Annotated in this window: 174 protein-coding genes, 4 tRNA genes and 1 pseudogene; 115 read left to right on the forward strand and 64 right to left on the reverse strand. The window is 72.7% G+C overall.

From position 1 onward, the window contains the following. The 3 genes from gatA to ACTHAM_RS09885 form a co-directional block, all read left to right on the forward strand. Window positions 1–1184 (forward strand): Asp-tRNA(Asn)/Glu-tRNA(Gln) amidotransferase subunit GatA (gene gatA, locus ACTHAM_RS09875; RefSeq protein WP_440686886.1); only part of this gene is annotated, 1184 nt, incomplete at its 5' end. Then, a complete protein-coding gene (gene gatB / locus ACTHAM_RS09880) occupies window positions 1181–2689 on the forward strand; it encodes an Asp-tRNA(Asn)/Glu-tRNA(Gln) amidotransferase subunit GatB (protein ID WP_440686888.1) in 1509 nt (502 codons plus the stop codon). The genes gatA and gatB, both read left to right, overlap by 4 nt. A gap of 109 nt (window positions 2690–2798) precedes the next feature. Beyond that, a complete protein-coding gene (locus tag ACTHAM_RS09885) occupies window positions 2799–3344 on the forward strand; it encodes a GNAT family N-acetyltransferase (protein ID WP_440686890.1) in 546 nt (181 codons plus the stop codon). Window positions 3345–3407: 63 nt separating this feature from the next. On the opposite strand, the gene ACTHAM_RS09890 is transcribed toward ACTHAM_RS09885, so the two are convergent. The 3 genes from ACTHAM_RS09890 to ACTHAM_RS09900 form a co-directional block, all read right to left on the reverse strand. Continuing rightward, on the reverse strand, window positions 3408–3914 hold the full coding sequence (locus tag ACTHAM_RS09890) for a hypothetical protein (protein WP_440686892.1): 507 nt from the start codon (window positions 3912–3914) through the stop codon (window positions 3408–3410). A gap of 93 nt (window positions 3915–4007) precedes the next feature. Then, a complete protein-coding gene (locus ACTHAM_RS09895; RefSeq protein WP_440686894.1) occupies window positions 4008–5402 on the reverse strand; it encodes a cryptochrome/photolyase family protein in 1395 nt (464 codons plus the stop codon). Window positions 5403–5496: 94 nt separating this feature from the next. Beyond that, window positions 5497–6501 (reverse strand): LacI family DNA-binding transcriptional regulator, encoded by a 1005-nt coding sequence (locus ACTHAM_RS09900; RefSeq protein WP_440686896.1) that lies wholly within the window; start codon window positions 6499–6501, stop codon window positions 5497–5499. Between the two features lie 165 nt (window positions 6502–6666). Here ACTHAM_RS09900 and ACTHAM_RS09905 point away from each other — a divergent pair, with 165 nt between their 5' ends. The 13 genes from ACTHAM_RS09905 (at window position 6667) to ACTHAM_RS09965 (ending at window position 21570) form a co-directional block, all read left to right on the forward strand. Further along, entirely contained in the window at window positions 6667–7347 is a 681-nt protein-coding gene (locus ACTHAM_RS09905) for a VOC family protein (RefSeq protein WP_440686898.1), read from the forward strand. 40 nt (window positions 7348–7387) lie between these two features. Continuing rightward, window positions 7388–9157, forward strand: a complete 1770-nt coding sequence (gene ilvD, locus ACTHAM_RS09910; protein ID WP_440686900.1) for a dihydroxy-acid dehydratase — start codon at window positions 7388–7390, stop codon at window positions 9155–9157. Between the two features lie 128 nt (window positions 9158–9285). Beyond that, a complete protein-coding gene (locus ACTHAM_RS09915; protein WP_440686902.1) occupies window positions 9286–10269 on the forward strand; it encodes an ABC transporter ATP-binding protein in 984 nt (327 codons plus the stop codon). Beyond that, the gene (locus ACTHAM_RS09920; protein ID WP_440686904.1) at window positions 10266–11267 is read left to right on the forward strand and encodes an ABC transporter permease subunit; all 1002 of its coding nucleotides are present in this window, start codon (window positions 10266–10268) and stop codon (window positions 11265–11267) included. Before ACTHAM_RS09915 ends, ACTHAM_RS09920 begins: the two co-directional genes overlap by 4 nt. Before the next feature lie 291 nt (window positions 11268–11558). Further along, complete coding sequence (locus ACTHAM_RS09925) at window positions 11559–13448, forward strand: acetolactate synthase large subunit (RefSeq protein WP_440686906.1); 1890 nt, start codon at window positions 11559–11561, stop codon at window positions 13446–13448. Beyond that, the gene (ilvN, locus tag ACTHAM_RS09930) at window positions 13445–13969 is read left to right on the forward strand and encodes an acetolactate synthase small subunit (protein WP_440686908.1); all 525 of its coding nucleotides are present in this window, start codon (window positions 13445–13447) and stop codon (window positions 13967–13969) included. Before ACTHAM_RS09925 ends, ilvN begins: the two co-directional genes overlap by 4 nt. A gap of 60 nt (window positions 13970–14029) precedes the next feature. Beyond that, window positions 14030–15058, forward strand: a complete 1029-nt coding sequence (gene ilvC / locus ACTHAM_RS09935; protein WP_440686910.1) for a ketol-acid reductoisomerase — start codon at window positions 14030–14032, stop codon at window positions 15056–15058. A 113-nt stretch (window positions 15059–15171) separates the two neighbouring features. Next, complete coding sequence (locus tag ACTHAM_RS09940) at window positions 15172–15669, forward strand: ASCH domain-containing protein (RefSeq protein WP_440686912.1); 498 nt, start codon at window positions 15172–15174, stop codon at window positions 15667–15669. A 90-nt stretch (window positions 15670–15759) separates the two neighbouring features. Then, entirely contained in the window at window positions 15760–16818 is a 1059-nt protein-coding gene (locus ACTHAM_RS09945) for a 3-isopropylmalate dehydrogenase (protein WP_440686914.1), read from the forward strand. 107 nt (window positions 16819–16925) lie between these two features. Further along, on the forward strand, window positions 16926–18041 hold the full coding sequence (locus ACTHAM_RS09950) for a branched-chain amino acid aminotransferase (RefSeq protein WP_440686916.1): 1116 nt from the start codon (window positions 16926–16928) through the stop codon (window positions 18039–18041). Between the two features lie 305 nt (window positions 18042–18346). After that, window positions 18347–19975: a citramalate synthase gene (gene cimA, locus ACTHAM_RS09955; RefSeq protein WP_440686918.1), complete on the forward strand. Its 1629-nt coding sequence runs from the start codon at window positions 18347–18349 to the stop codon at window positions 19973–19975. Window positions 19976–20030: 55 nt separating this feature from the next. Beyond that, window positions 20031–21107, forward strand: a complete 1077-nt coding sequence (locus ACTHAM_RS09960; protein ID WP_440686920.1) for a lipoate--protein ligase family protein — start codon at window positions 20031–20033, stop codon at window positions 21105–21107. A 64-nt stretch (window positions 21108–21171) separates the two neighbouring features. Next, window positions 21172–21570, forward strand: a complete 399-nt coding sequence (locus ACTHAM_RS09965; protein ID WP_440686922.1) for a YccF domain-containing protein — start codon at window positions 21172–21174, stop codon at window positions 21568–21570. Window positions 21571–21623: 53 nt separating this feature from the next. Here ACTHAM_RS09965 and ACTHAM_RS09970 read toward each other — a convergent pair whose 3' ends face one another. Beyond that, complete coding sequence (locus tag ACTHAM_RS09970; RefSeq protein WP_440686924.1) at window positions 21624–22010, reverse strand: DUF202 domain-containing protein; 387 nt, start codon at window positions 22008–22010, stop codon at window positions 21624–21626. Between the two features lie 7 nt (window positions 22011–22017). Then, window positions 22018–22380, reverse strand: a complete 363-nt coding sequence (locus ACTHAM_RS09975; RefSeq protein ID WP_440686926.1) for a YidH family protein — start codon at window positions 22378–22380, stop codon at window positions 22018–22020. Window positions 22381–22525: 145 nt separating this feature from the next. Between ACTHAM_RS09975 and ACTHAM_RS09980 the strand changes: the two genes are divergently transcribed. Continuing rightward, the gene (locus ACTHAM_RS09980; RefSeq protein ID WP_440686928.1) at window positions 22526–22912 is read left to right on the forward strand and encodes a hypothetical protein; all 387 of its coding nucleotides are present in this window, start codon (window positions 22526–22528) and stop codon (window positions 22910–22912) included. Window positions 22913–23285: 373 nt separating this feature from the next. Here the strand turns inward: ACTHAM_RS09980 and ACTHAM_RS09985 are convergent, their stop codons facing one another. The 5 genes from ACTHAM_RS09985 to ACTHAM_RS10005 all read right to left on the reverse strand — a co-directional run bounded on the left by ACTHAM_RS09985 (window position 23286) and on the right by ACTHAM_RS10005 (window position 28193). After that, complete coding sequence (locus ACTHAM_RS09985; RefSeq protein ID WP_440686930.1) at window positions 23286–24041, reverse strand: YggS family pyridoxal phosphate-dependent enzyme; 756 nt, start codon at window positions 24039–24041, stop codon at window positions 23286–23288. After that, window positions 24038–24544, reverse strand: a complete 507-nt coding sequence (ybaK, locus tag ACTHAM_RS09990; protein ID WP_440686932.1) for a Cys-tRNA(Pro) deacylase — start codon at window positions 24542–24544, stop codon at window positions 24038–24040. Before ybaK ends, ACTHAM_RS09985 begins: the two co-directional genes overlap by 4 nt. Before the next feature lie 28 nt (window positions 24545–24572). Further along, complete coding sequence (locus ACTHAM_RS09995) at window positions 24573–25178, reverse strand: VIT1/CCC1 transporter family protein (RefSeq protein WP_440686934.1); 606 nt, start codon at window positions 25176–25178, stop codon at window positions 24573–24575. 131 nt (window positions 25179–25309) lie between these two features. Further along, the gene (locus tag ACTHAM_RS10000; RefSeq protein ID WP_440686935.1) at window positions 25310–27856 is read right to left on the reverse strand and encodes a DEAD/DEAH box helicase; all 2547 of its coding nucleotides are present in this window, start codon (window positions 27854–27856) and stop codon (window positions 25310–25312) included. A 52-nt stretch (window positions 27857–27908) separates the two neighbouring features. After that, window positions 27909–28193, reverse strand: a complete 285-nt coding sequence (locus ACTHAM_RS10005) for a hypothetical protein (RefSeq protein ID WP_440686937.1) — start codon at window positions 28191–28193, stop codon at window positions 27909–27911. 110 nt (window positions 28194–28303) lie between these two features. Between ACTHAM_RS10005 and ACTHAM_RS10010 the strand changes: the two genes are divergently transcribed. Together ACTHAM_RS10010 and ACTHAM_RS10015 are read left to right on the forward strand one after the other, a co-directional pair. Next, window positions 28304–28702 (forward strand): ArsR/SmtB family transcription factor, encoded by a 399-nt coding sequence (locus ACTHAM_RS10010; protein ID WP_440686939.1) that lies wholly within the window; start codon window positions 28304–28306, stop codon window positions 28700–28702. Further along, window positions 28699–30369, forward strand: a complete 1671-nt coding sequence (locus ACTHAM_RS10015; protein WP_440686941.1) for a SulP family inorganic anion transporter — start codon at window positions 28699–28701, stop codon at window positions 30367–30369. Before ACTHAM_RS10010 ends, ACTHAM_RS10015 begins: the two co-directional genes overlap by 4 nt. A 6-nt stretch (window positions 30370–30375) precedes the next feature. Here the strand turns inward: ACTHAM_RS10015 and ACTHAM_RS10020 are convergent, their stop codons facing one another. After that, window positions 30376–31773, reverse strand: a complete 1398-nt coding sequence (locus tag ACTHAM_RS10020) for a PLP-dependent aminotransferase family protein (protein ID WP_440686943.1) — start codon at window positions 31771–31773, stop codon at window positions 30376–30378. A gap of 97 nt (window positions 31774–31870) precedes the next feature. On the opposite strand from ACTHAM_RS10020, the gene ACTHAM_RS10025 reads away from it, so the two are divergent. Beyond that, window positions 31871–32716: a DMT family transporter gene (locus ACTHAM_RS10025; RefSeq protein ID WP_440686945.1), complete on the forward strand. Its 846-nt coding sequence runs from the start codon at window positions 31871–31873 to the stop codon at window positions 32714–32716. A gap of 24 nt (window positions 32717–32740) precedes the next feature. On the opposite strand, the gene ACTHAM_RS10030 is transcribed toward ACTHAM_RS10025, so the two are convergent. Then, complete coding sequence (locus ACTHAM_RS10030) at window positions 32741–33292, reverse strand: TetR/AcrR family transcriptional regulator (protein WP_440686947.1); 552 nt, start codon at window positions 33290–33292, stop codon at window positions 32741–32743. A 92-nt stretch (window positions 33293–33384) separates the two neighbouring features. On the opposite strand from ACTHAM_RS10030, the gene ACTHAM_RS10035 reads away from it, so the two are divergent. The 3 genes from ACTHAM_RS10035 to ACTHAM_RS10045 all read left to right on the forward strand — a co-directional run bounded on the left by ACTHAM_RS10035 (window position 33385) and on the right by ACTHAM_RS10045 (window position 35957). Next, entirely contained in the window at window positions 33385–34215 is an 831-nt protein-coding gene (locus ACTHAM_RS10035) for an alpha/beta fold hydrolase (RefSeq protein WP_440686949.1), read from the forward strand. Window positions 34216–34391: 176 nt separating this feature from the next. Continuing rightward, entirely contained in the window at window positions 34392–34847 is a 456-nt protein-coding gene (locus ACTHAM_RS10040; protein ID WP_440686951.1) for a DUF7144 family membrane protein, read from the forward strand. Window positions 34848–35003: 156 nt separating this feature from the next. After that, window positions 35004–35957, forward strand: coding sequence for a DUF1214 domain-containing protein (locus ACTHAM_RS10045; RefSeq protein ID WP_440686952.1), 954 nt, complete (start codon window positions 35004–35006; stop codon window positions 35955–35957). A gap of 132 nt (window positions 35958–36089) precedes the next feature. Here the strand turns inward: ACTHAM_RS10045 and ACTHAM_RS10050 are convergent, their stop codons facing one another. Together ACTHAM_RS10050 and ACTHAM_RS10055 are read right to left on the reverse strand one after the other, a co-directional pair. Beyond that, the gene (locus tag ACTHAM_RS10050) at window positions 36090–36992 is read right to left on the reverse strand and encodes a 3-methyladenine DNA glycosylase (RefSeq protein ID WP_440686953.1); all 903 of its coding nucleotides are present in this window, start codon (window positions 36990–36992) and stop codon (window positions 36090–36092) included. 4 nt (window positions 36993–36996) lie between these two features. Further along, entirely contained in the window at window positions 36997–38067 is a 1071-nt protein-coding gene (locus tag ACTHAM_RS10055; RefSeq protein ID WP_440686955.1) for a heparan-alpha-glucosaminide N-acetyltransferase domain-containing protein, read from the reverse strand. A 125-nt stretch (window positions 38068–38192) separates the two neighbouring features. Between ACTHAM_RS10055 and ACTHAM_RS10060 the strand changes: the two genes are divergently transcribed. Both ACTHAM_RS10060 and ACTHAM_RS10065 read left to right on the forward strand, forming a co-directional pair. Then, window positions 38193–39008 carry a methyltransferase domain-containing protein gene (locus ACTHAM_RS10060; protein ID WP_440686957.1) on the forward strand — a complete coding sequence of 272 codons (816 nt, stop codon included), beginning with the start codon at window positions 38193–38195 and terminating at the stop codon, window positions 39006–39008. A gap of 13 nt (window positions 39009–39021) precedes the next feature. Beyond that, a complete protein-coding gene (locus ACTHAM_RS10065) occupies window positions 39022–39807 on the forward strand; it encodes a fumarylacetoacetate hydrolase family protein (RefSeq protein WP_440686959.1) in 786 nt (261 codons plus the stop codon). Between the two features lie 74 nt (window positions 39808–39881). On the opposite strand, the gene ACTHAM_RS10070 is transcribed toward ACTHAM_RS10065, so the two are convergent. Together ACTHAM_RS10070 and ACTHAM_RS10075 are read right to left on the reverse strand one after the other, a co-directional pair. Next, window positions 39882–40559, reverse strand: coding sequence for a hypothetical protein (locus ACTHAM_RS10070; RefSeq protein WP_440686961.1), 678 nt, complete (start codon window positions 40557–40559; stop codon window positions 39882–39884). A 38-nt stretch (window positions 40560–40597) separates the two neighbouring features. Continuing rightward, a complete protein-coding gene (locus tag ACTHAM_RS10075) occupies window positions 40598–41998 on the reverse strand; it encodes a glutamate decarboxylase (protein WP_440686962.1) in 1401 nt (466 codons plus the stop codon). Between the two features lie 71 nt (window positions 41999–42069). Between ACTHAM_RS10075 and gltX the strand changes: the two genes are divergently transcribed. Next, window positions 42070–43587 (forward strand): glutamate--tRNA ligase, encoded by a 1518-nt coding sequence (gene gltX / locus ACTHAM_RS10080; RefSeq protein WP_440686964.1) that lies wholly within the window; start codon window positions 42070–42072, stop codon window positions 43585–43587. Next, window positions 43584–44357: an HAD family hydrolase gene (locus tag ACTHAM_RS10085; RefSeq protein ID WP_440686966.1), complete on the forward strand. Its 774-nt coding sequence runs from the start codon at window positions 43584–43586 to the stop codon at window positions 44355–44357. Before gltX ends, ACTHAM_RS10085 begins: the two co-directional genes overlap by 4 nt. 63 nt (window positions 44358–44420) lie before the next feature. Here ACTHAM_RS10085 and ACTHAM_RS10090 read toward each other — a convergent pair whose 3' ends face one another. Next, on the reverse strand, window positions 44421–45194 hold the full coding sequence (locus ACTHAM_RS10090) for a class I SAM-dependent methyltransferase (protein ID WP_440686967.1): 774 nt from the start codon (window positions 45192–45194) through the stop codon (window positions 44421–44423). Between the two features lie 270 nt (window positions 45195–45464). On the opposite strand from ACTHAM_RS10090, the gene ACTHAM_RS10095 reads away from it, so the two are divergent. Both ACTHAM_RS10095 and ACTHAM_RS10100 read left to right on the forward strand, forming a co-directional pair. After that, window positions 45465–45536, forward strand: a tRNA-Gln gene (locus ACTHAM_RS10095). A gap of 92 nt (window positions 45537–45628) precedes the next feature. After that, window positions 45629–45701: transfer RNA gene (locus ACTHAM_RS10100), tRNA-Glu, on the forward strand. Window positions 45702–45860: 159 nt separating this feature from the next. Here ACTHAM_RS10100 and ACTHAM_RS10105 read toward each other — a convergent pair. After that, complete coding sequence (locus ACTHAM_RS10105; RefSeq protein WP_440686969.1) at window positions 45861–46580, reverse strand: IclR family transcriptional regulator; 720 nt, start codon at window positions 46578–46580, stop codon at window positions 45861–45863. A gap of 99 nt (window positions 46581–46679) precedes the next feature. Between ACTHAM_RS10105 and leuC the strand changes: the two genes are divergently transcribed. From leuC to ACTHAM_RS10130, 5 genes are all read left to right on the forward strand, one after another. Then, complete coding sequence (gene leuC, locus ACTHAM_RS10110; RefSeq protein WP_440686971.1) at window positions 46680–48161, forward strand: 3-isopropylmalate dehydratase large subunit; 1482 nt, start codon at window positions 46680–46682, stop codon at window positions 48159–48161. Between the two features lie 72 nt (window positions 48162–48233). Beyond that, window positions 48234–48905, forward strand: a complete 672-nt coding sequence (gene leuD, locus ACTHAM_RS10115) for a 3-isopropylmalate dehydratase small subunit (protein WP_440686973.1) — start codon at window positions 48234–48236, stop codon at window positions 48903–48905. Between the two features lie 171 nt (window positions 48906–49076). Then, window positions 49077–50393, forward strand: a complete 1317-nt coding sequence (murA, locus tag ACTHAM_RS10120; protein WP_440686975.1) for a UDP-N-acetylglucosamine 1-carboxyvinyltransferase — start codon at window positions 49077–49079, stop codon at window positions 50391–50393. 85 nt (window positions 50394–50478) lie between these two features. Beyond that, window positions 50479–51237 carry a lysophospholipid acyltransferase family protein gene (locus ACTHAM_RS10125; protein WP_440686977.1) on the forward strand — a complete coding sequence of 253 codons (759 nt, stop codon included), beginning with the start codon at window positions 50479–50481 and terminating at the stop codon, window positions 51235–51237. A 59-nt stretch (window positions 51238–51296) separates the two neighbouring features. Beyond that, entirely contained in the window at window positions 51297–52295 is a 999-nt protein-coding gene (locus tag ACTHAM_RS10130) for an NAD(P)H-dependent glycerol-3-phosphate dehydrogenase (RefSeq protein WP_440687213.1), read from the forward strand. 28 nt (window positions 52296–52323) lie between these two features. Here the strand turns inward: ACTHAM_RS10130 and ACTHAM_RS10135 are convergent, their stop codons facing one another. Continuing rightward, a complete protein-coding gene (locus ACTHAM_RS10135; protein ID WP_440686978.1) occupies window positions 52324–53034 on the reverse strand; it encodes an AMIN-like domain-containing (lipo)protein in 711 nt (236 codons plus the stop codon). Between the two features lie 69 nt (window positions 53035–53103). After that, a complete protein-coding gene (locus tag ACTHAM_RS10140; protein ID WP_440686979.1) occupies window positions 53104–54345 on the reverse strand; it encodes a trans-sulfuration enzyme family protein in 1242 nt (413 codons plus the stop codon). Window positions 54346–54544: 199 nt separating this feature from the next. On the opposite strand from ACTHAM_RS10140, the gene ACTHAM_RS10145 reads away from it, so the two are divergent. After that, the gene (locus ACTHAM_RS10145; protein ID WP_440687215.1) at window positions 54545–55678 is read left to right on the forward strand and encodes a D-alanine--D-alanine ligase family protein; all 1134 of its coding nucleotides are present in this window, start codon (window positions 54545–54547) and stop codon (window positions 55676–55678) included. An 18-nt stretch (window positions 55679–55696) separates the two neighbouring features. On the opposite strand, the gene ACTHAM_RS10150 is transcribed toward ACTHAM_RS10145, so the two are convergent. After that, window positions 55697–56167, reverse strand: a complete 471-nt coding sequence (locus ACTHAM_RS10150; RefSeq protein ID WP_440686981.1) for a DUF3515 domain-containing protein — start codon at window positions 56165–56167, stop codon at window positions 55697–55699. A gap of 230 nt (window positions 56168–56397) precedes the next feature. Between ACTHAM_RS10150 and ACTHAM_RS10155 the strand changes: the two genes are divergently transcribed. Continuing rightward, window positions 56398–57375: a thiamine-phosphate kinase gene (locus ACTHAM_RS10155; protein WP_440686983.1), complete on the forward strand. Its 978-nt coding sequence runs from the start codon at window positions 56398–56400 to the stop codon at window positions 57373–57375. Window positions 57376–57412: 37 nt separating this feature from the next. Here the strand turns inward: ACTHAM_RS10155 and ACTHAM_RS10160 are convergent, their stop codons facing one another. Continuing rightward, window positions 57413–57937, reverse strand: coding sequence for an N-acetyltransferase family protein (locus ACTHAM_RS10160; RefSeq protein ID WP_440686985.1), 525 nt, complete (start codon window positions 57935–57937; stop codon window positions 57413–57415). Between the two features lie 155 nt (window positions 57938–58092). Beyond that, entirely contained in the window at window positions 58093–58284 is a 192-nt protein-coding gene (gene rpmB / locus ACTHAM_RS10165; protein ID WP_146842772.1) for a 50S ribosomal protein L28, read from the reverse strand. Between the two features lie 198 nt (window positions 58285–58482). Here rpmB and ACTHAM_RS10170 point away from each other — a divergent pair, with 198 nt between their 5' ends. The 12 genes from ACTHAM_RS10170 to ACTHAM_RS10225 all read left to right on the forward strand — a co-directional run bounded on the left by ACTHAM_RS10170 (window position 58483) and on the right by ACTHAM_RS10225 (window position 69672). Next, a complete protein-coding gene (locus ACTHAM_RS10170) occupies window positions 58483–60066 on the forward strand; it encodes a DAK2 domain-containing protein (RefSeq protein ID WP_440686988.1) in 1584 nt (527 codons plus the stop codon). 2 nt (window positions 60067–60068) lie between these two features. Next, a complete protein-coding gene (locus tag ACTHAM_RS10175; protein ID WP_440686989.1) occupies window positions 60069–62288 on the forward strand; it encodes an ATP-dependent DNA helicase RecG in 2220 nt (739 codons plus the stop codon). A 42-nt stretch (window positions 62289–62330) separates the two neighbouring features. Next, window positions 62331–63020, forward strand: coding sequence for an ABC transporter ATP-binding protein (locus ACTHAM_RS10180; protein ID WP_440686991.1), 690 nt, complete (start codon window positions 62331–62333; stop codon window positions 63018–63020). Further along, window positions 63017–64648 (forward strand): DUF6297 family protein, encoded by a 1632-nt coding sequence (locus tag ACTHAM_RS10185; protein WP_440686993.1) that lies wholly within the window; start codon window positions 63017–63019, stop codon window positions 64646–64648. Before ACTHAM_RS10180 ends, ACTHAM_RS10185 begins: the two co-directional genes overlap by 4 nt. Then, entirely contained in the window at window positions 64645–65223 is a 579-nt protein-coding gene (gene rsmD / locus ACTHAM_RS10190) for a 16S rRNA (guanine(966)-N(2))-methyltransferase RsmD (protein WP_440686995.1), read from the forward strand. The genes ACTHAM_RS10185 and rsmD overlap by 4 nt, the downstream gene beginning before the upstream one ends. 115 nt (window positions 65224–65338) lie before the next feature. Further along, entirely contained in the window at window positions 65339–65848 is a 510-nt protein-coding gene (gene coaD, locus ACTHAM_RS10195; RefSeq protein ID WP_440686997.1) for a pantetheine-phosphate adenylyltransferase, read from the forward strand. Beyond that, window positions 65845–66342 (forward strand): hypothetical protein, encoded by a 498-nt coding sequence (locus ACTHAM_RS10200; RefSeq protein WP_440686999.1) that lies wholly within the window; start codon window positions 65845–65847, stop codon window positions 66340–66342. Before coaD ends, ACTHAM_RS10200 begins: the two co-directional genes overlap by 4 nt. A gap of 97 nt (window positions 66343–66439) precedes the next feature. Then, window positions 66440–67015: a YceD family protein gene (locus ACTHAM_RS10205; protein ID WP_440687001.1), complete on the forward strand. Its 576-nt coding sequence runs from the start codon at window positions 66440–66442 to the stop codon at window positions 67013–67015. Between the two features lie 2 nt (window positions 67016–67017). Continuing rightward, window positions 67018–67215 carry a 50S ribosomal protein L32 gene (rpmF, locus tag ACTHAM_RS10210; protein ID WP_440687003.1) on the forward strand — a complete coding sequence of 66 codons (198 nt, stop codon included), beginning with the start codon at window positions 67018–67020 and terminating at the stop codon, window positions 67213–67215. Window positions 67216–67261: 46 nt separating this feature from the next. Continuing rightward, the gene (gene rnc / locus ACTHAM_RS10215) at window positions 67262–67972 is read left to right on the forward strand and encodes a ribonuclease III (RefSeq protein WP_440687005.1); all 711 of its coding nucleotides are present in this window, start codon (window positions 67262–67264) and stop codon (window positions 67970–67972) included. 45 nt (window positions 67973–68017) lie between these two features. Then, the gene (gene mutM / locus ACTHAM_RS10220) at window positions 68018–68935 is read left to right on the forward strand and encodes a bifunctional DNA-formamidopyrimidine glycosylase/DNA-(apurinic or apyrimidinic site) lyase (RefSeq protein ID WP_440687007.1); all 918 of its coding nucleotides are present in this window, start codon (window positions 68018–68020) and stop codon (window positions 68933–68935) included. Between the two features lie 110 nt (window positions 68936–69045). Further along, the gene (locus ACTHAM_RS10225) at window positions 69046–69672 is read left to right on the forward strand and encodes a response regulator (RefSeq protein WP_440687217.1); all 627 of its coding nucleotides are present in this window, start codon (window positions 69046–69048) and stop codon (window positions 69670–69672) included. Window positions 69673–69699: 27 nt separating this feature from the next. Here the strand turns inward: ACTHAM_RS10225 and ACTHAM_RS10230 are convergent, their stop codons facing one another. The 5 genes from ACTHAM_RS10230 to ACTHAM_RS10250 are packed head-to-tail and all read right to left on the reverse strand — an operon-like array spanning window position 69700 to window position 77646. Further along, window positions 69700–71481, reverse strand: a complete 1782-nt coding sequence (locus ACTHAM_RS10230; RefSeq protein WP_440687009.1) for a sensor histidine kinase — start codon at window positions 71479–71481, stop codon at window positions 69700–69702. 54 nt (window positions 71482–71535) lie between these two features. After that, window positions 71536–73347, reverse strand: coding sequence for a thiol reductant ABC exporter subunit CydC (cydC, locus tag ACTHAM_RS10235; protein ID WP_440687011.1), 1812 nt, complete (start codon window positions 73345–73347; stop codon window positions 71536–71538). Continuing rightward, entirely contained in the window at window positions 73344–75065 is a 1722-nt protein-coding gene (gene cydD, locus ACTHAM_RS10240) for a thiol reductant ABC exporter subunit CydD (protein ID WP_440687013.1), read from the reverse strand. The genes cydC and cydD overlap by 4 nt, the downstream gene beginning before the upstream one ends. A 13-nt stretch (window positions 75066–75078) precedes the next feature. After that, complete coding sequence (cydB, locus tag ACTHAM_RS10245) at window positions 75079–76134, reverse strand: cytochrome d ubiquinol oxidase subunit II (protein ID WP_440687015.1); 1056 nt, start codon at window positions 76132–76134, stop codon at window positions 75079–75081. 18 nt (window positions 76135–76152) lie between these two features. Continuing rightward, complete coding sequence (locus ACTHAM_RS10250; RefSeq protein WP_440687017.1) at window positions 76153–77646, reverse strand: cytochrome ubiquinol oxidase subunit I; 1494 nt, start codon at window positions 77644–77646, stop codon at window positions 76153–76155. 560 nt (window positions 77647–78206) lie between these two features. Between ACTHAM_RS10250 and ACTHAM_RS10255 the strand changes: the two genes are divergently transcribed. The 15 genes from ACTHAM_RS10255 (at window position 78207) to ACTHAM_RS10325 (ending at window position 93531) form a co-directional block, all read left to right on the forward strand. Then, window positions 78207–81500 (forward strand): Rne/Rng family ribonuclease, encoded by a 3294-nt coding sequence (locus ACTHAM_RS10255; protein WP_440687019.1) that lies wholly within the window; start codon window positions 78207–78209, stop codon window positions 81498–81500. A gap of 299 nt (window positions 81501–81799) precedes the next feature. Then, on the forward strand, window positions 81800–82108 hold the full coding sequence (rplU, locus tag ACTHAM_RS10260) for a 50S ribosomal protein L21 (protein ID WP_440687220.1): 309 nt from the start codon (window positions 81800–81802) through the stop codon (window positions 82106–82108). 69 nt (window positions 82109–82177) lie between these two features. Further along, window positions 82178–82435: a 50S ribosomal protein L27 gene (gene rpmA / locus ACTHAM_RS10265; RefSeq protein WP_440687021.1), complete on the forward strand. Its 258-nt coding sequence runs from the start codon at window positions 82178–82180 to the stop codon at window positions 82433–82435. 114 nt (window positions 82436–82549) lie between these two features. Continuing rightward, window positions 82550–84067: a GTPase ObgE gene (gene obgE / locus ACTHAM_RS10270; RefSeq protein WP_440687023.1), complete on the forward strand. Its 1518-nt coding sequence runs from the start codon at window positions 82550–82552 to the stop codon at window positions 84065–84067. A gap of 52 nt (window positions 84068–84119) precedes the next feature. Continuing rightward, window positions 84120–85364, forward strand: coding sequence for a glutamate 5-kinase (gene proB / locus ACTHAM_RS10275; protein WP_440687025.1), 1245 nt, complete (start codon window positions 84120–84122; stop codon window positions 85362–85364). A 33-nt stretch (window positions 85365–85397) separates the two neighbouring features. Further along, a complete protein-coding gene (locus ACTHAM_RS10280; RefSeq protein ID WP_440687027.1) occupies window positions 85398–86732 on the forward strand; it encodes a glutamate-5-semialdehyde dehydrogenase in 1335 nt (444 codons plus the stop codon). 151 nt (window positions 86733–86883) lie between these two features. Beyond that, window positions 86884–87039, forward strand: coding sequence for a hypothetical protein (locus ACTHAM_RS10285; protein ID WP_440687029.1), 156 nt, complete (start codon window positions 86884–86886; stop codon window positions 87037–87039). Between the two features lie 43 nt (window positions 87040–87082). Further along, complete coding sequence (nadD, locus tag ACTHAM_RS10290) at window positions 87083–87691, forward strand: nicotinate-nucleotide adenylyltransferase (RefSeq protein WP_440687031.1); 609 nt, start codon at window positions 87083–87085, stop codon at window positions 87689–87691. Between the two features lie 1010 nt (window positions 87692–88701). Further along, window positions 88702–89040, forward strand: a complete 339-nt coding sequence (locus ACTHAM_RS10295) for a hypothetical protein (protein ID WP_440687033.1) — start codon at window positions 88702–88704, stop codon at window positions 89038–89040. A gap of 35 nt (window positions 89041–89075) precedes the next feature. Further along, window positions 89076–89462, forward strand: coding sequence for a ribosome silencing factor (rsfS, locus tag ACTHAM_RS10300; RefSeq protein ID WP_440687035.1), 387 nt, complete (start codon window positions 89076–89078; stop codon window positions 89460–89462). Beyond that, window positions 89459–90154, forward strand: coding sequence for a histidine phosphatase family protein (locus tag ACTHAM_RS10305; RefSeq protein WP_440687037.1), 696 nt, complete (start codon window positions 89459–89461; stop codon window positions 90152–90154). Before rsfS ends, ACTHAM_RS10305 begins: the two co-directional genes overlap by 4 nt. A gap of 73 nt (window positions 90155–90227) precedes the next feature. Then, window positions 90228–90300: transfer RNA gene (locus ACTHAM_RS10310), tRNA-Ala, on the forward strand. A gap of 160 nt (window positions 90301–90460) precedes the next feature. Continuing rightward, complete coding sequence (locus ACTHAM_RS10315; protein WP_440687039.1) at window positions 90461–90691, forward strand: helix-turn-helix transcriptional regulator; 231 nt, start codon at window positions 90461–90463, stop codon at window positions 90689–90691. A gap of 41 nt (window positions 90692–90732) precedes the next feature. Continuing rightward, on the forward strand, window positions 90733–91986 hold the full coding sequence (locus ACTHAM_RS10320) for a site-specific integrase (RefSeq protein WP_440687041.1): 1254 nt from the start codon (window positions 90733–90735) through the stop codon (window positions 91984–91986). 459 nt (window positions 91987–92445) lie between these two features. Further along, complete coding sequence (locus tag ACTHAM_RS10325) at window positions 92446–93531, forward strand: MFS transporter (RefSeq protein WP_440687043.1); 1086 nt, start codon at window positions 92446–92448, stop codon at window positions 93529–93531. 65 nt (window positions 93532–93596) lie between these two features. Here the strand turns inward: ACTHAM_RS10325 and ACTHAM_RS10330 are convergent, their stop codons facing one another. Further along, the gene (locus tag ACTHAM_RS10330) at window positions 93597–94046 is read right to left on the reverse strand and encodes a MarR family winged helix-turn-helix transcriptional regulator (RefSeq protein WP_440687045.1); all 450 of its coding nucleotides are present in this window, start codon (window positions 94044–94046) and stop codon (window positions 93597–93599) included. A 34-nt stretch (window positions 94047–94080) separates the two neighbouring features. Further along, window positions 94081–94584: a MarR family winged helix-turn-helix transcriptional regulator gene (locus ACTHAM_RS10335; protein ID WP_440687047.1), complete on the reverse strand. Its 504-nt coding sequence runs from the start codon at window positions 94582–94584 to the stop codon at window positions 94081–94083. Between the two features lie 71 nt (window positions 94585–94655). On the opposite strand from ACTHAM_RS10335, the gene ACTHAM_RS10340 reads away from it, so the two are divergent. Further along, complete coding sequence (locus ACTHAM_RS10340) at window positions 94656–96152, forward strand: MFS transporter (RefSeq protein ID WP_440687049.1); 1497 nt, start codon at window positions 94656–94658, stop codon at window positions 96150–96152. A 552-nt stretch (window positions 96153–96704) separates the two neighbouring features. On the opposite strand, the gene ACTHAM_RS10345 is transcribed toward ACTHAM_RS10340, so the two are convergent. Together ACTHAM_RS10345 and ACTHAM_RS10350 are read right to left on the reverse strand one after the other, a co-directional pair. Beyond that, complete coding sequence (locus tag ACTHAM_RS10345; protein WP_440687051.1) at window positions 96705–98165, reverse strand: MFS transporter; 1461 nt, start codon at window positions 98163–98165, stop codon at window positions 96705–96707. A gap of 181 nt (window positions 98166–98346) precedes the next feature. Continuing rightward, entirely contained in the window at window positions 98347–98724 is a 378-nt protein-coding gene (locus ACTHAM_RS10350) for an alcohol dehydrogenase catalytic domain-containing protein (RefSeq protein ID WP_440687053.1), read from the reverse strand. Between the two features lie 311 nt (window positions 98725–99035). On the opposite strand from ACTHAM_RS10350, the gene ACTHAM_RS10355 reads away from it, so the two are divergent. Continuing rightward, window positions 99036–99170 carry a hypothetical protein gene (locus tag ACTHAM_RS10355; protein ID WP_440687055.1) on the forward strand — a complete coding sequence of 45 codons (135 nt, stop codon included), beginning with the start codon at window positions 99036–99038 and terminating at the stop codon, window positions 99168–99170. 106 nt (window positions 99171–99276) lie between these two features. Here ACTHAM_RS10355 and ACTHAM_RS10360 read toward each other — a convergent pair whose 3' ends face one another. The 5 genes from ACTHAM_RS10360 to ACTHAM_RS10380 form a co-directional block, all read right to left on the reverse strand. Then, complete coding sequence (locus ACTHAM_RS10360) at window positions 99277–99654, reverse strand: DUF2255 family protein (protein WP_440687057.1); 378 nt, start codon at window positions 99652–99654, stop codon at window positions 99277–99279. Between the two features lie 28 nt (window positions 99655–99682). Then, the gene (locus tag ACTHAM_RS10365) at window positions 99683–100750 is read right to left on the reverse strand and encodes an NAD(P)-dependent alcohol dehydrogenase (RefSeq protein WP_440687059.1); all 1068 of its coding nucleotides are present in this window, start codon (window positions 100748–100750) and stop codon (window positions 99683–99685) included. 208 nt (window positions 100751–100958) lie between these two features. Further along, window positions 100959–101348, reverse strand: coding sequence for a nuclear transport factor 2 family protein (locus ACTHAM_RS10370; protein ID WP_440687061.1), 390 nt, complete (start codon window positions 101346–101348; stop codon window positions 100959–100961). 13 nt (window positions 101349–101361) lie between these two features. Beyond that, window positions 101362–102948, reverse strand: coding sequence for a Na+/H+ antiporter (locus tag ACTHAM_RS10375; RefSeq protein ID WP_440687063.1), 1587 nt, complete (start codon window positions 102946–102948; stop codon window positions 101362–101364). Window positions 102949–103083: 135 nt separating this feature from the next. Then, entirely contained in the window at window positions 103084–103974 is an 891-nt protein-coding gene (locus tag ACTHAM_RS10380) for an MmyB family transcriptional regulator (RefSeq protein WP_440687065.1), read from the reverse strand. Window positions 103975–104118: 144 nt separating this feature from the next. On the opposite strand from ACTHAM_RS10380, the pseudogene ACTHAM_RS10385 reads away from it, so the two are divergent. From ACTHAM_RS10385 to ACTHAM_RS10405, 5 genes and pseudogenes are all read left to right on the forward strand, one after another. Beyond that, window positions 104119–104859, forward strand: a pseudogene (locus tag ACTHAM_RS10385) (aldo/keto reductase family protein); the annotation flags it as partial. A gap of 73 nt (window positions 104860–104932) precedes the next feature. Further along, a complete protein-coding gene (locus tag ACTHAM_RS10390; protein WP_440687222.1) occupies window positions 104933–105169 on the forward strand; it encodes an aldo/keto reductase in 237 nt (78 codons plus the stop codon). 329 nt (window positions 105170–105498) lie between these two features. Then, window positions 105499–105576: transfer RNA gene (locus tag ACTHAM_RS10395), tRNA-OTHER, on the forward strand. Between the two features lie 221 nt (window positions 105577–105797). Beyond that, complete coding sequence (locus tag ACTHAM_RS10400; RefSeq protein ID WP_440687067.1) at window positions 105798–106451, forward strand: dihydrofolate reductase family protein; 654 nt, start codon at window positions 105798–105800, stop codon at window positions 106449–106451. A gap of 23 nt (window positions 106452–106474) precedes the next feature. Further along, a complete protein-coding gene (locus ACTHAM_RS10405) occupies window positions 106475–107035 on the forward strand; it encodes a CG0192-related protein (RefSeq protein WP_440687069.1) in 561 nt (186 codons plus the stop codon). 13 nt (window positions 107036–107048) lie between these two features. Here ACTHAM_RS10405 and ACTHAM_RS10410 read toward each other — a convergent pair whose 3' ends face one another. The 8 genes from ACTHAM_RS10410 to ACTHAM_RS10445 all read right to left on the reverse strand — a co-directional run bounded on the left by ACTHAM_RS10410 (window position 107049) and on the right by ACTHAM_RS10445 (window position 116228). Further along, window positions 107049–107978 carry an ACP S-malonyltransferase gene (locus ACTHAM_RS10410; RefSeq protein WP_440687071.1) on the reverse strand — a complete coding sequence of 310 codons (930 nt, stop codon included), beginning with the start codon at window positions 107976–107978 and terminating at the stop codon, window positions 107049–107051. Beyond that, window positions 107975–110461 carry a 7,8-didemethyl-8-hydroxy-5-deazariboflavin synthase CofG gene (gene cofG, locus ACTHAM_RS10415; protein ID WP_440687073.1) on the reverse strand — a complete coding sequence of 829 codons (2487 nt, stop codon included), beginning with the start codon at window positions 110459–110461 and terminating at the stop codon, window positions 107975–107977. The genes ACTHAM_RS10410 and cofG overlap by 4 nt, the downstream gene beginning before the upstream one ends. Before the next feature lie 282 nt (window positions 110462–110743). Then, a complete protein-coding gene (locus ACTHAM_RS10420; protein ID WP_440687075.1) occupies window positions 110744–112054 on the reverse strand; it encodes a family 16 glycosylhydrolase in 1311 nt (436 codons plus the stop codon). A gap of 289 nt (window positions 112055–112343) precedes the next feature. Next, window positions 112344–112652, reverse strand: a complete 309-nt coding sequence (locus ACTHAM_RS10425; protein ID WP_440687077.1) for a hypothetical protein — start codon at window positions 112650–112652, stop codon at window positions 112344–112346. Window positions 112653–112707: 55 nt separating this feature from the next. Next, on the reverse strand, window positions 112708–114129 hold the full coding sequence (locus ACTHAM_RS10430) for a glycosyltransferase family 2 protein (RefSeq protein ID WP_440687080.1): 1422 nt from the start codon (window positions 114127–114129) through the stop codon (window positions 112708–112710). Next, entirely contained in the window at window positions 114126–115007 is an 882-nt protein-coding gene (locus ACTHAM_RS10435) for a HEAT repeat domain-containing protein (protein ID WP_440687082.1), read from the reverse strand. The genes ACTHAM_RS10430 and ACTHAM_RS10435 overlap by 4 nt, the downstream gene beginning before the upstream one ends. Before the next feature lie 4 nt (window positions 115008–115011). Next, complete coding sequence (locus tag ACTHAM_RS10440; RefSeq protein WP_440687084.1) at window positions 115012–115377, reverse strand: response regulator transcription factor; 366 nt, start codon at window positions 115375–115377, stop codon at window positions 115012–115014. 137 nt (window positions 115378–115514) lie between these two features. Beyond that, entirely contained in the window at window positions 115515–116228 is a 714-nt protein-coding gene (locus tag ACTHAM_RS10445; RefSeq protein ID WP_440687086.1) for a class I SAM-dependent methyltransferase, read from the reverse strand. A 66-nt stretch (window positions 116229–116294) separates the two neighbouring features. Between ACTHAM_RS10445 and ACTHAM_RS10450 the strand changes: the two genes are divergently transcribed. From ACTHAM_RS10450 to ACTHAM_RS10480, 7 genes are all read left to right on the forward strand, one after another. Then, window positions 116295–116888 carry a helix-turn-helix domain-containing protein gene (locus ACTHAM_RS10450; RefSeq protein WP_440687088.1) on the forward strand — a complete coding sequence of 198 codons (594 nt, stop codon included), beginning with the start codon at window positions 116295–116297 and terminating at the stop codon, window positions 116886–116888. Between the two features lie 54 nt (window positions 116889–116942). Then, window positions 116943–117932 carry a pirin family protein gene (locus tag ACTHAM_RS10455; protein WP_440687090.1) on the forward strand — a complete coding sequence of 330 codons (990 nt, stop codon included), beginning with the start codon at window positions 116943–116945 and terminating at the stop codon, window positions 117930–117932. Between the two features lie 51 nt (window positions 117933–117983). Further along, entirely contained in the window at window positions 117984–118334 is a 351-nt protein-coding gene (locus ACTHAM_RS10460; protein ID WP_440687092.1) for a GNAT family N-acetyltransferase, read from the forward strand. Between the two features lie 78 nt (window positions 118335–118412). After that, on the forward strand, window positions 118413–119792 hold the full coding sequence (locus ACTHAM_RS10465) for a sensor histidine kinase (protein WP_440687094.1): 1380 nt from the start codon (window positions 118413–118415) through the stop codon (window positions 119790–119792). Further along, complete coding sequence (locus ACTHAM_RS10470; RefSeq protein WP_440687096.1) at window positions 119785–120552, forward strand: response regulator; 768 nt, start codon at window positions 119785–119787, stop codon at window positions 120550–120552. The genes ACTHAM_RS10465 and ACTHAM_RS10470 overlap by 8 nt, the downstream gene beginning before the upstream one ends. A 131-nt stretch (window positions 120553–120683) precedes the next feature. Next, a complete protein-coding gene (locus ACTHAM_RS10475; RefSeq protein WP_440687098.1) occupies window positions 120684–121649 on the forward strand; it encodes an ABC transporter ATP-binding protein in 966 nt (321 codons plus the stop codon). Beyond that, the gene (locus ACTHAM_RS10480) at window positions 121646–122749 is read left to right on the forward strand and encodes an ABC transporter permease (protein ID WP_440687100.1); all 1104 of its coding nucleotides are present in this window, start codon (window positions 121646–121648) and stop codon (window positions 122747–122749) included. The genes ACTHAM_RS10475 and ACTHAM_RS10480 overlap by 4 nt, the downstream gene beginning before the upstream one ends. A 2-nt stretch (window positions 122750–122751) precedes the next feature. On the opposite strand, the gene ACTHAM_RS10485 is transcribed toward ACTHAM_RS10480, so the two are convergent. The 5 genes from ACTHAM_RS10485 to ACTHAM_RS10505 form a co-directional block, all read right to left on the reverse strand. Continuing rightward, entirely contained in the window at window positions 122752–124566 is a 1815-nt protein-coding gene (locus tag ACTHAM_RS10485; protein WP_440687101.1) for an alpha/beta hydrolase, read from the reverse strand. Window positions 124567–124730: 164 nt separating this feature from the next. Further along, a complete protein-coding gene (locus ACTHAM_RS10490) occupies window positions 124731–126158 on the reverse strand; it encodes an MATE family efflux transporter (RefSeq protein WP_440687102.1) in 1428 nt (475 codons plus the stop codon). Window positions 126159–126334: 176 nt separating this feature from the next. After that, complete coding sequence (locus ACTHAM_RS10495; RefSeq protein WP_440687104.1) at window positions 126335–126793, reverse strand: MarR family winged helix-turn-helix transcriptional regulator; 459 nt, start codon at window positions 126791–126793, stop codon at window positions 126335–126337. Window positions 126794–126858: 65 nt separating this feature from the next. Beyond that, window positions 126859–127707, reverse strand: coding sequence for a ferredoxin reductase (locus tag ACTHAM_RS10500; RefSeq protein ID WP_440687106.1), 849 nt, complete (start codon window positions 127705–127707; stop codon window positions 126859–126861). 5 nt (window positions 127708–127712) lie between these two features. Further along, a complete protein-coding gene (locus ACTHAM_RS10505; RefSeq protein WP_440687108.1) occupies window positions 127713–128315 on the reverse strand; it encodes a sulfite oxidase-like oxidoreductase in 603 nt (200 codons plus the stop codon). Between the two features lie 643 nt (window positions 128316–128958). Between ACTHAM_RS10505 and ACTHAM_RS10510 the strand changes: the two genes are divergently transcribed. The 6 genes from ACTHAM_RS10510 to ACTHAM_RS10535 all read left to right on the forward strand — a co-directional run bounded on the left by ACTHAM_RS10510 (window position 128959) and on the right by ACTHAM_RS10535 (window position 139687). Beyond that, window positions 128959–131553, forward strand: coding sequence for a LamG-like jellyroll fold domain-containing protein (locus ACTHAM_RS10510; RefSeq protein ID WP_440687110.1), 2595 nt, complete (start codon window positions 128959–128961; stop codon window positions 131551–131553). Between the two features lie 177 nt (window positions 131554–131730). Further along, window positions 131731–137775, forward strand: a complete 6045-nt coding sequence (locus ACTHAM_RS10515; protein ID WP_440687112.1) for an RHS repeat-associated core domain-containing protein — start codon at window positions 131731–131733, stop codon at window positions 137773–137775. Beyond that, window positions 137772–138011, forward strand: a complete 240-nt coding sequence (locus tag ACTHAM_RS10520; RefSeq protein WP_440687114.1) for a DUF7660 family protein — start codon at window positions 137772–137774, stop codon at window positions 138009–138011. The genes ACTHAM_RS10515 and ACTHAM_RS10520 overlap by 4 nt, the downstream gene beginning before the upstream one ends. Window positions 138012–138168: 157 nt before the next feature. Next, window positions 138169–138423: a hypothetical protein gene (locus ACTHAM_RS10525; RefSeq protein WP_440687116.1), complete on the forward strand. Its 255-nt coding sequence runs from the start codon at window positions 138169–138171 to the stop codon at window positions 138421–138423. A gap of 46 nt (window positions 138424–138469) precedes the next feature. Beyond that, the gene (locus ACTHAM_RS10530; protein ID WP_440687118.1) at window positions 138470–138676 is read left to right on the forward strand and encodes a hypothetical protein; all 207 of its coding nucleotides are present in this window, start codon (window positions 138470–138472) and stop codon (window positions 138674–138676) included. 648 nt (window positions 138677–139324) lie between these two features. Further along, window positions 139325–139687, forward strand: a complete 363-nt coding sequence (locus ACTHAM_RS10535) for a hypothetical protein (RefSeq protein ID WP_440687120.1) — start codon at window positions 139325–139327, stop codon at window positions 139685–139687. Window positions 139688–140141: 454 nt separating this feature from the next. On the opposite strand, the gene ACTHAM_RS10540 is transcribed toward ACTHAM_RS10535, so the two are convergent. Beyond that, a complete protein-coding gene (locus ACTHAM_RS10540; protein ID WP_440687122.1) occupies window positions 140142–141692 on the reverse strand; it encodes a DEAD/DEAH box helicase in 1551 nt (516 codons plus the stop codon). 368 nt (window positions 141693–142060) lie between these two features. Here ACTHAM_RS10540 and ACTHAM_RS10545 point away from each other — a divergent pair, with 368 nt between their 5' ends. From ACTHAM_RS10545 to ACTHAM_RS10570, 6 genes are all read left to right on the forward strand, one after another. Then, window positions 142061–142879, forward strand: coding sequence for an ABC transporter ATP-binding protein (locus tag ACTHAM_RS10545; RefSeq protein WP_440687224.1), 819 nt, complete (start codon window positions 142061–142063; stop codon window positions 142877–142879). After that, window positions 142876–145443, forward strand: a complete 2568-nt coding sequence (locus tag ACTHAM_RS10550; RefSeq protein ID WP_440687124.1) for an ABC transporter permease — start codon at window positions 142876–142878, stop codon at window positions 145441–145443. Before ACTHAM_RS10545 ends, ACTHAM_RS10550 begins: the two co-directional genes overlap by 4 nt. A 147-nt stretch (window positions 145444–145590) precedes the next feature. Continuing rightward, on the forward strand, window positions 145591–146238 hold the full coding sequence (locus ACTHAM_RS10555; protein WP_440687126.1) for a hypothetical protein: 648 nt from the start codon (window positions 145591–145593) through the stop codon (window positions 146236–146238). An 82-nt stretch (window positions 146239–146320) separates the two neighbouring features. Next, complete coding sequence (locus ACTHAM_RS10560; RefSeq protein WP_440687128.1) at window positions 146321–147265, forward strand: VOC family protein; 945 nt, start codon at window positions 146321–146323, stop codon at window positions 147263–147265. A gap of 101 nt (window positions 147266–147366) precedes the next feature. After that, window positions 147367–149247 carry a hypothetical protein gene (locus ACTHAM_RS10565; RefSeq protein WP_440687130.1) on the forward strand — a complete coding sequence of 627 codons (1881 nt, stop codon included), beginning with the start codon at window positions 147367–147369 and terminating at the stop codon, window positions 149245–149247. 20 nt (window positions 149248–149267) lie between these two features. Then, window positions 149268–150044, forward strand: a complete 777-nt coding sequence (locus tag ACTHAM_RS10570) for an LLM class F420-dependent oxidoreductase (RefSeq protein WP_440687132.1) — start codon at window positions 149268–149270, stop codon at window positions 150042–150044. A 29-nt stretch (window positions 150045–150073) separates the two neighbouring features. Here ACTHAM_RS10570 and ACTHAM_RS10575 read toward each other — a convergent pair whose 3' ends face one another. Next, a complete protein-coding gene (locus tag ACTHAM_RS10575) occupies window positions 150074–150565 on the reverse strand; it encodes an SRPBCC family protein (protein ID WP_440687134.1) in 492 nt (163 codons plus the stop codon). A gap of 25 nt (window positions 150566–150590) precedes the next feature. On the opposite strand from ACTHAM_RS10575, the gene ACTHAM_RS10580 reads away from it, so the two are divergent. From ACTHAM_RS10580 to holA, 9 genes are all read left to right on the forward strand, one after another. After that, window positions 150591–152504, forward strand: coding sequence for a metallophosphoesterase (locus tag ACTHAM_RS10580; protein WP_440687136.1), 1914 nt, complete (start codon window positions 150591–150593; stop codon window positions 152502–152504). A gap of 94 nt (window positions 152505–152598) precedes the next feature. Further along, entirely contained in the window at window positions 152599–154167 is a 1569-nt protein-coding gene (locus tag ACTHAM_RS10585) for a D-alanyl-D-alanine carboxypeptidase family protein (protein WP_440687138.1), read from the forward strand. A gap of 19 nt (window positions 154168–154186) precedes the next feature. Further along, window positions 154187–154876 carry a metal-dependent transcriptional regulator gene (locus tag ACTHAM_RS10590; RefSeq protein WP_440687140.1) on the forward strand — a complete coding sequence of 230 codons (690 nt, stop codon included), beginning with the start codon at window positions 154187–154189 and terminating at the stop codon, window positions 154874–154876. A 74-nt stretch (window positions 154877–154950) separates the two neighbouring features. Beyond that, window positions 154951–156210, forward strand: a complete 1260-nt coding sequence (locus tag ACTHAM_RS10595; protein WP_440687142.1) for an MFS transporter — start codon at window positions 154951–154953, stop codon at window positions 156208–156210. 30 nt (window positions 156211–156240) lie between these two features. Further along, the gene (gene leuS / locus ACTHAM_RS10600) at window positions 156241–159150 is read left to right on the forward strand and encodes a leucine--tRNA ligase (protein ID WP_440687144.1); all 2910 of its coding nucleotides are present in this window, start codon (window positions 156241–156243) and stop codon (window positions 159148–159150) included. 26 nt (window positions 159151–159176) lie between these two features. Further along, window positions 159177–160145 (forward strand): DegV family protein, encoded by a 969-nt coding sequence (locus tag ACTHAM_RS10605; RefSeq protein ID WP_440687146.1) that lies wholly within the window; start codon window positions 159177–159179, stop codon window positions 160143–160145. A 112-nt stretch (window positions 160146–160257) separates the two neighbouring features. After that, the gene (locus ACTHAM_RS10610) at window positions 160258–161145 is read left to right on the forward strand and encodes a ComEA family DNA-binding protein (RefSeq protein WP_440687148.1); all 888 of its coding nucleotides are present in this window, start codon (window positions 160258–160260) and stop codon (window positions 161143–161145) included. Beyond that, complete coding sequence (locus tag ACTHAM_RS10615) at window positions 161142–162635, forward strand: ComEC/Rec2 family competence protein (RefSeq protein ID WP_440687150.1); 1494 nt, start codon at window positions 161142–161144, stop codon at window positions 162633–162635. The genes ACTHAM_RS10610 and ACTHAM_RS10615 overlap by 4 nt, the downstream gene beginning before the upstream one ends. Before the next feature lie 57 nt (window positions 162636–162692). After that, the gene (gene holA, locus ACTHAM_RS10620; protein WP_440687152.1) at window positions 162693–163718 is read left to right on the forward strand and encodes a DNA polymerase III subunit delta; all 1026 of its coding nucleotides are present in this window, start codon (window positions 162693–162695) and stop codon (window positions 163716–163718) included. A gap of 121 nt (window positions 163719–163839) precedes the next feature. Here holA and ACTHAM_RS10625 read toward each other — a convergent pair whose 3' ends face one another. After that, a complete protein-coding gene (locus tag ACTHAM_RS10625) occupies window positions 163840–164562 on the reverse strand; it encodes an EAL domain-containing protein (RefSeq protein WP_440687154.1) in 723 nt (240 codons plus the stop codon). 221 nt (window positions 164563–164783) lie between these two features. Here ACTHAM_RS10625 and ACTHAM_RS10630 point away from each other — a divergent pair, with 221 nt between their 5' ends. Then, window positions 164784–164927, forward strand: coding sequence for a hypothetical protein (locus ACTHAM_RS10630; RefSeq protein ID WP_440687156.1), 144 nt, complete (start codon window positions 164784–164786; stop codon window positions 164925–164927). Window positions 164928–165141: 214 nt separating this feature from the next. Beyond that, the gene (locus ACTHAM_RS10635; protein WP_440687158.1) at window positions 165142–166461 is read left to right on the forward strand and encodes a helix-turn-helix domain-containing protein; all 1320 of its coding nucleotides are present in this window, start codon (window positions 165142–165144) and stop codon (window positions 166459–166461) included. Between the two features lie 150 nt (window positions 166462–166611). On the opposite strand, the gene rpsT is transcribed toward ACTHAM_RS10635, so the two are convergent. From rpsT to ACTHAM_RS10655, 4 genes are all read right to left on the reverse strand, one after another. Beyond that, window positions 166612–166872 carry a 30S ribosomal protein S20 gene (rpsT, locus tag ACTHAM_RS10640; RefSeq protein ID WP_440687160.1) on the reverse strand — a complete coding sequence of 87 codons (261 nt, stop codon included), beginning with the start codon at window positions 166870–166872 and terminating at the stop codon, window positions 166612–166614. Between the two features lie 144 nt (window positions 166873–167016). Next, window positions 167017–167568, reverse strand: coding sequence for a type II toxin-antitoxin system PemK/MazF family toxin (locus tag ACTHAM_RS10645; RefSeq protein ID WP_440687162.1), 552 nt, complete (start codon window positions 167566–167568; stop codon window positions 167017–167019). A 10-nt stretch (window positions 167569–167578) separates the two neighbouring features. After that, window positions 167579–167866 carry a hypothetical protein gene (locus ACTHAM_RS10650; protein WP_440687164.1) on the reverse strand — a complete coding sequence of 96 codons (288 nt, stop codon included), beginning with the start codon at window positions 167864–167866 and terminating at the stop codon, window positions 167579–167581. A 10-nt stretch (window positions 167867–167876) separates the two neighbouring features. Next, on the reverse strand, window positions 167877–168839 hold the full coding sequence (locus ACTHAM_RS10655) for an SPFH domain-containing protein (RefSeq protein ID WP_440687166.1): 963 nt from the start codon (window positions 168837–168839) through the stop codon (window positions 167877–167879). A 178-nt stretch (window positions 168840–169017) separates the two neighbouring features. On the opposite strand from ACTHAM_RS10655, the gene ACTHAM_RS10660 reads away from it, so the two are divergent. From ACTHAM_RS10660 to ACTHAM_RS10670, 3 genes are all read left to right on the forward strand, one after another. Further along, window positions 169018–170622, forward strand: a complete 1605-nt coding sequence (locus ACTHAM_RS10660; RefSeq protein ID WP_440687168.1) for a circularly permuted type 2 ATP-grasp protein — start codon at window positions 169018–169020, stop codon at window positions 170620–170622. Beyond that, window positions 170616–171545, forward strand: coding sequence for an alpha-E domain-containing protein (locus tag ACTHAM_RS10665; RefSeq protein ID WP_440687170.1), 930 nt, complete (start codon window positions 170616–170618; stop codon window positions 171543–171545). The genes ACTHAM_RS10660 and ACTHAM_RS10665 overlap by 7 nt, the downstream gene beginning before the upstream one ends. A gap of 104 nt (window positions 171546–171649) precedes the next feature. Continuing rightward, the gene (locus tag ACTHAM_RS10670; RefSeq protein WP_440687172.1) at window positions 171650–172543 is read left to right on the forward strand and encodes a transglutaminase family protein; all 894 of its coding nucleotides are present in this window, start codon (window positions 171650–171652) and stop codon (window positions 172541–172543) included. A gap of 1 nt (window position 172544) precedes the next feature. On the opposite strand, the gene ACTHAM_RS10675 is transcribed toward ACTHAM_RS10670, so the two are convergent. Then, the gene (locus tag ACTHAM_RS10675) at window positions 172545–173252 is read right to left on the reverse strand and encodes a maleylpyruvate isomerase family mycothiol-dependent enzyme (protein WP_440687174.1); all 708 of its coding nucleotides are present in this window, start codon (window positions 173250–173252) and stop codon (window positions 172545–172547) included. 122 nt (window positions 173253–173374) lie between these two features. Here ACTHAM_RS10675 and lepA point away from each other — a divergent pair, with 122 nt between their 5' ends. Beyond that, a complete protein-coding gene (gene lepA, locus ACTHAM_RS10680) occupies window positions 173375–175255 on the forward strand; it encodes a translation elongation factor 4 (protein ID WP_440687176.1) in 1881 nt (626 codons plus the stop codon). Between the two features lie 54 nt (window positions 175256–175309). On the opposite strand, the gene ACTHAM_RS10685 is transcribed toward lepA, so the two are convergent. Beyond that, a complete protein-coding gene (locus ACTHAM_RS10685; protein ID WP_440687178.1) occupies window positions 175310–176320 on the reverse strand; it encodes an aldo/keto reductase in 1011 nt (336 codons plus the stop codon). After that, window positions 176317–176757: a MerR family transcriptional regulator gene (locus tag ACTHAM_RS10690; RefSeq protein ID WP_440687180.1), complete on the reverse strand. Its 441-nt coding sequence runs from the start codon at window positions 176755–176757 to the stop codon at window positions 176317–176319. The genes ACTHAM_RS10685 and ACTHAM_RS10690 overlap by 4 nt, the downstream gene beginning before the upstream one ends. A 130-nt stretch (window positions 176758–176887) precedes the next feature. On the opposite strand from ACTHAM_RS10690, the gene hemW reads away from it, so the two are divergent. Then, a complete protein-coding gene (gene hemW, locus ACTHAM_RS10695) occupies window positions 176888–178138 on the forward strand; it encodes a radical SAM family heme chaperone HemW (RefSeq protein ID WP_440687182.1) in 1251 nt (416 codons plus the stop codon). A gap of 27 nt (window positions 178139–178165) precedes the next feature. Here the strand turns inward: hemW and ACTHAM_RS10700 are convergent, their stop codons facing one another. After that, a complete protein-coding gene (locus tag ACTHAM_RS10700) occupies window positions 178166–178540 on the reverse strand; it encodes a DUF4870 domain-containing protein (protein ID WP_440687184.1) in 375 nt (124 codons plus the stop codon). A 311-nt stretch (window positions 178541–178851) separates the two neighbouring features. Here ACTHAM_RS10700 and ACTHAM_RS10705 point away from each other — a divergent pair, with 311 nt between their 5' ends. Beyond that, on the forward strand, window positions 178852–179784 hold the full coding sequence (locus ACTHAM_RS10705) for a hypothetical protein (protein WP_440687186.1): 933 nt from the start codon (window positions 178852–178854) through the stop codon (window positions 179782–179784). A gap of 95 nt (window positions 179785–179879) precedes the next feature. Here the strand turns inward: ACTHAM_RS10705 and ACTHAM_RS10710 are convergent, their stop codons facing one another. Then, window positions 179880–180767 carry a DUF3097 domain-containing protein gene (locus ACTHAM_RS10710; protein ID WP_440687188.1) on the reverse strand — a complete coding sequence of 296 codons (888 nt, stop codon included), beginning with the start codon at window positions 180765–180767 and terminating at the stop codon, window positions 179880–179882. A 115-nt stretch (window positions 180768–180882) separates the two neighbouring features. On the opposite strand from ACTHAM_RS10710, the gene hrcA reads away from it, so the two are divergent. The 3 genes from hrcA (at window position 180883) to ACTHAM_RS10725 (ending at window position 183876) form a co-directional block, all read left to right on the forward strand. Further along, entirely contained in the window at window positions 180883–181905 is a 1023-nt protein-coding gene (hrcA, locus tag ACTHAM_RS10715; RefSeq protein ID WP_440687190.1) for a heat-inducible transcriptional repressor HrcA, read from the forward strand. A gap of 79 nt (window positions 181906–181984) precedes the next feature. Then, a complete protein-coding gene (gene dnaJ / locus ACTHAM_RS10720) occupies window positions 181985–183106 on the forward strand; it encodes a molecular chaperone DnaJ (protein ID WP_440687192.1) in 1122 nt (373 codons plus the stop codon). Further along, a complete protein-coding gene (locus ACTHAM_RS10725) occupies window positions 183103–183876 on the forward strand; it encodes a 16S rRNA (uracil(1498)-N(3))-methyltransferase (protein ID WP_440687194.1) in 774 nt (257 codons plus the stop codon). Before dnaJ ends, ACTHAM_RS10725 begins: the two co-directional genes overlap by 4 nt. A gap of 157 nt (window positions 183877–184033) precedes the next feature. Here ACTHAM_RS10725 and ppdK read toward each other — a convergent pair whose 3' ends face one another. Further along, complete coding sequence (ppdK, locus tag ACTHAM_RS10730; RefSeq protein WP_440687196.1) at window positions 184034–186742, reverse strand: pyruvate, phosphate dikinase; 2709 nt, start codon at window positions 186740–186742, stop codon at window positions 184034–184036. Between the two features lie 108 nt (window positions 186743–186850). Between ppdK and ACTHAM_RS10735 the strand changes: the two genes are divergently transcribed. Beyond that, window positions 186851–189214 carry a sodium-translocating pyrophosphatase gene (locus tag ACTHAM_RS10735; RefSeq protein WP_440687199.1) on the forward strand — a complete coding sequence of 788 codons (2364 nt, stop codon included), beginning with the start codon at window positions 186851–186853 and terminating at the stop codon, window positions 189212–189214. Here the strand turns inward: ACTHAM_RS10735 and ACTHAM_RS10740 are convergent. Then, window positions 189195–189731, reverse strand: coding sequence for a Gmad2 immunoglobulin-like domain-containing protein (locus ACTHAM_RS10740; RefSeq protein WP_440687201.1), 537 nt, complete (start codon window positions 189729–189731; stop codon window positions 189195–189197). The two genes, ACTHAM_RS10735 and ACTHAM_RS10740, sit on opposite strands and share 20 nt — an antisense overlap. A 134-nt stretch (window positions 189732–189865) precedes the next feature. On the opposite strand from ACTHAM_RS10740, the gene ACTHAM_RS10745 reads away from it, so the two are divergent. The 5 genes from ACTHAM_RS10745 to ACTHAM_RS10765 form a co-directional block, all read left to right on the forward strand. Then, the gene (locus ACTHAM_RS10745) at window positions 189866–190924 is read left to right on the forward strand and encodes a PhoH family protein (protein ID WP_440687203.1); all 1059 of its coding nucleotides are present in this window, start codon (window positions 189866–189868) and stop codon (window positions 190922–190924) included. 7 nt (window positions 190925–190931) lie between these two features. Then, window positions 190932–191384 carry an rRNA maturation RNase YbeY gene (ybeY, locus tag ACTHAM_RS10750; RefSeq protein ID WP_440687205.1) on the forward strand — a complete coding sequence of 151 codons (453 nt, stop codon included), beginning with the start codon at window positions 190932–190934 and terminating at the stop codon, window positions 191382–191384. After that, window positions 191381–192679: a hemolysin family protein gene (locus tag ACTHAM_RS10755; RefSeq protein ID WP_440687207.1), complete on the forward strand. Its 1299-nt coding sequence runs from the start codon at window positions 191381–191383 to the stop codon at window positions 192677–192679. Before ybeY ends, ACTHAM_RS10755 begins: the two co-directional genes overlap by 4 nt. Then, the gene (gene era, locus ACTHAM_RS10760; protein WP_440687209.1) at window positions 192676–193587 is read left to right on the forward strand and encodes a GTPase Era; all 912 of its coding nucleotides are present in this window, start codon (window positions 192676–192678) and stop codon (window positions 193585–193587) included. The genes ACTHAM_RS10755 and era overlap by 4 nt, the downstream gene beginning before the upstream one ends. Beyond that, the coding region (locus ACTHAM_RS10765) for an alpha/beta hydrolase family protein (RefSeq protein ID WP_440687211.1) at window positions 193587–194801 on the forward strand (1215 nt) is incomplete at its 3' end. The genes era and ACTHAM_RS10765, both read left to right, overlap by 1 nt.

Consider the following 194801-nt stretch of genomic DNA (forward strand, 5'->3'; position numbering starts at 1 on the left):
GGATCAAGGCGGCCGGGCTGCCGATCCTGGGCAAGACGAACATGGACGAGTTCGCCATGGGGTCCTCGACGGAGCACTCGGCGTACGGCAACACGCACAACCCGTGGGACCTGACGCGTATCCCCGGCGGCTCGGGCGGTGGTTCCGCTGCTGCGGTCGCCGCGTACGAGGCGCCCTTGGCCATCGGCACGGACACCGGCGGCTCGATCCGTCAGCCGGGTGCCGTCACCGGCACGGTCGGCGTGAAGCCCACGTACGGCTCGGTGTCGCGCTACGGCCTGATCGCCATGGCGTCCTCGCTCGACCAGGCCGGTCCGGTCACCCGCACGGTCCTCGACTCGGCGCTGCTGCACGAGCTCATCGGCGGGCACGACCCGCGTGACTCGACGTCGATCCCCGAGCGGCTGCCCGACCTGGTCGGTGCGGCCCGCCGCGGTGCCACGGGCGACCTGACCGGGGTGCGCGTCGGCGTCGTCAAGGAGCTGTCGGGGGAGGGCTACCAGCAGGGTGTCAGTGCGCGGTTCGCGGAGTCGCTGGCGCTGCTGGAGGCCGCGGGTGCCGAGATCGTCGAGGTCTCCTGCCCGCACTTCGAGTACGCGCTGGGCGCCTACTACCTGATCATGCCGAGCGAGGCCTCCAGCAACCTGGCCAAGTTCGACGGCATGCGTTTCGGTCTGCGGGTCGAGCCCACCGAGGGTCCGGTCACCGCCGAGCGGGTCATGGCGGCCACGCGCGGCCAGGGCTTCGGCGACGAGGTCAAGCGCCGGATCATCCTGGGCACCTACGCGCTGTCGGCCGGCTACTACGACGCGTACTACGGCTCGGCGCAGAAGGTCCGCACGCTGATCCAGCGCGACTTCGCCGCCGCGTTCGCGCAGGCCGACGTGCTGGTCTCCCCGACGGCGCCGACCACGGCGTTCAAGCTCGGCGAGAAGCTCGACGACCCGCTGGCCATGTACCTCAACGACGTCGCGACGATCCCGGCGAACCTGGCCGGTGTGCCGGGCCTGTCGGTGCCGAACGGCCTGTCGGACGACGGGCTGCCCGTCGGGTTCCAGGTGCTCGCCCCGGCGAAGGCGGACGACCGGCTGTACCGGGTGGGTGCGGCGCTCGAGGCGCTGCTGGAGAAGACGTGGGGCGGCCCGCTGCTGGCGCAGGCCCCTGAGCTGGAGGTCGCCAAGTGAGCACCGTCACCGACACGCTCGTCGACTACGACGACGCGATCGCGCGCTTCGACCCGGTCATCGGCATCGAGGTGCACGTCGAGCTGGGCACGCGCACCAAGATGTTCGACGCGGCCCCGTCCGGCTTCGGCGAGGAGCCGAACACCTCGATCACCCCGGTGTCCTTGGGTCTGCCCGGTGCGCTGCCGGTGGTCAACGGCACGGCCGTGGAGTACGCCATCCGCATCGGCCTGGCGCTGAACTGCCAGATCGCGGCCTCGTGCCGGTTCGCCCGGAAGAACTACTTCTACCCGGACGTCCCGAAGAACTTCCAGACCTCGCAGTACGACGAGCCGATCGCGTTCGACGGCCACGTCGACGTCGAGCTCGAGGACGGCTCGATCTTCCGTGTGGAGATCGAGCGCGCGCACATGGAGGAGGACGCGGGCAAGAACACGCACGTGGGCGGCTCGACGGGTCGCATCCACGGCGCGGAGTACTCGCTGGTGGACTACAACCGTGCGGGCATCCCGCTGGTGGAGATCGTCACGCGCCCGATCACCGGAGCGGGTGAGCGGGCACCGGAGGTCGCTCGCGCCTACGTGCAGACGCTGCGCGACCTGTTCCGTGCGCTGGAGGTCTCCGAGGCCCGCATGGAGCGCGGCAACGTGCGCGCCGACGTGAACGTCTCCCTGCGTGCGACGCCCGAGTCCCCGCTGGGTACCCGCACCGAGACGAAGAACGTGAACTCGTTCCGTTCCGTCGAACGGGCCGTCCGCTACGAGATCTCGCGGCAGGCTGCCGTGCTCGACGCCGGCGGCACGGTGATCCAGGAGACGCGGCACTGGCACGAGGACACGGCCTCGACCACCTCGGGCCGTGTGAAGTCCGACGCCGAGGACTACCGGTACTTCCCGGAGCCTGACCTGGTGCCGATCGCCCCGGACCCGGCGTGGGTCGAGGAGATCCGCGCGTCGCTGCCCGAGATGCCCGCGGTGCACCGCCGCCGCCTGCAGGGGGAGTGGGGGTACGCCGACGCCGAGATGCGTGACGTGGTCAACGCCGGCGCCGTCGAGCTCATCGAGGCCACCGTGGCCGCGGGCGCGAGCCCGGCGGCGGCCCGCAAGTGGTGGATGGGCGAGCTGGCCCGCACCGCCAAGACGCAGGACGTCGAGCTGGCCGAGCTGCCCATCACGCCGCAGCAGATCGGGGCGCTGCAGGCCCTGGTCGACTCCGGTCGGATCAACGACAAGCTCGCCCGGCAGGTCCTCGAGGGTGTGCTGGCCGGTGAGGGTGAGCCGGAGCAGGTCGTGGAGTCGCGTGGTCTGGGTGTCGTCTCGGACGACGGCCCGCTGCTGTCCGCGATCGACGAGGCGCTGGCGGCGCAGCCGGACATCGCCGAGAAGATCCGTGGGGGGAACCTCGGCCCGATCGGGGCGATCATCGGCGCGGTCATGAAGGCCACGCGGGGCCAGGCGGACGCGGGTCGGGTGCGCGAGCTCGTGCTGGAGCGCGTGCAGGGCTGAGTCGCCGACATCGGACGGTGTCACGGCGGTAACGCCGCCGCGACACGCCGGTCGTAGCATCGCCGCGGCCCTCGGGTCGACGCCCGACCGGGCACGAGAGGAGACCGTCGTGGAGAAGCCGACGCTGCAGGGCGAGATGATCGTCCTGCGGCCGATCCGGGCGGACGACGCCGATGCGGTGTGGGAGGCGGTCAGCGACCCCGAGGGCAGGCGGCTGACGGGCACCACGCACGTGTTCAGCAAGGCCGAGATCGACGCCTGGTGCGCGTCGGTGGCGGCGCTGGAGGGTCGCATCGACCTGGCAGTCACCATGCACGGGTCGGACGAGTACCTCGGCGAGATCGTGCTCAACGACATCGACGAGGACCTGCGCTCGGCGAACCTGCGTCTGGCCATGCGGCCGGCGTACCGGGGGCGCGGGTACGGCACGGAGGCGATCCTGCTGGTGCTGGGTCTGGCCTTCGACGGGCTCGGCCTGCACCGGGTGGGTCTGGACGTGCTGTCGGTGAACACCCGGGCGCTGTCGATGTACGAGAACCTGGGTTTCCGTGTCGAGGGTCGGTTGCGGGACGCCTACCGCGACGGTGAACGCTGGTGCGACGCGATCCTCATGGGTCTGCTCGAGGACGAGTTCCGGGCGGGTCAGCTGGCCTGAGCCGACGCCCCCGAGGGGGAGCCCCGGGGGTCGCGCGGTGCGGGCGGTGAGCGGTGCGGGTGGTCAGCCGGCGAGGATGCGGGCGATGTCGTGCTCGTGGTGCACGGCGTCGTGCGCGTTGTTGCGGGCCACGTCGTCGGCACGCTGCGGTCCGCGGGTGGCGTGCTGGAGCGTGACACCGGCCGCCAGGGCGCGGTCGACGGAGGCGACCCACAGGATCACCGAGGCCTGCAACGACCACAGGGCGACCGCGAGGGGCACGGCCGAGTAGCCGCGCGCCTCGGCCAGGGCGTCCGGGTCGTAGCCGACGACGTCGGTCCGACCGGCGAGCCACCCGGAGGCGAGCCGTTCGGCCCAGGCGCGCAGGTTGTCGCCGACGTGGCACACGTACGAGGTGACGTCCCACCCCAGGTCGGCGTGCCGTTCGGCACCCGTGCGCCCGGTGGTGGTGTGCGCGAGCCGGTCGGGCAGCGTGAGCACGAGGTCTCGCGCGGCGGTCGGTTCGATGGTCCAGTCGAAGCCGCACGCGGCGCACGGCTGACCGTACAGATCTGCTCCCCAGCGTTCCATCGCGTGGAGCCTAGCGGCAGTTCGTGTCCCTTTTGTCCACTTCCAGGTGCTGGGTCCCGGTGACGGCCCGAGGGGTGGTCCGGTCGGGCACGGTCAACCGCGGGCTGCGCGTGCGGCGGCTGCGTCCGCCAGGGCGACACGGCGTTCGACCGCATGGTCGACCAGGCGCTCGGGGTAGTCGTCCGGTGCCTGCAGGCCCAGCAGCCACGGTTCGTGCACGGCGGCCCCTGGCACCCCGCGCAGCTCGGGGACCCACCGGCGCACGTAGTGGCCGTCCGGGTCGAACCGGCGGCCCTGGGTGACCGGGTGGAAGATCCGGAAGAACGGTGCAGCGTCACGGCCGGTGCCGGCGACCCACTGCCAGTTCAGCTGGTTCTGCGCGACGTCGCCGTCGACGAGCCGGTCGAGGAAGTGCGCGGCGCCGCGCTGCCACGGCAGGTGCAGGTCCTTGACCAGGAACGACGCGGTGACCATGCGCACCCGGTTGTGCATGAACCCGGTGGCCTGCAGCTGGCGCATCCCGGCGTCGACGAACGGGTAGCCCGTGCGGCCCTGGCGCCAGGCGTCGAACGCGGCGTCGGCGTCGGGTCCCGTGGCCCAGGCGTCGTCGGGCACGACCTCGCGCAGGGACCGGGTGCGGGAGTCGGGATGGTGCCAGAGGGTGTCGGCGTGGAAGTCGCGCCACGCGAGCTGGGAGCGGAACACCGTGACGCCGTCCGGGGCGTCCCCGGCAGCGTCGGTCAGGTCGGCCAGGAGCGTGCGGGGGTGCAGCTCGCCCCACCGCAGGGCGGCGGACAGCAGGGAGGTGCCCTCGAGGTCCGGTCGGTCGCGCTGCGTCGCGTACGCGTGGAGCCCGTCGTGCCGGAACGCGTCCCAGCGGTCCAGTGCGGCGTGCTCGCCGGCGGGTGGGAGCGTGACGTCCGCCTCGACGTGCGGCACGGGCTCGGTGGGGAGCGGGGTCCAGGCCACGTCGGCGGCTGCGGGTGCGGGGGTGTGCCAGCCGTGCGCGAGCCATGCGGTGCGGAACGGGGTGAACACCTGGAACGGTGTCCCGGCGCGGTTGAGCAGGCGACCGGGCGCCACGGCGTACGGCGAGCCGGTGGCCACCAGCGGGACGTCGAGGCCGGCGGTGCGCAGCGCGCGGTCGACGTCGCGGTCGCGGCGGCGGCCGAACGGTTCGGTCGCGGCACTGACGTGCACGCTGCGCGCACCGGACTCGCGCACCACCTGGGGCACCACGAGTGCCGGGTCGCCGGTGCGGATCACGAGTCGTCCGTCGAGCTGGGCGTCGAGGGCACGCAGCGAGGCGGCCAGGTAGGCCAACCGGGGGTTCCCCGCGCGGCGCCAGAGCGCGGGGTCGAGGACGTACAGCGCGACGACCTCGTGCTGCGCGGACGGTGCGCCACCGCGAGCGGCGTCGCGGGCGGCAAGCAGCGCCGGGTGGTCGAGGAGCCGCAGGTCGCGGCGGAACCAGCAGACCGTGGTCACCGGCGCGAGGCTACCGGGTGCCCGTGCGCAGGGCACCTGCGTGGTCGTGCCGGGTGTGCTCTGACGGCGCCCTCTGACGGCGGCGGTGCAGCCCTCAGAGGGCGCGGGTCGAGGCGCGCACCACGAGCTCGGTGGGCAGGCGCCGTTGTGCGACCTCGAGGGGTTCGCCCCGCAGGAGCGTGAGCAGCATCTCCATCGCCTCGCGCCCCATGCGGTGCAGCGGCTGGCTGACGGTCGTCAGCTGCGGGGTGCACAGCGCGGACTCCGGCACGTTGTCGAAGCCGACGACGGACAGGTCCTCGGGGACGCGCAGGCCGAGGGACTGGGCGACCTGCAGCGTGCGGATGGCCGACAGGTCGTTGGTGGCGAACACGGCGGTGGGGGGGTCGGGGAGCGTGAGCAGCTCGTGGGCGGGGGCATCGGCCGTCTCAGGGCGGTAGCCGCCGACGCGGATCAGGTCGGGGTCCAGGGGGATGCCGGCGGCGGCGAGCGTGCGCCGGTACCCCTCCTCGCGCAGGCGGGCCGACTCCAGGTCGGGGCGGCCGCCGAGGAACCCGATGCGCCGGTGGCCCAGGGCGATGAGGTGCTCGACCGCGCTGGCGGCGCCGGCCAGGTTGTCGGAGTCGACGGTGGGTGTGGACTCCGAGCCGGCGTGCGGGTCGATCGCGACGACGGGGATGCCGGCGTCGGGCACGACGAGCGTGGGCGTGATGAGCACGGCGCCGTCGATGAGCGTCCCGGACAGCTGGGCGAGGGACCGGCGTTCCCACCCGACGTGGCCGTCGGGTCCGCCGCCGCCGGACCAGGCGAGCAGCTCGTAGCCGGAGTGGGCGGCGCCTGCGGCCAGGCCCTTGAGCAGCTCGGTGCTGAACGGCTCGAACTCTGCGAGCAGGATGCCCAGCACGCCCGTACGCTGCGAGCGCAGGCTGCGGGCGACCAGCGAGGACTCGTAGCTCATGTCGGCGATCACGCTGCGGACGTGCGCGGCGGTCGAGGCGGCGACGCCGTACCGGTCGTTGATGACCTTCGACACGGTGGCGACGGAGACACCGGCCGCTCGTGCGACGTCGGTGATGGTGACTCTGCCCCGGGGCTCCACGGGCAGACCCTATCGCGGACTAAACGGTATCGATAACGATTCAGGTCCTAGGCGTGTCGCCCAGTCGACGGCGGCCCGGGCGTGCAGTCGCCAGCCGCCGGTCCGTCGGCCGCCGCGCACCGCCCGGGGGAGCGCCTCGAGGGTGCCGGTGACACGCTGGTGCTCATGACGCCGCCCTCCGCTGCCGACGACCCTCGCGCCCCGCTGACGCCCCAGGAGGTCACCGCCGCGGTCGACGCCCGGCACTGGCGGGTCGTGCTGGGCACCGTGCGCGCGGTGCTCGACACCGGGGACTTCGCCCGGGGTGCCGAGGTCGTCGCGCGCATCGCCGCCGTCGCCGAGAGCCTCGGCCACCACCCCGACGTGCTGCTGCGGTACGGGCGCGTGGTGGTCACCACGTCCTCGCACGACGTGAACGCCCTGACCTCGCGCGACGTCGCCCTGGCCGCGGCCGTCACCGCGATCGCCGACGAGCTGGGTGCGGTCGGACGGCCCGAGCTGGTCACGGCGCAGGAGATCGCCGTCGACGCGCTGGACATCGCGGCCGTCCGACCGTTCTGGCGCGCGGTCCTCGCGTACGACGAGGTCGACGGAGAGCTCGTCGACCCGACGGGCCTGGGACCGGCCTACTGGTTCCAGCAGATGGACGAGCCCCGGCCCCAGCGCAACCGGATCCACGTCGACGTCACCGTCGGTGCCGACCAGGCGTCGGCCCGGATCGAGGCCGCACTGGCCGCCGGCGGGCACCTGGTCAGCGACGCGTACGCCCCGGCGTGGTGGGTGCTGGCCGACCCCGAGGGCAACGAGGCGTGCGTGTCGACCTGGCAGGGGCGCGAGCAGGCGTGAGGCCGGGCCGCGCACGGGAGGCCGTCCTACACTCGCGAGCATGAGCGCCACGTCGGAGCCCGCCGCCACGCAGGACCAGGTCCGCGCCGCAGGACGGGCGCCCGATGCCGCAGACGGCCCGGCCGTCGACGTCAAGCCGCGGTCGCGTCAGGTCACCGACGGGCTGGAAGCCACGGCGTCGCGCGGCATGCTGCGCGCCGTCGGCCTCGGCGACGAGGACTTCGCCAAGCCGCAGATCGGCGTGGCCAGCTCGTGGAACGAGATCACGCCGTGCAACCTCTCGCTCGACCGCCTCGCGAAGGCGGCCAAGGGCGGCGTGCACGCCGCCGGCGGCTACCCGCTGGAGTTCGGCACCATCTCCGTCTCCGACGGCATCTCGATGGGCCACGAGGGCATGCACTTCTCGTTGGTCAGCCGCGACATCATCGCCGACTCGGTCGAGACGGTCATGCAGGCCGAACGGCTCGACGGCTCGGTGCTGCTCGCCGGCTGCGACAAGTCACTGCCCGGCATGCTCATGGCGGCGGCGCGCCTGGACCTGGCCAGCGTGTTCCTCTACGCCGGCACGATCGCCCCCGGCTGGGTCAAGCTCGAGGACGGCACCGAGAAGGACGTCACCCTCATCGACGCGTTCGAGGCCGTGGGTGCGTGCGCGCGCGGGCTGATGAGCCGCGAGGACGTCGACCGCATCGAGCGCGCCGTGTGCCCCGGCGAGGGTGCGTGCGGCGGCATGTACACGGCCAACACGATGGCGTCGGTGGCCGAGGCGATCGGCATGTCGTTGCCCGGTTCGGCCGCCCCGCCCTCGGCGGACCGTCGCCGCGACGCGTTCGCGCACCGCTCGGGCGAGGCCGTCGTCGAGCTGCTGCGCCGGGGGATCACCGCGCGGCAGATCATGACCAAGGAGGCGTTCGAGAACGCCATCGCCGTGGTCATGGCCTTCGGCGGTTCGACGAACGCGGTGCTGCACCTGCTCGCGATCGCGCACGAGGCCGAGGTCGACCTGACGCTCGCCGACTTCTCGCGGGTGGCCGCCCGTGTTCCGCACCTGGGCGACCTCAAGCCCTTCGGCCGGTACGTCATGAACGACGTCGACCGCATCGGCGGGGTGCCCGTGGTCATGAAGGCGCTGCTGGACGCCGGCCTGCTGCACGGCGACTGCCTGACGGTCACGGGGCGCACCGTCGCGGAGAACCTGGCCGACATCGCCCCACCGGACCCGGACGGCAAGATCCTGCGGGCGCTCGACAACCCGATCCACCGCACCGGCGGCATCACGATCCTGCACGGCTCGCTCGCACCCGAAGGCGCTGTCGTGAAGTCCGCGGGCTTCGACTCCGACGTGTTCGAGGGCACCGCGCGCGTGTTCGACCGCGAGCGCGCCGCGATGGACGCCCTCGAGGACGGCACGATCCAGGCCGGCGACGTCGTCGTGATCCGCTACGAGGGCCCCAAGGGTGGCCCGGGGATGCGCGAGATGCTCGCGATCACCGGGGCGATCAAGGGCGCCGGGCTCGGCAAGGACGTGCTGCTCATCACCGACGGCAGGTTCTCCGGCGGCACGACGGGGCTGTGCGTGGGGCACATCGCCCCGGAGGCGGTCGACGCCGGGCCGATCGCGTTCATCGTGGACGGCGACCGGATCCGCCTGGACGTGGCGCACGAGACGCTCGAGCTGCTGGTCGACCCGGCGGAGCTCACGGCGCGGGCCGAGGGCTGGACGCCCCTGCCGCCGCGGTACACGCGGGGCGTGCTGGGCAAGTACCAGAAGCTCGTGGGCTCGGCCTCGCGCGGTGCCGTCCTGACCTGAGTCCGGCACCGCGACCGACGACTTCGGCCGCCAGGCCTTCAGGTGGCTCACCGCTGTGCCGATGCCCTGGTCAGCGGCCGTGCGGACGGCGCGCACGGCGAGCAGGGGGACTCGTGGGGGAGCCAGACGTGCCGGCCATCCGTACCCGGGGGCTGCGCAAGACGTACCGGTCGTTCACGCTGCGTGAGGTGGTCGCCGTCGAGGGCCTCGACCTCGACGTGCCGACCGGCGGGGTGCATGCGTTCCTCGGGCCCAACGGCGCGGGCAAGACGACGACGATCCGTATGCTCCTCGGCCTGGTGCGCCCGGACGCGGGCACGATCCAGGTGCTCGGGCACGACCTGCCGGGCGGGCTCGAGCCCGCACTCGCCCGCGTCGGCGCGGTCGTGGAGCAGCCCAAGTTCCTGCCGGGGTTCTCCGGCCGACGCAACCTGGGGTTGCTGGCACGCGCGGTCGGGGTCGACGACCGCCGCGTGGACGAGCTGCTCGAGCACGTCGGGCTGACCGAACGCGCGCGCGACCGGTTCCGCACGTACTCGCTCGGCATGAAGCAGCGTCTGGCCGTGGCGGCCACGTTGTTGAAGGACCCTGAGCTGGTCATCTTCGACGAGCCGACCAACGGGCTCGATCCGGCCGGCATCCACGAGGTCCGGGCGACGATGCGCTCGCTCGCCGAGCAGGGACGCACCGTGCTGGTCTCCAGCCATGTGCTCTCGGAGGTCGAGCAGGTCGCCGACACCGTCTCGATCGTGGTGCGTGGCCGGCTGGTCGCCGACGGCCGGGTCGCCGACCTGGTCGGCGCGCGCTCGCAGGCCTCGGTGCGCGTGGGCGTGGCCGAGCCGGCTCGTGCCGCCGAGGTCATGACGGCACGGGGGTGGAGCGTCGTGCGTGACGGCGAGCACCTGCTCGTGGACGGCCCCGGGGACGCGGCGGAGGTCGCGCGCGCGCTCGCGGCGGCCACGATCTACCCGCGCGAGCTCGTCCCGGTGCGTGCCGACCTCGAGCAGGTCTTCCTCGAGCTGACGGGTGGCCCTCGTGCGGTGCGTGCGCCGGACGGTGGCAGTGGCGGCGGGCGACCGGGGGCGCCGGTGGGTGCGGGGGTCGACGCATGAGGCTGCTGCGCACCGAGCTGGAACGCTTCCGCTGCCGCGCGGTGCTCTGGCTGGTCACCGGTCTCCTGCTGCTCGCGGCCGTGGGGTCCGTGATCCTGGCGTGGGACCGGTCGGCTCCGCCTGGGCCGGCCGAGGTCGCCGCCGGGCGCGCGTCCTACGAGAGCGTGGTGGAGGGCTGGCAGCGGGCCAGCGAGCAGGTCGCCGACCTGTGCGAGGAGCTGACGGCCGACCCGTCGAGTGATCCCGTGACGGTGGAGATGGCCTGCGACGGGTTGCCTGCGCCCCTGCTGGCGGACTACCTGCCGACGCAGCCGACCTTCGAGGAGGTCGTCCCCGGTGCGTTCGACGGCATGACGATTCCGCTCGCGGTGGCCGCCCTGGCCATGGGCGTGAGCTTCGTGGCGGCGGAGTTCGCGACCGGCTCGATGAGCACGTGGCTGACGTTCGTGCCGCGCCGTGGCCGTGTGGTGGTGAGCAAGACGGCCGGGGCGGCGGTGGGTGTGGTGCCGGTGCTGGTGGCGGCGCAGGTGACGGTGCTGGCCGGGGGAGCGCTCGTCTTCCTGGTCCGTGGCGTGCCGCCCGGCGACGCGACGCTCTGGGCGGACCTGGCCGTGCTGGTCGGGCGTCAGCTCGTGCTGGCGGTCCTCGCCGCGGTGGTGGGTGCTGCGCTGGCGTTCGCGCTGCGGCACGCGGCGGCGGTGACAGGGGCGCTCGTGTGGTGGTTCGTGGCGGTCGAGGTGACGCTGCCCGTCGTGCTGCCGCAGCTGCGTGCGGCGACGGTGGGGCTGTACGCGCAGGCGTGGGCCGAGGGTGCGGCCAGCTACTCCTTCGAGGAGTGCGTGCCCGATCCCGGGGTGTCCGACGTCGTCGGGGCCCAGGTGTGCACGACGGTCGAGCACACGGTGGGCGGCACGCAGGGGCTGCTCGTGCTGCTGGTCGTCGAGGCGGTTCTCGTGGCTGCGGGACTGATGGTGTTCCGCCGCCGCGATGTCGCGTGACCGTCCTGACCCGTGGCCGTCGCTCGCGTGCGTTGTCCATCAGTCGGTCTCGTGAACCACGATGTGAGATGGCGTGACACCCGCGGGGGACAGGCGTATGGTCGCTGGCGTGCAGACGATCTTCTTCGTAGTACTTCCTGGGCGCGCCGGCTAGGCCACACGCACAGGCCTCGTCAGCGCGCTCACCCCTCGTCAGCCCGGTCGCGGGCCGAGGGGTCTTTTCATGTTCGGCCCGCCTCACCCGCACGACTCCAGCTCCTCGCGAGCCCCGCACGACCCAGGGAGACATCGATGGTCCAGGGTCCCCATCCGGCCCCGCCGCGTACGCCGAGCCACGGTGCTCCGAGCGCCACGGCACCCGTCCGAGCAGCAGTGCCCGCCCCCGCGGCGCCCCTGACAGGCGCGCCCGCCCGCGTCGTCGGCCCCGAGAAGGTCCTCGGTGCCGCATCGATCGTGCGCTCGCTCGAGGAGGCAGGAACCGAGGTCGTCTTCGGCATCCCCGGCGGCGCGATCCTGCCGACGTACGACCCGCTCATGGACTCCACCCGGATGCGGCACATCCTCGTGCGGCACGAGCAGGGCGCCGGTCACGCCGCGACGGGGTACGCCCAGGCCACCGGTCGCGTCGGCGTGTGCATCGCGACGTCCGGCCCGGGCGCGACCAACCTGGTCACCGCGATCGCCGACGCGAACATGGACTCGATCCCGCTGGTGGCCATCACCGGCCAGGTCGGTGCCCCGCTGATCGGCACGGACGCGTTCCAGGAGGCCGACATCGTCGGCATGACGCTGCCGGTGACCAAGCACAACTACCTGGTGACGAACGCCGACGACATCCCGCGGGTCATCGCCGAGGCGTTCCACATCGCCTCGACCGGTCGCCCCGGCCCGGTGCTCGTCGACGTGGCCAAGTCCGCGCAGCAGGCGCAGACCACGTTCAGCTGGCCGCAGACGCTCGACCTGCCCGGCTACCACCCGGTGACCAAGCCGCACTCGAAGCAGATCCGTGAAGCGGCGCGTCTGCTCGCCACCGCCCGTCGCCCGGTGCTGTACGTCGGTGGCGGCACGATCCGCTCCGGCGCGGCTGCCGAGCTGCGCGCGCTCGTGGACGCCTCGGGCGCACCGGCCGTCACCACGCTGATGGCCCGGGGCGCGCTGCCGGACTCGCACCCGCAGAACCTGGGCATGCCCGGCATGCACGGCACGGTCGCAGCCGTGGCGGCGCTGCAGAAGGCCGACCTGATCGTCGCCCTCGGCGCCCGCTTCGACGACCGCGTCACCGGCAAGCTGTCGAGCTTCGCGCCGCACGCCACGATCGTGCACGCCGACATCGACCCGGCCGAGATCGGCAAGAACCGGGCCGTGGACGTGCCGATCGTGGGCGACCTCAAGGAGGTGCTGGCCGACCTGCTGCCCGAGCTCGCCCGTGAGCACGGCGTGCACGGCAAGCCCGACCTGGCCGGCTGGTGGAAGCAGCTCGACGACTGGCGCGAGACGTTCCCGCTGGGCTACGACGAGCCCGCCGACGGCCACCTGGCCCCGCAGTACGTCATCGGCCGCATCGGTGAGCTGTCCGGGCCGGAGGCGATCTTCGCTGCCGGTGTCGGCCAGCACCAGATGTGGGCGGCGCAGTTCATCCGCTACCAGCGGCCGAACTCGTGGCTGAACTCCGGCGGCCTGGGGACCATGGGCTTCTCGGTGCCGGCTGCCATGGGCGCCAAGGTCGGTCAGCCCGACCGCACGGTGTGGGCGATCGACGGCGACGGCTGCTTCCAGATGACCAACCAGGAGCTGGCGACCTGCACGATCAACGACATCCCGATCAAGGTCGCGATCATCAACAACTCCTCCCTCGGCATGGTCCGCCAGTGGCAGACCCTGTTCTACGAGGAGCGGTACTCCAACACCGACCTGCACACGGGCCACGGCACGGTGCGCATCCCTGACTTCGTCAAGCTCGCCGACGCCTACGGTGCGGTCGGCCTGCGCTGCGAGACGAAGGCCGACGTGGACGCCACCATCAAGCGCGCCCTCGAGATCGACGACCAGCCGGTCGTGGTCGACTTCACCGTCTCGCGCGACGCGATGGTGTGGCCGATGGTCGCCGCCGGCGTCAGCAACGACGACATCCAGTACGCCCGGGGCATCAGCCCGGCGTGGGACCGGGAGGACCAGGCATGAGCCGTCACACGCTGTCGGTGCTCGTGGAGAACAAGCCCGGCGTGCTCACGCGCGTCGCGGGGCTGTTCGCGCGCCGGTCGTTCAACATCCACTCCCTGGCCGTGGGCCCGACCGAGCACGAGGAGATCTCGCGCATCACGGTCGTGGTCGACGTCGACGAGCTGCCCCTGGAGCAGGTGACCAAGCAGCTGAACAAGCTGATCAACGTCATCAAGATCGTCGAGCTCGAGGACGCGCAGTCCGTGCAGCGCGAGCTGCTGCTGGTGAAGGTGAAGGCCGACACCGCGCAGCGCACCCACGTGCTCGAGGTCGTCCAGCTGTTCCGCGCGCACGTGGTCGACGTCGTGCCCGACACGGTCGTGGTCGAGGCGACGGGTGGCCCGGGCAAGCTCGAGGCCCTGCTGACCGCCCTGGAGCCGTTCGGCATCCGTGAGATCGTGCAGTCGGGCACTGTCGCCATCGGCCGCGGCTCGCGTTCCATCACGGACCGCGCCCTCGAGCGCGTCAGCCGCTCGGCCTGACCCCTCCCGCTTCCCCTCCTCAGACCTCCCGTCACACACCCACACCCAAGGAGAGCCATCGTGGCTGAGCTGTTCTACGACGACGACGCCGACCTGTCTGTCATCGCCTCCAAGAAGGTCGCCGTCATCGGCTACGGCAGCCAGGGGCACGCCCACGCCCTGAACCTGCGCGACTCCGGCGTCGACGTGCGCGTCGGCCTGCGTCCCGGCTCGGCCTCGCAGGCCAAGGCCGAGAACCAGGGCCTGCGCGTGCTGCCCGTCGCCGAGGCGGTCAAGGAGGCCGACGTCGTCGTGATCCTCGCACCGGACCAGGTGCAGCGGCACCTGTACCGCGACGAGATCGCCCCGAACCTCAACCAGGGTGCGGCGCTGGTCTTCGGCCACGGGTTCAACATCCGGTTCGGCTACATCAAGCCCGAGGCCGGCCACGACGTGTTCATGGTCGCCCCCAAGGGCCCGGGTCACCTGGTCCGTCGCGAGTACGTCGACGGGCGCGGCGTGCCGGTCATCGTCGCCGTCGAGCAGGACGCCTCGGGTTCCGCCTGGGACCTGGCGCTCTCCTACGCCAAGGCGATCGGCGGCCTGCGCGCCGCCGGCATCAAGACGACCTTCACCGAGGAGACCGAGACCGACCTGTTCGGTGAGCAGGCGGTCCTGTGCGGTGGCGTCTCGCAGCTCATCCAGTACGGCTTCGAGACCCTGACCGAGGCCGGCTACCAGCCCGAGGTCGCGTACTTCGAGGTGCTGCACGAGCTCAAGCTGATCGTCGACCTCATCTGGGAGGGCGGCATCACCAAGCAGCGCTGGTCCGTCTCCGACACGGCCGAGTACGGCGACTACGTCTCCGGCCCGCGGGTCATCACGCCCGACGTGAAGGAGAACATGAAGGCCGTCCTGGCGGACATCCAGAACGGTGCCTTCGCCCAGCGCTTCATCGACGACCAGGACGCGGGCGCCCCGGAGTTCACGGCCCTGCGCGAGAAGGGCCAGAACCACCCGATCGAGCCCGTCGGCCGCGAGCTGCGCAAGCTGTTCGCGTGGGTCAAGCCCTCGGACTCCGACTACACGGAGGGCAGCGCGGCGCGCTGAACCCCGGTGGGAGCCGCCCCGACCTGTTCGGGGTGGCTCCCACCGCGCACGTCCGGCAGCATGGCGGCGGATCCCGCGTCGCGGACGTGGCCGTCACACGAGCGGAGCTGAGCATGAGCACGGAGGACCAGGACCAGCGGATCGCCCAGTTCTGGGATGCGGCGCGCGGCCACCTCGGCCTGGGTTCGCTGGATGTCGTGGTGGGGATGCAGGCCGAGGACGCCGTGGCCCCGCCGACGTGGTCGTTCGGCGACAACGCCGCGTTGGCGGACGAGCTGCTGGGTCTGGTGCTCGCGGGCCGCAAGACCGGGACCGCGACGAGCATGGTGGAGCTGGAGGACGCGGGGGAGCCTGTCCCGCGGGTGGGTGACCTGTCGATCGTGCTGGACGGCGACGGCGAGCCTCGCGCGCTGCTGCGCACGACGCAGGTCGAGGTGGCGCCGTTCGGCGAGGTCGGTGCGGACTTCGCGTTCGCCGAGGGTGAGGACGACAGGTCGTTGGCCTCGTGGCGTACGGAGCATGAGCGGTACTGGCGCCGGGTGCTGGGTGACGACCGGTTCTCGACGGACCTGCTGGTGGTGCAGGAGCGGTTCGAGGTCGTGTACCCCTGAGGGTGCGTGCCGGGGTGCGATGAGCACACCGAGCCATCCGCCTGATGAGACCGCCGTCCCGACGGGTGGGACGAGGAGTACTCTGCGACCATGGTCGACAACGCGCCTGCCCGGAACATCCACCTCGCCGTCGTCGCCGGGGACGGTATCGGCACCGAGGTCGTCGAGCAGGGTCTGCTCGTCCTGGATGCGGCGCTCGCCGGCACCGGGACCACAGTGTCGACCACCGACTTCGACCTCGGCGCCCGCCGCTGGCACGCGACCGGCGAGACGCTGACGGACACCGACCTCGACGCGATCCGCACGCACGACGCGATCCTGCTGGGTGCCATCGGTGACCCGAGCGTCCCCTCCGGTGTGCTGGAGCGGGGTCTGCTGCTGAAGCTGCGCTTCGCGCTGGACCACTACGTCAACCTGCGCCCGTCCAAGCTCTTCACCGGTGTCACGGGTCCGCTCGCCCACCCCGGTGAGATCGACTTCGTCGTCGTGCGTGAGGGCACCGAGGGTCCGTACGTCGGCAACGGCGGCGCCATCCGCGTCGGCACCCCGCACGAGGTCGCCAACGAGGTCTCCGTCAACACGGCGTTCGGCGTCGAGCGGGTCGTGCGCGACGCGTTCGCCCGTGCCGCGGCCCGCCCCCGCAAGAAGCTGACGCTGGTGCACAAGCACAACGTGCTCGTGCACGCCGGGCACCTGTGGCGTCGCACGGTCGAGGCCGTCAACGCCGAGTTCCCCGACGTCACCGTGGACTACCTGCACGTGGACGCCGCCACGATCTTCCTGGTGACCAACCCCTCGCGGTTCGACGTCATCGTCACGGACAACCTCTTCGGCGACATCCTCACGGACCTCGCCGCGGCCATCACCGGCGGCATCGGGCTGGCCGCCTCGGCCAACATCAACCCCGACCGCACGGCGCCCAGCATGTTCGAGCCGGTGCACGGCTCCGCACCCGACATCGCAGGGCAGGGCAAGGCCGACCCCACCGCCACGATCCTGTCGGTGGCTCTCCTGCTCGACCACCTGGGCTTCGCCGACGCGGCCGCCCGTGTCGAGGCGGCCGTCGCGGCCGACCTGGCCGAGCGCGGCGGGCGAGTACGGTCGACGGCCGAGGTGGGCAAGGACCTCGCCGCGCGCATCGCCGGCTGATCCGTCGCGGAACCCGGCGCGGCACGTGCGCGCCGAGCTCCGACGAGTCGTTCCACCCGGCCGTCCTCACCGGTACCGTCGTTCCTGACCCTGGTGAAAGGCCCCCCATGAGCACCCTCAGCACCGCCACGCCGTCCGCCGCCGACCTGTTCGACGTGCGGATCTCCGACAGCCCCCGCCCCGCCGCCGAGCGCGAGGCCGCTCTCGCCGCACCCAAGTTCGGCACCGTCTTCACCGACCACATGGCCCGGGTCACCTGGTCGCAGTCCTCGGGGTGGCAGGACCGTCGCGTCGAGAAGTACGGCCCGCTGCTGCTCGACCCTGCCTGCGCGGTGCTGCACTACGCGCAGGAGATCTTCGAGGGGATGAAGGCGTACCGGCACGCCGACGGCTCGGTGTGGACATTCCGGCCGCAGGCCAACGCCGCACGCTTCGCCGCCTCCGCCCGCCGCCTGGCCCTGCCCGAGCTGTCCGAGGCTGACTTCCTCGGCGCGATCGAGGCGCTGGTCGCCACCGATGTGGCGTGGGTGCCCTCGGGCGAGGAGAAGTCCCTCTACCTGCGCCCGTTCATGTACGCCTCCGAGAACTTCCTGGGCGTGCGCCCCTCGCTCGAGGCCGAGTTCCTGGTCATCGCCTCACCCGTCGGGCCGTACTTCGCCGGAGGGGTCAAGCCGGTCTCGATCTGGGTCGCGCAGGACTTCCACCGCGCCGGTCCCGGGGGGACCGGCGGGGCCAAGTGCGGCGGCAACTACGCCGCGAGCCTGCTCCCGCAGCAGGAGGCGTACGCGCAGGGCTGCGAGCAGGTCTGCTTCCTCGACGCGGCCACGAACAGCCTGCTCGAGGAGCTCGGCGGCATGAACGTGTTCGTCGTGCACGCCGACGGTCGCGTCTCGACCCCCGAGCTGTCGGGCACGATCCTCGAGGGCGTCACCCGCTCCTCGATCATCCAGCTGCTCACCGACGCCGGGCACGAGGTCGACGAGCGCCCGGTGCCGTTGGCCGAGCTGCGTGCCGGTCTGAGCGACGGGTCGGTGGCGGAGGTCTTCGCCTGCGGCACCGCCGCGGTCGTGACGCCCATCGGGCGCCTGGCCAGCGGCGACTTCGACCTCACCGTCGGCGACGGCCAGGCCGGTGCCGTCACCAGCCGGGTGCGCTCGGAGCTGACCGACATCCAGTACGGGCGGGCGACCGACCGGCACGGGTGGATGCACCGCCTGGTCTGACCCGCCTGCGCGGCGGCGCGGCGGCTCGTGCGTCCCTGTCCACGGGGCGGACGGGCTGCCGCGTCCGCGGGGCGTGTGCCACGATGTGGGTGTGACCACCCTCACGCTCATCATCGAGTAGCGCGTCCGCCACCTTCACCGGCAGACGCGCAGACCTCCCGACCTCGGGGGGTCTTTTTGTTGGTCGGGCACCACCCCCGCCCGCCCGACACGTCGATCCCGCGCACGGCACCACCCCCGCCGTGCGGTCAGACTCGGACCACGCGGCATCGACGGATGCCACCCGCAGCGAAGAGAGCCCGCCCGTGACCGGTAGCCCGTTCCACGTGTACGACACGACCCTGCGCGACGGTGCCCAGCAGGAGGGGATGAACCTCTCGGTCGCCGACAAGCTCGCGATCGCCCCCCTGCTCGACGAGCTCGGGGTCGGGTACATCGAGGGCGGCTGGCCGGGCGCCGTGCCGAAGGACACCGAGTTCTTCAAGCGTGCCGCCAAGGAGCTGGACCTGCGCAACGCCGAGCTGGCCGCGTTCGGAGCGACCCGCAAGCCGGGCACGCGGGCCGCGGACGACACGCAGGTGCGCGCCCTGATCGACTCCGAGGCACCCGTCGTCACGCTCGTGGCCAAGAGCGACCTGCGGCACGTCGAGCGGGCGTTGCGCACCACGGGCGAGGAGAACCTCGCGATGATCACCGACACCGTCGCGCTGCTGGTGCGCGAGGGCCGCCGCGTGGTCGTCGACGCCGAGCACTTCTTCGACGGGTTCCGGTTCGACCCGGTCTACGCGCAGGCGGCCGTGCTGGCGGCCTTCGAGGCGGGCGCCGAGGTCGTGTGCCTGTGCGACACCAACGGGGGCATGCTGCCGCGTTTCGTCACCGAGATCGTGCAGGACGTCCGCGCGACCGTCGGGCCGGCGCCGATCCTGGGGATCCACGCGCACAACGACTCGGGCTGCGCGGTGGCCAACACCATCGCCGCCGTCGAGGCCGGGTGCGCCCACGTGCAGGGCACCGTCAACGGCTACGGCGAGCGCACCGGCAACGCGGACCTGCTCGCCGTGGTGGCCAACCTCGAGCTGAAGCTCGGTCGCCCGGTGCTCGGACCGGCCGACGGTGGCGCGGGTGCGGGCGGCCTGGGCGGGCTGCCGGAGATGACCCGGATCGCGCACGCCATCAGCGAGATCACCAACATCTCGCCGTTCGCCCGCCAGCCGTACGTGGGCGCCAGCGCGTTCGCGCACAAGGCCGGGCTGCACGCCAGCGCCATCCGGGTCGACCCGGACCTCTACCAGCACATCGACCCGCTCGAGGTCGGCAACGACATGCGCATGCTCGTCTCCGACATGGCCGGACGGGCCTCGATCGAGCTCAAGGGCCGCGAGCTGGGCTTCGACCTGTCGGGGCGGCCGGACGTGCTGGCGCGGGTGACCGACCGGGTCAAGGACGCCGAGGCCAACGGCTACACGTACGAGGCCGCCGACGCCTCGTTCGAGCTGCTGCTCGTCGAGGAGGTCGAGGGTCGACGTCCGCAGTACTTCACCGTCGAGTCGTGGCGCACGATCGTCGAGCGTTCCGGGGGGCGGGGCACGCCCGCGCTGGCCGAGGCCACCGTCAAGCTGTCCGCGGGCGGCGAGCGGATCGTCAGCACGGGGGAGGGCAACGGCCCGGTCAACGCCCTGGACCACGCCCTGCGCCAGGCGCTCGTGCGCGTGTACCCCGAGCTGGAGACGTTCGAGCTGATCGACTTCAAGGTGCGCATCCTCGACGCCATGCACGGCACGGACGCGGTCACACGGGTGCTCATCGAGACCTCCGACGGGGGCACGGCGTGGAGCACGGTCGGCGTCGGCCCCAACCTGCTCGAGGCGTCGTGGGAGGCGCTGACCGACTCGGCCATCTGGGGGTTGCGCCGCCGAGGTGTCGCGCCTCGCTGACCGACAGCGCGTGCCCCGGTGCGGGACCGTCCGTGGGCGCGCCTAGGGTGGTGCCGTGCACGGTGAGTACAAGGTGCCCGGTGGCAAGCTCGTCGTCGTCGATCTCGAGGTGGACGACGGCACGTTGAGCGAGGTCGTCGTCTCCGGCGACTTCTTCCTGGAACCCGACGAGGCGTTGCCGCTGGTGGGCTCCGCGCTGGTCGGCCTGCCGCACGACACGGCGGTCAGCCGCCTGGTCGAGGCGATCGGTGCGACGCTCGAGCGGGCCGAGGCAGACGGCACGCTGGTGGGTCCGGTGGCGATGGTCGGCTTCGACGCCCAGGCGGTCGCGATCGCCGTGCGTCGGGCGCTCGGGTTCTCCACCGCGTGGGCCGACCACACGTTCGAGCTCATCCACCCGGGGCCCCTGCCCCCGGCGATGCACGCTGCGCTCGACCAGGTTCTCACCGAGGAGCTCGCCGCGGGCCGCCGCGGCCCGACCCTGCGGTTCTGGGAGTGGGTCGAGCCGGCCGTCGTCATCGGCTCGTTCCAGTCGCTGCGCAACGAGGTCGACCTGGAGGCCGCGCAGCGTCACGACGTGACGGTGGTGCGCCGGATCTCCGGCGGCGGCGCGATGTTCATGGAGGCCGGCAACTGCATCACGTTCTCGATGGTCGTGCCCGCCTCGCTGGTCGACGGGATGAGCTTCGAGGAGTCCTACGGGTTCCTCAACCAGTGGGTGCTGGGTGCGCTGGAGGACGTCGGTGTGCACGCGTTCCTGGCCGGTCTCAACGACATCGCCTCACCGGACGGCAAGCTCGCCGGGTCGGCGCAGAAGCGCGTCGTCGGCGGTGCGGTGCTGCACCACGTGACGATGTCGTACGACATCGACGCGGCGAAGATGCTCGAGGTGCTGCGCATCGGCCGCGAGAAGCTCTCGGACAAGGGCACTGCCAGCGCGGTCAAGCGGGTCGACCCGGTGCGCTCGCAGACGCACCTGCCGCGCGAGGTGGTCATCGACGCGTTCAAGGCGCACTTCCGGGGCCGCTACGACACCGTGGACGGTGACCTGCGCACCGACGAGCTGCAGCGGGCGGCGCACCTCATGGAGACCAAGTTCACCGACCCGGCGTGGACCGCGCGCGTGCCGTGACCTCAGGGTCCGCTCCGGGTCGTCCCCGATGTGGGTGCGGTGTGCGCTGTGCAACGGTGGTCGTGTGAAGACGCTGCTCAACCTGATCTGGCTGGTGTTCGCCGGGCTCTGGCTCGCCCTGGGCTACGTGGTCGCCGGCATCGTGTGCTGTGCGCTGATCGTGACGATCCCGTTCGGCATCGCCTCGTTCCGCATCGCCAGCTACGCGTTGTGGCCGTTCGGCCGTGCGGTCGTCGACACCCCGACCGCGGGGGCGTGGTCGACGCTGGGCAACGTGATCTGGCTGCTGGTGGCGGGCCTGTGGCTCGCGGTGGGGCACGTCGCCACGGCCATCCCGCTGTTCGTGTCGATCATCGGCATCCCGCTGGGTATCGCGAACCTCAAGATGATCCCGGTCTCGCTCATGCCGCTCGGCAAGCAGATCGTGGCCACGGATCGCACGTTCGCCGCCTACGGCGTCTGACCAGGCTGTCTGACCAGGCTGTCTGGCCGGGCTGTCTGACCGGGCACCAGGGCTCAGGCAGGTCCGAGCACGAAGACCAGCCCCACCAGCCCGAGCAGGGTGGCGCCGGCGGCGCACGCGGTGACGAGCCTGCCGCCGGTCCGTCCGACCAGGTGACCGGCGTCCTCGTGCTGCGAGGGCCGGACCGTGCCGTGCGCGGCACGGGCGCGCAGACCGGCGGACGTCACGACGAGCCCGGCCAGCAGCAGGCCGGCGGCGGCCACCAGCCAGGACACCGGCCCGAGGCGTGCCTCGAGCAGACGCCCGCCCGCCACGGCGCCGGTGGCGATCGCGAGCCCGGTGCGACGCCAGGCCAGGGCTGTGCGTTCCACGGCCAGGCCGGGCGGTCGCGGGCCCCCGCCCTGCGCCGGTTCGGGGTCCTCGCTGCTCGGCGTGGTCACCGCAGCGTCACCGCAGCGCCATGCCCAGGAGCACCAGGACGCCGGCCAGGAGCACACCGACGACCAGGACCCCGAAGGACGAGGGCGCCGGCAGCGGGCGGTCCTCGCGCATGGCCCGTTCGGCGCGCGCCCAGCCGATCCAGGCCAGCACGGGCCCGAGGATGCCGAGTCCGACGAGCACGACCGCCGCAACGGTGCGCAGCCGCGGCTCGAGCGGCACCGACAGCGCCTCGAGCGCGACCCCGCTGGCGAGCAGGGCCAGCCCGGTGCGGACCCAGGCCAGGAACGTGCGTTCGTTGGCGAGCGAGAACCGCGGGTCGGGGTCGGTGCCGGTGCCGTACACCCAGCGGGGGAACCGGTTGCGCGCCATGGCCCCATCCTCGCCGATCCGGCGTGTCGCGCCGTGCTGCGGCGTGTCGTCACGTTGCACCCGGGTGAGAACGCGCCGCCGGCGCATCAGGAACGCCCCTTCTCGGTCGATCATGTCGGAGGACACGATCCACGGAAGGGCGGTCATGGTCGAGCACGGGTGGGTCGCGGGTGCCGTGGGTGCCTGGCGCGTGCCCGGTTGGCGTCGGCGGTTCGCGGTGTGGGCGATGCTCGGCGCGATCGGCGACGGCGTCACCACGAGCGTGCTGCCCCACCTCGGCGGTCTCGTCGAGGTGAACCCCGTCTCCGCCGCGGGGCAGGCATGGGTCGGTTCGGTGCCCGTCTACATGGTCCTGGTCACCGTGCCCCTGGTGGCACTGCTCAGCCTGCTGGCGCTGCGCCCGCGGTCGGCTCACTCGCGTGTGCTGTGGTTCGCCCTGGCCCTGTGCGGGGTGCTGAAGATCGGCGTGACCGTGTGGAACGTGCTGGCGATCCAGTCGGCCCTGACGGTGTCCGTCGTCGACGTCGTCTGAGCGTCGCCGGTCCGCCACGGCGGGAGGGGTCCGCGCCGAGGTATCAGGGGTCGACCCCGACGGTCCTCTTCCGTGCCGGCTCGCGGGGAGCCGGTGGACGAGGGGAGGGCGTCGTGGCGCACGACACCTGGACACGCGGCACCGGCCCGGGCGCAGGCCGCAGTCGCGGCGAGCGGACCGCGCAGACATCGCACGGTGAGGTCGTGGGGCGGCCGGAACCCGACCCGCGTGAGCCGTGGGTGCGTGAGCTGCGGCGGATGGCGGTGCTCCACGGACGGCAGGTCGCCGCGGCACGGCGCGCGCTGACGCCCGCCGCGCAGTCGCGAACGGCTCTTACGCTCGCGTTGCGCGGTCCGGCGACCGTGGCGTCACCTCACCGGGTGCGGGCCCCGAAGACGGCCGAGCCGATGCGGACGATCGTGGCGCCCTCGGCGACCGCGGCCTCCAGGTCCCGGCTCATCCCCATCGACAGCTCCACCGCCCCTGCGGTGCCGGGAGCGCCGCAGGCGAGCACGTCGTCGCGCAGCGTGCGCAGGAGCGCGTAGCCGGCCCGCACGGCGGCCAGGTCGGGGGAGTTGGCGCCCACGGTCATGAACCCCGTCAGCCGCAGGCCCGGCAGGGCTGCCACCTGGACCGCCAGGGTGTGTGCGTCGCCCGGGTGGATGCCGTGCTTGGTCGGCTCACCGGAGACGTTGACCTGCACGTGCACCGCCAGCGGCACGGCGCGCTCCTGGCAGCGGTCCGACAGTCGGCGCGCAAGGTCCAGGGTCGCGACCGACTCGATGGTTCCGGCCCACCGCAGCGCGGCGTTGACCTTGTTGGTCTGCAGCGGGCCGATCACATGCCAGTCGGGGGCCAGGTCGGCCAGCGCGGGAGCCTTCTCGACGAGCTCCTGGACACGGTTCTCCCCGAGCAGCACCGGCACCAGGTCGGGGTCGAGCGTGCGGGCGCGGGCGTCGGCGTGCAGGGCGGCGCGCACGCCCTCGGCGGCAACGGTCTTGGAGGCCAGCAGCAGCCGGACGGCCCTCGTGGGTCGGTCGGCCGCCGCGCAGGCCGCGGCCAGGCGTGAGCGCACCGCGGCGAGGCGCTCGTCGATGCTCTCGCCGGACACCGGTGCCGTGCCCGTCATCGGTCGCGGGCGATCGGGGCGACGGTCGCCGACGTGAGACGGACCAGGTCGTCGGGTGCGAGCTCGACGTCGAGACCGCGGCGCCCGCCGGAGACGAACACCGTGTCGAACAGCCAGACGGTCTCGTCGAGCACGGTCGGATGGGCGGTCTTCTGCCCCAGGGGCGAGATCCCGCCTGCCACGTAGCCGGTGGCGCGCTCGGCGTCGGGTCGGGGAGCCATGGCGGCCTTCTTGCCGCCCACGGCGGTCGCCAGCGCCTTGAGGTCCAGCTGCCCGGTGACGGGCACCACGGCCACGGTGAGCGTGCCGTCCACCATCGTCATCAGGGTCTTGAAGACCTGTTCGGGCGGGACCCCGAGCACCTGCGCCGCCTCGAGCCCGTAGCCGACATCGCTCCCGGGATCGTGCTCGTACGGGTGCGCGGTGTGCGGGACCCCCGCCGCGGCGAGCGCGACGAGGGCCGGCGTCCCGGCGGGGGCGTGCTTGGCGTCCTTCCTGACCACCCGCCCACGATAGGTGCTGGCGGCAGCGTCAGACGGCCAGGCCCACCAGTGCGCCGACGCTGTAGGTGACGGCCATCGCGATCGACCCGCCGATGACGTTGCGCAGCACGGACCGCAGCACACGGGCGCCGCTGAACCGGGCGGAGATCATGCCGGTGGCGACCAGGGCGACGGCGACGGCGGCGAAGGTGGCCGGTACGCGCAGCCCACCCCAGGGCAGCAGCACGACGACCAGCGGGACGATGCCACCGAGCAGGAACGCGATGAACGAGGCGATGGCGGCGTGCCAGGGGTTGGTGAGCTCGGCCTCGTGCTCACGCTCCACCACCGAGGGGATCACCTGGCCGCGCGCCAGGGCCGTCTGCTCGGCGTCGCGCTGGCTGCTGACGGACACGTACTCACCGGCGGCCATGGACAGGGCCCCGGCGACCAGTGCCGCGACACCGGCGACGGCGATCGACGAGACGGCTGTGGAGGCGCCCGCCACGCCGACGACGGTCGCGGCGATCGAGACGACCCCGTCGTTGGCGCCGAGCACGCCGGCGCGCAGCCAGTTGAGGCTGCGGGCGGTCGGCGTGGAGCCTGTCCTCAGGACGTCGGACAGGCCCATCACGCTGCTGCTCAGAGAGGTCATAGGGACGACGGTAGGCGGGAACCGACGGGCTGTCATCACAGCAAAGCCTGCCCTGACCTGCACAAACGCAGGTGTGCCTAGCCTTCAGGAGGGCATCCTGCCCTTGGTCGGGAGACGGTCGCGAGTGCCCGTCAGAGGGCGCCGACAGCCTCCACGCGCAGGCGCACCTCGCCCGCCTCGTCGGAGGCGACGAGGTCGACCACGGCGTCGATCCGCCAGTCGTGGTCACCCTCGGGGTCGTCCAGCAGCTGGCGCACCCGCCACGTCCCGGCACCTGCGGAGACCTGGAACAGGCCGGGTCCGCGGGCGGCCGGGCCGGTGAGGATCTCGTCGTGGTCGTCGTAGAACGGGTCGAGCGCCTGTGCCCACCGGTCGTTGTCCCAGGCCAGCCCGTCGACGTCGGTGTCGCCGAGCGCAGCCAGTGCGCCGTACTGCTCACGTGCGGCCAGCTCGACGCGGCGGAACAGCGCACCGCGGACCAGGGCACGGAACACCCGGGGGTTGGCGGTGATCGGCTCCGGGGTGTCCTCGTCGGTGCCGCCGGGGGCATCGGCGCCGTGCTCGTCGAGCGGGTTGGCCAGGCGCTCCCACTCGTCGAGCAGGCTCGAGTCGGTGCGGCGGACCAGGTCGCCGAGCCACTCGATCAGCTCCCACAGCTCCTCGGTGCGGCGCTCCTCGGGCACGGTCTGACGCAGGGCACGGTAGGCGTCGGCCAGGTAGCGCAGCAGCACACCCTCGGTGCGGTCCAGCTGGTACGCCGAGACGTACTCGGCGAACGTCATGGCCTTCTCGTGCATCTCGCGCACGACCGACTTGGGTGACAGGGCCAGGTCGGCCACCCACGGGTTGGTCTGGCGGTAGGTGACGAAGGCCGCCTCGAGCAGCTCGGCCAGCGGGCGCGGGTAGGTGACGTCCTCCAGCAGGGCCATGCGCTGGTCGTAGTCCAGGCCCTCGGCCTTCATGGCGGCCACGGCCTCACCGCGGGCCCGGTTCTCCTGCGCGGCCAGCACCTGGCGGGGGTCGTCGAGCGTGGCCTCCAGCACGGAGACGACGTCGTGCGCGTAGCCGGGGTCGTCGCGGTCGAGCAGGTCGAGCGCGGCGTAGGCGAACGGCGACAGCGCCTGGTTGAGCGCGAAGTTCGCCGGCAGGTCGTGCGTCAGGCGCACCGTGCGACGTCGACCGTGGGGTGCGGTCGGGTCCTCGACCCACGGCCGCTCGATCACGCCGGACGCGCGCAACGAGCGGTAGACCTCGATGGCGCGGCGCACGTGCCGGCCGCGGGCGCTGTCCGGCTCGTGGTTGTCCATCAGCAGGTGGGTCATGGCGGCGACCGGGTCGCCCGGCCGCGCCAGCACGTGCAGCACCATCGCGTGGCTCACCGAGAAGCTCGAGGTCAGCGGCTCGGGCGGGGCGTCACGCAGGCGCTCGAACGTCTTGTCGGTCCAGTTGACCAGGCCCTCGGGTGCCTTTTTGCGGACGATCTTCTTCAGCTTGCGCGGGTCGTCGCCCGCCTTCTCCAGCAGCTTGCGGTTCTCGATGACGTGCTCGGGGGCCAGCACGATGACCTCACCGACGGTGTCGAACCCGGCGCGGCCCGCCCGGCCGGCGATCTGGTGGAACTCGCGGGCCGTCAGGTGCCGCATGCGCACGCCGTCGTACTTGACCAGCGAGGTCAGCAGCACGGTGCGGATCGGCACGTTGATGCCCACGCCCAGCGTGTCCGTGCCGCAGACCACGGGCAGCAGACCCTTCTGCGTGAGCCGCTCGACGACCCGGCGGTACTTGGGCAGCATCCCGGCGTGGTGCACCCCGACACCGTGGCGCAGCAGGCGCGAGAGCGTGCGGCCGAACCCGGGGCCGAACCGGAAGGACCCCAGCTCGTCGGCGATGCGGTCCCGCTGCTCCCGGCTGGCCAGGGGCGTCGACAGCAACGACTGCGCACGCTCCACGGCCTCCTTCTGCGTGAAGTGCACGACGTACACCGGGGCGCGGCGGGTCTTGACCAGCTCGTCGAGCAGCTCGTGCAGCGGCTCGATCGCGTAGGAGAACGTCAGCGGCACGGGGCGCTCGGCGTCGGCGACCACCGCCACCGGGGTGCCGGTGCGGCGCAGCAGGTCGTCGCGGAAGAACGAGACGTCACCGAGCGTGGCCGACATCAGCACCAGCTGCGCGTGCTGCAGCTCCAGCAGCGGCACCTGCCACGCCCAGCCGCGCTGCGGGTCGGCGTAGAAGTGGAACTCGTCCATCACGACCTGCCCGACGTCGGCCGCGTCACCGTCGCGCAGCGCCAGGTTCGCCAGGATCTCCGCGGTGCAGCAGATGATCGGGGCCGTCGGGTTGACCGCCGAGTCGCCGGTCATCATGCCCACGTTCGCCGAGCCGAACGCCTCGACCAGCGCGAAGAACTTCTCGCTGACCAGCGCCTTGAGCGGTGCCGTGTAGTACGTGCGGCGGCCCTGCGCGAACGCCACGAAGTGCGCCGCGGCCGCGATCAGTGACTTCCCGGAGCCGGTGGGCGTCGAGACGATCACGTGCGAGCCGCTCACCAGCTCCAGGAGCGACTCCTCCTGGTGGGGGTACAGCGACAGGCCCTGGTCGGCGGCCCAGCCGGTGAACGCCTCGTACAGTGCGTCGGCGTCGTGGGGGTCGGCGGGGACACGGTCGGCGAGGGTCGGCACGGCCCGATCCTCGCACGCGGCGCCCGTGGCGCCGGGCGTGAGAGCGTGGCGGTCAGGCCCACTGCCACGAGGCCAGCATCGCCTCGACGATCCGTACGTAGTCCTGGTCGTCCGGGCGGTGCAGGAACCCCACACCCCAGACCATGCCGCCGTGGTCCGTCCACCACTCCGTCAGCACCATGCTCCCCATGGTGCTCTCCGTGCGCAGAGCACTGCCGAACGGGCTCGTGGTCGTCTCGACGACGCGCGCCCGAGGGTCGCTCGTGCTCTGTGCGACGAGCTCGGTGGCGGTGCCGATGTCCTCGGCGGCATCCAGGCACGCCACGTTGACGGTCACGGGCAGGGGGACGGCGCGACGTCCATGACGACGGGGAGCGCTCGGGGGCCAGACGTCCCATGTCTGCTCTTGATGGATTGATAAACTCCTCAATCCAGAAGGAGGTCGCCGTGCCCACCGCACTGCCCGCAGCGTCGCCCGCTGCCGCCACGACCGCACCGCTGTACGCGATCAAGGCCGAGCTGTTCAAGTCCCTCGCACACCCCACGCGCATCCGTGCCCTCGAGGTCCTGGCCGCCGCGCCCGACCACGCGGCGCCCGTCACCGACCTGCTGACCGCGACCGGCGTGGAGGCCTCGCAGCTCTCGCAGCACCTGTCCGTGCTCAAGAAGGCCGGTGTGGTCACCTCGGCACGATCGGGCAACGCTGTGGAGTACCGGCTCAGCCAGCCACTGGTCGCCCAGCTGCTCGTGGTCGCTCGGGCGTTCCTGCAGTCGACGTTGGCCGACTCCAGCGACCGTCTTGCCGCCACCCACGACCTGCCGCCGCTGCCGGGGGAGGAGCGATGACCGGCACGTCCCTCTGGCGCCGGGTCACCCTGCGCGGGCTGCTGCCACGGCGGGACGACTTCGAGCTGCGGCCCGCCGTCATGCGCTCCGACCTGCTCGCGGGGGTGACGGTCGGCGTCGTGGCGCTGCCGCTCGCGCTCGCGTTCGGCGTCAGCTCCGGAGTCGGGCCGGCGGCAGGCCTGGTCACCGCGGTCGTCGCCGGCGTCGTCGCAGCCCTGTTCGGTGGGTCGCGCGTGCAGGTGTCCGGGCCGACCGGCGCGATGGCCGTCGTGCTCGCCCCGATCGTGGCCGACCACGGCGTGGGGGCCGTGCCCGTCGTCGCGCTCATGGGCGGGGCGATCGTGCTGCTGGCGGGCATCGCCCGGCTCGGCCGCGTCGTCACCTACATCCCGTGGCCGGTCGTCGAGGGCTTCACGCTCGGCATCGCCACGATCATCTTCCTGCAGCAGGTGCCGGCGGCCGTCGGCGTCACCGAACCGGTCGGCGGGAACCCCCTGGTCACCGCCGTCCGATCGCTCACCGACGCCGGGTCGACCGTCGGATGGACGCTGGGCATCGTGGCGGCGGTCGTCCTCATCATGCTGGCGTTCGCGCGCTGGGCGCCCCAGGTACCCGGGTCCCTCGTGGCCGTCGCCGTGGTGACCATCGGTGCGGAGCTGCTGGGCGCGCCCGTGGCGCGGATCGGTGCGCTGCCCGCCTCGCTGCCGGCGCCGGCGTTGCCCGGGCTGAGCATCGGTCTGCTGCGTGAGCTGAGCAGCCCGGCCGTGGCCGTCGCCGCGCTCGCGGCCATCGAGTCGTTGCTGTCGGCGCGGGTCGCCGCGTCCATGCCGGGGGTGCCCGACGAGGCGCGCCGGTACGACCCGGACCGTGAGCTGGTCGGGCAGGGTCTGGCCTCGCTCGCCGCGGGTGCGTTCGGCGGCATGCCGGCCACCGGGGCGATCGCCCGCACCGCCGTCAACGTGCGCGCCGGTGCCCGCACGCGCCTGGCGGCCGTCGTGCACGCGGTGGTGATCCTCGCGGTGATCTACCTGGCCACCGGGCCGGTCTCGACGATCCCGCTGGCCGCCCTCGCCGGGGTGCTCATGGTGACCGCGACCAAGATGGTCTCGGTCGCCACGGTGCGCTCCGTGGTGCGCTCCACCAAGGCCGACGCGATCGTGTTCGTCGTCACGGCGGTCATCACGCTCGCCGTCGACCTCATCGAGGCCGTGCAGGTCGGGCTCCTCGTGGCGGCCTTCTTCGCCCTGCGGTCCGTCTCGCGGGCGGCCAGCGTGCACCGTCAGCCGCTGCCGGGACCTGCGCACGAGGGCGACGAGCACATCGCGCTCTACCGGCTCGACGGCGCGATGTTCTTCGGGGCCTCCGACCGGATCCAGGCCCAGATCGCCCGCAACAGGGATGCATGGGTGGTCGTGCTGCGGCTCTCGCACCTGCGGTTCGTGGACGCGACGGGCGCGCACGCGCTCGGCGAGCTGGTCGCCGACCTGGAGCGGTCGGGGATCACGGTGCTGGTCAAGGGTGTGCAGCCCGCGCACCTGGCACTGCTGACCAGCGTGGGGGTGCTCGACGAGCTGCGGCACGAGTCGCACGTGTTCGACGAGCTCGAACCGGCGCTGGAGCACGCCCGCTCGCACGTGCTGCGGCGGGCGATGACCTCGGCCGTGTGAGTGCCGTCAGGGGGTGCGGGGCCGGTCGCGCACCAGGCCGGCCAGCACCTCGACGCCCTGCGCGGCCTCGGCGGGGTCGGCCGCGGAGTAGCTGACGCGCAGGTGTGGGCCCGCCGGCTCGCTCACCCACCAGGGCGAGCCGGCGGTCACGTCGACACCGGCCGTGGCGGCCGCGGCCGCGAGCGCCAGGTCGTCGGCGTCGTCCGGCAGCCGGACCCACAGGTGCAGGCCCTGGTCGGGCACGTGCGTCAGCGCGTCGGCGCCCAGGTGTCGCGTGACGGCGGCTGCCAGCAGGTCGCGCCGCTCGATCAGCAGCGTCCGCGCGCTGCGCACGTGCCGACGCCAGCCCGGGCCGGTGACGACGTCGAGCGCCGCGTGCTGCAGCACACCGGACACGTACAGGTCGGCGGCGGTGCGCCCGGCGGCCAGCCGTGCCACGACCGGTCCCCGACCCACGACGGCGGCCACCCGCAGCGCGGGCACGGTCGACTTGGTCAGCGAGCGCAGGTGCAGGACGGTGCCGTCCGGGTCGTCGGCGGCGAGCGGTCGGGGGCTGCCGGCGAGCACGAAGTCGTGCGCCCAGTCGTCCTCGACGACGAAGCAGCCGTGACGGCGGGCCACGGCGAGCAGCTCGCGGTGAGTGCGGGCAGGCCAGCTGGTGCCGGTCGGGTTCGCGCCGTGCGGCTGGGCGTACAGGACCCGAGCACCGCTGGCCTGCAGCGCGCGGTCGAGGTCCTGCGGGTCGGGGGCGCCGTCAGGCCCGCGGTGCACGGGCACGACCCGCAGGCCCGCCGCCTGGGCGGCGGCCAGGGCGCCCAGGTACGTGGGCGACTCCATGACGACCGCGTCGCCGGGTCGGCACAGGCTGCTGAGGATCGTCGCCAGGGCCGCCTGCGTCCCGGCGCAGACCAGGACGTCGTCGGGGCGCGCGCCGGCCTCGGTGGCGAACCAGGCGCGCAGCTCGGGCAGACCGGTCGGATCGACGCGGCCGAGGGATGCCGGGCGGCGGGCCGCGCGGGCGAGGGCCTGGGAGACGAGGTGGTGCGGCTGGTGCTCGGGCGCCAGGTACCCGCTGGACAGCGGGACGCTGCCTGGTCGCGGCGGGCGCAGCAGGGCGCCGAGTGCGGTGGCCTGCACCGTGGCCGGGCCCATCGCCGTCAGCTGCCACGCCGTGTCCCCGCCCGGGGTGGTGCTCGCCCGCCGGGCGAAGGTGCCCTCGCCGGGTCGGGTCTCGACGAGTCCCTCGGCGGCCAGCAGCCGCAGCGCGGTCGCGACGGTGACGGGACCGACCCCGTGCTCGGCGGCCAGGGCGCGCGAGGACGGCAGACGCGAACCGGCGGGGGCGGTGCGGACGACGGACCGCAGCGTGTCGGCCAGTCGACGCGCGCTGCTATCGTCATTCATGAATATAGACAATAGCGCTACTGCCGTTGCCCGCGAAGTGCTACCGAGTGACTGCGGGGCTGCCCCTGCACTCACCGGAGGGCGACCCGTAGCTCCTGTGCTGTGGGGCGCCGCCGGTGTCCTGACGTTCTCGCTCACGCTGCCGTTGACGCGCGTCGCACTGGTCGGGTTCGACCCGCTCGTGGTGGCACTGGGACGTAGCGCGATCGCCGGCCTGCTGGCACTGCCGCTCCTGCTGCTGACGAGGCAGCCTCGGCCCAGCCGTGGTCAGTGGCGGCACGTCGCCGTCGTGGCGGCATGCATCACGCTGGGCTTCCCGCTGCTGAGCTCCTGGGCGCTGGCCCGGGTGCCCGCGAGCCACGGCGCGGTGTTCCTCGCGCTCCTGCCCGTCGCCACCGCGGTCCTGTCGCTGCGGCACACCCGCGCCCGGCCGGGAGCGCTCTTCTGGGCCGCGGCCGGTGCCGGTGCGCTGGTGGTGATGGGCTACGCGGTCCTGGTCCGGGGGTTCGACGGGGTGCACCGGGCCGACCTGATGCTCGTGGCCGCCATGCTGTGCGGTGCCCTGGCGTACGCCGAGGGGTCGGTGGTGACACCGCACCTGGGCAGCTGGCAGGTCACCTGCTGGGCGTTGGCGCTCGCCCTGCCGGTGCTCGCACCGGTGGTGCTGACCGACCTGGTGCTGACCCGTCCCCAGGCGCCGCTGTCGGCGTGGGCGGCGCTGCTGTGGATGGCGGCCGTCGGGATGATCGGCGGGTTCGTGGCGTGGTACCACGCGTTGCGGACCGGGGGTGTCGCGCGGATCAGCCAGCTGCAGCTCGTGCAGCCGCTGCTGGCGATCGCCTGGTCGTCGGTGCTGCTGGGCGAGTCCGTGCCCGCCTCGCTGCTGCTGACCGGGGTGCTGACGGTGGCGTGCGTGGCGGTCGCGCAGCGTGCGAAGGGGTGAGGTCCCGCGCTCGCGGGCTGCGTCTCAGCAGGCGTCGATGAGGATCTTCGCGGCGCGGCGCGCGTGCACGGCGGCCTCGCCGGTGCCGGCGATCGCGGCCGTGGTCTGGGCGCCCTCGGCGAGCAGGGCGAGCTGGGCGGCGAGCTCGGCGTCGCAGCCGGCCTGCTCGACGAGCGTGCCGACGAAGGCCTGGAACGACTCCTTGTGCCGGCGTGCCTGCTCGGCGACGGCGGGGGAGCTGGCGCCGACCTCGCCGAAGGCGTTGATGAACCCGCAGCCGCGGAAGTTCTCGTCGGCGAACCAGTCGGCCAGGTAGTCGTAGATCGCCAGCAGTCGCTCGCGCGGGTCGCTGACCTGGGCGACCTTGTCGGCCACACCCTGCGTCCACTGCTCGTGCCGACGGTGCAGCACGGCGAGCACGATCTGCTCCTTGGACGGGAACAGGGCGTAGAGACGCTTGAGCGAGACGTCGGCGGCGGTGCGCAGCTCGTCCATGCCGACGGCCTGGATGCCTTTCGCGTAGTACAGGCGGTCGGCGGCCTCGACGATGCGCTCGCGGATCTCGGTGTCACTCACACGCCCAGTGTACTTGCGCCGAGAACGAACGTTCTCTAGGGTGAGATCCGACAGAGAACGACCGTTCTCGTCATCGGGGAAAGGGACTCATCATGGCCTTCGTCACCGTCGGAACCGAGAACTCCACCGCCATCGAGCTCTACTACGAGGACCACGGCACCGGCCAGCCCGTGGTGCTCATCCACGGCTACCCGCTCGACGGCGACTCCTGGGAGAAGCAGACCGTCGCCCTGCTCGCCGCCGGCAAGCGCGTCATCACCTACGACCGCCGCGGGTTCGGCCGCTCCAGCCGCCCCACCGTCGGCTACGACTACGACACGTTCGCCGCCGACCTCGACGCCCTCCTGACGCACCTCGACCTGCACGACGCGATCCTCGTCGGATTCTCCATGGGCACCGGCGAGGTCGGCCGCTACCTGGGCACCTACGGCTCCGCGCGCGTGGCCAAGGCTGCCTTCCTCGGTTCGCTCGAGCCGTTCCTGCTGCAGACCGACGACAATCCCGAGGGTGTCCCGCAGGACGTGTTCGACGGCCTGAAGGCTGCCGCCACCGCCGACCGGTACGCGTTCTTCACGCAGTTCTTCGACGACTTCTTCAACACCGACCAGTTCCTGGGCAACCGCCTGTCCGCGGAAGCCCTGCAGGCCTCGTGGGACACGGCCGCCGGGGCCTCGCCGTTCGCGTCCGTCGCCGCCCAGCCCAGCTGGCTGACCGACTTCCGGGCCGACATCCCGAAGATCGACGTGCCCGCGCTGATCGTGCACGGCACCGGTGACCGGATCCTGCCGATCGACGTGACCGGACGCCGGTTCGCCCAGCTCCTGCCGTCGGCCACCTACGTCGAGATCGACGGGGCGCCGCACGGTCTGCTGTGGACCCACGCGGACGAGGTCAACGAGGCGCTGCTCGCCTTCGTCGGGTAGCCCCGCCCGGCACGGCGTGCCGACCGGCGCGAGCGGCCCGTCCTGCGTGAGCGGAACGGGCCGCTCGTGGCCCGCGCGGCGACCTGGCAGGCGCTCGGGTCATCCGTATCGGATGAGGACGCCGCGAGGCGTGCGCTGCGAGTCTGGTGGTGCCAGCCGTCCGATGGAGGAGAGCCATGTCCGAGAAGCACGCGGCGCCGAGCGCCACGGTCGAGAACACCTCGTGGAAGACCGACCCGGGACCGAGCGGGTGGGTGGGCTGGATCGCGTTCGCCGGCGCCATGATGATCCTGCTGGGCCTCTTCCACGCCATCCAGGGTCTGGTCGCGCTGTTCAGCGACGACTACTTCCTCGTCGCCCCGAGCGGGCTGGCGATCAGCATCGACTACACCCAGTGGGGCTGGGTCCACCTGATCCTCGGTGCCGTGGTCGTCGGCGCCGGGCTTGCGCTCCTCGTCGGGCAGATGTGGGCGCGGGTCATCGCGGTGCTCCTCGCGTTCCTCAGCGCCCTGGCGAGCATCGCGTTCCTGGCGGCCTACCCGCTCTGGTCGGTGCTGATGGTCGCCATCGCCGTCCTGGTCATCTGGGCAGTGATGGTGCACGGGCGGGAGATGAAGTCGGTCGAGTTCTGAGCAGGCACTCGGCGCCGAGTCGGCAGCACGCCGCCAGCCGTGCTCGGAGCAGGTTCGAGCGTGCGGCGTCCGGCGCCGGCACCGCACGCACTCGGCCTCACCTGCGGTGGCGAGCCCCGCACTGCGGCCCGTCACCGACGTCGCTATCGTCGCGGCATGGCGACGATCAAGGTCACTGCCGACAACTTCGTGCGCGCCGAGACCGACCGGATGTTCGCCGACCTCCAACGCGACGCCGGGGGCGTCAACCAGTTCGCGCACAACCGCGCGCCGGCCGCCACCGACCAGCAGACGGTCATCCGGCTCAACCGCGACACCCTGTACAGCTTCGCGGTGGTCGACATCTCCGCCGGCGCCACCCTCACCGTCCCCGACCCGGGGCAGCGGTACCTGTCGGTCATGATCGTCAACGAGGACCACCACATCAACGGCGTGCTGCACGGAGCCGGGACGTACGAGCTCACCGCCGCCGAGCACGGGTCGGACCACGTCGTGGTGGCGGTGCGCACCCTCGTCGACCCGCGCGACCCCGACGACCTCGCGCAGGTGGCCGCGCTGCAGGATGCGCTCGACCTCACGGCGGCCTCCGGCCGAGCGTTCTCGCCCTCCGGATACGACACGGCGAGCCTCGACCGGACCCGGTCCGCGCTGCTCGCCCTGGCCGCAGACATGAGCTCGTTCGAGCGGGCGTTCGGCCGACGCGAGGACGTCGACCCCGTGCGCCACCTCATCGGCACCGCAGCAGGGTGGGGCGGCCTGCCCGACAGCGAGGCGGTCTACGTCGGGGTTGCCCCCGGTCTGCCGGTGGGAGAGTACGAGCTGCGCGTGCCCGGCGACGTTCCCGTCGACGGCTTCTGGTCGGTGTCCGTCTACAACGCCGAGGGCTACTTCGAGCCGAATGCGGCCGGCGCGTACAGCGTCAACAGCATCACCGCCGCGCGCGACGACGACGGATCGGTCACCGTCAGGTTCGGTGGCGACGGGGACCCGGCACGCAACTCGATCCCCGTGGTGGACGGCTGGAACTACCTCGTGCGCCTGTACCGCCCGCGCCAGGACATCCTCGACGGCACCTGGCGCTTCCCCGGGCTCGCCGAGACGGGTTCCTGAGCGGGCCCCGTCGTGCGCGCCGCGGCGACGGGTCGATACCGACGAGTTCGTGAGCACGCTGGTCGTCGCACTGGCTGCGGCGACTCTGTGCCCAGACGGCGCACTCGCGGGTCTCCTCGACTGACCGTGCTGCTACTCGCACTGCGCCAGCAGGCGGCTCCGGAGGACGTTCGAACGTGCGGCGAAGCCGCGCTGACGCCGGACGTAGTCCGCCTTGCCCCCGGGGGTTTCGATAGGGATGGGCTCGAGCCCGTACGACGACACGTCGTAGGGGGAGGCCTGCATGTCGGTGTACCGGATCTGACTCGCCAGCTCGAAGCACTCGAGCAGGAGGTCGCCCGGCACGAGGGGACCGAGCTTCAGCGCCCACTTGTAGACGTCCATGTTGGCGTGCAGGCACCCCGGCTGCTCGTCGTCCACCTGGGTCTGCCGCGTCGGGTGGAGCGTGTTGCGGCCCACGGCCTCGGGTGTGAAGAACCGGAACGCGTCGAGGTGCGAGCAGCGGATCCGGTGCTGCTCCACGACCGCGTCGGTGCCGGCGGTGCCCAGACGCAGCGGCAGTCGGTGACGGTGGTCGCCCTCGGCCTCCCGGTACACCATCGCCCACTCGTGCAGGCCGAAGCAGCCGGTGAACGCAGGCCGGGCGGCGGTCGCGGCCAGCAGTGTGCGCACGAACCGGACCGTGTCGGCGCGTGCGGCGAGGTAGGCGTCGACGTCCAGGTTCACGGTGCCGTCGGTGGCGGTGCGGTACCACCGCCACGCGGCCTGCGGTGCGGGTCCGTCGGCGTCGGGGGCCAGCGCGATGCCGACGCCGGGGTGCCAGCGGCGCAGCTGGGCGGGTCTGGTCGGGTAGTACTCGTAGAGGAAGTCCTCGATGGCGTGCCGTTCGTGGCGCGAGCGGCGCTCGCGGTGGCCGGCCGTGGCCGCGTCGGCGCGCGTGGCGTGCGTGGCTGCGAGCTCGCGCCAGGTCGCGGCGTCGAGCACGGTGGCCGGCGCGGGCGCCGGCGCCGGGGGCGTCGCGGCGGGGGAGGTCATGGCGTCAGGGTAGATCGACGTGGTCCGGCTGGTCGGTGCGGGGCACGCGGTCGGGGAGGGTGTCGGGGGCCACGTCGGCGGCCCGGGTCGACGCGGCGTGCAGGAGGCGTTCGAGGGGTCCGCGACCGAACCAGTGCCGCCATGCCCAGCACCCGAGCACGATGACGCCGACGAACCACGCCCAGGTGCCCGGCGAGGTGTCCCACACGATCCACGGACCGATCGCGGCGATCGCCAGCAGGTGCCCGGTGTAGGCGGTGAGCGCGAGCGCCCCGGTCGCGCCCAGGGGTGACAGCGCCCGGGGCCACCGGTCGGCGGCGGCCAGTGCCACGGCGAGCACCAGCAGCGCGACACCGGTGTTGCCGACCACCTCGAACGTCGTGGAGCTGTGCGGTGCGCTCGTCGCCAGGGTCGAGGACAGGCCGAGCGCGTGCATGGCGACCCAGGAGCCGCCGTGCCCGAGCACCACGAGCCCGGCGCCGAGCGCCGCACCCAGGCGTCGTAGCCGTGCGGAGCGCAGGTCGCACCGGCCGATGGCGAGCCCGGTGAGCACGTACGACATCCACACCGCGGCCGGGTAGTAGTGCCCGACGACCACGTCGGCGAGGGTCTCGGGCGATCCGCCGGACAGCGACGGCATCCGCGGTTGCGCCCACTGCACCAGGACGGGCCCGACGAGGGCCACGGCCGCCGCGGCGCTGACGAGCGCGGCACGTGGCCAGGTGAGGGCGAGCAGGGCGAGCGCGAAGTACACCGCGTAGGACGTGAGGATGATCGCGATCGGCACGCCGAGCAGCAGGAGCGCCTGCCCGAGGGCGAACAGCAGGGCCCCGCGCACCAGGATCCGCAGCCGCGACTGCACCAGTCGGGTGCCGTCGACCGGTCGGGACCCACCCGACAGCAGGGCGAGCCCGACGCCGGCCAGGACGACGAACAGCGCGGCGGAGCGTCCGTCGGCGAGCTGGGAGAACCCGCCGGGCGGGAGGGGTCCGTGGTCGTCGGGGCCCACGTGCGCGGTGACCATGCCCAGCACGGCGACGCCGCGGGCGACGTCGACCCCCTCGATCCGGCGCATGGCCGCCATGCTACGGAGCGTCGCCGAACGGTGGTGGTGATTCGGCCCCGCGCAGCGATCTCGCATTCCGGACTTCTGAGGTCCGGCCCTTGGACCCGGGGCCCTGGACCTGCTTACAGTGTCGTGTGAACACCCCGTCGCGCCCCGGCGTCTACACGCACGGCCACCACGAGAGCGTCCTGCGCTCCCACCGGTGGCGCACCGCCGAGAACTCCGCCGCGTACCTGCTGCCCTCGCTCCAGCCGGGCCAGAGCCTGCTCGACGTGGGCTGCGGACCGGGCAACCTCACGGTCGACCTGACGCGCCGGGTCGCCCCCGGCGAGGTCGTCGGTGTCGACGCCTCCAGTGCGGTCATCGAGCTGGCCCGCGCCGAGAACGCCGACGAACCCCACCTGCGGTTCGAGGTTGCCGACGCCTACTCCCTGCCGTTCGAGGACGGCACGTTCGACGTGGTGCACGCCCACCAGGTGCTCCAGCACCTGGCCGATCCCGTGCTCGCCCTGCGCGAGATGCGCCGCGTGACCCGCCCCGGGGGCATCGTCGCGGTGCGCGACGCCGACTACGCCGGGATGACGTGGTTCCCTCCGTCGCAGGGCCTCGACGAGTGGCGTGACCTGTACCACGAGGTCACCGAGGCCAACGGGCACGAGGCGGACGCCGGCCGTCACCTGCTCTCGTGGGTCCGTGAGGCCGGGTTCGACCCCGAGGGCATCGCCCCGGGCGCGGGCGCCTGGTGCTACGCCACCCCGGAGGACCGCACGTGGTGGGCCGGGCTGTGGGCCGACCGGGTCGTCCAGTCGACCTTCGCCGCGCAGGCCCTCGCGCACGGCCTGGCCGACGAGGTCGGCCTGGAGCTGCTGGCCGACGCCTGGCGCGAGTGGGGCCACCAGCCCGACGCCTGGTTCGCCATCCTGCACGGCGAGGTCGTCGCGCGCGTCTGACTACCCTGGGCACGTGCGCATCGCGAGGTTCACCACCGGCAACGACCCCCGCTACGCCCTCGTCGAGGGCGACCCCGGGTCCGAAGAGCTCATCGTCATCAGCGGCGACCCGATCTACACCCCGGTCCAGCCGACCGGGGAACGCCTCCACCTCGACCAGGACGGCGTGCGCCTGCTGGCCCCGGTGATCCCGCGCTCGAAGATCATCGGCGTCGGCCGCAACTACGCCGACCACGCCGCCGAGCACGGCCACGACGTGCCCACCCAGCCGCTGCTGTTCCTCAAGCCGAACACCTCGGTGATCGGCCCCGACGACCCGATCGTGCTGCCCGACTGGACCGAGCACGTCGAGCACGAGGCCGAGCTGGCGGTGGTCATCGGCAAGGTCACCAAGGACGTGAGCCCGGCCAAGGCGCTCGACCAGGTCTTCGGGTTCACCGTCGCCAACGACGTCACCGCGCGCGACATCCAGCGCTCCGACCTGCAGTGGACGCGCGCCAAGGGCTTCGACACCTCGTGCCCGATCGGCCCGTGGATCGTGCCCGGGCTCGACGTCGACGACCTCGCGGTGCGTGCGCGCGTCAACGGCGAGACCCGGCAGGACGGGCGCACGTCGCAGATGGTCTTCGACGTCGCCTACCTGATCTCGTACGTGTCCGAGGTCTTCACGCTGCTGCCCGGTGACGTGATCCTCACCGGCACCCCGGCCGGGGTCGGCCCGATCGTGGCGCGGGATGTCGTCGAGGTCGAGGTCGAGGACATCGGCACGCTGCGCAACCCGGTGCTGCGCCGCTCCTGAGGCCCGCCAGGGCAGCTCCGCCTCAGCCTCGACCCGGCGTCGAACCGGCGCCGCGCAGCAGGGTCGACCCGCGTTCAGGTCGCTGCGGTGTGCGTCCCCTGCTGGTCGGGCACGAGCAGCACCGCGGCCACCAGGAAGCACACACCGCCGACGAACGTGCCGAGGTTGGCCAGGGCCGCGTCGCGCAGGTCGCCCGACGGCAGGTACTTCGCCGCGACCGCCGACACGCCGAACGCCACGGACCCGACCATGTTGAGGGCGGCGACCGACCAGGTCAGGTCCCGCGGCCGCCAGGTGAGCCACGGCCGGGTCACGTCGGCGAAGGCCAGCGCGCTGGCGACGAGGAATGCGATCGACCCCAGCGCGTCAGGCGCCCAGACGCGCCGCTGCGCCTGGTCGAGCGTGAGCGAGGCGTCCAGCGCGGCGAACGTGCTGACGTTGAACAGGACGGTGCCGGCCAGCTGCACGGTGCCCGCCCACCACGCCGGACGGTCGACGGCCCGCACGTGGTGACGCCACCGGGCGGCCGCCAGCGGCCGGGCCTCGGCGCGCACCACGCCGAGCGAGATCAGCACCTGCAGCAGGGCGGCGAGCGTGAAGAGCACCGACCCGATCGCGTACGTCCAGCAGTCGGCCTGCACACCGACGAGCGAGGCGTACCCGGGGGTCGCCCCGAGCACGAAGCAGGCCGACCCGAGCGTGAACAGGGCCGCGACCTGCCAGTCGGCGCGCCCGGGCGTCCACCAGCGCACGTCGGGGGACCGTGGACGGTCCCCGGCCGGTCCGGTGGTCACAGGTGGCTGAACCCGCTGGACTCCTCGGGGGTCATGGACACCGCGACCGGGTGTCGGTCGAAGTGCGCCACGGCCTCCGCGAAGTCGGCGAGCAGCAGCTCGACCAGGTCACGGCTGACGTCCTGGCGGACGAGCACACGCTGCACGGCGATGTCGCTGACCGCCCCGGTCAGCGGGTAGGCGGGCACCTGCCAGCCCTTGGTCCGCAGCCGGTCGGCCAGGTCGTACAGCGTGTAGCCGGGGTCGACGCCGTCCCGCAGGCGCCACGCGACCGCGGGGATCGCCGAGCCGGGCTCACCCGCGCACACCAGGTCGAACGGACCCAGGCGGGGGATCGCCTCCGCGAGGACCGCACAGCTGGCGTACGCGGCCTGGTGCAGGTCGCGGTAGCCGGTGCGCCCCAGGCGCACGAAGTCGTAGTACTGCGCGACGATCTGCCCGGCCGGTCGGGAGAAGTTCACCTGGAACACCGGCATGTCGCCGCCCAGGTAGCTGACGTGGAAGATCAGGTCGTCGGGCAGCTCGGCCACGTCACGCCAGATCACCCAGCCGACGCCGAGCGGTGCGAGCCCGAACTTGTGCCCCGAGGTGCTGATCGACTTCACGCGCGGCAGCCGGAAGTCCCACACCAGGTCGGGGGCGCAGAACGGCGCGAGGAACCCGCCGCTGGCGGCGTCGACGTGCAGGTCGACGTCGAGCCCGGTGCGTGCCTGCAGGTCGTCGAGCGCCGCGGCGAGCTCGGCGACGGGCTCGTAGCTGCCGGTGTATGTCACGCCGAGCGTGGGGACCACGAAGATCGTGTTCTCGTCGACCCGCGCGAGCATCTCCTCGGGCGTCATCTCGTACCGGCCCTCGGCCATGGGGACCTCGCGGATCTCCACGTCCCAGTACCGGGCGAACTTGTGCCACACCACCTGGACGGCCCCGCACACCATGTTCGGCCGATCCGTCGGCTTGCCCTCGGCCTCGCGGCGGGCGCGCCAGCGCCACTTGGCGGCCATGCCGGCCAGCATGCACGCCTCGGACGAGCCGATGCCCGACGTGCCGATCGTGGTCTGCGACGCCGGCGCGTGCCACAGGTCGGCGAGCATGTGCACGCAGCGGCGCTCCAGCTCGGCGGTCATCGGGTACTCGTCCTTGTCGATGAGGTTCTTGTCGATGCACAGCGCCATCAGCGCCTTGACCTCGGGCTCCTCCCAGGTCTGGCAGAACGTGGCCAGGTTCTGCCGGGCGTTGCCGTCGAGCATCAGCTCGTCGTGCACCGCCTGGTAGGCGGCGGCGGGTGGCATGGTGCCTTCGGGGAAGGCGTACTTCGGCAAGCTCCGGGCGAGCCCGGCCTCGGCGAAGAGCGAGTCGTTCGCGTCCCCAGGACGCGGTGCGCGGTCGTGGAGTGCCATCTGGCCACTGTGGCAGCACCGTCGGGTCGACGCGCGGCGGGTGGGAGCCGCTACGCAACTAGGCTGGTGCGGTGACCTCCACCACCTCTGGCTCGTCCCCGGTCCGTGTCCGCTTCTGCCCGTCGCCGACGGGCACGCCGCACGTCGGCCTCATCCGCACCGCGCTGTTCAACTGGGCGTACGCGCGGCACGTCGGGGGCACGTTCGTGTTCCGCATCGAGGACACCGACCCGGCGCGCGACTCCGAGGAGAGCTACCAGCAGCTCCTCGAGGCGCTGCGGTGGCTCGGCATGGACTGGGACGAGGGCGTCGAGGTCGGCGGCCCGCACGAGCCGTACCGGCAGTCGCAGCGCATGGACCTCTACCGGGACGTCGCACGGCGGCTGCTCGAGGGTGGCTACGCGTACGAGTCGTACTCGACCCCCGAGGAGATCGAGGCGCGCCACCGCGCGGCCGGCCGCGACCCCAAGCTCGGCTACGACGGCTTCGACCGCGACCTGACCGACGAGCAGAAGGCCGCGTTCCGCGCCGAGGGTCGTGAGCCCGTGCTGCGGATGCGCATGCCCGACGAGGACGTCACGTTCACCGACCTGGTGCGCGGCGACGTGACCTTCAAGGCCGGGTCGGTGCCCGACTACGTCATCGTGCGCGGCAACGGGTTCCCGCTGTACACGCTGGTCAACCCGATCGACGACGCGCTCATGGGCATCACGCACGTGCTGCGCGGTGAGGACCTGCTGTCCTCGACCCCCCGCCAGGTCGTCCTCTACCGTGCGCTGCTCGAGCTCGGCGTCGCCACGGTGCTGCCCGTGTTCGGGCACCTGCCGTACGTGATGGGCGAGGGCAACAAGAAGCTGTCCAAGCGCGACCCCGAGTCGAACCTGTTCCTGCACCGCCAGCGAGGGTTCACCCCCGAGGGTCTGCTGAACTACCTGGCCCTGCTCGGCTGGTCCATCGCCCCCGACCGTGACGTGTTCTCCGTGCAGGAGATGGTCGGTGCGTTCGACGTGGCCGACGTGAACCCGAACCCGGCCCGGTTCGACCTGAAGAAGGCCGAGGCGATCAACGCCGCGCACCTGCGGCTGCTCGCCCCGGAGGACTTCCGCAACCGGCTGGTGCCGTACCTGCACGCCGCGGGCCTGGTGCTGGTCGACTCCTACGCGGACCTGCCGGCGCAGCAGCGGGCACTGCTGGACGCGGCCGCACCGCTGGTGCAGGAGCGCATGACGCTGCTCGGCGAGGTCGTGGGCATGCTCGGCTTCCTGTTCGTCGCGGACGACGCGGTGGAGGTCGCCGACGACGCCCGTGGCGCGCTGCGCGAGGAGTCGGCCGCCGTGCTCGACGCCGCGCTGGTGGCCCTCGCCGCGCTGCCGGCCGACGGGTTCACCACCGCGGCCACGCAGGAGGTGCTGCAGGCCGCACTGGTCGACGGGCCGGACGGTCTGGGCATCAAGCCCCGGTTCGCGTACACGCCGCTGCGGGTGGCCCTCACCGGCCGGCGCGTGTCGCCGCCGCTGTTCGAGTCCATGGAGATCCTCGGCAAGGACGCCACGCTCGCGCGCCTCACCGCGCTGCGGTCCACCCTGTGACGACGGTGGGCCGCACCCCGGTGACGCCGCTGGCGGGCGTCGTCGACGGGGTGCTGTTCGACGTCGACGACACGTTGGTGACCACCCGGGCGGCGTTCGCGGTGGCGATCGATGCCGTCTGCGACGTGTACCTGCCACACCTGCCCGACGATCAACGCCCCGCCGTGCTGGCGCTGTGGCGCGAGGACCCCGACGGTCACTACCGCGCGTACACCCGAGGCGAGCTGACGTTCGACGAGCAGCGCATGCGTCGGGCCAACCAGCTGCAGGAGCGGTTCGGCGGTGCTCCGCTGGACGACGCGGGCTACCGCGCATGGCTGTCGGTGTTCTGGTCGGCCTTCGAGGGCGCCTGGCAGGCGCACCCCGACGCCGCCGGGCTGCTCGACCGGCTGGAGGCCGCCGGGATCGCGTACGGCGCACTCTCCAACGCCGCCACCACGCTGCAGACCAGCAAGCTGGCCGCGGCGGGCCTGGACCGCGTGCCGATGCTCGTCGGGGTCGACACGCTCGGCGTCGGCAAGCCCGACCCCCGCGTGTTCGTCGAGGCGTGCCGCCTGCTGGGCACCGCCCCCGCCCGCACGCTGTACGTCGGCGACGAGCTCGACGTCGACGCCCGCGGCGGCTGTGCCGCCGGGCTGGTCGGCGTCTGGCTCGACCGCCCGGGCGAGCGCCGCGGCGGCGCCCACCCGGAGGACCCCGACCAGGCGCGCGCCTCGGGCGTGCACGTGGTGCGCTCCCTGACCGAGCTGGGCGACCTGCTGGGCCTCTGACGGCTCCGACGGCCTGTGTTGCCCCGCGGTCGCTCGTGCACGGTCCGGGCGTGGTGGTGGACCTCAGGGTTCGTGCGGGCCGCCCCGGGTCCGCGCGCGCCAGCACCGAGTCACGTAGGGCAGGTCCACCCGGTCGCGGCCGCGCAGGGCGGGATGGGTGGCGGCCAGCTCGTCGACGGCGTCGAGCAGGGCGTCACGGTCGTCGGCCGGCAGCGTGAGCAGGTGGGACCGGGTCGCTGCGAGCACCCGCAGGTCAGCGGGGGAGATGTGGTCGTGCCACCGGAAGGCGGCGTGCTCGGTCGGGGCGAACAGCTCGCCGAGCGTGGGCTTGCGGTGGCTCGTCTCCAGCGTGTCGCCCCGGTGGATGATCTCGGTGAAGGCCGCGACCCAGTCGACGTCGGGGTCGCGCGTGTTCCAGAGCACGGCCAGGGTGCCGCCGGGTCGCAGCACGCGGGCGATCTCGGCTGCGGCGGCGCGTTCGTCGAACCAGTGCCAGGCCTGGGCGACCGTGACCAGGTCGGCGCTCGCGGTGGGCAGACCGGTGTTCTCGGCGGAGCCGGGGCGAGCCTCGACCCCGGGTACGGCGTGCAGGAGCTCGGCGCGCATGGCGGCGGACGGTTCGATCGCGGTGACGTGCAGCCCGTGCTCGGCCAGCCGCGCCGTGAGCTTGCCGGTGCCTGCCGCGAGGTCGACCGCGTCCGTGGCGTGCTCGGGGACGCACCAGGCGACGGCGTCGGCCGGGTAGCTGGGACGCACGGCCTGGTACCGGTCGGCACCGCGGTCGAACGATGCGGCGCGTGCGGCGTGCACCGGTTGCGCGGACTCGTCGGGCCCCATGTGACCACGGTGCCACCGGGCGGGTGCGTGCGCTCCACGAAGGTGTTGTTGCTCACGTTCCGCCGACGGGACCGGCGGTGGTCCCGCAGATCGGAGCGGCAGCCGGCGCGCTCGGACCTCGGCCGACGGTGCGTTGGGGTGTCTCGGCGAGCAGCCGGTTGGACCGGCACGCCACCGCTCGGGTAGTGTTCTCCGCCGGTAGGACGTCCGGAAACGGCGGCTCCGCTGCCCCCCGGGGAAGCGGTCTGCGACCTCGGAAGTCATACCCCATGGGGTATGGTGTAATTGGCAGCACGACTGATTCTGGTTCAGTTAGTCTAGGTTCGAGTCCTGGTACCCCAGCGCGAGCACCGCTGGCCGTTGGTCCGAGTCACTCGGGGCATCGGGTAGAGTGTTCACTCGTTCGCAAGACCTTCGGGACTTGCAGGCGATAGGCCCCCGTTGTGTAGCGGCCTAGCACGCCGCCCTCTCACGGCGGTAGCGCCGGTTCGAATCCGGTCGGGGGTACGGTCAAGGCCCGGTCACATGGTGACCGGGCCTTCGTCGTTCCTGAGGTCTCTCCCGGCGCCGGCTGCCGCCTCCTGCGTGCACCGTCGACGACCCGGACGTCGACGCCCGCTCGCCCCGGAGCGGGGGAGCGGGCGTCGGGTGCTGTGCTCTCGTGCGTCAGTCCGCGGTGCGGCGCAGGACCTCGGTGAGGCGGTTGGCGGCCGAGACCACGGCGGCGGCGTGCAGCCGGCCCGGCTGCCGCGAGAGGCGCTCGAGCGGTCCGGAGACGGAGACCGCCGCGACCACGCGGCCGGAGGGTCCGCGCACCGGGGCGGACACCGAGGCGACGCCGACCTCGCGCTCGGAGACCGACTGGGCCCAGCCGCGGCGCCGCACGCCGGACAGGATCGTGGCGGTGAACTTCGAGCCCTGCAGGCCGCGGTGCAGCCGGTCCGGCTCCTCCCATGCGAGCAGGATCTGCGCGGCGGAGCCGGCCTGCATGGTCAGGGTCGCGCCGACGGGGATCGAGTCGCGCAGACCGATCGGACGTTCGGCGGCCGCGACGCAGATGCGCATGTCGCCCTGCCGTCGGTAGAGCTGTGCGCTCTCGCCGGTGTGGTCGCGCAGTGCGGCGAGCACAGGGCCGGCGGCGGCCAGCAGCCGGTCCTCCCCGGCGGCCGTCGACAGCTCGGACAGGCGCGGGCCGAGCACGAACCGGCCCTGCATGTCGCGTGCGACGAGCCGGTGGTGCTCGAGTGCCACGGCCAGCCGATGGGCCGTGGGGCGAGCAAGATGGGTGGCAGTGACGAGCTGCGCGAGGGTGGCCGGTCCGGCCTCGAGGGCACTGAGGACGGACGCCGCCTTGTCCAGCACGCCGACTCCGCTAGAGTTGTCCATAGGCCGATATTGCCGTCTCGAAGGCTGAGACGCAAGTCGAGTCGGCCCGCGAACCCGGGAACACCCCCACCCGGACGACGAGAGAACAGGACCGAGGACATGGCCGGCACGTTGGCGGAGAAGGTCTGGGACGCGCACGTCGTGCGACGTGGCACGGACGGCGCACCCGATCTGCTCTACATCGACCTGCACCTGGTGCACGAGGTCACCAGCCCGCAGGCGTTCGAGGGGCTTCGTCTCGCAGGACGTCAGGTGCGTCGACCCGACCTGACGATCGCGACGGAGGACCACAACACCCCCACGCTCGACATCGACCGGCCGATCGCCGACCTGACGAGCCGCACGCAGATCGACACGCTGCGCCACAACGCGGCCGAGTTCGGCGTGCGGATCCACTCGCTCGGCGACGCCGACCAGGGCATCGTCCACCAGGTCGGTCCGCAGCTCGGCCTGACCATGCCCGGCCTGACCGTCGTCTGCGGCGACTCCCACACCTCCACGCACGGCGCGTTCGGCGCCCTCGCGTTCGGCATCGGCACCTCCGAGGTCGAGCACGTGCTCGCCACGCAGACCCTGCCGCTGGCGCCGTTCAAGACCATGGCGATCACCGTCAACGGCCAGCTGCCCCCCGGCGCCACCAGCAAGGACATCATCCTGGCGATCATCGCCAAGATCGGCACCGGCGGCGGCCAGGGCTACGTGCTGGAGTACCGCGGCGAGGCGATCCGCTCGCTGAGCATGGAAGCGCGCATGACGGTCTGCAACATGTCGATCGAGGCCGGTGCCCGCGCCGGGATGATCGCGCCCGACCAGACCACGTTCGACTACCTGAAGGGCCGCCCGCACGCACCCGAGGGCGCCGACTGGGACGCCGCCGTCGCCTACTGGTCGACGCTGCGCTCCGACGACGACGCGGTCTTCGACGCCGAGGTGGTCCTCGAGGCCGCCGACCTCGAGCCGTTCGTCACCTGGGGTACCAACCCCGGCCAGGGCCTGCCCCTGTCGGCTGCCGTGCCCGTCCCCGAGCAGATCGCCGACGCCAACGAGCGCGTGGCCGCCGAGCGCGCCATCGAGTACATGGGCCTGACCCCCGGCCAGCCGCTGCGCGAGATCGCCGTCGACACGGTCTTCATCGGCTCGTGCACCAACGGCCGCATCGAGGACCTGCGTTCGGTCGCCAAGGTGGTCAAGGGCCGCACCAAGGCCGACTCCGTGCGGGTGCTGGTCGTGCCGGCCTCCGCCCGCGTGCGGCTGCAGGCCGAGGCCGAGGGGCTCGACAAGATCTTCCTCGACTTCGGCGCCGAGTGGCGCAACGCCGGCTGCTCGATGTGCCTGGGCATGAACCCCGACCAGCTGACCCCGGGGGAGCGCTCGGCCTCGACGTCGAACCGCAACTTCGAGGGCCGCCAGGGCAAGGGCGGACGCACGCACCTGGTGTCGCCGCTCGTGGCCGCGGCCACGGCGATCCGCGGCACGCTGTCCTCGCTGGCGGATCTCGACCTCGGTGGCGACGTCGACCTGACCACGTTCGACGGCACCCCGCTGGCGCCGCTCGACCCGGACGTGCTCGTCCAGGTCTGAGCCACCCCCCCCCACCAGCCACCGGCCGCGCCCGACCGCCGCGGCCCCGCCCGACCAGGAGCGAGACCCGCCATGGAGAAGTTCACGACCCACACCGGCGTCGGCGTGCCGCTGCGCCGCAGCAACGTCGACACCGACCAGATCATCCCGGCCGTCTACCTCAAGCGCGTCACGCGCACGGGGTTCGAGGACGCGCTGTTCGCCGCCTGGCGTGGCGACCCGGACTTCCTGCTCAACCAGGACGCCTACAAGTCCGGCTCGGTGCTCGTCGCCGGCCCCGACTTCGGCACGGGCTCCTCGCGCGAGCACGCCGTCTGGGCGCTCAAGGACTACGGCTTCCGCGTGGTGATCTCGGCCCGGTTCGCCGACATCTTCCGCGGCAACTCCGGCAAGCAGGGGCTGCTGGCCGCCCAGGTGGCGCAGGAGGACATCGAGCTCATCTGGAAGGTCCTCGAGACGAAGCCCGGCACCGAGGTGACCGTCGACCTCGAGGCGCGCACGGTCGTCGTCGACGACGTCGTGGTGCCGTTCCAGGTCGACGAGTACACGCGCTGGCGCCTCATGGAGGGCCTGGACGACATCGGCCTGACCCTGCAGCACGAGGGCGAGATCACGCAGTTCGAGACGACGCGTGAGGCCTGGCGTCCGCGGACGCTGCCCGCCAAGCACCTGCCCAGCGTCGAGATCGAGGCGGCTCGCCCCGCCGCCGTCCCGGTCGAGCTGGGGACGACCCGCACCTCCTGAACCGCACCTTCACGCGCGCGGGCGGCTCCTCTCACGAGCGGTCGCCCGCGCGGTGCTCGGCCGACGTCGTCGCAGGTCGGGGCCGTCCGATGTGTGAAGGTTTCGCGTCCACGCCCACCACGCCGCTGCGACTGGTGCGAAGCACCGGGCTCGGCAGGGCACGATGGGACCATGAAGGATCTGCTGTACGTCAACGGTGGCAACCCTCTGAAGGGTGAGATCACCGTCCGCGGGGCCAAGAACTTCGTCTCCAAGGCGATGGTCGCCTCGCTGCTCGGCGAGACACCGAGCGTGCTGCGCAACGTGCCGCGCATCCGCGACGTCGGTGTCGTCACCGGCCTGCTCGAGCTGCACGGGGTCAAGGTCGTCTCGGACGACGCCGCCGGCACCCTGCGCCTGGACCCCACCGACGTCGAGTCCGCCCACGTGGCCGACATCGACGCCCACGCCGGGTCCAGCCGCATCCCGATCCTGTTCTGCGGCCCGCTGCTGCACCGGCTCGGCGAGGCGTTCATCCCCGACCTGGGCGGCTGCCGCATCGGCGACCGGCCGATCAACTACCACCTGGACATCCTGCGGCAGTTCGGCGCCGTGGTGGACAAGCGCGAGAACGGCATCCACATCCGCGCCCCGTACGGCCTGCAGGGCACCAAGATCGCCCTGCCGTACCCGAGCGTGGGTGCCACCGAGCAGCTGCTGCTCACCGCCGTGCGCGCCGAAGGCATCACCGAGCTGTCCAACGCGGCCATCGAGCCCGAGATCATGGACCTGATCAACGTCCTGCAGAAGATGGGCGCGATCATCTCGGTCGACACCGACCGGGTCATCCGCATCGAGGGCGTCGCGCGACTGGTCGGCTACCAGCACACCGCGCTGGCCGACCGCATCGAGGCCGCCTCGTGGGCCTCGGCCGCGCTGGCCACCAGCGGCGACGTGTACGTGCGTGGGGCCACCCAGCCCGAGATGACCACGTTCCTCAACACCTTCCGCAAGGTCGGTGGCGAGTTCGAGATCGACGACGACGGCATCCGGTTCTTCCACCCCGGCGGCGACCTCAACTCGATCACGCTCGAGACCGACGTGCACCCCGGCTTCATGACCGACTGGCAGCAGCCGCTGGTCGTCGCGCTCACGCAGGCCAAGGGCCTGTCGATCGTGCACGAGACCGTGTACGAGAACCGCTTCGGCTTCACCGACGCGCTGCGCGGCATGGGCGCCACGATCCAGGTCTACAAGGAGTGCCTCGGCGGGCGCCCGTGCCGGTTCGGGCAGCGCAACTTCTACCACTCGGCGGTCATCTCGGGCCCCACGCCGCTGTCCGCCGCCGACATCGAGGTGCCCGACCTGCGCGGCGGGTTCAGCCACCTCATCGCGGCCCTGGCCGCCAAGGGCACCTCGCAGGTGCGCGGCATCAGCCTCATCGACCGCGGGTACGAGCACTTCACCGAGAAGCTCGAGTCGCTCGGTGCGGAGTTCAGCCGCGCCTGAGCCCCCGGACGCACGACGCGGGCGCCCCACCGCACCGGTGGGCGGCGCGGGGCGCGGCACGGGCAGCCGGGTAGCATCGGCTGCCGTGCCGCGTCATCCCGAACGCTCCAACCGTGTCTACCGCGTGGTCGCCCGCATCCTGCGGCCGCTGCTGTACTCGATCACCCGCCGCCACTGGTCGGGGCAGGAGCACCTGCCCACCGGTACGGGGTTCATCGCCGCGGCGAACCACATGACGAACATCGACCCGTTGACGTTCGCGCACTACCTGTACGACAGCGGGTTCGCCCCGAAGATCCTGGCCAAGGCCTCGCTGTTCACCGTGCCGGTGCTCCGAGGGGTCCTGCGCGGCACGGGCCAGATCCCCGTGCACCGCAACACCGCCGCCGCGCACGACTCGCTCGACGCAGCGATGGCAGCCCTCGAGGCAGGGGAGTGCGTCGCGGTGTTCCCCGAGGGCACCCTCACCCGGGACCCGGACCTGTGGCCGATGGTCGCCAAGACGGGCGTCGCCCGACTAGCGCTGGCCACCCGGGCACCGGTCATCCCGGTCGCCCAGTGGGGCCCCCAGGACCTTCTCGGGCGCTACTCGAAGCTGTTCAAGCCGTTCCCGCCCAAGCACGTCACCATCGTCGCCGGTCCGCCCGTGGTGCTCGACGACCTCTACGACCGACCGCGCGACTCGGCGACGCTGCGTGAGGCCACCGACCGGGTCATGGCCGCCATCACCGCGCTGCTCGAGCAGATCCGCGGCGAGCAGGCGCCGGCCGTGGTGCACGACATGCGCAAGCCCGGCGGCGGTCGGCCCGCCGCCGACGGCACGACCGGGTCCACGACCCTGTGACCGGCGCACCGACGAGCGGGCCCACCACGGCTGCGGGGCCGGCAGGCGAGGAACGGCCCCTGCGGGCCGCCGTGCTCGGTGCAGGAGCCTGGGGCACGACGTTCGCCGCCGTGCTGGCCGATGCCGGATGCACCGTGACCGTGTGGGGGCGTGACGCCGAGGTCTGCCGTCAGATCACCGACGAGCACCGCAACCCGGCGTACCTGCCCGGGGTCGAGCTGCCCGGCACGATCCAGGCCACGACGGACGCCCGTGCGGCGCTGGCCGGTGCCGACGTCGTGGCCGTCGCCATCCCCTCGCAGAGCGCGCGTGCCACGCTCGAACCCCTCGCGGACGCGCTCGCACCGCACGCCGTCGTCGTCTCCCTGATGAAGGGCGTCGAGCTGTCCACCGACCAGCGGATGAGTCAGGTCGTCGCGCAGTCGCTGGGAATCGACGACTCCCGGGTCGCCGTGGTCTCCGGCCCGAACCTGGCCAAGGAGATCGCCCAGCGGCAACCCACGGCGACCGTCGTCGCCTCGACCAGCGACGAGACGGCGCGCCTGGTGGCCCGGGCCTGCGCCTCGTCGTACTTCCGCCCGTACACCAACGACGACGTGGTCGGCGTCGAGCTGTGCGGGGCGGTGAAGAACGTCATCGCGCTCGCGGTAGGCATCTCGCAGGGGCGGGGCCTCGGCTACAACACCATGGCCACCGTGATCACGCGCGGGCTCGTCGAGATCACCCGGCTCGGGCTGGCGCTCGGCGCAGACGCCGAGACGTTCCCGGGTCTGGCGGGCATGGGTGACCTCATGGCCACGTGCGCCTCGCCCGACTCGCGCAACCACACCCTCGGCGGGCACATCGGGCGGGGGATGAGCCTGGACGAGGCCGTCGCAGCCACCGGCGGCACCGCCGAAGGTGTGAAGTCCTCACGGTCCGTGCTCGAGCTCGCGCAGCGGCTCGGCGTCGACATGCCGATCACCGCCGCGGTCGTGCGCGTGCTCTACGAGGGGCTTCCCGTCGACGACCTGGCCCCGCTGCTCCTGGCCCGGCCCCGCAAGGCCGAGGGGGTCTGAGCGGGTCCGTGCGGGGGGCGCGGGCCGCTCAGGACGAACGCACGTCCACCACGATCCGTGCCGGGTCGTCCAGGGCGTAGGCCCGGAACGGCCGTTGTCCGCCGTCGACCCCGATGAACACCTGCAGGTACCCCTCGAACAGGCTGCTCCAGACCACCTCGGTGACGGCGGTGGTGCCGGCGGCCCGGATGGTCCGCGGCCCGTCGTAGGGGTTCGTGCCCTCGGTGGGGAGCGCCACGGGCATCAGCGTCACCTCGAGCACGGCGTCACCGGCCACCTCGACGGGCTCGCCGCTGCCGTCCCCGACCGCCTGCACGACGTAGCGCACCGTCCACCCGGGCGTGCCGGGTCCGTCGAGCTCGAGGACCACCCGGTCGTAGCCGTCGTGCGCGCCCACACGCAGGTCGACGAGGGTGCCCGCCGGCCCGCCGGCGGCGTCGCCGGTGTCGGGGGCGGTGTCCGCGGGGAACGCCGGTGCCGACGTGCTGCCGTCACCGTCGGTGCTGCCCGGGTCGGAGGTGCCCACGGAGCCCGGGCTCGGCTCCAACGGCTCGCCGGCGCCTGGGGTTTCGCCTGAGGGTGCCTGCGACGGCTCCGCGGACCCGGCCGAGGTCGACGGTGCGGCGGACGGGCCGACCGGTGTGGGCTGCGCGCCGTCACCGCTCGTGCAGGACGTCACCGCCAGGAGGGCGGCCGTCGCCAGGACGACCAGGGTGCTCGACGGGTGCGGGTGTCGCATCGTGACCACGCTCCTCGGACACGTCCAGCGTAGGCCGGGTCGGGTCGGACGGCGCTGCCACGGGCCCGTTCAGGCGGCCGGTGCGTGCTCCGGGCCGGCCCCCGTGGTGCGCTCGAGCGCCTGGCTCAGGTCGGCCCACAGGTCCTCGACGTCCTCGATGCCGACCGACAGCCGCAGCAGGTCCTCCGGCACGCTGGCCGGCTCCCCGGGGAACCGACGGCGGCGCTCGAGCGAGGACTCCACACCACCCAGGCTCGTGGCCGGGACCCACAGCCGGAGCGCGGCGACCACGGCGTCGGCCGCCGCCGCCCCGCCCGCGGGGCGCAGCGCCACGATCGACCCGAAGCCGTCCATCTGGGCCGCCGCCCGGTCGTGCCCCGGGTCGCCCGGCAGGCTCGGGTGCCGTACGGCGGCGACCGCCGGGTGGTGCGCGAGTCGGCGTGCGAGCTCGGCCGCGTTGGCCTGCGAGCGCTGGACGCGCAGGGCGAGGGTCCGCAGCCCCCGCAGCGCGAGCCACACCTCGCTCGGCCCGGCGATCGCGCCGTGCAACGTGCGGTAGCCGCGCAGGAGCGCGTGCAGCGCAGGATCGTCGGACAAGGCGGCACCCAGCACCACGTCGGAGTGGCCGGACAGGTACTTGGTGACCGAGTGCACCACGACGTCCGCCCCCCACGACAGGGGCCGCTGACCGAGCGGGGTCGCGAACGTGTTGTCGACCGCGACGAGGGCGCCCGCCTGGTGCGCGCCACGGATCAGCGCCGGCACGTCGGCGACCTCGAGCATCGGGTTGGTCGGCGACTCGACCCAGAGCATCGACGCGACGCCCGGGGCGCCCTCGCCGTCCGGGCCGGCCTCGCCCCGCACGGCCGCCAGCACCGCGTCGGTGTCGGCCACGTCGACGAGCGTGAGGGCGACCCCGCTGCGCCTGCCGAGGTCCTGCGCGTACGAGGTCGCCACGTTGTAGGCATGCCGCGGCAGCACGATCCGACCCCCCGGGGGGACCAGTGACATCGCCGCCGCGATCGCGGCCATGCCCGAGCCGAACACGAGGGCCGGGTGCACCGAGCGTTCCAGGGCCCCCAGGGCCTCCTCGAACGGGTGCCACGTCTCGGTGCCCGCCCGGGCGTAGAACAGCTCGCCGGCGGGCACCTCGCCCTGCGAGACGTACGTCGAGGACAGGACCAGCGGGGGGTTGACGGGCCCACCCTGCACCCGCGGGGGACGGCCCGCGGCCACGGCGAGCGTCGCGGGCGACAGCGTCGAGGTGGGCTGGTGGTGCGCGGACGAGGCAGGTTCGGGCGTGGCGCTCACCCCGGCAGGCTACCGGCGGGCGTCCGGGCCGCCGTGGGGGTTTCGCGGGCTGGTCGCGGGCACCATGGAGGCGAGCCGACAGACGGGGACGGGCGGGCCGTGAACGGGTGAGGGGCGGGTAGGGTCGGCCCCGATGGAACCGACGTCCGCACCCCAGTCCCACCCGTCCGACACCCGGCCGTCCGCCGACGACGCGGTGATGCCTGTCCCCGGCACCGAGGGCGCCCGCCGCCCCCGGGTCATGGTCCTGTTCGGGGGGCGTTCGGGCGAGCACGCGATCAGCTGCGCCACGGCAGGCGGGGTGCTGCGCGCGATCGACCGCGACCGGTACGACGTGCTGGCCGTCGGCATCACGCCCACGGGCCGCTGGGTGCTGGCCGAGGACGACCCGGACCGGTGGGCCATCACCGAGGGCAGGTTGCCGCAGGTCGAGGACACCGCCACGCACGTGCTGCTGCCGCAGGACGTGCAGGACCGCGTCGTCCGGGTGCTCGAGCCGGGTGCCACGCCGCGCGACCTGGGTGACGTCGACGTGGTCTTCCCCGTGCTCCACGGTCCGTTCGGGGAGGACGGCACGCTGCAGGGTCTGCTCGAGCTCGCCGACGTGCGCTACGTCGGCGCGGGCGTGCTGGCCTCGGCCGTGGGCATGGACAAGCACATGATGAAGCTCGTGCTGGCCGGGCACGGCCTGCCGGTGGGGCCGTTCCGTGCCCTGCTGCCCGGTGACCTTGCCCGCGACCCGGCACTGGCCACCAAGGCGGCGGCCGAGCTCGGCCTGCCGGTGTTCGTCAAGCCGGCCCGCGCAGGTTCGAGCCTGGGCATCTCTCGCGTCGACGACCTGGCCGACGTGGACGCCGCCGTCGCGCTGGCGCAGCAGCACGACCCGAAGATCGTCATCGAGGCCGCGATCGTCGGGCGTGAGGTCGAGTGCGGTGTGCTCGGCGGCCGAGCCGGGGCCCGTGCGCGGGCGTCGCTGCCGGGTGAGATCGTGGTGACCGACCAGCGGCACACGTTCTACGACTTCGAGGCCAAGTACCTCGACGAGGCGGGCGTCCGTCTGTCGTGCCCGGCGGACCTGCCGCCCGAGGTGATCGCCCGGGTGCAGGACGCCGCCGTGCGCACCTTCGAGGCCGTCGGATGCGAGGGCCTGGCGCGCGTGGACGTCTTCGTGACCCCCGACGGCGAGGTCGTCGTCAACGAGATCAACACGATGCCCGGCTTCACGCCCTACTCGATGTACCCGCGCATGTGGGAGGCGTCGGGGCTGTCGTACCCGCAGCTCGTCGACGAGCTGCTGCGCCTGGCGCTCGACCGGCCCACCGGGCTGCGCTGACCTCGGGCGCCCGGCCGGTCACAGGCAGGTGCGCAGCTGCTCCGTGCGCCAGACGGCCGGGCCCAGCAGGTCCACGAACGACGTGGAACGCTCGCCGGCCACGGCGGCGGGGACGTAGACCTCGACCGCCGGTTCACGGCCGTACGTGGTGAACGTCCAGCCCGTCTCGGCGGCGTCCGTCGCGTCCTCGTCCGGCACGACCACCCAGTCGACGCTCGGCCCGCCGGGTGTCTCGACGGTGACGCAGCGGTCGGTGGTGGGGCCCAGCGGCTCGACACCGCAGCGCAGCACCACGGGGTCCTCGGGTGTGCCCCAGGCCTTGGTGGCCTGCGCCGTGGTGTCCAGGGCGGGCAGCCCGTCGCCGAGCTCGTCGGGCAGGGCCAGCACCACCTCGGCGCACACCGGGTCGCTCGCGGACGGCGCCACCTCGACCGGCACGGCGGAGGTGCACGACGTGAGTACGGCTGCCGCGGCCGTGCCAACCGCCACCGTCACCAGGGTGTTCGCCGTGACGCCGCCACGCCGACGGTCGGTGCGGTCACCCCTCGCGGGGTCGGGCCAGCCACGGCGGGTCGAACGGGTCACGGGCACTGCGACACCGTAACGCGGCGTCGCAGTGCTGCCCGGACGAGCGACGAGCCGACGGTGCGTCGCGTGTCACAGCGGCTGCGCGGGCCGCCGTGCGCACCGGCGGGCGCGGGCCGTCTACGGTGGCGGACGTGATCGACGACCTGCTCGTGCGCGACGTCAGCGAGGACGGCCTGCTGGCCCGGATCTTCCCGCACCTGCCCGTCGGGCCCGGCACCAGCGTGCCACCCGGTGACGACGCCGCCGTGGTGGCTGCCCCGGACGGTCGTGTGGTCGTCACGACCGACGTGCTGGTCGAGGACCGGCACTTCCGCCTGCGGTGGTCGTCGGGCGAGGACGTCGGGCACCGGGCGGCGGTGCAGAACCTGGCCGACGTCGCGGCGATGGGCGCACGCCCCACGAGCCTCGTGGTGGCGCTGGTGGTGCCCGGTGACCTGCCTGTCGCGTGGGTCGAGGGGTTGGCCCGTGGCCTGGGCCAGGTGTGCGGGGCGCTCGAGGTGGGTGTGGTCGGCGGGGACCTGTCCGGTGGTGAGCACGTCGTCGTGGCGGTGACCGCGCACGGTGATCTGGGCGGCCGCGCCCCCGTGCTGCGCTCCGGTGCGCGTGCCGGTGACGTGGTGGCCCACGCCGGGCGGCGCGGCTGGTCGGCGGCGGGCCTTGCGCTCCTCGAGCACGACCGGGGGCAGCACGACCTCGCGTTGGTGGAGGCCTACCTGCGCCCCACCTCACCTCTCGGTGCCGGTCCGCTGGCGGGGGAGTCGGGGGCGACGGCGATGCTCGACGTCTCCGACGGTCTGCTGCGCGACGCGGGGCGTATCGCCCGGGCGAGCGGGGTCGTCCTCGACCTGGACGAGCCGACGGTCGCGTTCGCCGACGACGTGCACCGCCTGACGGATGCGGCGGCACTGGTGGGGGCCGACGCCCGGACCTGGGTGCTGACGGGCGGCGAGGACCACGGCCTGCTGGCGACGTTCCCGGCCGGGGTGCCCCTGCCGGAGCCGTTCCGGGCGGTCGGTCGGGTCCTCGCGGGGGCGGAGGGCGTCGACGTGCTGGTGGGCGGTCGTCCGCCGCAGGTCGGCAGGACGGGATGGGACCACTTCGGCGGCTGACCGCACAGGCGGGCCATGGTCGGCCGTCGGGCCGGTCTCAGCCTCGGCGGTAGCGGACCTCGAGCAGGTCGGCGCCGCCGAGCTCGTCGAGCCGTTCGACACCGTCCGGCTGGAACCCGTGCCGACGGTAGAAGTGCCGGGCGCGCTCGTTGTCGGCCAGCACCCACAGCGACACCCGCGCGCCGCTGCCGAGCTCGGACAGCGCCGTCCGCAGCAGGTCCCGGGCCACGCCGTGGCCCCACGTGCCCGGGTCGAGGTAGACCGAGTAGATCTCTCGTTCGCCCCGGCGGGCGTCCTCGTCGCGGCACGGGCCGAGGGTGAGGAACCCCACGATGCCGGACGGCGCCTGGGCGACCCAGGTCCGCACATGCTCGTGCGGGGCCCGGTGCAGGTCGTGCCGCCATGTCTGCGTGCGCTCGTCGACGTCCAGCGAGGCCAGGTACTCGGCCGGCACGATGCCGGCGTAGGCCTCCTGCCAGCTGCGGACGTGCACGCGGGCGATTCCCGCCGCGTCGCCTTCGTCGGCGGTGCGGATCGTCACCTCGTCGAGCTGCTCGACCATGGCGCCCACCCTGCCACACGCCGGGCCGGCTGTTCCAGGGAATGGTCGGTGTTCTGGGCGGTGCGCGGCCGCCGGGAGGCCGCAGAGCGAGCGTGGACGCGCAAGAGCCCGCGAGGACCAGGTCCTCGCGGGCTCTTGACGACGAGCGGGCGGTCTCAGACCGCGCGCTGCACCTTGCCGGCCTTCAGGCACGAGGTGCACACGTTCAGACGCTTCGGCGTCCCCGCGACGACGGCACGCACGCGCTGGATGTTGGGGTTCCAGCGGCGCTTCGTGCGCACGTTCGAGTGCGAGACGCTGTGCCCGAAGCTCGGGCCCTTGGCGCAGACGTCGCAGTTAGCAGCCACGATCTTCTCCTGGTTCGGTTTCGTGCACGCCGCTGTTCGCGGCGAAGTCCTGTGGTCCGGGGCGCTCCGGGCGCCGCCAGTGCCCGGCTCGGCCGGACAACCGCTCAAGACTAGCCCATGAGCCCGGGGCACCCAAATGTGGGCCCGATGGGGCAGGGTGGGCGGGCACGTGGACGGATCGGGACGGACGGAGGCACCGTGGGCGGGCTGGACGGCGCGGTCGTACGGGCCTGGGCGTGCGCCGCCCACGATGCGCTGCTCGTCGCGCACGAGCGGATCGACTCGGTCAACGTGTTCCCGGTCGCCGACGCCGACACGGGCACCAACGTGCTGCTGACCCTCGCCGGTGGCCGTCAGTCGCTGGACGCGGTGCCGTCGGACGCCGGAGCCGGGCAGGTCGCGGCGGCGTTCGCGCACGGCGCGCTGCTGTCCGCGCGGGGCAACTCCGGGATCATCCTGAGCCAGTACCTGGCAGGACTGGCCCGCGAGCTTCCCGCGGTGGCCGACGCCGGGCACCTGGCCGACGCCTTCGCCGGCGCCGCCCGCTGCGCGCGCGACGCCGTGGCCGACCCCCAGGAGGGCACCGTCCTGACGATCGCGCGCGACGTCGCCCACGGTGCGCGCGCGGCGGCGGACGCCGGTGCGGACACCGCCACGCTGCTGGACGGCGTGCTCGGCGAGGCGCACAGCTCGCTGGCTCGGATCAGCTCCCAGCACCCGGTGCTGCGGGCGGCCCACGTGCTCGACGCCGGGGCGTGCGCGTTGCTCGTCGTGCTCGACGCCCTCGCGCGCGTGGTGCGAGGTCGGGGCCCGGCCACCGCCGCGGATCTGGCATGGCTCCCGACCGCCGAGGCCGCGGTGCACGGCGCGGGAGAGGGCGGCCCGTTCGAGGTGATGCTCCTCGTGCGCGGACGCGGCGGCGTGCCGGAGGACGCAGCCGACCCGGGTGCGGTGCTGCGCGGGCGCCTGCACCAGCTGGGGGACTCGGTCGCCGTGGTCGGTGCGGACGGGTGGTGGCACGTGCACGTGCACACCGACGATCCTGCCGCCGCGGTCGAGGCGTGCGCCGGGGGCCTGCGCGAGCAGGTCGTCGTCCGGCTCGTCACGGCCGGCCACGCCGGGACCGCCGGCCATGGGGGGCCCTCCGCGGGTGTCGTGGTGTGCACCGCATCGCCGCAGCTGGCGCCCTGGTACGCGGCGCTCGGCGCCGTGGTCGTGCTGCGCGTCCCCGAGTCCGCCGTCGCCGCGCGCCACCTGCAGCGCGCACTCGTCGACGCCGGGACGGGTGCGGTGACCGTCCTGACGGGCGGCGCCGTGGACCATGCCGCCGTGTCCCAGGCCTGCGAGGCGGTGGGCGACGCCGCCGGTCACCAGGGCACCGGCCTGCCCGCGGTGCGGGTCGTCGACACCGGGGACGAGCTGGGCACGGCCGTGGGCCTGCTCGCGCTGACGGGTGGCGCGTCCGCCGCGGTCACGGCCGCGGACGCCGAGACGGCGCTGGCGCGGCTGCACCGCGCCCCTGTCCACCTGGCCGTGACGAGCGCCGACCACGCCGCCGAGGCCACCCTCGCCGCGCTCGACGCTGTGGTCGCCCGCTGGCCGCGGAGCTCGGCACCACCGGAGCACGCGACGGTGCTGCACGGCCACGGGCTCACGCACGAGGACGCGGCACGGCTCGCAGTGCTGCTCGAACCGGCGCTCGGCATCCGGCACCCGTCACTGGAGGTGCTCGTGCTGGGCCCCGTCGAGGACGTCGACGGGCTGCTCCTGGGGGTGGACTGACCGTGCTCGAGGACCCCCTGAAGAAGGCCGTCGGCCCCCGGTCGGCCACGGCGCTGGCCAAGCTCGGCCTGCACACCGTCGCCGACCTGCTGCGGCACTACCCGCGCCGGTACGCCGAACCCGGCACGTTGACCGACCTGGCCACGCTCGCGCCCGGCGAGCACGCCACCGTCGTCGCGGAGGTCCGCCAGGTCACCGTCCGGCCGACGTCCACCGGCAAGGGACTGCTGCAGGCAGTCGTGACGGACGGGCAGCACACGCTCGCGCTGACGTTCTTCGGCCGCAGCACCCGGTCGTTGGGGTACCACGAGATGCGCCTGGTGCCCGGTCGGCGCGGACTGTTCACCGGCGACGTGGGGGAGTACCGCGGGCAGCGGCAGTTCACCCACCCGGACTACACGATCTTCGGGCTCGACGTCGACGACGAGGACGAGGCCCTCGACGAGGCCGGCCGGCCGATCCCGCTGTACCCGGCGTCGGCGTCCATCACCTCGTGGCAGATCGCCAAGGCCGTGCGCACGGTGCTGGACCCGCTCACCGCCGCCGACCTGCCCGACCCCCTGCCCGAGGAGATCCGGGCGCGTCACGGCCTGCGTACGTGGCACGAGACGCTGCTCGACGTGCACGTGCCGCACACGGACGAGGACTGGCGGCGTGGGCGCGACCGGCTGCGCTTCGAGGAGGCGTTCGTGCTGCAGGCCGAGCTGGCCCGCCGCCGCGCCGCCGCCGCGGCCCAGCAGGCGACCGCCCGCGAACGCACCCCGGGCGGTGTCCTCGAGGCCTTCGACGCCCGGTTGCCGTTCACCCTCACCGCCGGGCAGCGTGAGGTCGGCGAACAGCTCGCCGCCGAGCTGGCGCTGGCGACCCCCATGCAGCGGCTCCTGCAGGGCGAGGTCGGGTCGGGCAAGACCGTCGTCGCGCTGCGCGCGATGCTGCAGGTGGTCGATGCGGGCGGGCAGGCGGCGCTGCTGGCCCCCACCGAGGTGCTGGCTGCGCAGCACGCTCGATCGCTGCGAGCCATGCTCGGCGACCTGGCCGACGCCGGCTACCTCGGGGGGGCCGAGGTGGGCACGCGCATCGCGCTGCTCACCGGTTCCCAGCCGGCGGCCGCGCGGCGCGCGAACCTCCTGGACGCGGCCAGCGGACGTGCGGGCATCGTGGTGGGCACGCACGCGCTGCTGTCGGACGTCGTGCAGTTCGCCGACCTCGGGCTGGTGGTCGTCGACGAGCAGCACCGCTTCGGCGTGGAGCAGCGCGACACGTTGCGTGCCAAGGCTGCCGGCGCACCGCACCTGCTCGTCATGACGGCCACGCCGATCCCGCGCACGGTCGCCATGACCGTCTTCGGGGACCTGGAGACCTCGGTGCTGCGCGAGCTGCCGGCGGGGCGCAGCGGCGTCACCACGCACGTGGTGCCCGCGTCCAACCCGGTGTGGACCGCCCGCACGTGGGCCCGGGTGCGCGAGGAGGTCGACGGCGGCGGACGTGCCTACGTGGTGTGCGCCCGGATCGACGGCGACGGCGACGGGAACGCGGTCGACGAAGGTCCTGCTGCTGACGGGCCCGACGATCTGGCCGCCCCGCCGCCGGGTGCCCCGCCGCGTGCACCGCTGCGCGCCGTCGTCGAGGTGGCCGCGGAGCTGGCCGGCATGGACGTGCTGCGCGGCGTGCGGATCGGCACGCTGCACGGGCGTATGGCGCCCGAGGAGAAGGAGTCCGCGCTGGCGGACTTCGCCTCCGGGCGGGTGCCGGTGCTCGTCTCCACCACGGTGGTGGAGGTCGGCGTCGACGTGCCCGAGGCGACGACCATGGTGGTCCTCGACGCCGACCGGTTCGGGGTGTCGCAGCTGCACCAGCTGCGCGGCCGGGTCGGGCGCGGGTCGGCGCCGGGGCTGTGCCTGCTGGTCGCGGACGTGATGCCCGAGACCCCCGCGGCCGTTCGGCTCGAGACCCTGGCACGGACCTCCGACGGCTTCGAGCTCGCGGCCGTCGACCTGGAGTTGCGGCGCGAGGGCGACGTGCTCGGTGCGGCGCAGTCGGGAGCGTCCACCTCGTTGCGGTTCCTGCGGGTCACGCGCGACGCCGACGTCATCGAGCGGGCGCGCGCCGACGCCCGCGCGCTCGTCGAGCGCGACCCGACGCTGCAGGCATCGCCCGCGCTGGTGGCCGCGATCGAGGAGCGGCTGGTGGGGGAGCGTGAGGAGTTCCTGGACCGTTCGTGACCGGCTGACCTCGTGCGCGGCCGCGCGGCTACCCTGGCGCACGTGTCGAAGCCTGTCGTGCGCGCCCAGGACCTGCTCGTCGGATACGGCGGTGCGCCGGTCTGCGCGCCCGTGTCGTTCACCCTGTCGCCGGGCAAGATCCTCGCGCTGGTCGGGGCGAACGGCTCGGGCAAGTCGACCGTGCTGCGGTCCGTCATCGGGCTGCTCGAACCGTCGGGCGGGTCGTTGCAGGTCTTCGGTGCGCCCGTGGACGAGCGGGACGTGGCGTTCCGCACCCGGGTGTCGAGCGTGCTCGACGACGACGCGTACTTCCCGGCCCTGACGGTCTCCGAGCACCTGTACCTGACCGCGCGCGGCCACGGCGTGCTCGGTGCGGACGACGTGGTCGCCGAGCTGCTCGAGGAGTTCGGCCTGACCGAGCACGCCCGGTCGCTGCCTGTCGCGCTGTCCTCGGGCCAGCGCCGCCGGCTCCTGCTGGCGGCCGGGTTCGTGCGCCCCCGTGCGCTGCTGGTGCTCGACGAGCCCGAGCAGCGGCTCGACCGTGACATGAAGACCCGGCTCGCCCGGCGGCTGGTCGCCGAGCGGGAGGACGGCGGTGCCGTCATCCTGGCCACGCACGACGCCGACCTGCTGCGGGCCGTCGCCGACCGGGTCATGCTGCTCGCCGACGACACCTCACGGCTGGTGTCGGTCGCCGAGGCGGCCGACATGATCGGGCGGAACCCGTCGTGAACGAGCCCGACGCCGATCTCGTCGGGCCGGACGAGATCGGCGAGGTCCCCGCGGCACGCTCCATCCGACGCTTCACGACGCGTGCCGCGAACGCGCGCAGCGGTGCGCACCTCGGCTCGGTCCTCTCGGACGTCTACTACGCCGTCGTGACCGTGGCCATCAGCATCGCGGTGGCGCTGGGGCTGGCCCAGCAGCTGCGGGTGTCCCTGCCCCCGGCCCCCGACGTGGTGGCCCCGCGAGGGCTGAGCCTGCCCACGCTGGTGGTCGTCGTGCTCGTCGGGCTGGTGGGCGTGCTGCTGTCGCTCGCCGGTCGCCTCGGGCCGATCGGGGCCGGTGGTGCGGAGGCCACGTGGTGGCTGGGCCTGCCGGTGGACCGGCGTGGGCTGCTGCGACCGGCCGCTCGGCGGCTGCCCGTGCTGGCCGGGCTCGTCGGCGCCGTGCTGGTGGCGCTGCTGGACGCCGGCCTGCTGGCGGACTCCCCGGCGCGGGTGCTGCAGGTGGCCGTGACCTCCGCCCTGGTCGCGTCCGGCGTCGTGCTGCTGGCCGGGCTCGCGCAGACGGTGGGCGTCGCCCGTCGCTCCACGGCGCTGGTCGGCGACCTGGTGCTGGTGGCGGCGCCGTTCGCGGCATTCGCCAGCGCCCTGGCCTCGGTGCACCTGGTGCGTGTGCCGACCCTGCCGTGGCCGCTGGTCGTCGCGCTCGCCCTGGGGGTCGTCGTGCTCGCGCTGCTCGTCGACCGTCGCCTGGGCCGGGTGCCCACGCGCACGTTGCGCGAGAGCGGCTCGGTGGCCAGCCAGGCGGTCGGTGCGATGGTCTCGCTCGACTCGCGCGAGCTCGGGCGTGCCCTGAGTGACGGCACGGCGCGCGCCACGCGGCGGCGCACCTCGCGCCTGCGCAGCGCCCGAGGTGCCGCGTCCGCGCTGGTCACCTCCGACCTGGTCGTGCTGCGGCGCTCGGCCCGGCACGTGGTGCAGATCGTGGTGGCCGCGCTCGTGCCCGTGCTGGTGTGCACCGTGCCGCAGCTGGCCAGCACCGCCGGCGTGCTGCTGGCCGTGCTGGTCAGCGGCTACGTGGCGCAGAGCGCGACCTGTGAGGGCGCCCGGCGCGCGGAGATGGCCCCCGCGCTGGACCGGCTCCTGCCGCTCGGGGCCCGCACCGTGCGGCGCCTGCGGATGGTCGTCCCGGCCGGCGCCATGGCTCTGTGGTCCCTCGTGGTGTTCGCGGCCGTGGGCGGCTGGGCGGGCAGGACGGGCGACTGGTTGGCACTGGGTGTGGCAAGCACGCCCGTGTGGGCGGCGGCGGCGGTCCGTGCCGCCTACCGTCCGGCGCCCGACTGGGGTGCCCCGTTGGTGTCCACGCCGATGGGGGCCCTGCCCTCGGGTGTCGGCTCGGTGATCGCGAGGGGACCCGACGTGGTGGTCCTCGGTCTGCTGCCGGTGTGGATCGCACTGCTGCTGGGCACCGTGACCCCGGTGCTGCTCGGCGTCCAGGCGGTGTGCTCCATGATCGCGGTGCTCGTGGCCTCCTCGACCGATTCTCGCGGGCTGCTCGAGCGGATGATGGACGCCTCGAAGGACCAGGAGGCGGCCACGCGGGCCGCCGGGGCCGGGTCGGGGAGCGCGCGATGACCAGGATCGTGGCGGGGTCCGCCGGCGGCCGGACGTTGCAGGTGCCCTCCAGCGGCACCCGCCCGACCAGCGAACGCGTGCGTGAGGCCCTGTTCTCGCGGTTGGAGCACCTCGACGCGGTCGAGGACGCCGTGGTGCTCGACCTGTTCGCGGGCTCCGGTGCGCTGGGGCTCGAGGCGGCCAGCCGCGGCGCACGGGCGGTCACCCTCGTCGAGGGTGCGCGGGCCGCGGTCGAGGTGTGCCGGCGCAACGTGGCCGCGACGGGCCTGGCCGCGCAGGTGTCGGTGGTGCACGACCGGGTCGAGCGGTTCGTCCAACGCCGACCTGCGCAGCCGTGGGACCTGGTCATGGTCGACCCGCCGTACGACTTGGGCGACGAGCCGTTGACGCAGGCACTGACGGCCGTGCTGCCCTGGCTGGGTACCGGGGCGGTCGTCGTCGTCGAGCGGTCCACGCGCACCGTGGAGCCGGTCTGGCCCACCGGGCTCGTGCGGTTCGACGATCGGGCCTACGGCGAGACGCGCGTGTGGTTCGCCGAGCCGGAGACGCAGGACCAGGACGGGTCCGCGGTCTAGGTCGACGGCCGGCCTCAGGCCCGCGCGTCGCACGACGAGGGCATGTCTGACGGCTGCTGCGGCAGGGCTCGCCTAGGTTGGGAACCATGAACGTGCGCGCAGCGAGGTCCGGTTCATGAGCGTGGCGGTGTGCCCCGGGTCGTTCGACCCCATCACGGTGGGGCACCTGGACGTCGTCCTGCGTGCTCGGTCGATGTTCGACGAGGTCGTGGTGGCCGTTGCCCGCAACTCGGGCAAGTCGGCGCTGCTGCCCGTCGGGACGCGGGTCGAGCTGGCTCGCAGGGCGCTCGCGGACGTCGACGGCGTGCGGGTGGAGGCTGTCGAGGGTCTGCTGGCGGACTTCGTGCGAGTGACCGGTGCCAGCGCGGTGGTCAAGGGGTTGCGCGGTGGCGCGGACTTCGATGCCGAGGTACCCATGGCGTTGATGAACCGGCACCTGTCCGGGGTCGAGACCGTGTTCGTGGTGGGGGCGTCCGAGCTCGCCCACGTCGCCTCGTCCCTGGTCAAGGACGTCGCACGGTTCGGAGGACCGATCGATGACCTGGTGCCGCCCGGTGTGGCCGCGGCGGTCCGGGAGGCGCTGGGCGTGCACGACGCCCAGGCGCCGGGAGGAGGATCTCGATGACGGAGAACGACGAACCCACCACCAGGCCCGAGGGTCTGACGGGGGTGCTGGACGCGATCGCGACGGTCGTGGAGCAGGCGCGGGCGATGCCGATGTCCTCCTCCGTGCTGGTCAACCGGGCCGAGCTGCTCGACCTGGTCGACCAGGCGCACGAGGTGCTGCCCTCGCAGCTGGCGCGCGCCGACGAGGTGCTCGCCGACGCGGACGCCGCGCGGGCGGCGGCGCAGGCGGAGGCCGACGTGCTCCTCGAGCGTGCCCGTGCCCAGGCGGCCGAGCTCGTGTCGGCGGAGGCGGTCGTGGTCGCGGCGCGCGAGAGCGCGGAGCAGATCCTCGCCGAGGCGCGCGAGACGGCGCAGCAGCTGCGGCGCGACGCGGACGACTACTGCGACCGGCGCCTGGCGGACTTCGAGATCGACCTGGGCAAGGTGCTGAGCCAGGTCCAGGCCGGGCGCGCCAAGCTGGCCGATCGCCTGGGGGACCCGGGGCTCGGGTGAGGCGCCGCCGATTTGGGAGCGGTCCTCCGGTGTCGTAGAGTTGTCCGTTGGTCCTGCTGGTCATGGCGTGGACCGAGATCGACGAGGGGACCGGACCGTGCAGCGCCCTGTTCACCTCGATCCCCGCTCGCCCTTCGTGCTCGAGACTCACGAGCTCGGTCGACGTCCGGGATCGACGAGGACGGTGCAGCGCACCGTCGCGGCCCCGGCCGATCTCGGTACCGACGTGATCGGCGTCCCTGCCGGGGCCGACGTCGAGCTGGATCTGCGGCTCGAGGCGGTCATGGAGGGGGTCCTGGTCACCGGAACCATCCGGGGTCGGGCGGTCGGGGAGTGCGTGCGCTGCCTGGGCGAGGTCGTCGACGACGTCGACGTGTCGCTCACGGAGCTGTACGTCTACCCCGAGCGTGCGGCGGTCGCCCTGCAGGACGGCGACGACGAGGAGGACGTGCGCGAGCTCGAGGGCGACCTGGTCGACATCGAGCCCGCGCTGCGTGACGCGGTGGTGCCTGCACTGCCGTTCCGGCCGCTGTGCCGCCCCGACTGCCCGGGCCTGTGCCCGCAGTGCGGTGCGCGCCTGGCGGACGAGCCCGACCATGGGCATGAGACGCTAGACCCTCGGTGGTCCGCCCTCGGTGGCCTCCTGAGCAATGACGAGACGAAAGAGAGCTAGCCGTGGCTGTTCCGAAGCGCAAGATGTCGCGCAGCAACACCCGTGCGCGTCGCTCGCAGTGGAAGACCACTGCCACGACCCTCACGACGTGCCCGCAGTGCCGTGCCGACAAGCAGCCGCACGCGGCCTGCCCGTCGTGCGGTGCGTACAACGGTCGTCGCTACGCCGAGGCCGTGCGCAGCGAGCACGAGGCCCGCTGACCAGGTCAGCGCTTGCCGTGACGCACCACGTGACCGGAGGACCGGCATGAGTGCCGCGGCCGATCGACTTGTCGAGGAGCTCGGAGTCCACCTGGACCCCGAGCTCCTCGTGCTCGCCCTGACCCATCGTTCGTTCGCGCACGAGGCCGGTGGCATCCCGACGAACGAGCGTCTGGAGTTCCTCGGCGACACCGTGCTCGGGCTGGTGGTGACAGAGGCGCTCTACCGCACGTACCCCGAGCTGTCCGAGGGGGACCTGGCCAAGATGCGCGCGGCGACGGTGTCGCAGCGCGCGCTGGCGTTGGTGGCCCGCGAGCTGGACCTCGGTTCGTACGTGCTGCTGGGCAAGGGCGAGCTCGCCACGGGTGGCCGGGACAAGGACTCGATCCTGTCCGACACCCTCGAGGCGGTGTTCGGCGCGGTGTACCTCTCGCACGGGCTGGAGCCCGCGCGCACGCTGGTGACCCGCCTGGTCGGACCCACGCTGAGCGCTGCCGCCGACCTCGGTGCAGGGCTGGACTGGAAGACCTCGCTGCAGGAGCTGTCGGCGCAGCTCGGCCTGGGCGCCCCCAGCTACGACGTCGTCGGTGAGGGTCCCGACCACGCCCGTACGTTCACCGCGCACGCCGTCGTCGGCGGCGAGGTGCGGGGCGCGGGGACCGGTCCGGCGAAGAAGCTCGCCGAGCAGGACGCGGCGGCCGCGGCCTACCGCGCACTCGAGGCCTTGCGCGCCGAGTCCACCGCGGTCGGCTCCTGACCTCGGTCCTCATGGGGTGCCGTCAGGTCTGCGCGGAGGTCTCTCGTGCCTGAGCTGCCCGAGGTCGAGACCGTCCGGGACGGTCTGGAGCGCCACGTGCTCGGACGGACCGTCCTCGACGTCGAGGTCCTGCGGGAGTACTCGGTCCGCCGGCACGAGGCGGGTCCGCTGGACCTGGTCGGTCGTCTGCGCGGTCGTGTGCTGAGCGCTGCGGTGCGGCGGGGCAAGTTCCTGTGGGTCTTGCTCGACGAGGCATCGGCGGGGGACGCGCTGCTGGTGCACCTGGGCATGAGCGGGCAGCTGCTGGTGCGTGAGCCCGGTGCGCAGGATGCCGCGCACCCTCACCTGCGCGTGCGGATCGCGCTGGACGACGGCTCGTGGCTGGACTTCGTCGACCAGCGCACGTTCGGGCACCTGAGCGTGCAGGACCTGGTCGCCACGCGTGACGGCGGCCCGGGCGGTGCGGGTTCGCCGGTGCAGGAGCTGCCTGTGCCGGTCGCGCACATCGCCCGCGACCTGCTCGACCCGTCCCTGGACCGCGGTCGGCTCGTGGAGGCAGTCCGCGCGCGGCGTACGGGCATCAAGCGCGCGCTCCTCGACCAGGGCCTGGTCTCCGGCATCGGCAACATCTACGCCGACGAGGGTCTGTGGCGGGCGCAGCTGCACCACGAGCGAGCCGCCGGGTCGTTGACGCGCGCCGAGGTCGGGCGTGCGCTGGACGGTGCCCACGCGGTGATGAGCGAGGCACTCCGGCAGGGCGGCACGAGCTTCGACGCGCTCTACGTGAACGTCAACGGGCAGTCGGGCTACTTCGACCGGTCGCTGGCCGTCTACGGGCAGGAGGGTCGCCCGTGCCCGCGGTGCGGGACGCCCGTCCGGCGAGAGGCGTTCATGAACCGTTCTGCCTTCACCTGTCCGGCGTGCCAACGGCCGCCGCGCGCGGCCCGGCGAGCGGTGCCGTGAATAACCCCCGCGTGTACGCGCCGGAGCAGGGCCCTGCGGCTCGGTACGATGCCTGCGTGTCTCCCACCAGCGCCGTACCCGCGACCGACCGGCACCACCAGGTCACCGTGATGATCATCGACGACCACGAGGTCGTCCGCCGTGGAATCGCGGAGGTCGTCGAGCGCACCGACGGCATGACGGTCGTCGCCGAGGCGGGGTCGGTGGCGGACGGTGTGCGGCGTGCGCTGCTCGTGCACCCGCAGGTGCTGCTGGTCGACCTCCAGCTGCCCGACGGCACGGGGATCGACCTGATGAAGCAGGTCAAGGAGACCCAGCCGGACGTGCGCGCCATCGTGCTCACCTCGTTCGACGACGACGACGCGCTGGCCGCGGCGCTCGACGCGGGCGCGGCCGCGTACCTGCTCAAGAGCGTGCGGGGCGCCGAGATCACCGACGTCATCCGGGCGGTTGCCGCGGGGCGCACCCTGCTCGACGAGCGCACGGTCACGCGACGCAAGGCCGGCCACGAGGACCCGACGGAGAACCTCACGCCGAGCGAGCTGCGGGTGCTCGACCTCATCGGTGACGGGCTGTCCAACCGTGAGATCGCCGAGCGTCTCGGTGTGGCGGAGAAGACCGTGAAGAACCACATCACGTCGCTGCTGGCCAAGATGGGGCTGCAGCGACGCACGCAGGTGGCCGCGTGGGTGGCCTCGCGCAAGCACTCCGGCTGGCGCGCCGAGCCCGGTCACTGACCGATCGCGCGGAGCTGCCCGGCTCGTTCAGGCGAGCGGCGCCTGCCACACGAGCAGGGTGCCGCGCCCGTCCGGTGCGGTGCCGAGGCTGAACGTCCCCCCGTGCTGCCGGGCCCGGGAGGCGAGGTTCCCCGTGCCGGACCGTCGGTCGCGCCGCTCGGGCAGGCCCGTGCCGTCGTCCTCGACCTCGACCAGCACGGAGCCGGTGGGGCCGACCCCGCGGACCGAGACGCGCACCGTCACCGAGGACGCGTGCGCGTGCCGGGCCGCGTTGGCCAGGCCCTCGCGGACCACGGCGACCACGTCGTCGGTCAGCTCGGGGCTGACCCGCTCGTCGAGCTGGTCCTCGTCGATGTCGTGGTCGGTGCCCAGGTCCTTGCCGTCGAGGGTGAGGACGACGCCCGGGGCGAAACCCAGACCGGTGCGCGCGAGCGAGGACTCGCGGCGCAGCCGCTCCGTCAGGCCGGTCGCGGCGTCGGGGTCGCGCAATGCGTAGACGATCTCGCGGATCTGCCGCACGGAGCCGTCGACGTTGTCCAGCGCCTCCTCGACGATGGAGAGCAGCTCGCTGGGGTCGACGCCGCGTGCCGCCCGGCGGCGTACCGTCTCCAGCTGCATGCCGGTGGCGAACAGCTGCTGGATCGCCAGGTCGTGCAGGTCGCGGGCGATACGTTCGCGCTCGTCGAGCAGGGCGGCGACGTCCTGCGCGTGACGGGCCTCGGCGAGCACGTACGCCAGCGCGGCCTGCGCGGCGAACGACTCGGCGGTCGCCAGGTCGCCCTCCTCGAACGGTTCCCGGCCGACCCGGCGCAGCAGGATGAGGACGCCGACGCCGCGCCCTGAGGTCTGCAGCGGGGCGAACATGGCGGGGCCGAACGAGCGCATCACCGGGACGCGTACGGTCCGTGAGCGTGACAAGGAGGGTGTCAGCAGGCCTCGACCCTCGGTCATCACCGTCCAGGCGCGCCCGCCGCGCGGCATCACGGTGCCCAGCAGGGTGTCCGCACCGGCGCCCACGGCGAGCTCGATGAACAGGTCACCGCCCATGCCGGGCAGTGCGAGAGCGGAGATGTCCGCGTCGGCGACCTCACGTGCGGTGCGGGCGATGTGCTCGAGGGCCTCCTCCTCGTCGATGCCCTCGAGGAGCATCGTGGTGATGTCCTGGCCGGCACGCAGCCAGTGCTCCCTCCGGGCTGCCTCGGCGTACAGCTGCGCGTTCGCGACGGCCACCCCGGCCGCGGCCGCGAGCGCGATGACCACCTGCTCGTCGGCGAGGGAGAAGCCACCGTCCTTCTCCGAGAGGTACAGCTGGCCGTACACGTGGTCGCCGACGCGTACCGAGGCGCCGAGGAACGAACCCATCGGCGGATGGTTCGCCGGGAAGCCGCGGAACGCCGGGTGGTGGCGCAGGTCGGACAGTCGCAGCGCGCCTTCGGACGGGATCTGGCCGAGCACCCCCTGCGCGTGCGGTGCGGACTTGAGCATGCGGGCCAACGCGGTGGGCACGCCGGTGTAGACGAACGTGGTCGAGACCCCGTGCGGGTCGAGCACGTTGATCGCGCCGTACCGGGCCCCCGTGAGCTCGGCCGAGACGCGGACGAACTGGTTGAGCACCGCCGGCAGGTCGAGCTCGCTGGCGACCGTGAGGATCGCCTGCATGAGGTCGGTCAGCCCGTCACCGGTCAGGTCGACCGTCGGGCCGTCGACCTCCGTCAGCACCCCTCCGGTGCGGATGCCGCCGCGGGAGCGGGCAGGGTCGCGCGGGTCGCGCGTCTCGTCGCGGATGCCGTCACGGTCCGGGCTGTGCACTGGCTGTCTCCGTCTCGGGTCCGACTGGGCGTGCGGTGCTGGGCGGGTCGCCCGTCAGGCGGGATCGACGAGGGTGCTGGGCGGGGTGTCGTCGAGGTCCGTCCGCTCGCGCTCGTGCGCCTCACGGTAGTCCTCGACGGTGGCCAGCAGGTGTGCGTGGGTGCCGCGAGCGGTGACGTGTCCGTCGGCCAGCTGGAGGACCTCGTCGGCGGCGTCCAGCGCGCTGAGGCGGTGCGTCACGACGACCACCCCCCGGCCTTGTTCGCGGGCGCCTGCCAGCAGGGTGCGCAGGAGCGCGTCGGCGGCCGGCCCGTCCAGGTGCTCCGCGGGTTCGTCGACCAGCAGCAGCGGGGCGGGGGAGAGCAGCGCGCGCGCCAGCAGGAGCCGACGGCGCTCCCCGCCCGAGACGGTCCGGGCATCGGGTCCCAGCAGCGTCTGGAGACCGTCGGGCAGCAGGTCGAGCCACGGACCCAGCCCGACCGTGACCAGTGCGTGGCGGGCCTCGTCGGTCGTCACGTCGCCTCGTGCGACGCGCAGGTTCTCCAGCACGGTGGTGCCGAACACGTGCGCGTCCTCGGTGGTGACGACGACGGCCGCGGCCACCTGGTCCGAGGCGAGGACGGCCACGTCGGTGCCGTCGAGCGTGAGCGTGCCACCGGTGCGGGGCAGGAGGCCGCCGAGCGTGAGCAGCGTGGTGGTCTTGCCCGCGCCGCTGGCACCGACCAGTGCCACGGACCGGCCGGGGCGGACGTCGAGGTCGAGGCCTGCCAGCACCGGAGCGCGCCCCGGCCAGCCACAGGCCAGCTCCGAGGCGACCAGGGCGGGGTGCGGGCCGGCGGCGACGCCGGGCTGCCGCGGGGTGGCAGGCTGAGGCGGGGTCGACCCGGCGCCGTCGAGCAGTGCCAGCACGCGTGCCGCCGAGGCGCGCGAGCGCTGCATCTGGACGGCGGCGGCCGGCAGCAGGGAGGTCGCCTCGAACGCGGCGAGCGGCGTCAGCACGATGACGGCCAGCTCGACCGGTGCCAGCTGCCCGGCAGCCACTGCCGGCACCCCGGTGACCAGAGCGGCGAGCACCGCGAACCCCATCGCGAGCGGCCCCATGGCCGCGGCCAGGGCGGCCGTGCGCGCGCCTGCGTCGGTGGCGCGGGCGATCTCGGTGTCGGCGGACCGCAGCGCGGCCAGCTCGGCACCCACGCGGCCGGCGACGGTGAGCGGACCGGGGTCGTCGAGCAGGCCGAGGGCCGTGCCGGTCATGTCGGCGTGCGCGTGCACCGCGCGTGCCTCGGTCTGCCGGGCGGCCCGGGCCGTCAGGGTCGGGGCGAGCAGCCCGGCCGCGAGGAGCGCCACGGTGAGCGCCGCGGCCGCGGGGGGCCAGAACGCCGCCATGGCGGCGACCGTGCCGACACCGAGCGTGGCCGCCACGGCGGCGGGGAGCAGGCCGCGGACGACGACGTCGCCGACCGCGTCGACGTCGGCCCCCACGCGGGTGAGCAGGTCGCCGCGACGCAGGGCGACCAACGAGGCCGTGCTGCCGTCCGCCAGCCGGGTGTAGACGGTGGTGCGCAGCGTGGCCATGCCCCGCAGCGCCAGGTCGTGCGAGACCAGGCGCTCGGTGTAGCGCAGCACGCCGCGGCCGATGCCGAACGTCCGCACGGCCACGGTCGCCACCGAGAGCGTGAGCACCGGGGGCATCTGGGAGGCGCGGGCGATGAGCCATGCGGAGACGGCCGCCAGCGCCACGGCGCAGCCGAGGGCCAGCGTGCCCAGGAGCACGGCCAGTGCTGCGCGCCGGGGGGACACGTCCAGCAGCCGCACGGCACGTCGGAGGGTGCCACGCGCAGGACGCGGGGTGGCCGGCGGCGTCATGCGGGGACCTCCCGGGCGTCGTCGGGGCGTCCCGCCCCGTGCGCGTCGAGGGGTGCGGTGCCCGGCGCCACGGGCAACGGCCCTGTGCGGACCGTGACCACGTCGTCGGCCGTGGCGGCCAGGCTGGCCCGGTGGGCGACGAGCACGACCGTCCGGCCGGCCCGGCGCAGCTCGCGCACGGTGTCCAGCACGACCTGCTCGCCGATCGCGTCCAGGTGCGCGGTCGGCTCGTCCAGCACGACCAGCGGGGCGTCCGTCAGGAGCGCGCGGGTCAGGGCGACGCGCTGCCGCTGACCGACGCTGAGCCCGCTGCCACCGCGCCCCAGCACGGTGCCCCAGCCGTCGGGCAGGTCCTGCAGCACGGCGTCGAGGCCGGTCAGCGCGGCGGCGGTCTGCCGCGCGGTGAGATCGGCACCCCCGACGGCCTGGGCGATCGTGCCCGGCTCCAGCACCGGCCGCTGCGGCAGCCAGGTGATCTGCGCCCAGAAGCCGTCGAGGTCGACCGACTCCAGGCCGATCGCGGCACCGTCCGACGGGACGAGGGTCACGGCGCCGGCGTCCGGCGGCACCAGCCCGAGCAGGACCTCGACGGCGGTCGACTTGCCCGAGCCGCTGGGGCCGACCAGGGCGAGCACGCGCCCGGGCACCACGTCCACGTCGAGGCCGGCGGGGGCGGCGTGGTCGCGTGCACGCACGGCGATGCCGCGCAGCCGCACGGTGGTGGTCCGCAGGTCGGGTGCCGGTGCCGTGCCGCGCGCGGGCAGCGGGCTCTCGAGCACCGCGAAGGCCTGCTCGGCGGCGGCCACGCCATCGGTCGAGGCGTGGAAGTGCGCCCCGACCTGGCGCAGCGGTGCGAACACCTCGGGGGCGAGCACGAGCACCGCCAGCCCGGTGACGAGGTCGAGCTGCCCGTCGACGAGCCGCAGGCCGATGCCGACCGCGACCAGCGCGACGGACAGCGTGGTGAGCAGCTCGAGCACCATGCCGGACAGGAACGCGATACGGAGCGTGCCCATGGTGGCGCGCCGGTGCGCGTCGCCCAGGGCCTGCACGCGGGCAGCCGGCCCGCGTTCGCGCCCGAGGGCACGCAGCGTCGGCAGCCCGGCGAGCAGGTCCAGCACCTGGGCCGACAGGCGCTGCATGGTGCGCAGACCCTTCTCGGAGCGACCCTGCGTGAGGCGCCCGACGAGCACCATGAAGATCGGCACCAGGGGGATCGTGCCCACGATGATCGCCGCGGAGACCCAGTCGAGCCCGAGCACCACCAGGACGGTCGCCGGCGTGACGGTCGCCGCGAGGACCAGCTGAGGCAGGTAGCGCACGAAGTACGGCTCGAGGGCGTCGAGCCCCCGGGTGGCCAGCGTGACCACCCCCGGCCCGTCGCCGCCCGCCAGCCAGCGGGGCCCGCGGGCGACGGCGTGCGCGACCACCGACTCACGCAGCTCGGCGACGGCGCGGGTGGCGGCGCGGTGCGCGTAGCGCTCCTGGACGGCGGTGACCGCGGTCCGTGCCAGGACGATGGCGGCGAGCGCGACCACCGTGGGGCCGAGCGCGTCGAGGTCGGCCCCCTGCGCCACTGCTCGCCCGAGGGCACGGGCGAGCAGCAACGCCTGGGTGACGATCAGCGCGGTGGTGACGAGCCCGAGCGAGACGGTCAGGGCCAGGTAGCCCCGAGCGGCGCGGGCGTGGTGCAGGAGCCGGGGGTCGAGCGGCTTCACGCCGACCGACCGGTCACTGGGCCGCCGACTGCTCGAACGTCAGACCGACGGGCTCGGGGATCTGCGCGGCGCTGATGCGCTTGCGGAACACCCAGTACGTCCAGCCCTGGTACACGAGCACGAGCGGCGTGAGGATCACGGCGACCCAGGTCATCACGGTCAGCGTGTAGTCGGTGGACGACGCGTTGGTGACGGTCAGGGAGTTGGCCGGGTCGAACGCCGGCATCACGTCGGGGTACAGCGAGCCGAAGATCAGCACGACCGCGGCCAGGATCGTCACGGCGGACGCGACGAACGCCTGACCCTCACGGCGGGCCCGCGTGGTCACCACCAGGGCGGCCAGGGCGACGGCGGCGACGGCCACCGCGGCCCACGTCCATGCCGCGTCGGAGTAGGACAGCTGCGCCCAGATGGCCCACGCGGCCGCGACCACGAGCGTGACCGGTGCCAGCCGCTCGGCGACGGCTCCCGCACGGGTGCGGATCTCGCCGTCGGACTTCAGGGCCAGGAACACCGCGCCGTGCGTGAGGAACAGCAGGGCGGTGGTGGCGCCGCCGAGCAGGGCGAACGGGTTGAGCAGCGCCCAGAACCCGCCGATGTACTGGTGGTTCGCGTCCAGCTCGACCCCGCGGACGATGTTGGCGAACGCCACGCCCCACAGGACCGAGGGCAGCCAGGAGCCGAACATGATCGCCCGGTCGGCCAGGGCACGCCACCGGTCGTCGTTGATCTTCCCGCGCCACTCGAACGCGACGATCCGCACGATGAGGGCGACGAGGATGAGGAACAGCGGCAGGTAGAACCCGGAGAACAGCGTGGCGTACCACTCGGGGAACGCCGCGAACGTGGCGCCGCCGGCGGTGAGCAGCCAGACCTCGTTGCCGTCCCAGACGGGCCCGATGGTGTTGATCATGACGCGGCGGTCCTTCTCGACCGCGGCGGCGTCACGAGCGCCCCGGCGGCCGAGGATGCCCAGCAGCATCCCCACGCCGAAGTCGAACCCCTCGAGCACGAGGTAACCGGTCCACAGGACCGCGATGAGCAGGAACCAGACGGTCGAGAGCTCCATGGTGATCGTCCCTCCGGCTCAGTAGGCGAACGACAGCGGACGGTCGGTGGCGTCCGGTTCGTCGGGTCGGTTGTCGGGGCTGGGGTCGTGCTCGGTGTCGGCGACGCCCTCGATGGCGTACCGGTGCATGAGCCGGTACCAGAACACGGCGAGCACGCCGTAGAGCAGCGTGAACCCGACCAGCGAGATGATCACGGTCGTCGGGGTGACGACCTCGGAGACACCTTGTGCGGTGAACAGGTACACGCCGTCGACTCCCGAGGGGTTCGGGTTGGGTGCGACGACCCACGGCTGGCGGCCCATCTCGGTGAAGATCCAGCCGAACGCCGAGGCGAGGAACGGGGTCGCGATGGCCCAGACACCGACCCGGGCGAACCACGGGTTGTCGGTGACGCGGCCCTTGCGGGTGAACCACAGCGCGAGCAGGGCCAGCGCGGCCGAGCCGACGCCGAAGCCGATCATCAACCGGAACGACCAGTAGGTCACCGCGAGGTTGGGGGAGTAGCTGGCCGGGTTGCCCGCCTCGTCGGTGAACCCGAACTTCTCCTCGTACTGCGCCTGCAGGTCGTCGACGCCCTTGATCGGTGCGTTGAAGTCGCCCGTGGCCAGGAACGAGGTCAGACCGGGGATCTCGATGAGGTGGCGCACGCCCTCGCAGTCGTTGTTCAGGTCGCCGATGGCCAGGATCGAGAACGACGCGCCGTCGGTGGACTCGCACAGCCCCTCGGCCGCGGCCATCTTCATCGGCTGCTGGTCGAACATGAGCTTGGCCTGCCAGTCACCGGTGACGGCGACGCCGACGCCGGAGACGAGCATGGCCACCAGGCCGAGGATCACCGCGGGGCGGTAGACGTCGCGGGCCTTGTCGGCCTGCCCGGCGCGGACGAGCTTGACCATCCACCACGCGGCGATGCCGGCGACGAAGGTGCCTGCGGTGAGGAACGCCGCGGAGATGGTGTGGGGGAAGGCGGCCAGCACCGTGGGGTTGCTCAGCACGGCGCCGATGTCGACCATCTCGGCGCGGCCGGTCTCGGCGTTGAAGACGGCGCCGACGGGGTGCTGCATCCAGGAGTTCGCGGCCAGGATGAAGAACGCCGACAGGTTCGTGGCGATGGCCACGGCCCAGATGCACGCCAGGTGGATCTTCTTGGGCAGCTTGTCCCAGCCGAAGATCCACAGGCCCAGGAACGTCGACTCGACGAAGAACGCCGCCAGGGCCTCCATGGCCAGCGGTGCGCCGAAGACGTCACCGACGAACCGTGAGTACTCCGACCAGTTCATGCCGAACTGGAACTCCTGCACGATGCCGGTGGCGACACCGATGGCGAAGTTGATGAGCAGCAGCTTCCCGAAGAACTTGGTCAGCCGCAGCCAGCGTTCGTGGCCCGTCCGTACCCAGATCGTCTGCATGATCGCGACGAGCGGCGCGAGGCCGATCGTCAGCGGCACGAAGATGAAGTGGTACACGGTCGTGATGCCGAACTGCCAGCGGGCGAGGTCGAGGGCGTCCACGCGGGGTCACTCTCCATCGGGGTGCGGTGCGATCATCGGGTCCGAGCCCTGCGACGTCGCGTCGTGCTCCGGCAGAAGTGGCTTCTGATCGGCGTCGCTACCCGCAGGGATGGTCGGAACGCTAGGGCTCAGGTCCTAGTCTCACCCCGGGACGTAGGTCCCGGGTGCTGACAGGGTGTCGTGTCCCTCACGTCTGCCGCCGGTCAGGGTGCCGGGTCCGTCCCGTGCACTGCGTGCCGGGGTCGTTGACGGGTCGCTGATGGGCGGCTGACAGGTCACCGACGGGTCGCTGTGCGATACTCGTCACGGTTCTCCGGCGCCCACACCGCCACGAACCCTTGAGCTTGCCGCCCCTGCGTCGCGCGCGCCAGCCGCCGCCAGGCACCGTTCGGCCCCGCCAGGGTCGCCAACGGGCGCCGGGCAGGCGATGGCCCCGATCCTCGGGCTGCAGCCACGACCGACGACTTCCGTCGCGGCGCCGATCGGCGCACGCGACGACCGACCGCCCTCGGGCACCGCGAACGTGTGGGCGGTGGCCCGGGCACCCAGGAGCACCCCGCGTGACCTACGACAACACCCCTGACTTCGCCGCAGACGCGACCACCGCCGGGGGTGAGGCAGCGCCCGCACCGGTGCGCCGCCGCCGCGCCACCCGCACCGTCGCGGCCCCCGTGACGCCCGAGCAGAGCGCCTCCACCCCCGCGCCCGCGACGGCTGGTGTCACGGCAGCCGAGCCGGCAGCGACGGCTGCGCCCGCCGCGACCGGCACCCCCGACGCGCCCGAGCAGGTCGCGCGGACGGCACCTGCGGCGCGGCGCTCGCGCCGAGCCACCCGGCCTGCGGCCGAAGGTGCCCCGTCGGCCGCAGGCCGGGTGGCGACCGAGGCGCCCGACGGCGCCGACGTGACGGGCGGGCCCGCTGCGACCGCTGAGCCTGCCCCCGTGCTGGCGGCAGCGCAGAAGGACGAGCCGCAGAAGGACGCGACGGAGAAGCCTGCCAAGGCTCCGCGACGTCGCCGCGCCACCAGCAGGTCGCTCGCCGCAGCGGAGGGCACGACGGTCTCCGAGGAGACACCTGCCGCTCCCGAGGCAGTCGCCGTCGAGGACGAGGACGAGGCCGAGGAGGCGCCCGCGGCGCCGGTGACCCGCACGGGCGCACCTGCGCTCGACGTGCTCGCCGAGCTCGCCGGCACGGCCGCGCCCACCGAGCAGGCACGGACCGCACCCCGCACGGCCACGACGGCGCTGCTCTTCCAGGCGCCTGACCCCGTCAGCCGTCCGCGCCGTCGCCGCGCCCAGGTGCAGGCCGGATCCCCCGAGGAGATCTCCGAGGCCGCCCGTCGCGCCGAGGCCGCCGCGCAGGAGTCCGACGCGCAGGAGGCTGCCGTGCGGGACGCCGCCGCAAGGGAGGTCGCGGTCAGCGAGGACATCTCCGTCCTGGCGACCGAACCCGCCCCGGAGGCGCCCGCCCGCTCGTCCCGACGCCGGGGTGGTCGCCGCCGCGGCGAGCTCGTCACCGAGGCTGCCGTGGCTGAGGACTCTCCCGAGGCGCCCGCCGACGAGGAGCTCGGCGAGGTGCCGGGCGCCGGGCTCGGCGAGCCGGTCGAGGACGAGGACGCGCTGACCTCCGAGGCGGACGAGGAGGGCGAGGCTGCCGACGAGCACGGCGCGCCGCGTCGCCGTCGCCGTCGCGGCGGTCGTGGTCGTCGCGGTCGCACCGACGGTGCTTCTGACGAGCAGGGCGAGGAGTCCGCCGGGGAGCCCGGGGACGAGCCCGAGGCGGACGAGGACACCGAGTCCGAGGACGACGGGGACGGGGCCGAGGAGGGCACCGGCAGCAGCCGTCGTCGCCGTCGCCGCCGTCGTGGGTCGCGCTCCGAGTCCGGTGAGGGCGAGCAGCAGCCGAGCCGCAGCCGTTCGCGCGGCACGGGCGACGAGGTGACCGCCCTGCGCGGCTCCACCCGCCTGGAGGCCAAGCGTCAGCGCCGCCGTGAGGGTCGTGACGCGGGCCGCCGCCGCCAGATCATCAGCGAGGCCGAGTTCCTGGCCCGCCGTGAGGCCGTCGACCGCACGATGATCGTGCGTGAGCGTGACGGGCGCACGCAGATCGCCGTGCTCGAGGACAAGGTCCTCGTCGAGCACTACGTGTCGATCCAGGCGCAGTCCTCGATGGTCGGCAACGTCTACCTCGGTCGCGTGCAGAACGTGCTGCCGAGCATGGAGGCTGCGTTCGTCGACGTCGGCAAGGGCCGCAACGCGGTGCTGTACGCCGGTGAGGTCAACTGGGACGCCGCTGGCCTCGAGGGCGGCCAGTCGCGTCGCATCGAGCAGGCCCTGAAGTCCGGCGACTCGGTCCTGGTGCAGGTCACCAAGGACCCGATCGGGCACAAGGGTGCGCGCCTGACCTCGCAGGTCACGCTCGCCGGCCGATACCTGGTCTACGTGCCCGGCGGCGGCATGACCGGCATCAGCCGCAAGCTGCCCGACACCGAGCGGTCCCGCCTGAAGAAGATCCTGCGCGAGGTCGTGCCGGACTCCGCCGGCGTCATCGTCCGCACGGCGGCCGAGGGGGCCTCGGAGGAGGAGCTGCGCGCCGACATCGAGCGCCTGCAGTCGCAGTGGGAGGCGATCTCGGCCAAGGCCAAGACGGCGTCCGCCCCGGCGTTGCTGCAGGGTGAGCCCGACATGGCGATCCGCGTGGTGCGCGACATCTTCAACGACGACTTCAACTCGCTGGTCGTCCAGGGCGACGAGGCGTGGTCGACGATCTCCGGCTACATCGGTGAGCTCGCCCCCGACCTGGCCGACAAGGTCTCGCGGTGGACGGGCACGGGCGACGTCTTCTCGGCGCACCGCATCGACGAGCAGCTGGCCAAGGGCATGGACCGCAAGGTGTGGCTGCCCTCGGGTGGCTCGCTGGTCATCGACCGCACCGAGGCGATGACCGTCATCGATGTCAACACGGGCAAGTTCACCGGTTCGGGCGGCACGCTCGAGGAGACGGTCACCCGTAACAACATCGAGGCGGCCGAGGAGATCGTGCGGCAGCTGAGGTTGCGCGACATCGGCGGCATCATCGTCATCGACTTCATCGACATGGTGCTCGAGTCGAACCGCGACCTGGTCCTGCGTCGCCTGGTCGAGTGCCTCGGCCGTGACCGCACCAAGCACCAGGTGGCCGAGGTGACCTCTCTCGGCCTGGTCCAGATGACCCGCAAGCGGGTCGGCCAGGGCCTGGTCGAGGCGTTCTCCGTGACGTGCGAGCACTGCCACGGTCGCGGCTTCATCGTGCAGGACGAGCCGGTCGAGAAGGGTCCGCGCCCCGAGGGGGCTGCGCCGGCCTCGCCGCAGCCGGTGGCCGAGGGTGAGTCGAAGCGTGCGCGTCGCAAGCGCGGTGGCGCCAAGGACGTTCCTGCGGCCCCGCACGCGGGTGTGCCCGTGCTGCCCGAGGCGCGCGAGGCGGTCAAGGCCACGCTCGCCACGATCGCCGCAGCGGCCGCGCACGCCCACGAGCACGAGCACGAGCACGAGCACGAGACCGAGGAGCACGAGCAGGCCGCCGCGCTGACGGAGGCCGAGGCTGCGGTCGAGGTGCTCCCTGCTGCCGTCGACGCCTCCGTCGAGGAGGAGCAGGCCGCTCAGGACGAGCAGGGCGACGTCGTGGTCGAGGTGGGGGACGTGGCGCCCGCGCCCCTGTTCGACGTGCTCGCCGAGCTGGCGCAGGTGACCGCGGCCCGCGGTGACCAGGCGGTGGCCTCCGGGGAGCCTGCCGACGAGGAGCAGCTCGAGCTGACGCCGGTCGCCCCGGAGCTCTTCGCGGTGGACGACGACGAGGAGTCGGACTCCCCGCAGTGACGGACGACCCGGCGGTCAGGTTTGACCCCTGGCCGCCGGGTCCGTAACCTTGAACGTCGGTGCGTCGCGTGCGCGCCGAGCCTGTCAACGCACACCGTGTGTCACTGCACATGTGGGTCGACAGGGAGTGTGTGTCGACAGCGTGTGTCGCCGGAACAGCACGTTCCACTGGCCGACGAGGTCTGCTGCGACGCGAACCCCCGGAGCCTGGGTAGGTCGGGTGGTGCGCGGACGCGGGCGGCACACCCAGCAGACGTGGTTCGAGACAAGCAGTTCGACGAGCAGAGATGAGCATCAACGTGGTGTACGCGATCGTGAAGGCTGGCGGCCGCCAGGAGAAGGTCGCCGTCGGCGACGTCGTCGTCGTCGACCGCCTCGCCGCCAAGGCCGGTGCGACGGTCGAGCTGCCTGCGCTCCTGCTCGTCGACGGCGAGAAGGTCACCACCGACGCCTCGGCCCTGGCCAAGGTGAAGGTGACGGCGGAGGTCGTGCGGGACGAGAAGGGCCCGAAGATCGACATCCTCAAGTACAAGAACAAGACCGGTTACCGCAAGCGCCAGGGTCACCGTCAGCAGCTGACCCGCCTGAAGGTCACCGGCATCAAGTGATCTCGCTCCGCGGCGTGACCTCGCCGCGGCTGCAGCCCCCGTTCTGAGCAGCACGAAAGCAGGTTCGTCATGGCACACAAGAAGGGCGCGAGCTCCTCGCGCAACGGTCGCGACTCCAACGCCCAGCGCCTGGGCGTCAAGCGCTTCGGTGGCCAGGTCGTGAAGGCCGGCGAGATCATCGTCCGCCAGCGCGGCACCCACTTCCACCCGGGCATCAACGTCGGCCGTGGCGGCGACGACACGCTGTTCGCGCTGACCGCCGGTGCGGTCGAGTTCGGCACCCGTCGTGGCCGCAAGGTCATCGACATCGTGGCGGCCGAGGTCTGAGACCTGTCCGTCGTCCGCCGCGCTGATGCGGCGGACCGCACGTCGACGAAGGGGCGCACCCGTGCGGTGCGCCCCTTCGTCGTGTGAAGATCGCACGAACACAAGGAGGCAGTCGTGGCGACATTCGTCGACCGGGTCGTGGTGCATGCGGCCGGCGGTGACGGTGGGCACGGCTGTGCGTCCATCCACCGCGAGAAGTTCAAGCCCTTGGCGGGTCCCGACGGGGGCAACGGGGGCAACGGCGGGTCCGTGATCCTGCGGGTCGACCCGCAGGTGACCACCTTGCTCGAGTTCCACCACCTGCCGCACCGGCACGCATCGTCGGGTTCGCAGGGCATGGGTGACCACCGTCAGGGCGCGATCGGTCCGGACCTGGTGCTCGGCGTGCCGGACGGCACCGTCGTGAAGGACGCCGACGGGAACGTGCTGGCCGACCTGGTCGGCGTGGGCGCCGAGTACGTGGCTGCCGCGGGCGGTCGCGGGGGGCTCGGCAACGCGGCGCTGGCGTCCCCGCGGCGCAAGGCACCCGGCTTCGCGCTGCTGGGGGAGCCTGGGGAGTCGCAGGACGTCGTCCTCGAGCTCAAGACGATCGCCGACGTGGCACTCGTGGGCTACCCGAGCGCCGGCAAGTCGAGCCTGGTGGCCGCGATCTCCGCGGCGCGGCCCAAGATCGCCGACTACCCGTTCACCACGCTGGTGCCGAACCTCGGCGTGGTGCAGGCCGGCTCGGCCCGCTACACCGTGGCCGACGTGCCCGGCCTGATCCCGGGTGCGTCCGAGGGCAAGGGGCTGGGCCTGGAGTTCCTGCGGCACATCGAACGGTGCGCGGTGCTCGTGCACGTGCTCGACTGCGCCACGCTCGAGCCCGATCGTGACCCGATCTCCGACCTGGACGTCATCGAGGCCGAGCTGGCCCAGTACGCGGGCGACCTCGGGATCGAGGGCGGGCGGGTGCCGTTGCAGGAGCGCCCCCGGATGGTCGTGCTCAACAAGATCGACGTGCCCGAGGCCCGGGACCTGGCCGAGATGGTCCGCCCGGAGCTCGAGGCGCGCGGCCTGCGCGTGTTCGAGGTGTCGACGGCCAGCCACGAGGGCCTGCGGCCGCTGACGTTCGCGCTCGCCGAGCTCGTGGAGAAGGCCCGCCGGGAGGCGCCGACGCCCGAGAACACGCGTGTGGTGCTGCGGCCCAAGGCGGTCGACGACGCCGGCTTCACGGTCACCCGGCGGGAGCAGGGCGGCGAGGTGTGGTTCGCGGTGCGCGGCGAGAAGCCCGAGCGGTGGGTCCGGCAGACGGACTTCACCAACGACGAGGCCGTCGGCTACCTGGCGGACCGTCTGGCACGCCTGGGTGTCGAGGAGCGGCTGTTCAAGGCGGGCGCGGTCGCCGGTGACGAGGTCCGGATCGGACCGGACCACAACTCGGTGGTCTTCGACTGGGAGCCGACCCTGATGACCGGTTCGGAGCTGCTGGGCGGGCCGCGTGGTTCGGACCTGCGTCTGGAGGACCGGTCGCGGCCCACGCGTGGCGAGAAGCGGCAGGAGTACAAGGAGCGCATGGACGCCAAGGCGGCCGCGCGTGCCGAGCTGTGGACCGAGCGCGAGGCCGGTCACTGGGCCGACCCCGAGGACTGACCGGTCCTTGCGACCTCGGTGCCGGGCGACCGGTGCCGAGGTCAGGGCGTGGATGGGTGCACGTCGGCGGGCTGCCGGAGGGGACAATGGCCTGGTGAGCGCAGCTGCACTGACCGACCGGGCACAGGTCCCCACCGCAGGACGCATCGTCGTCAAGGTCGGGTCGTCGTCGCTGACCAGCCCGGACGGTCGTCTCGACGTCGCACGGCTGCGCGCCCTGGTGGACGTGCTGGCCGCTCGTCGGGCGGCCGGCGGGCAGGTCGTGCTGGTGTCCTCCGGGGCGATCGCTGCGGCCATCGCGCCGTTGGGGCTGGCCGGTCGACCGCGCGACCTGGCCACGCAGCAGGCGGCCGCGTCCGTCGGTCAGGGTCTGCTGGTGGCGCACTACACGAAGGCGTTCGCCGACCACGGTCTGCGCGTGGGCCAGGTGCTGCTGACCGCCGACGACACGGTGCGACGCACGCATTACCGCAACGCGCACCGGGCGCTGGCCCGGCTGCTCGACCTGGGCGTGGTGCCGATCATCAACGAGAACGACGCGGTGGCCACCGAGGAGATCCGGTTCGGTGACAACGACCGGCTCGCAGCCCTCGTCTCGCACCTGGTGCACGCCGACGCCCTGGTGCTGCTGACCGACGTGGACGGCCTGTACACGGGGCCTCCGACGCGCGCGGGCTCGCGGCGCATCCCGCTGGTGCGCGGCCCGCGCGACCTGGACGGCATCGACGTCACGGCGCGCGGCAGTGCGGTGGGCACCGGCGGCATGGTGACCAAGCTCGAGTCGGTGTCGATCGCGACGCAGTCGGGGATCCCCGTGGTGCTGACCTCGGCGGCGCAGGCGGGGCAGGCCCTGGCGGGTGCGGACGTGGGCACGTGGTTCTCGGCGACGGGCAGCCGTCGGGGTGTGCGGCTGCTGTGGCTCGCGCACGCCGCCCGCACGCGCGGGCGCCTGGTGCTCGACGCCGGCGCGGTGCACGCGGTCGCCGAGCGGCACAAGTCGTTGCTGCCGGCCGGTGTGACGGCCTTCGAGGGGTCGTTCGAGGCCGGGGACCCGATCGAGCTCGTCGGGCCGGACCACGTGGTGATCGCGCGGGGTCTGGTGGCCTACTCCTCGGACGAGATGCCGGACCTGCTGGGCCGCACGACGTCCGACCTGCGCCGTGATCTGGGCCCGGGGTACGACCGTGAGCTGGTCAACCGCGACGACCTGGTGCTGGTGCGCCGACGGCGTGCACCCGAGACGGGCGCCCGTGCCGCGGGCGTCGGTGCGGCCGGCGGCCGGGTGGCGGACGTCTGACCTCGCCGTCGGCGGCGGGGCTACCCTGACGGGATGAGCGCCTCCGTCGACACCCCGGTGCAGGTCCCGTCCGAGGCGGGCGGTGGGTCGCCCGCGCCGTCGGACGACGTCGTCGCCCAGGTGCGGGCCGTGGCTCGTCGGGCCAAGGACGCCTCGCGCGTGCTGGCCACGGCCACCCGTGCCACCAAGGACTCCGCGCTGCACGCGCTCGCCGACGCCCTCGTGGCGGCCACCGACGTGATCGTCGCGGCGAACGCCGAGGACCTGGCGCGGGGCCGCGCGGCGGGCACGTCCGCCGGTCTGCTGGACCGGCTGGCGCTGGACCCCGCGCGGATCGTGGCGATCGCCGAGGCGCTGCGCGAGCTGGCCGCGCTGCCCGACCCTGTCGGGGAGGTCGTGCGCGGCTCGACCCTGCCCAACGGGTTGCGGCTGCGGCAGGTCCGGGTGCCGATGGGGGTGGTCGGCATGATCTACGAGGCGCGCCCCAACGTGACGGTCGACGCGGCCGGGTTGGCGCTCAAGAGCGGCAACGCGGTGGTGCTGCGTGGTGGTTCGGCGGCGGCCCGCAGCAACGAGGTCATCGTCGGTGTGCTGGCCGACGCACTCGAGCAGCAGGGGCTGCCGGGTGACCTGGTCCAGTCCATCGACGCGTGGGGTCGTGCCGGCGCGGTGGCGCTCATGCACGCGCGTGGGCTGGTCGACGTGCTGGTGCCCCGCGGCGGTGCCGACCTGATCCAGACCGTGGTGCGGGAGTCGACGGTCCCGGTCGTGGAGACAGGTGTGGGCAACTGCCACGTCTACGTGGACGAGAGCGCCGACCTGGCGATGGCGCTGCCGATCATCCTCAACGCGAAGACGCAGCGCGTGGGCGTGTGCAATGCCGCCGAGACCCTGCTGGTGCACCGGGCCGTCGCCGACGAGTTCCTGCCGGTGGCGCTGGCGCAGCTGGCGGACGCCGGCGTGACGATCCACGCCGACGACGCCGCGCGGCGGCTGGCGCCCGAGGAGGCCGCCGTGGTGCCGGCCACCGAGGAGGACTGGGGCACCGAGTACCTCTCGCTCGACCTGGCCGTGCGGGTGGTGGACGACCTCGACGAGGCGATCGAGCACATCCGCACGTGGAGCTCGGGGCACACCGAGGCCATCGTCACCCGCGACCTGGCCTCCTCCGAGCGTTTCGTCGCCGAGGTCGACTCGGCGGCGGTGATGGTCAACGCCTCGACGCGGTTCACCGACGGCGGGCAGCTGGGCCTGGGTGCCGAGATCGGGATCTCCACCCAGAAGCTGCACGCGCGCGGTCCGATGGGGTTGGCGGAGCTGACGACCACCAAGTGGATCGTGCACGGCGACGGGCACGTGCGGCCCTGAGCCGAGGCTGGGTGCCGGCTGTGGGATTCGCCTCAGCGCCCGGACATCCCGGGCGAGGGGGCCCGTGCGGCACGGCCTGCGTGCGACACTTGACCCCGTCCGAGGCGCCCCGGGGCGCCGTCAGAGCACATCCCGACCCCTGGAGGACGACGTGCACGCTGCCCTGATCGCCGCCGCGGAGCAGGCCGCGGAGACCGGTTCGACCCTGCCGTTCCCGCCCGTCGTCTTCGGCATCGGCGCGTTCGCCGGGCTGGTCGCGATGCTGCTGGTCACGTACGCGTTCCGTAGCGTCGGGACGCGTCACTGACCGGCGCTGCCGTGACAGGTGACCCGAGAGGATCCAGGACCAGATGACGCAGGTGCCCCCCCGCCGACCCCGTGTCGGGGTGATGGGTGGCACCTTCGACCCCGTGCACCACGGCCACCTGGTCGCGGCGAGCGAGGTGCAGGCGCGCTTCGACCTCGACGAGGTCGTGTTCGTGCCGACCGGGCACCCGACGTTCAAACTCGACCAGGACGTCACGGTGGCCGAGCACCGCTACCTGATGACGGTGATCGCCACGGCGTCGAACCCGCGCTTCACGGTCAGCCGGGTCGACATCGAGCGTGACGGTGTCACGTACACGGTGGACACGCTCCGGGACCTCAGGGAGCAGCGTCCCGATGCCGATCTCTTCTTCATCACCGGTGCCGACGCCATCGAGCAGATCCTCACGTGGAAGGATGCGGAGGAGCTGTTCGACCGGGCGCACTTCGTGGCGGTCACCCGCCCCGGGCATGCGTTGTCGGTCGCCGGTCTGCCCGACGACCGGGTGAGCCTGCTGGAGATCCCTGCCCTGGCGATCTCCTCGACTGACGTCCGCGCGCGGGCACGCGCGGGGGAGCCGGTTTGGTACCTCGTCCCTGACGGGGTCGTCCAGTACATCGCGAAGCACAGGTTGTATCGAGGTCAGTCATGAGTGAACCGGGAGAGCGGCGTCGCCGTCGCGACCTCCAGCACGGTCCGGAGCAGGCCGACGGCCAGCACGCGCCCACCCCGCAGTGGCCCGCGGGTCCTACGGCTGCGCCTCCCGGCCCGGGCGGCGACCCGAACCCGCCCTCGCGCCGTGCCATGCGTGGCAGCCCCGTGCCCTCCGTCGGCCCTGACGGCTACGGCGCCGGCGACGGTCCGTACGTGGTGCCGGGCACCGCTCAGCCGACCTCCGTGTCCCGGTCGCGACGGACGATCCGCGACACCGCCCTCGACCCGACCTCCGGCCCGCCGCGCACGCTCCCGCCCGAGGCCGCCGGCGGCACCCCGACCTGGTCGGCGGCACCTGCGGCGCGACAGCAGGGACCCGCGGGTCAGCCGTCCGCAGCAGCTCAGCCGCCCCGCTCCTCTGTGGTCCCGCCGCGGTCCGCGCCGGCCCAGCCCGGGCCCACCGTGCGGCCCCCGGCGCCGTCACGCCCGGCCGCACCGGCGGCCCCGGCGGCCCCGGTGGGTGAGTGGCCTCCGACCTCCCCGCCGGCCAGGCCCGCCCAGCAGGCTGGCGCCTGGGGGCAGCCGTCGGCACCCGCTGCGGCGCCCTCGGCGTACCCGAGTCCTGTCCGGCCCGCCGGCTCGCCCGAGCGGCCCGCCGCCTACGGGGCGGCGCGCCCGGCCGCTGAGCCGCCGACCGCCCCGCCCTCCCCGGCCGGGTCCGGTGCGGGTGGTGCCGCTCGGACCTCGGCGTGGGGCAGCCAGCCCGCGGCCGCGCAGCCGGCTCCCACGTCGGCCGCAGCCTGGTCGGCCGGTGCGTCCGCACCGTCCACGGCCTGGGCGCCGACGCCGCACCAGCCGCCGGTCCAACCCAACGCGCCCGTGCCGCAGGGCCCTGCTTCCCCTCCGGCCGCACAGGCCTGGTCCGGCGCCCCGTCGTCGGCCGCGTCGGCACCGGCCTGGCCGGGCACCCGGCCTGCCGAGGCTGCTGCGCCGACAGTCGCGCCGACCATGGCGCCCGCCGCCGAGGTCCCCGCTCCGCGGTGGGGCGCCGAGCCGGCGTTCGCCGGAGCCGAGGCCCGTGACGGCGCCTCGGCGCCGGCGCGCACCTGGGACGACGACGACCTCGACGAGCCGGTGCGCAAGCACCACCCGTACACCTGGCTGCACCTGACGGTGCTGGCGATCGTGGCGTTCGTGCTCGGGTTCCTGATCATGCTGCTCGCCAACAAGGGCACCCAGGCCACGGCGAGTGACGTCGCCCCTCATCTGACCAGCGCGGCCGTCACGGCCGTTCCCGCAGCCCTGCCCGCCGGATCCGGCGAGCAGGACCTGGCGTCGTCCACCTGACGCACGCCGCACGCCGAACCACTCCGAGGAGACCTGTGCCCGCGACCGAACGCGCCATCGAGCTGACCATCGCGGCGGCCCGCGCCGCCGCCGACATCAAGGCCGAGGAGATCATCGCGCTCGACGTCAGCGAGCAGCTGGTGCTCACCGACGTGTTCCTGATCGCCTCCGGCACCAATGAGCGGCAGGTCGGCGCGATCGTCGACGCCGTCGAGGAGGCCCTGTTCAAGCTGGGCGCCAAGCCGGTGCGACGTGAGGGCAAGGCGCAGGGCCGGTGGGTGCTCATCGACTTCGGGGACGTCGTCGTGCACGTGCAGCACCAGGAGGACCGCGTCTACTACGCGCTCGAGCGCCTGTGGAAGGACTGCCCGGTCATCGAGCTGCCGGCCGACGCCCGGGGAGTCGACGAGGCCCAGGCGTGAGCGCCGGTCGACTGGTCCTGTGGCGGCACGGACGGACGGCGTACAACGCGGACGCCCGGCTGCAGGGCCAGATCGACATCCCGCTGGACGACGTCGGTCACTGGCAGGCGGCCACGGCGGCACCGGCGTTGCTGCGCCGGCGGACGCCCGCTCGAATCGTCAGCTCGGACCTGATCCGTGCCCGGGAGACCGCCGGCTACCTGGGGTCGCTCAGCGGCGTCGAGGTCGAACTGGACCCGCGGTTGCGTGAACGCAGCTTCGGGTTGTGGGAGGGGCTGACCGGCGAGGAGATCCAGGCCGGGTGGCCCGTGGAGTTCGCGCACTGGCGCAACCACACCGACCCGGCGGGCGTCGAGGCGGAGCCGCGGCGTGCCGTGGCCGAGCGGGTCCTGGAGGCCGTGGTCGAGCACGCGGCCGCGCTCGACCGGCACGACACCCTGGTGCTGGTCGCGCACGGTGCGGCGATCAGCACGGCCGTCAACGCGCTCATCGGGATGGACGCCGAGTGGCGGGGCATCACGGGTATGTCCAACGCGCACTGGGCCGAGCTGGTGGCCTCCGGGCCCGGCACCGAACCGGCGTGGCGGTTGACCGGCTACAACGTGGGTCCGTTGGACGCGTCCTCCGACTGGGACGCCGGCCCCGACGGGACCACCTCGGAGGCCGACGCCGGGACCCGGGACCCCGATTAGCGTTTCGGCGCCGGATCGTTCTAAACTCTCCGAGCGCCCGCAAGGGCGAACGGGGTCCATCTCGGTGGACCACGGGGCTGTGGCGCAGCTGGTAGCGCACCTGCATGGCATGCAGGGGGTCAGGGGTTCGAATCCCCTCAGCTCCACCGAAGTCGCAGGTCAGCGGCCATGTCGGGATCCTGAACACAGGAGCCTGGCATGGCCACTGGACGCTTAGTGGACACAAATCGGCACGGGATCGAGCCCGCGGTGGTGGGTCTCGGCCCGCCTCGTCGCGTCTTGGGTCCCCGGCGCACACCTGCTGGCATGGACACCACCGTGACGTCGGCCACAGCGCCGTCGATGACCTTGTCAGAACTGGCTGCCTCCCTGTCGGTGAGCGCCCAGGCCCTGTACGACCTGCGGTCCAAGGGCCGCGGGCCGCGGGGCTTCCGGGTCGGTCGCCAGCTGCGGTTCCGGGTCAGCGAGGTCGAGGCCTGGATCGCCGACATGGAGGCCGCCGACGGCGCCCGCCACCCCAGGCGCGGTGGCACGTGACCCGCGGACGCCCCCGCACCCCGATCGGGACCTTCGGGGACGTGCTGATCACCGACCTCGGCGACCGGTACCGGGCCATGGTGCGCTACCGGGACATCGACGGGCGGCTGCGCAAGGTCAGCGCCGTGGCCACGAGCCAACGCCGCGCCCGGACCCGGCTGCAGGAGCGCCTGGCCGACCGCGCCGGGTACGGCAGCGGCGGCCTGCTGTCCGCGGCCAGCCCGTTCGGTGAGCTGTGCGAGCTGTGGCTGGCGGACCTGAAGCTGCGGGACATCTCCGAGGGCACCAAGGACAACTACCGCGACGACCTGCGCCTGCACGTGCGTCCCGCATTCGAGGACTACACGCTGGGAGAAGTGACCACCGGGCGGGTGGAGTGGTTCCTCAAGGAGCAGGCCGCCCGGTCCTACTCACGTGCCAAGCACACCCGCACACTGCTGAACCAGCTGTTCGCGTTCGCGCTGCGGCATGACGCGATCGCCCGCAACCCGGTCGAGGGCACCTCCCAGCTGAGCCGCCCACGGCGGCACATCCAAGCACTCACGCTCGAGCAGGTGCAGGCGATCCGCGCCGCGGCGGCCGCGTGGCGAACCGGGCCCGACGTCAAAGGCCCGCGGCCGGACGGGCAGGTGCGCGACATCTGCGAGGTGCTGCTCGGCACGTCGATGCGACCGGGGGAGGTGCTTGCGCTGCGGCCGTGCGACATCACGCAGACCCCGCAGGGCATGGTCGCGCACGTGCAGGGGACCGTCGTCCGGCGGACCGGAGTGGCGGACTTCCGGCAGGACCAGCCCAAGACGGACGCCTCGAACCGGCGCATCGCCGTGCCCGAGTTCGCCGCCCAGGTGATCCGCGAGCGCCTGGCCCTGATGGGGCCGGACGAGCGCGAGGTGACGATCTTCCACAACCGGCACGGCGGGGTGATCACGTTGCACAACCTGCGTCGGACGTTCCGCGAGTTTCTCAGCGGTGCGGGGCTGGCCGACACCGGCATCACCCCGCGGTGGTATCGGCGCACGGGCGCTACGGTCCTGGCGCGTGGACTCGGTATCGAAGCGGCCGCCGCGTTCCTCGGGCACACCAACGTCGCGGTCACCGAGGGCCACTACGTCGCCCCCGACCTGTCGGTGGACATGGCGCCCGCACGCGTCCTCGAGCAGGTGCTCCGACCGGTCGACCCCGACGGTGTCCTTCTCGCGGCGGGCGCCAATGAAGTGGAGGTCGACGCACTCGAGCGGATCGACGGGCAGGACGCCGCGGATCAGTCGCCCGCGGTTGATCCGTCTCATCCGTGACCGCAGCGCACGGCCCTCACGCGCGACTACCGGGTCGTCTCCAACTCCACCGTCAGGATCGGGGTCTCGGGTGTGGACGACACCTGCGAAGTCGGAGCCCCACTGGCACGCTCGGGGTGACGCAGGAGGGTGGCGTGAGCGACGTCCCGGTATCGGTCGAGGGTGAGCTCGATGCGATCGGTGGGCGCGGGGGTCAGCCGGGTCCTGCCAGTGAGGCGGGCGGCCGCGAGGTCGGGTCGGTCGCTGAGTTGGTCTCCGGTCAGGCTCTCGATCGGGACGTAGACCTGGTCGGAGCGGGCGAGGAGCGCGAAGGCGGCCGCGTTCCACTCGGCGGCCTGCCCGAGTGCGGCGCACGCACCGTGCAGGGCGCCGCCGAGCTGCCGTTCCTCGGGTCGTGCGGATGCGCCACGGTCGCCGGCCGGCCGCTCGCGGGGGACCAAGTCACCGAGCGCCTCGTGGATGGCGGCGACATCCGAGCGGATCCGCCGATCGCCCGGTCCGGCGGGTGCAGCGGTTGGAATCCTGCTTCCGGTCACTACGGCGATCCTCTACCGGGCCTTCGCGGAGCACGAGCGGGGCCGCGTCGTCCGGATTGTGCTGCTGCCGCTGGCCGTGATGCCGGCCCTGGCGCCCGTGCTCGGGGGCGTGCTGGCGGACCAGGGCCTGTGGCGTCTGGCGTTCCTCGTGGACGTGCCGTTCGTGGCGGCGCTCGTGCTGCTCGGCTGGCGTCGATTGGCTGCCGACGAACGGTCGGCAGTGCGTGCGCCGTTCGACCTGCGCGGATTCGTGCTGGTGGGGCTCGGTGCGCCCGCCGCGCTCGTGTGTCTGGCGTCCGGTCCGACCGTCGGCTGGGACCGGCCGGTGATCGTCGGTGGCCTGGTCGCCGCCGCTGGCCTCATGGCGGCATTCGTGCGTACCGAGACCCGGGCCGCGGTGCCACTCATCGACGTGCGCACGGTCCGCCTCGGGGCCGTCGGCGTCGTGCAGGTGCTCCAGACGCTCGCGACGGTGGCGTGGATGGGCGGCGTGGTGTTCACGGCCCCACTCGCGATGCAGGGCTCCGTGGATGCGTCGGCGACGGCGGCCGGGCTCGTCACCGCGGCCAGCGCGGTCGGGGTCGCGACCTCGGCGCAGACCATCGGGCGGCTTGCGGGGCGCGTGCGTCCTGCGCTGTTCTTCGTGGTCGGGGAGTTGCTGGTGGTGGTGGTCCTGGGCTGCTTCGCGGTCTCGTCCATGGCGTGGGACCCGTGGCTGCTCGCGCTCCTCATGCTGGTGGGCGGCGTCGGCTACGGGATGGTGAGCCTGACGATCCAGGTCTGCGGCTTCGATGGCGTGCCGCCGAGCGACCTCGCGGATGTCTCAGCCCTGACGAACCTCGTGCGTCAGCTCTCGGTGGCCCTCGGCATCGCGCTGGGTTCGGCCTTCGTGGCGCTCCGCGACGACCACATCCGCGGGGCGTTCGTCGCGTTTGCGGCTGTCGGAGCGGTCGCGGCAGCGGTGGCGCTCCTCCTGCCGGCGCGCCCGCGGGGCGTGTCGTCCTCCTAGAGCGCCTCTCTCAGTCTGGTTGAGGCGCGCGTGATGATGGCACTGGGTGGGTGTGGGGCTGGCTGCTAGGTGTCGGCTCGCCCTGGTCGTCGTCGGTGGGCGTGGTCCGCGGCTCTCCACAGGGCGTCCGTCAGACGCTCGGCATACGCGAGCAGCTCGGTGGTGTCTTCAGCTGACCAGTCCGCGAGCCCGATATCGAGCCTGCGGGTGAGCTCGGCGTTCATCGCCTGGTGGAGAGTCTCACCCTCGGACGTCAGGGCGACGTGCCTCGCGCGTCGATCGGCCGTGTCGGTAGTGCGCTCGGCGTAGCCCTGCTCCACGAGCCATGCCACGCGCTTGCTGACGGCCGGCGCGTCGATGTCGAGCTCGCACGCCAGGTCGGAGAACGCAAGCGAACCTCGCTCGGCGAGGAGGTGGACCACCGCCGAGATGCTCGCGGGCGGCATCGCTGCCTCGCGCTGCATGGCACCGCCGAGGCGACGCTGGGCCAGGGCCAGCGCGTCGATCGCGCGCATCAGACTGCGGTGCATGCGAACGATCCGTGAGCAGTCAGGGCCGGGGCCAGGCTCGCCGCCGGCGCACTTCGATGCTGACGTTGAAGCGGTGGAGCATCTGCGCGAGGGTGGCGAGGTCCGCCTCATCCCAGTCTGCTAGCACCCCTGCCAGGCCCTGCGTGTTCGACTCCCGTTCGAACTCCAGGCGCCGTCGGCCCTCAGGGGTCAGGCAGAACTTGCGTGCCATGCCTCCATCTGGGTCCGGGATGCGGTCGACGAGGCCCGCGCGCAGGACTGCCGCCGTCTGCCGGTTGAGGGTCGAGACGTCGAGCCCGAACGCGTCGCTCAGCTGACCGATGGACAGCGGTCCGTCCAGCTCCAGTCGTGTCAGCAGCGTGTACGCGCTGCGCTCCAGCCTCTCCTCCCCGGTCGTGTGGCGCAGGATCGGCTCCAGGTGGCGGCCGAGGAGCATCGACTCGAACTCCACCCTCCTCAGGTCGTCGGCGACGGTCGCACCGTGCACGCCCAGGGTGGGGGGTGCGGGATGGGGGCGACTCATCGGAGCTCCTTCGGTGGCAGCGAGGCGTGATGTGCATCATACCGACTATCGGCATCGCGCACCATGTATGTATGGTGCACAACGTGAACTCCACCGCGCCCCCACCCTCCCGCCCCACGACCAGGTCGCAACCCAGCGCGATCGTGACCGTCCTGGCGTTCGCCGGCATCACTGCCGCCGTGATGCAGACCCTCGTCGTCCCGCTGATCGCCGAACTGCCCGACCTGCTGCACACCTCGGCGTCGAACGCCTCCTGGATCATCACGGCGACTCTGCTGACGGCGGGTGTGGCCACTCCCGTCAGCGGCCGCCTCGGCGACCTCTACGGAAAGCGTCGCCTCATGCTCGTCTGCTCGAGTCTGCTGGTCGTCGGCTCACTGATCTGCGCGCTGGCGACGTCTGTGCTGCCGATGATCATCGGCCGCGGTCTGCAGGGAGCGGGCATGGGCCTGATCCCGCTCGGCATCAGCGCGATGCGCGACATCCTGCCGCCCGAGCGCCTCGGCTCGTCGATCGCCGTGATGAGCGCCTCCATGGGTGTCGGTGCGGCGCTCGGTCTGCCGATCGCCGCTGCGGTCGCCCAGAACGCGAGCTGGCGTTCGCTGTTCTGGGGGGCGACGGCGCTCGCCGTTCTCGTGACCGTGCTGATCGCCGTGATGCTGCCGGCATCGCCTGGAGTCGCCCACGGCCGCTTCGACTACGTCGGTGCACTCGGTCTGAGCGTCGCTCTGGTGTGCCTGCTCCTCGGGGTCTCCAAGGGTGCGGACTGGGGCTGGGGCAGCGTCACCACGATCGGGCTCCTCGCGTCCGCCGTCGTCGTGGCCTTCGTCTGGGGGTGGTACGAGCTCCGCGCGTCCGACCCGCTCGTCGATCTGCGAGTGACCGCTCGCCCTGTGGTCCTGCTGACGAACCTGACCTCACTCGTCGTCGGGTTCGCCATGTACGCGCAGTCGTTGATCCTCCCGCAGCTGCTGCAGCTGCCCGAGAGCACGGGCTACGGACTCGGGCAGAACATGATCCAGATGGGCCTGTGGCTCGCTCCGGGCGGCCTGATGATGCTCGCGATCTCTCCTCTCGGCGCACGACTCTCGCACGCCCGCGGACCCAAGGTCAGCCTTGCCCTGGGGTCGGCTGTCGTGGCGGTCGGGTACATCGTGGCGATCGTCTTCCTGGGAACCGCTTGGGGTCTGGCGGCGGCCAGCATCGTGTGCAGCACGGGCGTCGCACTCGCCTACGGTGCCATCCCCGCCCTGATCATGGGCTCGGTTCCGCGTGCAGAGACCGGCTCGGCGAACAGCTTCAACACGCTCATGCGCTCGATCGGGACCTCGGTCTCCGCCGCGGTCGTCGGCCTCGTGCTCTCCCAGATGACGATCGACCTGGGCGGCGGTCACCTGGTGCCGAGCAAGTCAGGCTTTGTCGTCGGACTCGTGATCGGGGCGAGCACGGCGGTGCTGGCGGCCGTCGTCGCCTCGACGATCCCCGGCCGTGCAAGCCTCGAGGCGGAGGAACACCTCGAGCACGGCGAGGAGGCAGAAGCCGCTCCCCACTATGCCGGTGCCCACTGAGGCTTCGGCACCCGTGCGTCGCGTGGCTGTCGATGCGTCTTTCTCGGCGGCCACGCGACCTATCACCCCTCGCGATGCAAGGACGCGACCAGGGACGCCGAGTCCTCCCGACTCCGATGGCCTCCTCGACCTGGGCCGGCTGTGCCCGAGCCGCTCAGGACGGGACGGCGGGTGATACCGAAGCGTTCGACGTGCTCGTCGGGCGCGTCATCGACGCAGGAGCCACGACTGTCGGTGCGACCTTCCTGGAGGACTGTGGACGGGCCGCGCAGGTTGTTCCCACGATGCATGCTGACGGGCGCTGCCCGTACCGTGCTCCCGGCCCCCCTGCGCCGCCATCTGCGGAGCGCTTCTCGGCTCGGCGGTCGCAACGCGCCGCTGGATCACCCGTAGCCTCGGAAGCCTCTTGAGCGGCTGGACGCGGACGGGACTGCCCCGACCTGTGCCCCGTTCCCCGACGCATGGGGTTCGCCGAGGTCGGCGACGTGCTCAGCGCGCACGCCATCCTTGTCCGGTTCGGAGAGGTCCGTCACGGCTCATCCGCCTACCCGGTCACACCAGCTCCTTGACGAGACGCGGCGTGGCAGGCGCTTCCCCGGCGCCGCGGCGCCGGTTGGCGGCTACAGGCACAACGAGCACGAGGACTACCAGCAAACACGCCGCAAGCATCGCGCTGCCGGTCGCGAGTGCGGCACCAACCTGCTGCGCGATGGCCGCCGCGCCGGTGGTGGCTGCCGACGCATGGACTCCCACAGCGACGAGAACGGCGAGCCCGAGCGAGGAGCCGAGCTGGTGGAAGGTGTTGACCAGACCCGAGGCGGCTCCGGCATCGGCGGCAGTGGCACCGACGATGCCGAGAGACGTCAGAGGCGCGAAGGTCAGGCCTTGGCCCACCCCGATGGCGAGCATGGGCAGGGCGACACCCGTGAGGTAGGCGCTGGACATGTCGATGCGGCTCAGAGCCAGCATGCCGACCAGAGTGAGGGCAATCCCGACGACGAGTGGGATCGTGCTCCCGACGCGCCGTGTCAGGCGAGGAATCGTGATCGCGACGACGAAGTTGACCAGCGTCATGGGTAGGAAGCCGAGCCCGGCCTGGAGCGGATTCCATCCCAGCACGCCCTGGAGGAACTGGGTGGTGAAGTAGAAGAAGCCGATCATCGCGCCCATGAAGAGCAGCCGGCCCACATAGGCGGCGGTTCGCTCGCGGCTCCCGAACAGTCGTAGCGGCATGATCGGTTGCGCTGCGCGCGCCTCGTTGAGAACCAGGATCGTGAGCAGCGCGACGCCGAGGGCGATCGAGCCGATCGTCACCGCGGAGGACCAGCCTGTGTCTGTGGTGTGGATGACGCCGAAGACGAGCGCACCGACACCGAAGGTCGCCGCGAGGGCACCGATGAGGTCGAACCGGCCGGTCGCACGAGTGGTCTCGGGCAGGTACCGGGGGGCGAGCGCGATCATGGCGACACCGACTGGGACGTTGATGAAGAAGCCGGCGCGCCAGGAGATCCAGTGCGCGAACGCGCCGCCGATCACCAGTCCCAGGCTCGCGCCGATCCCGGCCGTTGCGCCGTACCAGGCGACGGCGCGGCTGCGCTCGGGCCCGGCGGGAAACGACGCGGTCAGCAGCGACAGCGACGACGGTGCGACGATCGCTGCACCAATGCCCTGCAGCGCACGGGCGCCGATGATCCACCACTCTGCAGGTGCCAGCCCGATGAGCAGCGACGCAGCCGAGAAGACGACCAGCCCCAACACGAAGACGCGACGCCGACCGAGCAGGTCGCCAGCGCGGGCACCGAGCAGCAACAGCCCTCCGAACACCAAGGTGTAGGAGTCCTGGACCCAGCTCAGCTGGCTGGCGGTCAGTTCGAGGTCGGCCTGCAATGTGGGTAGCGCGGTGAAGATCACCGAATTGTCCAGCAGGATCATGAAGTAGCTGAGCAGGATGATCGCCAGCAGCGCGCTCTGATGGGCGACGGCGGCGACGGGCTGATCGGTGCGGACGGTCACTGTGAGGTCCTCGTAGGTGACGGGCAGGGGATCCCGGCCGGTGGATCACCGTGCGCGACCTCGCCGAGGTGCCGGGACTGCACCCATGCAACGGCACCGCCGCGGCGCGCGGGAGTGGCTGATCTTCCGGGTACTGCCAGAACCCCCTTCTCGAGGGCAGGTGGCGGCCGCCCGGTGCACATCACGTCGGACAGGGCCAGCAGGCTCGGGGTGAGGTCCGCGTCGGGCTGGCCGGGGGTGGCCAGCAGGGTGCCGCCGGCAAGAGGGGTGCGGATCCGCTCGGACTGGCGGCCGCCGAACCGCCGTGCTGGCAGTTGGCGTGCTGACCGGCTCGGCAGTGCGGGCAGGTGTTGTCGGAGGTAAGGAACCCGCCGACCACGAAGTCGCCGGGACGGACGGTGCGGACCCCGGACCCGATCTCCTCGACGATCGCGCCGTACTCGCGGCCGATCGGGGTCAGATGCGGCACCTCGGCGACCCACCGGTGCCCGCCCCACGCAGGCAGTCCGGCTTCGACCGGTGTCAGTCGTGCCCTGCGGCTGGCGAGGAGCTCGCGCACCTGCGCCTCGGCGTCCGTCTCCCGAGGCTACGCCGGCCCGATCCGTGAGTGACGCCCCTCAGTACCGGGTCTGCGCACCTGCCCGGACTACGTGACTGCCGCGGGGCCGCCCTGCCGGATCGTGGACATCGAGGTTCCGCCGGCTCGAGCGGAATGCCGTCGACGTCGATGGCCACTGGACCGGATCAAGGAGACGGTTGCGAAACGGGGGGGTGCCGCAGTACCTCCCACGAACACTCGTTTCCGGGGCCCCAGTGCCGAACTGGCGAGGGACCGCGGGGCAGAGCCCGCGGCCGACGAAGGGAAACCGCATGTCCTGCTCGATCAGCCCCGTCAGCGGCGCCTACTCCGCACCCGTGGCGGTGTCCGCACCGCGCCCGGCCGCCGCGCCCACCCCGGCTCCGCTGCCCCCGCTGTCATCCTCGGGGCTCGACGTCTACGCCTGAGCCACCGACAGCGCGCAGACCGAAGACGCGGTACGCGGGCCGCCCCGGTCCTCCTGGTGAGGACCGGGGCGGCCCGCGTCCGGACTGTCGCGTCCGGCCGGGTCGATCAGTCTTGCGGCCGCACGACGAGCGTCGTCTCGAGCACGTCGCATCCGGTGACGGCGCCAACGGGCGCCGGGCCATACCGGTCGTACTTCTGGTGGTACGCGGCATCGACAGCGCCGCGCACCGCGGGGTCGGCGACTTCGAACGTGACGTCGCGCTCGATCCCTCCGGAGCGGATGCGGCCGGTGCCCGACGCCAGCGCGCGGCGGAACCAGCCGTTCTGCGGGCCATGCGCGGAGCGCACGTAGATCTCATCGCCGGCGCGCACGTGCCAGATCGTGGTGTCGGGTCGCAGGGCGCCGTCCGGGCGACGCGACGCGATGCGCAGCTCGGTGGCGTCGCCGACGCGGGTCAGCTCCGCGCTGGTCCAGTTCGCCATGGTGTTCTCCTCGTGGATGGTCGAACGGTCAGTGCGCCGGGGTGCTCTCAGCCAGCGTCGAGGCATCGATCACGAACCGGTACCTGACGTCCGAGGACAGCACCCGCGCGACCGCGTCGTTGATCTGGTCGCCGGCGACGACCTCGACCTGGGCGGTCACGTCGTGCTCGGCGCAGAAGTCGAGCATCTCCTGGGTCTCGCGGATGCCGGCGAACTGCGAGCCTGCAATGGTGCGCTCGTTGTTCATCAGCGCGAACGCGTTCAGCGGCATGGGTTCGGTGCTGACCCCGACGTTCGCCAGGGTGCCTCGCAGTCGCAGCAGGCCCAGGTGCGCGTTGATGTCGATCGGGGCGCTGACCGTGTTGAGCACGATGTCGAACGTATTCGCCAGAGTCTGAAACGTCGCGGTGTCACCGCTCGCGTAGTACGCGTCGGCACCGAGATCCAGGGCGTCCTGTCGCTTGGACTCCGAGCGCGAGAGCACGGTGACGTCGGCCCCCATGGCCTTGGCCATCTTGACGCCCATGTGTCCCAGGCCGCCGAGGCCGACGACCGCCACCCTCTTGCCCGGGCCTGCACCCCAGCGCTTGAGCGGGGCGTACACGGTGATGCCGGCGCACAGCAGCGGTGCGGCGGACGCCGGGTCGAGCACGTCCGGGACGCGCACGACGAAGTCCTCGTTCGCCACGATCATCTCGGAGTAGCCGCCCTGGGTGACGGACCGGTCGCGGTCGATGTTGCCGAAGACGAGGGTGTGGCCCTTGAGGCAGTACTGCTCCTCACCCTGCAGGCAGTTCTCGCACTCGCGGCAGGAGTTGACCATGCAGCCGATGCCGACACGGTCACCGACCCGGTGCTTCCTCACGGCGTCGCCAACCTCGGTGACGACACCGACGATCTCGTGACCGGGAACCAAGGGGCTGATCGGCAGCGGGCCGAAGTCGCCGTCGGCGAAGTGGATGTCGGAGTGGCAGATGCCGCAGAACTCGATGTCGAGCTTGACGTCGTGCGGGCCGACATCACGGCGCTCGACGGTGACCGGCTCGAACGGGGCGCCGGCCTCGCGGGCGCCGAAGGCATGGACGGTGGTGGTCACGGAGGTGTCTCCTCGAAGTCGTCGGGGCGGACGAGCGCTTCTCGGCAGCGCCGTCGACCACGACTGTGAGGCTGCGACGACGGGCGTGGGAGTTGCTGTTGTTCCACGCACTGGCAGTACACCCCTCGTCCGCGGTGCACGACGCCTACCAGTTACCTGAGGATGTGCGCCCCGTCGCGGACCGCGGACCACGCAGGCCCGTCGGCGTTCACCACACCGACGCCACGGATCGCACCGCGACCCACTCCGGGCCGTCGGGTGCGTACTCGACGCGCAGCTGCAGCCGCCAGTTGCCGCGCGACCCCCCAATTGTCGCGAGGGTACGCGTCCGGACGGTCAGTACCGGGGCGTCGGCGTCGCCCTCGACGGCCGTCTCGACGTCCTCGATGCCGTGGTAGCGCATCTCACCGCTGTCGATCGCCTCCAGCCACTCGTGCTTCGGCTGCACGTAGCCGGTGAGGTGGGTGAGCGTGAACTCCTCACCGAGCAGCGCATCCAGGGCGCCGGTGTCGGCGGCGACCATCGCCTCACGCTGCTCGACCCACGCGGCGCGCACGGCGTCCGTGACGTGACCCCGATCCGGCGAGCTGGTGGTCATGGTGCGTCCTCCCTCATTCCTCGACAAGCCCTGTGCGGCTGAGTCGGATCTCCTCGACGTCCAGCTGCGCCTGCACGACCCGCAGGACGGCGTCGTCGACCCGGCGCTCGTCACGCAGCCGGACGACCGCCTCGCGTTTGCGGGCGATCAGCGCCAGGCGCAGGTCGGCGTACTGCTGGCTCGCGAGCTGCAGGGGGCGGTTCGCGGTGTCGCCGGGCTCACGAAGCGCCTGCAGATGCTCCTCGTACTCCCGCAGGGTGCGCTCCACGACTCCTGGATCGGTGCCAAGAGACCGCGCGACGCCCGGGAGTGCGTCCAGCGCGACCCGCGTGGCCACCTGCTCGGCCAGGACACGCTCGTCGTCCGCTGATGTGTCGACGGGGAACCGCGCCCACCGGGCGACCCGTGGCAGCAGGACGCCCTGCACGACCAAGGACAGCGTGACGACTCCTGCAGTCACGAACACCACGAGGTCCCGCGACGGGAAGGGTGCTCCGCCCTCGACCACCGTCGGTACGGCCAGCGCCGCGGCCAGGGACACCGCGCCGCGGAACCCGGCCACTGTGGACACGACCCGGGCGCGGTTGCTGACGCGGCGCAGCCGCTGGGACGGGCGGCGGTCCAGCAGCCGGATCGCGTACGCGGTGCTGAACAGGAACGCCAGCCGCACCGCCAGGATCACCATCCACACCACGACGACGACCACGAGGGCCGAGCCGATGTCGGTGGTCGACAGGTTGCGCACCGCCGACTGGACCTCGAGCCCGACGAGCACGAACAGAGCGGCGTTGAGCAGGTAGGTCCCGAACGACCAGAACGCCTCCGCCTGCCGGCGCGTGGCGGCAGGAACGAGCCGCGGACCGATCTGGCTCAGCATCAGGCCGCTGACGACGACCGCGAGGACACCGGAGGCCTCGATGGTCTCGGCGAGCAGGAACGCCACGAACGGCGTCAGCAGGGTGATCACGTTCGTGAGCAGCGTATCGGTGATCCGCACCCGCAGCTGCACGCCGAACCAGGCCACGGCGACGCCGGCCAGCACACCACCGACGTACGACAGAACGAGCAGCCAACTCAGGTGCCCGACGCTCAGCATCTGGTCCCCAGCCGTGACGCCCACCGCGACGCCGTACAGCACGAGCGCAGTGCCGTCGTTGATCAGGCTCTCCGAGCGCAGGATAGACACGTTGCGCCGCGGGAGCAGCCGCGACAGCGCCGACACCGCTGTCGCGTCAGTCGGCGCCAGCGCCGCACCCAGAACCCACGCCGGACCCCAGGGCACCCCGAACGTGTGCGCCACCGCCGCCACGCTCCAGGCCGTCAGCACCACCAGCACGGTGCTGGTCAGCACCACCCCGCGCAGGTTGAACCGGATCTCGCGCAGCGAGCTGGTGATCGCCTCCCAGAACAGCAGAGCGGGCAAGAACACCAGCAGCATCAGCTCGGGCGGCAGGTGCACCGCACGCAGCGCCGGCACGAAACCGAGGAGCACCCCGAGCACCAGCAGCAGGACGGGAGAGGCGACCCGTAGCCACCGGCCCAGTACCCCACCGAGGACGACCGTCGCGCCCAGCAGGACAACCAGATCGAGGGCTTCCACGTGTCACGCCTTCCTGCCGGCGTCCTCCGTCGAGGCCCGGCCATCTCGATGGCGAGTCGGATCGCGCCGTAGCCGCGACCTCGACGATGACAACGCTGGACCCGCTGACGGCCGAGCGCGCGCCGATGCAGCGGGTCAGCGCGCGGTGTCGCTGGTGCTCGCGCTGCCAGTAGCCTCCAGGTGGTTGCTCGCCGCCCAGCTGGCCAGCAGGCGCAGACGCTCATCGCTCGCCGACCCGGGCTCGGCGCTGTACGCGTACATCGTCCAACCGGGGTCCGAGGGCAGCTCCATCGTCTCGAACGTCAACTCGAGATCACCGACGACGGGATGGTGCAGGCGCTTGGCACCCGTGCGGTGGAACCGCACGTCGTATGCGGCCCACCGGGTCCGGAAGGCATTGCTCTGCGTCGCGAGCTCACCGACGAGCGCAGTCAGCTCCGGGTCGTGAGGGTTCTTTCCGGCGTAGCCGCGCAGGGACGCGACGACCTCGCTGGCTCCCTGCTCCCAGTCGGGGTAGAACTCCCGCGAGACGGCTTCGTCCAGGAAGACGAACCGGGCGTTGTTCGCCGGCGTGCGCCCCTGGTCGAGGATCGGTGCGTAGAGTGCACGGGCCAGGGCGTTCGCGGCGATGAAGTCCATGCGCTCGTTCCGGACCCACGCCGGGGCGGACACCGAGTCCAGGAACCGTTGCAGCCCTGGGCGCACGGTCGACGACGCTCGTTGACGGCGACGGCGCGGACCGCCGTGGTTCGCGGCTCGTGCCAGAGCATGCAGGTGCGCGCTCTCCGCCTCGTCCAGGAGCAGCGCCCGCGCGAGGGCGTCGAGCACCTCCTCGGAGACGCCGCTGAGGTCACCCCGCTCGAGGCGGGCGTAGTAGTCGACGCTGACACCAGCGATCAGAGCGACCTCCTCCCGGCGTAGGCCGGGCACCCGACGGTTGCGGCCGGCGAGCAAACCCGCCTGCTTCGGCGTCACGCGAGCGCGGCGCGAGCGCAGGAACTCGCGGACATCGGTGCGGTGGTCCATACCGTCACGGTAAGGCGGCGCTGCCGCGCGTGGGGTGCCCTGGTGTTACCTGCCTCGGGAGGACGCGGGACCCCGCCGTGCAGGTCACAGCAGCACCCCCCCTGGGGTCGAACGTCGGGACGTCCGCGGTCATAGCGTCGAGCCATGACGACTCCCACCCTGAGGTCGAGCAACGGGGTGACCCTGCCCGCCCTCGGCTTCGGCGCGTTCCAGACCCCTGCGGGGGAGACGATCGGCGCGGTGGCCGAGGCCCTGCACGTCGGCTACCGGCACATCGACACCGCCGCCTACGGCAGCGAGCGCGAGGTCGGCGAGGCCATCCGCCGCTCCGACGTCGACCGCTCCGAAGTGTTCGTCGAGACCAAGGTCCGGATCAGCGACCACGGCTACGACGCCACCTTGCACGCCTTCGACAAGAGCGCCGCCAAGCTCGGCATCGAGCAGATCGACCTGCTGATCCTGCACCAGGCGCGCCCGGCCGGTTCGACCTGACGACCTCGGCCTACAAGGCGCTCGAGCAACTGCACGCCGACGGCGGGGTGCGCGCGATCGGCGTCAGCAACTTGATGCCCGAGCACCCTCGGCGCGCTGACCGACCTGGTCCGCCAGGGCGAGGTCCGGTCCATCGGGTCGTCGTCGTACTCCGGTTCGCAGATCGTCGAGGTGCCGTGGACCTCCCGTGATCGGTACCTCGAGCGGTTCGTCACCGAGCAGCCGCCGTGCTCGATCCTCGTCCGAGGCATCGAAGAAGACGTGCTGCCGACCACGCAGCGGTGCGGCATGGGCACCCTGACGCAGAGCCCGCTCTCCGGCGGCTGGCTGTCCGGGCGCTGGCGCGAGGGCGCGAACGTGGCCCCAACGGCGTCCGCCCGCCCATCTGTCCGGTTCGACACGTCGAATCCCGCGAACCAGCGCAAGCTCGACGCGGTCGAGGACCTTGCCCAGCTGGCAGGCGGGAATGCCGCTGATCGAACTCGCGATGGCGTTCGCCATCCGCCATCCGGGCGTGACCTCGCCGATCGTCGGCCCGCGCACGATGGAGCAGTTCGAGTCGTACCTGCCGGCCGTGGACCGGGTGCTGTCGGACGACGTGCTCGACCGGATCGACGAGATCGTCGCACCCGGCGTGGCGATCAACCGGGACGACGAGAGCTATGGGGCAGCCGAGCTGGCGGCGTCAGCGCGTCGGCGCTGAGAGCCGCTCACTCATGGCGCGAGCCAAGCGCGGCGAACCGGGCGGCACGCGCCCCGTCCTGGTGGCGGTGTGGCGGTCGGGGCTTGTTGTCGCAGATGACGGGGCGGTCACCGCGCGACGCCTCGGTGGACCTCTGGCGGCACCCCGGGATGGAGTGATCGCGATGCTTGGACCGCGTCGCGCGGGACACAAAGTGGACACAAAGTCCGTGCGAGGCAGGTCGAGACACGGCGAGAGGTGACAGCCGAACGACCTACCCTGGGTCTGTTCGAGGTCGCGAGATCCCGGATGGTCGCAGGTCAGCGACGAGGTGAGTCGAGAGGCCCGGAGGAGCGTCGAGAGCGGCGTTCGCCCTGCATTCGGCCCCGAGTTTCAGGGGGTCAGGGGTTCGAATCCCCTCAGCTCCACCGAAGTAGCAGGTCAGAGGCCGTTTCTCCCGCTGGGAGGACCGGCCTCTTCTGTGTTCCTCGGGCACCCGGCCGGTCGGCGCAGCGGCTCCGCGTCGGTGTCGACGGTCGCACCGCCACAGTCCGCAGCGGCGTCCGCGGGCGAGGTGCCCAGGCGTGCGATGAGATGGCGCTGCGGGAGTCTGCGGCCTGGACCCCGTACCGCCACCGAGGGAGCCGCCATGCCGCGCGCCAGGGTTCACAACTTCTCGATCTCGCTCGACGGGTTCGCCACCGGTGAAGGCCTGTCGGCCGACGCACCGTTCGGTCATGCCGGCCATCGCCTGCACGAGTGGATGTTCGCGACCAGGCACTGGGGCGGTCTCGGGCTCGCCGGCCCGGGGGATGCCGCTGCCGGCACCGCCGGGGTCGACAACGCGTTCGCCGAACGCCACGGGCCTGGGATCGGTGCGGAGATCATGGGCGCGGGCAAGTTCGGCCCGCCGGGTTGGCAGGACGACCCGGGCTGGCGCGGCTGGTGGGGGGAGAACCCGCCCTTCCACACGCCGACGTTCGTGCTGACCCATCGCCCTCGCCCGCCGCTGGTGATGGACGGGGGCACCACGTTCCACTTCGTCGACGCCGCGCCCGCCGAGGCTCTCGACCTGGCGTGGGAGGCCGCCGACGGGTTGGACGTCCGCATCGGGGGCGGTCCGACCATGCTGCGGGAGTTCCTCGCCGCGGGGCTCGTCGACCACCTGCACGTGGTCCAGGTCCCGATCCTGCTGGGCCGGGGGGTGCGGCTGTGGGACGGCCTGGAGGCGTGGGAGCAGCAGTACGACGTGGAGGTCGTCTCCTCCCCGAGCGGTGTCACGCACCTGACCTTCACCCGCTGAGGCACGTGTGGTGGGATCGGGGTATGGCGATCCTGCACCAGGCGACGTTGACCCCCACGAAGGCCGAGCTGATGGCGGCGTGGCTGCCGGGGCAGGAGTGGTTCGCCGGTGGCGGGGGAACGCTCACTCCGGTCGCCGCGTACCGCTTCGACGACCCCGCCGGTGAGGTCGGGATCGAGTCGCACGTCGTCGAGGCCGGGGGCCGGACGTGGCACGTGCCGTTGACGTACCGCGGGCAGCCGCTCGAGGGCGCCGAGCAGTGGCTCGTGGGCACCATGGAGCACTCGGTGCTGGGGCGCCGGTGGGTGTACGACGCGCTCGGCGACCCGGTGTACCGCGCCGAGCTGGTCCGGGTGATCGGCGAGGCCGACACGCACGTGGAGCTGGTCGTCCAGACGCCGCAGGGGTCCCAGCGCCGCGAGCCGACCATGCAGGTGCGTGGCAGCGGTGGGACGCTGCCGGACGACCCCCGGATCGTCGTGGTGCGCGAGCCGGGCGCGGTCGCGGTGCCGACCTCCGGTCCGATGCTCACGGGCACGTGGCCCGGTGGGTCGCCCGGGACCGTGCTGGTCTACCTCGTCTGAGCGGTCGTCGGGCTCAGGACGGCTCGGCCCGGCGGGTCGTGGGCCACGGGTGGTCCTCGTCCACCAGCAGGAGCGGACGATCGTCGAGGCACGGCCGCAGCAGCCGACGCATCACCCGGCTCGGCCCGACGACGGCGACCGTGGCTGTGCGTCGGGTGACCTGCAGCACGTCGTGCCAGCGGACCGGCCCGTCCAGCGCCCGCACCAGGTCGTCGCGCACGCCGTCGGGCCCGGTGGCCACGCGCGGGACGGCGCAGCCCACGTAGCGGCCTGTGCCGGCGCGGACCCGGGCGCCGTCGAGTGCCGCCTGCCAGCGGGGGACCACGGGCGTCATGAACCGGGAGTGGAAGGCGTTGCTGACCGGGACGGCGCGGGCCACGTCGCCCAGCTCGCGCGCGGCGGCAGCGACCTGCCGGCTCGCGCCGGCCAGTGCGATCTCGGTCGGCCCGTTGACGGCGGCCAGGTCCAGCCCGAACCTGTCGGCGAGCGTGAGACCGTGCGCGAGCTGGGTCGCGGGGTCGTCCTGCTCGGGGGTGATGACCTCCAGCATGCTGCCGCCGCCGGGCGCGGACGCCATGATCTGGCCGCGCTCGGCGGCCAGGCGGACGCACTCGATCGGATCGAGGTATCCGGCGGCCGCCGCGGCGGCCAACGACCCGAGGCTGTGCCCGGCGAACTGGTCGGCCTCGTCGCGCGGTGCCAGGCCGAGCTCGTTCACAGCGATCCAGGTGGCCAGCGTCACGGCGGTGAGTGCCGGCTGCACGTTCTCGGTGCGGGTCAGCTCCTCGATCCCGACGTCCCAGCACAGGGCGCGAAGGTCGCGTCCGATCGCGTCACCGGCTGCCGAGAAGAACTCGGCGGCGCGGGCGGAGCGCCGTACTGCTTCACGGCCCATGCCGACGGCCTGGCTGCTCTGCCCCGGGAAGACCCAGAGCGTCGTCATGCCGACCCGCCCCGGGTGGTCGCCGGTCGCGGCGTGGGGCGTACCAGCGGGCCGGCTGGGTGGTGGTGCTCGGCGAGCGTCGTCCGTCGTTCCGCGTCGGGTACGCCGTAGGCGGTGGTCCGCTGGCGGGGTGCCCGGCCGAGCTCGCCGGCCAGTCGACTCATGTCGGCGACGCCCAGGTCGCGTCCGGCCTCGGCCCCGGCGAACGGTTCCAGTCCGCCGCCCAGGAGCAGCCCGCCGGCGTCGTCGGCGCCGGACCGCAGGACCCGAGCGGCGCCGCGCAGCCCGAGCTTGGTCCAGGCGACCTGCACATGGTCGACGTGCCCGTGCAGCAGCAGCCGGGCCACGGCGTGCAGGGCGGCCCCGGTGGCGAGGTCGGGACCCGGTCCGAACGGGTCGTCCGGGCCCTGCGACACGTAGGGCATGGCGATGAACTCCGTGAAGCCGCCGGTCTCCTGCTGGATCCTGCGCAGCAGCCGCAGGTGGGCCACCACCTGCGGGGCCGTCTCCACGTGGCCGTACACGATGGTCGAGGTCGAGCGCAGCCCGGCGTGGTGCGCGGCACGGATCGTCGCCTCCCACTGCGCGACGCTGATGTCGGTGCCACCGCTCAGGCGCGCACGGACCTCGTCGTCGAGCACCCGCGCCACCGTGCCGGGGACGCTGGCCAGCCCCGCCTCGCGCAGCGCCGCCAGGTGCTCGGCCAGGCCGACACCGGCCCGCGCGGCCCCGTCGAGCAGCTCGGCCGGTCGGAACGCGTGCAGGTGCATCGCCGGCGCCGCCTCGTGCACGACCCGGACCAGGTCCTCGTAGGCGTGCGGGCCCGCCTGCGGTCCGGGCGCACCCTGCGCGCAGATCTCGGTGGCCCCGCGGTCCCAGGCCTCGGCCACCAGGGTCGTGAGCAGGTCGTCGTCGAGTGCGGGTGGTGTTCCCCAGGGCGCGTCGGCGGGGCGCGCCGGTCCGCGGAAGAGCGCCGAGTCGAGGTTGCGGTTCGCGACGAAGGTCAGGACGTCGCCGACGGTGTCGGCGCGGACCTGGTCGGCCAGTGCCGCCAGTGCCTCCAGCCCGGCGCCCCGCGCGCCCAGCAGGGCGGCGTACTGCTCGTCGGACAGGCCCGCGGGATCCTGCTCGGCACACCGCAGCGCGTCCGTCACTGCGGGCTCGAGCCGCGGCGGTGCCAGGCGCACGAGCCCGCCTGAGGTGCGAGCACCGGCCGGCGGCGCAGGTGGCGTCGCGCGTCCGTCGCGGGCAAGCCCGTCCTCGCGGGCCAGGGCGTCGACGGCCTGGTGCAGCGCCGGGTCGATCCACACGTCGCGCCCCAGCACGTACTGCGGCTGGGCGGCGAGCCGCTCGGTCACCGTGAAGCCGTGCCGCGCGGTCAGGTCGGCCAGGACGTCCAGGTGCGGCCACGGCCGCTCCGGGTTGACGTGGTCGGGCGTCAACGGGCTGACGCCGCCCCAGTCGTCGATGCCGGCGCGCACCAGCAGGCCCAGGTCGCTCGGGTCGGACAGGTTCGGTGGGGCCTGCACGGTCATCATCGGCCCGAGCACCAGCCGTGCGACCGCGATCCCCGCGAGGTACTCCTCGAGCCCGAGGTCGTGGTCGTTCTGCATCGCCGTGGCCGGCTTCACCCGCAGGTTCTGCACGATCACCTCCTGGAGGTGGCCGTACCTGTCGTGGAGGTCCCGCAGGGCGAACAGGGCCGTGGCCCGGTCGGCCGGGCTCTCGCCGAGGCCGAGCAGCAGGCCGCTGGTGAACGGCACCTGCGCCTCACCGGCATCCGCGATCGCCCGCAGGCGGACGGCAGGGTCCTTGTCCGGTGACCCGAAGTGCACACCGCCGGGCTCCGCCCACAGCCGGGTCGCGGTCGTCTCCAGCATCATCCCCATCGACGCGCTGACCGGGCGCAGCAGCTGCAGCTCACGCCAGGTCAGCACCCCGGGGTTCAGGTGCGGGAGCATGCCGGTCTCGGTGACGATCAGCTCGGCCAGGTGGCGCAGGTAGTCCACCGTCGAGTCGTGGCCGTGCGCCTGCAACCAGTCGGCAGCGAGCGGCCAGCGTGCCTCGGGTCGGTCACCCAGGGTCAGCAGAACCTCCTTGCAGCCGAGGTCGGCCCCGGCGTGCGCGATGCCCAGCACGTCCTCAGGTGTGAGGAACGGGGCCTTGCCCTGCGCGGTCAGCTGGTGCGGGGTGTCGACGAACACGCAGTAGTGGCAGCGGTCCCGACACAGGGTCGTCACCGGTACGAACACCTTGCGCGAGTAGGTGATCACCCCGGGACGGCCTCGACGGTGCAGACCCTCGTCCCGCACGGCGCTCGCCACCGCGAGCAGTCTCTCGAGCTGCGGGCCCGTGGCCTGCAACAACGCGACCGCGTCGGCGTACGACGGCGTCTGCAGGGCCTCGGCCCTCGTGAGCGCGGCGGTGATCTCGTCGGGCGCTGCGGCGCGCCGGGGTTCGTCCGGTGTGACGTGGTGGTGCATGGGCTTCCTCGTAGTCGACCGATCGACGGACGGGAGTGCCGCTGCATCGCGCGGCAAGGGTCGGTCGCCCAGGAGGTGGCAACAGTCGCGGCGGATTCGTCGATCGCGAGGCCCGCGAGGAGAGTAGCGGAGTCAGCACGGGGATCTGACCTGCCTGTTCGCCATGCGATCGCGGCCGAGGATGCCTGTGGGGTCGCGCGCCGGACGGGCGCGACCCCACAGGCGGTCAGACGAGCCGGTCAGATGAGTCGGTCACGTCTTCGCGTCGGACGGGAAGCCCCGTCAGAACGTCCACCTCTGGTTCGCCGTCCCCGCGCAGTCCCAGATCTGCAGCTTCTGGCCGTCGTGCAGCGGCAGGCCGTCCACGGCGTCCAGGCACTTGCCCGACTGAGGGTTCTTCAGGGCTTGCGTCGTGGCGTCGTACGTCCACTGCTGCGCCTTGGTGCCGTTGCAGCCCCACAGCTGCACCACGGTGCCGTTGGTGGTGCCGCTGCCCGACACGTCGAGGCACCGGCCGAGCGCGGTGAGCGTGCCGCCGGAGCCGCGCGTCCACTGCTGGGCCGTGTTGCCGTTGCACGTCGCGAGCTGCACGCGGTTGCCGTCGTAGGTCAGCCCCCAGGGCACGTCGAGGCACAACGAGCTCCCGGACCGGACCGTCCCGGTGCCGGTCGGCAGCGCCCCCGTGCCGCCGGAGCCCGAGCCGTTGTCGTAGACGCGGATGTAGTCGACCTTCATCTGCTGCGGCAGCTGTGTGCTGGAGTCGGGGTATCCCGGCCACGACCCGCCGACGGCGACGTTGAGGATCAGGAAGTAGGCCTTGTCGAACACCCACGTGTTCGAGCCGACGCTCGCGCGTGTGACCTGGTGGTACTGGACGTCGTCGACGTACCAGGTGATGGTGCCCGGCGACCAGTCGACCGCGAACCGGTGGTACGTGTCCGCGAAGGACCAGCCCTGCGGGTGGTTGTACAGCGCGGTGATGCCGTTGCCGCCGGAGTAGCCGGGGCCGTGCACCGTGCCGTGCACGGTGGCCGGCTCGTAGCCGACGTTCTCCATGATGTCGATCTCACCGGATGCCGGCCACGACGCGGCGGGGAAGTCGGCCCCGAGCATCCAGAAGGCCGGCCAGATGCCCTGGCCGCGGGGGATCTGGATGTTCGCCTCGATGCGGCCGTACCGCACCTCGAACTTGTCGTTCGTCTGCAGGCGGGCCGAGGTGTACGACCCGTCGGACTCCTTCCGGGCGGTGATGACCAGGTTGCCGGCACCGTCCACGGCGGAGTTCGACCGGGACGTGGTGTAGGTCTGCAGCTCGGCGTTGCCCCACCCGCCTGCCCCGGTGTCGTACCCCCACACGGACGGGTCGGGCGCGGTGCCCGCTGCGCCGTTGAACTCCTGCGACCAGATCAGGTCGCCGGAGTCGGTGGCGAGCGGTGCAGCGAGCGGTGCAGCGAGCGGGGCGGCGGACGGTGCGGCGACGGCGGGTGCCGCACCGGCGAGCCCGACGGTCGCCACCGCCACGGCCAGGGCGGCGACCGCCGTGGTGAGCCGTTGCCGGCCTCCGGGACGGACGTGCTGGTTCGCTGGGTGCATGGGCATGCCTCCTTCGACGGTCCGGGGGAGGACCGTTCGTGGCTGCCGACCCCGTGCCGCGACGTGCTGCTCGGTGCTGCTCGGTGCAGGTCCGGGGGCGGGCCGGACCTTCGGCAGGTCCGGACCCGGGCGACCGTAGTACCGGACATAACGGACAGACAACCCTGCTGTGACAGCGAACGGCCTGATCCGGGCCCCCTCGACCGTTCGCCGGACCGCGCGCCGGCCACCAGGTGGACATGCGGTCTCGGTCACCGATCACACGGGACGGCTCGACCGACCGCGCAGGTCAGCCCTGGTCGCGGGTGAGCAGCGCCAGCAGGAACGCGGCATAGCTGGCCAACCCCGCGTAACCGAGGGTGCGGGGCAGCCAGGTCGGCCCCCGGCCCCAGGCCGTCAGGCCGAGAGCCCCGGCGAGCAGCACCCAGGTCGCGGTGTGCCCATGGTCGAGGACCACGCCGCGCAGACCCTCCGCCTCGGCGTCGACGCCGTCCCCGGCGGTGGCGAACACGAGCGCGACGGCGCTCGCGGCCACGGCACCGGCGGCGGCCCACGTGCGGCGACGCCCGGCGGGACGACGCTCCGGTGTGCTGGTCATGGCGCCTCCGGACGGATCTCGGGGGTGTCGGCAGGTGGCACCAGTGTGCCGGAGGTCACTGCGCCGCGGGCAGCCCCGTGCGGGTCATCTCGCCCCAGCCGGACTGGGTGCCCCTCATCGCACGCCACAGGCCGACCGTGCGCCACCACGAGTGCATCGGGCGGTACCAGAACGGTTCGAGTGCGGCGGCGGCGACCAGTGCGAGGGTGTCGCGTGCGCGGGGATAGCGGGCGAACGTGGATTCCTCGACCAGCAGTGCGGCCAACGAGACGACCACCGACAGCAGGACCGACACCGCCAGGTAGGCAGCGAGCACCGCCACCGACAGCGTCTGCGTCAGTGCCCCGACGAGCACGACGAGGAGCCCGACGACCTCCAGGACCGGGCCCAGCAGCTCGAACAGCAGGAAGAACGGCATGGTGACCAGCCCGAGGGTGCCGTACCGCGGGCGCAGCAGCATGCCGCGGTACTTGCTGAGCAGCTCACCCAGGCCCTGCGACCAGCGGTGCCGCTGGCGTGCCAGCACCGCCACGCGGGAAGGTACCTCCGTCCAGCAGACCGGCTCTGGGACGAAGACCACGGCGTAGGGCTCGTGGCGGTCGCGCAGCAGCCGGTGCACCGCGACGACGAGGTCGGCGTCCTCGGCGAGGGAACGCGCGTCCAGACCTCCGACCTCGAGCACGGCGTCGCGCCGGAACACGCCGAACGCCCCGGAGATGATCATCAGCCCGTTCACCGCCGACCAGCCCGAGCGCCCCACGAGGAACGCACGCAGGTACTCCAGCACCTGCGTCCGCTCGAGCCAGCCGCGAGGGACGCGCACCGAGGTGATGCGGCCGTGGTCGACCTGCGCACCGTTCGAGGGCAGGACGACACCGCCGGCCGCGACGACCCGCGGGTCGTCCACGAACGGTTGCACGACGTGCAGCAGGGCGTCCGGTTCGAGCACGGAGTCGGCGTCGATCATGCAGACCAGGGGCTGGGTGCTGCGGCGCAGGGCAGCGTTGACCGCGTCGGAGCGGCGGCCCACCGACACCTTGCGCACCAGCACCAGCTCGGGGTGGCGGGTGGAGCGGTACGTGGCGAGGGTGGGGCCCTCCTGCGGCAGGTCCGCGGTGACCGGCACGGGCTGCAGGGTCATCCCGAAGGTGCTGATCAGCAGGTCCGCGGTGCGGTCGGTCGACCCGTCGTCGACGACGACGACCTCGAGCACGGGGTAGCGCAGGCCGAGCAGCGCGGTGACGGCCGGCACGATCCCGGCTTCTTCGTCGTGCGCGGGCACGAGCACCGACACGCCGGGGGTGAGCGGGTTGGCGAACGTGAGGTCGTGGGTCAGGGCGTCGGGCCAGGCGGCCTCGGCGACGACGGCGGCCGCAGCTCGTGCGACCAGCAGGCCGCCCAGCAGGTTGTACACGAGGTAGTAGGCGATCAGGACGAACGCGACGACCTCGGGTGCGGCGGCGAGGAGGTAGATCATGCGCCGAACCGCGGTTGGTCGACCCCGACGGCCTCGAGGGCGCGGCGCAGGGCCTGTCCCTCGACGGAGCCCGGCGGTACCAGGTGCGAGGCCCGGCGCAGGGGCAGGGCGCTGCGGGGGTCCCCGATCCGCCCGAGCGCCTCGACGGCCCGCACGCGAAGCTGGTGGTCGCGGGACCCGAGAAGGTGCTCGATCTGCGGCCGGGCGTCGACGAGCCCGAGGTGGCCGCAGACGGTCAGCGCGGTGGACACCAGCACCGGGTCGCGCGAGGTCCACACGTGGCGCATCGCGGAGGCGTCGGGAGGGGCGGCGTGCACGATGGCCATGGCCACGGCGCTGGGGGGGACAGGGCGCCGACGTGACCCGGCGGCGCGGACCAGTGCGGGGACGGCCTCGCGGGCACCGGAGTCGCCCAACGCGCGCACCGCGGCCAGGCGCACGCGCGGGTGGGGGTCGCGCAGCATGGTGACGACGGGTTCGGGTTCCAGGCCCGACGTCGTGGCCAGGTACAGCTCGATCGCCCGCGCCCGGCGCGGGGCCCAGGGCGAGCGCATCGAGCGCAGCGCGTCCTGCCGGAAGCCGGCGTCGGTGAGCCAGGTGGCCAGCAGGTCGCGGTCGGCGCCGCGCACCTTGTGCACGAGGTCGGAGGCGGCCAGGGCGAGTGCCTGGGCGTGACGGCGTCGGCGGGGGACGGGCACCGGTTTGCCGTCGATCACGTCCATCAGCATCGGCATCGCCAGGGTCCGGCGTGCGGCCTCGGTGCGGCGGCGCAGGTCGGCGCTCGAGCGTGCGGCGACGATCGCGACGAGCAGGAGCCCCACGACGGCACCGCTGGCCAGCAGGAGCCAGGTGGCGGTCGTGCCGAGCCTCTCCGTCATGTCCTCAGCGGGCCAGCAGGGCGTTGGCGCGCAGCACGAGCTCGCGGGGGGAGAAGGGTTTGAGCAGGAACTCGTCGGCGCCGACGGCGAACGCCCGTTCGAGGTCGCTCTCCTGGGACTTCGCCGTGAGGATGAGCACCCGGGTCCCGGCCAGCGCGGGGTCCTGTCGGATCGCCTCGCACACCTCCAGGCCGCTCATGCGCGGCATCATCCAGTCGAGCACCACGAGTGCGGGGCCGAGCTGGCGGACGGCCGCAAGACCGGCCTGACCGTCGTGCTCGACGACGACGTCGTGACCGTCGGTCCGCAGCTTGTGCGCCACGAGGGTCGCGATGTCACGGTCGTCCTCGACGACGACTACCTGCGCCACGCCAGGCCTCCGGCTCGTTCGGTCCGATCCCCGGGGTGGGCGGGTACCGCCGCAGGGGTTGGGGCCGATTGTGCCCTGCCTGCCTGGCCCTGCCCTGCGGGAGGCGGCCGAACGGGCGGGTGTCGTCCGTCGTCTCGTCAGGTGGTCGGTCCGGTCCGCCGGTTGAGCCGCACGACGACATCCTGCAGGCGGGCGGGCGCACCGTCGGGTGTCGTCGCGTCGCGTTCGACGGTGCCGGCCAGCTCGATGCGCCAGGAGTCGTCGAGCGCGAGCAGGTCGACGGTCTCCTGCGCGGTGTGGAAGAGCACGTCGGGACGCGGCTGGGGCGCCCAGTCGGGGAACTCCCCGTGGCTGACCAGCAGCAGCGTGCCGCCGGGGGCCACCGACGCCGTGGCCCGGCGCAGCAGGGGGCTGCGGTCGCGGCGGAGCGAGGAGTGCAGGAACTGGGCGCTGACCAGGTCGAACTGGCCCTCGGGGAACGTCTGCGACAGGTCGTGCTGCTCCCAGGTGATCCGGTCGGCCACGCCTGCCTCGGTCGCGTGGGCGCGGCCACGCTCGAGCGCGGTGGCCGAGATGTCGACGGCGGTGACCTGCCACCCGTGCGAGGCGAGCCACACCGCGTCGGCGCCCTCACCGCAGCCCAGGTCGAGCGCCGTGCGGGGGCCTCGCGGTGAGTCCGTGGCCGGCGCCGCGAGCTCGGCGACGTGCTGGGCGAACGTGGTGTTCACCCGGCCGCTCCAGTGCCGGTCGGTGGCCCGGTAGAACGCCTCCCAGTGCTCGGCCTCGTCGAGGGGTGTCTCCGTGTCCTGGCGTGCGTCGTCGCGGACGTGGGGGTGGTGGTCGTGTGCCATGGTCCGAGCGTGACCCCGAGGTTCGCACTTCGGCAAGTAGCCTTGCGGGAACGGCAAGGAGGACGGATGGTCGAGGACGAGCTGACGACGGTGCTGGACGCGGTCGCACCCCGGTTGCGCGCGCTGCGGACACGGCGCGGGCACACGCTGGCCGACGTGGCTGCGGCAACCGACATCTCGGTGAGCACGCTGTCGCGCCTGGAGTCCGGGCACCGCCGGCCCGCGCTGGACCTGCTGCTCCCGCTGGCCCGGTTCTACCGCGTCCCGCTGGACGACCTCGTGGGTGCCCCGGCCACCGGTGACCCGCGCATCCACCCGCGGCCGATCCGCCGGCACGGGCACGTGATCATCCCGCTCAGCCGCGAGGGTGCCGATCCCCAGGCGTTCAAGCAGGTGCTGCCCGGCCGCGCGGTGTCGGGCCCGGCAGCACCGCCGGTGAGGCCGGTGCAGCGCACGCACGAGGGCAGGGACTGGATGTACGTGCTGCAGGGGCGGGTGCTGCTCCTGCTCGGCGAGGAGGAGATCGTGCTGGAGGAGGGCCAGGCCGCCGAGTTCGACACGCGGACCCCGCACGCGTTCCTCAGTGCGGGCCCGGAGCCGGCGGAGGTGCTCGGGCTGTTCAGCAAGGAGGGGCAGCGCGTGCACGTCCGCAACGCCTGAGCAGGTGGTGGCGACGGGCTGCTGCCCCGCGCCGGCGTGGTTACGGTGGCCCGCATGAGCACCATGGAGGAGTCGCCGGGCGAGGTCGTGTGCCGCACGGGCGAGGCAGTGGCCGGCGTCGAGCTGCTCGTCCCGCGCGACGTGCCGCTCGGTGGTCCCCGAGCCATGGCGGTGCGGCGGACGTTGCCGCAGCGCGAACGCAGCCTCATCGGTGCGTGGTGCTTCCTGGACCACTACGGCCCTGATGACGTGACCGGCCGCGGCATGCAGGTGCCCCGGCACCCGCACACCGGTCTGGCCACGGTGAGCTGGCTGTTCAGCGGCGAGATCGAGCACCGCGACTCCACCGGCGCGCATGCGATGGTGCGGCCCGGCGAGGTGAACCTGATGACGGCGGGGCGGGGGATCTCCCACTCGGAGTTCTCCACGCCCGGCACCCGCCTGCTGCACGGCGTCCAGCTGTGGTTGGCCCTGCCGGACGCGAGTCGGCACGTGGCGCCGTCGTTCGAGCACCACCGGCCCGACCCGGTCGAGGGGGACGGGTTCCGGCTCGCCGTGTTCCTCGGCTCGCTCGCCGGCGCGGTCTCGCCGGTGCGGACGCAGTCGGCCGTGGTGGCCGCCCAGGTCGACCTGGCCCCCGGCGCGCGGTGGGACCTGGCGCTGGACCCGCGGTTCGAGCACGGCGTGCTGCTGGACTCCGGTGAGCTGACCCTGGCAGGCGGCGCCGTGCCGGTCGACCACCTCGCGTACCTGCCCACCGGGCTGGACGAGGTCCGCCTGGAAGCGGGTGCGCAGGGCGTGCGGGCGCTGCTGATCGGCGGGGAACCGTTGGGGGAGCAGATCGTCATGTGGTGGAACTTCGTGGGGCGCAGCCACGAGGAGGTCGTGGCCTACCGGGCCGCCTGGCAGGCGGAGATCGGGGTGGAGTCGGCGCCGACGGGCGCACCGGACGGCCCGCCGCGGTTCGGCCCGTTCGCCGCCGGGACGCCCGCGCCGCTGCCGGCGCCGGTGCTGCCGGCGCTCCGGATGCGTCCGCGTGGTTGACCGGCCGGGCCTGCCCGGCGACCTGATCCCCTTCGTGACGAGGAGAACCGCATGACTGCCGCGATCGACCCTGTCGTCCGCCACGCCGCCGACCGGCAGCGCTACGAGCTGGTGGTCGAGGGGGCGGCGCCCGGACCTGACGTGATCGGCTTCACCGAGTACAGGCCCGCGACCGACGGTGTGCCTCGACGGGTGTTCTTCCACACGGTGGTCGACGCCGCCTACGAGGGGCAGGGCCTGGCCGGGCGGCTGGTGACCGCCGCGCTGGACGACACGGTGGCCGCCGGTCTGCGGATCGTGCCGGTGTGCCCGTACGTCGCGGCGTTCCTGCGCCGGCACCACGAGTGGGACGAGCAGGTCGACCGGGTGCAGGCGGCCGACCTGGCCGTGGTGCCGAGCTAGATTCTGTACCGGACGATCCAGTTCGGTGCCGTCTCTGGACCGATCGGTCCGCTGGTACGGACCACTAGCGTGGTCGCCGTGACCATCGCCGCCGTCTCCGTCGAGCCGGGCCAGCCGGACGTCGACCCGGACGACCCCGCCTGGACCCGCAACCCCCCGAGCCCCGAGCAGCGACGCGCCGACGTGCTCGGTGCGGTCGTGCTGTTCGTCGGTGCCGTGCTCAGCGTGGTCCTGGGTAGGACCGCCGGCATGTACGACGAGCCGGCCTCCGGCGCGGTCTCGCTGGCCTGGCTGGCCGCCGCGACGCTGCCGCTCGCCTGCCGACGACGCTGGCCCAGCTTCGTGCTCGTCGTGGTGGCCGGGGCGTTCGTCGGCGCGGTGACCATGCAGGTACCCGAGACGCTGTTCCTCAACATCGTGCTGTTCACCGCTTTGTACACCGTCGGCGCCTGGGAACGTACACGTCGCCGTGCGCTGCTCGTGCGAGCCCTCGTCGTCACCGGCATGCTCGGCTGGCTCGTCGTGTCGCTGTTCCAGGCCACCACCGACCCCGACGTGCTGGAGCACTTCGACAACGTCGGCGCATTCTCGCCGCTGGTCGCGTACATGCTCATCCAGATGCTCACCAATCTCCTGTACTTCTCAGGTGCCTGGTGGTTCGGCGACCACGCGTGGTCCGCCGCTCGCGACCGTGCACGCATGCGCCGACGCACGCGTGAGCTGCAGGCCGAACGCGCGCGCGTCGAGGCGCAGGCCGTGACCATCGAACGGCTGCGACTGGCACGCGAGCTGCACGACGCGGTCGCGCACCACGTGTCGGTCATGGGGGTGCAGGCCGCGGCGGCGCGCATGCTGCTGCCCCCCGGCCCCGGCAGCGAGCGGGTCGCCGCCGCGTTGGAGCAGGTCGAGGACTCGGCCCGCGACGCGATCGACGAGCTGCACGGCCTGGTGGGCACGCTGCGCGACGACGACCAGGTGCACGGGCTCGACGAGCCCGTCGGCTCGCTCGCGGTCACCCGGCTGCCCGAGCTCGTCGCCGAGGTGGCCGGGACCGGTCTGACCGCGACGTACCGCGTCGTGGGGGAACCTGCGCCGCTGCCCCCGGTGGTCTCGCTCAACCTCTACCGGATCGCGCAGGAGGCGCTGACGAACGTGCGCAAGCACGCGGGCCCCGACGCGACCGCCGACGTCCGGCTGCGCTACCTCGACGACGCCGTCGAGCTGGAGGTCGCCGACGACGGCAACGGGCTGCGCCGCACCGTCCTGGCCGGGGTCGGCCGCACCCCCGCGGGAGGGCGGGCCTCGGGTGGGTTCGGCATCGTCGGCATGCATGAGCGCGTGGCCGCCGACGGCGGGGTGCTCACGACCGGACCGCGACGGGCCGGAGGGTTCGTCGTGCGCGCGCACGTCCCGCTGCGCCGCCCGCGCGAGTCCGCCCCGGAGGCCACCGATGTCTGAGCCGGTCCGCGTGCTGCTCGTCGACGACCAGGCGTTGGTGCGCGCCGGGTTCGCCACGATCCTGGACTCCCACCCCGACGTCACCGTCGTCGGCCAGGCCGCCACCGGTGCGGAGGCGGTCGACGAGGCGCGACGGCTGCGCCCCGACGTGGTGTGCATGGACGTGCAGATGCCCGACATGGACGGCCTGGAGGCGACCCGACGGATCGTCGCCGACCCGCAGGTCGGTGCCGCGGTCCTCATCCTGACGACCTTCCACCGCGAGGACTACCTCGTCGAGGCGCTGCGGGCGGGGGCCATGGGGTTCCTGCTGAAGAACTCCCGGCCGACCCAGCTCATCGACGCGGTGCTCTCGGTCGCCGCGGGTGACGGTCTGCTCGCGCCCGAGGTCACGCGGGCGGTCATCGAGCGTGCGGTCGTCGCGGCCGTGGCACCCCACACGTCGGACGGGCCCGACCGGGGCGGCGAGCCCGCGGCGGGTGCCGGTCACGAGGACCGCGGGCGGGGCGGCCAAGGAGTCGGGCACCCGGTGGCCGCCCGCGTCGCACCGGACGTCGTGGCCACCCTGACCGAGCGCGAGCTGGAGGTCCTCGGGCTGGTGTCGCGTGGCCTGTCCAACGACGAGATCGCCGCCGAGCTCGTGCTGGGCCGCGCCACCGTGAAGACCCACGTGTCGAACGTGCTGATGAAGCTGGGGCTGCGCGACCGCGTGCAGGCCGTGGTGTTCGCGCACCAGCACGGCCTGGCCACCTGGTCCTGAAGGCCTCGGCCTGAAGGCGGAGGCCGTCCGCCGCACGGTTCCGTCCCGAGCCTGAGGCGCCGCCCCGGCACCGGTCCGTAGCGTGGCGCTTGCCGACGCACCCCGTCGGTCACCACGACGGAAGGGACCCCATGCTGCGGCTCGACGGCATCACCCGCGCGTTCGACGGACGCCGCGTCCTGGACGACGTGTCGTTCCAGGTCGCCTCGGGCCGGCTCACCGGGTTCGTCGGCGGCAACGGCGCCGGCAAGACGACCACGATGCGCATCATCCTGGGCGTGCTGGCACCCGACGCCGGCACGGTGACGCTCGACGGGCAGCCGCTCGGGGCCGACCAACGGCGCGACTTCGGGTACATGCCCGAGGAGCGAGGCCTGTACCCGAAGATGAAGGTCGCCGAGCAGCTGACCTACCTGGCGCGCCTGCACGGGTTCGACCGGCGGGCCGCCGAGCTGCGGGCCCGGGACCTGCTCGGGAGGCTCGGTCTGGACGCCCGGGCCGACGACCCGTTGGAGTCGCTGTCGCTGGGCAACCAGCAGCGCGCGCAGATCGCCGCGGCGCTCGTGCACGACCCCCGTGTGCTCGTGCTCGACGAGCCGTTCTCCGGGCTCGACCCGCTCGCGGTCGACGTGGTCCTCGCGGTGCTCGCCGAGCACGCGGCCACGGGCGCGCCGGTGCTGTTCTCTTCCCACCAGCTCGACCTGGTCGAGCGGCTGTGCGACGACCTGGTCATCATCGCCGGCGGCCAGATCCGGGCCGCCGGCTCGCGCTCGGCCCTGCAGGCGTCGTACGGCTCGACCCGCTACGAGCTGACTGGTACCGACGACGTCGGCTGGGTGCGGTCGGTGCCTGGTGTGCAGGTCGTGGAGTTCGACGGCGGGTCGGTGCTGTTCGAGGCCACGCAGGAGGTGGCGCAGGAGGTGCTGCGGGCTGCGCTCGGTCGCGGCCCGGTCGCCTCGTTCGGCCCGGTGCGCCCGAGCCTGGGGGAGATCTTCCGGGAAGTGGTCGCCGACGCCCCGGCAGATCCCGGCCCACCCAGCGCCGACCAGCTCGAGAGCACCACCGTTCCGTCCCAGCGCATGGAGGCCACCCGATGAGCACCCCGCGGCCCGCCGTCCCGTCCCTCGGCCGCGCCACCGCGCTGGTCGCCGAGCGCGAGATCCTCGCGCAGATCCGCACCAAGTCGTTCCTGATCTCGACCGCCGTGCTGCTCGTGCTGATCCTGGCGGGCATCGTGGCCAGCGCGGTCGTCGGCGGTGACGACGACGGCACCAAGGTCGCGGTCGTGACCGCCACGCAGGACGTGGTCGCCGCGAGCGACGGCCTCGAACCCGTGCTGGTGGAGGACGCCGACGCGGCGCTGGCCCTCGTCGAGCAGGAAGAGGTCAGTGCCGCGGTGCTGCCCGGTGACGGCCCCACGGGGGTGCGCCTGGTGGCCCTGGACAGCGAGCCGAGCGACGTGGTGGCCGCGCTGTCCCTGCAGCCGCAGGTCGAGCTGCTCGACCCGGCGGACCTGAGCGAGAACCTGCGGTTCGTCGTCGCCCTGGCGTTCGGCCTGGTCTTCATGATGTCGGCCGTCGGGTCGGGCAACATGATCGCCCAGAACACCGTGCAGGAGAAGCAGTCCAGGATCGTGGAGATCCTGCTGTCGGCGGTGCCCGCGCGGGCGCTGCTGGCGGGCAAGGTGCTCGGCAACAGCGTCGTGGCCGTGGGTCAGACCGCCGCCATCGCCGCCGTCTCGGTGATCGGCCTGGTCGTCACCGGGCAGGAGGACCTGCTGCAGGTGCTCGGTGCGCCGATCGTGTGGTTCGTCGCGTTCTTCCTCATCGGGTTCGTGCTGCTGGCCTCGATGTTCGCGGCCAGCGCGTCGCTCGTGTCGAGGCTGGAGGACGTCGGCGCGGTGCTGCAGCCCGTGCTGTGGCTGACGATGATCCCGTACTTCCTGGTGGTCTTCTTCACCGACAACGAGACCGTCATGACCGTCACGTCGTACGTGCCCTTCAGTGCCCCGGTGAGCATGCCGGTGCGGCTGTTCTTCGGCGAGGCGCTGTGGTGGGAACCGCTGGTGTCGCTGGTGGTGCTGGTGGTCACCACCGGTCTGGTGATCGTGCTGGCCGCGCGCATCTACTCCGGGTCGCTGCTGCGCACGGGTGCCCGGGTGCCGCTGCGGGCCGCACTGGCCGCCGCCAAGGGCTGAGGTCAGGCCACCGACTCGGTCGCGGCGATCTCGGCACGCAGCACCAGCGTCGCCTCGTCGGTCCAGCCCGGTGGGGTGGCCACCGCTGCCCACGCGTCGGCGTACTCCACGTGGTAGTTGTGCCCGTGCCCCGGGGGTGTCTCGCCCGCCACGAACAGGTCGATGGACAGCTGCCAGAAGCTGGCCACCGGGAACCAGGTCACGTCGGGCAGCACGTCGGGCCCGCGCGGCTCCGTCAACCAGTCGGGGCGGTGCAGCAGCAGGTCCGGCGACCACCAGATGACACCGTCGGACGCGTGCTGCAGGTACACCACGCGCGGGGAGTCCCACGCGGTGCCCAGACTCCACAGGTCGATGTCGCCGGCACCGTCCAGCCCCAGACCCCACCGCACGGTCTCCCCGCCGTCGAGCACCGGCGAGATCTCCCGCGACCCGGCGTCACGTGACGCGGTCAGGTCCTGCCACAGCGGTGTGAAGCCGGGCGTGCCGGCCCACACGGCGCCGTCGACGCGCTGCTCGAGGTCCTGCACGCTGGAGAACGCACCCTGGCTGCCGTAGCTGCCCAGCGAGATGCCGAACACGTACAGCTTCGGTCGGTCGTCCTCGGGCAGCTGCTCCCAGCGGGCGCGCACGGCCTCGAACAGCGCCTTGCCGGCGTCGGGCGGTGTCTGGCGGTCGCCGACGAAGCTCACCCAGCTGGGCAGGTACGAGTACTGCATGGCGGCGATGGCCGTGTTGCCGCCCCACAGCATCTCCAGGGCGTCGGCCGACGAGGGGTCGACCCACCCGGTGCCGGTGGTCGTCCACACCACCAGAGCCTCGCGGTCCCACGCGTCGGTGCGGTCCAGCTCGTCCACGACGACCTGCGCGGTCTCGTCGAGCGTGTCGCCGGAGCGCAGCCCCGCGTACACGCGGATCGGCTCGACCACCGGCAGGTCCAGGCCGGTGCGCGCGGTGACCTCGGCCAGCTCGGCGGTGCTGCGACCGCCGGAGACGAACCGGCGGCCCTCGCGGCCCAGGGACTCCCACGACGACAGCGAGTCTGGTGACCCGCTGCGCTCGGGCTGCTGCGGCTGCACCGAGTCCTCGTAGGTCTGCGCGTCGAGCTCGGCGTACGTGGCGCTCAGCAGCGCCTTGCCGGCGGCCACGACGGTGCCGTCGAGCAGCAGCACCGTGCCCACGGCGACCAGCGTCACGGCCAGTGCACGGGCAGCGACGGGTGGCAGCCACCGGCTCACGAGACGTGTGACGGCACGGGCCAGTCGACGCAGGCCGCGGGCGATGCTCAGCACCAGCCAGGCCACGACCAGCGCCACCATCAGGATGGTGACCGAGTGCGCCGAGGACGGCTGCTCCATGCCCATGACGTCCCGCAGCCGGTGCTGCCAGTCGTTGCTGACGACGAGCGCCACCACGACCACCACGACCGCGACGGCGCCGCCGCCCCACCACAGCCTCCGTCGCCACAGGGGGCTCGGCACCCACTGCAGGCGGGTCGCGCGCAGCACCCAGCCGATGAACGCGCCGATGCCGTAGCCGCACACCGCGCACGCCCCGGCTGCGGCACCCTGGAACAGCGGTCCGCGCGGGGTCAGCGACGGACCGAGCGCGGCGGCGAACAGGATGAGCGCACCGATCAGGCCCGCCGGCGACAGGCGGGCCAGGTGCTTCTGGGCGCGCGTACGCCACCGGTGCAGAAGTCGGGGTCGGTCCGCGGCGGCGTCGGGTGCCGCGGCGGCAGTGGGCTGGTTCGTCCCGTCGAGGTCGCTCCCGGTCTCCGGTGCCCCCGGTCCCTCGCTCGTGGCGGTACTGCTCACCTGGGCATCTCCCCGTGTCGGTGGGACCTGCGGCTCGCGGAAGCGGGCGCTCCGGACGCTAGCGGACGTCGGCCCGCACGGCCTGGCGAACACCGCGGGGCTGCGGCGAGCGGGCGACAGCCGTCGCCACGGGCGAGAGCGTCGAGCCTGGAGGTGCCGTTCGGTCATGCCGCCTCGGCGCGGGCGGTGCTGCCCTCGGCCAGTCCCCGGTCGATCGCGCCGCGCGAGGCCAGCCACATCGCGGCGCCGACGAGCAGGACTGTGCACTCGGTGACGGTCAGCGACCACACGATCCCGGACAGGCCGAACCAGCGCTCTCCGAGAATGACCACGGGGATGAACAGCACGCCGTGCGTCACCGACGTCACGGTTGCCGCCAGTGCGCGCCCGGTGGCCTGGAACAACGAGGTGAGCAGCCCGGTGAACCCGTTGGCGACCATCGCCACGAGCTGGGCGGTCAGGATCGTGACGCCGATGGCCAGTACCGAGCGGTCGGCGACGAACGCGGTGACCAGCTGCTCCCGGAACGCCAGTGCGGTCGCGGCGAACACGACACCGATACCGCCGACGACGAGCGCCGCCGAGCGCAGCGCGGAGCGCAGCCGGGCGCGGTCGCCCTTGCCGTAGGTGTACGCCAGCAGGGGCAGCACACCGAGGGTGATCCCCATGACGAGGAACTCCGGGACCTGGGCGATGCGGACGGCGACGCCCATGGCCGCCAGCGGCCCGTCGCCGTAGGCCGCTGCCAGGTTGTTCAGCACGAGAGCGGTGACGATGAGGAACCCGGCCTGCAGCAGCTCACCGATGCCCACGCCGAAGACGGGCCGGAGCACGGTCGGCGAGAGGGTGAACCAGCGTGGTGCGAGTCGCACGTGCTCGCTGTGCCGCGTCAGCCACGTGGCGAAGTAGCCGACCAGGGCGAGGTTGGCCACGCCGACGGCCAGCGCGGCGCCGGCGACACCCCAGCCCAGCACGAGGATCAGCAGGACGTCGAGGAGCACGTTGACCACGGTCGAGCCGATCAGCCCCACCATCACCTGGCGTGCGGCGCCCTCGGACCGCACGAGCTGTTCGAGGCAGAACGCCGCCGCGAGCACGGGGACGAACGCGAGCATGACGGCCACGTACGCCCGGGTGGCCGGGGCGGTGGCGGCGTCCGCGCCGAGCAGCCGCACCAGCGGGTCGAGCAGCAGGAGTCCCGCCGCGCCGAGCACGATCCCGGCGATGACCGAGCCCCACAGCGCGAATGCGGCAACGTGCCGGATCTGGTCGGCCTGGGCGCGGTCGTGCTCGGAGGCCCCGAGAAGGCGGGAGACGAGCGCGCTGCCGCCGACGCCGAACACGCCGCCGACCGCCATGACGAGCGCGAGCACGGGGGAGCCGAGCGTCACCGCGGCGAGCAGGGCGGTGTCGTGCAGCGAGCCGATGAAGCCGGCGTTGATGACGTTGTAGACCGCGCCGACGATCATCGCGGCGGCCATGGGTGCGCACAGGTGCATGAGGGCACGCCCGAGGGGCGCGGACGAGAGGTACCAGCGGTCGGTGCCGACGGCGTCGGACAAGACGGGTGCGTGCAGGTCGGTGGTGCTCATGGCTGCTCCCGGTTCTGGGCAGGGTCGAGCGCACGACGACGGGCGCCGTCGCGGCAGGGGGGAGAGGGCAGGTCGGGTCGAGCGCAGGGCATGGCGGCGCAGGCCGGGTGGCGGTGTGCCGAGGGAGTCGGCCCTGTGTCCGAGCGGGCGCGGTGTGGCCGCGTGTCCGCTACGGGCTAGCGCGTGGTGGGTTGCGGCAGGTCTGCGGTGATCTTGGTCAGCAGCGTGTGCAGGGTGGCCCGTTCGTCCGCGTCGAGGGGGGCCAGGATCGTCTCGTCGACCGCGGCCATCGCCTCGGCGAACCCGGCGACGAGCTCGGCGCCCTGCGGTGTCGCGGCGACGCGCTTGCTGCGTTCGTCCCCGGGCTGGGTGTGACGCTCCACGAGACCGCGGCGTTCGAGCCCCTGCAGCAGGCTCGAGACGCTGGCCGCGCTGGTGCGGCTCACCTGGGCGATGTCGCGTTGGACGGTGCCGGGGTGGTCGACGAGGAAGCCGAGCACGAAGCCCTGCTCGTGGGTGAGGTCGCGCGCCCGCACCCAGTCCTCGGCGGCCTTGCGCTGCGCCCAGCCGATCCAGCGCAGCAGGCCGAGGCTGCTGCCCTGGCCGGTCGTGGTGCGGGTCTCCTTCTCGTCCATGATCAGAACGCTAAAGGTTAGATACCTAACTGTCAACGATCGAACTGAAGTCTGGCCCGCACGTGTCAGCCGGTCGGCCCGAACCGTTCGGTCCTGATCCGCTCGGGGTCGTGCCCGAGGTCCACGAGCGTCGAGGCCACGTGCTCGACGAACGGCGTCGGCCCGCACACGAACACGTGCGGGTTCTGCTCGGGTGGCAGGCATGCGGCGGCCAGCGCGGCGGCGTCGAGCCGCCCCACCGGGCCGGTCCACCCCGCGGGTGCCCGCCGCGTCCACGCCCAGGTGAGCTCGAGCCCGGGGTCGTCCGCCGCGAGGGCCTCCAGCTCGGCCGCGTACAGCGCGTCGGCCGGTGTGCGGACCGAGGCGAGAAGCCGGAACGGTGCCTGGCTGCCCGCCTGGTGCCGGGTGCGCACCATCGACATCAGGGGCACCAGGCCCGACCCGCCCGCGACGAGCTGCACGGGGTGCGGGTCGCGGGGCTGCCACACGAACCAGTGCCCGATCGGACCCCGCAGCTCGAGCTGGTCACCGACCACGACCTCCTGCGCCAGGTACGGGGACACCTCACCGTCATCGACCACCTGCACGGTCAGCGCGATGCGCGCCGTCGTCGCCTGCGCGGGCATCGTCGTCGGCGCCATGCCCATCGTGCCCGGGCACGCCAGCGAGTAGGAGCGCTGCGTGGAGTAGCCGTCCTCGGCGGTCAGTCGCACGTCGACGTGCTGACCGGGCAGCGCGCCGTGCCACCCGGGCACGTCCAGCTCGAGGCTGACCGCGGTGGCGGTCTCCCGGTGGCGGGCCACGACGGTCGCCACGTGCCACGGCAAGGCGTACCGCACATCGGGTGCGTCGGTGCTCTCCGGGCTGTCCGTCTCGTCCAGCGGGCCGGGCCCGGGCTCGGTGGTGGTGGTCACGTCGCTCAGTCGCCCCAGTACCGCTGCTCGCGCCACGGGTCCCCGTAGGCGTGGTAGCCGCGCTCCTCCCAGAACCCGGCCCGGTCCGCGGTGAGCAGGTCCAGCCGGCGCACCCACTTGGCCGACTTCCAGAAGTACAGGTGCGGCACCAGCAGCCGCACAGGGCCACCGTGCTCGTCGGGCAACGGCGCACCGTCATACCCGAACGCCAGCCACGCCTTACCGCCGCGCAGGTCAGCCAGCGGCATGTTGGTGGTGTACCCGCCGTCGCACCGGGCCAGCACGTGCTGCTCGTCATCGGCCAGGTCGACCGCATCCAGCAGGGTGTCGAGCGACACCCCGCGCCACCGGCTGTCGAACTTGGACCACTTGGTGACGCAGTGGATGTCGACGACGACGTCCTCGGCCGGCAGCGCCTGCAGCTCGCCCCACGTCCACGACGCACGCGTCTGGCCGGGGGCACCGATCGTGAACGTCCACGTCGACAGGTCCACCCGGGGCGTCGGACCGGCCGACAGCACCGGGAACCCGTGCTCGCGGTACTGGCCCGGCGGGAGGCGCGGGTCCGACTCACGCTTGGGGCGGAATCCCCGGGAGATCACCGCCACGAGCGGACCTGTGGGGCGAGAACGGCTTGGGTCACGTCGGTCTCCCTGCGGTGGCGGGTCAACGGCATCCCATGATGCGTCCCGGGCGGCGCTGTCCGCCAGCCTCTTGCCGACTCCATCTCGCGGGCGAGGCCAGGTAGGGTCGCGGCCTCCCTGGGCGCGCGGGCGCAGTCGCGGGGGTCGGCCGCGACGGTCCTGAACTGCGGTGATGCGGTCGCGTTACTCCAGGCGAGTGAATCTCCGCGGTTTCACCCGTGCGCTCTCTATGTGCCCCCTATGTTCTGCCCAAGAACCAGCGGGGGTGTTGCGTCCTCGGCAGGTGTGGAGCGGTCGTGGGGGCGAACACATCGGCCTGCCGCGCGTCGAGTGGCAGGGGTGCAAGTGGTGTCTGCAGGGTGGGGCAAGCGGCCGTTGGTGGCTGTCGCGGTCGTGGGAGTGCTCGTCGGCGGGCTGCAGGGTCTGCCCGCTGTGGCCGCGACCGTGGAGCCGCAGTGTGGCTCGGCCGCGCTGTCGGATTCTCAGGCGCTGGCCTTGGCGATCCAGTGCGAGAACGACGTCGAGGTGCTGGGTGCGCGGACTGAGTGGACCACTTTTGTACGCCCAGTCGGACGGTCAGATGCGGCTTGAGTCGTCGATCGGCGCCGTGAGGACCAAGGTCTCCGGCGAGTGGACGGACGTCGACACCTCGCTGGTGAGTGGACCCGAAGGTGTGACGATGGTCGCGCCCGCAGTGCAGATGACCTTCTCCAGCGGTGCCGACGATCAGCCGCTGGTCCGCATGGAGCGTGACGGGCACGAGCTGACCTTCGATGTGCCGTTCGATCTTCCGGCGCCGGTCGTGTCGGGCGACACCGTGGAGTATCTGGCGGTCAGGCCCGGGGTCGATCTCTTGGTGACCCCGGACCCGGACGGCAGCGGCTTCTCGGAGGTGCTACGCGTTGCCTCGCCCGAGGCTGCGGCCGACGATTCCATCCGGCGCCTGACGTTTCCGGTCGGGGTTTCCGGTGATCTGACGCTGAGTGCCGTCGGTGGTGGGTTCGTCGCGAAGGATGACGAGGGTGAGCAGGTGTTCGCTTCGCCGGCACCTGCGATGTGGGACTCGAGTACAGACCGTCAGACGCCCACACTGGGTGCGGGCCTTGCGATGGCAAGTAGTGATGCCCTCGCCAGGTCGGTCCGTGCCAGTGCAGTCCAGGCGAACCGGGCCGCGCGGGTCGAGGGGCCCCTGGATGGCGATCAGCGGTCGGTGCTGAAGTCCTCGCTCACTGATGACTCGGTGATCGTGACACCGGACGCGGAGATGCTGTCCGACCCCGCCACGGTCTGGCCGGTGTACATCGACCCGGCGGTGACCGGCGGGCTGTCAGAGCGGATTGCGGTCTCGACGGCGGGGTGGAGCCACTATCAGTTCGGCGACGACGGCATGGGTCGATGCGGGACCACGGGCTCGCCGATGTACTGCTCCAGTGTGTTCACCGAGCGGCTCGTCTACCAGTTCACCGGGTTGCAGGCCGTGGGGAACGTCGAGCCGGGGGACCTGACCTCGGCGGTCCTGTCGGTATACGGGTCGCACTCGTACTCCTGCACGGCCTCCCCGGTGGAGGCGTGGTGGACGGGTGGAATCAGCAGTGGCTCGAACTGGAACAACGTCGCCTGGATGGCTGGCTTGAGTACGCAGGTCGTGGCGCACAAGGCAGCGTGCGGCAATCAGCGCCGCATCGAGTGGAACGTGCTCTACGGCGCGCAGCAGACGGCCTCCCAGAATGCCGCCCAGTTGACAGTGGGTCTGAAGGCAGCCGATGAGTCAAGCTCCGCCGGCTGGAAGCGCTATCAGTGGGACGCGCAACTGACGATCACGTACAACCAGGCTCCGTACACCCCGCGTGACCTGTCAATCACGTGGCCGAGCGCGGTGGCCTGCGGAGGCGTGATCAACTCGCCGAACCCGATTCTGCGAGCAACGGGACAGGACCCCGAGGGTGACAATATCTTCACCACTTTCGTGGTGCATAGCTCCGCGGGCCAGATCTGGGCGACTCCCACGGGTTGGCAGGCCTCCAACACCGCGTTCCAGGTGCAGGTGCCTTCAGGTGTGCTCGCCGACTCGGGCAGGTACCGGTTCGCGGTGCAGACCACCGACACGGCCGGGAGGACTAGTCCGTGGTCCGGCATCTGCGAGTTCACGGCCAACACGGTCCCCCCGTCGACTCCGCCGACCATCACGGCTGTCACGGGCCAACCAGCCGTGTACTCCGAGGGACAGAGACTTGGCGGGGTCGGACTCGCGGGCAAGTTCTCGTTCGGACCTAACGGCGTCGGGGACGTGACGTCGTTCCGGTACGGATTCGACGACCCGGCGATGCCCTCCACGGTGGGGCTGAGTTCGCAGGTGGCCTACACGCCGACGAAGGCCGGACCGCACACGCTGTACGTGCAGTCGGTGGACATCGGCGGCCTGGCGGGGCCGCGCCGGGACTACCAGTTCACGGTGAACGTTGCGGGCACGGCAGGCTTGTGGACCTTTGACGAAGCGGGCTCACCGACGTCTGCGACCGACGCCAGCGGTGCAGGTCATCCCCTGACGCTGTCGAGTGCGGCGTTGCGGGTGCCCGGGGTCTTGGCTGAACTCGACCCAACTGCGGCTCCGGCGAACGACACGGCACTGCACATCGCTTCGCTGAGCGACAAGGCGACCTCTGTCAACCCGATCATGGCAACGGCGTCCTCATACACCGTGACGGCGTTCGTCAAGCTCGACGACCTCAACGGTATCCAGACCGCCGTCAGTCAGAGCGCTGTGCACACCTCGGCGTTCGAGCTCGGGTTGCGGCCCGCCGGTGACCCGGCGTGCACCAATGGGGGTGCCTGCTGGTCGTTCACCGTGGCCGGTGCGGACTCGGCCTCGGCTGGCGCGGCCACGCCCGTCACCTCCCCAGCGCTCGTGGTGGCCGGGCAATGGGTGTTCCTCGCGGCGACCTACGACGCGAACGCAGGCAAGGCCCGCCTGTATGTCACGGACGCAGGTGGCGCTCCGCTCACCACCGGCGATGTGTCTGTCCCGGCCGGTCTGTTCTCCGCGGGTGCCTTCGTCGTCGGTCACGGCCGCGCCGCGGACAGCGACACCCACGGGCTGCACGGCACGGTCGACGTAGTCCGCGTACTGACGGGCATCGCCAGCGACACCCAGCTCAACCAGTACGCCCAGGGTTCGCTCGCGCTCGTCCCGACGACCCCCTGATTCACCCCAGTCCCGTCTCGTCCGGTGGTCCTTCACAGGAAGGAGGCTGTGGTGCGCCGCAGCCTGATCAGCAGTCTCGTCGTCGCTGCCCTGATGGTCTCGGGGGCTGCGCCGGCCGCCAGCGCGTCTGACACCTCAGGGTGGACCGAGGACGCTCGTCGTGCCCATGGTGCCGAGTTGGCGCCCGAGTTGGAACCTGAGTCGCTGGTGCCTGCGGTCCCGGCGAAGGCGGTCAGTGACGAGGCATCGCCGGTCGCCGACGGGGTCGTGCCGGAGGTGACGTGGCCCGGTGCTTCGGTGGTGACCGGTCGGCTCGGGACGGCCAGGTCGACCACGAAGGTGCCGGTGCGGGTGCTTGGCCGCGCCGCCGCGCTGAAGGCCGACGTGGCCGGGGTGCTGATGTCGGTCGCCAGCCCCGCCACGGCGGCCTCGGGGGCACGGGTCGCGGATGCAGGAGTCGAGCTGACCGTCGACTACGGCAAGTTCGTCGGCGCCTACGGTGGGGATTGGGCATCGCGCCTGCGTCTGGTGCAGTTGCCGGCGTGCGCGCTCAGCGCCCCTTCCGATCCAGATTGCCGCACCCAGACACCGCTGACCACGTCCGCCAACGACATCAGCACACAGAGGGTGACCGCGACGGTGACCGCGGGCTCGGTCGTGGCGTTGACGGCGGGGACCTCCGGGTCGAGCGGCAACTGGTCGGCCACTTCGCTGTCGGCGTCCGCGTCGTGGCAGGTGTCGCAGCAGACCGGGTCGTTCTCCTGGTCCTACCCGTTCGAGATGCCGCCCACCCAAGGCGGGCCGGCTCCATCCTTGGCGCTGTCGTACGACTCGGGGTCCCTGGACGGGCGGGTAGCCACGACCAACAACCAGTCGTCGTGGATCGGCGACGGCTGGAACATGGACGCCGGGTTCGTCGAGCGGAACTACGCCTCGTGCGCCGACGACGCGACGGGTTCGGCAAACAACGTCGGGCGCGTCTCCGGGGACCTCTGCTGGAAGTCCGACAACGCGACCCTGGCGTTGGCCGGGCACTCTGCGGAGCTGGTCAAGGACGCCACCACCGGCACGTGGCGACTCAAGGAGGACGACGGCACCAAGGTCGAGCGCCTCACCGGTGCCCCGAACGGTGACAACGAGGGGGAGTACTGGAAGGTCACCACGACTGACGGGACCCAGTACTGGTTCGGTCGGGGCCAGCGTCCCACCGACACCGTCGCGCTGAACTCGGCATGGACTGTTCCCGTGTTCGGGAACAACCCGGGCGACCCGTGCTACCAGAGCGCGTTCGCCTCGTCGGCGTGCACCCAGGCGTGGCGGTGGAACCTCGACTACGTCGTCGACCCGTCCGGCAACTCCATGACGTACGTGTACGCCACCGAGACGAACAACTACGGCCGCAACAACAACACGGCCGTCTCCTCCTACGTGCGCGGCGGCTACCTGACCCGCATCGACTACGGGCAGCGGCAGGGCTCGGAGGCGAGCGGATCGGCGCCTCAGCGGGTGACCTTCACCGTGGCAGAGCGCTGCATCCCGTCGGGGTCGGTCACCTGCGACCCGGCCCAGCTGTCCTCGGCGACCGCCGGGTCGTGGCCGGACGTGCCGTTCGATCTCATCTGCACGTCGACGACGTCCTGCCCCTCGGTCACCGGGCCGGCGTTCTTCACACGCAAGCGGCTGACCAGCGTGGCCACGGCCGTGTACACCGGTGGGGCGTACAAGCCGGTGGACTCCTGGGCGCTGACCCAGCGGTTCCCCTCGCAGGACGGGGCGGACGCCGTCATGTGGCTGGACTCGATCCAGCGCACGGGCACCGCGCCAGGGGCCTCGGCGAGCCTGCCGGCGGTCACCTTCACCGGTACCCAGCTGGCCAACCGGGTCGACACGATCGGTGACCTCGGCCCCGCCATGTATCGGTGGCGGATCACGTCCGTGACGGACGAGTTGGGCGCCACGACGAGCGTGGCGTACACGCCGGCCGACTGCACCAGCAACGACCTGCCAGCCAGCCCGGACTCCAACACGCGCCGCTGCTTCCCGGTCGTCTGGGACCCGCAGGGCAGCATCGGCCCGGTCACCGAGTACTTCCATAAGTACCTGGTCTCCGGGATCACCGCCGACTCCAAGGATGCCCAGTCCCTGCCGGTCGAGACCCGGTACGCCTACAGCGGTGGGGCCGCGTGGGCGTACGACGACTCGGAGTTGACCCCGGTGGCTCAGCGCACCTGGGGCCAGTTCCGTGGCTACGGCCAGGTCGACGTGTCCACGGGAGCCACCTACGCCACCCAGTCCCACGTGGGCTACCGGTACTTCCGCGGCATGAACGGCGACCACCTGGCCAACGGTTCGACCCGAACCGTCCTCGTCGATGGAATCACTGATGCCGAGAGGGTCAGCGGCTTCCTTCGCGAGCAGATCGTCTACGACGGATCCACCGTGGTCTCCCGCACCGTGGCGGAGCCGTGGATCTCGGGCGCCACGGCGACGAGCAACACAGGCGTGAGTGCCCTCCTCACGGGCACGGCCGTCAGTGAGACTCACACGTCCGCGCCTGCATTGCCCGGCGGTGAACGGGTCACCCGCATGACCACGAGCTACGACGGCACCTACGGGCTGCCGACTCAGGTCGATGACGCAGGCGACCTGTCCACCGGCAGCGACGACCGCTGCACGCGACTCACCTACGCCCGGAACGCCGCGGCGAACATGGTCGAGACTGTCTCGCGTACCGAGACGGTTGCCGTCGCCTGCGCCGCGGCCCCTGCCCGCCCCGCTGACGTCGTGTCCGACTCGCGGGTCTTCTATGACGGCGCCGGGTACGGCACCGCACCGACGCGTGGCCTGGCGACCACCAGCCAGGTCCTCGACCGCTATGAGTCCGGGACACCGGTCTACGTCACCTCGAGTACTACCGGTTACGACGCGAACGGTCGACCGATCTCGGCCACGGACGCACTTGGCGCCACCACGACGACTGCCTACACCCCGGCCACGGGCGGCCCGGTGACCACTGTCACGACGAGCTCGCCGGACCCCGACGGCACTGGGCCGCTCTCGGCTCAGGTCAGTGTGTCCAACCTTGACGCGACCCGCGGCGTGACGACCAGCACGGTCGACGCCAACGGGAAGACCACCACGGGCGCCTATGACGGCCTTGGGCGACTGACCTCGGTCTGGCTCCCGGGCCGGGCGCTGAGCGCATCGGCGTCCACCACCTACGCCTACCAGGTCGCAGTCAACGGCTACTCGACCGTGACGACCAAGAAGCTCGGGCAGGACGGCAGCTACTTGACCAGCGTCGCCATCCACGAAGGCCTCGGTCGTACCCGACAGACCCAGACGCAGGGCGCCAACCGCGATCAGGCAACCGTCCTGGTCGCGGACACGACGTACGACTCCCGAGGCCTCGCGACCGTCGTCACCGACGCGTGGGCTACCGCAGGGAACCCTTCGACGACGCTGCTGCTACCCAAGATCGCGGTGCCGTCGCGGACGCGCTTCACCTTCGACGGAGCCGGCCGGCAGACGGTTGCGACCTACGACGTCGATCAGCAGCCCAAGTGGTCCACAACGACCAGTTACGGCGGCGACCGCGTCACGACGGTTCCTCCCACCGGGGCAAGCCCGACGACGACCGTGACTGATGCGCGCGGCAACACCACGAGCTTGATCCGCTACACCACGCCCAGCCTGACCGGTCCGTCGCAGACCGCGAGCTACGACTACGACAAGGCCGGACGCCTCACCCAGGTGAAGGACTCGGTCGGCACCACCTGGGCCTACCAGTACGACCTGCGGGGTCGACGCACCCAGACGTCCGATCCTGACAGGGGAGTGTCCACCAGTACGTACGACGACGCCGGTCGGCTCGTGACGAGCACCGACGCGCGCGGCGTGACGCTCTGGTACGGGTACGACGCCCTTGGGCGCAAGATCGCCGAGCGCCGGGGCTCTGCAACCGGCACGCTGCTTGCGTCGTGGAGCTACGACACCGTGGCCAAGGGCCAGCTGAGCGGCTCCACCCGGTACGAGTCGGGCAACGCGTACACGACGACGGTTGCCGGCTACGACAACGCCTACCAGCCCACCGGCACGTCATTGACGCTGCCTGCCAGCGAGGGCAAGCTCGCCGGCACCTACAGCGTCGGGTACACCTACACCCTTGACGAGCAGGTCAAGACGGCGGTCTACGGTGCGGTCGGCAACCTTCCTGCTGAGACGGTCACGACGTACTTCGATCAGTTGTCATTGCCGCGGTGGAGCAGTGGTGGTCTGGGCAAGGGCACGTATGTCGCGGACTCGGCCCGGTCGTCCTTCGGCGATCTGCTCGCTCTCGACCTGGGCAACACCGCCAGCGACTGGTTGACATGGACGTACGAGCAGGGCACCCGTCGCCTGCTCACTCAGCGCCTGGAGCGTGAGTCCGGCACGGCCGCCGACCTGGCGCTGACCTACACGCACGACGCTGCCGGGAATGTCACGTCGATCACGGACGCCCCGACGCAGCCGGGTGTCACGGGGGACACGCAGTGCTTCGTCTACGACGGGTTGCGACGCCTGACCACGGCGTGGACCCCGGCGGCGGGTGGGTGCGCGCAGACCCCATCGGTGACCGCCCTGGGCGGTGCGGCGGCGTACTGGACGGACTACACCTACGACGCGTCCGGCAACCGCACGGCCACAACCAGCCACACCGCTGCGGGTGAGACGACGGCGACGTATGCCTACCCGGCGACGGGCGCCAGTCAGCCGCATGCCCTCACCGGGGTGTCGGCGACGTCACCGGCGGGTTCGTCGACGTCGAGCTTCGCCTACGACGCGGCCGGGAACACGACCACCCGGCAGATCGCCGGTCAGGCCGCGCAGACTCTGACCTGGGACGCGGAAGGCAAGCTGGCCTCGGTCGCGGCGGGCGGCTCGACCCTGGAGTCGAACGTGTACTCCGCGGACGGATCGAGGATCATCCGCCGGGCCGGCTCGAAGGTCACCGCGTACCTGCCCGGTGGTCAGGAACTGACCCTGGACACCACCACCTCGACGATCACCGGGTTGCGGTACTACGCGTTCGCAGGGCAGACGATCGCCGTGCGCAACGGGCCGGGCCTGGCCGCGGTCACCACGCTGATCCCGGACTCCCAGGGCACCGCCCTGGCCTCGATCGCCAACAGCACCGACGCCCTGACCCGCCGCTACACCGACCCGTTCGGTGCCCCGCGCGGCACGGCCACCACGGCGTGGGTCGGTGACCACGGATTCTTGAACAAGGCCACCGACGCTGCGATCGGCCTGACCCAGGTCGGCGCCCGGTACCTGGACACCGCGCTGGGCCGGTTCATCAGCGTCGACCCGGTCATGGACCTGGCCGACCCGCAGCAGTGGAACGCCTACGCCTACTCCAACAACAACCCAGTCACCTGGTCCGACCCCACCGGGCTCATGTGGGACGGATCGACCGCCGGCCACCGGTACACCCATCAGGGTGCAGCGGGCGGCTTCATGGAGAGCATCGGCGCGGCCAAGCAGGGCGGGGGTGGGTCAGCGGTTGCGTCCCCGCTGAAGATCTGGCCTGTGGGGCGGCCGAAGGTGTCCAAGTCAATGGCTCGCCAGTACAACACGGCGCTATTTCAGGCGAAGTACATTCGGCCGCCTGTCCAGTCGAAGCCGCTGACCACCGATGATTGGCACACGGTGGTCGACTTCGTCGGGCTCGCTCCCTACTTCGGCGAAGCCGCTGACGGCGCAAACGCCGTCTGGTATGCCGCGGACCGGGACTGGGTCAACGCCGGGCTCTCAGCCGCGTCGATGGTCCCCTGGCTAGGATGGGGCGCCACCGCGGCAAAGGCTGTGCGACGCGGGTCGCACGTCGCGGACGCCGCGGGTGGGTTGATTCCGGCCCGCTCAGTACGATTCACGCAGGACAGTGTCGGTTCGGCCTTCCGTGACGGCGCGTCAGTGATGGACACTGCTGACAACTGGGCCACTGCCGGGAGGGCGCCGGAAGGGCTCGAGCCGATTCGCATCTTTGAGAGAGAAGGGAACATTCACTCGTTGGATAACAGGCGCCTGTTCGCCGGGCAGTATGCTGATGTGCCCCTGCCCTACAAGTGGGCGACGCCGGAAGAGATTGCTGCCAGGAACCAGACGCAGGTTTTTGGCGGCACTTCGGTTATGGTTCGGTTCCCGGGCGGTCGGGAGAGCTGGGGGTGGTGGCAGCCGTGAGAGAACTGTCGGAACTCAGAGGGCGCGAGCGGTTGCTCGTGGCCTTGGACGAGATGCAAACTGAACTCGCCTCGGGTGCTCGCTGGGAGAATGACACCCTCGCGCGATACCTGGAGGCTCTCTCGGCGCTCGTCGGGTCGATAGAGAATGACTACGCCAACACCGGTCGCGACCTGCCATCGAACCCTTGGGACATCATCACCGATGCGTTGCGCGGAGCACGGTATTACGAATGAGGGTGTTGTCTGTCCGGCTCGTCTGAGCGGCCGTGGTCTCCGAGCGGTTCATTGAAGTCGTTCCCGGATAGTTGTTGTTCGTGTGATGCGACAATTCGATCTTGGAGGTTCCGGTCAGCGACCTGCTGGAAGCGGGCTACTCGCGAAGGGTCAACTGATGACGCTCGACGAACTCGGCGCTAAGTTTCGGCGCCTGAACTTGCCAGCCTCTGCCTACAGCCTCGGGCGCGATGCGAACGAGTCGTACTGCCTCGTGGTAGGCCCCGATGGTTGGCACGTCTACTACAGCGAGCGGGGCAACAGGAACTCGGAGGAGGTGCTGCCCTCGGAGTCGGAGGCGTGCCGAAGGCTGCTGGAGCGGGTCCTGCATGATGGCTCAGTTCGTCGCTGGATGGACGACCGCGGAGCGTGAGGGTTGAGGACCGCGGGGCGGGCTCTCCGCAGACCCGATCGGTGTGGTGGGCGGCCAGGAGTTGACCCTGGACACCGACTCCTCGACGGTCACCGGGTTGCGCTACTACGCGTTTGCGGGGCAGGCGATCGCTGTGCGCAGCGGGCCGGGCCTTGTCGCGGTGACCACGCCGATTCCGGACTCCCAGGGCACCGCACTGGCCTCGATCGCGAACGGCTACGCCACGTTACCCGGCGGTTGCGGACGCGCTTGACTCGGCCTCGCGGGTCTACCCGCGAGTGAACGGTGTCGAGGGCCTTCCCTATCAATACTCCGTCTGGCAGCCATAGGTCTCAGGCGAAGTACATTCGGCCGCCTGTCCAGTCGAAGCCGCTCACCACCGATGATTGGCACACGGTGGTCGACTTCGTCGGGCTCGCTCCCTACTTCGGCGAAGCCGCTGACGGCGCAAACGCCGTCTGGTATGCCGCGGACCGGGACTGGGTCAACGCCGGGCTCTCAGTCGCGTCGATGGTCCCCTGGCTAGGACGGGGCGCCACCGCGGCAAAGGCTGTGCGACGCGGGTCGCACGTCGCGGACGCCGCGGGTGGCGGGACAGTTCAACTATTCAGGAGTGTTGATGCGGCGGAGTTCGAGTCCATCGCGACGGCAGGCGGTTCGGCACCGCGCCGGGGCAGATGGAAGGGGAGTTCTTCGCGACGTCCGGTGAGCACGCGGAACAGTGGAGCCAGTTGCTCCTTCGTGGGGATGCGGTCACGGTAGAGCCCTGCGTCCCACAGTCGGTTGCCGCTCAGATCTTCCTTCGCTACGGCAAGCTCGATGGAGTCGGCCCGGCGAGGTACGCAGATGCAGCACAGCTCGAACTCATCAACGGATCTATGGACGGAATCAGGCTGTGGCCATGATCGAGCGTATTGAAGTACCGATGGCCCGTGCAGTATTGACGTGGCGTACGGCCGAGGAGGGTGGACGCAAGACTGGGCCGCCAACGGCCCGCGTCTACGCGGCCACGTGTGTCTTCTTGCTCGGTGACGATGCGACCGTTCACCCTGGATGGCCAGCAGCGGGTGACGCGTTGAGCATCCTCCTTGAAGCCAGCGATTCCACGGAACTCGGTTCGACGGTCTGCAAGGTCGACTTCCTGGCTCGGGACTTGGCTCGACCTCTACTTCACGTCGGTGCGGAGTTCCTGGTCCTGGAAGGGCCGAGTGTCGTGGGGAGGGGTCGCACTATCGAGGTGGTGCCCGAACTGGACGGCGATTGAGCTGTCCACCACGGCCCGTAAAGGGGCCCTTCGTCTCTCGTCGTGAACGTGCCTGCTGAGCGGGGCGTTCATCACTGGTCGCGAAGGGCCGGGTCGGCCCAACGGGTGTAGAAGTTCCCGACGGCGCTTTGCTGACGAGTGCGGTGTCAGATCGACATCTGTGCGGGCCCGCTTGACGACACGATGAACCGTCACGGGTTTCTTCGGATGACGGCAACTGTTCCCTGGAAGTCGGCTGTGGCCAGAGTTGCGCGGCCGCCGCGGCACCTGCAGTTCGGGCGTGCCTGACCGACGATGCTCGGGTGGTGGTGTCCGCGGTGCGGTAGCAGGGCCGGGGCCACCGACAGTCATCGCGGCCGGGGCAGCCCCTCGTATGTCCGACCTGCCCGGATGCGCCAGGGGCGCCGGACAGGTCGGACGACGTGCAGGAGGGGCCGTGTGGTGGCCCGTGAGGTCAGAGCCCGGTGCTGCCGGCCGGGCGCTGCGCGCGACCGCGACCGCCGCGACGGCGACCGCGCGGGGCGTCGTCGGACGAGCCGCCGGTGTACGCACCGGTGGAGGCCGGACGCGAACCGTACGAGGAGGTGCCCGAACCCGGGGTGGACGTCGACCAGGCGGTCGTCGATGCCGGACGGGCCTGGCCGCTGGCGCGGCCCGCACCGGCGCCGCGCGACGGCGCGCCGCCCCGCGAGGACGCAGCACCGCGAGACGACGTCGCACCGCGGGACGTCCCTGCGTTGCGGCCGCCGGCACCACCGGCGCTGCGGGCCCCGCCACGACCGGAGCCGCCGGACGACCGGCCCGACGGGCTCTGCTGCACGACGGGTGCCGGCGTGACGCGCGGCATCTGAGGCCCGGCCAGGCCGGTGACCGTGGCGTCGCCGGGGACGACGGAGCGCGGCTGGGCGGTGATCTTCGCGGCACGCGTCAGTGCGCGCACGTCGCCGCGCTCCTCGGGCAGCACCAGGGTGACGACGTCGCCGCCGGACCCGGCACGGGCGGTGCGCCCGGAGCGGTGCAGGTACGCCTTGTGCTCGGCCGGCGGGTCGACGTGCACGACGAGCGAGACGTCGTCGACGTGGATGCCGCGCGCGGCGATGTCGGTGGCGACCAGCACGTTCACGGCGCCGGAGGAGAACGCCTCGAGGTTGCGCTCGCGGGCGCCCTGGCCGAGGTTGCCGTGCAGGTCGACGGCGGGGATGCCGTCGGCCGTCAGCTGCTTGGCGAGCTTCTTGGCGTGGTGCTTGGTGCGGGTGAACAGCACGCGGCGACCGGTGCCGCCGGCCAGCTCGGCGATGACGCGCTTCTTGGCGTCGGCGTCGCGCAGCTCGAGCACGTGGTGCGTCATGGTGCTGACGGGCGACTGGGCGCTGTCGACGGAGTGCTCGACGGGGCTGGTCAGGTACCGCTTGACGAGGATGTCCACGCCGTTGTCGAGCGTGGCGGAGAACAGCATGCGCTGCCCGCGCTTGGGGGTGCGGTCCAGGATGCGCTTGACCACGGGCAGGAAGCCCAGGTCGGCCATGTGGTCGGCCTCGTCGAGCACGGTGATCTCGATCTGGTCGAGGTTCAGCACGCCCTGCTTGAGCAGGTCCTCCAGGCGCCCGGGGCAGGCCACGACGATGTCGATGCCGCCCTTGAGTGCGGAGACCTGCCGGGACTGGGACACGCCGCCGAAGATCGTGGTGGTGCTCAGGCCCAGCGTGCGGGCCAGGGGCGCGACGGTGGCGTCGATCTGCGTGGCGAGCTCACGCGTGGGCGCCAGGATCAGGCCGCGCGGGCGGCGAACCGCCTGCTTGGTGGCCGAGGCGGCCAGTCGCGTGACGATCGGCAGGGCGAACGCGAGGGTCTTGCCCGAGCCGGTGCGGCCGCGGCCGAGCACGTCGGTGCCGCCCAGCGAGTCGGGCAGCGTGGCGGTCTGGATGGGGAAGGGCGCCTCGATGCCCTGGTCCGCGAGGGTGCGGACGAGGGATGCGGGCACGCCGAGGTCGGTGAAGGTGGTCACAGGTGAAGGCCTCTCAGGGCTGTGCGCAGCGCTGGGCTGAGCACGAAGGAACGAAGGTCGGGGTCCGCCGCCAGAGCAACCAGAGCGAGTGCTGGGGGATCTCCACGACGCGGGGCGCGCGGGATCGCGCTGCCCTCGAAGGGGTCCAGGGTCTCATACCCGTCGCCACTATCACCTGTACGACCACTGCGACGTGGGTCACCCTGAGAGTGGGGGGAGCGCTCCCGCAGGTTTCCCAGGGACCTCTCAGGGTCGGTTCAGGGGTCTCCCGGATCGATCGCGGACACCCCCGCACGCCAGGATCGTCACGGCACTGGAAGAGGATCACCGACATGAAGGACGACGCGATGAGCACGGGCGAGCTGACGATGACCGCAGGACGAGCGGGCGCCGGCGCAGGGGGAGCGGCCGACGGTCCGATCGCGACCGCACGCGGGTTGGTGAAGGTGTACGGCCGCGGGCAGACGCAGGTGCGGGCCCTGGACGGTGTGGACGTCGACCTGGGCCGCGGTGAGCTGACGGCGATCATGGGCCCCTCGGGCTCGGGCAAGTCGACGCTCATGCACTGCCTGGCGGGCCTGGACAAGCCGAGCGACGGCACGGTCGTGGTGGACGGCGAGGTCGTCTCGGCCATGTCCGAGCGCCAGCTGACCCGGCTGCGCCGCACGCGTATCGGCTTCATCTTCCAGGCGTTCAACCTGGTCCCGACCTTGACGGCGCTGGAGAACATCACGCTGCCGCTCGACATCGCGCGCCGTCCGGTGGACCGCGCGTACCTCGAGGCGGTCGTGGACGCGGTCGGCCTGGCCGACCGGCTCAGCCACAAGCCGTCCGAGCTGTCCGGTGGTCAGCAGCAGCGGGTGGCCTGCGCGCGCGCCCTGGTCTCGCGCCCGTCGGTGGTGTTCGCCGACGAGCCCACCGGCAACCTGGACTCGACCTCCTCGGGTGAGGTGCTCGGGTTCCTGCGTCGCTCGGTCGACGAGCTGGGCCAGTCCGTCGTCATGGTCACGCACGACCCGGCGGCGGCCTCGTGGGCGCACCGTGTCCTGTTCCTGGCCGACGGCCGCCTGGTCGGCGAGATCATCGACCCGACCCAGTCGGCCGTGCTCGACGCGCTCGGTGAGCTCAGCGCCCGCGGTGCCGGTCGTCGTCGTGCGGCTGCCACGGAAGCCGGTGACAACCGATGACCAGGGTCGCCCTGCGCGGCATCCGCGCGCACGTGGTGCGGTTCGTGCTCTCGCTGCTTGCGGTCGCCCTCGGCGTCGCGTTCGTGGCCGGTACGTTCGCGCTGCGCACCATGCTCTCCTCGACGTTCGACGGCATCGTCGAGGCCTCCGCCCAGGGTGACGTGTTCGTCCGGGGCTCGCAGGACACGGTCAGCAGCTCGCTCAACGAGGGCAACGTCGGCGAGGTCCGTAACGAGATCCCGATCGCGCTGACCGAGACGATCGAGAAGGCCGACGGCGTGCAGGCCGCGCTCGCGCAGGCGCAGGGGCCGATCGTGCTCGTGGGCGCCGACGGCACCGCGGTGCAGAGCACCCAGGCGCCCAGCTTCGCCTACGGCTGGTCCGACAAGGACCGGTCCATGACCCTCGTCGAGGGACGCGCGCCGCAGGGGCCCGACGAGATCCTGCTCGAGCAGGCCACGTTGGAGTCCTCCGGGCTGGCCGTCGGCGACACCACGACCGTGGTGCTCGGCGGCGAGGTCCGCACCGTCGAGGTCGTCGGTGAGGCGCAGGCCGGCGGTCCGATGGCCGGCGCCACGATCGTGGCGATCGACGCCGACATCGCCGAGGCGCTGTACGCCCCGCACGGCACCGTGCCGATCGTCACCGTGTACGGCGAACCGGGGGCGGACCAGCAGCAGCTGGCCGACGCCGTCTCGGCCGTGCTGGGCGGCGAGCAGGTCGAGGTCGTCACGGGCGACGCCATGCGCGAGGAGCTCTCGGGCGACATCCAGACGATGCTCGGGTTCATCACCACGTTCCTGCTGGTGTTCGCCGGCATCTCGCTGTTCGTCGGCGCGTTCATCATCACCAACACGTTCGCCATGTCGGTGCGGGAGCGCATGCGGGAGTTCGCGCTGCTGCGGGCCATCGGTGCCTCACCAGCGCAGGTGTTCACCTCGGTGCTGGTCCAGGCGGCCATGGTCGGCCTGCTCGGTGCCGGTCTGGGCATCCTCGGCGGCTTCGGCCTGGTCGAGGCGATGCGGGGGCTGCTGGAGTCGATGGGCATGGACCTGGCCGGTGACCTGCCGGTCGACGCCTTCACGATCGTGGTCTCGCTGGTGGTCGGCACCGTGGTGTCGCTCGTCGCCGCGGCGCTCCCGGCGCGACGGGCCGCCCTGGTCCCGCCCGTCGAGGCGATGCGCGACGAGGTGTCCACCAAGGACGGTTCGCTCACGGTCCGCGCGATCATCGGCGGGGCGCTGGTGGCCTTCGGTGCCGGTGGTGTGCTGACGGCCGTCCTGCGGCCGGAGGCCGACGCGGCCGGCACGCTGCTGGGCCTCGGCGCGGCCGGTGTGCTGATCGGTGTGCTGACGCTGGCCCCGGTGCTGGCCCGCCGCGTGCTGGGCGTGCTCGCGGCACCGGCCGTGCTGGCCCTGCGGCCCATCGGTCGGCTGGCGCGCGGCAACGTGGTGCGCAACCCGCGCCGCACCGCCAGCACGGCCGGCGCGCTGATGATCGGCATGGCGTTGGTCGGTGCGGCGGCAGTCATCGCGGCCTCGACGCAGGCCTCGACGAAGTCGCTGGTGGAGCAGGAGGCCGACACCGACCTGGTGCTGCAGTCCGCGCAGACGGGGGCGATCCCGGCGCAGGCGATCGACGAGCTGCGCGACGTGGCCGACGTGGCCTCCGTCGAACCGTTCGCCGCGGCCCAGGTGCTGGCCGGCGACGGGGGCACCACGCTGGCCGTGGAGGACGCCACGATCGTGGTCGGGCTGGACCCGGCGATGTTCGGCACCTCGCTGATCGTCGACGAGGTCGACGGCGACCCGGCCGTGGCACTCGCGGACGGGCAGGTCGCGGTGCAGAAGGCCACTGCGGAGGACCGCGGCTGGTCGGTCGGTGACGAGGTCACCGTGCAGGGTTCGGGCGGCGAGGCCACCTACACGGTGGGCGCGGTGTTCGAGTCGCACGCCCTGGGCACCGAGCTGGCCATGGCGCAGGACGACCTGGACGGTCTCGTGCCGGCCGACCAGCAGATCATCCAGACGGCGTTCGTCAACGCCGCCGAGGGGGCCGACCTGGCCGCCGTGCGGGCGGACGTCACTCAGGTGGTCAAGCCGTACGTGGTGATCTCGGTGATGGACACCGACGAGTTCATCTCGAGCCTGGCCGACCAGGTCAACCAGGTGCTGGTGATCCTGTACGCGCTGCTGGGCCTGTCGGTGATCATCGCGGTGCTGGGCATCGTGAACACGCTGGCCCTGTCGGTGATCGAGCGGACCCGGGAGATCGGTCTGCTGCGGGCTGTCGGTCTGGGCCGGCTGCAGCTGGCGGGCACGATCACCGTGGAGTCGGTGCTGACGGCGTTGTTCGGCACGATCCTTGGCCTGGCGGTCGGGGTCGGGCTGGCCGCGACGCTGCCGACGGTGTTCGCCGAGCAGGGTCTGAGCACGCTGGCGATCCCGTGGTCCAGCCTGGGCGTGATGGTCGCCCTGGCGCTGCTGGTCGGGGTGGTCGCGGCCCTGTGGCCGGCGATCCGGGCGGCGCGGCTGCCCGTGCTGGACGCGGTCGCGTCCGAGTAGCCGCGACGACCGCGTCGGCCCTCGCCGAAGGGGCCGGCGCGGTCGGACGGTGCGTCGAGGGTGTCGGCGGTGCGTCGGGGAGGAGGGTCCCCGCGCACCGTCGATACCCTCGACGCGTACCACCCACCTGCGGACGGAGGCGTCGCGATGAGCGACACCGGTTACGGCGACTTCGAGTTCGAGCGGCGTTTCCTGGTGCACGACATGCCGCCGGACCTGCTGGAGGCGACGCCCGCGCTGATCGTGCAGGCGTACTACCTGGCGCAGGACGGGTTCGCCCTGCGGATGCGGGTGCAGGCCTCGGTGCCGCTCGGCACGGTGGACCTCACGCTCGACGAGCACGCGCTGCTCGAGGCGCACGTGGGGGAGTTCGACTTCTGCGCGATCACGGTGAAGGGCCCGATGGTCGAGGGCACCCGCTACGAGGCGGAGCGGGAGATCGACCCGACGGTCGGCATCGAGATGGTCCGTCGGGGCACCGCTCTGGTGGCCAAGACCCGGCATGCGGTGTGGCTCGGCGGGGACGGCTGGGTGGTCGACGTGTTCGGCGGGGCGAACCGGCCGCTGGTGGTCGCCGAGGTGGAGCGTGGCGGTCCGGTGACGGACCTGACGATCCCGACGTTCTGCGTGACGGAGCTGACGGACGACTCGCGGTTCTCCAACGACGGCCTGGCGCGGGCGCCGTTCGGTGCCTGGGCGGACGCGTACGCGCGGGAGCTGGCGGCGGACGGTCCGCGGTTCCTGCAGGGTCTGGGTCGCAACCACGTGGGTGGCGAGCAGGGGCCGATGCCCTGAGACGCGGGTCACGAGCCATGCCCGGGCATAAAGTTGAAGCAACAACTATTGTGATCTCCTGAGACCCCGAAGGAGACCCACGATGAGCACAGCACCCACGCCCGGCCAGGGCGCACCCGTCACCCTCGCCCGCCCCGCCGCGCACGACTCGATCGCCGCCGGCACCGGCATGGACGCCGTGACCCTGCTGGTGGGCGACCTCGACCTGCAGCTGCGGTACTACCGCGACGTGCTCGCCCTCGACGTCATCGAGACCCTCGCCGACCGGTTCCACGAGGAGGCCCACCCCGGCGTCGTCGTCCTCGGCCGCAAGGGCGTGCCCCTGGTGATCCTGCGGCACACGCCCGGGCTGCCGCCCGTGCAACGCCGCCAGGCCGGCCTGTTCCACACCGCGATCCTGTTCGACGACCAGGCCGGGCTCGCCGCAACCCTCGCCTCCGTGGCCGCCAAGGCCCCGCAGACGTACATCGGCTCCGCCGACCACCTCGTCTCGCTCGCCTTCTACCTGACCGACCCCGAGGGCAACGGCGTCGAGCTCTACTGGGACCGCAGCCGCGAGCTGTGGCAGCGCACCCCCGAGGGCGGCGTCGTCATGGACTCCCTGCGTCTCGACCCCCACGCGTTCCTCGGCGAGCACCTCACCGAGCAGGCCGCGCAGAAGCCCGCGGACGGCCAAGCCGTGGTCGGGCACGTGCACCTGCAGGTCGGCGACGTGCCCTCCGGCAAGGCCTTCTACGTCGACGCCCTCGGGTTCGACGTCACCGCCGAGTGGCACGGCGCCCTGTTCGTCTCCGCCGGCGGCTACCACCACCACCTGGCGATGAACACGTGGAACTCCGCCGGCGCCGGCCCCCGCGCGTCGTCCCTCGGGCTCGGCGAGGTCCGCATCGTGGTGCCGACGCACGACGACCTCGGCGCCCTCGCCGACCGCGTCGGGTTCGCCGGGGTGCCCGTGGCGCACGACGGCACCACCCTGCGGTTCGAGGACCCCTGGAAGAACGTCGTGCGCGTCTCCGCGGAGGCCTGACCGGCTGCACCAGCGCACCGCGGGGCGTCCGGGCGACTCGGGACGGACCGGACGCCCCGTAGAGTGACCAGGCCCCCGACGCCGGACCGAGAGCGGAGCCTGTGACCTCCACGCGACGACCCCTGGGCCGCACGACCGTGGCGGTCGCCGCAGCCCTCGGGCTCGCCCTCACGGCGGCCTGCACCACATCCCCAACGCCCGACTCCGGCACCACTTCCACGACCACCGGGACCGGCGCCGACGCGAGCGAGGCGCCCCCGCAGTCGGCCACGCTCGCGACACCACCGGCCGCCACGACGCTCGACGCGACCGACGAGGCCCTCACCGCGCTCGCGGTCTCCCAGACGCTGTTCGCCTCGGCGCCCGTGGCCGTGCTCGCCCCGGCGGGCGACATCCCGGCCCAGCTGACCGCCGCCTCGGCCGCGGTGGCCGTCGGCGCCCCCGTGCTCCTGGTCGACGGGACGGTGACCGACGGGCAGGTCGACGGCGAGCTCGACCGCCTCGGCACGACGTACGTGCTGGCCGTCGGCGACGCACGTGCCCCCGCCTCCGGGAGCGTGCAGACCGTCGCGATCGCGTCCGGTGCGGACGCCGCAGACCTCGCCGCCGCGACAGGACGCACCTACGCCGACGGTGACCCGGTGGCGGACGGCACGGCCGTCGCGCGCGTCGACGGGCTCGTGCACCCGCGGACCACCGTGCTGACGTCGGACGGCGCCGCTGTCCCGAGCGCCGCTTCCCCGAGCGCGGACGCCCCGAGTGCCGCCGCCCCGACGGACGACGCGACCACGGCGCCCGTCGCCGCCCCCGTGCTGTCCCCGCGTGCGACGACCCCGCGCGCGACGCCCTCGGCCGGCGACGACGAGGCGACAGCCGACGAGGCCGACGGTGAGGGGGACCCCGAGATCCTGCCCACCGTCGAGCCACCGCCCGCACTGAGCGGGGCGCTGCTCCTCGACCAGCCCGGCAGCGGCGCGCTCGCCGCGCACGCCACGGCCCGCGCCGCCGGGCTCACCGTCGTCGAGGTCCCTGGCGGCGACCCCCGCGCCGACGGTGCCGTCGTGGAGGCCGTGGCCGCGGCCGTGCCCACGGCGGTCGTCGCGCTCGGGGTGCAGTTCGGCCCGCCCGACCTGGTGGCCGCCCGCGTCGCCACCGCGGCCACGGGCGCCCAGCTGCCCGGCGGCGGTCAGCTCGTGTTCACCGACGGGACCGACGGGCAGTCCCGCGCCAAGCGGTACGTCGCGCTGTACGGCACGCCCGGCACGCCCGCGCTCGGCGTGCTCGGCGAGCAGGACGTGCCCGCCACCCTCGCGCGCGCCGCCGAGCACGCCGGCTGGTACGCCCCCCTCACCACCGACCAGGTCGTCCCGATGGTCGAGATCATCGCCACCATCGCCTCGGCCGGTCCGGGGCCCGACGGCAACTACTCCGACGAACGCCCCGTCGACGCCCTGCGCCCCCTCGTCGACGCCGCAGGCCAGGCGGGCGTCGCCGTCGTCCTCGACCTGCAGCCCGGCCGGACCGACTTCCTCACCCAGGCCCAGCAGTACGAGGAGCTGCTCGCCCTGCCGCACGTCGGCCTCGCGCTCGACCCCGAGTGGCGGCTCGCCCCCGACCAGGTGCACCTGCGCCAGATCGGCTCGGTCGGCATCGACGAGGTCAACGCCACCGCCGCGTGGCTCGCCCAGCTCACCCGGGAGCGGCACCTGCCGCAGAAGATGTTCGTGGTGCACCAGTTCGCCTCGCGCATGGTCTCCGACCGTGCCCGCCTGGACGTCTCGCACGACGAGCTCGCGGTGCTGATCCACGTCGACGGCCAGGGCACCCAACCCGCCAAGGCCGGCACCTGGAACGCGCTGCGCACCGACGCCCCGCCCGTGCACTGGGGCTGGAAGAACTTCTACGACGAGGACCTGCCGATGCTCGACCCCACGCAGACGTATCAGGTCCAGCCCCTGCCCGACCTCGTCACCTACCAGTAGGCCGACATAGGGTTCCCCGCATGACTCACCAGATCAGGATCGGGGTCCAGCTCCAGCCCCAGCACGCCGACTACGCCCAGATCCGCGACGCGGTCCGCCGCGCCGAGGACCTCGGGGTCGACGTCATCTTCAACTGGGACCACTTCTTCCCGCTCTACGGCGACCCGGACGGCAAGCACTTCGAGTGCTGGACGATGCTGGGCGCCTGGGCCGAGCAGACCAGCCGCGTCGAGATCGGCGCCCTGGTCACCTGCAACTCGTACCGCAACCCCGAGCTGCTGGCCGACATGGCCCGCACGGTCGACCACATCAGCGGCGGCCGCCTCATCCTGGGCATCGGCGCGGGCTGGTTCGAGAAGGACTACGACCAGTTCGGTTACGAGTTCGGCACCGCAGGCTCGCGGATCGCCGAGCTGGGCGCCGCGCTGCCGCGCATCAAGGCCCGCCTGGCCGCGGGCAACCCGGCACCCACGCGTGAGATCCCCGTGCTCATCGGCGGTGGCGGCGAACGCAAGACCCTGCGCGTCGTGGCCGAGCACGCCGACGCGTGGCACTCGTTCGGTGACCTGGAGACCCTGCGCCGCAAGAGCGCGATCCTCGACGAGCACGGGCAGGCCGTGGGTCGCGACACCGCGACCCTCGTCGAACGGTCCATCGGGGTCAGCGCGCCGCCGTCGGAGGTGGCGGCCGACCTGGTCGACGCGGGCGTGACGCTGTTCACCGTGGGCACGGGCGGGCCGGACTACGACCTGTCGCTGGCCGCGCAGTGGGTGGCCTGGCGCGACGCGCAGCGCTGAGCGGCGCCCACCCGGCGCGAGACCGGGTGTCAGGGTGCCGGTGAGGTGGCGTCGCCGCCGGTGAGATGTCGGGTCAGCCCGCGCTCACCGGCGGCCATCACGTGCGCGTGGGCGCGGGCGAACACCGGCGCGAGCACAGGGCCCGTCAGGTTCATCCACGGCCGCACCGTCCGCACGTCCCACAGCACGCGCACCAGCGTGGTGCCTGGCCTCCCGTCGGCCTCGACCTGCACCTGCGCGCGACCCTCGAGGTCGCCTGTCACCGCCAACGTCGCGCAACGGCCCGGGTCGATGCCGGTGACGGTCAGGTGCACGGCCAGGCTGTAGCCCAGCGGTGAGCGGAACCGCAGCCGGGCGCGGCTGCCGAGGCTGCCGTCGGGGCTCACGTGCACCCCGTGCGCGCTCATCCCCGGCCACCACGTCGGCCGCGTCATCGCCGGGTCGGCGAGCACCTCCCAGCAGCGTTCGGGTGCGGCGGGCAGGCGCCACACCGATCGGAGGTGGTACCCGCGACGGCGCACGGGGCCGAGCATAGGCTCGGGGTCGATGACCGACCCGACCAGCGCCGACCCCTCCGGCGCCGCCATGCCAGCACGGCGCGCCGGTGCCGCGCTCCGGCGGGTCCGTGCGCGAGGCGGTCAGGTGCTCGGTGCGCTGCGCGAACGCGCCCGTGGGGTGCGGTGGGGCCGCACGGTGCTCGTCGGGCTCGTCGCGGTGCTCGTGTCCGTGGTCACCGGGGTCACCACGGCCAGCGTCGACATGAGCCTGGGCCCGCACACCGCGCGCTACGACGTCACCACCGACGCGACGATCACCGTCGACCTGGGCCCCCTGGGCACGTTGCAGATCGACTCGCCCCTGCCGCTGACGCTGGGCGTGCGGGCCACCGTGCAGGAGATCCCCGACGACCTGACCGAGATCGACCAGGCCACCACGCTGCAGGCCCTCAGCGGCGACCTGCAGACCTACCTGGCGTTCTTCACCGGCCCGCAGGCCACGCTCACCGACGTCGCCCGGGCCCTGCTGCTCGACGCCGCGCGACGCTCGTTCCTGACCCTCGTCCTGCTGGTGGGCGGGTGGGCAGCCGGTCGCGCGCTGCTGGGCGAGGCGCGGCGCGGCGAGCTCGGTGCGCGGGTGCGGTCGTACGCCCGGCCGCTGATCGCCGGGGGCACCGTGGTGGTGGTCGCGGCCACGGTCCTGACGTCGAGCTCCGACCAGCGCCACCTGGCCGACGGCTCACGCCCTGCGTCGGCCGTGTTCGACGGGACACCGCTGGAAGGCGCACGGGTCACCGGGCGGCTGGGCGGTGTGATCGACACCTACGGCGGCTACGTGGTCGACGCGTTGCGCACGAACACGGAGTTCTACGAGGCCGCCGATGCGGCCCTGACGGTCCAGTGGGAGGCACGGGCGGCGGCGATCGCCGAGCAGGAGGAGCGCGACGCGCTGGCCGGCGCGCCGCAGGGGGCGGCCGGTCCGACACCGGCACCCACCGGCGAGCCGACCACTGGCCCGGGTGACGCGCCCACCGGCGCGGCGGCTGACCAGACGTCGGGTGAGCCTGCCGACGCGACTGCCGGCGAGCCTGCCGGTGCGGTGGCCGAGGTGCCCACGATGGCGCCGGCACCGCAGCGGGAACAGGCAGAGCCGGTCGTGCTGCTGGTGGTCTCCGATCTGCACTGCAACGTCGGCATGGCCACCGTCATCGGGTCGCTGGCGCGGCTGTCCGCGGCCGACGTCGTGCTCGACGCGGGCGACACCACGATGAACGGCACCACCGTCGAGCAGTACTGCGTGACGACGTTCGCCCGGGCGGTGCCCTCCGGGGTGCCGCTGGTCGTCTCGCCGGGCAACCACGACTCGGCGGAGACGACCGCCATGTACGCCCGGGCCGGCGCGACGATCCTCGACGGGCACGTGGTCGACGTCGAGGGCATGCGCCTGCTGGGCGACGACGACCCCAATGCGACCCGGGTCGGGGCGGGTGGCACGGCCTCGCGGGGGGAGTCGGCCGCCGCCATGGGTGAGCGCCTGGCCGACGTGGCGTGCGACGCGGGCGACGTCGACCTGCTGCTGATCCACACCCCCGCGGTGGGTGACGCGGCACTGGACTCCGGCTGTGTCCCCGCGCAGATCTCGGGTCACTTCCACCAGCGCACCGACCCGGAGCAGATCGGGCTGGGGGTGCGGTACATCAGTGCGAGCACGGCCGGTGCGACGCTCGGCGCGGCGACACTGGGTCCGCTCAACGGGACGGCCGAGATGACCGTGCTGCGCTGGGACCCGACCGGCCGCACGTTCCTGGACTACCAGGTGGTCTCGGTGCACACCGACGCGAGCGTCGAGGTCACCGCGCGCCTGCCGTGGCCCGTCGTGGAGCTGCCCGCGCCCGCCGAACCGGAGGGGGCCCAGACCCCGCCCGGCGTGGCAGCGGGTCGGCTCACCCCTTCTCCTCGCTGACGCCCCGGCCTACCCTGGCCGCCGGGGGTGTGCCATGGGCGTTCGGGCAGTCGGGTCGGCTGCGGTGCGCCGCGGCTGCGGCCCAGGCCTGCGCGTGAGTCTGCCGGCGGCGCTGCTGACGGCGCTGCTGGGTGTGGTGGGCCTGCTGGGTGCCGCACCGGCCCGCGCGGCCGCCGGCGAGAGCGACCTCGGGCCCGGCGAACGCCTCGAGCGCGGCCAGGCGCTGGTCTCCGCCAACGGCGAGCACGCCCTGGTCCTGCAGGACGACGGCCTGTTGTCCCTGTTCGGTGCCGCGGACGTGCCGCGGTGGACCGACGGAGTCAGGGCACCCGACGGCGCCCTCCAGGTGCGCGAGGACGGCGAGGTGGCCGTGGTCTCGTCCGGCGGGACCGTGGTGTGGAGCACGGGGACGGCAGGGGTGTCCGGCGCGCGGCTGGTGGTGCAGGACGACGGCGAGGTCGTCGTGCTCGACGCGACGGGTCAGGTGCGCTGGGCCTCGGGCACGGCGGTGCGGCCGTCCGTGCTGACGGCACCGGCGCAGCTGGCGCCCGGTGCGGGTCTGTCCTCGCCGGACGGCCGGTTCACGCTCGACGTGCTCGCCGAGGGCGACGTGCGACTGCACGGGCCCGACGGTGCGGTCGTGTGGTCCACGGGGACCGCCGTGCCGGGTTCGGTGCTCGTGCTGCAGGACGACGGGAACCTGGTCGTCCGTGAGCCGGACGGTGCGCGCCGGTGGCGGACCCGCACGGCGCAGACGCCCGGTGCCGCCCTGGTGCTGCGGGACGACGGTGCGCTGCTGCTGGTCGACGGCACCGGGCTGGTGGTGTGGGACGCCGGCACCGCGCGCGAACCGGCGACGTGGACGGCACCGGGTGCGCTGCCCGTGGGTGGCGGGCTGACCTCGACCGGCGGACGGACCCGGCTGCTGGTCACGGACGCCGGGGCGCTCGAGCTGCGGCACGGCACGCAGGGCGTGTGGTCCACCGACCCGGCCGGGCCGGGGGCGGTGCTCACGCTCGACGCCGCGGGGGTGCTCGCCCTGCTGGCTGCCGACGGGACGACCGTGTGGTCCGCGGTGCCCGACCCACCGGCCGGCAGCGACATCACCCTGAGCGTCGAGGACGACGGTGCGCTGCTGCGCGACGGCACGGGACGCGAGCTGTGGCGCGTCGCGGTGCCCCCCGAGGTGCTGGAGGCGCAGGACCGGCTGCTGGGCTCCCCGGACGGTCTGCTGCCGGACAGCTGCGTCGACGTGCGCGCCCCGGTCCCCCTGGACGACACGGTGCTGACCGCGGCGGGCATCCGGGTGCACCCGTGCCTGGCCGACGCCCTCGACCGGCTCCTGGCTGCGGCGGCCGCGGACGGTGTGACGCTCGGGGGTGGCGGCTGGCGCAGCGGTGAGCAGCAGCGGGCGCTACGGGCCGCGCACTGCGGGTCGAGCCCGGAGCAGGTCGAGACCGTCCCGTCGTGGGCCTGCACGCCGCCGACGGCACCGCCGGGCCTCTCACGCCACGAGTGGGGCGTGGCGGTCGACCTGACCGTCGGCGGACGCGTGCTGGGCGCCGACTCGGCGGCGTTCGCCTGGTTGAGCGAGCACGCCGCGGCCTACGGGTTGGTGAACCTGCCCGGCGAGCCGTGGCACTGGAGCGTCGACGGGCGGTGAGCCGCCTACCCTGGTCCGCGTGAGCCCGTCGGACCCCGTCAGCACCCCGCTGCCCCCGTTGAGCGCCGTCTGGCAGGACTACCTCAAGGTGGTCTGGTCGGCGCGCGAGTGGTCCGACCGTCCGGTGACCACCAAGATGCTCGCCACACGCCTGGGTGTGGGTGCCTCGACGGTCTCGGAGACGGTGCGACGGCTGGCGGACGCGGGCCTGCTCACGCACGAGCCGTACGGCGCGGTCGAGCTCACGGAGCGTGGGCGCGCGCACGCCCTGGTGATGGTGCGACGGCACCGCCTGGTGGAGACGTTCCTCGTCGAGGTGCTCGGTTACGGGTGGGACGAGGTGCACGACGAGGCCGAGGTACTCGAGCACGCCGTGTCCGACCTGTTCGTGGAGCGGCTCGCCGCGCGGCTCGGCCACCCGGTGCGCGACCCGCACGGCGACCCGATCCCGGCCCCCGACGGCACGATCGAGGTGCCGGACGCGCACCCGCTGTGGGACGTCGCGCCGGGGGAGTACGCGGTGGCGCGGATCTCGGACGAGGACCCGGGCCTGCTGCGGTACCTGGACCAGGTCGGTCTGGTGCTGGACGCCCCGGTGCGCCTGGTCGAGCGGCGCACGGTCGCCGGTGTGGTGTCGGTGCGCGTGGGCGTGGGGCAGGTCGACCTCGGTGAGGTGGCCGCCTCGGCGATCTGGGTGGTGCGGGCGTAGGCTCGGCGCATCCCGCTGGAGTCTGCGACGACGCGCTCCCTGCCCCGATCGAATCGATTCGTCCAAGGAGCCCCGTGTCGTCACCCCGGTCCGCGTCAGCGCGCGCCGCCCTGTTCGCCCTGGCCCTCGGCGGCTTCGGCATCGGCACCACCGAGTTCGCCACCATGGGTCTGCTGCCCGAGATCGCCGACGACCTGCAGGTCTCCATCCCCGTCGCCGGCCACTCCATCACCGCCTACGCCCTCGGGGTCATGGTCGGGGCCCCCGTGCTCGCGGCGATCGGTGCCCGGATGGACCGTCGGCGCCTGCTGCTCGTGCTGATGGCTGCGTTCACCGTGGGCAACGTGCTCTCCGCGTTCGCGCCCACCGCCGAGCTGCTCGTCGGCGCCCGGTTCCTGGCCGGTCTGCCGCACGGCGCGTACTTCGGCGTCGGTGCGGTCATGGGCACCGCGGTCGTCGGTCCCGAACGTCGCGGGCGCGCCGTCGCCTCGATGATGACCGGCCTGACGGTGGCGTGCGCCGTGGGTGTGCCTGCCACCGCGATCGCCGGCCACGCGGTGGGGTGGCGCTGGTCGTTCGTCGGCGTGGGCCTGCTCGGCGTGCTCACCTGGTTCGCGTTGCGGGCCTGGACCCCGTCGCTGCCCCCGCTGGCCGGCGCCACGGTGCGCACCGAGCTGGCGGCCGTGCGCAACCGCACCTTGTGGATCGCGTTCGCCGCCGGTGCCGTCGGCTTCGGCGGCATGTTCTCCGTCTACTCCTACGTCAAGCCGCTGCTCACCGACGTCACCGGGTTGAGTGTGGGCACCGTGCCGCTGATCCTCGCGCTGTACGGCATCGGCATGACCGCCGGCACGCTCCTCGGGGGCCGGCTCGCCGACCGCACCGTGCTGGGCACCGTCATCGGCTCCATGGTGGCCTCCATCGTGGTGCTCGTCGCCATCGCGCTCGTCGGCCCGTACCCGGTGCCGGCGGTGGTCGCGTTCGTGCTGCTCGGCGTGGCGTCCCAGGTGCTCGGGCTGTCGCTGCAGACCCGCCTGATGGACGTCTCGCCGGCCGCGCCGTCGCTCGGCGCGGCGCTGTGCCACTCCGCGCTGAACCTGGGCAACGCCGCGGGGGCGTTCTTCGGCGGGCTGGTCATCGCCGCCGGGCTGGGCTACCTGTCCTCGGCGTGGGTCGGTGCGGGCCTGACCGCGGTCGGTCTGCTGATCGTGCTCACCGTGGGCCGCGGCGCCCCGCCGGTGCACCCGCCGACGGTCGGTGGTGCGGCCGCCGGGCAGGCCGCGTCGGGCCCGGCGGCCGAGCCCGACGCGCTGGTCGGGGCGACACAGCCCTGAGCGGCCCGCACGCGCCGATAGACTCGCGGGGTGAGTGAGCAGGCCAGCCCCCCCGACGATGTCCGCTTCCGCTACACGGCCGCCCTGGCGACCGAGCTCGAGCTGAAGTGGCAGGACGAGTGGGAGCGGCGCGGCACGTTCTTCGCTGCCAACCCCGCCGGCGGGCTGACCGACGGCCAGGGCCGCCACGCGGACCCCGCGCAGCCCTCGTTCTTCGTCATGGACATGTTCCCGTACCCCTCGGGCGCAGGTCTGCACATCGGCCACCCGCTGGGCTACATCGCCACCGACGTGGTCGGCCGGTTCCGTCGCATGCAGGGCGACAACGTGCTGCACGCGCTCGGCTTCGACGCGTTCGGCCTGCCCGCCGAGCAGTACGCCGTGCAGACGGGCCAGCACCCGCGCACCACCACCGAGGCGAACATCGCGATCATGCAGCGTCAGCTGCGCCGCCTGGGTCTGGGCCACGACCCGCGCCGCTCGTTCGCGACGATCGACCCCGAGTACGTGCGCTGGACGCAGTGGATCTTCCTGCAGATCTTCGACTCCTGGTACGACGCCGACGCGGTGCGCGCCGACGGCGGACGCGGCAAGGCCCGACCGGTCGCCGAGCTGGTCGCCGAGCTGGCGGCCGGGACGCGCCCGGTCCCCGAGGGCCTGGCGGGCGTCCCCGCCGATGCGGCCTGGGATGAGCTGGACGAGGTCGCCCGCCGTCGGGTGGTCGACTCCCAGCGCCTGGCCTACGTCTCCGAGACGCCCGTGAACTGGTGCCCGGGCCTGGGCACCGTGCTGGCCAACGAGGAGGTCACCGCCGACGGCCGTTCCGAGCGCGGCAACTTCCCGGTGTTCCAGCGCAGCCTGCGGCAGTGGAACATGCGGATCACCGCCTACGCCGACCGCCTGGCCGACGACCTGGACCACATCGACTGGCCCGACAAGGTCAAGGCGATGCAGCGCAACTGGATCGGCCGCTCGCAGGGTGCCCGCGTGACCTTCCACGTGCAGGGCGGTGCGCAGGTCGAGGTCTTCACCACGCGCCCCGACACCCTGTTCGGCGCCACGTTCATGGTCGTCGCCCCCGAGCACCCGCTGCTCGACGAGGTCCCGGCGGCCTGGCCCGACGGCACCAAGGACGTGTGGACGGGCGGGCATGCGACGCCGGCCGATGCCGTGGCCTCCTACCGGGCCGAGTCGGCCGCGAAGACCGCCGTCGAGCGCCAGGCCGACGCCGGCCGCAAGACGGGCGTGTTCACCGGCCACCTGGCCGCGAACCCCGTCAACGGCGCGCTGATCCCCGTCTTCACAGCCGACTACGTGCTCATGGGTTACGGCACCGGCGCGATCATGGCGGTCCCCGGCGGCGACGAGCGCGACTACGCGTTCGCGCAGGCCTTCGACCTGCCCGTCGTCTACACGGTCGACGCCCCCGAGGGCACGCCCGACGGTGCGCGCACCGGTGACGGCGCGATCATCGGCTCGTCCAACGACGAGATCTCGCTGGACGGCCTGGACGTGCCGACCGCCAAGGCCGCGATCATCGCCTGGCTGGCCGAGCGTGGCATCGGCGAGGGCACCATCACCTACCGGCTGCGCGACTGGCTGTTCAGCCGCCAGCGCTACTGGGGCGAGCCGTTCCCGATCGTCTACGACGAGAACGACCTGCCCATCGCGCTGCCCGCCGACGCGCTGCCGGTCAACCTGCCGGACGTGCCCGACTACGCGCCGCGCACGTTCGACCCGCAGGACTCCCAGTCCTCGCCCGAGCCCCCGCTGGGCCGCAACGACGAGTGGGTGCACGTCACCCTGGACCTGGGCGACGGGCCCAAGACGTACCGCCGCGACACCAACACCATGCCCAACTGGGCCGGCTCGTGCTGGTACTACCTGCGCTACCTGGACCCCTCGAGCGACGCCCGCCTGGTCGACCCCGCCCTCGAGGCGTACTGGATGGGTCCGGGCCACGGCGCCCAGGCCGACGGTTCCGTCGGTGGCGTGGACCTCTACGTCGGTGGTGTCGAGCACGCCGTGCTGCACCTGCTGTACGCGCGGTTCTGGCACAAGGTGCTCTTCGACCTGGGGCACGTCAGCAGCGGCGAGCCGTTCCACAAGCTGTTCAACCAGGGCTACATCCAGGCGTACGCGTACACCGACGCGCGTGGCGTGCACGTCCCGGCGGCCGAGGTCGTCGAGGACGAGGCCTCGCCGACCGGCTTCACCTGGCAGGGCGAACCCGTCCACCGCGAGTACGGGAAGATGGGCAAGTCGCTGAAGAACATGGTGACGCCCGACGAGATGTACGCCGAGTACGGCGCCGACACCCTGCGCGTGTACGAGATGTCGATGGGCCCGCTGGACCTGTCGCGCCCGTGGGAGACGCGGGCCGTGGTCGGTGCCCAGCGGTTCCTGCAGCGGCTGTGGCGCAACGTGGTCGACGAGTCGACCGGCGAGCTCGTGATCAGCGAGGACGCCCCCGACGCGGCCACCCTGCGTGTGCTGCACCGCACCATCGCGGACGTCACCGAGGACATGGCGGCCATGCGGATCAACACCGCCATCGCCAAGCTCATCGTGCTCAACAACCACCTGACGACGCTGCCGGCGGCACCCCGCGCGGCCGTCGAGGCGTTGGTGCTGATGACCGCACCGGTGGCGCCGCACGTGGCCGAGGAGCTGTGGGAGCGGCTGGGTCACGTCGACTCGCTGGCGCACGCGGCGTTCCCGGTGGCCGACCCGGCCTACCTGGTCGAGGACACGGTGACCTGCGTGCTGCAGGTGCAGGGCAAGGTGCGTGGCCGCGCGGAGGTCGCCGCCGACGTCTCCGACGACGAGCTGCGTGCGCTCGCGCTGGCAGACGCCGGAGTGCTGCGCGCGCTGGACGGCCGTGACGTGCGCACCGTGATCATCCGGGCACCGCGCCTGGTGAACGTGGTGCCGGCCTGAGCGGCACGCGGCGCCCTGGCCCCGGGGTGCGCGGACGCTGGGTCGCGGATCGGCTGGTCCGGCCCGCGACCCCCGGGGTCGTCGTCGTCACCGATTCGACCGCCTCGTTGCCGCCCGGTGCGGCCGAGGCGGCCGGGGTGCTGGTGGTCCCGCTCGACGTCGTGATCGGTGGCGAGAGGTTCGTCGAGGGCGTCGACCTGGAGCCCGCCGTGCTGCTCGAGGCGCTCTCGCACGGTGCGCGCGTGACGACGTCGCAACCGCCACCGGCCGCGTTCGCGCAGGCGTACGCGCGGGCCGCCGAGCTGGGCGCCCGCGAGATCGTGTCGGTGCACCTGTCGGGTGACCTGTCCGGCACGGTCCGTGCCGCCCAGCTGGCGGCGGCCGCCTCACCGGTGCCGGTGCACGTGGTGGACTCCCGGACGGTGGGGATGGCGCTGGGCTTCGCCGCCCTCGAGGCGGCACGGCTGGCGCGCGGCGAGGTGTGTCCGCCTGCGCCGGCCGCGCCCGACGCGGCACGGCGACGTGCCGTGCCGTGGTCGCGGGGCCGGCTCCCGCTGCCTGACGGGTTGGCGGTCGCCACGACGGCGCGCCGCGTGGGTGCTGCGTCCTCGGCCTGGTTCCTGGTGGACTCCCTCGACCATCTGCGCCGTGGTGGGCGGCTCAGCGCCCCGGCGGCCGCGTTCGGCGCGGTGCTGGGGCTGCGCCCGATCCTCGCGCTGCGCGAGGGGCGCGTGGTCGTGGCCGAGAAGGTCCGCACACGCCGCGTGGCCCGTGAGCGGCTGGAGGCCTTGGCGGTCGCCGACGTGCAGGCCAGGGCCGGTGCGCGGGTGGCCGTGCATCACCTGGGGCAGCCGGAGCTGGCGCAGCAGGTGGCCGACCGGTTGTCGCTCGAGCTGGGGTCGTCGGCGCACGAGATCGTCGTGTGCGAGGCGGGCGCGGTGCTCGCCGCACACGTGGGCCACGGGCTGCTGGCGGTGCTGATCACCGACGCCTGACGGCCGCCTGACCGGCACGTCGAGCGGCCCACAGCCCTGGCCGCAGGGGGCTTCGGCCCGGCAGGTGCCGACGGCTGCGCATGCCCGGCGGGCACGCTCCTAACCTCACGCCGTGCCCCCAGACGAGCATCCCGCCGACGGTACGCACGCACGCCTGCACGGGCTCCTCCAGCCGACCCGTGTCACGCGCGTGCCGGAGCCGGATGGGCAGCCGCCCGGTTCGCCGGGCGTACAGGCGGGCGCCGGGTCCGACGCTTCGCTCTCGGCCGAGGCCCTGGCTCGGGCGGCAGTCGAGTACCGGGCCCGGTACGGCGACCCCGTCACCCGTGCGTCTGCCGTGCCCCGGCGGCGGGTGCGGTGGGCCGTGCCGTGGAGGTTGGCGGGCGCCGCGGGCGTGCTCGTCCTGCTGCTCGCCGGGACGTTCGCGCTGCGCAGCCTGGCGGTGCACCCTGGTGATCCGGTCACGCTCCCGGTCCCCGTTCCCGACGCCACCCTGGCCGGGAACACAGCCGGCGCCGACCCCGCTGCCGCTGCCGACCCCGCTGCCGACTCCGCTGCCGGTGGCGAGGCCGCGGGCGCCGAGACCGACCTCGTCGTGCACGTCGTCGGGCACGTGACCGCGCCCGGGGTGGTGCACCTGCCGTCGGGCGCGCGCGTGGCGGACGCGGTCGCGGCGGCCGGCGGTGCGCTGGCCGAGGCCGATCTGGCCGCGCTCAACCTGGCACGGGAGGTGACCGACGGCGAGCAGATCGTGGTGCCCGCCCCGGGTGAGGTCGTCGCGGGAACCTCGACGTCGAGCGCGCCCGGTGATGACCGGGTCGACCTGAACACCGCCGACCTGGCTGCGCTGGACGCGCTGCCCGGCATCGGGCCCGTCCTGGCGCAGAGGATCGTCGACCACCGGTCCGCCGACCCGTTCACCAGCGTCGACCAGCTCGACGACGTCTCCGGCGTCGGACCGGCGCTGCTGGCCGACCTGCGCGAGCTGGTCCGGGTGTGAGCGCGCCGCCCGACGTTCTCGACCTGCGGCTGGTTCCGGCGGCGTTGACCGCCTGGCTCGTGGCGCTGCTCGTCGTCCGCGTCCCCGCCGTCCTCGGGTTGGCCCTGACGGTGCTGCTCGCCCTGCTCGCTGCCCTCGCGCTCGCCGGGGCGGGCGCGAGGGGTCGCCGGGTCGGAGGGGGCAACCGCGGTGGTGGCGCGATCCTCGTGCTGCTGGTGGCGGCGGGCGTGCTGCTGTCGGGCGCGGCCCAGGTCGGCGCCCGACAGAGCGGGCAGCTGCTTCGGGCGGCAACCGACGGCGATCAGGTCACCGTCACGGGGCGTGTGACGCAGGAGCCCCGCCCGCTGGCCGCAGCCTGGGGTGAACCGCGGGTCCGTCTGGTCGTCGCGGTCGAGACGGTGACCCGCGACGGCACGAGCACGCGTGCGGCTGCGCCCGTGCTGGTCCTGGCTCCGGGCGGCATGCCGCTGCCGTTCGGGGCCACGGTGCTCGTCGTCGGACGCGTCGCACCGTCGCCGCAGGGCGGCCGGGAGATCGCGGTCGTCACGGCCGCGCAGGCCCCGCAGGTGCTCGAGCCGCCGCCGGCGTGGCAGGGCTGGGCTCAGTCCGCACGGCGCCGGGTGCGCGCGCAGGCCGCCGGGGTGCCCGGTGACGCCGGCGCGTTGCTGCCCGGCGTCACGGTGGGCGACACGTCCGGCGTGCCGGTCGACCTCGCGCAGGCCATGCGCACCTCGGGGCTCACTCACCTGACAGCTGTCTCGGGTGCGCACTTCACGTTGGTGGCAGGGCTGGTGCTGGGGCTCGCCGCGGTGCTGCGGTTGCCGCGGGCCCTGCAGGTGCTGGCCGCGCTGGCCACAGGTGCGGCCCTGGTGGTGCTCGTGCAGCCGTCGCCGAGCGTGCTGCGGGCCGCCGCGATGGGTGCGCTGGCGCTGGGTGGGCTGCTCGTCGGCCGTCCCGCGCGGGCGCCGGCTGCGCTCGCCGCCACCGTGGTCGTGCTGCTCGTCGCTGATCCGTGGCTGGCCGGTGAGCTCGGCTTCGTGCTGTCGGTGCTGGCCACGGGCGCTCTCGTGCTGCTCGGTCCGGCGTTCGTGGAGCGGTGGAGCGAGGCGCTCGGCCGCCCGGTGGCCGTCGCGCTCGCCGCACCGGTGGCGGCCCAGCTCGTGTGCGCGCCCGCCGTGCTCGTCGTGCAGCCGTCGGTGTCGTGGGTGGCGGTCCCGGCCAACCTCGCGGTGGCCCCGGCGGTGGCTCCGGCCACGATCCTCGGGCTGCTGGCCGTGCTGGTCGACCCGTGGTGGCCGCACGGGGGAGCGCTGCTGGCCCGCGTGGCCGGTGCGGCTTGCTGGTGGATCGCGGCCGTGGCACGTCGTGCGGCGGAGCTGCCGGGGGCGAGCATCGCGTGGCTCACCGGACCTGCCGGGGTGCTGCTGCTGGTGACGGCAACGGTCGCGGGTACGCGGCTGCTGCTGCACCGGTCGGACAGCACGCGCTGACGGAACCGGAGTGCGCGATGGCGTCAGGGTGTCCGTCCGGCGTGGCAGGCTGTGCGGGTGCCCCCTGCTCAGCGTCGATCAGCGAGCCGCGGCTCGCGCACTGCCTCCGCACCGGGCCTGGCGTGGACGGACGCCGCGCCGGCACCGGTCGTGCTGGTCAGCGGGGGTGAGGAGCTCCTGGCCGAGCGGGCCGTGGACCGCATCATCACGCTGAGCCGAGAGCAGGACCCGCAGATCGAGGTCGTGCGTCTGGACGCGGCCGAGTACAGCGCCGGGATGCTCGTGGTGGCAACCAGCCCGTCGCTGTTCGCCGAGGACAAGGTCGTGGTCGTCACCGGCCTGGAGCGCGCCACCGACGAGCTGCTCGCCGACGTGCTCGCTGCGGTCGCCTCGACGGCGCCCGGGGTGGTCCTGGTGCTGCGGCACGGTGGGGGGCAGCGCGGCAAGAAGCTCCTCGACACCCTTCGGGCGTCGGCGGTGCCCACGATCAGCTGCGACGTGGTCAAGTCCGACGGTGACAAGGCCGCATTCGTCACCGCGGAGCTGCGCCGCGCGGGCCGGCGTCCTGACGCCCAGGCGGTGCGCGCCCTGGTCGACGCGGTCGGCAGCGACCTGCGCGAGCTCGCGGCGGCCTGCGCCCAGCTGGCCGCGGACACCACCGGGGTGATCGGCCCCGAGGTCGTCGAGCGCTACTACGGCGGGCGCATCGAGGCCTCGGGCTTCCGCGTCGCCGACGCCGCCGTGGCCGGTGATGCCGGGCAGGCGGTCTCCTTGTTGCGGCATGCCCTTACCACGGGGGTCGACCCGGTGCCGATCGTCGCGGCCCTGGCGGCGAAGCTGCGCACGATCGCCAAGGTGGCCGCCGTCCGCAGTCGTGGGGCCGCCGCCGTGCGTGAGCTCGGGCTGGCCCCGTGGCAGGTGGACCGCGCCACGGCGGACCTGCGCAGGTGGACGCCGGAGGGTCTGGCGACGGCGATCGCCGTGGTCGCGCAGGCCGACGCCGAGGTCAAGGGCGAGGGCAGGGACCCGCGGTTCGCGGTGGAGCGCGCGGTGCTCCGCGTGGCGGCTGCCTCGGGGCGTTGACACCTCGGCACCTGAGGTCTCCCGGACGGGTGACACCCGATCGGCGCAACGGCGCCTGTGACTGATGCCTCTGCGGGGTCTGAGCCAAAGGCTCCCGGAGGGTGGAACCGCGGGGAGCCGGTCAGGCACCCCAGGAGAGCTGGCGTGCCGTGGTGCGGTCGAGCACGCCGGCCTGCTCGAGCAGGTTGCCCTGGAAGAGCGTGAAGCCGAGCCGTCGTGCTTCACGCAGCATCTGCGGTGTCTCGACGTACTCCGCGATCAGCATCGCCCCGTAGGAACGTGCGGCGTCGACGAGGGGCGCGCCTTCGACGTCCAGGTCGCGCACGTCGATCTTGACGAAGTCGGCGTGGGGGAGGAGCCGCATCTGGTCGGCGCTGCCGTAGAACGCAGGGATCGCCACCTGGAACCCCTGCTCGCGCAGCCTGCGCACCCCGGCGATGAGTCGGGCGTCAACGGTCGGGGTGTCGGTGATCTCGATGACGAGGCGGTCGGGGCGGCGCGGGATCGTCAGGTCGCCGACCAGGTAGGCGCGCGGGCAGCGCACGAACAGCAGCCGGCCGTGGGCCACCGTCTCCAGGTCGGAGCGGCCGAAGGTGGCGCCCAGCACGTGCGCGGTGGCGCGCTCGTGCTGACGCGGGCCCCAGGTCGTGGGCTCGTGGGGGTGGCCGGTCGACCGGAACGAGAGCTGGTAGGCGAAGGCCCGGCCCTGCGCGGAGAAGATGCCCTGGCGGGCGACCAGGACGGGCTGGCGGGCCAGGTGCTCGACGAACTCCTTGCGCAGGCGGGGCGGGATGGCCTCGTCCACAGCTGCGGCGAGGCGAGCCTCAAGGTCGTCGGGTGTCATGTGTTCTATGACACCACACCTTCTGGGTTGTGATACCCCCACGACCGGGTGGTTTTTGGTGGGCGATATGTGGACAAGGAGTACATATGCCCCGGCCCGGTCCCTGACGTGCAGCGATGTGCGTCGAGCTGCTGCGCTCCGACCGGCACGAGACAGAAACCCCTCAAGTCCGTCATCATGTGGTTGACCTGAGGTCACCCACCCATGACAGGAGATCCACCATGTCCCGCAAGTTCCGCGCCCTTGTCGCCACCGTCACCATCGCCTCTGCGCTCCTTCTGGGCGGCGGGGCGGCGGCCCTGGGTTCCGGTGGTTCCGGCGTCTCGCCGCTCGGCGGCGGCGCGTCCGGCTGCTGCAAGCAGTGACAGGCTGACGCGGCCTCGCCCGGCGGTGCGGAGCGGCCAGGGTCCTGCGTCGCGCCGGCGGTGCGGGGCCCGGCCGGCCGCGGGTGGAGCAGGTGCGGTGTGCCCGCGCGGTCCGCTCTGGCACGGTCTGCCCGACCTTGGGTGGACCTGTGAATTCACACTCCTGGGTGAGAAGGCGTGCGCTGAAGCAGCGTCACACGTACGATGACAGGTCATGACGACCATTGCTGACCGTGTGCGCGATGCCAGGCTCGCTGCCGGGCTGTCCCAGACCGCGCTCGCCGGCGCGATCTTCTCGCCCAGCTACATCTCCTTGATCGAGGCTGGACGTCGTGAGCCCACGGACTCGGCGCTCAGCGTCCTGGCGGGTCGTCTGGGCACGACGCTGGAGTTCCTCAAGTACGGCGAGGACGGGCCCAACGAGGCGCGTACCCGGCTCGAGGTCGACTACGCGAAGCTCGCCCTGCAGTCCGGTTCGGCGGACGACGCCCGCAGCCGGATCGAGAGCCTGGACCTGGCGGTCGTGACCCCGACGCTCCGCGTCGACGCCCTCACCACGCTCGCGCGCGCGCACGAGGTGCTCGGCAACCTCGAGGCCGCCGTGGCGGTGCTGGAGCCGTTGCTCACCGACTCGCGCGAGCGCGGTCAGCACCTGGAGTCCGCCCGGCTCGCGAACGCGCTCGTGGGCGCGTACCTCGAGGCCGGGGACCTGCACCGCAGCGTGGAGGTGGGTGAGCGCACGCTCGCCGACCTGGAGTCGGCCACCCTGACGGGCACCGACGAGCACCTGCGGCTGGCGTCCACCGTGCTGTGGGCCTACGTCGAGCGCGGCGACCTGCTGTACGCCACGCACCGTGCGGCCGAGCTCATCCGGATCGCCGAGGAGGTCGGTTCGCCGCGCGGCCGAGGCAGCGTCTACTGGAACGCGGCACTCGTCGCCGAGCAGCGCCGCGACTACGAGCTCGCGCAGAGCTACACCGAGCGGGCGCTGGCGCTGCTCGCCGAGGGTGAGCGCGACCGTGACCTGCCGCGGCTGCGGCTCAACTACGCGTGGCTGCTGCTGCGGTGCGAGCCGCCGGAGCCGGCGGCAGCGCTGGAGCAGATCGCGGCGGTCGGCCCCGACCTGGCTGCCCTCGGGTCCGAGCTCGACATCGCGCGCGTCGAGGTCGAGACCTCCCGCGCGCACCTGCTGCTCGGCGGGCTCGAGGCAGCCGAGACATTCGCCCGCGCGGCGATCGCGCGTCTCGGCGACCAGCCACGGTTGGAGGGGGCCTTCGCGCACATCGCCTTGGGTGACGCCCTCCAGGCCCGTGGTGACGAGGGCGGCGCCGAGGCGGCCTACGGCTATGCGGCCGACCTGCTCGGGATGATGTCGGCGACGCGGCACTCCGCGGCGGCCTGGCGCGACCTGGGTGACCGCATGCTGCGCCGCGGTGATGGTGCGGGCGCGGCGAAGGCCTACGACCGTGCGCTGCGTGAGGTCGGCTTCCGGCCGTCGGTGTCCAACGTCACCTGGGTGTCCCGCTCCTTCTGAGCGGGACCCGGGGAGGGTTCGGCCGGCGGCGCCCGGGTTCGAGGACCGGCGCCGCAGACGACTGAGGGCGTCACCCCCGCGGGGGTGACGCCCTCAGTCATGGTGCAGGGGCACCTGCGGACGGTGGTGCGTCCAGCGGGTGCGGGTGGCTCAGAGCGAGCCGACGGCCTTCGCCAGCGCCGACTTCTTGTTGGCGGCCTGGTTGGCGTGGATGACGCCCTTCGAGACGGCCTTGTCGAGCTTCTTCGACGCGGTGACCAGGGCGGTCGCTGCCGCGTCCTTGTCGCCACCGGCGATCGCCTCGCGGACCCGACGCACGTGCGTCTTCAGCTCGGACTTGACAGCCTTGTTGCGCAGACGAGCCTTCTCGTTCGTCTTGATGCGCTTGATCTGGGACTTGATGTTGGCCACGTGTGGACTCTCTTGTGTGTTCGCCGAAGCGATCTGAACAGGTCGTAGAGGGCGCGCACAGCTCCGGGACTGGGGCGTGGGGACACCCGCGGGGAGGAGCTGGGCTTGTGCCCGCCGACCCGGGCGGACACGCGGTGAACGATGTTACCAGCCGTGGTGCCGGGCGAGCGAGTCGGTGACCCGCAGGAACGTGTCGCGGGGGAGCACAGCACCCTCGCGGCGCACCGTCGCGGGGTCGATGCGCAGCACGCGGTCGAGCCGCACCTCGCTCGGCCGGCGTCTCGAGTCCCACCCGCCGGTGCCGATGTCCACCCAGGCGCGCCCGTGGCGGGCTTCGTCGGCGGCGTCGGTGTCGTGGTCCTTGCTCGTCAAAGGCAGGGCGAGCAGCACGGGGCCGTCTCGTCCGACCAGGAGCACCGGGCGGTCCTTGCCGCGGCTCGGGTCGTCCTCGTACGCCACCCAGGTCCACACGATCTCGCCCGGGTCGGGCCGACCGTCGGGCGAGGGGGAGTACCGGGTCCGTACGGGACCGACGTGGTCGGGCAGTGCGGTCCGGGCGGGGCTGCCGGGTGTGGTCCTCGTCGCCGTCGGCCCGGCGGGACCCGGGCTCCGGGTGCCTGCGCGCGGCCCGGTGGTCGCCGGTCGGCGCGTCAGGCGGTGCAGCGCGGTGCGCACGAGGTGTGTCCATCGGGCCATGCGGGCGACCCTAGCCGGGGGGTGGGCTGCCGGGTGTGGCCGCAGGGCCGTCGGCGGCGTCCACGGCGGGCCCTGCCTCGCGTCGCGGTCGGCCCCGGCGGGGCAGCGGTCCGGCGTCCCGCGGCGAGCGGCCTGCCTCCTCGAGGGCCCTGCGCAGCAGCAGCTCGACGTGCGCGTTGAGCGAGCGCAGGTCGTCGGCGGCCCACCGGGCCAGGGCGTCATGCACGGCCGGGTCCAGGCGCAGCAGGACCGCGCGGCGTTCGCGTCGCGCGGTCTGCTGCGGCTGGTCGGTCGTCACGGTCGTCCGCTCACGTGTAGAGGCTGCCGGCGTTGACGACGGGCGTCGCGCGCGAGTCGCCGCACAGCACGACCAGCAGGTTGGAGACCATCGCGGCCTTGCGCTCCTCGTCGAGCGTGACGACCTCGTGCTGCTCGAGCCGGGCCAGCGCCGTCTCGACCATCGAGACCGCGCCCTCCACGATCTTCTCGCGGGCGGCGATGATCGCGCCCGCCTGCTGGCGTTGGAGCATCGCCTGGGCGATCTCGGGGGCGTAGGCCAGGTGCGAGATGCGCGCCTCGACGACCTCGATGCCGGCGATGGCCACGCGTGCTGCCACCTCGACGGCGAGCTCGTGGCTGACCTGCTCGGTGGAGCCGCGCAGGGTGGCCTCGCCCTCGTCGGCGTTGTCGTACGGGTGGCTGGTGGCCACGTGCCGCAGGGCCGCCTCGGCCTGCACCTCGACGAAGTCCGTGAACGACTCCACGGCGAACGAGGCGTGCGCGGTGTCGGCCACCCGCCACACGACGATCGCGGCGATGTCGACGGGGTTGCCGTCGGCGTCGTTGACCTTCAGCCCGCTCGTCTCGAAGTTGCGCACCCGCACCGACACGCGCCGACGCGAGGTCAGCGGGGGTGTGAGCACCAGCCCGTTGCGGCGCACGGTGCCGACGTACCGGCCGAAGAGCTGGACCACCTTGGTCTCGCCGGGGCTCACCACGGTCAGCGCGGCGAAGGTCAGGATGGCTGCGACCATCAGCACGGCGCCGCCGAGGCCGAGCACCGTGGACGCCGTGCCGATGGTCGAGTCGGCCCGGATCATCGCGGGGATGGCGACGGCGAGCAGGACCAGGCCGCCGAGCACGCCGAGCGCACCGTTGGCGGTCCATGCCTCGTGCTCGTCGAGGTCGAAACGTGCCCCTGTCCCGACGCCGGGAAGGTCGGGGTCGGCCGGCGTCGGCAGTGCCGCCGGCAGGGACGTGGATGGGTTCATGGTGTGCGCTCCTCCTGATGGGACGGTCCCCGATGCCGTCAGGATGATATCAGTTTTCCGGTTCAATTTGATATCGCTTTTGCGCCTGCAGCGGGTCGGTGGATGTCCGACACGACGCGAGCACACCCGGGCGGCAGCACGTAACGCGACGGTGACACCGCCGGGCTACTGTCGCGCCATGGCGGACCTGTTCGACGACTACCCCGAGGGGCGCGCCTGGGACGAGATGCTCGACCAGGCGACCGGACCCCGCTCCGCCTACCGGCACGTGCACCGTGCCCTGGCCCAGCTGTCCGCCGGCGAGCTGCGTGCCCGCGCCGACACCCTCGCGCGCTCGTACCTGGCCGAAGGCGTCACGTTCGACTTCGCCGGTGAGGAACGACCCTTCCCGCTCGACGTCGTCCCCCGTGTGCTCGGGGGCGACGAGTGGGACCACGTCGCCCCCGGTGTCGCCCAGCGCGTCCGGGCGCTGGAGGCATTCCTCGCCGACGTCTACGGCCCGCAGAAGGCCGTCGCCGACGGGGTCGTCCCCCGCTCGGTCATCGTGTCCTCGACGCACTTCCACCGCGCAGCGCACGGCATCCAGCCGCCCAACGGGGTGCGCGTGCACGTCTCGGGCATCGACCTGGTGCGCGACAGCCTCGGCGACTGGCGGGTGCTCGAGGACAACGTGCGCGTGCCGTCAGGCGTCAGCTACGTGCTGTCCAACCGTCGAGCCATGGCGCAGACGTTCCCCGAGCTGTTCGCGGCGCTGCGCATCCGCCCGGTCGTCGACTACCCCCGCCGGCTGCTGGCCGCGCTCACCGCCGCGGCACCCTCGGGCGTGGACGACCCCACGGTCGTCGTGCTCACACCCGGAGTCTTCAACAGCGCCTACTTCGAGCACTCGCTGCTCGCGCGGACCATGGGCGTCGAGCTCGTCGAGGGGCGCGACCTGTTCTGCGCCGGGGGGCGCGTGTGGATGCGTACCACGCAAGGCCGCCGGCGCGTCGACGTCATCTACCGCCGCGTGGACGACGACTTCCTCGACCCCGTCGTGTTCCGCTCGGACTCGCTGCTGGGCAGCCCGGGACTGCTCGACTGCGCCCGCCACGGCACCGTGACCATCGCCAACGCGGTCGGCAACGGTGTGGCCGACGACAAGCTGCTCTACACCTACCTGCCGGACCTGATCCGCTACCACCTCGGCGAGGAGCCGATCCTGGCGAACGTCGACACGTGGCGGCTCGAGGAACCCGGTGCGCTCGAAGAGGTGCTCGACCGCCTCGACGAGCTCGTCGTCAAACCCGTCGACGGGTCCGGCGGCAAGGGCCTGGTCGTCGGGCCGGCGGCCTCCCGCGTCGAGCTGGCCGCGCTGCGCACCCGGCTGCTGGCCGACCCCCGCGGATGGATCGCCCAGCCCGTCGTCCAGCTCTCGACCGTGCCCACTCTTGTCGAGGACGGCCTGCGACCCCGGCACGTCGACCTGCGCCCGTTCGCGGTCAACGACGGCGAGCAGGTGTGGGTGCTGCCCGGCGGGCTCACCCGCGTGGCCCTCCCCGAGGGCCAGCTGGTGGTCAACTCCTCCCAGGGCGGGGGGTCCAAGGACACCTGGGTGCTCGGTGGGGCCGTTCCTCGCCGCTCGCAGGCCACCGCGGCGAGCGGGTCACGGCCGGTCCCCGTCGGCCACGCCGTCCCCATCGAGTCGAACCCGAGTGACGTACGCGTCCAGGTCATGCAGCAGCAGCAGGCCGCGCTGCGCCCCGCGACGCACGCGGCGACGGAAGGGGTGCAGCCGTGCTGAGCCGGATCGCCGAGTCGCTGTTCTGGATCGGTCGCTACGTGGAGCGTGCCGACGACACCGCGCGCCTGCTCGACGTGCACGTGCAGATCCTGCTCGAGGACCCGTGGGCCGAGGAGGACCTGGCCTGCCGGTCGTTGCTGTCCGTCATGGACCGGCCCGCCCCGCCCGCCGACGTGCCCGTGGGCCGTGAGCACGTGCTCGACATGCTCGCCTACGACAGGTTCGCACCTTCCTCGATCGCCGGGTCGCTGGTCTCCGCCCGGGAGAACGCCCGCCGCGCGCGCGAGACGATCTCGACCGAGCTGTGGGAGTGCCTCAACGCCGCATGGAACCAGCTGCCCTCGCAGATGCGTCCGGCGCGCCCGCACGATTACTTCCGGTGGGTGCGCGAGCGGGCCGCGATCGTGGCCGGGATCATGGACTCGGCGACCTCGCGCGACGAGACGTGGCAGTTCATGGTGCTGGGACGTTCGATCGAACGCGCCGACATGACGGCGCGGCTGCTCACCACACGGGAGCTGGCCGGCGCAGCCGGACCGGGCTGGACGACCCTGCTGCGCTCGTGCGGGGCGCACGAGTCGTTCCTGCGCACCTACCGTGGCGCGGCCTCCGACGAGCGCGCGGCCGGGTTCCTGCTGCTGGACCGGCTCTTCCCGCGGTCGATCGTGTACGCGCTCAACCAGGCCGAGGCGTGCCTGGCCGCGCTCGAGCCGACCACCGACCGCACCAGCGTCGACGACGCACGACGGCACATCGGGTTCGTGCGCACCAACCTCGAGTACCGGCCCCTGATCGAGGTGCTCGACGACCTTCCCCGGGAGATGGAACAGGTGCAGCGCGCGTGCTCGGCCGCCAGCGACGCGATCCGCGGCCGCTACTTCCCCTCGGGCTCCACGACGACTTGGGTCGGTGAGGCACTGTGAGCGCGCCGGAGGCCGCGGGTGCGGCCGCAGGTTCGCGAACGACGGGTGCTGTGAGCGCGCCGGAGGCCGCCGGAGCGGCCGCAGGTTCGCGAACGACGGGTGCTGTGAGCGCGCCGGAGGCCGCGGGTGCGGCCGCAGACCCGGCGGCGGGGCCGCGCAGCGAGCGGTTGCGTGTCGTGCACACCTCGACGTTCCGCTACTCGGGCCCGGTGCTCGCCTCGTACAACGAGGCGCGGATGACGCCGGTGAGCCAGCCGGGTCAGGTGGTGGTGTCCTCGCGGCTGGACGTGCACCCGCACACCTGGATGCACGCGTACGAGGACTACTGGGGCACGTCGGTGACCGGGTTCGAGGTGCTCGCGCCGCACGAGTCGATGGTCATCACCGCCGAGCACGTGGTGGAGGTCTCGCCGCGGCTGCCGGTGCGGTCGATCGTCGACTGGGCGACGCTGACCAGCGCAGACGTGCGCGACAGGTTCGCGGAGTTCCTGGCGGACACGCCGACGACCGCGCCGCCGCAGGAGGTCCTCGACCTGGCGCGCGACGTGGTGGGGGACCTGGCTCCGGCGGAGGCGGCCGAGGCGGTGTGCCTGGCGTTGCGTGACCGCATGGACTACGTGCCGGGTGTCACGACGGTGCACACGCCGGCCTCGGAGGCGTGGGCGGCGCAGCGGGGCGTCTGCCAGGACATGGCGCACCTGGCCGTGGGTGCGTTGCACGGCATCGGGATCCCGGCTCGGTACGTCTCGGGCTACCTGCACCCGTTGGTCGACGCCGAGATCGGGACGACGGTCTCGGGGGAGTCGCACGCCTGGGTGGAGTGGTGGGTCGGGGAGTGGGTCGCGTACGACCCGACGAACCGGGTCGCCGCGGGCGAGCACCATGTCGCGTTGGGCCGGGGCCGTTCGTACGACGACGTCCCTCCGCTGCGGGGGATCTACGCGGGGGCGGAGACGCAGGAGCTGACCGTGCAGGTGCAGATCACCCGGGAGGCCTGAGTCACGGTGTCAGCTGGTGCGCGAGGGACTCCTCCAGCCACGCCCGGTCGCCGTCGACCCGCAGGTGCGCGTCCTCGGGTGAGGTGCGCCCCCACACCAGCAGCGCCAGGGACTGCGCCGGTCCGGTGACGGTGACGGCGATGTCGCGCGGGGCGTCGTCGGACGCGGCCAGCTCCCAGGTGCGTGCGACGTCGGCGGCGACCAGCGCGATCCTGCGGGTCAGGGGTGGGGTGCGTCCGAGCCGCACCTGGCGGGGGTGCATGACGGTGACGACCTCGTCGACCGTGTCCGCCCACAGCGCCGGTGCCGCCTGGAGCGGGAGACCGGCGGCGGTGCGCAGGTCCCACAGGTGCACGAGGGTCTCGTGCACCTGGCGGCGGTACCAGAAGGACGCCGGGCCGGGTCCGTCGAGCGTGCTGCCCAGGGCGTCCGGGCCCAGGCGGACGAGCGTCGCGTGGAGCTCGGCGGCCTGCGCGGCGTAGAAGGGTTCCAGGGCGAAGGGGCCGCGCCCGAGCGGCACCTCGCGGGTGCGCGCCGCCTGCGACGCCGCCCAGTGGTGCACGCGGCCCAGGTGCACGACGAGGTCCTTGACCCTCCAGCGACCGCACCAAGGCACACGTGTGGTGGGGTCGACCTGCTCGATCGTGCTGCGGAACTGCTCCTGCAGGTCGGCGAGCGTGGCCAGATGGTCGCTGGGAGCCGTGGTCATGGGACCATGGTGGCGCCGACCCCCGACAGCCGTGTGCAGGTTGTCCGTGGCGGGTCGGTACGTCGTCCCCACGGGCCCCGCACCGGGTGCCCTCCGAGAACCGAGCCGGGAGCTGTCCGCGCGTGTCCCCGATCCCGAGTGCTGCCGCCGCGGCGCGCATCCGCCCTGCCGCGACCGCGCCCGAGCTGCTGCGCAACTTCTGCATCATCGCGCACATCGACCACGGCAAGTCCACGCTGGCCGACCGGATGCTCCAGCTCACCGGGGTCGTCGACTCGCGGGCCATGCGTGCGCAGTACCTGGACCGCATGGACATCGAGCGTGAGCGCGGCATCACGATCAAGTCGCAGGCCGTGCGCATGCCGTGGGAGGTCGCGGGCACCCCGTACGCGCTGAACATGATCGACACGCCCGGGCACGTCGACTTCACGTACGAGGTCTCCCGGTCGCTGGCGGCGTGCGAGGGCGCGGTGCTGCTGGTCGACGCGGCGCAGGGCATCGAGGCGCAGACGCTGGCGAACCTGTACCTGGCGCTCGAGAACGACCTGCAGATCATCCCGGTGCTGAACAAGATCGACCTGCCGGCCGCCCAGCCGGAGAAGTACGCCGAGGAGCTCGCGGGGCTGATCGGCGGCGACCCGGCCGACTGCCTGAAGGTGTCGGGCAAGACGGGCGAGGGCGTCGAGGCGCTGCTGGACCGCATCGTCGAACTGGTCCCGGCGCCGGTGGGCGACGCGGACGCCCCGGCCCGCGCGATGATCTTCGACTCCGTCTACGACACCTACCGCGGCGTGGTCACCTACGTGCGTGTGGTCGACGGCAACCTCAACCCGCGTGAGCGCATCGTCATGATGTCCACGAAGGCCACGCACGAGCTGCTCGAGATCGGCGTGATCTCCCCGGAGCCGGTCCCGACCAAGGGCCTGGGCGTCGGTGAGGTCGGCTACCTGATCACGGGCGTGAAGGACGTGCGCCAGTCCAAGGTGGGCGACACCGTCACCAACGCCGGCAAGCCCGCCACGGACGCACTGGGCGGGTACTCCGACCCCAAGCCCATGGTCTTCTCGGGCCTGTACCCGATCGACGGCTCGGACTACCCGGCGCTGCGTGACGCGCTCGACAAGCTCAAGCTGAACGACGCGGCGCTCAACTACGAGCCCGAGACCTCGGTCGCGCTCGGCTTCGGGTTCCGTGTGGGGTTCCTCGGTCTGCTGCACCTGGAGATCATCCGGGAGCGGCTCGAGCGCGAGTTCGACCTCGACCTGATCTCGACGGCACCGAACGTCGTCTACGACGTCGATCTCGAGGACCGCACGACGGTGCGTGTGACCAACCCGAGCGAGTTCCCCGGCGGCAAGATCGGCGCGGTGCACGAGCCGATCGTCAAGGCCACGATCCTGGCGCCGAGCGAGTTCATCGGCGCGATCATGGAGCTGTGCCAGACCAAGCGCGGCGACCTGCAGGGCATGGACTACCTGTCCGAGGATCGCGTCGAGATGCGCTACATCCTGCCGATGGCGGAGATCGTCTTCGACTTCTTCGACCAGCTGAAGTCCAAGACGCGCGGCTACGCGAGCCTGGACTACGAACCCATCGGCGACCAGGTGGCCGACCTGGTGAAGGTCGACATCCTGCTGCAGGGCGAGCAGGTCGACGCGTTCAGTGCGATCGTGCACAAGGACAAGGCCTATGCGTACGGCGTGATGATGGCCACCAAGCTCAAGGACCTCATCCCGCGTCAGCAGTTCGAGGTGCCGATCCAGGCGGCCATCGGCTCGCGGATCATCGCGCGCGAGACGATCCGGGCCATCCGCAAGGACGTGCTGGCCAAGTGCTACGGCGGTGACATCACCCGTAAGCGCAAGCTGCTGGAGAAGCAGAAGGAGGGCAAGAAGCGCATGAAGACCATCGGTCGGGTCGACGTGCCGCAGGAGGCCTTCATCGCGGCGTTGTCCTCGGAGGCGGCCGGCAGCAAGGACGGCAAGGACGCCAAGAAGAAGTGAGCACAGCAGAAGGGCCCGGTCCGGGGATCACCCCGACCGGGCCCTTCTGGTCTCTTACGCGGCGTCGAGCGTGGCCAGGTGGGTGGTGTCGAGCTCGAGGTCCAGCGCGGCCGCCGCCTCGAGGTAGCGCGACACCCGGGAGGTGCCCAGCAGCGGGATGCGGCGGGGGGAGTCCTGCGCCAGCATCCAGGCCAGGACGACCTGCGAGCCGGTGGCGCCCAGCTCGGCCGCGACCGCGTCGACCGCGGCCAGCCGCCGGTGCGCTGCGTCCCCCGCGTACGGGCCCATGGTCGGCCAGTCGGCGCGCTGGGCGGGGGGCGCGTCGTACAGGCCCTTGAGCAGCGGGGAGTACGCGACGAGCGCGAGGTCGGGGTGCTCGCGCAGGTAGTCGAGCTGCTCGTCGTCGACGATCGACGCGCTGCCCAGCCCGGCGCGCCGCGTCAGGTACGAGTGCTCCTGCTGCAGGGCGACGGGCGCGGGCCAGCCGTGCTGCGCGCACAGCGCACGGATGCGCTCCAGGCGCCACGTGCGCACGTTCGACCAGCCGATGTGCCGCACCTTGCCCTCGGCGACGAACGCGGCCAGCTCGGCGAGCGTCTCCTCCAGCGGTGTGGAGCGGTCGTCGACGTGCACGTAGTAGAAGTCGACGTGGTCGGTGCCGAGCCGGCGCAGCGACGCCTCGAGCGAGGAGCGCAACGTCGCCGCACCCGCGCCGACGAACATCTGCCGGGCGAGGTCCCAGTCGGCCTCGGGTCGACCTGCCGGCCACGCGGCGTGCACGTCGCGGATGCGGCCCGAGCCCTTGGTGGCCAGCACCATCTCGTCGCGGGCGCCCGTGCGGCGTAGCCACCGCCCGAGCAGCTCCTCGCTCTGCCCACCGTCGGTGCCCTGCGACCACCACCACGCGTAGCAGTCGGCGGTGTCCAGGAACGTTCCGCCGTCGGCGCGGAAACGGTCCAGCAGTGCGAACGACGTCTCGTCGTCCGCGAGCGTGCCCAACGGCATGCAGCCCAGCGCGAGGCTGCTGACCTGCAGCCCCGTCGTGCCCAGCTCGGTCGTCCTCATCGGTCCTGCTCCTTGGTCGCCGTGCTGGTCGACGACGGCCCCGGTGACTCGGGCGTCGACGCCGCCAGCAGCGCCTCGTAGATGTCGATCTTGGTGGTGATGGCGCCCAGGTGCCGGTGCAGGTCCTCGAGCCGGGCCACCAGCGAGTCGCGGTGCGCCTTGAGCACCCGCACCCGGTCCGGCACGGTCACGTCGCCCGCGCGGGTCAGCTCGACGAACTCGAGCATGTCCTGGATCGGCATGCCGGTGTCCCGCAGCAACGTGAGGAACCCGACCGCGCCGACGTCCGCCCCGGTGTACCGGCGGTGCCCGTTGACGTCCCGCGGGACGGGCGCGAGCAGGCCGATGCGCTCGTAGTAGCGCAGCGTGTGCCGGCTCACGCCGGTGATCTCGGCGGTGCGCTCGATGCTCCAACCGGTCTCGGTCTGCGTCGTCATGGCTGTGACGCTAGGGGTTCGAGCGCGCTCGAAGTCAACAGCCGGCGCGGCACGTCCTCACGGGCCCGGCAGGGCCGCGCGCGAGCCGGTCGGGCCCAGGTGGACCCCGGGCGGGTGCGACCATGGAGGCATGCCCCCCACGCTCCCGCAGGGTGACCCTGCGCCCGACGACGGCACCCTGCCCGCCTCCGCGGGAGGGCCGACGGACCGTGCCTTCGGGGTGTACCTGCACGTGCCGTTCTGCACGGTGCGCTGCGGGTACTGCGACTTCAACACCTACACGGCCACCGAGCTGGGTGGGGGCGCCAGCCAGGACGCGTACGCGCAGACCGTGCTGGCCGAGGTCGCGCTCGCGGCCCGGGTGCTCGACGACGCCGGGCTGCCGGCGCGGCCCGTGCAGACGGTGTTCGTCGGCGGAGGCACACCGACGGTGCTGCCGGTCGACGACCTGGTGCGCATGCTCGACGGGCTGCGCAGCACCTGGGGTCTGGCCGCCTCCGCGGAGGTCACCACCGAGGCCAACCCGGACTCGGTGACTCCGCAGTCGCTGGCGGCGCTCGCGGCCGGCGGGTTCACCCGGGTCTCGTTCGGCATGCAGTCCGCCGTGCCGCACGTGCTGGCCACGCTCGAGCGCACGCACGACCCGCGCCGGATCCCCGACGTGGTGCGCTGGGCGCGGGACGCCGGGCTGGCGGTGTCGCTCGACCTCATCTACGGCACACCGGGGGAGTCGCTCGACGACTGGCGGGCCAGCGTCGAGGCGGCGCTGGCCACCGGGGTCGACCACGTCTCGGCCTACGCCCTGGTGGTCGAGCAGGGCACCCGGATGGCGGTGCAGGTGCGCCGCGGTGACCTGGCGCTGCCTGACGAGGACGACCAGGCTGCCAAGTACGAGCTCGCCGACGACCTGCTCACCGGGGCCGGGCTGCACTGGTACGAGGTGTCGAACTGGGCGCGCACCGACGCCGACGCCTGCCGGCACAACCTGGCCTACTGGCGGGGGGACGACTGGTGGGGTCTGGGCCCCGGAGCGCACAGCCACGTGGGCGGCGTGCGCTGGTGGAACGTCAAGCACCCTCGCGCGTACGCCGACCGCCTCGCGGCGGGCCTCAGCCCGGCGGCCGGGCGCGAGGTCCTCGACACCGACACGGTCGCCCTGGAGCGCGTGATGCTGGGGGTGCGGCTGGCCGAGGGCCTGCCGGTGTCCGAGGTACCCGTGCCCGGCCGGGCCGCCGTGGCCTCGTTGGTGGCCGACGGGCTCGTGGACGGCCTGGCGGCGGTCCGGGGCACGCGCACCGACGGGGTGCGCGAGCCCCGGCTGGTGCTCACCCCGCGTGGCCGGTTGCTGGCCGACGCGGTCGTGCGGGCGCTGGTCGGGTGACCGGCGCCGGTCAGGTCACGCTGCGGGTCAGGAGACCATCCGCAGCGTGACCGGGTAGCGGTACCACTCGAACCGGCCCACGGCGACCGCGGCCAGGATCGCGAACAGCAGCTGCGCGATCGCGGCGAGCGCCAGGATGACCAGACCGATGCCGATGATGCTCGTCACCCCGCCGACCACGTACGCGATGAGCAGCGTGAGCTGGAAGTTCAGCGACTCCTTGGCCTGGTCCTCCAGGTAGGGCCCGCGGCCCTTGAACACCAGCCAGATGACCAGCGGCGCCAGGAAACCGGCCACCAACGTCAGCAGGTGCCCGAGGATCGCCCAGGTGCGCTCCTCGTCGGGACGCAGCGGCGGGGCGCTGGGCGGGACGTAGGCAGGGGGCGGGTACTGGCCGGACATCGAGGTCTCCTGGTGTGAGTTGTTCGTGCGCCGCGCCCGCAGGTGCTGCGTCGTGCGGCGTTCTCGGCGAGCCTACCGAGCGCCGACCTGTCCGGCGCCGACGGGCGACCAAGTTCAGGGGCATCTCAGGGGTACCCCTCAGTCCTCCCGGAGGCGCGCGGCCCGCACCGTCGGGGTCCCGGGCGTGCCGGGCCACGGCCCGCTCCCTGCCGCGTGTTCCTTGACAGGCGATGTCCGGTTTCGCAAGGGTTCGCCCCATGGTGCGCCCACGCCTACGACCTGGCGCGCACCCCTGAACCGGAAGGTCACGCATGAGCGAGAACACGGGCGGCACGCCGCCGCAGGACGACGTGCCCGAGCCGACGACCCCGCAGGTCCCGGTTCCTCCCACCCCGCCGGTGCCGCCGACCGGTGCCGTCCCGCCCCCGCCTGGCGCGTACCCGCCGCCGCCGGGTGCGTACCCGCCGCCCGCCACGCCGTACGGCCAGCCCGGCCAGCCCGGACCTGGGGGCTACCAGGCGCCGCCGCCCGGCGCGTACCCGCCCCCGGCCGGTGGTTACCAGGGCGCCCCGTCGTCCACGCAGCCCATCGGTGAGGCGCTCACCTACGGGTGGAACAAGTTCACGCAGAACGGCGGGACGTTCATCGTCGCTGGCCTGATCTGGATCCTCGGCGCGTTCGTCGTCTGGGGGATCCTGTTCGGGATCCTCGGGGGGCTGACCGCCGTCGGTGGGGACAACGGGTTCGTGGGCACCGGGGTCTCGGTGCTGTGGTCGTTGCTCGCCGCACTGGGCTCGCTGCTGTTCTTCGTCGTGGAGGCCATGTTCATCCGGGCCGCGCTCGAGGTGACCTACGGCCGGCGGATCGAGCTGTCGACGTTCTTCAACTTCGCCGACCTGGGCCCGATCGTGATCACGGCGCTGCTGTTCGCCGCGATCAGCTTCGTGCTCTCGTTCATCCCGTTCTTCGGGACCTTGGTGTCCATCGCGGTGAACTTCTTCCTGTTCTTCACGCTGTTCTTCGTGATCGACAAGAAGCTGCCCCCGATCGACGCGTTCAAGGCGAGCGTGGCGCTGGTCCAGGCGAACCTGTCCTCGGCGGTGCTGTTCTACCTGCTCGTCGTGGTGATCGTCGGCGCCGGTGCAGCGCTGTGCGGCCTGGGTCTGTTCGTGGCCGTGCCGGTCGCGCTCGTGGCCAGCGCGTTCTTCTACCGTCGGCTGCTAGGCGAGAACGTCGCGCCCTGACCCCTCGGCCCGGCGGCCGTCAGGCCGTCACGACCGCGCCCCGGTCCGCCCGCTGCACGCGGGTGGGCCGGGGCGTCGTCGTGCCGGGCGGGTGCTCAGGCGGTCACGAAGTCGATGAGCTCCTCGACCCGGCCGAGCAGGCTCGGCTCCAGGTCCGCGAACGAGCGCACCTGGCGCAGGATCCGCTGCCACGCACGGGCCACGTCCGCCTGCTCGTCGGCGGGCCAGCCCAGCTCGCGCAGGATCCCGTGCTTCCACTCGGTGCCCCGCTCGATGGTCGGCCACGCGTGCAGCCCGATGCGCTCGGGACGCACCGCCTGCCACACGTCCACGTACGGGTGCCCCAGCACGAGCACGCTGCCGGCCGGCATCCCCCGGACGGCCTCGGCGGCGATGCGCGACTCCTTGGACCCGGGTACCAGGTGGTCGACCAGCACGCCGACGCGACGCTGCGCGGTGGGCCGGAACTCGGCGAGCGCGTCGGCCAGGTTGTCCACGCCGTCGAGCAGCTCGACGACCACCCCCTCGATGCGCAGGTCGTCGCCCCAGACCTTCTCGACGAGCTCGGCGTCGTGCTTGCCCTCGACCCAGATGCGGCTGCCGCGCGCCACGCGGGCGCGGGCGTCCTTGACGGCCACCGAGCCCGACGCGGTCCGGGTGGGGGCCGCGGCCGACGCCCGGACCGGTGCGGTGAGCTCGACGGGTTCGCCGTCCACCCAGAACCCGGGCCCGAGCGGGAACGTGCGGGTGCGGCCGCGGCGGTCCTCCAGCACGACCACGTGCAGCCCGCCGGACTTCTCCACACGCACGACCGCGCCGACCCAGCCGGTGGTGACCTCCTCGACCACCAGGCCACGCTCGGCCGGGCAGGGGCGCGACTGCCGGGCCTGCCGGTGGTGGGGAGAGCGGGCGCCGGTGCCGGGACGGTCGGCGTTCGAGCCGGCTGCGGACAGGACGTCGGAGCCGTAGCGGTCGTGGGTCACCGGGGCACTCTAGGGTCGTGGGCGCGGTGTGCGCAGGCGCACACGGGCGACGGGGTGCGCGCGTCGTAGGATTGGCACTCCGGGAGGTCGAGTGCTACTCACGGTGGGAGGCGAGATGAGCGAGGACCGGCGGCTGGACGTGCTGCGCGCGATCGTCGAGGACTACGTCGCGACCCGTGAGCCCGTGGGCTCTCGCGCCCTCGTCGAGCGGCACGGCCTGGGTGTCTCGCCCGCCACGATCCGCAACGACATGGCCGCCCTCGAGGAGGGCGGGTTCATCGCGCAGCCGCACACGTCGGCCGGCCGGGTGCCCACCGACAAGGGGTACCGCCTGTTCGTCGACCGGCTCTCGACCGTCAAGCCCCTCTCGCAGCCGGAGAAGCGCGCCATCGGCGCGTTCCTCGAGGACGCGGTGGACCTCGACGACGTCGTCGACCGGGCGGTGCGGCTGATCGCCCAGCTCACGCAGCAGGTCGCAGTCGTCCAGTACCCGTCGCTGCGCCGGTCGGCCATGCGTCACGTCGAGCTGGTCCCGGTGGGGCAACGGCACCTGCTCGTGGTGCTCATCACCGACACGGGGCGCGTCGAGCAGCGCACGCTCGAGCTCGAGCACGACCTGGACGAGGCCGTGATCGCCGTGCTGCGCGCCCGGCTGAACGTCGCGGCCGCCGGGCGGCGGCTCGCCGAGATGCACCAGTCGTTGGCCGGGCTGCTCGACTCGTTCGCCCCGGCCGACCAGCCCCTCGTGCGCCAGGTCGTGGCCGTCGTCGAGGAGACCCTCGGCGAGCAGGTCGAGGAGCGTGTCGTGCTGGCCGGGACCGCCAACCTGGCCCGCGGCGGCAGCGACTTCGCGCACTCGATCGGCCCGGTGCTCGAAGCCCTCGAGGAGCAGGTCGTGCTGCTGCGGCTGCTGTCGGAGATGGCCGAGGACTCCGCGAGCATCTCGGTGCGCATCGGCCGCGAGACGCAGCACGAGGGCCTGCTCGAGACGAGCTTCGTCACCACCGGCTACGGCGGTGACGGCGGACCGGTGGCCCGGGTCGGCTCCATCGGGCCGCTGCGCATGGACTACCCGGCCACGATGGCCGCGGTGCGCGCCGTGGCCCGGTACCTGACCCGGATCCTGGCCGCCGGATGAGCCTGACCGCCTTGTCCTTGACCGCTCAGCCCTCGCCTGCTCGGCGTGCGGCAGACCCCCTCATCATCGGAAGTGGGACGTGACCGACTACTACGAGATCCTCGGCGTGCCGCGGGACGCGAGCCCGGAGGCGATCAAGAAGGCGTACCGCAAGCTCGCGCGCGAGCACCACCCGGACGTCGCCGGGACCGACGCGGCCTCCGAGGACAGGTTCAAGGACGTCTCGCGGGCCTACGACGTGCTCGGCAACCCCGAGAAGCGCCGCGCCTACGACATGGGTGCCGACCCGGCCTCGCCCGGTGGGGGCATGGGCGGAGGCTTCGGCTTCCAGGACATCTTCGAGACGTTCTTCGGTGCCGGCGCCCAGGCGCAGCGCGGTCCGATCCCGCGGGCACGCCGCGGGCAGGACGCCCTCGTGCGGCTCGACATCGACCTGGCCGAGGCGACGTTCGGCGTGCACCGCGACGTGCAGGTCGACACCGCCGTGGTGTGCCCGACGTGCCAGGGCACGTGCTGCCGGCCCGGAACGGTGCCGCGCACCTGCGAGGTCTGCGCCGGGCGCGGGTCGGTGCAGCGCGTGGCCCGCTCGTTCCTGGGCCAGGTGATGACCACCCAGCCGTGCGCCGCGTGCCACGGGTTCGGCACCGTGATCCCCGAGCCGTGCACCGAGTGCGCCGGTGAGGGTCGCGTGCGCTCGCGCCGCACCCTCAGCGTCGACGTGCCGGCCGGTGTCGACACCGGGACGCGCATCAAGCTCACCGCGCAGGGTGAGGTCGGGCCCGCGGGTGGTCCCGCCGGTGACGTGTACCTGGAGATCCGTGAGCGCAAGCACGAGGTGTTCGTGCGGCAGGGCGACGATCTGCACGCCACGCTGCCGGTGCCCATGACCGCCGCCGCGCTCGGCACCGTGCTGACCCTCGACACGCTCGACGGCCCGCGCGAGGTCGACCTCCGGCCGGGCACGCAGCCGGCGCAGGTGGTCACCCTCAAGGGTCTGGGTGTCGGTCACCTGCACCACGGCGGACGTGGCGACCTGCACGTGCACGTGGAGGTCCAGGTGCCCACGCCGCTCGACGAGGAGCAGTCCGAGCTGCTGCGCCGTCTGGCGACGCTGCGCGGCGAGGAGCGCCCCGAGGCGCGGTTGCAGGCCGCCAGCGCCGGGGTGTTCTCCAAGCTGCGCGACAAGCTCTCCGGCCGGTGAGCGCGCCGGTCTTCCTCGCCGAGCCGGGCACGCTCGGCGGGGTGCTCGCCGGTGCGCTCTACCTGCTCGACGGCGCGGAGGGTCGGCACGCCGGTGTCGTGCAGCGCCGAGGTGCGGGGGAGCACCTGGACGTGGTCGACGGTGCGGGTGTGCGGCTGCGCACGGTCGTCGAGACGGTCGACCAGCACGGGCTGCAGCTGCGGGTGCTCGAACGTGTCGAGGAACCGGCGCCCGCGGTGAGCCTGGTGCTCGTCCAGGCCCTGGCCAAGGGCGACCGGGACGAGCTGGCGATCGAGGCGGCCACCGAGGTCGGGGCGGACGGCGTGCTGCCGTGGCAGGCGGACCGCTCGATCGTCGTGTGGCGGGGGGACCGCGCGGCCAAGAGCCGGGCCCGGTGGCTGGCCACGGTGCGTTCGGCCGCCAAGCAGTCGCGGCGCGCCTGCGTCCCGGAGGTGGGGCTCGCGGTCGACACCGCCGGACTGGTGGCGCGTGTCGCGGCGTGCGTGGCAGCAGGTGGGGTGGCTCTCGTGCTGCACGAGGAGGCAACGACCCCGATCGCCCGGGCCGCGCTGCCGGAGGGCTCGCCGGACGGACCTGCCGAGTGCCTGGTGGTGGTCGGCCCCGAGGGTGGCATCACGGAGCGTGAGACGGCGTTGCTGACGCAGGCCGGCGCCCAGGCGGTCCGTCTGGGTCCGCACGTGCTGCGCACCTCGACGGCCGGCCCGGTCGCGCTGGCTCTGCTGGCCGAACGCCTCGGCCGCTGGGCCTGATCCCCGGTCCGCCGGACCTGGCCGCGTCAGTGGCCGACCCCGAGGGCGTGCCCCCTTCGGTCGACCCTCGTCCGCACGTGCCGGAGGGCCTGGCCGGCGATTCTCCTCGCCGACCGGGCCCTCCGTGTCCAGGGGTGACGCCCTGGTCGGGCGTCACCTACCGTGCGTCGGTGTCCGGTCCGGCGACCGACGCACGCCCTGCCTCGAGCCGGGCGACGGGCACCCGGAACGGCGAGCAGGACACGTAGTCCAGCCCGACGGAGTCGAAGAACCGGATCGACTCCGGGTCTCCGCCGTGCTCGCCGCACACACCGATCGTGAGGTCGGGGCGGGTGGCCCGACCTTCCTCGACGGCGATCCGCACGAGACGCCCGACGCCGCGGGCGTCGATGGTCTCGAACGGGGAGACGCTCAGCACACCGTTGGCCGTGTACTGCGCGAAGAACGCACCCTCGACGTCGTCGCGGGAGAAACCCCACGTGGTCTGCGTCAGGTCGTTGGTGCCGAAGGAGAAGAACTGCGCCTCCTCGGCGATGCGGTCGGCGGTGAGGGCCGCCCGCGGCAGCTCGATCATGACGCCCACGGGCAGGTCGAGCGTGATCCCGTGCTCGGCACCCACCTCGGCCATGATGCCCAGGGCTTCCTCGCGGATGATCCGCAGCTCCTGCACGGACCCGACCAGCGGCACCATGATCTCGGCGTGCGGGTCACCGCCGGCCACGCGGCGGATCGCCACCGCCTCGCAGATCGCCCGGATCTGCAGCGCGAACAGGCCCGGCACGACCAGCCCGAGGCGGACACCACGCAGACCGAGCATGGGGTTCGCCTCGTGCATGCGGGTGACTGCGGCGAGCAGCTGCACATCGGCCTCGTCGACCTCCCCGCGCGCCTCGGCGAGTGCGACCTTCACCGACAGCTCGGTGAAGTCCGGCAGGAACTCGTGCAGCGGCGGGTCGAGCAGGCGGATCGTGGTGGGCAGTCCGTCCATCTCGCGCAGCAGGTCCACGAAGTCCTCCCGCTGCAGCGGCAGCAGCGCGTCGAGGGCCTCCTGCCGGGCGGCGTCGTCCGTGGCCAGCACGACGCGCTCGACGAGCACGCGGCGCTCGCCGAGGAACATGTGCTCGGTGCGGCACAGCCCGATGCCCTCGGCGCCGAGCCGGCGGGCCCGGGCGGCGTCCTCGGCGGTGTCGGCATTGGCGTGGATGTGCAGGCGCCGGGTGGCGTCGGCGTGCCGCAGGATCCGGTCGACGGCAGTGACCAGGTCACGGGTCTCCTCGTCGTCGGTGGAGGCCAGGGCGACATCGAGGCCCTCCTCGAGGTACGTGCTCACGGGCGAGGGCATGACGGGCACGTCGCCGAGGAACACGTCGCCGGTCGAGCCGTCGATCGCGATGACGTCACCCTCGTGGATCGTGTGGCCCGCGACGGCGAACGAGCGCGTGACCATGTCGATGTCGAGCGCCTCGGCGCCGACCACCGCGGTCCGGCCCATGCCGCGGGCGACCACGGCGGCGTGCGACGTCTTGCCGCCGCGGGCGGTGAGGATGCCGACGGCCGCGATCATGCCGCCCAGGTCGTCCGGGTTGGTCTCGCGGCGGACCAGGATGACGTCCTTGCCCTCCTCGGCCCACTCCTGGGCGGTGGCGGAGTCGAAGACCGCCATGCCGACCGCGGCACCGGGGGAGGCCGCCATGGCCCGCGTCAGCTGCGTGCGCTCGCCGTCGGCGTCGAACTGCGGGAACAGCAGCTGGGACAGCTGGGCGCCGTTCACGCGCGAGAGGGCCTCGTCCATGGTGATGAGGTGCTCGTCGACGAGCTGGCAGGCGATGCGGAACGCCGCCGGCGCAGTGCGCTTGCCGACCCGGGTCTGCAGCATCCACAGCTTGCCGCGCTCGATGGTGAACTCGATGTCGCACAGGTCGCGGTAGTGGGTCTCCAGGCGGCGCATGGCCTGCCGCAGCTCGCCGTAGGCGACGGGGTCGACCTCTTCGAGGTCCGCCAACGACAAGGTGTTGCGGATGCCGGCCACGACGTCCTCGCCCTGGGCGTTGACCAGGTAGTCGCCGTAGTCGCCGGTCTCGCCGGTCGAGGGGTTGCGGGTGAACGCCACGCCCGTGCCCGACGTCGGGCCGAGGTTCCCGAAGACCATCGAGCACACGTTGACGGCGGTGCCCAGGTCGTCCGGGATGCGCTCCTTGCGGCGGTACAGGCGGGCCCGTTCGGTGCCCCACGAGCGCAGCACGGCGACGATCGCCAGGTCGAGCTGCTCGCGCGGGTGCTGCGGGAACTCCTTGCCGGTCTGCGTGCGGACGATCTCCTTGAACGTGTCGACCAGGATGCGCAGGTCGTCGGCGGTGAGCTCGACGTCGGACGTGACGCCGCGCGAGGCCTTGGCCTTGTCGAGCGCGTCGGCGAACAGCTCGCCCTCGATGTCCAGGACCGTGCGGCCGAACATCTGGATGAGCCGGCGGTAGGAGTCCCACGCGAACCGCTCGTCGCCGGAGAACTGGGCCAGACCCTGCACGGACGCGTCGTTGAGCCCGACGTTCAGGACCGTCTCCATCATGCCCGGCATGGAGAACTTGGCGCCGGAGCGCACGGAGACCAGCAGCGGCTCGTGGAAGTCGCCGAGCTGGCGGCCGAGGGCGTCCTCGAGCCGGCGCAGCGCCATGGTGACCTCGACGCGCAGCTCGGCCGGGACCTCGCCGGTGCGCATGAACGCCCGGCACGCCTCGGTGGTGATGGTGAACCCGGGGGGGACGGGCAGGCCGAGACGTGTCATCTCGGCGAGGTTGGCCCCCTTCCCCCCGAGCAGGTCCTTCTGGTCCCTGTCGCCTTCGCTGAAGTCCTTCACATAGGTGGCCATGGATTACCTCCGAGGGGCGCGCGGGCCCCGTTGCCCGCCTGCGGGCCAGTCTGCGCCCGGACGCCCTGACCTGCTCAGGGACCAAGGGCCTATGACGGAAGTCCCACGGTGAGCTGTGGTTTCGGTCATACTTTGGTCGAGGTGGTCCGCCACGACGAGGTGCGCGGTGCCGCGTCGTGGCGGGAGATGACCATGCTGCACCGGCTGGGGACGTCCGAGACCGACAGCCTCGCGGTCGTCTTCGGCCCGGGGGAGACCACGACGTTGTGGGTGGTCCTGGTGGTCGCCCTCGGTGCCCTCGGCTTCGCGTACTGGCTCGTGCGCCAGGTGCTCGCCGCGCCGAGCGGCACACCGACCATGGTCGAGATCGCCCGTGCCATCCAGGCCGGCGCGAAGGCCTACCTGCGCCGGCAGCTGCGGACCGTCGCGGTGTTCATCGCCGTGCTCGCGTGCGTGCTCGCGTTCGCCCTGCCCGTGCCGCAGGACGCCGCGCACACCGAGGTCGCCCTGCGGCTGGGCCGCTCGGCGGCCTTCGTGCTGGGCGCCGGGTTCAGCGCGCTGACCGGCTACGCGGGCATGTGGCTCGCGGTGCGCGCCAACGTGCGCACCGCGCAGGCCGCCAGGGTCACCGGGTTGCGGGCCGCGATGCGGGTGGCGTTCCGCGCCGGCGGTGTGGCAGGGATGTTCACCGTCGGGCTCGGGCTGCTCGGCGCCACCGTGATCCTTCTGGTGTTCGGCCCGGACTCCACCACGGTCCTGGTCGGTTTCGGGTTCGGGGCGGCGCTGCTGGCCATGTTCATGCGTGTCGGTGGTGGCATCTTCACCAAGGCGGCGGACGTGGGTGCGGACCTGGTGGGCAAGGTCGAGCAGGGCATCCCGGAGGACGACCCGCGCAACGCGGCCACCATCGCCGACAACGTCGGCGACAACGTGGGGGACTGCGCCGGCATGGCCGCCGACCTGTTCGAGTCGTACGAGGTCACGCTCGTGGCCTCGCTGATCCTCGGCGCAGCCGCGCTGGCCGACTCCCCGGGCGGGGCGATCACCGGTGTGATGTTCCCCCTGGTCGTGCGGGCCATCGGGGTCCTCACCTCGATCGTCGGGATCCTCGCGGTGCGCCCCCGCACCGACGACGAGCACGGCATGCGCTCGATCAACCGGGGCTTCTTCCTGTCGGCCGTGGTCTCGGCGCTCCTCGTGCTGGTGTTCTCCCAGCTGTACCTGCACGACCTGCGACCGGCCGTGGCGGTCTGCCTCGGACTGGTGCTGGCCGGGGTGATCCAGGTGCTCACCCAGTACTTCACCGACACGCGGTACCGACCGGTGCGTGAGGTCGCGCAGTCCACCCGGACCGGTCCGGCCACCACCGTCCTGTCGGGGTTCTCGATCGGCCTGGAGTCGACCGTGTACGCGCTGCTCACCGTCGGGGGCGTCATCGCCATGGCGGCCGTGCTGGCCACCGACGCGACCGAGGCCCTGTACTTCATCTCGTTGGCGGGCATGGGGATGCTCACCACTGTCGGTGTGGTCGTCTCCATGGACACCTACGGCCCGATCTGCGACAACGCCCAGGGCATCGCCGAGATGTCCGGAGGGTTCGAGGGTCGCCCCGCCCAGGTGCTCGGCCGCCTCGACGCGGTGGGCAACTCGACCAAGGCGATCACCAAGGGCATCGCCATCGCGACCGCCGTGATCGCCGCGACGTCCCTGTTCGGCTCGTTCGAGCAGGCGCTGCGCCAGGCCGGCATGGTGTTCGAGGGCATCCGTGTCGACCGCCCGCTGGTGCTGGTCGGCCTCCTCGTGGGCGGCTCGGTCGCCTTCCTGTTCTCCTCCCTGGCCATCCGCGCGGTCTCGCGCGCCGCGGCGCAGGTGGTGCTGGAGGTCCGTGAGCAGTTCCGGGCACACCCGGGCCTCATGGCAGGCACCGAACGGCCGGACTACGCACGCGTCGTCGACCTGTGCACCCGCACGTCGTTGCGCGAGCTGATGACGCCCGGCCTGCTCGCCGTGCTCTCGCCCGTGGTGGTCGGCTTCGCGCTCGGCGCCGAGGCGCTCGGCGCGTTCCTGGCCGGCGCGATCCTCACCGGGCAGCTGCTCGCGGTCATGCTGTCCACTTCGGGTGGTGCCTGGGACAACGCCAAGAAGTACATCGAGGACGGCCACCTGGGTGGCAAGGGGTCGCCGCAGCACACCGCCGCCGTGATCGGCGACACCGTCGGTGACCCGTTCAAGGACACCGCCGGACCGTCGCTCAACCCGCTCATCAAGGTGATGAACCTCGTCGCGCTGCTGCTGGCACCGCTCGTCGTGACCGACGCCGCGGCACCCTGGGCGCGCGCCGCCGTCGCGGTGGCCGCGGCGCTCGTGCTGGTCGGTGCCGTGTGGTGGTCCCGCTCACGACCGCCGGTGAACCTGCTGGCCGCGGACCGCCCTGCCGAGCAGGTCGAGGGGCTCAGCGCACCGCGACCGTGACGGTCACGAGGTGGCGGCGGTCGGCGCCGGCCTCCGCACCCTCCCCGTCGGACATGTCGGGCTCCCACACCCGGATCGTCCAGTCGCCCGGCTCCAGGTCGACGGTGAACGTGAACGGGCCGACCTCGCCGTTGGCGCCCGCCTGCGTGAACCCCTCGGCCACCCCCACCGCGTCGTCGCCCGAACCGGCCGGGACGACGTCCCACAGGAGCGTGCCCTCGAACGCGGTGCCCTCACCGCTGACCGTCACCGTCGGGCCGTCCAGGACGGCGCCCGACGTCGGGGTCAGCAGCACCGTGGTGCCCGCGGTGGCCACGTCGGCACCGGGCGCGGGTGAGGCGTCGTCCGCAGCGGACGAGGACGGTGAGGACGACGCCGTGGGCGTGGCGCCCGCCGTCGGCTCACCGGTGGGCGAGGCGGTCGAGGACGTGCCGGTCCCGGCATCGGCGCACGAGGTCAGCAGACCGAGAAGGACAACGCCCGTGACCAGTCGTGCGCCCACCCGTGCTGCAGCCATCGTGATCGCGTCCTCCGTGCGGTTCGCGGCCCCGTAGCCCCGGGACACGGCCCAGTCTCGCCGAACCGGGTGCTCGCGGCGACGTCCCACGCCGACGAGGGCGCTCGCGGACCGATCGGTAAGATGGTCCGGACATGGCCGAACCCAGCTCCCCGCCGCCCGGTGCCGTGAACGCCGCCGCAGCCCCCGGTGCCGCTCCTGGCGACACGTCCCAGCCCCCCCGCGCCGCCGCGCACACGCGCGTCGAGCACCGCATCACCGTGCCCGTCGGCGTGTCGATGGTCGAGCTGCTCGGTCTGCGCGACGAGGTCCTGCGGGCGATCGAGGCCGGGTTCACCTCGGTCGACATCCACGTGCGGGGAAACGAGGTCACGCTCGGCGGGCCCGCCGGTGACGTGGCGCTCGTGGCACGTCTCGTCGAGGAGCTCGTCGAGATGACCGAGGGCGGCACGCCGTTGACACCCGACGTGGTGCAGCGCACGGTCGCGATGCTGGCCGCAGGCTCGCAGACCCGACCGGCGGACGTGCTCACGTTCAACATCCTGTCCGGCCGGGGGCGCACCATCCGGCCCAAGACCGCCGGGCAGAAGGACTACGTCGACGCGATCGACCGGCACACCGTCACGTTCGGCATCGGCCCGGCCGGCACGGGCAAGACCTACCTGGCGATGGCCAAGGCCGTGCAGGCCCTGCAGGCCCGCCAGGTCACCCGGATCGTCCTGACGCGCCCCGCCGTCGAGGCGGGCGAGAGGCTCGGGTTCCTGCCCGGCACCCTCAACGACAAGATCGACCCCTACCTGCGGCCCCTCTACGACGCGCTGCACGACATGGTCGACCCCGAGTCGATCCCACGGCTGCTGGAGGCGGGCACCATCGAGGTCGCCCCCCTGGCGTACATGCGCGGCCGCACGCTCAACGACTCCTTCATCATCCTCGACGAGGCGCAGAACACCTCGGTCGAGCAGATGAAGATGTTCCTCACCCGGCTCGGGTTCGGGTCCAAGGTCGTCGTCACCGGCGACGTGACCCAGGTCGACCTGCCCTCGGCCACCACCTCGGGTCTGCGCGTCGTGCAGCAGATCCTCGACGGCGTCGACGACGTCGCCTTCTGCCGGCTGGGCTCCGCGGACGTGGTCCGCCACCGCCTGGTCAGCGACATCATCGACGCGTACGCGCGCTGGGACAGGACATGATCGCCCGATGAGCATCGAGGTCAACAACGAGTCCGGGTACGAGGCCGACGAGGCGGAGTTCGCCGCGCTCGCCCGCTACGTGCTCGACGCCATGCACGTGCACCCCCAGACGGACCTGTCGATCATGCTGGTCGGCACGGACGTCATGACCGACCTGCACGTGAGGTGGATGGACGAGCCCGGCCCCACGGACGTGCTCTCGTTCCCGATGGACGAGCTGCGCCCCGGCCGCGAGGGCGAGCCGACGCCCGCCGGGCTGCTGGGCGACGTCGTGCTGTGCCCGGAGGTCGCCGCGCAGCAGGCCCGCGCCGCGGGCCACTCCACCGCCGAGGAGCTGCTGCTCCTGACCACGCACGGGATCCTGCACCTGCTCGGCTACGACCACGTCGAGCCCGAGGAGGAGAAGGAGATGTTCGCGCTGCAGCGCACCCTGCTCCTGACCTTCCTGGCGGGTCGATGACCGACGTCCCCGTCGCGCTGCTGGTCACCCTGGCGGTCGCGGGGATCCTGCTCGCCGGTGCCCTGTCGGCCGGTGAGGTGGCCGTCGTCCGGGTCACGCGCGCCGCCGCGACCGAGCTGGTGGCCGAACGGCACGCCGCCGCGGACCGCGTGCGCGCGCTGGTGGAACGCCCCGGGCAGGTCTCGGCCGCCGCCTCGTTCGTCCGGCTCGTCGCCGAGATGACCTCCACCGTGTGCATCACGCTCGTCGTCGCCTCGGGCGACCTGCCCTGGTGGGCGGTCGCGCTGCTGGCCGTGGCGGTGTGCGCCGGGGTGGCGTTCGTGCTGGTGCGCGTCAGCCCGCGCCGCATCGGTCGCCACCACCCGGTGGCGACCCTCGTGGTGCTCTCGCGCCTGCTGCTCGCGGTCACCGTGCTGGCAGGCAAGGTCGGCCGCGCGGCGCGGGCCACGCCCGAGGAACGCACGCAGGAGGAGGAGGACGAGCTGCGCGAGATGGTGCAGCGCGTCAGCGAGTCCGAGGTGATCGAGGACGACGAGCGTGAGCTGTTCCGCTCGGTGCTCGAGCTGGGCCAGACGCTGACCCGTGAGGTCATGGTGCCGCGCACCGACATGGTCACCACCGGCGCCGACACCCCGCTGCACAAGGTGCTCAACCTGCTGCTGCGCTCGGGCTTCTCGCGCGTGCCCGTCGTCGGGCACTCCGTCGACGACCTGCGCGGCGTGCTCTACCTCAAGGACATCGCCCGCAGGCTGCAGGGTCCCGACCGGGACGAGGCGCTCGAGGCGCCGGCGTCGTCGCTGGCCCGCCCGGCCGTGTTCGTCCCCGAGTCCAAGCCCGTCGACGACCTGCTGCGCGAGCTGCAGGGCGGCTCGTCGCACCTCGCGATGGTCGTCGACGAGTACGGCGGCATCGCCGGCCTGGTGACCATCGAGGACGCCCTGGAGGAGATCGTCGGTGAGCTCACCGACGAGCACGATCCCAGTGCCCGCGCCGTCGAGGACCTCGGCGAGGGCACCTACCGCGTCCCCGCCCGGCTGGGCCGTGACGAGCTCGGCGAGCTGTTCGACCTGGAGGTCGACGACGAGGACGTCGACACCGCGGCCGGCCTGCTGGCCAAGGCCCTCGGCAAGGTGCCGCTGCCCGGCTCCGCTGGCGACATCCACGGGCTGCACCTGGTCGCCGAACGCGCCGACGGGCGCCGCCGCCAGCTGTCCACCCTGCTCGTGAGCCGTACCGAGGCGACGTCCGACGACGCGCCCGACACCACCGACACCCCGCACGGAGACCCCCGATGACCCACCGTTCCGGCTTCGCCTGCTTCGTCGGGCGCCCCAACGCCGGCAAGTCCACGCTGACCAACGCCCTGGTCGGCCAGAAGGTCGCGATCACCTCCGGGCGTCCGCAGACCACCCGGCACACCATCCGCGGGATCGTGCACCGTCCCGACGCGCAGCTGGTGCTCGTCGACACCCCCGGGCTGCACCGGCCGCGCACGCTGCTCGGCGAGCGGCTCAACCACCTGGTCACCGACACGCTCACCGAGGTGGACGTGGTGGGCTTCTGCCTGCCCGCCGACCAGAAGGTCGGCCCCGGCGACCGGTTCATCGCCGAGCAGCTCGTCCAGCTCTCGCGCGACGGACGTGGCACCCCGGTGGTGGCCATCGTCACGAAGGCCGACCTGGTCGGCAAGGGACGGCTCGCCGAGCACCTGCTGGCCGTGCAGCAGCTGGGGGAGTGGGCCGAGATCGTGCCGGTGTCCGCCCAGTCCGGGTACCAGGTCGAGGTGCTCGCCGACGTGCTGGTCTCCTACCTGCCGCAGGGCCCCGCGCTGTACCCGGAGGGTGAGCTGACCGACGAGCCCGAGCAGGTGATGGTGGCCGAGCTGGTGCGCGAGGCGGCGCTCGAGGGCGTGCGCGACGAGCTGCCGCACTCGCTGGCCGTCGTCGTGGAGGAGATCGTCCCGCGCGAGGGCACCGGCGACGGCACACCGATGCTCGACGTGCGGGTCAACCTCTACGTGGAGCGCGACAGCCAGAAGGCCATCATCATCGGCCGCGGCGGTGCCCGGCTGCGGGACGTGGGCAGCCAGGCCCGCAGGGGCATCGAGGCGCTGCTCGGTGCCCGGGTGTACCTGGACCTGCACGTGAAGGTCGCCAAGGACTGGCAGCGCGACCCCAAGCAGCTGGGGAAGCTGGGTTTCTGATGCCCCGCGAGGACCACGCACCCGAGCTCACGCCCACGCGCACACCCACGCCTGAGCCCACGTCCGAGCCCACACCCACGCCCACGCCCGCGCACCCGGGCCAGGGGTCGCGTGCCCGGGCGTTGATGGCCGCCGCGCGCGGCCGGCAGGCGTACCGGGTGGCGGCCTCCACCGCCGTCGGGGTGCTCGTGCTCGCCGTCCTCGGGTCGGTGCTGGGCCCGCAGTGGGACCCCCAGCCGGTGACCGACCCGATCACCGTGGAGTCGGCGTCCACCGCGATCGGCGGGGCGGTGTCGCCGGGTACGTACGAGGTGCGCGAGTCCGTGGTGACCGTCGAGCTGGACGGCGTCAGCGTGCAGGCCCGGATCAGCGCCCCGGTCGGCGCCCCAGGGCTGGTCCCCGCGGTGGTGTTCGTGCACGGCGCAGGCACCGGTCGGTACCAGGTGGCGTTCCTCGCGCAGGCGGCCAGCCTCGCCTCCCAGGGGATCGTGGCGATGGTGCCGGACAAGCGCCTGGACACCTACACCTCGCGACACCGCGACTACGTGGCCATGGCCGGTGACTACGCCCGGTCGGTCGACCTGCTGCGCGCCTGGCCGGGCGTCGACCCGACGCGGGTCGGCGTCTACGCCGAGAGCGAGGGCGGATGGATCGCGCCCGTGATGGCGGCCCAGGACCCGGACCTGGCCTTCGTCGTGCTGGTGTCCTCCCCGGTCGTCCCCCCGCGGCAGCAGGCGGCGTTCGCCGTGGACTCCTACCTGCGCAACACCCAGGTGCCGCACGGGGTCTTCCGTGCCATCCCGCGCGCGGTGGGCATGTCGTTGCCCGGCGGCGGGTTCGAGTACGCCGACTTCGACGTGACGCCCTACCAGCGGCAGATGACGGCCCCGGTCCTGGTCGTCTACGGCACGGGCGACGCCTCCATGCCCATCGTGCAGGGCGCGGAGCAGATCATCACCGACACGGCGCTCGCGGGCAACGGGGACGTCACGGTGCGCTACTACGCCGATGCCGACCACGGCATCCGGGTGGGTGGTGACGTGTCGCCGGTGTTCCTGCACGACCTGTCGGGGTGGGTGCTCGGGCTGCCCGGCTCCGCCGACGGCGTGCCGCGGATCGCCGGTGCGCAACCCACCCAGGAGTACCTCGCCGCGCCCGTGCCGGAGCCGCGCTGGCTGCGCGACGGCGATGTCGTGCTGGGGACGGTCGTGACC

Origin of the sequence: Cellulomonas soli (genome assembly GCF_052036975.1) — a bacterium.
In the GTDB taxonomy this organism is placed as follows: Bacteria; Actinomycetota; Actinomycetes; order Actinomycetales; family Cellulomonadaceae; genus Cellulomonas; species Cellulomonas soli_A.

Coding starts and splice junctions, on each gene's coding strand:
- ACTHAM_RS09890 (WP_440686892.1), bottom strand. CDS start 3,914: ATGGAACGCTGGGGAGCAGATCTGTACGGTCAGCCGTGCGCCGCGTGC.
- ACTHAM_RS09905 (WP_440686898.1), top strand. CDS start 6,667: ATGACGCCGCCCTCCGCTGCCGACGACCCTCGCGCCCCGCTGACGCCC.
- ilvD (WP_440686900.1), top strand. CDS start 7,388: ATGAGCGCCACGTCGGAGCCCGCCGCCACGCAGGACCAGGTCCGCGCC.
- ACTHAM_RS09920 (WP_440686904.1), top strand. CDS start 10,266: ATGAGGCTGCTGCGCACCGAGCTGGAACGCTTCCGCTGCCGCGCGGTG.
- ACTHAM_RS09925 (WP_440686906.1), top strand. CDS start 11,559: ATGGTCCAGGGTCCCCATCCGGCCCCGCCGCGTACGCCGAGCCACGGT.
- ilvN (WP_440686908.1), top strand. CDS start 13,445: ATGAGCCGTCACACGCTGTCGGTGCTCGTGGAGAACAAGCCCGGCGTG.
- ACTHAM_RS09940 (WP_440686912.1), top strand. CDS start 15,172: ATGAGCACGGAGGACCAGGACCAGCGGATCGCCCAGTTCTGGGATGCG.
- ACTHAM_RS09945 (WP_440686914.1), top strand. CDS start 15,760: ATGGTCGACAACGCGCCTGCCCGGAACATCCACCTCGCCGTCGTCGCC.
- ACTHAM_RS09950 (WP_440686916.1), top strand. CDS start 16,926: ATGAGCACCCTCAGCACCGCCACGCCGTCCGCCGCCGACCTGTTCGAC.
- ACTHAM_RS09975 (WP_440686926.1), bottom strand. CDS start 22,380: ATGGCGCGCAACCGGTTCCCCCGCTGGGTGTACGGCACCGGCACCGAC.
- ACTHAM_RS09980 (WP_440686928.1), top strand. CDS start 22,526: ATGGTCGAGCACGGGTGGGTCGCGGGTGCCGTGGGTGCCTGGCGCGTG.
- ACTHAM_RS09985 (WP_440686930.1), bottom strand. CDS start 24,041: ATGACGGGCACGGCACCGGTGTCCGGCGAGAGCATCGACGAGCGCCTC.
- ACTHAM_RS09995 (WP_440686934.1), bottom strand. CDS start 25,178: ATGACCTCTCTGAGCAGCAGCGTGATGGGCCTGTCCGACGTCCTGAGG.
- ACTHAM_RS10015 (WP_440686941.1), top strand. CDS start 28,699: ATGACCGGCACGTCCCTCTGGCGCCGGGTCACCCTGCGCGGGCTGCTG.
- ACTHAM_RS10020 (WP_440686943.1), bottom strand. CDS start 31,773: ATGAATGACGATAGCAGCGCGCGTCGACTGGCCGACACGCTGCGGTCC.
- ACTHAM_RS10035 (WP_440686949.1), top strand. CDS start 33,385: ATGGCCTTCGTCACCGTCGGAACCGAGAACTCCACCGCCATCGAGCTC.
- ACTHAM_RS10040 (WP_440686951.1), top strand. CDS start 34,392: ATGTCCGAGAAGCACGCGGCGCCGAGCGCCACGGTCGAGAACACCTCG.
- ACTHAM_RS10045 (WP_440686952.1), top strand. CDS start 35,004: ATGGCGACGATCAAGGTCACTGCCGACAACTTCGTGCGCGCCGAGACC.
- ACTHAM_RS10050 (WP_440686953.1), bottom strand. CDS start 36,992: ATGACCTCCCCCGCCGCGACGCCCCCGGCGCCGGCGCCCGCGCCGGCC.
- ACTHAM_RS10055 (WP_440686955.1), bottom strand. CDS start 38,067: ATGCGCCGGATCGAGGGGGTCGACGTCGCCCGCGGCGTCGCCGTGCTG.
- ACTHAM_RS10075 (WP_440686962.1), bottom strand. CDS start 41,998: ATGGCACTCCACGACCGCGCACCGCGTCCTGGGGACGCGAACGACTCG.
- ACTHAM_RS10090 (WP_440686967.1), bottom strand. CDS start 45,194: ATGGGGCCCGACGAGTCCGCGCAACCGGTGCACGCCGCACGCGCCGCA.
- ACTHAM_RS10105 (WP_440686969.1), bottom strand. CDS start 46,580: ATGGACAACTCTAGCGGAGTCGGCGTGCTGGACAAGGCGGCGTCCGTC.
- leuC (WP_440686971.1), top strand. CDS start 46,680: ATGGCCGGCACGTTGGCGGAGAAGGTCTGGGACGCGCACGTCGTGCGA.
- leuD (WP_440686973.1), top strand. CDS start 48,234: ATGGAGAAGTTCACGACCCACACCGGCGTCGGCGTGCCGCTGCGCCGC.
- murA (WP_440686975.1), top strand. CDS start 49,077: ATGAAGGATCTGCTGTACGTCAACGGTGGCAACCCTCTGAAGGGTGAG.
- ACTHAM_RS10135 (WP_440686978.1), bottom strand. CDS start 53,034: ATGCGACACCCGCACCCGTCGAGCACCCTGGTCGTCCTGGCGACGGCC.
- ACTHAM_RS10145 (WP_440687215.1), top strand. CDS start 54,545: ATGCCTGTCCCCGGCACCGAGGGCGCCCGCCGCCCCCGGGTCATGGTC.
- ACTHAM_RS10160 (WP_440686985.1), bottom strand. CDS start 57,937: ATGGTCGAGCAGCTCGACGAGGTGACGATCCGCACCGCCGACGAAGGC.
- rsmD (WP_440686995.1), top strand. CDS start 64,645: ATGACCAGGATCGTGGCGGGGTCCGCCGGCGGCCGGACGTTGCAGGTG.
- coaD (WP_440686997.1), top strand. CDS start 65,339: ATGAGCGTGGCGGTGTGCCCCGGGTCGTTCGACCCCATCACGGTGGGG.
- ACTHAM_RS10200 (WP_440686999.1), top strand. CDS start 65,845: ATGACGGAGAACGACGAACCCACCACCAGGCCCGAGGGTCTGACGGGG.
- rnc (WP_440687005.1), top strand. CDS start 67,262: ATGAGTGCCGCGGCCGATCGACTTGTCGAGGAGCTCGGAGTCCACCTG.
- ACTHAM_RS10225 (WP_440687217.1), top strand. CDS start 69,046: ATGATCATCGACGACCACGAGGTCGTCCGCCGTGGAATCGCGGAGGTC.
- cydC (WP_440687011.1), bottom strand. CDS start 73,347: ATGACGCCGCCGGCCACCCCGCGTCCTGCGCGTGGCACCCTCCGACGT.
- cydB (WP_440687015.1), bottom strand. CDS start 76,134: ATGGAGCTCTCGACCGTCTGGTTCCTGCTCATCGCGGTCCTGTGGACC.
- rpmA (WP_440687021.1), top strand. CDS start 82,178: ATGGCACACAAGAAGGGCGCGAGCTCCTCGCGCAACGGTCGCGACTCC.
- proB (WP_440687025.1), top strand. CDS start 84,120: ATGGGTGCACGTCGGCGGGCTGCCGGAGGGGACAATGGCCTGGTGAGC.
- ACTHAM_RS10280 (WP_440687027.1), top strand. CDS start 85,398: ATGAGCGCCTCCGTCGACACCCCGGTGCAGGTCCCGTCCGAGGCGGGC.
- nadD (WP_440687031.1), top strand. CDS start 87,083: ATGACGCAGGTGCCCCCCCGCCGACCCCGTGTCGGGGTGATGGGTGGC.
- ACTHAM_RS10295 (WP_440687033.1), top strand. CDS start 88,702: ATGGCGCCCGCCGCCGAGGTCCCCGCTCCGCGGTGGGGCGCCGAGCCG.
- ACTHAM_RS10315 (WP_440687039.1), top strand. CDS start 90,461: ATGGACACCACCGTGACGTCGGCCACAGCGCCGTCGATGACCTTGTCA.
- ACTHAM_RS10325 (WP_440687043.1), top strand. CDS start 92,446: ATGGCGGCGACATCCGAGCGGATCCGCCGATCGCCCGGTCCGGCGGGT.
- ACTHAM_RS10330 (WP_440687045.1), bottom strand. CDS start 94,046: ATGCGCGCGATCGACGCGCTGGCCCTGGCCCAGCGTCGCCTCGGCGGT.
- ACTHAM_RS10335 (WP_440687047.1), bottom strand. CDS start 94,584: ATGAGTCGCCCCCATCCCGCACCCCCCACCCTGGGCGTGCACGGTGCG.
- ACTHAM_RS10340 (WP_440687049.1), top strand. CDS start 94,656: ATGGTGCACAACGTGAACTCCACCGCGCCCCCACCCTCCCGCCCCACG.
- ACTHAM_RS10355 (WP_440687055.1), top strand. CDS start 99,036: ATGTCCTGCTCGATCAGCCCCGTCAGCGGCGCCTACTCCGCACCCGTG.
- ACTHAM_RS10360 (WP_440687057.1), bottom strand. CDS start 99,654: ATGGCGAACTGGACCAGCGCGGAGCTGACCCGCGTCGGCGACGCCACC.
- ACTHAM_RS10370 (WP_440687061.1), bottom strand. CDS start 101,348: ATGACCACCAGCTCGCCGGATCGGGGTCACGTCACGGACGCCGTGCGC.
- ACTHAM_RS10380 (WP_440687065.1), bottom strand. CDS start 103,974: ATGGACCACCGCACCGATGTCCGCGAGTTCCTGCGCTCGCGCCGCGCT.
- ACTHAM_RS10390 (WP_440687222.1), top strand. CDS start 104,933: ATGCCGCTGATCGAACTCGCGATGGCGTTCGCCATCCGCCATCCGGGC.
- ACTHAM_RS10400 (WP_440687067.1), top strand. CDS start 105,798: ATGCCGCGCGCCAGGGTTCACAACTTCTCGATCTCGCTCGACGGGTTC.
- ACTHAM_RS10405 (WP_440687069.1), top strand. CDS start 106,475: ATGGCGATCCTGCACCAGGCGACGTTGACCCCCACGAAGGCCGAGCTG.
- ACTHAM_RS10410 (WP_440687071.1), bottom strand. CDS start 107,978: ATGACGACGCTCTGGGTCTTCCCGGGGCAGAGCAGCCAGGCCGTCGGC.
- cofG (WP_440687073.1), bottom strand. CDS start 110,461: ATGCACCACCACGTCACACCGGACGAACCCCGGCGCGCCGCAGCGCCC.
- ACTHAM_RS10420 (WP_440687075.1), bottom strand. CDS start 112,054: ATGCACCCAGCGAACCAGCACGTCCGTCCCGGAGGCCGGCAACGGCTC.
- ACTHAM_RS10425 (WP_440687077.1), bottom strand. CDS start 112,652: ATGACCAGCACACCGGAGCGTCGTCCCGCCGGGCGTCGCCGCACGTGG.
- ACTHAM_RS10430 (WP_440687080.1), bottom strand. CDS start 114,129: ATGATCTACCTCCTCGCCGCCGCACCCGAGGTCGTCGCGTTCGTCCTG.
- ACTHAM_RS10435 (WP_440687082.1), bottom strand. CDS start 115,007: ATGACGGAGAGGCTCGGCACGACCGCCACCTGGCTCCTGCTGGCCAGC.
- ACTHAM_RS10445 (WP_440687086.1), bottom strand. CDS start 116,228: ATGGCACACGACCACCACCCCCACGTCCGCGACGACGCACGCCAGGAC.
- ACTHAM_RS10450 (WP_440687088.1), top strand. CDS start 116,295: ATGGTCGAGGACGAGCTGACGACGGTGCTGGACGCGGTCGCACCCCGG.
- ACTHAM_RS10455 (WP_440687090.1), top strand. CDS start 116,943: ATGAGCACCATGGAGGAGTCGCCGGGCGAGGTCGTGTGCCGCACGGGC.
- ACTHAM_RS10460 (WP_440687092.1), top strand. CDS start 117,984: ATGACTGCCGCGATCGACCCTGTCGTCCGCCACGCCGCCGACCGGCAG.
- ACTHAM_RS10470 (WP_440687096.1), top strand. CDS start 119,785: ATGTCTGAGCCGGTCCGCGTGCTGCTCGTCGACGACCAGGCGTTGGTG.
- ACTHAM_RS10475 (WP_440687098.1), top strand. CDS start 120,684: ATGCTGCGGCTCGACGGCATCACCCGCGCGTTCGACGGACGCCGCGTC.
- ACTHAM_RS10480 (WP_440687100.1), top strand. CDS start 121,646: ATGAGCACCCCGCGGCCCGCCGTCCCGTCCCTCGGCCGCGCCACCGCG.
- ACTHAM_RS10490 (WP_440687102.1), bottom strand. CDS start 126,158: ATGAGCACCACCGACCTGCACGCACCCGTCTTGTCCGACGCCGTCGGC.
- ACTHAM_RS10495 (WP_440687104.1), bottom strand. CDS start 126,793: ATGGACGAGAAGGAGACCCGCACCACGACCGGCCAGGGCAGCAGCCTC.
- ACTHAM_RS10525 (WP_440687116.1), top strand. CDS start 138,169: ATGACGCTCGACGAACTCGGCGCTAAGTTTCGGCGCCTGAACTTGCCA.
- ACTHAM_RS10535 (WP_440687120.1), top strand. CDS start 139,325: ATGATCGAGCGTATTGAAGTACCGATGGCCCGTGCAGTATTGACGTGG.
- ACTHAM_RS10545 (WP_440687224.1), top strand. CDS start 142,061: ATGACCGCAGGACGAGCGGGCGCCGGCGCAGGGGGAGCGGCCGACGGT.
- ACTHAM_RS10550 (WP_440687124.1), top strand. CDS start 142,876: ATGACCAGGGTCGCCCTGCGCGGCATCCGCGCGCACGTGGTGCGGTTC.
- ACTHAM_RS10555 (WP_440687126.1), top strand. CDS start 145,591: ATGAGCGACACCGGTTACGGCGACTTCGAGTTCGAGCGGCGTTTCCTG.
- ACTHAM_RS10560 (WP_440687128.1), top strand. CDS start 146,321: ATGAGCACAGCACCCACGCCCGGCCAGGGCGCACCCGTCACCCTCGCC.
- ACTHAM_RS10570 (WP_440687132.1), top strand. CDS start 149,268: ATGACTCACCAGATCAGGATCGGGGTCCAGCTCCAGCCCCAGCACGCC.
- ACTHAM_RS10580 (WP_440687136.1), top strand. CDS start 150,591: ATGACCGACCCGACCAGCGCCGACCCCTCCGGCGCCGCCATGCCAGCA.
- ACTHAM_RS10625 (WP_440687154.1), bottom strand. CDS start 164,562: ATGACACCCGACGACCTTGAGGCTCGCCTCGCCGCAGCTGTGGACGAG.
- ACTHAM_RS10630 (WP_440687156.1), top strand. CDS start 164,784: ATGTCCCGCAAGTTCCGCGCCCTTGTCGCCACCGTCACCATCGCCTCT.
- ACTHAM_RS10635 (WP_440687158.1), top strand. CDS start 165,142: ATGACGACCATTGCTGACCGTGTGCGCGATGCCAGGCTCGCTGCCGGG.
- ACTHAM_RS10645 (WP_440687162.1), bottom strand. CDS start 167,568: ATGGCCCGATGGACACACCTCGTGCGCACCGCGCTGCACCGCCTGACG.
- ACTHAM_RS10655 (WP_440687166.1), bottom strand. CDS start 168,839: ATGAACCCATCCACGTCCCTGCCGGCGGCACTGCCGACGCCGGCCGAC.
- ACTHAM_RS10660 (WP_440687168.1), top strand. CDS start 169,018: ATGGCGGACCTGTTCGACGACTACCCCGAGGGGCGCGCCTGGGACGAG.
- ACTHAM_RS10675 (WP_440687174.1), bottom strand. CDS start 173,252: ATGACCACGGCTCCCAGCGACCATCTGGCCACGCTCGCCGACCTGCAG.
- ACTHAM_RS10685 (WP_440687178.1), bottom strand. CDS start 176,320: ATGAGGACGACCGAGCTGGGCACGACGGGGCTGCAGGTCAGCAGCCTC.
- ACTHAM_RS10690 (WP_440687180.1), bottom strand. CDS start 176,757: ATGACGACGCAGACCGAGACCGGTTGGAGCATCGAGCGCACCGCCGAG.
- hemW (WP_440687182.1), top strand. CDS start 176,888: ATGCCCCCCACGCTCCCGCAGGGTGACCCTGCGCCCGACGACGGCACC.
- ACTHAM_RS10700 (WP_440687184.1), bottom strand. CDS start 178,540: ATGTCCGGCCAGTACCCGCCCCCTGCCTACGTCCCGCCCAGCGCCCCG.
- ACTHAM_RS10705 (WP_440687186.1), top strand. CDS start 178,852: ATGAGCGAGAACACGGGCGGCACGCCGCCGCAGGACGACGTGCCCGAG.
- hrcA (WP_440687190.1), top strand. CDS start 180,883: ATGAGCGAGGACCGGCGGCTGGACGTGCTGCGCGCGATCGTCGAGGAC.
- ppdK (WP_440687196.1), bottom strand. CDS start 186,742: ATGGCCACCTATGTGAAGGACTTCAGCGAAGGCGACAGGGACCAGAAG.
- ACTHAM_RS10740 (WP_440687201.1), bottom strand. CDS start 189,731: ATGGCTGCAGCACGGGTGGGCGCACGACTGGTCACGGGCGTTGTCCTT.
- ACTHAM_RS10745 (WP_440687203.1), top strand. CDS start 189,866: ATGGCCGAACCCAGCTCCCCGCCGCCCGGTGCCGTGAACGCCGCCGCA.
- ybeY (WP_440687205.1), top strand. CDS start 190,932: ATGAGCATCGAGGTCAACAACGAGTCCGGGTACGAGGCCGACGAGGCG.
- ACTHAM_RS10755 (WP_440687207.1), top strand. CDS start 191,381: ATGACCGACGTCCCCGTCGCGCTGCTGGTCACCCTGGCGGTCGCGGGG.
- era (WP_440687209.1), top strand. CDS start 192,676: ATGACCCACCGTTCCGGCTTCGCCTGCTTCGTCGGGCGCCCCAACGCC.